The organism is Patescibacteria group bacterium (genome assembly GCA_028710985.1).
Taxonomy (GTDB): domain Bacteria; phylum Patescibacteriota; class Patescibacteriia; order JAHJFT01; family JAHJFT01; genus JAQTTB01.
The window spans coordinates 548,563-744,538 of sequence record JAQTTB010000001.1 but is presented as its reverse complement, the minus strand read 5'-3'; the positions used below and the strand labels follow the sequence as shown (position 1 = coordinate 744,538).

The window sequence follows — 195,976 nt, the reverse complement described above, 5'->3', positions numbered from 1 at the left end:
ACTGCCGGAAACCGTGGGCGACACCATTTGGCTTGGTGGTCTTATATCCGCTGAAGGCCTCAAACTGCCGGAAACCGTGAGTGGTAGCCTTGATCTTCGTGGTCTTATATCCGCTGAAGGCCTCAAACTGCCGGAAACCGTGAATGGTAGCCTTGACCTTAGTGGTCTTAAATCCGCTGAAGGCCTCAAACTGCCGGAAACCGTGAGTGGTGGTCTTGCCCTTCGTGGTCTTAAATCCGCTGAAGGCCTCAAACTGCCGGAAACCGTGAATGGTTATCTTGCCCTTGATGGTCTTAAATCCGCTGAAGGCCTCAAACTGCCGGAAACCGTGGGCGGCACCATTTGGCTTGGTGGTCTTAAATCCGCTGAAGGCCTCAAACTGCCGGAAACCGTGAGTGGAGATCTTCACCTTGACGGCCTCCGATCCGCCGAAGGCCTCAAACTGCCGGAAACTGTGGGCGGCAACATTTGGCTTGAACGTATAGAATTTGCCGAAGAAACGAAATTAAAAACAAGATATCCTAAATTAAAAAAAATTTTTTATTATATGTATCGGTTAGGATAAATTATCAAACCGCATGTCCATAATCACTAAAATTTTTGGCGATCCGAATCAGCGCGTCATTAATAAGATGATGCCGGGGGTACAGGAAATCAACGCGCTTGAACAGGGGATTAAGAAATTGAGCGACAGTGAAATCAAGTCGCGCAGTTTGGAATTGCGCGGACGCGCCCAGAAGGCCGAAGATTTGGATATTCTTCTGCCCGAGGCTTTCGCTCTCGCGCGCGAGGCGGCCCGCCGCACGCTCGGCCAGCGCCATTTTGACGTTCAGCTCCTGGGCGGCATTGTTTTGCACCGCGGCCAGATCGCGGAAATGAGAACCGGCGAAGGCAAGACCTTGACCGCGACCTGTCCGATTTATCTGAACGCGCTCACCGGACACGGTGTGCATGTCGTGACGGTCAATGATTATCTTGCCAAGCGCGACGCGGTCTGGATGGGACAAATTTATAATTTTCTCGGCCTCACGGTGGCGAGCATCCAGCATGAAAGCGCGTTTATCTACGATCCGAGCTTTAAGGGCGCGGACCAGGCGGATAAAGAACGCGACGCGCTCGGAAGTTTCAAGGTGGCGGCGGATTATCTGCGGCCGGTTTCCCGGCGCGAGGCTTACGCGGCGGATATTGTCTACGGCACCAACAATGAATTCGGTTTTGATTATCTCCGCGACAATATGGTTCCGCGCGCCGAAGAAGCGGTCCAGCGCGAGCTGAATTTCGCCATCGTTGACGAGGTTGACAGTATTTTGATTGATGAAGCCCGCACGCCGCTTATTATTTCCGCGCCGGCCGAAGAATCGGGCATGCTTTACGCGCAGTTCGCCAAAATCGTTGTTAAGCTGCGCGAGAATGAGGATTACAACATTGACGAGAAAATGCGCGCCGTGACTCTCACCGAAGAAGGCATCAAGAAAGTTGAAACCGATCTGGGAATGGATAATATTTATACCGAGGGCGGCATCAGCATGGTGCATCATGTTGAACAGGCGTTGCGCGCGCACGCCCTGTTCAAACGCGACCGCGACTACGTGGTAAAGGAAGGCGAGATTATCATTGTTGATGAATTTACCGGACGGCTGATGTTCGGACGGCGCTACAGCGAGGGTTTGCATCAGGCCATTGAGGCCAAGGAAGGCGTCGAGGTCCAGCGCGAATCCATGACTCTCGCAACCGTGACATTTCAGAATTATTTCCGTTTGTATAAAAAATTGTCGGGCATGACCGGCACGGCCGTAACCGAAGCCGAGGAATTTGCCAAGATTTATAATCTTGAGGTTACGCTGGTTCCGACGAACAAGCCCATGCTGAGGAATGACATGTCTGACCGGATTTATAAAAACGAAATCGCGAAATTCACCGCCGTGATCAAAGAAATAAAAGAACGCCACCATGCCGGACAGCCGGTGCTCGTGGGCACGATTTCCATTGAAAAAAACGAACTTCTGGGCGAGATGCTGTCGCGCGAGGGCATACCATTCAATTTATTAAATGCCAAGAACCATGAAAAAGAAGCCGAGATTATCGCTCAGGCCGGACGGCCGGGCGCGGTAACCATCGCGACCAATATGGCCGGACGCGGCGTTGATATTATCCTTGGCGGCAACCCGGCGGCTCCGGAGGACGCGGAACGCGTAAAAGCCGCCGGCGGTCTCCTGGTGCTCGGCACCGAGCGGCATGAATCCCGTCGCATTGACAACCAGCTCCGCGGACGCAGCGGGCGCCAGGGCGATCCGGGCGCATCGCAGTTTTACGTATCCATGGAAGACGATTTGATGCGCATTTTTGCCGGCGACCGGATGAAATCGCTCATGGAGACATTGCGGGTGCCGGATGACGTGCCCATTGAAAACCGCATGGTTTCCAAATCAATTGAATCGGCACAGCGCCGCGTTGAGGGCAACAATTTTGACATCCGCAAACATCTCCTGGAGTATGACGATGTTTTGAATAAGCATCGCGAGGTGATTTACCGCAAGCGCCGCGAGATTCTTCAGTTGGATTTGGAGATGCGGCAGGGAAGTGCGCCGGCCGACGCTCTTAAAACCAAAATGTTTGAATACATTGAAAGCGAAATTGAGCAGGTCGTGTTATTCCACACGGCCGGTGAAGACATGCGCGACTGGAATATTGAAGAAATTTATGAGGTTTGTTCAACTATTTTTCCGGTGCCCGCGGATTTGCGGCGCAAGCTCGAAGATTTTGAGCTCGAAGTCCACGGAAAAGCCGATCTGCCGGCGGCACGCGAGAAAATCATCGCATATATTATGGATTTGGCGCGCGCCGAATTTGAAAAAACTGCCGGGAAAATTAATAATCCGGAAACCGTGCGCAATGTCATCAAGGGTGTGATTATCCGGTCAATGGACTCGCTCTGGGTTGAACATCTTGAAGCCGTGGATCATTTGCGCGCCGGAATCGGCCTACGCGGCTACGGCCAGCGCGATCCGCTGGTTGAATACAAGCATGAGACATTTAAAATGTTCAATGAACTTCTGACCATGATTCAGAAGCAGATTGTTTATACGATTTTTAAGGTGAGCGAATCAATGCAGCTCGCGCCGTCAATCATGCAAAGAGCCGGCGCCCGCTTGGTTGGTCCGTCTAAATCTTCAGCCGCCGGTTCACCGGCCGCTCTCCGCGCTTCAGCCGAAGAAAAAGTCGGGCGAAACGATCCGTGCCCCTGCGGGTCAGGGAAGAAATATAAAAAGTGCCACGGCAAATAATATGCTTAAATTAGGAAAATACAGGCACTACAAAGGGAAGGAATATGAAGTGATCGGTGTTGCTAAACACAGCGAAACACTCGAAGAATTAGTTGTGTATCGAGCATTTTATGGAGAAGGACAGATTTGGGTACGACCGTTGAAAATGTTTTTGGAAGAGGTCGAAGTAGATGGTAAGAAAATTCCACGGTTTAGTCCCGTGGAGTAGTATTACGGCAGATGAATCTATGAAGACACTCAAATTCAGACATCATCTAGCGGAGGAGATTATCGCGGGCAGAAAAACTGTCACGTGGCGTTTATTTGACGATAAGGATTTGAAAGTTGGTGACAAGGTAGAATTACTGTATTGGGAAACGAAAGAAAAGTTTGCCGATGCGGAAATTATAGAAGTTTGTGAGAAAAGATTGAAAGAAATCGAGGAAAAGGATTTTGAGGGGCATGAAAGATTTGCCAGCAAAGAAAAAATGCTGGAAACATATAGAAAGTACTATGGAAACAAAGTTAATTGGGATACTGTTGTGAAAATAATTAAGTTCAAACTCCTGCGGAAGCGGGAATAAATTCAAAAAGTGCCATGGGAAGCGGAATCAAGCATTTTTTAGCAATAACCTATTGGTTCGTAGTTAGACCGAAGACATTGGGCGTGAAGTGCGTGATTTCGAATGGAGGTGAAATATTAATGATTAAAAACAGCTATGGCGGTTGGAAAAAATGGATGTTCCCCGGAGGTGGAGTAGGCAGGAATGAAACGCCCGAACAAGCTGTCAAGCGAGAGGTTTTGGAAGAGGTTGGAATAGTGGTTCAAGAATTATATAAAATTGGAATATACAGATCAAATAAAGAATTTAAGAGAGATACAGTAATTGTTTTTGCGGGGAAAAGTAAAAGTAAAGAGGTGAATATCGATTTGAATGAAATAGCCAAAGTTGGGTGGTTTAAAGTCAACGATCTCCCCGAAATTTCCGAGTATTCTAAATTAATTATTTCTATGCTGTAGGACGAGGAAGTAGAAGAAGTACCTTTGAGATATATATAAAATATGAAATACGACAAACTTGTTCGGGATAAAATACCCGAATATATCAAAAGTAAAGGCGGTGTGCCAGTCATCCATGTCGCGGATGATAAAGAGTATTGGCTGAAGCTGAAAGAAAAATTGCTGGAGGAGATCAAAGAATTTTCCGAGAACGAGGTTATTGAAGAAATGGCAGACATCCAGGAAGTGATTGATGCGATGTGCGAATATAAAAATTTTAGCAAAGAAGGTGTTGAAGCAGTAAGAAAGAAAAAGGTTGAGGAGCGAGGCGCATTCAAGAATAAGATTATTTTGGAAGAGTCATAGATAAAAATATGAAAAAGAGTAAAAATATACAAATCGTTCTCGAGATTTTGCGGGATGAAATTGGGGGTGATGTCGCTTCGGCGATGAAGAAACTCGCAAAGAATTACTTGATGACCTGGATGTATAAGAATAAAAAAGGAGTACTGTTTCCGCATACTCGTAAAAATATCAAAAGCGAACTGGAGGATGTTTATCCTATTCGTGGGAGGAAGTATGATATTAAAAATATCGCCGAAGGAAAAAATGTGGTTATGATTGAAATGGTTGAAAGTTATCCGGATCCAAAAACGAGGAAAGTATACCGAACGCCGCTGGTAATCGTTCTTGAGATGAGAAATGGAAAAATAAGCAAGGGCCGGCATTACTGCGATCCGGCCTTGTCTTTTCTGCATCTTTCTAAAAGACGAACAAATGATGCATATAAATAAGATATGATCAGGCCAATTAAAAAATTCATGCAATTGGCGATAAATGAAGCTGAAAAGGCGCGCCAAAGAGGCGACTATGGCGTCGGTGCGGTTTTGGTAAAAGGAAATAAAATTTTGGCAATCTGCAGTAATCGCAGCAAGCGAGACGAAAGTCCGATTGCGCATGCGGAAACTCTGGCAATCATGAAAGCCAGCAAGATTCTGAAAAGCCGTCATCTTGAAGACTGCATTCTGTACGCGACCCATGAACCGTGCCCGATGTGCGCCAGCGTAATCGTTTGGGCAAGATTGAAGGGGGTTGTCTATGGGGCGAGATATCAGGATATGAAAGACTACCGCAAGAAGCACGCAAATCATAGTTATTTATGGCGCACCATACATATTCCTTGCCGCGAAATTTTCAGAAAATCGACCGAAAAGATTGAGTGGGTACAGGACTTTATGCGAGAAGAGTGCATAAAATTATTCCATAATGGCGAATAATTTCAGTTAATTTATGAAAATCAGCCAATACGTAAAAGAATACACCGACGGCGGAAAAATTACTTTCAGGAACATACTTTCTGAAATCAAGGAACTCGCCATTGAGATGGTGAAATTCAGTCGTGCCGGCATGGCTGAAGAATATGAGGATGTTTTTCACTTTCTGCAGCTGTGGTTATATTGCCGGTTCGGGATTGATGGCGAGATCTGGCAAATCACAAAACATTCAGTTGATAAATTCATGAAACGTAAACTGGTGTGGAACAGAATTTACACGTTTGTCGGCTTGGAGGAGAATATTTCCGGATTTGTCGGCAACTACAAAAAGATTGAGAAGGTTGTTATTCATCTGCAAAAATTCGGAATTGATAGAATAGAAGCGGAACGTGCCTACGGGCAAATCGTTCTGGAGAAACATAAATTAATTTAAAAAATCCAGCCAAGGTCGGCTGGAAGCGGGACTGAGTCTCTGAGCCAAGCGGCTCTTGTAGGCGCCCCATCGGCGCCTCGTTGTTCGCCCCCGAGGCAACTCGGGAACTACACTCAGGTCGATAATTAAAATATAGAATAATTCACGAATTTGGTCAAGAAGACAAAATGAAGAATAATTTATTTACTGCGTATTAGTATAATGTGTGAACATAAATCCTGGCGACATTGAAAAAAAGACGGATCAGGAGCTGGTGGAATTAACCCTGGGGGACCAGGATTATTTTTTATATATCGTTCAACGATATAAACTGAAGATATTCTCCTACATAAAGCGTATTACTAATATATGCGACGAAGATGCCGAGGACGTTCTGCAGGAAGTATTTCTAAAGACCTATCTGAATTTAAACGGCTATGACCCGGATCTCAAGTTTTCGTCCTGGCTTTATTCAATCGCGCGCCATGAGGTTATCAGCCGGCATCGAAAAACCTTGGCCCGGCCCGAAGGTTATTCCATGCCGTTAGATGACGAGCTTATCAACCGATTGATTTCCGGCTTGGACATGCAAAAAAGCGCCGATCGGCAGCTCCTGAAGGATAAAGTAAGCATTGTGCTCGGCGGCCTGAAAGAGAAATTTCGCGATATATTGGTCCTCAAATTCATTGAGGATAAAAGTTATCAGGAGATATCTGACATTATTAAAAAACCGGTTGGAACAGTCGGCTCAATGCTGGATAAAGCCAAAAAAGAATTTCGCGATGCTTTGCGTAAAATGAATATTAATTTATAAATATGATGAATAATAATTTTGATCAAGAGGTTCTGGGTGCAATCAAAGACAGTAAGCTGACGCCCAAGCCGCGATGGCAATTCATACTCAAGGATTATGCGCTTTGGGTGAGCGCGATTGCTTGTCTTTTGATTGGCGGCGTTTTTGTGAGCTTAGTTATATTTATGTCCAGATTTAGCGGCTGGGAAATTTATCGCCGTATTGATTACGGCGTCATGAAATTTATTCTGGCCGGCATTCCGCTTTTTTGGATTCTGCTGTTGATTATTTTTACCTTGGCGGTCTATTTCAATTTCAGACATACGAAAAAGGGGTATCGATTATCAATGCCGACAGTATTGTTCGGCGTACTTTTTTTGAGTGTAATGATTGGAATATTTTTTAATTTCATGGGATTTAGCCCAAAGATTGATAACTTTCTTGGCAGGAAAGCGCCGTTTTATGATCGCGTCATGAATCCGCATCTTCGCGTTTGGTCAAGTCCGGATGAAGGCCGGCTTTCCGGATTAATTACTTCCATTGAACCGGACCGGATGACAATAATGGATTTAAAGCGTGATATGTGGATGGTTATTACACATGATATTGAAGATCATTCGCGCGTTAAAACCGGCATGCCGGCGCTATTCCTTGGCAAGGAATTGCCGGACCATGTATTCAACGCCTCGGCAATCATGCCGATGGAGCCGGGGCAGGGATTTTTTCGACGTCTTGAACCGAGATTGCCGCCCATGCCCTAAGATGAAGACCGGGGATTAATTAAGCGTATTATTGACTATGGACGAACAAATTATCACCAAAAAGAAAAAAAATCCGTTTAGATTTTTTTTCAGGCATAAAATATTTTGCATCATAATCACGGCCGGCCTAGTCGGCGGTGTTTATTATTATTTTTCCTCTCAAGACGCCGGGGCCGGTTTGACGAACTATGCATTGGCGGCCGTAGAAAAATCATCCGTGATCTCCATCGTATCGGGCAGTGGACAGGTTTATTCCGTAAGCCAAGTCGATGTTTTGCCAAAGGCATCCGCGGTAATTACGGCGCTTAATGTCAAGGCCGGACAAGCGGTTAAAGCCGGCGATATTTTGGCCGAGCTCGATCCGGCTGACTTGGAAGGCAGCGTTGATACGGCCATGGATTCATTAAAGATCGCGCAGGCCAATCTTGGCGCCAAGCTTGCCGGACCGACTGCGGACGAGATGATTTCTTACAATAATTCATTGGAATCCGCCAGGATTGCTTATCAGAATTCCCTGGATACGCTTGAAGATACCAAGGCCGCCATGGATGGAAATACAAAGCGCGCGGAAATTCAATATGAAAATTCAAAATTGAGTTATGAAAGCGCGCAACGCGCGTATAATGAATCGCTCGCGAATCAGGATGTTGAAGATAATCAAAGCAAGCAAAATCTGGATAATGCATATATTAACGCGCGCACTGCGCTTGCCGGCACATTATCGCAGATGCGTTCCGCGATTATGCTCGCGGACGGCATCCTTGGGTTTAACGATTATTCAAGCAGCGACCGTCCTTATGCTTATCTTTTGGGCGCGCTTGATTCCCAGACTCTGACTGATGCGAATAATTCTTATAACGCGGCAAAGAGCCAGTTTGATGATTTTCAAAATAGTTATGAAACAACCGATTGGGATGATCATACGGCAATAGAAAATTTATTGAATCAGGCTCCTGATGCGTTGCGGGCAATGCACCAGCTTTCGCATGATGTTTATATGGTGTTGATCAATACGGTTTCCGCAACAAGTCTTACACAGAACACGCTCGATAGCTACCGGTCATCGGCTTCATCGTATGAATCAGCAATGCTTTCGGCAATGGCGAGTATGCAAACCGCCACACAAAATATAACCAATGCCAATTTGGATTACACGGCGTTTTTGATTAGCGGCGGGAACAATCAGGTTGATGCTGAATCCGCTTTACAGTCGGCCGAAAACAATTTTACATCCGCCCAGAGCACTTACGAGCAAAGTTTGCTTGATATTAAGGAGTCTCTTGATTCCGCCGAATCGGATGTTGTCTCTAAGAAAATGTCTTTAGAGAACGCCCAGGCGCAATATAATGCGAATATCGCGCCGCCGCGCGAGGTTGACGTTGCGCCAACGCGCATTCAGGTTGAGCAGGCGCAGAAAACATACGACAAGGCCGTTGGAGCGCTGGATTATGCCCATGTGCGCGCGCCATTTGACGGAATCGTTGCCACCGTATCTCAGGCCGTGGGGGATTCCGCTTCACCCTCGGCGCCATTGCTAACGATTATCAGCCCGGCTCAGACCGCGGTTGTTTCATTGAATGAAGTTGACGCCGCCAGGGTTCATGTCGCGCAAAAAGTCACGCTGACCTTCAGCGCGATTGACGAACTGACAATCACCGGCGTGGTGGAGGAAATAGACAGCATCGGAACCGTGAGCCAGGGCGTGGTCAGTTATTCAGTTAAAATTACTTTTGACATGCAGGATGAGCGCATCAAGTCGCAGATGAGCGTTTCTGCCGATATCGTGTCGGACGCGCGCATGGACGTGCTTGTGGTGCCGAATGCCGCGGTTAAATCGGACCAATCCGGCCAGAATTATGTAGAAGTGATCGATACCGGAGCGGCGAGCTCGTCCGCCGGCGTGATCGCAACCAAGAATTTGCCGCAGCAAAAAGCAATAACCGTGGGACTGGTCGACGATACCAATACCGAGATAACAAGCGGCTTGAGCCAGGGCGAATTTATCGTTGTTTCAACCATGTCGGATAATTCCGCGTCCGCAGGAGCAAGAAGCGCAAGCGGCATGTCGGCATTCGGCGGAGCCGAAGCAATGATCAGATAGTATGATTGAATGTCAGAATCTTAATAAAATTTATTCCACCGGAAATATTGAGACGCAAGTTTTAAAAGATATTAATTTTAAAATTAATAAAGGCGAATTTGTTGCGATTATGGGTCCGTCGGGATCGGGAAAATCTACCATCATGAATATTATCGGCGCCCTGGATGTCGCGACAAGCGGAAAATATATTCTGGACGGACAGGATGTGGCCGAGCTCTCGGACGATGAACTCGCGGATATCAGAAAAAATAAAATCGGTTTTGTTTTTCAGTCATTTAATTTATTGCCACGCGCGACCGTGATCAGGAACGTGATGCTCCCGCTGATTTATTCCGACAAAGTGTTTCCCGAGGATCGCGAAGAAGAAGCGAAGAAGGCTTTGATCGCGGCCGGACTGGATAAAGAATTTTGGACGCATCTTTCCAACCAGCTATCCGGAGGCCAGATGCAGAGAGTGGCGATTGCCCGCGCGCTTGTTAATAATCCGCCAATTATTTTGGCCGATGAGCCGACCGGAAATTTGGATACGCGCACCGGAGAAATAGTTTTAAATACTTTTAAGGATTTAAATCAGCGGCTTGGCCATACGGTTGTATTAATTACTCATGAGAATGAGGTTGCAAGCATTGCCGATCGGGTAATACGAATTCGCGACGGCATGATTATTTAAATTTTTTGTTGAATGAGATTTGCTGATTTATACAATGAGACCGTCTTGGCGGTAAAATCAAACAAGGCAAGGTCAGCCCTGACTATTTTGGGCATTGTTATCGGCATCGGATCGGTGATTGCCATGATTTCCGTCGGCCAGGGCTCACAAAAATCAATTGAATCAAGTATTCAATCAATCGGATCCAATTTGATAATGATCATGCCGGGTTCGCAGCGCACAATGGGCGCCGGTCCGAGTTCCGGACGCGGCAGCGCGCAGACATTGACTCTCGGCGATGCCGAAGCCATCAAATCAAGCGTTTCTGGCATTAATAACGTCGCGGCCGACTCATCCAGAAGGTACCAGGTTGCGGCCAAATCCAGCAATACCAATACGCAGATAATCGGTACCGACGCATCGTATTCCGAGGTTCGCAACGTCGCTGTTGAGACTGGAAGTTTTATTTCCGAACAGAATACAAAAAATTTATCAAAAGTTGCGGTATTGGGGCCAAGCACGAGAGATGATCTTTTTGGGGAGAACGCCACGAACGCGATCGGACAAACCATAAAGATTAATAATATTGATTTTAAGGTGATCGGAGTCACTAAATCTCGCGGCGGAACCGGCTTTAGCAATCAGGATGACATGATATACGTGCCGCTTACTACGGCTCAGCGATATTTATTTGGAGATACATATATTTCTACCATCAGTATCCAGACCGAGAACGCCGATTATATTGATCAGGTTCAATCGCAGATTAGTTCGTTACTGCTTTCACGCCATAAAATCGCCGACGCGTCGCAGGCGGATTTCCAAATTATGAATCAGGCCGATATTGTTTCCACCGCCTCTTCGGTTACCGGAACATTCACGACGCTTCTTGCGGCAATTGCCGGTATTTCGCTGATTGTCGGCGGAATCGGAATCATGAATATGATGCTTACGACCGTAACCGAAAGAACGCGCGAGATCGGTTTACGAAAAGCCATCGGCGCAAGAAAGAATGACATCAGCCGGCAGTTTCTTGCCGAAGCTTTAATGCTCACTTTTCTTGGCGGGGTGATTGGGATACTGGTCGGATGGATTGCCGCTTTGGCGATTTCCAGTTTCGCGCAAATTACGACAAGCGTAAGCGGTTCATCGGTTGCGCTGGCATTCGGAGTTTCGGCGGCAATCGGAATTATTTTTGGTTATTATCCGGCAACTCGCGCCGCAAAATTAAATCCGATCGAAGCCTTGCGCTACGAGTAATATAAATTAATTTATTAATTAATATTTGAGTGTATGAAAAAATATATTATCGTAATACTTTCGATTCTGATTATCCTGGCGGGTGCCGGCGGATTTTTCGGCGGTATGAAATACGCGCAATCCAAGCGCGGACAGTTCGGCATGGGCGGAGACAACGCCCGATTCGCGCAAGCCCGCCAGAACGGCGGAAATTTAAATCGCGCCAATATGGTGAACGGCGAAATAATCAAGGCCGATGAAACAAGCATTACCGTAAAGATGGCCGACGGCGGATCGAAAATTATTTATATTTCAGAAACTACGGAAGTTGCCAAAACCGTTGACGGCGTCAAATCCGATTTGGAGGTCGGTAAGAATGTCATGATAAACGGTACGACAAATAACGACGGCAGTGTTGCCGCACAGTCCGTGCAGATCAGGACCGAGGCCATTCCGTTCGGCGGACCGGACGCCGATCTGCCGGTGCAGGACTAGCTTTGACAAATCCCGGCTTTTGGGAATAAGATGGTTGTATATGTTAGCCGCATTAATCATCTCAATCGCATTATTCGCCATCGCCGGGATTTTCATCTGGTTTTTTTCTCTAATCAGCGAGGAGGGGATCGGCAAGTGGTTTTTGGGCGGCGGGGTAACCTGCTGCATCGCCGGTTTGATTGTTTTATATATCGCGTTGTGGTAAAAAAATGACTCACGCGAGGTGCGTGAGTACAAGAGCGGCGCTAACCGTGGCGCGCGCAGTGTCGGAGATAGCCAGTTTGATCTTGACCGAACGTAATGATGCAACCACTACGTGCGGAAACAAGATTATTCTGGCATTTTGTTTTGAGCCAAGAATCAATCCTGTCGAGTTCCATCGCCGGCTGGCCGACGAACGGATGAGCGCTGACGCAGGAGTAGTAGAAGATGATGTATTCCTCCAGTGTCAGTAGGTTCGCTTTATCATCTTCGCGTATCTGCGCTTCGCGACGCATCTTATCCTTGCTCCAGCCGATGTCGGCCCAGAACCAGTAGCCGTTTTCCGTGTTCTCCCAGGCCGCTTCGCGGAAGATGTCCATACTGAAGTCGGTCCAGGACTTGGTGCCCGAGAACGCGTCCATCATGTCCGGGAAGCCGGCAATTGAGCTGGGCGGCCGGTAAAATAGCGACTGATTCACATTCAGACGCATCTGGATGTATAAGTCGGGTAGGAGCTCGTCGGCGGGGGTCAGGATATAGGGTACTTCAATACGGAAGCCATTTATACGGTAGAACTCCGAAAAGAACATTGCCGCGGTTTCGGCCATGGGTCTCGGCATGTTTTTCCTCCTTTTCCCAAAGGTTTATCTAACCACTTTTACGGTATCTTGTCAAAAATACATGCTTGATTTATAATGAGCCCAACAATTATGCCAACAAGCAGGCAGCCGACAAAACGGATTTATACTAAAATTACGGTACTTGTACTCGTAATTTTGTTTATTTTAGCCGGGTTTTTAGATTATCCGCCGGTTTGGAGTAAAATCGCTGACAGCATTAATAATGTGGTGGCCGTAAACATGCCCCATTTCTTCAATATCCCTTTTCGGCTGGGATTGGATTTAGTTGGCGGTACGCACCTTGTTTATATCGCTGACATGGCCAAGATCGAAGAGGATTCGCGCGATGATGCGCTTCAGGGCGTGCGCGATGTGATTGAACGGCGCGTCAACGCGTTTGGCGTTGCCGAACCGGTTGTTCAGACGTCCAAGGTAGGGGATTCATACCGAGTGGTGGTTGAGCTCGCCGGCATCAGCGACATTAACGAAGCCATTAAGATGCTTGGCGAGACTCCGATTCTTGAATTCAAGGAAGCCAACACCGAACCCCCGCGCGAGCTTACGGCCGAGGAATCGAAGGCCTTGAACGATTATAATGCCGATGCGCAAAAACGGGCGAATGAAATTCTGAAAAAAGTTTTGGAAAATCCAAACGATTTGGCGTCTTTGGCACGACAATATTCAGAACACCAGGCCTCCAAGGCAAAAGACGGAAATCTAGATTTCATCGGTCCAGTGGGCGAATATCAACAGCTCTATGAAGCCATACTAAGATTCGATGCCGGTACGTTGATTGATACGATTATTAACACGGATCAATATCTTTATATTGCCAGAGTGGACGAGAAGAGAACCGGTGAATCGCAGGTTCAGGCAAGCCATCTTTTGATTTGTTATTCCGGCGCACCTTATTGTGAAAGCTCGCTCACTAAGGAAGAGGCATTCGCCAAAATTCAGGAACTCAAGGCCAAGGCAACGGTCGGCAATTTTGATATTTTAACGCGTGAGAATTCCACTGAACCCGGGGCGTCCGAGAGCGCCGGGGACCTTGGGTGGTTTAGCCGCGGAGAAATGGTTGAGGATTTTGAGAATGTGGTTTTCAACATGCCGGTGAACACAATCTCCGACGTCGTTGAGACAGATTTTGGTTATCATCTTATATATAAGAAGTCTGAACGCGCGGTTGATGAAATCCGGCCCACGGTCATTGCTATTGAAAAAAAGTCGGCAACCGATTTTGTTCCCGCGGCTGATGAGTGGAAAAATACCGGACTTTCAGGCAAGCATCTGGTGCGCTCGCAGGTTCAATTTGATCAAAATACCAATGAACCCATGGTCGCCCTGGAATTCAATGACGAGGGAAAAGACCTTTTTAAAGATATTACCGAACGCAATGTCGGTAAAGAAGTCGCGATTTTCTTGGATGGCGAACCGATTAGCATACCGGTGGTCAACGAGGCAATTCGCGACGGACGCGCCGTAATTCAGGGCGGATTTAGCGTAGATGAGGCGAAATTATTGGCCCAGCGCCTCAATGCCGGCGCTTTGCCGGTGCCAATTGAACTGGTTTCCGAGCAGACGGTCGGTCCGGCGCTCGGTTCAGAATCATTGCAGAAGAGCCTGTTCGCTGGATTAATCGGATTTTTGCTGGTCGCGCTGTTTATGATTATTTATTATCGCCTGCCGGGTTTTATTTCCGTGCTTTCGCTCGCTTTTTATGCCGTTATATTGCTTGCGCTTTTTAAACTTGTTCCGGTTACACTGTCGTTGTCCGGTTTAGCCGGCTTCATTCTGTCCCTCGGCATGGCGGTTGATGCAAATGTTCTGATTTTTGAACGGCTTAAGGAAGAAATCAAGAGCGGCCGGACGCTTGGTTCATGCGTCGATGAAGCGTTTAAACGCGCCTGGACATCAATCCGTGACGGCAATCTGACGACACTCATCGCCTGCGCTTTGCTCTTCTGGTTCAGCTCGAGCGTAATTAAGGGTTTCGCCTTAACACTAGGAATCGGCGTTATTGTCAGCATGTTTTCCGCAATTACCGTTACGCGCTTAATTTTGAAATTAGTCATTGCCTGGGGTCCGGTGCGCAATAATTGGCGGCTCCTGGGCGCTAAACCCGACAAGGAGTGATATGTGGGTCGTGAAACATAAAAGAATTTTTTACCTCGTCTCGTCGGTTATTGTAATTGCAAGCATTGTCTCATTTGCCCTGTGGCAGCTGAACTGGGGGATTGATTTCACGGGCGGCAGTCTGGCGGAATTTCGATTCAATGATAACAACCGGCCAACGGCTGACCAGGTGCGCCAGGATATCGGCGAATTCAATCTCGGCAATATGACCATCCAGTCCGCCGGAGACCAGGACCTGCTGATGCGTTTCCAGTTCCTGAGCGCGGAGCAGAAAGAATCCGTCGCAAACACACTGACCGATAAATATGGAAATGTTGAGTCTTTGCGTTTCGACAGCATTGGTCCGATTATCGGCGAGGAATTGCGGGTTAAAACTCTCTATGCGATTGTCGGCGTGTTGTTCGCAATCGTGTTATACGTCGCATATACGTTTCGCAAGGTTTCACGACCGATTTCTTCGTGGAAATACGGCCTTCTGACAATCATCTCGGGTTTTCATGATGTAATCATTCCAATCGGTGTATTTGCGATTCTTGGAAAATTCTTTGACGTGGAAGTCAACGCGCCATTTGTTGCCGCAATTCTTACCATCCTGGGTTATTCCATTAATGATACCATCGTGGTATTTGACCGTGTCCGCGAAAATTTAATCAGAAATGACTGGGATTTTGACGAGCTCGTCGGCCGGAGCATCAATCAGACCTTCGCCCGCTCAATCAATACTACCCTGACAACCCTGCTTGCCCTGATCTCGATTTACTTCTTCGGCGGCGCGACGATCAAGGACTTTACCGGTGTGCTGATTATCGGCATTGCCACCGGCGCCTATTCGTCAATATTCATCGCCAGCCCGCTTCTGGTTACGTGGGAAAAATTGCGCAATAAAGCCTAAAATTTGATTTTACAACGAATACAACCTCCTTACCGGAGGTTTTTGTGTTGATAAATACACAGTTTGCCCAAAATATGCTATAATTAATATAAATTATGTCGATCGAAGTGAATTACGCTTTTATAAACAAGCTCCTGGCCATGTCCGGACCGCAGGCTTTTTGGTATTTCTTTATCCACGGGGGATGGATAGCTATTTTAATTATTCTTCTCTGGGGCTCCTACAAAGTTTATCTCTACAAGATGCAGATTCGTGACATCAAGTCCCACCAATATATTTTGCTTGCAATTGACGTACCGAAGGATAATGTCCAATCGCCAATGGCAGTTGAGCATATCTTTGCCCACTTGGCCGGCGCGCACAGCTCACCATCGCTCCGTGAACAATACTGGTTTGGTAGCGTTCAACCATGGTTTAGTCTAGAAATCGCGTCAATAGAGGGATATATCCAGTATTTTATTCGCACACCCGCCAAATTCCGAAATTTAGTTGAGGCAGCAATTTACGCGCAATATCCGGACGCGGAAATCACCGAGGTGGAGGATTATACGTATTTGGTGCCGGTCAAGCATTTTCCGGATCCGGAATGGGAAATGTGGGGATGTGATTTTGTAATGGTCAAGCCGGAATCTTGGCCGCTAAGAACCTACCCGGAATTTGAGCATGGCCTGTCGCAGGAATTTAAAGACCCCCTCTCGGCACTGCTTGAAAATTTAAGCCTGGTTGGGCCAGGCGAACATGTTTGGTTCCAGCTCATGATTGTTCCGATTGAACAAAAGGCGTGGAAAATGGCAGGAGATAAGCTGGTCAAAAAAATGATCGGCGCGAAAATGGAATCAAAACCATCAACTTTGGACAAAATCCTAGATATTCCGTTCAAGGCTCTGGATATAACGACCGAGGCTGTGTTTGGCACGGGAGAGCCGATCAAGAAAGATAAAAAGCAGGACCTGCCAAGTAAGATGCTTTATCTGTCCCCAGGCGATGTTGATCGTGTTAAGGCAATTGAGCGAAAGATAAGCAAGATCGGGTATAAATCAAAAATACGCGCCGTCTATGTCGCTAAAAAACCGGTTTACAAGAAAACAAACGTTGCGCATCCGCTGATCGGCGCAATTAAACAATTTAACTCGGTTTCACTGAACGCGCTTAAACCCGAGTTATCAAAAACCGGCGTGAGCGGCAGTATGCTGTTTTTCAAAAAACAGCGCCAGAATTACCGACGAAACCGGTTGATTGCCGCCTATCGCCAGCGCGATCCAACCTCGCCAATGAGTCCATATATAATGAATACTGAAGAGCTGGCCTCAATCTGGCATTTCCCGGCCATTGAAGTCAAGGCGCCGCTCGTCAAAAAGACGGACGCCAAAAAAGGTGAACCGCCAATGTATTTGCCGTACGATAAGCCGGCCGCGGCTAAGGAAATTTTTAAAGAAGAGCCAGCCCCGACCGTCATCGCTGAAGAGCTGCCGCCCGGCGTGCCCGGTAATTTGCCGTTTGAAAAATAGTTTATGATCAACTACGACCACGATCACGAAAATGAAATAACGCTTTTTGCGGCGACCAATTACCGCAACCGCATGAAGCGTTTTGGCATTAAAACCGACGACCGGCGCCGGCACATGTATTTGCTTGGAAAAACCGGCATGGGAAAAACAACCATGCTTGAGAACATGATGCTCGCGGATATTTACGCCGGACACGGATTGGCAATCGTTGATCCGCACGGCGACACGGCGGAAAAATTGATTGATTTTATTCCGCCCAATCGCATCAATGATGTAATTTATTTTAACCCTGCGGATTCAAATTTCCCCATTGGATTTAATGTTCTTGAATCCGTGGATGAGGAGCATCGCAATCTGATTGCCAATGGCATGATGGGTGTATTCAAAAAAATCTGGCCAGATGTCTGGAGCCCTCGCATGGAATATATCCTGAATAATTGTTTACTCGCGCTTTTGGAATATCCGGGCAGCACATTGCTCGGCATCAACCGCATACTAATCGATAACGAATATCGAAAACGCGTAGTGAGCTCAATTAAAGATCCAATTGTCAAAACTTTTTGGATTGACGAGTACGGTCGTTGGGAAGCAAAATTCCGCAATGAGGCAATCTCACCAATCCAAAATAAAGTTGGCCAATTTTTATCCGCCTCGGTCATCCGGAATATCGTGGCGCAGGTAAAATCATCATTCAATCCGCGGCAGGTGATGGATGAGGGAAAAATTTTTATCATGAACCTTTCCAAGGGCCGCATCGGCGAGGAAACGAGTAAATTGCTTGGCGGTTTGTTAACTACAAAATTCCAACTCGCCGCAATGGAGCGGGTGGATATGCCCGAAGACGACCGCCGCGATTTTTATCTTTATGTTGACGAATTTCAGAATTTCGCCACCGAGAGTTTTGCCAATATATTATCCGAGGCCAGGAAATATCATCTTAACTTAATCATGGCCCATCAATATGTTGAACAGCTTTCCGAAGAGGTTCAGGCAGCGGTTTTTGGTAATGTGGGCACCATGATTATTTTTCGTATTGGCGCGGCCGACGCAGATACTTTCGAGAGCGAGTTCATGCCTAAATTTACGCCGCAGGATTTGGTAAATTTAAACAAGTGGAATGTTTATCTCAAACTCGCGATTGACGGCGTCACCTCCGAAGGTTTCAGCGCCACGGGTTTGCCGCCGGTTGCCAATCGCACCGGTTCGGCTGAACGAGTGATTAAAGTCACCCGTGAACGCTATGCGGTAAAAAAAGAAGTGATTCAAGACAAGGTTTTGCGTTGGACTGGTAGCGAAGTATCGGAAAGTGAAGAAGGCGGCCAGCAAGTAAAAATCAGGTCAGAAGTTGACGGCACGGCTTTTATTGAATCATCAAAAAAGAAAAATAAGCCAAGCTATAAATATACCTGCAATCGCTGCGGCGCGATTCAGGAGCTTGCGATTCAGCTGGATCCGAGCCGTCCGATTTATTGCCAAAAATGCCTTGAAGAGATGAAGACCCAGCGCGGAAAAGGTCAGGGACCGACCAGCGAACCGCGTCCAGGCGCGATACGCCCGACAGCGACAGTCGCTCCGATTGCCAAGGCGCCGCTTGTGACAAAAGGCGACGACCAACCTGAAATTTCGCTCACTGAAGCGCTTGGCGCAAAAAATGAAAATGCCAATAGGCAGGAATAATTTATGGAAATTATTCAGTCAATTATTCTTGGCGCCGTCCAGGGTATTACCGAATTTTTGCCGATTTCATCAAGCGGCCATTTGCTGATATTCCCGCGGGTGTTTGGCTGGCAAGAACAGGGAATTGAATTTGATGCCGCCGTACATTTAGCAACGCTTCTTGCGGTGTTTTTTTATTTTTGGAAAGATTTAAAGAATATTGTTGTTAAAAAAAGTTCCCGCCGACTTGGCTGGATTATTGTCGCCGGAAGTATACCGGCTTTTGTCTTCGGTTTCATATTAAAATTCGTACCCGAAGAATCCTATCGTTCGAATACGATTGTGATAATTTCCCTCATCGGCTGGGGCATAGTAATGTATCTAGTTGATTCTTTTTATCGTAATCATAAAAATACCACCGGCGTCACCGCAGTCAGCGTGAAGCAGGGGATATATACCGGGCTCGCGCAGGCGATTGCCCTGATTCCCGGCACCTCCAGATCGGGCATCACCATAACGGCCGGACTTGCCCAGGGCCTGGATCGGCCAACCGCGGCGCGTTTTTCCTTTTTGCTTGGTATCCCGACCATCGCGGCCGCCGGCGGACTCGCGTTTATTGAATTGTTGACGAATGACGGCGGGTGGTCTAACATTTTGAATGCCGGCATCGGATTGGTTTCGGCATTTATCACCGGCTATTTTTCAATAAAATTCATGCTCGGTTTCCTAGAAAAGCATGGCCTCTGGCCATTTGCCCTGTACCGCGTTTTGCTTGGCGCCGTCCTGATTTATCTTTTTATACTATGAAAAAATTACTGATAATTATCTTATTTACTTTTCTTTCCGCCTTTTACGCGGCGCCGGTTTCGGCCGTCGTAACGCCGGTAAAAAAGACCGATTTTAAAGAATTCCCGGTTCAAACCCTGACGGCAAATTCTGTCGTGGTAATCGATAAGGCGAGCGGCGAGGTTCTATTCTCACATAATTATAATCTTGAGTGGCCGGCGGCCAGTCTGACTAAACTGATGACCGGCGTAATTTTCCTTGAACAGAATCCGGATTTTTTAACCCGGGCCAGCATCATCGCGACGGATGAAGTTGGTGGCGGGCGGCTCGTTGTGCCCAGCGGTTCACTCATGCTGATTAAGGATATCTTTTATTCGGCAATCGCCGGTTCGGCCAACAACTGCGCCATGGCGATGATGCGGCTTTCCGGAATGGATAGCCGGCGGTTCGTGGATATTATGAATCTACGCGCGCGGGTAATCGGCATGAAGAACACGAAATACTACGAACCTTCGGGCATGGATCCGCGAAATACCACAACCGCGGAAGATCTTGCCCTGCTCTCGAAGTACGCGTTTAGCAACAGCCAAATTCGTCACGCCGCCACGACATTTTGGTATAAATTCAATGTTATTTCTCCGGCACTCGCCAAGAGCATCAAGAATACCAATGATTTGCTGATTTACGATCCCGACCTCTATATCACCGGCGGCAAAACCGGCTATCTTGAAGAATCGCAGTACAATCTGGTCATCCAGACCAAGCACATGCGAGAAACCCGTCCAGAACTCATTGTCGTGGTTTTGGGAGCGGATACGCGCAAAGCATCATTTAACGAAGCCAAGGCTCTTGCGCTCTGGATGTGGGACAATTATAAATGGTAAATTTAAAATAAAAACCCTTGGTGAATTTTGAGTTTCACGAAGGGTTAGAGGGAGACATATCATTAATCCTACGTTCACCGTTTCTTTTTTAGTCGGGGAAGATTCAGCGATAGTATCGCTGTGAATAAAATGATGGCGATGGCCTCAAAGAAAGATCTTTCTGCCGCCCTACTCCATTGCGGAGTGTCGGCCATGAATTCGTATAGTATGTTTGCAGTTATAAGTGATATTATCATCACGATAGCTGTTGGAGCCACATTTTTTACTGTATCACCTTCTTCGTGATGAATATACCACGACGAGCCACTTCCGCCGCCTCCGAATAGGATGCCGGCGCCTAACACGAAGCCGAAGTTGTACCAACCACCGTTGTTATGTACTTCGTATATGTGCACGTTTTCCGAGAAGAGTGAGATAAAGAAGGTGATTGGAGCAATTAGGCCGTGCCAGAACCCATGCCAGAACCCAGCGATGTTTCCGTCTGCCATGGGTGTATCAACCAGAGCGTTGGGACCGGCAGCACAGCCAACGAGCAGTAAGAGGCCGCACACTAAGAGTATTGTACCGAGTAGATACTTTTTCATTTTTTCCTCCTTCTAAAAGGAACACTAAACGTTAATTATCATATTATTTCTATTAAGTCAATGGCAGCCATCATGAAAAAGCGTGTTTGCGTCGCAATGTCCGGGGGCGTTGACTCATCAGTCAGCGCCGCTTTATTAAAACACAGGGGCTATGATGTCGTCGGCGCGTTTATTGTGAACTGGTCGGATACGAAAAATCTGAAAGGCGAATGCGCCTGGCGTGAGGAGCGGCGCGATGCAATGCGCGTCGCCGCCAGACTGGATATCCCTCTCCATACTTTGAATTTTGAAAAACAGTATGACAAATTCGTGGTTGATTATATGTTTCGCGAATACCGCGCCGGACGGACGCCGAATCCGGATATTTTATGCAATAAATTTATTAAATTTGGACTCTTCCTCGAGGCCGCGGACAAGCTTGGCTGCAAATATATCGCCACCGGACATTACGCGCGCGTTAAAAAAACCGGCAATCAATGCCACCTGCTCAAGGGCGTTGATCCGGACAAGGACCAGTCATATTTTCTTTATACGCTAGATCAATCGGTTCTCAAGCGGGTGATTTTTCCGGTTGGCGGTTTGCGCAAGCCGCAAGTTCGCGCACTGGCCCGGCAATTCAAACTGCCGGTATCGGACAAGGCCGAGAGCATGGGCATTTGTTTTATTGGCAAAGTAAATATTGAAGATTTTTTAAAACAAAAAATTAAATCAAGACCCGGTGATATTCTGGACATTGACGGCAAAAAAATTGGCCGGCATCGCGGTATTTATTATTATACCCTCGGACAGCGGCACGGATTTGGCATCAAGGGCGGAGGAATATATTACATCGCGGCCAAGGATCCGAAGAGGAATACTCTAACCGTGGTTGACCGGCAAAATCATCCGGCATTGTTTAAAAAAGAAATTTTATTAACCGATTTATCTTGGACTTCGGAACCCGCAGCCACGACGTTCGCTTGCCGCGCCAAGATTCGTTATCGCCAGCCGGACCAGGCCTGCCGAGTAATCATAAAATCTAATACCCGGGCACGAGTTATTTTTAGCAAACCCCAATGGGCGGTCGCGCCGGGCCAGTCAGTGGTGTTTTACAAAGGTTCGCGGTGCCTGGGCGGCGGAATTGTAAAATAAAAGCATCCCGAGGGGGATGCTTAGAGCAAGGAGCTATTCGGATATCAGGTACTCGCGTATCTCGTCGGCATGATCAGCGAGTTTTTTTCGATCCGACGGATTCAGCACACCGATGCGCCACGCGGTATAGTGCCGACCGAGAGCTAGAATTGTGTCGGCTTCTTCGGGATAGAGTTCATCCACCTCGAAGTACTCGCCGTTGATGTACAGCCATATCGGTTGGCGCACAAAACGCTCACCGTGAAACTGCGGCGTAACGATGACACTCTCGGGTTCCATGCCGAACATGTCTTCGAATGCCCGTTCCAATGTAGTCAGATTCGCCGATGACGTGTATTTCTGACCCCAGCCGCGGAAAGTCTCATCTGAGACTTCGAGGACACGGATTGGCTTATCACGGATCGCTTCATCGTTGCCGCAGCCAGGGAGTCGGAAAACAACCGACGTTTTTGGCAAGCGCCGCGAAAGATAGCAATCGGCAATCCGTCGGCAGGCCGGATAACGACTCTCCATGAACCATGTCAGTGCCTGATAGTCGGTTGCCCGACGAATGTTGCGCAATCCTTTCTCTCGAAGGATGTATTCCCACATTTTTTCAATCAGCCTCTGCGCGCTCATCGCGCTTTTACGCAGGTAGCATTCACCGTAGGCTGATATATAGAGACGGCGGTATCGCTGTGACCTCCGGATGATGTCCAGTTGGTTTTCGATCACCAGCCGGTTGCCGCGCCAGTAGATGTGTCCGTCGAGCGATGCGAGGTTAGGAACATCTATATTGGTGAAGCAAGCGTCACGAGACAAGTAATCAAACTTGTCTGCACCGAACGGATGATTGGTCACTATGGCTTCAAGATGATTCTCTTTCTTGAAGAGCGCAATCAGATCTTCGTAACCGATGCCGCATTTCTCGATTACTTCTTTCATTTCTACGAGAAGTTCGAACGCATTCTGCTCGTGCGAAATATCCATCGCTCTTTCGCTGGCGTGGGAAAGGGCAAAGTGCCCAATGTCGTGCAGAAGCCCGAAGCAGGGGAGTAGCTTTTGACTCGTATATGCGTCGAATTGGCTGTTCCAGCCAATAATCCGGCGCTCTGTTTCATACTTTGTTCCAAGCGAATGCACGAAACGCGTATGAGTACCGGCTGGATATATCATTGATATCTGCGCAAGCTGCGATATCTGGCGCAGGCGCTGGAAATTCGGATGGTCAACGATTGGCAAGAACTCCTCAATATCAACGCCGGTGATGGTGCCGCGTACGGGAATGTATATGGCCTTGCGATTGGACGGATGCATAATCTTACCTCCGTTTGATTGTAAACGAACTAGACTACAAGCTTAATTTATCTTGCAGAATTCGTCAAATTCCGCTATAATTAGCCGCATGCTTACTGCCAAAGATTTACGGGAAAAATTTCTAAATTTCTTCCGCGAGAACGGCCATACGGTCATTTCGTCGGCATCTTTGATACCGGAAAACGACCCGACCGCGCTTTTTATTTCCGCGGGCATGCATCCGCTGGTGCCGTATCTTTTGGGCGAAAAACACCCGGCCGGCAAACGCCTGGCCGATATTCAGAAGTGCGTACGCACCGGCGATATTAATGAAGTCGGGGATACCTACCATCATACTTTTCTTGAGATGCTGGGCAACTGGTCCCTGGGCGATTATTTTAAAAAACAGGCAATTGATTATTCGTGGGAATTTCTAACTTCTAAAAAATGGCTCGGCCTGGATCTGACCCGCCTCGCGGTTACGGTATTTGCCGGCGATAAAGACGCGCCCTATGACCAGGAGTCCCATGATATCTGGCTTGAAATCGGCATGCCCGAAGAGCGCATCAAAAAAATGGGCAAAGAAGAAAATTGGTGGGGTCCGGTCGGGGACACGGGTCCGTGCGGTCCAGACACGGAAATTTTTTACTGGGTTTCCGAAGATAATGTTCCGAAAAAATTTGACCCGGCCGACAAGCGCTGGGTAGAAGTCTGGAATAATGTTTTCATGCAATATAATAAAACCGCGTCTGGTTATACGCCTCTGGCGCAAAAAAATATCGACACCGGCATGGGTTTTGAACGGCTGCTCGCCGCCCTGAACGGATTTTCGGATAATTATCATACTGAACTTTTTCTACCCCTCATACGCGAGGTTGAAAAAATTTCCGGTAAAAAATACGACGAGGATAATGAGACCGACCACATCATGCGCATCATCGCTGACCACGTCCGCGCCGCGGTCATGATCCTGGGCGACGATTTGGGCGTGGTGCCGTCAAATCTGGACCAGGGATACATTTTACGGCGGCTAATCCGGAGGGCGGTGCGGTACGCGCGCCTGCTCGGCATTGATTTAAAGACCCGCGTGACCATTCCGCTTGCCGCCAAGGCGGTGGAAATCATGAAATCCGCCTATCCGGAGCTCGAGAGAAATAAAGACCGCATTTTTGAACAGCTCGAAGCTGAAGAAGCCCGGTTTGAACTGACCCTTGAAAAAGGGCTGAGGGAATTTGAAAAATCCTGCCGCGATAAAAAGCTTTCTCCCAAAGAAGCGTTTGTTCTTTTTTCAACCTACGGCTTTCCATTTGAAATGACCTGCGAACTGGCCCGCGAAAAGGGGATTAATGTTGATAAGAAATGTTTTATGGAGGAATTTCAAAAGCACCAAGAGCTTTCGCGAGCTGGCGCCGAGCAGAAATTTAAAGGCGGACTGGCGGATCACGGAGAAGCTGTGACGAAATTGCATACCGCGACTCATCTTCTGCATGCCGCCCTGCGCCAGGTGCTCGGTCCGCACGTTGAACAGCGTGGCAGCAATATCACTTCCGAACGTTTGCGTTTTGATTTTACGCACGACAAAAAAATGACGGCCGAACAAATCAAAGATGTTGAGAACTGGGTAAATGACAAAATTCGTAAAAACCTACGCGTCACGAGCCGTGAAACCACGGTTGAAGAGGCCAAATCGCAGGGGGCAATCGGGCTTTTCACCAGTAAATACGGCGATAAGGTCAAGGTTTATACCATAGAAGGCGCTTCTTCGGAGATCTGCGGCGGTCCGCACGCGGAAAATACCGGCACTTTGGGCAAATTTTTTATCATGAAAGAAGAAGCCAGCTCATCGGGCATAAGACGAATTAAAGCGAAACTTGAGTAATTTTGGCTAAAATTAGCCAAAAAATATCTCAAGTTTTTTTAACTTAAAAACACTTGACGATTATTCATAAATCCGCTAGAATATAGGCAAACTTGTCAAAAAAATATTACTCTGTTATAATACGCGCACTTCATTATGATGCAAACAAAACGGGGGACTCTATGAGCGGCAACGATTTTATAGAAATGAAAGGCAGGGTCATAGAGCTTTTACCGGCCGCGACATTCAAGATACAGCTTGAAAGCGGCCACGAGATACTCGGCCATCTCTCGGGAAGGATGAGAATTAATAAAATCCGCATTCTACCGGGCGATGAAGTCAGAGTAGAGATGACTCCTTACGATCTCACCAAGGGTAGGATTACCTACCGATTCTAGATAGAGTAAACAAACCAGCTTTATCCGGCTGTTTAATTATTTTTGTGAGTATGAAGGTCAGAGCCTCTGTAAAAAAAATATGCCGCGATTGCAAAATTGTGAGACGCAACAGGCGTATTCACGTTATCTGCAAAAATCCTAAACATAAACAGAGACAGGGATAAATTTATGGCAGTCAGAATTGCAAACATCAACTTACCGTTAAATAAAAGGATTGAGATCGCGCTGACTTCGATTTACGGCGTCGGCCGTTCAACATCGGGCCGCGTTTTAAAAAAAACCGGAATTAATCCCGATAAGAAAACATCTGAATTAACGGAAGATGAGATTTCAAAAATCCGCACCATTATTGAAAAAGAGCTGGTGATTGAGGGCGAATTAAAACGCGACATACAATCGGGCATCAAGCGCCTTAAGGATATCGGCTGCTACCGCGGTTCAAGACATGCTAAGAATCTTCCGGTTCGCGGCCAGAGAACAAAGACCAATGCCCGGACCAGGAAGGGTCCGCGCAAGACCATGGGCAGCGGCAGGAAACCAAGCGGTCTGAAGACATAAAAAAATATGGAAGAAAAAAAAGAAAAAACAGAGGCTAAGCCTCGAAAAAAGAAAAAAATCATCCGCCAAATCAGCCATGGACGCGGTTACGTTCAGGCAACATACAACAATACGCTCATTACCCTTACCGATCTGAACGGCAATGTGCTCGCGTGGTCAAGCGCCGGACTTTGCGGATTCAAGGGACCAAAAAAGGCGACACCGTTTGCCGCAACGATCATCGGTAAGAATGTATGCGATAAAGTCGCGCCATACGGACTCAAGGAAGTGAACGTTTACGTCCAGGGAGTCGGCGCCGGCCGCGAATCCGCCATCCGATCGCTGAACGCAAACGGTCTGAATGTATTATCAATTAAAGATATTACCCCAATTCCTCACAACGGCTGCCGAAAGCCGAGAGCGAGAAAGGTCTAATCAATATGGCAACAACAACCGGTTCAAAATGCAGAATGTGCCGCCGCCAGGGTGAAAAACTCTTCCTCAAGGGTGAGCGTTGCGGTACGGCAAAATGCGCGATTCTCAAACGCAATTTTCCGCCCGGAGCACACGGCGCCAAGGGCACCGGACGCATGTCGGGTTACGGCCTACAGTTGCGAGAAAAACAAAAGGCCAAGCGTCTCTACGGCCTTCTTGAAGCCCAGTTTAGAAAATATTACGAAAATGCGCGGAGAATCAAGGGTAATTCAAGCGAAATTATGGTACGCCTGCTCGAAACTCGTTTTGACAACGTGGTTTTCCGACTCGGTCTTGCAAAATCGCGAGCCATGGCCCGTCAGATGGTTAATCACGGCATGTTTAATATCAACGGGCATAAGAATGATATACCCTCCGTCGCCCTCAAACCCAATGACGTTATTACGATTGACCCCTCCAAGGCCTCCAAGAAAATCTTTGAGAATCTTCATGATCAGCTAAAGAAACACGAAACGCCGAGCTGGCTCTTCATCGATGTCGAAAAACTTGAAGGCAAGATGCTTTCATACCCCGAGGGCGAGGAACTGAAGCAACCGTTTGATCCAAAATTTATCATTGAGTTTTATTCCCGCTAAATATTAAATTTTATTATGAAGGAGATTTTATTGCCAAATAAAATAATCATAGCTCCGGGAACCGGCAAGAACGACGCGGTTTTGACCGTCGAACCTTGCTTCCAGGGTTATGGTACAACCGTGGGCAATGCATTAAGGAGGGTCCTTCTATCATCCCTGCCCGGCGCTGCATGTTACGCCGTTAAAATTAAGGGCGTACAACACGAATTTAGCCCAATTAAAGGCGTCAAAGAGGACGCATTGGGCATTATTCTCAATCTGAAGCAGCTCCGGCTCAAAGTATTTACCGATGAGCCAGTGAGGCTCGTCATTAAGGCCAAGGGCGCCGGCGTAGTTAAAGCCAAGGATATTGAAAAAAACTCGGATATTGAAATTATCAATGATGATTTATATATTGCGGAATTAACCGATAAGGATTCCGCTCTCGAAATGGAGATAATGGCTAATCGCGGACGCGGCTATCTGCCAATCGAGGAACGCGATAAATCTAACCTTGAGGTCGGTCATATTGCCATGGACGCACTATACAGCCCGGTTCTCAATGTCGGATTTAAGGTTGAAAATACCCGCGTCGGTGAAATCACCGACTATGATAAGCTGGTGATGAATATCGAAACTGACGGAACCATCACGCCGGAAGAGGCAGTCAATCAGAGCGTTGCGATCTTGCTCGACTACTTCACCGTACTTCAAACGCGCGGCATACCGCCAGCGCACGAGCAGGTTATTCTGGAGCAAGAAAAGCCATCTGAAATTACCGAACCCGAAGCCGTAACGACCGAGGAAAAAGAAGAAAAAAAATCTACAAAAAAGAAAGTTGCGAAGAAAACTGCAAAAAAGAAATAATTTATGAGGCACCGAGTTAAAAATAAAACCCTGGACAGAAAAAAAGCTCCGCGAGAAGCCCTGCTTAGAAATCTGGTTTCGAGTCTCATTCTTTACGAAAAGGTAAAGACAACCAAGGCCAAAGCGCGCGTTATCAAGCCGCTGGTTGACAAGATGATCACTCTCGGCAAACATGGTACGCTCGCATCCCGGCGCCAGGCCCACAAATTTTTCTATATCGAAAACCCGGTGAAAAAAATCTTTGAAGACCTTGCTGTCCGCTACAAGGATAGAAACGGCGGTTATACCCGAATGACTAAACTCGGATTCCGCAAAGGCGATTCCGCGGAAATTGTGCAAATTGAGCTGATTAAATAAACCCGACCCCGCGGCTTTGCCGCGTGGTATCAGGGCGGGTTTTTTAGAAAAAGTGTCGGCTCCGCCGACCTTATCAAACATAATTGCCCCGATAGTCATCGGGGCCACTAATAAATATGGCGAAGAGAATTATCCGCAATACAATTAAACTTGATGCCGCCGACCAGTCGGTTGGACGCCTTGCTTCCAAAGCGGCTTTTTTGCTGCAGGGCAAACACAAACCGGATTATGCGCCTCATATTGATGCCGGCGACTTTGTTCATATCGTAAATGCCGAAAAGCTAAAATTTACCGGCAACAAAATAGAACAAAAGCAATATCTGCATCACACTTTCTATCCGGGTGGTTTGAAATCCATGCCTCTTAAAACGCTTGTTTCGACCGGACAATTTGAGAAAATTATTAAAAATACAATTACCCGAATGCTGCCGAAAAACAGCTACCGCACCGTTCGATTGCGAAGAATAACTTTTGGTAAAGCAAAATAATTATGCCAGTGAAGAAAGCTACAAAGAAAACAACTAAAACCACTGCTAAATCTCCAAGGAAAACTGTCAAAAAACATCCGGTAATTTTAAAAAAGGAAGATGTAAAGATTGAAAAACCGGCTGAGTCAAAAGCTGCTGCCACTAAATCCGGCAAATACATTCGTGCTATCGGACGACGCAAATGCGCCATCGCGCAAGTTCGACTCTACCAGCCGGGAAAGGGGAGCATCACGATCAATGATAAACCCTTGATTGAATACTTCACGGTCGCTTCACAGCAAATCTGCGTCAATGATCCGCTAAAGACTGTCGGACTTGAGGGGAGCGTGGATATTACCGCAAAGGTTTCTGGCGGGGGCAAACATGGCCAATCCGAAGCGGTGAGACTCGGCATCGCCCGATCAATTATTGCACTTAATCCTGAATTAAAATCCAGTCTTAAGAAACCGGGATTTCTCACGCGTGATTCACGCGTTAAGGAACGAAAGAAACCTGGCCTCAAACGTGCCAGACGTGCCCCGCAATGGTCCAAACGCTAAAATTGATTAACATAAACCCCTGGCCGCGTTGCCGGGGGTTTTGATTTAGAAAGCTTGGATTTATTATAAATTTAGTGTAAAATAGTGGTAATTATGGCGGCGAATCTTGCTAAAAATACATTCTATTTGACCCTTGCGGCAATCGGGCAGAAAGTACTTGCATTCATCTATTTTGCCCTAATTGCGCGAATGGTCGGCGTGGAATGGACGGGAAAATATTTTCTCGCCCTCTCATTTACCACGATATTTTCCATTTTTGTTGATTTTGGGCTTAATTCGGTGCTTATCCGGGAAACGGCCCGCGATCACAGTTTGATACCGAAATATCTCAACAATATTTTCAGCATCAAGCTCTTTATGGCCGCGGCAACCGCGATTGTCGCCGCCGTGGTAATCAATATAATGGGATACGACAGCCTCACCACCCTGCTTGTCTATCTCGCGCTCCTGGTGATGGTCGCCGACTCATTTCACATGACGTTTTATGGCATTTTCCGAGGTTTAAAAATCCTGAGTTACGAAGCCCTGGGAATTTTTATCTGCGAAATTATTATCGTCGGACTGGGTACCGCCTCTCTGCTAATTCACCGCTCCCTGCCGATATTGATATTAGCCCTGCTTGCCGGAAGTTTGTTCCATATTATCTATGTACTCTTTCTGCTCAAAAAACGCGCTGGTATTTTGCCACGGTGGGAATTGGATTTTACATTCTTGAGAAAGACTTTTAAAATTGCCCTGCCGTTTGCAATCGCCGGCGTATCAGTGAAAATTTACTCCTACATCGATTCTATATTACTCTCACTTCTTGCCGGCGACGCTTATGTGGGGTGGTACAGCATCGCCTACAAACTAACTTATGCTTTCCAGTTTATTCCCATGGCTTTCGTTGCCGGCCTCTATCCAGTATTATCCGAGCATTGGAAATTCAACCGCGAAAAGCTTATTCACACTTTCACGCAATCGGTCAGATACATGAGCGCCATTTCAATCCCAATTTGTTTCGGCGTCTGGGCGCTGGCGGATAAAATCGTAATTGCTTTCTATGGTCCGGATTTTTTTAACTCAATCCTTCCGCTTCAAATTTTGATATTTGTACTCTTTGCCATCTTCGTCGATTTTCCGGTCGGATCCCTACTCAATGCATGCGACCGCCAAACAACCAAAACCGCAATCATGATCGCGACGATGGTCATCAACGTTGCTCTTAATGCAATTTTAGTCCCACGATTTTTTGCAGTTGGCGCGGCAATTTCCGGCTTGATTAGCTTCACGTTCATGGCCGTCGCCGGAATTTATTATGGTAAAAAATATATCGGCTTTAGCCTGCGTCCCATATTCTCATGTTTTATCAAGACATTTCTGAGCGGCCTCGTTATGGCCATCGTCATTCTCGCTCTCAAGGAACAGTTACACTTTATTCTGCTCGTTCCACTTGGTGCGATTGTCTATTTCTTAGTGCTCTACATCGTTCGGGGGTGGGACAAGAATGATGTTAAGGAGATTACCGGCCTATTATTTAATAAAAATAATCCCTAACCATGGATAAGAGCCTGCTGATAACTCTTGAGTTTCCGCCGCAAAAAGGCGGAATTGCGAACTATCTGGCGAATTTGTATTCGCGGCTGCCGAGCGACAAGGTTTTTGTGCTCGCTCCGAAGACAAAAGGTTCACAGGAATATGACGCGACCTGCGCGTATAAAATCATGCGCGGCAATCTTCTGACATCTTATATCTGGCCTCACTGGCTGATGCTCTATTTTCGCGTCAAAACATTGGTAAAAAAACACAAGATTACGATGTTGCATATTTCGCACGTGCTGCCGGTTGGCTATATCGCATATCGACTGAACCAAACACTTAAATTACGCTATGCCGTGTTCTGCCATGGATTGGATATACTCAAGGCTCAGGCGACGCCCCAAAAAAAGCAGCGCTTGATAAAAATTCTGAATAAAGCTTCCGGAATCGTGGTAAATAGCGAGTACACTCGCGGCTTAATCAGTGGACTCGGCGTACCCGACAGCAAGGTTTTGGTTGTTTATCCCTGCCCAGCATTTGTACCGAACCGCGAAACTATTGAAACCTACGACGTGGTTGCAAAATATGGTCTTTCCGAAAAGCGCGTGCTACTTTCCGTGGCTCGTTTAGTTGAACGAAAGGGGATTGATAAGGTGCTGGAATGCCTGCCCCGCCTCTACGAAAAATTTAAGGATATCATCTACGTAATCGTGGGCGACGGCCCGGATATCAACCGGCTCGCCAAAATTGTTGATGATTTAAAAATTCATAATCTCGTACGATTCGCCGGCAGTGTAAGCGACCAGGACATGAGCAAGTTTTATTCGATTGCCGAAGTATTTGCCCTGCCTTCGCGCCAAATTGGACCGGACGTGGAAGGCTTTGGCATGGTCTATCTTGAGGCAAATCTTTTTGGTTTGCCCGTGGTTGGCGGAAGGAGCGGCGGCGTACCAGAAGCGGTGATTGACCGGCAAACCGGTTTACTGGTGAATCCGAACGATACGAATGATATTTATCAGGCCATAAATGATTTAATGACCGACCGCGAATGGGCCAAAACACTCGGTGAAAATGGCCGCGTTCGTGCCGAAAATGATTTTCAATGGCGTAAAGAAACCGAAAAATTACGACTTTTCCTGAGCGGCCATACATATGGATAAACCTGTAATCAGTATAATTATACCTGTATTTAATCATCGCGAGGAGATCGGGCCTTGCCTGGATTCGATTTATCGCCAGACTTTTTCAGATTATGAAATTATCGTCGTCAACGACGGCTCTACCGACGCGTTTGACGCCGCGATTGCACCGCATCTTAACAAAATTAAACTAATTAACCAGGAAAACCGCGGCGCCAATGCTGCGAGAAACCGCGGATTTGACGCATCCTCCGGAGATTATGTAATATTTTGCGATGCCGACGTCCAAATGTCTCCTGACATGCTTGACGCCATGTTGCAATCGTTAAAAGATCGGCCGGAATATTCTTATGCCTATAGTTCATTCAGGTTTGGTTTTAAATTGTTTAAACTTTTTCCGTTCAACGACAAAAGGCTTGGCGCCATGAATTTTATACATACCACCTCGCTTATCCGACGTTTTGATTTTCCGCGCTTTGACGAGAATATCACGCGCTTTCAGGACTGGGATTTGTGGCTTACCATGCTTAAAAATAAAAACAGGGGATGGTGGATTGACGAAGTCTTATTTACCATAAAGCCGCGCCATCGCCACAATATGAGCGAATGGCTTCCGTCCTTTGCGTATTGGAAATTTTTTGGTTTTCTTCCTTCGGTGCAGAAATACCGCGCTGCCGAAAAAATTATCAAACAGAAACATAAACTGCCATGACTTCCGTAATTATTGTCAGTTGGAACGTAAAAAATTTGCTCAAGGCGTGCCTCGCGAGCATAGTTTCGTATTCACAGGACGTTGAATATGAAATTATCGTTGTTGACAACAATTCTCACGACGGTACGGCCGAAATGGTCCGTTCCGAATTCCCGAATGTCAAAATCATTACAAATGATTTTAATGCCGGTTTCTCCAGAGCCAATAACATGGGCCTGGCTAAAGCCGCGGGCGATCATGTGCTTTTTATGAATCCTGACATGGAATTTACGGAAAATACGCTTATCAAAATGCGTGCTTTCATAGATTCCCACCCTGATGTATTCATCGCCACTACGACACTTACATATGGCGATGGAACGCGCCAAAACAACATTAAACGCCTACCTGATTTTTGGTCACAGGCTTTAATAATGCTAAAATTGCATCACCTGTTCTCATGGCTGCCGGCAATCAAAAATTATCTTGCCAAAGATTTTGATTATTCCGTTGAACAGCCGGTTGAAAACATCATGGGCGCATTTGTTTACAGCCGATCGAGAGAATTCCGGCAATTTGGAAGCTGGAATGAAAAATTTCCACTTTGGTGGGAGGATGTGGATTTGTGCAAACGAGCCGCCCTGGCCGGAAAGAAAATATTTTATACTCCATCCACCCGCGTGGTCCACCACGAGGGAAGGAGCTTTGCCCAAGTCGCGAGTCCGGCAAAGCAAAAAAAGTTTATCCGGGGAATGCTTATTTATTTTCGTTTATATCATCCGATTTATGACTACCTACTGCTTGCCCTTCTTTCACCCAAAAGCATGGCGCTTGCTTATATCGCAAATTTTTTACACGTCAAACCAAGAACCCAATCAAAAATTTAATATGGACAAAAAAACTTTCTGGACAGTAATTCTCTACATCGCAACTTTTGAAATTGTTTCTTTTGCTCTGTATTATTCGCCAAATTATCTCAATATCGCGGGCTTTATTGCCCTTGCGGTTCTATTTTCATGCGTCGGCGTGGTCAACCCGCGCACCGCGGCGGTAATATCCGCGATTGAACTTTTTATCGGCGGCATGGGATATCTTTTTCACATGGATATAAATGGTTACATGATTTCCGGCCGCATGGTGATTTTTGGCATAATGGCCGCACTATGGCTTACCGGTGTTATCATGACCCGCCGGATCAAGTTTCTCCACTCTAAGTTTCTTGTTCCTTATCTTATATTTTTTGCATTTCTAATCGTCGGCCTTATTAATGCCCTGCTTCGAAAAAACGGATTATCAAATATATTTTTTGATTTTAACGCCTATATTTTCTTCTTATATCTGCCGATCTGGTATGAATTCCTTAGCGGTGATTATACCTGGAACCGTCTCTGGACCGCGGCGGCCGCCTCTTATATCTGGCTTTCCGCAAAAACAATGCTGGTTCTTTACTTCTTCTCACACAACATTGAGTGGGCCGTCTGGCCTCTTTACCACTGGATCCGCAACACCGGCGTTGGTGAAATTACGCTCATGATGTCAAATATTTTTCGCGTATTTTTCCAATCACAAATTTATCCATTGATTGGGCTCTCCATACTTGTCGCGATTCTTATTCTTCACCGCGACAAGCTCAATCCACTGGAAAAAAAACTGCTGATTATATTCATGTCGGTCGGCGCGGCGGTTGTTTTAATTAGTTTGTCGCGCAGCTTTTGGCTTGGCGCCGCGGTTTCTCTGCCAATCATTTTTATTTTCGCCCTGATTAGGAAAATATCTTTTTTACGGATTATCGGCCGCGCCACGCTCGGGCTACTCGCACTTTGCATTGGATTCATGCTAATCGCCGCCGTGGTTAAATTTCCGATTCCCACGCCGGGGGCCGGCTCACTTGGCACGATGCTTCTTGAACGAGCGGATATCGGAGCCGAAGCCGCGGCTTCCAGCCGTTGGAATCTCCTGCCCGTATTGTGGCAGGGGATAATCAACGAACCTTTTCTGGGACAGGGTTTTGGCGCCCAGGTTACCTATATTTCAAACGACCCGCGCGTTCGCGCCGAATATCCGACCGGCGAATATACCACTTCAGCCATGGAGTGGGGGCTTTTGGACATCTGGTATAAAATCGGCATACTCGGAATCGCGGCCTATCTCTGGCTAATGGTACGGTTGGGAAAAACCGGAATCGTAGCATATTTAAAAAACAGCGACAATGTCATGCCGCTGGCCCTTACGATCGGGCTTGTTGTTTTATTTATTACGAATTTTTTTACGCCGTATCTCAACCATCCGCTGGGAATCGGCTACCTTCTCCTCATGTCGTGCTATCTGGAACGCGATCGGACGTCAGGATAATATCGAGCCGTCAATCTTCGGACCGCCATTCAAAAAATCTTTAATATTCATGGGTTTCTTGCCCTCGGGTTGAAGGGCAAGAATTTTTATATCTTGGCGAGCGGTTCCGACAATCAAATTTTTATTTGCGATACGCGCCTGACCGGGCGGAAGTGTCGCCGTTGAATCAATGGAAGACTTCAATATCTTCAGCTGTTTGCCGCCCCAGGAACAAAACGCGCCCGGCCACGGCGAGAAGGCACGAATTTGGCGTTCAATCTCCACCGCGGTTTTTTTCCAGTCAATCCTGCCGTCCGGACGCGACAGAAGTTTTGAATATGTGGCATTATTTTCTTCCTGCGGCTGTGCTTTGATTTTTCCTTCGGTCCAGTCAATCAATACGGACGGTAATCTTTCTGCGGCCAAAACAGACAGGCGGGCGGTCAGATCTTCTCGGTTATCTGCCGGAGCGATGGGCGCGCGAAATCGCAAAATTACGGGCCCCTGGTCCATCCTTTCATTCATGAGCATGAAAGTTACGCCAGTTTCTTTATCGCCGTTCAATATAGCAAAGGCGACCGGCGACGGACCGCGCCAGCGCGGCAGAAGCGAAGGATGGATGTTCACGCAGCCGAACTTGGGGATGGCGAGCACCTCCTTGGGCAAAAAGTGGCTGTAGGCAAAAACAAGAATTATATCCGGCTCCAGAAGTTCGATCTGGCGGATGGTGGTCGGATTATTGAACTTCTCGGGCTGAAAGACCGGTATATCATGGCGCGATGCCCGGAGCTTTACGGCCGGGGGCAGGGGAATGGCGTGGCGTCCGGCTGGCTTATCCGGCTGGGTATAAACCGCGATAATCTCAAATCGCTTGTCCTGCGTCAAAACCTCAAACACCGGCAGGGTGAATGCCGGCGTGGCCATAAATATTACACGTAATGGTTTTGTGGATTCTACCATGTTTATTTCGTTGGGAGAGACGAACATTTCTTAATGCGATCAATAAACAAAATACCGTTTAAATGATCTACTTCGTGCTGCAAGATGATTGGGAGCATGCCGCCCTTGGCGCGCATACGGAATTTTTTACCCTTCCGGTCCGTAGCGGAAACCGACAACGCGGCGTGGCGTTTTACCATGCCCCAGACGCCGGGCAGGGAGAGGCAGCCTTCCTCCACCTCAACCTTACGCAAAGACTTGCGATAAAGTTTTGGATTAATAAATACGAGCGGCTTTTCGCCGTCCATGGCAACGATTATTCTAATGTTTTTACCCACCTGCGGAGCGGCGAGACCGATACCCTTAGCCGCGTGCATTGTCTCAATCATAGAATCAATAAACCGCTGGGCTTCATCGATTTCCAAATATTTCTTCTTGACGCGCGAACTGTTGGTTCGTAAGTAAGCGCTCGGGTGAGTAAAGATTTTTAAGACTGGCATATTAACTTAGTATAAATTCCGGGTCAACATCGATAATTATATCATTTGCGTATGTTTTTAGAAAATTCTTGTCCATATCGCGTGGAATCTTAAGAGTGATAAGAATCCTGAACTGGCCGCGGATTTTTTTCGGAGTTGCCGGGTACGGCCCGAGTATTTCTGCGCCTTTTTGGACGAGTGCGCCAAGCTCGGCATAAATCCTTTGCGCCAAACCTTGGGCCAATTCTTCGTTTGTATTCTGAATGATCAGCTTAATGAGCTTGGTGAATGGGGGGTAATTAAATGACTGACGCGCCGCGATTTCGTCTCGGAAAAAATTATCCGGCGAATCAACGCTTTGTAGAACCTTATTATCCGGCCTCATTGTCTGAATAAATATCTCCGCGCCAAGCGCGCCGGCTAGGTTCCTAATCTTCCGGATTTCCTGCCACGCCCTTTCGGTTGAACGAAAGTCGGGAATGTTGAATAAATTATCCGAATTGATTATTCCCACCACGCCGATTTTTTGTTGCAGAATTTCGCCGTAATATTCTTTGACAAGATAATTGGTGCCCAGAATAACGTCATAGTCGTCCAGATTGTAACGGATCGGCGTGTCAACATCTTTATCCAGGCGGAGAATGCGGTAATTTCCAAATGATTCTTTTATTTCCCGTTCGAGCGTTTCGGTACCGGCGCCGACCATCTTAATATTTGTTCCGCCGCATTTGTCGCAGGCGAGGGGAATATCGCGGCTCTCGCCGCAATGATGGCATACCAGGCGGTTTTTGTGCGCAATCTGCGGAATTTGGCATTCAGGGCACAAATAGGCATAACCGCAATCGCGGCAAATCGTGCTCGTTGCCCAGCCGCGGCGATTAAAGAAAAGTAGCACTTTTTGATGATTTTGTAAAGCCCCCAGCCCGGCCTGAAGCAAACGGTCGGACAGCAGGGAAAAATTATGCGTCTGCCTTTCAAACTTCAAGTCAATCGTTGAAACGGCTGAATCCTTGCCCTTCTGCTCAATAACCAACCAGCCCTGGTTCTTTGCGGCATGCCATGTTTCTAGCCGAGGCGCGCCGGTACAAAAGACGGCCGGTATTTTCCGTGATTCGCTGACTTTGAGAGCGAGCGACCGGGCATCATAGCGCGGATTTTGATCATATTGCTTAAAATCCGGCATTTCTTCATCAATAACGAATATGGCCGTTAAATTCGCCGACGGCGCGAATATTCCAACGCGGGACGCTACCAGGATTGATTTTTTTCCGCACGCGAAATCAATCCAGTTTTTCCAATACGACCCTCTGGAAAGGCCGCTGTGCAGACTCGCGACCGCGCCAGGGAATGATTCATTGAGGTAAGCCGCGGTTTGTTCAATGGATTTAATCTGCGGTTCAAGAATCAAAAATTGATTTTTCGCGCTGAATTTATCAGCAATCCAATTTCTGATTTCTTCAAGCATCCGACGCTTGTCCTGATATAAAAACAAAGCCGGTTTGACGGCCAGGCGATCAAGGAGAGGGGATGGGCCGAATCCGGCGGCAATATTTTGGCTGCCGCGTGAATCATTTAAAGGCTCCTCCCGGAATCGCTTAGGCGCATCCGGTATCACGGCCTTTACCAACGCGCCCTTGGATACAAGATAATATTCGGCCGCGTATTCAAGAAGTTTTAAATCCGATTCATCAAACAGCTCCTGCCGCGTAATCGCAGAATGGATTGACAAAATCTTTTCGCTTTTAATCGACGGCGTGCCGCTTAATTCCCAAACAACGCCCTGGATCAACCGGCCACGAAATGGCACCATTACAAAAAAACCCGGCTTGAGCACGGATTCCAGTTCTCTTGGAACCAGATAATCAAAAACGTCCAGTTCAAGAGGCATGCGATAGCTAGGCGCTACCTTGGCATACATAGTTAAGCAAATTTAAAGCGGCACACGAGATATCCGACGCCAAATGGCGCTTCGTAGGAAAGTATTTCGGACTGGCATTCGGTTCCGTGCAATATCCCGAAAAGCATTACGAGCGAACGAAGGCCGCATGCATGCGCGCCGTCGATCATTTTTTCATTAATGCCAATCATGGCGGCGCTGTTTTGGTTCGCCACCAGCTCAAGAATCTTGTCGTCAAACTGTTTTCCGAATTCATTGTAACCGGCCGGGGCATCGCTCGTGAGCGAGTGCGACAGGTCGCCGGAAGCAATCACGGCAACCCGATCGTTAGATTCGGCGAGCGCTTCCTTGAGCTCCTGACCGAATTCAAAATGGCTTTTCAATCCTTGTCCGGAATAGACAATCGGCACTAGTTTAAAATTCGTCCAATTCTTTGCCAGGAGATAAAGCGGCACGGTCACGCCGTGATCAAGCTTGGCGCATGTATCAAGTTTGACGGCGATTTTACGGTTCCGCAAATGGCGTTGAGCGCGTTCAATCGTCAAATAATCGGCAGGGTATTCGGTTTTTATTGAAAAATCTCCGAATTCTTCAAATCCGCCGAAAAAATTATCACAAAGATTTATTGAAAAAGCGTCTTTGTAGACAATACCATGGGGACTAACGATTACCACTGTATCCGGCCGGCTGGCAGTAAAACCCTGTTCAAGCTGACCATATGCATCGGCAGTTTTTTTCAGCTTAACGGTATTTTCCTTGCCGATGCTCGGGATAAGAATGGGGGGATGGGGACAGAAAGATGCAAAAACAATCATAGTAAAGATTTATTAGATGCCCCGATGACTATCGGGGCAATTATGCTTGATAAGGTCGGCGGAGCCGACACTTTGTCTAAAAAACCCGCCCTGGTGCCCTGCGGCATTGCCGCAGGGACGGGTTTATTGGCCGGCTGTTTCAACTTCGCCGGTAATCAGATATAAAGGTTCGCCGATTGGGTGAAGGGAGAGGGCTTTAGCCGAAGTTTCAATGATATTTTCCCACTTGTATCCCATGCGCTCGAATATTTCGGCTGAAGGAATCGGACGAATCGCGCCCTCGCTCACAACGTAGACTCCGGGATCGCCTTTGGCTTTAACGAGTTCGCCGTCGCGGAACTTGGCCGGCGTCTGGGTTTCGTATTTATCAAGCTCAGCCGGTAAAACCGCCGTGATCGTATAATAAGGATAATTTGCCTTCAAAATTTCACGTGACCAAATTGGATATTTTTTCGCATCCTGCACCCAATATACTCCGCCGGTCAATTTGTTCTGCAAAAGCGCGCCGCTCGGATAAACACTTTCCATGGTAATGGCATCTCCCTCTGCGTACATGTTGATATCCTCCCAGGTCACATTGATGATTTCATCCGCATTAAAGCCGATGGCGCGGAACGTTTCCCAGGACACAATGCCGCGCCGGTTGTCACCGTCAATAAGAAACACGGTGCCGCGCGGCGACCGGATCAGCGAATAGTTGGCGAATTTAATGGGTTTTCCGTCTTCGTAACGGTCAAGGTCGGATTGGGATACGGAAATAATTTTACCGATGTCATATCTTGAGAGCAAAGCCGCCTTTGACAGGAAAGCGCGTTTTTGCCCGTACTGAATCAGCCAAACACCATCTTCCCCCTGGGCCTGAAGCAAGGAGCCGTCCGGATACATTAAAGTAAACCAGCGCTGCCAGATGCGCCACAGGTTCTCGTTGCCCTCAAGATGCGGGGTGTAGGAATAAAGCGACGCGGTTGCGTTATTGACCGGCGTCACGAGCTGACCGTCAATTACAGTCACTTCGCCAGGCGCCAGGCCGGCGTTGGTACGGCCGATCTGAGCGAGGTCGGTGAGATAACCTTCGCGGAACTGCATGGCCGACGAACGGACCTGTTTGGCGAAACCACGCCAGCGCTGAATGGCCGGATCGTCGGTGGTGCAGTCGTCGCAAACTCCGTAACCGGCGGCCCAGTCAAGCTGCTTCTCGGTCGGTGCCGGGTCTTCAACCAGGCTCTGCTCCTTTTGAATCAGTGCGAGAAGAAACTGCGGATTTATAAAATACAAATTGGCGATGCGGAAAATAATTTCCGAAGCGCGGCGGATTGAACCATCCGTGTCCAGGGTAACATAATTGGCAAGATAGCTGCTTTTTCTCTCCAGGAAATTCTGAACATCAACCAGCCCCATTGAGGAGTACTCGGTCATATCGTCGTCACTGATGACATAATTGGGATTGAATTCCGCGGCCAGAGCCGGGGAGAGGGGCAGCAATAAAAATGAAATTATTACTGTAAAATTGGCGATTTTTAGCATCGTTTTCATGATAAGTTTTTAATAATTTGCGCTTAAATTATAGCAAAATTCTCCAAATTTGGCAATAAAAAAAGCACGCCACCCAGGGGTGACGCGCGAGGTCGGGGAAGACGGTCGGATGAGGTTACTCGGGTTTGGATTCGGATTCAGAGGATTGCTCCTCTTTTTCCTCCTCCAAAGGGTCCCGACGATATCGCCAGAGCCATGCAGAGGAAAGACTCGCATTTCGTAATTGTTCGGCCGCCCGCTCAGACATAGGCCGGAGGTATAGTCTCCGTCTTTCCTCAAGGGACAGACCTTTGAAACGAGTCATGGGTTCCTCCAGTGGTTTGGGGTTATCTTTCTTGGGCGTCCCCATACACCAAGGAGTAGTGCCGCATCTTGACCACATGAAATATTATCACGTTTTACTCGCCGTGTCAAGACGATAGTGAGAGACTCTCTCATTTCGTACTTTATGTCTGACTATAAATTATTTAGAGATAATGTGCTTTTACACTGTGGATTCCCGCCTGCGCGGGAATGACGAAAAAAACGGAATACACCGCTCATCGTCATTCCCGCGAAAGCGGGAATCCAGTAGCTTGAATTCAACCGCCATGCCTATCTGATTAACGTTTCGGTAATGGAAAAGATTTATTTGAACACCACTTTGCCGCTCCGGTCCAGATCAATAACCACGGATTCATCCTCTTTAACCTTGCCCTGGATAATGGCCATGGCCAGGGGATTGAGGATTTCGGTCTGGATGAGGCGCTTCAGGGGACGCGCGCCGAAGGACGGATCGTAACCCTTTTCGGACAGGTGTTTTTTTACCTTTTCGGTCATTTTTATATTGATATTCTTTTTGGCGATGCGCCGGCGCACATTTTCAATCTGCAGCTCAACAATCGCCGCGATATCGGCGGGGGAGAGGGAATGGAAGATGATGATATCGTCAACGCGGTTCAGGAACTCGGGCTTGAAATTTTCTTTAAGCATTTCCATGACGCGCGTACGCATTTCCGCGTAGTCGGACGATTCGGTGCGCTCTTCGGCGTCTTCAAAACCAATGCGGCCTTTCTTGGTTGAAATATTGAGGATAAACTCCGAGCCCACGTTTGATGTCATGATGATAATCGTGTTTTTGAAATTCGCGACCCGCCCCTTGGCATCGGTCAGACGGCCGTCTTCCAAAATCTGCAAAAGCATATTAAACACATCCGGGTGGGCTTTTTCGATTTCGTCAAAAAGAATAACCGAGTAAGGGCGGCGGCGGATTGTGTCGGTAAGCTGGCCGCCTTCGTCATAACCCACATAGCCCGGCGGCGAACCAATCATTTTGGAGATGCTGTGCTTTTCCATGTATTCGGACATATCCATGCGGATCAGGGCGTCGGAATCGTTAAATAGAAATTCGGCCAAGGCCCGGGCGAGCTCGGTTTTGCCCACGCCGGTCGGCCCGAGAAAGATAAACGAACCGATCGGGCGCTGCTCTTCGGCGATGCCGGCGCGCGAACGGCGGATGGCGTTTGAAACGGCAACAATGGCTTCCCGCTGGCCGATGACGCGCTTGCCGAGCTCATCCTCGAGCCGCACCAGCTTGCCGGCTTCGGTTTCCAGCATTTTGGCGACCGGAATGCCGGTCCAGCGCGAAACAACCGTGGCAATGTCTTCTTCCGTGACTTCCTCTTTGAGCAGGCCGCGGTTTTTTTGAAGGTCGCGCAGGCGCTTTTCCTGTTCCTTGGCTTCTTTCTGCAGGCGGGGGATTTCAGCATAGCGAATCTTGGCCACGGCCTCAAGGTCGCCCTTTCTTTCCTTGATATCGGATTCCTGCTTTAAAACATCCAGCTTTTTCTTAATTTCACGAAAATTCTGGATAACATCTTTTTCCGATTTCCAGGCAAGCTCGAATTCGGATGATTTTTCCTTGAGTTCGGCGAGATCTTTTTCAAGTTCCTTGAGGCGCGCCTTGGAGCGCTTGTCGTCTTCTTTGGAAAGGGCGCGTTTTTCGATTTCCAGCTTCACAATCTGGCGTTTTGACTTATCCAGCTCTTCGGGCATGGAATCAATATCCATGCGCAGGGCCGAAGCGGCTTCATCGATCAAATCAACGGCCTTGTCCGGTAAAAACCGGTCGGTAATATAGCGCGATGATAATTCCGCGGCCGCGATAATCGCCGGGTCGGTGATGCGCACGCCGTGGTGGACTTCGTATTTTTCCTTGATGCCGCGGAGAATGGCGATGGTGTCATCAACCGAAGGTTCGGCCACAAATACCGGCTGGAAGCGGCGTTCCAGGGCCTGGTCCTTTTCAATGTGCTTTTGATATTCACGGAGAGTGGTCGCGCCGATTGCCTTGAGTTCGCCGCGGGCGAGCGAGGGCTTGAGCATATTTGACGCATCAAGCGAGCTGCCCTCCGAAGTGCCGGCGCCGACCAGGGTATGGAGTTCATCCATGAATAAAATAATTTTTCCTTCTGAATCCTTGACTTCTTTAATCAGCGCTTTGAGGCGGTCTTCAAACTCGCCGCGGAATTTGGTGCCCGCGACAAGCGACCCGAGGTCCAATGAAACGATTTCTTTATTTTTAAGGCTTTCCGGAACATCGCCGGCGATAATTCTTTGCGCCAGGCCCTCAACAATCGCGGTTTTGCCGGTTCCGGCTTCGCCGATCAGGACCGGATTATTCTTGGTCCGGCGGGACAATACCTGCATAACGCGCCGGATTTCCTGATCGCGGCCGACAATTGGGTCCAGCTTTTCCTGGCGCGCCATCTGGGTCAGATTGACGCAGTATTTTTCAATTGTCTGGTATCGCGATTCGGGTTCGGGCGAATCAACCTTTTGCGTGCCGCGCACGTCTTTCAGGGCCTTGAGAACCTGGTCATAGTTAACCCCAAATTCAGCCAGGATTTCCTGGGCCTCGCTTTTCACCTGAATGAGGCCGAGCAAAATATGTTCGGTGGAAATATAGTCATCTTTAAAATCCTTGGCTTCTTTTTCGGCCTGTTTTATAACCTTAAAAAGGCCAGGAGAGACATAGATCTGGCCAACGCCGCCGGCCATGCGCTCCGGAGACTGAACGCGGGGCATTGCCGAGAGCTCGGAACGAACCAGTGCTTTTATCTCATCCGGGCTGATATTCAGTTTTTTCAAGACATTCACAACCACGCCTTCTTCCTGCTCAATGAGAGCGAGGAGAAGATGAAGCGGTTCAAGCTGAACCTGGCCGGCTTCGGAGGCGAGCATGTGGGCATTTTGCAGGGCTTCCTGCGACTTGGTAGTAAAATTTTGCGGTAACATAGCAAAAAAATAGATGGTTAATTTTTAGCAGTTAGAGCGTTAGAGTGCTAAATCCACTATAATATAAACTTTTTATATTGTCAAACCCGTTTATTTTTGCTAAAATATGCCTGTATGAGAGTATTTTTGGCCATTAATTTGCCGGATGAAATCAAGCGTGAATTGGCTCCGATTCTGACAAGGGCGCGCGAAGACAATGATTTTCCCGGTCTGCGCTGGGTTAAGCCGCAATCCGTGCACCTGACTCTGCATTTTTTAGGCGAACTGGAGCAGGATGACATTGAAAGAATTATCAAGATCGGCGAACATGCCGCCGGTCAATTTAGCGGCTCAAAAATACAGACAGGGGATTGGGGCGGGTTTCCGGATCTTGAATTCCCGCGCGTTGTATTCATCGGCCTTGGAACTGAAAATTCTCTTGCCGACATACAAACCGAAATCGGCCGCCAGCTTGAACGGGCCGGATTTGAAATTGACCGCCGGCCGTGGCGGACTCACCTGACCGTGGCACGCAACAAAGATTCCGGCACACGGCTCAATTTGGATCTGCCGGAAGTTCCCGGGCTCGCGTGGACGGTCCGGAGCTTTGAACTAATGCAGAGCAATCTTGAGGCAGACGGCGCGGAATACACGATTATAAAAAGTTTTGAACTGAAACATGAAAATTAATATTCTTGGCATTAATCTTGATAATCTCGAGCGCGACGCGCTGATCAGCAAGACGGAAAGCTTTTTGACTTCCACTGGATTTCACTATATCGTCACTCCGAATCCGGAAATGATTGTTGACGCGCAGAACGACACCGAATTCCGCGATATTTTAAACCGCGCGGATATTGCGGTGAGCGACGGATTCGGCATAATTATGGCCGCCACGATTCTGGGACTTGGCAAAATCAACCGCGTTTCCGGCGCGGATCTGGTTTGGGACATTTTGGAACTCGCGAAAAAACGAAATCAGCCGGTTTTTTTGCTCGGCGGACTGCCGGGAATCGCCAAACGAACTGCCGAAATTATCAAAGACACTTTTCCGGGAATTAACATCTGCGGAGCCGAGTCGGGCGGACGGCTCGCGAAATTTGCAGGTGAGTGGGAGATTGAGACTGGGCTGATTGAAAAAATCGCATCCGCAAATCCGAGTATACTAATAATCGGACGGGGGCACCCGTGGCAGGAAAAATTCATTAACGATTTTAAGGCACGCCTGCCGTCGGTTAAGCTCGCAATCGGCGTGGGCGGGACTTTTGACTTTATTTGCGGTAGAATAAGAAGAGCGCCGAAAATAATGCGCAAAACCGGCCTGGAATGGCTCTGGCGGCTCGCCCAAGAGCCCATGATCCGTCTGCCGCGAATTTATAAAGCCATAATTATCTTCACCTATTTAGTTATAAAAACAAGATTATGTTTTTCAAGAAAAAAGTAAGGGTCAGATTCGCGCCCAGTCCGACCGGTCTTCTTCATATTGGCAGCCTGCGCACCGCGCTTTATAACTGGCTTTTCGCGCGGCGCAGCGGGGGAACGTTTATTCTCAGAATTGAGGATACGGATCAGACGCGGACCGTGGCCGGCGGCGAAAAAAATATTTTGGAGAGCCTTGGGTGGGCCGATCTCATGCCTGACGAAGGAATGGTGCTTCGTGACGGCGAGGTTGATCAAACCGGCAAATTCGGGCCTTATCGCCAGTCGGAACGCCTTGATTTATATAAAAGGCATGCCCAGGATCTGATTGCCCAAGGCAGGGCATATTATTGCTTTTGCACTGAAGACCGTTTACGGGCAATGCGCGAAGATCAAATCCAAAAAAAACAGCCGCCGAGATATGACGGACTTTGCCGCGACCTCAAGGCCGCGGACGTGGATGCAAAATTGAAACAAAATATTCCGCACGTCATCCGTCTCCGCGTGCCGGAGCAGGGGACGACTAAATTTAATGACATTATCCACGGCGACATTGAATTTAAAAACTCCGAACTTGATGATCAGGTACTTATAAAATCCGACGGCTTTCCGACCTATCATCTGGCCAATGTGATTGATGATTATCTCATGCGCATCACGCACGTGATCCGCGGGGATGAGTGGATGCCGTCCACGCCCAAACATATTCTTCTGTACAAGGCATTCGGCTGGAAACCGCCGCAATTCGCGCATCTGCCGCTGCTGTTAAATCCCGACCGTAGCAAGCTCTCCAAGCGCCAGGGAGACGTGGCGGTGAGCGATTATGCAAAAAACGGCTATCTGCCCGAGGCAATCATAAACTTCGTGGCTCTGCTCGGCTGGAATCCGAGTTCAGAGCGCGAAATATATCCGCGGATTGAACTTATGAAACGATTTGATCTCCGGAACATCAATAAATCCGGCGCGGTATTCAACGTGGAAAAACTCAACTGGCTCAATAACCACTATATCCGCGGAAAAGACCCCATGGAACTGACGCGCCTGTGCGTCCCGTATTTTATCGCAAATCAGCTGATTGACGCCCCGGAGGCCGAAGAAAAACTTGACTGGCTCGCGAAGATTGTCATGCTCATGCGCGAACGCGCGAATACGCTCAAAGACATTGCCGATGATTCTGGGCTTTTCTTCAAAAAATCGCTACACTATGATAAAGAACTGCTCGTTTGGAAAAAAATGACCCCGCTCGAAGCCGCTGAAAATCTGCGCGGTCTGCTCGCTCTAATGGAACCCATACCCGAAGACGAATTTATTGCCGAGAACCTGGAGCAGACAATCAAAGATTGGATTATGCAAAACAATCTCCAAAACGGCCCTGTGCTTTGGCCGATGAGGGTAGCTCTCTCTGGACTTGAAAAATCACCACCGCCGTTTAACATCGCCGAAATACTGGGCAAAAAAATTTCATTGCAGCGCATCCAGGAAGCGATCTCTAAACTTGAATCATGAAAAGAATCCATTCAAAATATTATAAATGCCTGATTTTGATAATCGCAGCGGTTTTAATTTTTGTTGATTTCAATCAGGCATTCGCGCAGAATGGCGTAGTGAGCATATCGAGCGAAGAAGGATCATCGCCGAACAAGGATGAAATCGAGGCTCTCAACGAGCAGGTGAAGGAAAAGCAGGACCTTGTTGACAATCTGTCTCAGCAGATGGAAATTTACAAGCAAAAAATCGTATCCAAGCAGTCGGAAATATCTTCATTGCAAGAACAGATGGAAATGGTCGAGAATCGCATTGCCAAGGCCGAATTGGATATTCAAATCGTTAAAACCGAACTTGAAGGAATCAACCTGGAGCTTTCGCTGTTAGAAAAGCAAATTGCCGAAAAAGAAGAATTGATATCAAAACAAAAAGAGTCTCTCACTAAACTGATCCAACGGATTAACAAGCTGGACCAGCGCACATATCTCGAGGTGCTGCTGGCGAATGATTCATTTTCCGAATTTTTTGATCAAATTAAGTATCTGGAAGACATCCAGGCCGATTTACAGACATCGGTTGAGGAAATCAAAGGCCTGAAAACCGATCTTGAAACCAAGCGGTCACTTCGCGAGACTAAAAAAACTCAGCTCGAAGCATCAAAAATCCAACTTGAACTTAATCAGGAAAGTCTTTTTGAAGAGTTTAATCTGAAAAATATTCTTATTGAGGATACTCAATCATCCGAGAGCATGTACCGCGAATTGCTGAATAACATCCGACAGGAAAAACAATATATTGATAATCAGGTTTCTTCGCTTGAAGATACTCTCCGCGAAAAGATAGAAGCCATGGATAAGGCTTTTTCCGGCGGAGCGGACACGCTGCTTTCCTGGCCGGTGAGTCCGGCACGCGGCATAACCGCATATTTTCATGACCCGACTTATCCGTTCCGTTATTTGTTTGAACACTCAGGCATTGATTTGCGCGTGTACCAGGGGACTCCGGTGGCCGCTGCGGCCCCGGGATATGTTGTCTGGGCCAAGCAGGGCAAAATGTACGGCAACTTTGTCATGATTCTTCATGCCAATGGCATTTCCACGGTTTACGGACATTTTTCAAAGATTAGTGTTAAGGTTGATGAATTCGTGGAGAGGGGAGACATAATCGGCCTTTCCGGGGGAATGCCCGGCACACCGGGCGCCGGACTCTCAACCGGACCGCATTTGCACTTTGAAGTTCGCAAAAACGGAATCCCGACAAATCCGCTGGATTATTTGATTAATCAATAGATTGTTTTCAAATAAAAAATACGGCCGTACCCGCGAGGGGAGGCCGTATTTTGTATTGTTTTTACATATATCTAGCGTCGCACAATGTATCTTATGCGACACTATATACCTATCAAAACCCTACTTATAATATATCTTATCTTCATAACGCGCATTGAAATATTGATAATCGGACGGATTTAATTTTTCTTCCTTTATAAAAGTGTAAACTTTTACAATCTGCGTTTGCAAATTCTTGTCCAAATCAAGATGTATTTCCCAACCATCGACGGTTACCAGCTTGAACCACCTGACGTTTAAATCGTTTATTTTAAAATATTTAATGGTATATGGCGTGTTCATGGTCAGAATATACTGAGATCCGAGTATTTTGTCGTAACATTCAAAATTCATGAACTGCTGGCCAATCTGTACATCGCCTGGAGTCAATACATAGATTAACGGCAAAGTTCTTTCGTCAATAATATTTTTGAATTCCGGCAGGTCTCCGCTAAACGGACCGGCCGAAAGACCGGGATAAATCTCTGCCTCACTCAAGCGTCGCAAAATAATACCACGGGAATCCAAATAATAATAATTTCCGCCAATAGACAGAATGGAGTCTGACGCACGTTCCTGAATCTGCAATATTAATTCATTTGGTAATTTCCTCTTTATTTTTAAATCATCCAACACGTAGTTCTCCCCTATCTCGCGACGCAGGCGACCAGTGTCCATAAATAAAATATTCTGATTTGGCAAAACTAAATAACGGCGCGTGTTTAAAAATTCTTCAACCAATTTCTGGAGTTCCTGGCCCTTGATAGTATTGATTCCCTCAACCGATACTTTTGATATATAAAAATACGGCCCGATGATAAAAAAATAAAACAGAGCGCAAACCGCGACAATAACCGCGACAATGATGATGCGCTTTTTAACCTTGCGCAATTTTAAAATCTGGTCGGCGCGCTGGGCAAAAAGCGGATTTTTGTAACGGCCAACGCGGCGCGAATGATCAAGAAGGCGGTGTTTTTTGAAATGCTTTGCGACTTTAAAGTCCTTTATCATGGTTATAATTAGAATCTAGAATATAGAATCTAGCGCAATATTTAAACGATTTTTCTTTTAATCAACGGATTAATTCTAGTGACCACTTCGTAGTTGATTGAGCTGATTTTTTGCGCCATTTCATCGGCCGTGATTTCTTCGCTGCCCTGGCGGCCGATCAGAACGACTTCGTCTTCAGCCTTAATTTCCGGCAGATCGGTGGCATCAACGATGATCATATTCATGCAGACGCGGCCAAGGACTTTGCAGCGCTTGCCGCGGATCAAAACATTGCCCACGCTGGATAGACGGCGGTCAAAGCCGTCCCAGTAGCCAATGGGCAGAACCGCGAGGCGCGAATCCCGGCTTACTTTTTCGGTCAGGCCGTAGCCGACGGGCGTACTGACGGGCACGCTCTTTACCTGGCTAACCACGGTTTTCCAGGTTAAAACCGGCTTTAAATCGATTTTCCGGGCCTCGCCGTTCGCGGACACAAATGTTTCCTTGGACGACCACAGGCCGTACTGGGAAATGCCGACGCGCACCAGGTCAAAATGCGTCTCCGGAAATAAAATCGTGGCCGCCGAACAGGCCGTATGCTTCATCGGCACCTCAATCCCCTGTTCGGATAATTTTTTTATTGCGTCATTGAATTTTTCCAGCTGCGACTTCGCAAAGCTGTGATCCGTTGTATCTTCGATGTTGGCGTAATGCGTGGACAATCCCTGAATCACGAGATTGGAATATTGTTTGACAATCGCGATCCGATCCATGAGATCCGTCTCCCCAATCCCCTGCCGGGAAGTACCAGTTTCAATTTTAAAATGCAGATTTACTTTTTTATTTATTTTTTTCGAAAGTTCTCCGAGATTTTTGATTGTGTCCCGGTTGTAAACCGTTTGCGCAAATCCGTTTTCAACCACATCGGTCAAGCGGCCATTCATGGTGTAACCGAGAATCAAAATGGGCTTAGCAATACCGGCGGCTTTGAGGGCCAAGGCTTCGTCAATTGAATCAACGCCAAACCAGTCGGCGTGCGGTTCGGCGATTTTTGCAACTTCAATCATGCCATGGCCGTAGGCATTGGATTTAACCACGGACATTAAAGCAACCTTGGGACCAATAATTGACCGAAAGGTTTGGAGATTGTATATGAGGTTGTTTTTGATAATTTCGACCCAAACTTTCATAAATGACTAATGCCTAATAGCGAATGCCTAAATAATGCCCAATGACTCAATAATTAATCGGGTTAGACATTAGACATTCAGGCATTGGACATTCGATATTTTAGCTTATTTCTTGACAAAAATCAAGGTTTATTTTAATGTTTACCTATTCTGGCCTGTTCCGATGGTATCGGAACCCTGGACGGTGTCCATGAAATGCCAGACGGAGAAACCATGATCGTTAAAAAGGAACTCACGGGCAAACAGCTGGCCGAGCTTCTCAAATTCGTGGACATGGCCATGAACCGAGAGCCGCCCGCGCCGGCCGGAAAGAGCTTCAGCGAATATAACTTCCCATTAACCAAGTTCGTGGACGTTCTAAGCGTGAAGAGGGGCAAACTTCTGGAATACTCAGTCACCTTAGAGCTGGCGGTCGGGTATCGGGAGGAAGATAAGGAAGTCATGCTCTTCAAGCCGCTTCCGCCCGTATACTGGCGCAAGCTCGCTGACGCGCTGGATATCTTTCCAGAATCCGTGGCGGACGAAAACGCGGCCACGGCCGAGCCCAAGCCGACTGCTATTCCGCTCACCGCTGACTTCGTACGCGCGCTTCACGCCATCAGCACACTGCCGCTCGAGTATCATCCCCATACTTTTGGGGCTTGGCTGGTTGGAATCATTGTACGCTATTACGAGAATGACCCTGACCTGCGCCTTCAGTTAGATCGGGCCGGTGCTCTGAACAGCGAGCTGAAGGATGATCTCTATTTCAAACTGATCGTCGCCCACCTGCGCAAGCACTGCCTGGGCGAGACCGAGACGCCCGCCGAACCCATGCCCGGCAAAACCACATAGCTAATCATCGCTCCTTCTCCCTTCCACACTTCCGACCCCCTTGGGCCGGATTTTTTTATTTACCACGCGGCGAGGTTTATTAGCACCCCACCCATATATTGACAAACATCAAGTTTATTGCTAGATTGTAATGTCTTGGCCTGTCCCGCAGTGTCGGGACCTTTGGGCAGTCGCTCAACGGTCGGCCAGGCAAGGAGGAGCCCATGTTTTTGAGAATCGACCTCAACCCCGAAGAGACCGCCCGTCTCTATGCCCTGCAGGTTTCAAAGGAAAACTGCGACGCCCAGGGCAATCCTTACTTCCGCGTCACCAAGAGCGGAAGCCGCCAGGGCAACCGCGACAAGGTGGAAATCTCCATCGCCGAGTTCATGGTCGGCGACCGGAAGTCGGTTGAGAACCGGCTCGCCGTTGACACCGACCAGGATGAGAATCTGGTCTCACGCGAGGGCGCGCACAAGGGCGATCCGATCCCCGCCGCCCTGCTCCAGAAGATCTTCAACGCCATCGGACGCTTCCCCGGGACGGAAACTGCCGTGGCGGCCAACCCGTCTGCACCGGCCGGCCACATCCCGCTCCGCGACCTTCTCAAGATCGTATTAACCATCAATGATCAGAGGGACAAGGAACTGAAGATTCGTTTCATGGACGGACTCTGCGCCATCCTCGATACCGCCTTGTGCGGCCATCCATGGCATCGAGATGAGATATTAGCCGAGTTCTTACCGAAGGTAAACCCCCGGTATTGGGATACGTCATCGACACCATACAAGGATGCCGCGAAAATCACCGACATCCTGTACGACCTGCTGAACCAGATGACCAAGGCCGAGCCCAAGCCGGGCGTGATTCCGCTGGATCCCATCACATTCGGTCTGATATACACCACCATGAAAAGCTGCGGAGAAGTATTTCCATTTTCTTTTACCGGATGGATGGATGGTGTTCTCGCGGCTCATGCACGCGGCGACAAGGACAGCGTCAGGAAGCTGATAATTGAAGCCGACGATAAAGTAGTGTCACGGGCAGCATCACCGGCCGCATTGCAAGACCTTCTCGCCTACCTACGCAAGCACTGCCTAGGCGAAGCCGACCCCGAATAGCGCGATTCGGCCGGCTGAGGCTTGGCCGAACGATAGACGCCCCCATGTTCTTTCCCCAACCGCACATCCGACCCCTGCTGGGCCGGATTTTTTTATTTTCGGTGGGGCTGGAGAGCCCCACCTATTTATAAAAAATTTATTAATAATAGGCGGGGCTCTCTAGCCCCGCCTTGAATGACAATAAAGAATGAATTTATTTGCCGAATGGAATTTTTGTGAAATCAAGATACTTGTGCAATACCTCGGGAATGTTTATTGACCCGTCTTTTTGCTGGAAGTTTTCCAGAATGGCGATCAGGATGCGGCCCATGGCAAAGGCCGTGCCGTTCAGGGTGTGGCAAAAGACATTGCCGGACTTTGTCTTGCAGCGCAGATTAAGACGACGCGCCTGGAAATCCGTACAATTGGACGATGAGTGGGTTTCGCGGAAGCGCTTCTGCGACGGCATCCAGGTTTCAATATCAATTGTTTTGGCCGAAGGCGCGCCGAGATCGCCGGTGCAGAGCGCGACCACGCGATACGGCAGCCCCAGGCCCTTGACCAGTTTTTCCTGAATCGAAATTATGAGCTCGTGCTCGGCGCGAGATTTTTCCGGCGCGGTGACGGAAAGCATTTCCAGTTTATCAAACTGATGCACGCGCAAAATGCCGCGCACGTCTTTGCCGTAGCTTCCGGCTTCGCGGCGGAAGCAGGTTGAATAGCAAATGTAGCGTTTGGGCAATTCTTTTTCGTCCAAAGTCTCATTCATGTGATACGGCAGGCCGGATTGCTCGGACGTGCCCACAAGAATCAAATTATCTTCTTCGAATTGATAGGTCTCCTCATCGCCGCCGTGCTCAAGATAGCCCATGGCCCGCATTGCCTCGTGCTTTATAAGAACCGGCGGAATCATGGGCATGAATCCCTGTTCCGCAGCCGTGTCCACGGCATAGCGCGCGAGAGCGAACTGCAGCATCACAGCTTGATTTTTTAAATAACAAAAACGCGAACCCGATACTTTGGCGGCGCGCTCAACGTCAATCAGGTCCAGGGATTCGCCAAGGGCGATGTGATCCTTGGGCTCAAAGCCCAGGGCTTTGGGCGGCTCATCGCCGCGCAGAACTACATTAAATGATTCATCCTTGCCGACCGGCACATCCTCAAGCGGAATGTTGGGCAAATCAACCAGCTTGACCGCGAGTTCGGATTCTACTTTTTCAAGCTTTTCCTCTTCGCTACGGACCGAATCTTTAACTTTTTTCATCCGCGCGAGGGCGGCTTTCTTATCTTTACTGCTCATCTTGCCAATTTCTTTACTAACATTGTTTTGCTCGGCTTTGGCCTGTTCGATTTTATGCAAAAATTCACGGCGCTTGTCGTCGATTTTCAAAATTGATTTGATGTCAGCCTTATACCCGCGGGTTGCCAGCGCTTTTATAACTTTGTCCGGATTTTCGCGGATAAATTTTATATCTAACATAATATTTTATTTTTAAATACTTTCTGCCCGATTATTGCACCTGGATTCCCGCCTTCGCGGGAATGACGAATGAGATGATTTACTTTTTATGTTTCTTCAACAGCGAAGACTTGTAGATTTCCGGGTGGTAGGATTTCAGACGGACGATCTTTGTCGCGAGCCCCATTTTCTTAACTTCATATTCTATATTTTCAACAAAGCTGTTTTGGTCGTAGCCAAGGCAGATAACGTCCGGCCGGTGATCGGCAATAATCTCAAATTTATTTCGGTATTTACCGAGCACAGTCAAATCCACGCCCGGGACCTGCGAGACTAAATTCTTGCGCTCCACTTCGGAAAATTCGGGCCGTTGGCCCTTGAGCTTCTCCACGGTTTTATCGCGGCCGACCACGGCAATGAGATAATCACCGTGTTTTTTTGCCTGCTCAAAAAAATTCTTATGTCCAGGATGGACGCCTTCAAAGGTGCCGAAAACCATGACTTTAATCATACGGTGAATCGGTTATCGGTTAATCGGTGAGTCAGGACGTTTCTGCGACAGGTATGAAATATATGAATTGATTTTTTTAATAAGAACTTCATATCTTTCAATTAACTGGTTGGCAATTTCTTTTGAAATATATTCTTGCGAGCAAGCTACCATTAAATGACTCTGAACCTCTTCGGCCTCGGCGCGTGCGATATACAATATCCGTATCTTGTCGTTGAAAAAATATCTACCATGAGCTTCAGCGATATTGGCAATGATCGAATTTGCTGATCTAATTGACTGGCTAGCTAACGCGAACTGTTCAAATTTAGGAAAGTTTTTAATTAACGCGTAGATTTCCGATAGCGACTTGAATCCGATTTTCCATATTTCCAGATCACTAAATTTCATTGAATGGCTCATGGGAAATATAATGGTTTTATAAACCGATTCACCAATTCACTGATTCACCGATATTTGCTATTCCTTCTCGGCTTTTAGCGTTGGAAACAGTATCACATCCTTTAAATTCGGCTGATTGGTCAAAATCGCGACGAATCGATCAACGCCCAGGCCCCAGCCGGCGGTTGGCGGCAGGCCGTGCTTCAGGGCTTCAATAAAATCCTGGTCAATCATCTGCGCCTCTTCATCCCCTTTCTCGCGCATTTTCTGCTGCTCACGGAAGCGTTCCAGCTGATCCCCGGGGTCATTTAGCTCGGAATATGCTTTGAGAAGCTCCATGCCGCAGACAATGGGCTGGAATCTCTGAACATAATTCGGATCGTCCTGACATTTTTTAGCGAGCGGTTCCATTTCAACCGGATAGTCATAAATAATTGTCGGCTGGACAATCTTGGCGCGGACCGTATCTTTATATAAATCATCAAGCAATTTTCCGCGGCCGGCCTTGTAGTCGGAATCAATTTTCAAATTTTTCATCTCTTTGACGAGATCTTTATCGTTTAGTTTATCAATATCCAGGCTGGAATTTTCCAGAATGGCGTCATGAAACTTTTTGCGCGGCCACGGCGGAGAAAAATCGATCTCCGCTTCGCGGTACATGATTTTCATTGAACCGTTCACTTCTTTTACGACTTTGGAAATTAACTGCTCGGTAAATTCCATGAGATCTTCATAATTTTTATACGCCCAATAAAATTCAAGGCTGGTGAATTCGGGATTGTGCTGCCAGTCTATGCCCTCGTTGCGGAATTGCCGGCCGAGCTCATAAACTTTTTCATAGCCGCCGATAATCAGGCGTTTGAGAAAGAGTTCGGGCGCGATGCGCAGATACATGTCCTGATCCAGGGCGTGATGATGCGTCACGAACGGACGGGCGGTCGCGCCGCCGGGAATGGCCTGGAGCATGGGGGTTTCCACTTCAATAAAGCCCTGTTCGTCAAGAAGGCGGCGCAGGGTTTTTATGACGAGGCATCTTTTTTGAAAAATTTCCCGGACTTCGGGGTTGGAAAGCAGATCAAGATAGCGCTGGCGGTATCTTTTTTCAATATCCTGAAGGCCGTGCCATTTTTCCGGCAATGGCAGAAGAGCCTTGGAAATCAGGGTGAAATCTTTTGCCAGAATCGACTGCTCGCCTTTTTGCGTTATAAAAAGCGGCCCGGTCACGGAAATAAAATCCGCCGGGTCGATAAGCTGGGTAAAAAGCCTGTGTTTCTTTTCGCCGAGTTCGTCTTTTTTGAAAACAACCTGCATCCGGCCGGTGGCGTCCTCGAGATGCGCAAAAATCAATCCGCCGTGGCCGCGAACGGTGCGCAGGCGGCCGGCGGCCGTCACCTGGGCTTTATCATTTTCAAGTTTTGAAAAATTCTCCAAGATCGCGGCTATGGCATGGGTCCTCGGGGCCGCCGACGGATAGGGTTCAATCCCCTGCTCGCGAATTTTTTGGAGCTTATCAATTCTGACTTGTTCTTCGTTTGCCATATTATTGTTTTAACCAATTTCCAAAATACGATAAATCTTTTTTCCGGACGGCGCCTCAAATTCGATGCTCTCGCCGGCGCGATGGCCGAGCATAGCGTGCGCCAAGGGCGTTTCGTTGGAAATGAGCCCGTGGGCCGGATCGGCCTCATTCGGTCCGACGATACGGTACCTTAGCTTAGTGCCGTCGGTTTCAAGTATTACCTCGCTGCCGATTGCCACGGCATCGCCGGCCGCATGCTTTTCTTCAATGATAACCGCGTTTTTAATCTGATCCTCAATCACCGAAATCTTGCCTTCAAGCATGCCGAGTTCGTCCTTGGCATCATGATATTCGGCGTTCTCCGAAAGATCGCCGAGCGCGATGGCGGCCTGGATCTTTTCGGCGACTTCTTTCCGCTTGACCTTTTTTAGGTAATCCAGCTCCTCCTTGAGCTTAGCGAGTGCTTCTTTGGAAAGATAATACGGGTTTGACATAATATAATTTAATCCAAATTTATAACTTCAATTTGGCTCTTTTTATAATTATTAAAATACCATAAAAAAATGTCATAGGCAATAGGAACAGCCACCTCGCTGCCCTCGCCGCCCTCCTCAACGAGCACGGTCACGACAATCTCGGGATTGTTGTACGGAGCAAAGCCCGTAAACCAGGCATGGGGATCGCGCGTCGTGCTCCATTGGGCGGTTCCAGTCTTACCGGCTATTGATACGGGCAGTGTGGAAAGCCGCCGCGAGCTTCCCTCGGTCACGCCATAGCGCATGCCGGCGCGAACAACCTGGATATTCTCCGGATTTGCCACCTGATTATTTATAGTTACCGGCGGGACGGTCGTGAGCCTGTGAGTCAGCACATCCTCAATCTGATGGACAATGTGCGGCTGGTACAGCGTGCCGCCATTCGCGAAAATCGAAGTATACACCGCGACCTGAAGCGGGGTAACCAACAAATCACCCTGGCCGATGGCGTAATGATAGGTATCGCCGATGTACCACTGCTCTTTTTTGGTTTTCTTTTTCCATTCCGGAGACGGCAAGAGCCCGCTGGCCTCGCCAGGCAGGTCGATGCCGGTCGGATTGCCGATGCCAAACTTTTGCGCGTACTCGGTCAGCCGTTTGACGCCCAGGCCCTCGAAATCCTCAAAACCGCCGCCAATATAATAGAAAAAAGTATTGACCGAATCCGCCAGGGCTTTGTAAACGTCGGTCAAGCCGTGGCCGCCGGCTTTCCAGTCCGGAAAAAACCATTTGCCGATCAGCAGTCCGCCCGTACTCATTACGGTTGTTGCGGGTGAGATAATCCCCTCTTCAAGCCCGGCCGCGGCAACAACTAATTTAAAAGTTGAACCCGAGGGATATTCGCCCGATACGGCGCGATTGAATAACGGGTTGTCCGGATCGCTGATTAGGTTTTGATAATCCTCGGTGGAAATGCCGCCGGCAAACAAATTATTGTCATATCCCGGCGTGCTAACCAAACTCAATATCTCGCCGTTTCGCGGATCCATGATAATCACCGCCCCTTTTGATTTTCCGTATGCGGCAAGTTGGGAATTAAGTATTGTTTCCACTTCCTTCTGCAGGGAATAATCAATTGAGAGATAGAGGTTGTTTCCGTCAACCCGGTCCTCCTGGCTGATTATTTTTGTCTCAATTCCGAAGGCGTCAACTTCAATCTTTTTCTTGCCGTAATACCCGCGCAGTTCGCGCTCATGTGTCGCCTCCAGCCCGGACTTGCCGATTTTGTCGCCGCGCAGATAATCCTCTGCTTGCAGAGATTCATATTCCTTGTCATTAATACGCCCCATATATCCAATTAGGTGCGAAAAACTTTCAACATCCTGCGCCGCTAAGTAGTCACGCCGCGTATCCGTGGTGACGCTGATACCCGGAAAGTCGCCGGTTTTCAGATACACCACCAGCGCCTCTTCATAGACAAGGTCTGTTTTTACAATTACTGGCTGGCTGTAATTCCATGGAAACTCTTCCAGGGTTTTACTGACTTCGTCGGCGTTCAGGCCGAATTCGGCAACAATGCCGGCAATCGCCTGCTCGCGCGCGGTTTTGTCGCGCGGTAAATCAAGCGGCGTCACGGCCAACGCGAAAGAAGAGTCATTTTTTACAAGCATCTTTCCCGAACGGTCGTAAATAACGCCGCGAAGCGACGGTATCTGCTTAATTCTGATGCGATTGCCCTCGGCCAGTTCGGAATAATAATCACCCAGGCCGACCTGCAAATACGCGGATCGCACGACCAGAACAAAGACAACCGCAATGATGGCAATGGCAAAAAATTTAATTTTTTTGGACGAAATCGTGACGCCAATATACTTGTTTTCCTCGCTGGAAGACATACTCGCTTCGGCGCCGATATCATGGTCAATGGTAAATTTATCCAGCCGATGCGGGAGCGCGCCACCGCTCACATCATATTTAATAACAAACGGATCCGAAGGATCCGGGCTGGAAAAACTTTTTTTTCTGAAAAAATTATACATGTTTTTTTATGCCCTGCGCGATGAGGCTGTCAATCGGATAATAAGAAATCTTGCCCGAACATTTGGGGCACTGCGGCAGGCTTTCAGAAGCGAAAACCTTTTTGATAACCGAACGATTTATTGAATCGGCCGCGGCACCGGAAAAAATCCCGTGCGTGCAGACCGCGGCAATCTGCATAGCGCCGCGCTCCTTCAGGAAATTCGCTGCCTGGATAAGCGTTCCGCCGGAATCAATCATATCGTCAACGATCAGGATCTTCTGGTCCTTGGCCGGGGCTCCGGTGATGCCGACAATGCGCGCCTCGCCAGGACGCGGCCGCGCTTTTGTAAGTTCAATAATTTTTTTAATTTTCAGAACGGCGGCGAGATCCCGGGCGCGCTTGACTGCGCCATGATCAGGGGCGGCAATTGTCCAGGATGAATCAACATAATTTTTGACTGCCGGAGGCATTGACCCGAGGGGTGACAAATTAATAATTTTTTTTATGATTCCCAGCCCGGACGGATTGTGCAAGTCAACCGTGATAATCCGGTCGGCGCCGGCCGAGGCCAGGAGATTGGCCGCGAGATCGCGCGTTACCGGCGCGCCTGGCTTATCCACGCGGTCCTGGCGCGAATATATAAAGTACGGCATAACGACGGCAATCTTTTTTGCACCGTTTGATTTAAAGGCGTTTACGATAACGAGCAGTTTCATAAACTCGCCAACCGGCTCGGTAATCACAGCAAGTAAAATGCAAATTTTATTTTTTACATCGCTTTTGATCCGGGCATAATATTCGTGATTGCCAAAAACCCGGTCTTCAAATTGACCGATTTCGAAATTCAGTAATTTAAAAATCTTTTTCTCAAGCTGGGGATGGGTTCCGAGGCTGAATATTATTTTAGGCGCGGTTTTCATATACTAATGACATTAATTCAACGACTTCGTTGTCTTCAACCTGCGGAAACTCGCGGTAAAACTGGCCCACGGCCCCGAATAGAAACGGGACCGACGGGCAGATGACGCGCTCAACCATGGGGTTGATGCGGTTATACGAATCCTGGGCCGAGACCGGCACGCAGATAATAATTTTTTTCACACCCATTTTGCGGAGAGTCCGGATGGCGGCAATCATAGTGAGGCCGGTGGCGATTCCGTCGTCCACGAGCAGGATGGTCTTGCCCTCAAATTGACGCACTGGCCGGTCGCCGCGGTATGTCTTAAGGCGGCGGCTGGATTCCTGCTTCTCTTTTTCAATTTCTTTTTCCAGATAATCTTTTTCAATTTTTCCGGCGTCCGGATTGGCAATAAACTCGCCGTCTTCGGCAATGGCGCCGGCGGCAAATTCCGGATTTTCCGGAGCGCCGATTTTGCGCGGCACCACAATGTCAAGCGGCAATTTCATGGCCCTGGCAATTTCCGCACCAAGCACCACTCCGCCGCGCGGCAAAGCCACGACAACGCATTCCCCGAGCTTTTTGATTGTCTTAATCTCCTTGGCTAAGGCCTTGCCCGCTTCGGAGCGGTTTTTGTAGATCATATAGCTACGAATTTGTTGAGCGACAAATACTCTTAGAGAATTGGGGAAGCCATTATCCGACTTCCCCCAGGAGTGAATTGAATCACTTGTTTTCTTCATCTTCCCCTGATCCGGTCCCCGGTTTTGGCAGCTCGGGGATTGGTGAAACGGGTGCATTCGTGCCGCAGAACGGACAACCATCTTCGTTGGGTGAAAATGTGCGTCCACATCGATGGCATCGATGAGTGTCCGATGAAAGGGCCTCGGTTGCCACCATATCCAGTAATTTCTGGCTCGAGATCATGGGTTCCTCCTTATTTTGTCATTGAGTCCAATTCTTTAAAAGTATTTGTATCAAAGAACGATTTTTTAATCTGCTGTTAAATTATTTTCTGGATTTTTATGATTATATTTTCCTAGAATTTCTTTCTTTACCAAATTGAAAGCTTCTTCAATATCTACACCAAGTTGATTGGCAAGACGACACGTTCCGAAAAACAAATCGCCGATACCATCAATAAAAATCTCTTTATTATCCTCAACGAATTTATTGCGTTCTTCTTCTGATTTATATCTCAAATGTTGAGACATCTCAATCAATTCCTCGTGCAGATGGTCAAACTTATCAACATTCGGAACATCTTTCCAATTATTACGCTCGGCAAAAAATTTGAGTAATTTCTGCGCATCCTTCATTGTGGTAATTTGTTTTTCTTCCATACGTTGTAAGCGAGTTAATTTTTTAAAGGCAAATAGGAAAGAATATCTTTCAATGCGTCTTCGAGGCTTCCGGTAACGTCAATAATATTGCCATAATCAAACCGAGAAACGAGCGAATGAACGGCTAATGCCGCGCCTTCACCATGGGTTTTATGACGCTCGCTATCTCTTTTAATGCAGAGCTCCGGCGGTGCCCTTAGCGTAAAAATGTAATGTTCATAAAGAAGATTCTTCAAGAGGTGCTCAATTACTTCTCTATGATAGAAGCACGCATCAAAAATAACTATTTTGCCGGCGTCTAAAAGCTGCTTAGCTTCTGGCACGATAATTTCGTTTGCTTTAATAAAGTTTTCCGCTGGGATGCAGGGTGCGTCGGGCGGCATTTTATCAAGCCCGTGTTTTTCTAGCACCTCGTCCATTCCAATATATTTAGCGTCAAGAATATGAGCGAGTTTCTCGGATATTGTTGATTTACCGCAACCCAGTGGTCCACGGATGATAATATAGTAACCCATGCTGTTAAAATTATTGCTCAAGAATTATTTATGCTTCTTGTAATAATCAATCATATACCGGGGAATGACTTTTTTCTTTACCATTATTTGAGTTTTCTCATTTACTGTTTGAAAATATTTTTTCTTGTTAAAATGATTTTTCAATTCAATGGCGTTATTTTTCATAGTATTCGCTACCGTCAAACTAAATAAATCGCCTATTTTTACCATTTGCTTGGCTTCTTGTATGTCTTTGTTATTTTTTAAAATCATTACTGGAATTCGCGATCCGGTTAGTGCCGCCGCGGTTGTTTTGTGACTACCATCGAGTAAAAAATATTTTGCTTGGGGGTTCTTGATTCTAAATTTTAAAAATAGATTTTTAAGCTTGGCCGAGAAAAAAGGAAGTACCAAGGATACATCCATTATAGGGCAAGGTGGAATAATTTTAGAACATTTTTTTCTAAATATAATAAAAAATATTTTCAATATCTGCCCGTTGTGCACCGGAAAATCATTCAGTGTGATGATTTCATCGGCTGTTAATCGTTTTGTTTGCATAAAAATTTAATTTTGCGGATGAATCTTAAAGCCCTAGCTATGTTATGCGCATTAGAATAACTAGAGTTTGACTCTGCTTAGGAGCGGTTTTTATAAATCATATTCTCATCAAACTATCTTTGATTACTGATTATTCTATTTATCTTTCCATGCCCATCCTTGAGAAAAATTACTTTCCTAGAATTTCAATTTTGTCCTCATCTCCCTCATTGAAGAAGCCCGAAATCATATTGCTCGCACTGCCATCTTTATCCATAAGAACCAACAAGCGATCTTTATTTTCGAAAATTTCCCAGCCATCATCTACCCTACCGGGAATTAGCGCAACGCGTTCTTCGCCTTTTGAAATAGAGTATATTTCTTTATCATCAACATACAATTTAATTTCTTCTCGCGCCCTTATATGAATGAGCCATGGAATGACCACCTGCCTTACTCCATAATCTTTACGCTGGTGTTTAATAATGGCATCTATCAAAAAATCGAAACAGAAAATTGAGATTTCCCTAGTCCAGTTGGGTCTTCCCCAGGCGCTACCGTGCCTTAACACATACTCCCAATCATTCACGTTATTAATACCAACTTCCGCGGTTAAATCTTCGAATTTCTGCATCTGACCACTATCGATACCCCATTCAAGAAGCCGAGTACGTTGGTCAGTGTCTGAAACTAATATTTCTCGCTTAGGAAATATATTTTTAGCCATTCTTAGCTTTTCAATGTTTGCCGTTTCTAGGTAGTAGGCCGCCAATCGTGAATCAAGTTTTGCTCGAATATGTTGTTCATCAAATACTTGAAATTTTATAATAGCCATTTCGTTCAATGCTTCTTTATGTTGACCACGGCCAATAAATTTCTCAACTTTATTAAGTGCATTTTTCGTAGTGTCATTTTTTATCAAATCCGCCAGGCTAATAATATCCCATTCTAGGTCGAAATAATAACGGGAATATTCTTTGAAAAATTTAACAATCGGCTCTATCAATGCCTTGGCGTGTTTGATATCGGGAACAATTCCTTGGTGCTTAATACTATTACGAAGAGTGTTGAGCTGGTATAATTCATTCCTACTCGTTAATACGAAATTTGAATTAGATTTTTTCTCGTATTGCTCAATTGAATCTAACGTATCAATAAATTTACTGGGCCGACTAAGAGCAATATTCAAAATTGATGCTATCGCACCCGAAAAATTGTCCAGAGCATCGTGCAGAGCGATCAACCCATGAGAAAAATTGTAAATATCCACTCCGGTATCGCAACACTCTAAACCACTCTTGAAGAGCGTTTTTGCTAATACGAGTCTGAAAATAATGTTTGGTTGTAATGCTTGTTTTTCCATTGCGCATTATGTAATGAAAGTAAAAAAAATTCATTGAACTGTCTCCTACCCTCCCTTAATCACGGCAATTGGCTTTAACTTCGCAACGCGTTTAGCCAATCCGGCGCGCACGACAACGTCCACCACTTCATCCACGTCCTTGTATGCGAGCGGCGCTTCTTCGGCCAGACCGGCGGATGAAGCGCATTCGACAATAATGCCGCGCGATTCAAGCTCTTTGCGCACTTCGGGGCCGGTGATTCTGCGTTTGGCCTCGTGCCGGCTCATGCGGCGGCCGGCGCCGTGGCACACCGTACCAAAGGTGGTTTTTTCCGCCATTTCCGTGCCCATGAGCAGATACGATGAGGTTCCCATGGTTCCGGGAATCAGCACCGGCTGTCCGATGCGCCGGTAGAGCTCGTTGAGCTCGGGCCGGCCCGGACCAAAGGCGCGCGTCGCGCCCTTGCGGTGCACGCAAAGTTTAACTTTTTTGTCCTTGATTATGTGCTCTTCAATTTTAGCAATATTGTGGGCAACATCATAGACTGTATCAAGCCGCGGATCGAGCCCGGCGGGTTCAAGGATGCGCTTCCAGGCATTGCGGATAAGGTGCGTAATCATCTGGCGGTTTGACCAGGCAAAGTTCGCGGCCGCGGCCATGGCCGCAAGATAGCTTTTCCCTTCGGGGGATGAAATCGGGGCGCAGGCAAGCTCGCGGTCCGGGAGCTCAATCCCCCATTTCGCGAGTTTTGGCGCCATGATTTTTACATAATCCGTGCAGACCTGATGGCCCAAGCCGCGCGAGCCGGTGTGAATCATCACCATAACGCGGCCGGTTTCAATGCCGAGTTCTTTGGCAAGCGGCTCGTCGTAGATTTGATCAACCGCCTGGATTTCCAAAAAATGATTACCTGAGCCGAGCGTGCCGAGCTGGTCTCGCCCGCGCTTTTTGGCCTGCGCGCTCACGGCTTCGGGATCCGCGTTTTTCATGCAGCCGTTTTCTTCAATGTTTTCCAGATCGTTTTTTTCCGCCCAGCCAAGTTCAAGCAGGCGCTTTACTCCTTTTTTCAAAACCTCGTCAAGATCTTCGGGAGTGAGAACAATCTCACCGCCCCGGCCGACCCCGCTTGGCACATCGCGGCTGATCTGATGCGCGAGTGATTTTAATTTTTCCGAAATTTCTTCAACTTTCAATCCGCTCCGGAGAAGTCGCACGCCGCAGTTTATGTCATATCCCACGCCGCCGGGCGAAACCACGCCTTCGGAAAAATCCATGGCCGCGACGCCGCCGATGGGAAATCCGTAGCCTTCGTGAATGTCGGGCATGGCGAGCGCATATTTTTGAATACCCGGGAGCGCGGCAACGTTGATAAGCTGATCGAGAGAACTGTCGCTGGAAATCTCCTCAAGCATGCGCGCGGTGGCATAAATGCGCGCCGGAACCAGCATGCCGCGGCGGGAATCCGCCGGAATTTCGTAGAGATAATCCTCAATTCGTTTTAATTGCTTTATATCCATTTTATATATCAAAAATTATTTCCGCCGTGAGCCCCTCGGCCGTTTGCTCAATTTTAAATCCATGATAAGTAACGGCTTTTATCTCCTGCCGGAAACCGCGGATCGGATAACCGATCAGGGTCGCGGTAACCGAGTCAGCGGCAAGATTATCAATTTCGGCATCATGATACGCCTCGTCATGAGTGTCGCTCTGAAGCAGAGCTTCGCTCAAAAAATCCACAAGCAGCAGCTCCGGATCACCGGCCTGAACCTGAATTTTGCGGCGCACCAAATCCCGTGAAGCAATATCCGGCTCAATGCTTTCAAACATACCGAAGAGCGCGTTTTGAAAAAGTTCGGCCATATCGCGGCCAAAAACGCGGAGGCGCAGATCGGCCGGATGCTCAAGTTTTTTATATTTTTCCATACGCCATTTTTTTCGGCCTGCCCATCTTTGAAAAAAACCGGTACAGGGAATAAAAAATAAAAACAAATGCGATGTTCACCAGCATGGCGGTCAGAATGACCTGGAACTCCTGCCCGCTGGAAAATTTTTCCAAACCTCCGTCGAACGAATTCAAAATATGGCGGAGCAGCCAGTACGGCACGACCATGGCGCTGCCGATAAGCCCAACGCCGAGAAGCGATGCGTTAGATACGTAATTCATAAAAATATTCCTTCCCCAGAGATACAGGGCCGCAAAAATCAAAATGTACGCGCCGATCGAATAGAAACAAAATATATCAAACAATATGCCGGTTACGAAAATGTATGTCCATGCCTCGCGGTTGTGGCCGGAAACCATAAATATAAGGAGTACCGGTATCACCAAACTCGTCAGATTAATCGGATACGGCAAGGACGCGAGAAAACTTATTTCAAGGAGCGCGAGCAGGACGTAAAGCGATAATGTGGCGAATCCCCTAATCATGGCTTGGAATTATTACGGAAATCATGCCGATGGCGTAGAAATCGGCAAGCGGCTCGACGAGCGCGGTTTTGAACGGTTCGTTGCCGGACACAATGATTTCATTTATCACGCCGACGATCAGGCCGGCGGGTATATTTTCTTCAAGATTGGACGTGACGACCAGGTCGTCAGCCTTAATATTTTCCTGCACCGGAATGAGCTCCATGCGGATAATGGAACCATAGGAGCCGCTCGCGATGCCGATGGTTTTGTCGGCGCCGAGAATCTTGACCGGAATCTTGCTGCGCGGGTCGGTAACGAGCCGCACTTCGGCAAGGTGGTCGTGGGCCTCCAGGATGCGGCCGATAATCAAGCCTTCGCCGCTAATGACCGGGTAACCGGCCTGAATGCCGTCAGAGAGCCCGCGGTTGATGACCATGTACTTTTCATGCGGCGAACTGATATAGGTGAGCACTTTGGCCGAAACCGTGGCGTAATCGTTGGCTTCAGTGAAGTCCAGCTGTTTTTTGAGCAGGACATTTTCTTCCTTCAGGGCACTAAGCTCCACATAATCAACCGCCAGATTCTGCACTTCACCCTCGAGCTCCTTGAGACGCCCCATGATTTCATCCCGCCGAAAAACCGAAACATAAGCCGACGAAGCGCCGCGCGCCACAGCCTGATAGGCGCTCTGAAACGGGCGCAGCACAAATGCGATGGCGTTTTCAAACGGCCCAAAAAATCCAAAAAACGATAAAATAATAAGCAGGATTATGCCTGCAATTAATATATTCGAACTTTTTATAAATGATTTCTTCATCTTGAGATTAAACGCCCAAACCACGGCAGATTAATCTATCTCATGTTCTTTGCCATCTGCTCGTTGGTTGAAGGCAATGCGATTTCGCGGAGAAGGGGCAGATTATCCAAAAGCATACCGGTGCCGCGCACGACGCAAGTCAGCGGGTCGTCGGCCACGCGAACCGGAACATCGGCGGATTCGGAAATCAATTCGTCCAGGCCACGCAAAAGGGCACCGCCTCCGGAGAGCACCAGGCCGCGCTCGTAGATATCGGCGACAAGTTCAGGCGGGGTTATTTCAAGCGTTGCTTTAATATTATCAATTATCAAATTGACCGACCGGCGGAGCGCCTCGCGGATCTGGGCGTCATTCACGATAATTTCTTTGGGCAAGCCGGTTAAGAGATCACGGCCGCGCATCTCAATCTCCAGATTGTCCGCCATGGGCTTGGCCGAACCGATTTTAATTTTAATCTGTTCGGACACCACTTCTCCGAGCAAGAGATTAAATGTGTCGCGCGCGTACTGAACAATGTTTCGATTCAATTCGTCGCCGGCGATGGCCAATGATTTCCAGGTCACCACGCCGGAAAGAGAAATTACCGCGATTTCGGAAGTTCCGCCGCCGATGTCAACAATCATGTTGCCGACCGAATCCGTGATATTGAGGCGCGCGCCGAGCGCAGCGAGCATGGGTTCCTCAACAAGATACACTTCGCGGGCGCCGGCCGAGATGGCGGCGTCTTCAACGGCTTTTCTTTCCACTTCGGTAATTTCCATGGGCACGCCGATGATAACGCGCGGACGCGGCACGAAAGTGAATGTATCCTGATGGACCTTGTCAATAAAATATTTCAGCATTTTTTCGGTAACCTCAAAATCGGAAATGATTCCCTTGACCAGGGGTTTCACGGTCTGGATATGCGGCGGGGTTTTGCCGAGCATCTCCTTGGCTTCGCGGCCCACGGCGAGAATCTGGCTGTTGCGCATGTTGATGGACACAACCGACGGCTCGTTGATGACAATGCCTTTTTTATCAACATAAACCAGGGTATTCGCCGTACCGAGATCGATGCCCAAATCACGTGAAAATTGTCCGAGAAATTTTTCAAACATATTAAAAAATATAGTCCACACTGCGGACTAGTATTATATCTTGAAGACCCTGTTTTGACAAGATATGAAAATTTGGCTTATTTTAGCCTTTTTATTGAGATAAAAAAGAACTCCAAAAGGCTCACTCCGGCAACAAAAAACAGCACATTCCACCAAGTTAAAAGGCCCCGGCTCATGAGGTACAGGCCGGCGACCGCAACGGCCGCTAAGAATGCCCCTTGGCGGAACGAAGCAGCGACCCGCCGCGAGATAAAATCATCTCTTTTCAGAATAATCATGCGGACGAATATGCCGGCGACAGTCAACGTGCCGATCAGGCTTAAGAAAAGGCTGGCATAGAAAAAAATAAATCCCAGGGCGCCGGTTTCGTAGGGATTTGTTTTAAAAATTATTATCAAAAAAGCGGACCAGCAAATTATGGTGGCGAGAAGCATGAATAAAATAAAAGCACGCAATGTCATACCGGTATTATAACACAGATTCATCGTCCCGACAGGTCGGGACCCGGGATGTCTGAATCAGGCAATCGTAATTTTTATGCCGGAAACGGCTTTGGCTTTTAGACCGCGATTAATTTCATTTATAAGCCGCGATTTATTGAATTGCAGGTTCTGCGCGACAACCGCGTGCCCGCAGGAAACGCGCACGATACCGTTGCGGAACGAAACGTGAGCCACCGCGTCGCAGGTTAACTTGCCGTAGAGCTCGCGGCAGACACGGTTGAATTCTTCAACCACGCGCGCGGCGTTGACACTCTGGGTGATGCCGGCGCGTTTCACGGCCTCGTCTAAAAGTTTTTTTATGTGGATCAGCATATCAGATTTTTCGGTAATCGCAGATAAAATTAAAGTCGCAGTGCCGGCAAAGCTCGCTCGGCGCCGGCGGAAAATCGCTGTTTTTTATTTTTTCAATGCGCTCAATGAGAGCGGCCGTAACCCTCTCCTTGTCTTTCTCGCTCGCCACAAACTCCTGCCGATTTCCGCTCTCGAGATAATAATAAACCAATTTTTCTACTTTGCGGTTAAAGAGACGCGGTTCTTCCATGGCAATTTGATAAATGATCAGCTGCTCTTTATCCTCGGCCTTTAATTCGTCCTTTGCTTTGCCGGTCTTGTAATCAACCAGAGCCAGATTGCCGTTTGCGAGTTCGTCAACGCGATCGATTTTTCCAAAAAGAGTATAATCGCCGAATTTGACATTAAATGTCTGCTCCACGGCAATTGTTTTTGGCGGATCCTTGGCCAGCTCTTCCCAGTATTTTTTGAGAACCCGGCGCCCGGTTTCTTTGTTCCCGCGCATCTCATCGCGGTTTTCATACCACGCCGGGATCCATTCCTGGCCATAGATTTCCAGCAATTTTTCAAGAGGCGGCAGGCCGGGGCTGCCTTTTTTAACTGACGTTTTGCCAAAAAGCGTTGACTGCGAACCCTGGGCAAGCCACTCGCGGAAAAATCTTTCCAGCGCGGCGTGCATTGATTTTCCAAAGCTGAATACCGCTTTGCCGAATACCGGAATGTTCAGAATATGCGCGTATTTATACTGCAACGGGCAGGTGCGGAACGCGGCAAGCCGCGTGAAGCTGAATTTTTGTGGAAAGGGATATTCTATTTTCTTTTCGTGCTTTGGCGCCGGAACTGGTACTTCAATCGAAAGTTTTGACTGGCGGCCGGCCCCAGCCCTGGCATCGGCCGAATAGCCGAGTTCAAACAAAAATTGAGAGATTTTCTTTTTGCGAATTCCGCCGTAATCATCGGCCGAAGTGAAAAACACTCCGTCTTTCGCGCGGGTGATGGCCACGTAAAACAAACGCCGCTCTTCTTCCAGGTGCGTGTCCTGGCCGGCGGGCAGAATCTCCTTCACCAGTGGATCAGGCACGGGAATGGCCTCGGAGCGTTCGGTGGTCGGAAAACGTCGGTCCACCATATTGACGATAAAAACATATTTGAATTCCAGCCCCTTGGCGCCGTGGATGGTCATGATGCGGACCATCTCCGGACCCTCTTCGGCTTCAAAACGCAAAGAACCCTCTTCCCCGGCCTCAAGCTCAAACTCAATCTGCGCCATAAAATCAGAGAGGCGCGACTCAACGTTGTCGGTTTCGAATTTTTTAATTTTCTCCCAGAATTGCTCCAGCCAGCCGATCTTTTGGTTCTTTTCAAGCTCGGGCAGATGGTCAAGCCAATGCAAAAAGCCGCTTTGCTCCAAAAAATATTTAAATACCATGCCCGTGCTTTTATCCCGCGTAAGCGCGGCTGCACCCTCAACCAGGGTAATCAGGCGCGGCAGTGATTCCTGGGCGCCGGCAGAAAGATTCTTAAGGCCCTGGTGGCGTTTAACAACCTCCCAAAGAGACGACGAACTGCGCTTTGCCTCCATGGCCATCTCAATCAAATCCGCTTGGCTGATTTTCCAAACCGGCAAAGACATGACGCGATAAAGCGCCGGACTCTCATGATAATTATCAAGTAATTTAAAAAAACTCAAAATGTCGCGCACCACCGGGCGGGTGTAAAGGCCCTTGAGCGCCAGAAACTGATGCGGGATTTCCTGTTTGGCAAAATAATTGCAGAATGGAGCAGCCGCGTCATTTGAACGAACGAGCACGGCAAAATCGTCCCAGGTCAAACCACTGTCCCCGGCCTTGAGCTCGGCAATGGTTTGGGCAACGCCGCGCACCTCCTGTTCAAGGGTTTTATAATGCAGATGTTCGGCGCGGCCTTCGCCCGGACACTGGGCATCCAGTTTTTTGTTTATTTTCTTTTTTAAATTTTTATTTTTGAGCTGGGCTTCAAGGCGGTTGGGATTGTTGCGCTGAATAAACTCGTAAGCCAGATCCAAGATGTTCTGGCGCGTGCGATAATTTTTGACAAGCACCACCTCTTTGGATTCGGGAAAATCTTTTTTAAACTGCAGAATGTTTGAAAGCGAGGCACCGCGAAATTTGTAAATCGACTGATCATCATCCCCCACCACGGTCAGGTTATTGCGCGGAGCGGCAAGCAGTTTGATGAGTTCATACTGCGCCCAGTTAGTATCCTGAAACTCATCCACCAGAATATATTTAAATTGCGCGCGGTATTGCTCCAGAATATGCGGCCGCTCGCGAAAAAGCTTGAGCGTATAATTAATGAGATCGCCGAAATCAAGCGCGTCGTTATCCAGCAATAATTTTTGATAAACATGATAGGCGTTGGCAAGTTCATTTACGCGCTTCACTTCCTGGTCCGCGGCCTGATCCGAATCTTTATTGAGCTTTAGGCTCTCGGCATATTCAAGATAACTTTCGGGCCAGAGATCCTCGTCCTTGGCGCGGGAAAAATGCTCAATCATTGCGCGGATAAACTTGGTCGGATTGCCGCGCGGCTGCCAGTAATCAAGGTCAAATTTATCCAGATTCCGGCGCACCAAGAGCCAGGAATCAACCTGGGAAAGCAGTCGAAATGAATTCGGAAGTCCGATTTCTAACGCATGATTTTTCAGAACCCGCTCGGCAAAAGAATGGAAAGTAGAAATCCAGAGATCCAAGTACCCGTACGGCAAAAGCTTGTCCACGCGCTCTTCCATTTCGCCGGCCGCTTTGTCAGTGAATGTGAGGGCGAGTATTTCCTCGGGACGGGCAAAACCTTCGGTGATAAGATGGGATATTTTCCGCGTAATAACCATGGTTTTGCCGGTGCCAGCGCCGGCGACAATCAAAATCGGGCCGTCGGTCACGGTGACGGCCTTACGCTGTTCGGGATTCAAATCTTGACAGATTGGCTTATTCATGGTACGATTCATTATCTTTCGCGCATTTCTAATATCAACGAAGGGAGAATCATATGTCGCTGATCATTGTCGTGGATGACGACCAGGAAATCAGAAACGCAATCTCGCGCATCTTAAAGCGCATGGGCAACCTCACAGTGTTGTGCGAAAACGGTGAGGAGGCCCTGCGATCGCTCGAGGTCTGGAAGGATACGGCCGCGCTCATCATCTCGGATGTGAACATGCCGGTCATGGACGGCAAACAGCTGTTCGCGCGCGTGCGCGCCACGTGTCCCGACCTGCCGTTCATCCTCATGACCGGAGGAAGCGACAAACTGCCCTCCGACGACCGGACCCAGCACCTCGCCAAGCCACTCAACTTCGACGCTTTCACGAAAGCCGTCGATGCCGCGCTCCAGATGTCATCCCCCCGTTCCTGATCCACTTCCAGCCCATGCTCTCAATACTGTCGTCTCGATCCATCGGTCGGGACGATTTTTTTGTGTATAAATCGCCTGTTGCCGGGTTTTGAAATATGATAATATTAGTTTGGTTTTTTAACAATAAGGAGGAGGTGGAGTATGCCCAGGGAAGCAACGATCAATGCAACGATCCTTGTGGTCAGTGAACAAAAACCGTTTGGCATCAGTCTGAAGCAACGTCTTGAATCGATCGGCCACATGGTTCTGCGCGCCGATAGCACCAACCAGGCCATTATGTTTTTACGTGAACAAGGAAAGCAGGTGCTCGGAAAGGAACTCTTGCCAGCTGACATGTCCGGCAGCTTTGTCGAGGATTACGCAAACCATCAGAGGCACGGAAAAATAATCTCAACGGTTGATCTGGTAATATCCGAACACTTATCGTCCGAGCAGTCGGCTGCCGAATTCGTGAGGACGCTAAGGCACGATTTTCCATTCACTCGTGCGATTGTTCTCTCTGAAAGAACCGTTGACATTGTCCGCCTCGGCTCAATGCGTCAGCGCCCAAATCCGGGCGAGATCGACGATGCGTTCCTCGCCAAGCTCGTTAAAGACGTTCTCGTACGCTAGCTCCTTTATTCCTTTTCCCAGCCCTTGGCACCCGCCTCGGGCATTTTTTTATCTTGAGCAATACGACCGCTTGCCCACGGTTCTGTCGCAACAGCTTGCCCCAGGCGACAATCAAAGCGTGAAATTCATTATACAATTCAACGTTCGGGCGAAGGCGTTTTTGAAAATACGCGCGATATTCTTCGTAATCTTTAAATTCAATGCCCAGCTCTTTGCACAAACGCCGCGTGTAGGCGTCAATCACGAATGTCGTCTTTTTTCCGGCATACAACAGCATGGAATCAACCGTCTCGGGTCCGATGCCCCAGATTGACAGGAGTTCGGGCCGCTTTTTTTCCAGACTGCCTTGCAGAAACTTTTTCGCGCTGGACTGATAGTTGTCGCAGATATATTTGGCAAAAATCTTGAGCTTTTTGGCTTTCTGGCGGAAATACCCGGACGGCCGGATCAGACGCTCAATTTTTCGCGCCGGCGATTTGGCAATGGCGCACGGGGTCAGAAGGCGCGCCTTCCGGAGGCCGGCGAGGGCTAATTCAACATTTTTCCAATTCGTGTTCTGGGTCAGGATGGCGCCGACGCAGATTTCAAAGACCTTATCCCCCTTTTTAGCTGAAACCGGCCACCAATGCTGGGGGCCGAAGTGACGGTAGAGGTTGCGATAGATTTGCATGAGGTTCATGGGTTGATTTTAACAAAAAATCGGTAATTTGGGTAGAGCCCCGACGCTTTATCTTCTTCTTTTCTTATCGTCATTGCGAGAGAGTCCCGACAGCAGTCGGGACGACCGAAGCAATCCTGTACCTATTTTGAAGCGCCTGCAACGGGATTGCTTCGCCCCTCGACAAGCTCGGGGCTCGCAATGACGATAAGAGTGAATGGCTTGACAAAATGGGCTTTTTCCACTATAATGTGATGAAAAGTCGGGAAACCGACTGATTGTTCTCTGACAACCAAAAAGGAGGTTCGTCGTGAAGAAGGAATCCTGGAAAATCATGTTCGCGTGTGGCGTGGGCGCATTCATTGGCTCGCTCATCGCTCTGGAGCTCAAGCCCTGGCTCATCTGGGTCGGGCTCATCACCGGCGGACTCGTGGGCTACCTGGCCTACGATTTCCGGCGCGTCATCGGCGTCATCCCGGCGGCGTACCGGGCGGCCAGAGGATGGAGGCCGGATCGGCGTTTCTGGAAAACCACTGCGGCGGGTTTGGTCGCTTTTTTCTGCTTCTTCCTGGATCTTGCAACAACGACCATCATCTTCTTTATTGCGATAGACATATTCGAACCTAAGGTCGAAATTTTTCAAGGAGCGTTCGAAGTGCTCAAGATCGTCACTGGTGCTACAATCATGTGCATCAGTACAGTAATACTGTTATTCTATACCACCGGATGTGCCCAAGCACCAAAACGCGACGAAATTCTCGACCATCATCGAAAAACCGCGTGGACTGCGGCATACTGTCTAGCCCCGCCCATCGTCCTCTTCTACCACCTGCCCCGCGGCATGTGGTGGCTCATGAAGAGAACGCCGAGAGCCATGGTGGAGATTCTGCGCTTCATGGGACGATCCATCATGGCGATCGGACGCGGTTCCGTCGCTCTGGTCCGCTTCCTCGGACGTTTCGGCTGGCAGGTGTTCGTCCGCATCCACTCGGAGCGGCGGGCGCTCTGCTTCACCGACGCGGTCATCGGTTCGGTGGCCGGGTACGTCGCGGGTTCGGCGATCATCGGCGCGCTCGCGGGCGGCCTCATCGGCCTCGTGAACTACGAGCTCGTGACGCGGCGCTGGCTCATACCGCGCGGGTACGTGGCGGTCCGGGCGAAGTAGGAGGAAGCAGCAGATGCAACCAAACGACAAACCACGCGACTACCCGCTCTTGCTAGTATTATTTCTCATCATGTTCTTTCTGCCGATCATCCTCTGGTTCATAATTCCCATCGATGCATCGGTAACGGGACCGGCCATACGATTTCCGCCACTCCCGTAAATCGATAACGCTCTCATCGGCCGTTCAATCGCAAGATTGACGGCCGGTTTTTTTATCGCATACACATCCATAATATTGTCATCCTGAGCCCGAGCCTCGAGCTTGTCGAGGGGTGAGGGGCGAAGGATCTCGCATCTCGCCATGACCATGGTGGCGCCGTGGACGCTCATCTCGAGACTGTGAGATCCTTCGCCCCGACATTCCGCTTCGCGGATGTCGGGACTCAGGATGACAATACGAGCGGGTTGTTCAAAAACAAAAAGCGCTCCCTTGGAGCGCTTCGAAATTGTGGATGATTCGCGAACTACCCAACGATTCTACGCGGCATCTTCCCAGTCCTGTTTGTCAGAATCTACCGTGGTGTCGCGTTCATCCAGCCGCGTTCCCTCTACTTCAATCGCCTCGGCATATTTAGCGTCCTCGTCCTCATCCGAAAATGAAAAGGTTAGTTCCTCAGGCCCATTTGGGACACTAATGAACTCCTTACCCATATCATCAAAAGAGATGCGCTTTTTAGTATCTGGCAAAATTATTGTGTTGAATTTTCCGCTTTTTGTATCAATCGTTCGAACGATTTCAACGATTTCAATGCTCTGACGATCAATATCGATATCACTAATAAACACCGGCTCCTGCGTCCCCTTTTTCATGAGCCAAGTATGCTTGAACGGAGCGTGTGAGTCATCAGGCAATTCGGAGTAATTTTTTACAAATGATTCATACGGCACTTCAAAATCTTTTCCCCCTTGATCATGTAATATTATTGCGTTTTTCTTGGGCGCACATCCCCTCACGTAAACTGCCATTGGTTTGTGGCGATGCAAAAAATATTCTCCATGATAATCTAAATCCTGCAAAATTCTTTTATAGTCTTTAAGCTCATCCGACTTTATGAATTCATAAGTTTTCTTATTCTTCACGCTTTTATCCGCTTTAGCAACGACCAACATCTTTTCACCGGTCTCAAAATCATTGCCTATACCCTCAATTCGAAATTTTTTGCCCTGGGGATTTGCCAGGATGGCGCCCTCCCGATACCTAATATACTCTTCGTCGGTGAATATTTCTTTCGCCGGCGCGATTTCAAGCGGTTTTCTGTCTTCCGGGCTTGGCGAATAAATATTTTCGGGATTTCTTGGCATACTTTTCTTGTTTAAATTCCAAAAAAATTGCGAGCGTTAGCGGTGGTCGCGGCCGCCACTTCTTCCATGGTTATTCCCTTGATTTCCGCGATTTTTTTCGCCACCTCGACCACATATTGCGGCAGATTGCGCTTTCCGCGGTGGGGTTCGGGCGTGAGAAACGGCGCGTCGGTTTCCACCATGACGCGGTCCAATGGAATATTCTTAACCGTCTCCGCAAGCGCCGAATGCTCAAAAATCTGTGACTGCTTAGGGGCAAAGGTAACTATACCAGTGAAAGAAATTAAAAATCCAAATTGTAAAAATCTTTCTGCTTCCTCCCACGTGCCGAGGAAGCAATGGAGAACGCCGCGTTTTTTTAATTTGTCCTGATTTATATATTCCTCAACTATTTCCGCGACCGCACCGTAAGTCTCACGCGCGTGGATGATAATTGGCAGATTCAGTTCATCGGCCAGGTCCAGGTGCCGGCGGAAAATATCGGCCTGCCGGGTTTTTACGCCGTTGAGTTCTTCGTGCTCGGGTACGTAATGGTAATCAAGGCCGGACTCGCCGATTGCCACAACCTTGGGACTCTGCGCTAGGTTTTTATAAAAGTCATGATCAAAATCCTCGGCATGAGCCGCGAACTTGGCCTCCTCTTCCTCCACCTCCATGTCAACAAGGTGGCTGGGGTGCAGGCCGACGGCGGCATATACGCCTTCGCTAAATTGCTCGGCAAAACGCACGGCGCGTTCGCTAGTTGAAGCCTGCGATCCGACATTAATCATCCAGATGTTTTGGTCCAGACACTGACGAGCGATAATTTCGGCGTCATTTTTAAAAGCGCTGAAATTCAGATGGCTGTGCGTATCAATTAAAAATGGGTTCATGGCATTATATTAAGGACTGAATTTGTCTGACAGCCTCGGGCAGAAGCGGAGATATCAAATTAAAAATCATAACCAAATAATGGGCAATGGATGAATCAACCATCCACTGGTTTAGCCAGTCAATTATCGGATAGCGGGACGCCACATAGAGAATTCCGCCGAGAAGAAAAGCACCTTCAATAAATCCGACGAGTCCGCCAAGCAAACTGCTTATTGATTTCATGAACGGAATAATTTTCAAAAATCCGAATATTTTGTCAAGGATGTGAAAAAGTAATCCGACGAGCCGGTTTATCAAAATAAATATAATTATAAAGCACACCACCTTTGACATGTTCTCATTGCCCCAGAAAAACGGTTCAAAAAGCCCGGCGATGGGCTCGTAGATGCGGCTCGCGATCAGCGCGCCGGCAAACACGCCAAAAAGGCCGCCGAGTGTTTGCACTATGCCGAAAAACAGGCCGTAAAAAACAAAACCCGCGAGGCAGACGATGAGGATTACGTCAAAAAGTGTCATAGATAAATATTTTAGTATCTAGAATCTAGTACCTAGAATCTAGATTTAAGAATTTAGGCGCGGGAATAATGATTCCGCTTTTTTGATAGCTGTACCCGATTTGAGGCCACCCCATTTGATTGCAGTTTCAAATTTCTTTGACTTCTCTTTGGCCGGATCAAGTCCGAGCTGGGTCCAGATTTTTTCCGCGGTCTGAGGCATGACGGCAAGAAGCATCCAGCCGACATTTCGCAGGGTTTCAAGCAGGATGTAGAGAACCGCGGCAAGCCGCTCGGAATTTATCTTTGCGAGCTGCCAGGGTTGTTCCCTGTCAATGAAACGGTTGGCTTCGCGCACCACTTCCCATGTTTCATCGAGTGCTTCGGAAAAATTTAATTTTTCCATGGCCTGGATGATTAACGGCCAGTTTTCAATTTTTTCGGCCGCTAACTCCGGCACTTTGGAATCAACGTATTTTTCCGTCATAGCGAGCGTTCTCTGGAGAAGATTGCCCAATTCGTTTGCGAGATCGTTATTATAGCGCTCCTCCAGGCGCGAAATTGAGAAAACTCCGTCCTCGCCGAAGGTAATCTCGCGCAAGAGATAGTAGCGCAGGGCCTCTACGCCGTATTTGTTCGCGAGTTCGACCGGGTCAACGGCGTTTCCTAGGGATTTGCTGATTTTTTGGCCTTCAACCGTAAAAAATCCGTGCGCGAAAATCCGCTTCGGCAGTTCAAGGCCGGCGGACATGAGCATGGCCGGCCAAAGCGCGCAATGAAATTTAATGATATCCTTGCCCACGATATGCACATCGGCGGGCCAGTATTTTTTAAACTTTTTCTGGTCATTGAAGTATCCGATTGCAGAAATGTAATTGATCAGCGCGTCAAACCAGACATAAATAACGCTCTTTGAATCGCCGGGCATCTTTATCCCCCATTCCATGCTTTCGCGGGTGATGCTGACATCTTCCATGAAATCTTTGATATAGCTCACCACTTCGTTGCGGCGCGAAACCGGTTGGATAAAATCCGGATTATCCTTAATGTGCTTAAGCAGCTGTTTCCGATACTTGGTGAGTTTGAAAAAATAATTTTTTTCCTTGATTTTCTGGACCGGTTTTTGGTGGATAGGGCATTTGCCGTCAATTAGATCCGAATCGGTGACAAATGCTTCACAGCCGCCGCAATACCAGCCCTCGTAGGTGCCTTGATATATGTCGCCGGCGTCAACGACTGTTTTTACAAATTTTTCCACGGCTTCTTTGTGCCGCGGTTCGGTGGTGCGGATAAAATCATCATGAGTCATTCCGAGTGAATCAAGGGTTTCCTGCCAGACCGCGCTCATGCGGTCAACGAATTTCTGAATATCTTTTTCGCCCTCCTTGGCCGCGGCTTCAACATTCTTCTGGCTGTTCTCATCCGTGCCGGTCAAAAAATAAACATCCGCCCCGGCCATGCGGTGCCAGCGCGCGGCCGCATCGGCCGCGAAGTTGGTATAAGCGTGGCCGATGTGCGGCTTGCTGTTTACATAGTAAATCGGCGTTGTAATATAGAATTTTTTCATAGGTCCGCCATTGACAAAATATTATCGTTGTGTAATAATTGCGTGTGCTGTGGAATGTGTTGCTACGCGAAGGGGATTCCTCAAGCCGCGAGTCCCACCACCTCGTAGTTTGAGCATGGCATTACGCGTATCATGCAAAATCGGTTCGGTCGCAGCTTTGTCGATCGGCCGCGTCCGGGGACACTGGGCCATTCCCTTCTCATGGGCACGCGATTCAGACTTCGGTCTGTGAGCCAAGAATCCTGGCAAGAACTCCTGTTCGCCATAATCCGAAGTAGACGTTGGGATGTTCCCGACGAGCGAAAAGGATGTGGCCCCCTGCCCCGATCTCTGTCCGACTGGATCACCGATGCACAGACTGCAGCACGTCCTCCTTCCTCTCCCCGTTGCTTGACCCTAGTTGAGCAACGGGGATTATTTTTATTTTGAAGAGATTACGATTACAAATTCTCCTTTTGATACGCCTGCCTGCAGCCTGCTTTTAATTTCCGCAGCCGTGCCGCGGTAAATTGTTTCAAATTTTTTTGTGAGCTCGCGGCCGACCACGATTGGCCGGTCGGCAATTGTCTCCTCAAGTTCGGCGAGCGCTTTAATGATCCGGTGAGTTGATTCGTAAAACACGACCGTCCGCTCTTCGGCGGCAACTTCTTTGAAAAATTTCTGCCGTGCTTTTTTATGCGGCGGAAATCCCAAAAATAAAAATTTGTCCGCCGGAAATCCTGAAGCCGAGAGAAGCGTAACTGCGGCACACGGTCCGGGAACCGGAATGATGTTGATTTCAGCACCGAATTCGCGCACCAGCTCTTCCACGAGCTTGCCACCCGGATCGCTCACGCCCGGCGTACCGGCGTCCGAAACCAGGGCAATCCGCTTCCCCCGCCGCACCATCTCTTTAATATGATTTACTTTGGTAAATTTTGAATGCTGGTGATAACTTTCAACAGGGATTTTTATTTTAAAATGCGCAAGAAGATTGCGCGTGACGCGCGTATCTTCGCAAAGTATCAAATCGGCTTCGGCAAGAACTCGCACGGCCCGCGGGCTCGTGTCCTCAAGGTTGCCGATCGGGGTTGCGACAACAAAAAATTCAGTCATGTTAAACGCTTACTTCATCCGAGCCGCAGAGCCGGCAAACCATGCGGACTTCGTCCGGATTCAGCTCATTGCAGGCCGGACAATAAAACTCATTGCCACGCTCCTCCACTCCTTCACTGCCGCACTTCATGCAGTTCATGTCGATGTCCTGGACCAATACCTCTCCGCACATTGGACAATTATAAATCATAATATTTTATTCTCCCATTCCTAAAATCTCCATGATTTTAGGCTTGTTAAAACCAATGACAATCTGACCGTCAATCTCCGCGACCGGCACGGCCATCTGCCCTGACTTATCGATCATTTCCTGAGCCGCGGCCAAATCCTTGGACACATCAATATCATCGTATTTAAGCTCATGCTTGGATAAAAACTCTTTAAGTTGAACGCAATAAGGGCATGTCGGCGTGGAAAAGACCTTAATGTTCATAGATTTGGCTTATTTATTATGTGGTGATTATATCCCATTTTGGGCCATTTTTCAATATTTTTCATAAAAAATAGAGTCGCTCAGGGAGCGACTCTAAGACCTTGATCTTTTTGCCCGATCCTTCTCGTTCCTCCCTACGGAGGGGCGCGCGCTACTTTCTGCCCCAAGTCACACCTCCCGGTTTTGGCATGGGGCCGCCCATGCGTTGTTGTTGCATAGGGCGGCACGAACAACGGTATCACAACTGTTAAAAATCGTCAAGGCGACACGGGATATCGGTTAACCGGTGAATCGGTTGATCGGAACCGGCTTAGACCATTTAAGCCCGATTCACTGATTCACCGATTAACCGATTCTTTGACTAAAAAAGCCCGTCCATGTATGTATAGACGAGCTTTTTGATTACCAATCTACTGTGCCAGAATCTGGTCCAAGATCGCTTCAAGATCCGCAATCGGCAGGGCTCCGGAAACCATCTGGCCGTTGATGAATGTGGCCGGAGTGCCGCGGACGCCGGCTTGGGCGCCAGTCTGCATTTCCTCGTTTATCTTACTGTCGTAACGGTTCTCATCAAGACAGACATTGAAATCGCCGGTATTTAACCCGATTTCCTTAGCCGCCTGTTTCCAGACATCGGTTCCCATGGTTCCATCAGCATTGGCGTCAAAAATCTTTTCATACATTTCCCAAAATTTGCCTTGCTCGCCGGCACATTCGGCGGCCATGGCCGCGCCGCGCGCGTTCTCATGGAATGAGAGCGGGAAATGACGGAAAACGAAACGAATCTTTCCGTCATAGTCCTTGAGCACCTGATCCATGGTGGTTTTGTAACTTAGGCAATACGGACATTCAAAATCCGAATATTCAATCAGTGTAATTGATGCGTCTTCGGGACCAACGGCATAATCCGTTTCACCCACTGCCGGAACCTCGGCGACTCCGACGTCCTCTTCGGCGGCGACGGCCTCCTGCGCTCCAGCGGCAACCGCATCGCCGGCCGCATCGTTCTTGGCGAAACTTAACGGATTGCCGGAATACATCGCCAGAACCAGAATAATTGCCGCGATGGTGCTGAATGACGCGAGACCGACAAATAATCCTAGAAAAAATGATAACGTTGGATTTTCTCCAAATATACTTTTATTCTCCTTGGCCATAAAATAAATAGATTAATTTTTTTAATTAAATAACTATAACACATTTTATCGGCTAGCGCAATGCTATCCGTTTTTTTGAATGTATCCGATAATCTGAACCGCGGCTTTGGCGCCTTCGCCCACACTAACCGCAATCTGTTTCACAGTAACGTCCGTGACATCGCCGGCGGCCCAGATGCCCGGGACGCTCGCGGCATTGTACTTATTGATAACAATTTCGCCCTTTTTATTTTTCTTAACAAAATCAATGAAGTCAGCGGCCGGCACCAGGCCGATCTCCACGAAAATCCCCTGCATTGGGATGTCGTACGGCCGGCCGTCCTGTTCGTAGCGCAGACTCCGCACGAATTTATCGCCGAATATGCCGATGGTTTTCGCGCCGGCGATTACTCTAATACTTCTGTCGCGATTGATTCTTTCAATGAGCAGTTTTTCGCCCTTGAGGGCATCATTAATAGTGAGAATCGCAACCGACCGGGCGTGTTTGGCGAGAAGAAGAGCCGATTCCATGGCCGAGTTGCCTCCGCCCACCACCACAACATCCTTGCCGGAAAAAAGCGGAGCATCACAAGTGGCGCAATAAGTTACTCCCTTTCCGAAATATTTTTTTTCGCCAGGAACATTCAGTTCGCGGTATTTCTCGCCGGTGGCAACGAGCACGGTCCGGCAGTAATAAGCATCATTTTCAGTACGGACGATAAATGATTTGCCGTTTCGGGAGACGCGTTTCACGGTTTCTCCCTCAATCAAAATGATTTTATAATCAGTAAGATGATTGGTGAAATTTTTTATAAGAGCGGCGCCGGAAATTGTCCGAAATCCCAAATAATTCCCCACCTCTTCGCTGAAAATGACCTGCCCGCCGGCCTGCGACGCGATTAATGCAAAATCCATCTTTTGACGGGCAAGATAAATGGCCGCTGATAGGGCGGCCGGTCCCCCGCCGATTACTACGCAATCGTAGATTTTTTTATTCGTTGGCATAAGCCCGATTATTTTTTATGCAGCTCCTTGGTGAAATAGTCAAAATACATGGCGTCGGTCATGTGCTCAACCGGAGCGCGGTCGTCGGTGAGCAACTCTTCGACTGAATTGAATTTCACTAATTTTGAATTCAGGGAAAGATAATGGATCATCTCCGAAAGATCCGGACGGCCGACAATGGCCGGGTGCGAGAGCAGGCGGTCAAACTCCAGAGGCTCGTCGGAGCAAAAAATTATGTAATTGAACGAATCGGCCACCGGCGCGGTATAAACATACTTGAAATTATGAGCCATGGTATTGGTAATGGCGCGGTAAAGCCGGGATTCCTCGGATGTGGCATTGAGATTAAGCGCTATAATACCCTGGGGTTCAAGAATATTGCCCAGGTCAAAGAAAAATTCATCGGTTACCAGGTGCCAGGGAATGTAAAGCTGGTTTGAATAAGCATCGACCAGAATCAGATCGTATTTTTTTTCCGAGGTTCGGGCGAAAATCCGGCCGTCCAGATTGAAAATGTTTACCTTGGCTGGATCGAGGTCAAAATATTTTTTCGCAACCTGGATTACCTTATCGTCAATTTCAACCCCGTCAATATTGAATACTTTGTCCGGAAAAATCTCAAGCATGCCGTGAACAGCCGTGCCGCCGGCAAGCCCGATATTTAAAATTTTAATATTTTCCTTCTCAAAAAATGCCGGGATGGCGGACATAACATCAAAATACATCCGGCCGATCAAGTCAGACCCGAGACGATAAGCCGATTGCGTGCCGGTTCCTTCATTGTAGATTAATTCGCGTAGCCCTTCTCTTTCCCGCACTTGAATATACTGGTAGACCGATTCGGTTTGATAGATTATGGACGGATCGTAACTTAGGGCCGAAGGCGCAAATAACGGACCGGCGACGAAAATAAAAAATCCAAACCAGGCATAATGCTTCCGCCGGGCCAGACCCCAGGCGGCAGTCATAATCAGGATAACAGCAAAGATGAGTACGGTCTTTTTTGATCCAACCCAGGCGATGAATACAATCGACGGCAAAAAAGTGCCGACAATACTGCCGACCGTGGAGATAGCAAAGATACGACCGGAGATGTTGCCGATATTGTGGTCAAAAATCGATGCAAGTTTAATCAGGAAAGGGCTGCACATTCCCAGAAACATAATCGGCACGAAGAATAAAATTAGCGTGGAAAAAAATGAACCAACGAGAATCAGAACCGACGCCGGGGCGCTGCCGGAAAAATCCTTAAGCACAACCATGGAAAGCGGCTCAACCGCAAATGGAATAATGAAACAAAAAAGTCCGGCAGTTAAAATTATCTTCAGCAACAGCGACAGCTCCGGACGGCGTTCGGAAATGCGGCCGCCGAACCAGTAACCAATCGCGAGCGCGAGCATGATGACAGCGATAATATTAGTCCAGACAAAAAGAGATGTACCAAAATACGGCGCCAAGAGGCGCGACGCGGTGAGTTCAATCGCCATAATACACATGCCGGTAATGAACGCGATAACGTACGGCAGTTTAGGCTTGTGTTTGGACATTTATTTTTTTTACGCGCAGTTTTAATAACAACGCGATTCCAATAATAAAAATTGCAATGGAAAAATATTGAGCCGGTGTGAGGCCCGCGTAGCGCGCCTCCGCACCCGGACCGTCCCAGATCCGCAAAAAATCAAGGCCAAAACGCACTGCGCCATACATAATAAGAAACAGCCCGGTGAAAAAACCGGTTGTCCGCATTTTGCGCGCGAGCATAATAAAAATGATGAACAGGATCGCGGCGGCCGCGGATTCCAGGAGGCCGAGGTCAAAACGGTCGCCGAGCGGATAATGAACGCCCAGAAACGACGCGGTGCGTATGCCCGGATGGTCATTTATCAAAAAACACCCGATTCGCCCGACCGCGATGCCGAGAGGCGCGGCGAAAGCCAGCGCGTCCGCGTATTTAAAATAATTCAGTTTCTTGATCCGGGCGACAATCAAATACCCGGCGATCACTCCGAACAAGCCGCCGAAAAAAGAATATCCCGGCTTCCAGACGTAAAATATCTCGGCCGCGTGAGCGGCGTAATAATGCCATTCGTAAAAAAACACGTGCCCGAGCCGGGCGCCGATGACCGCGCCGACAAGGCCGGCGAAACTGATATCCCAGACGGCTTCGTGATTCAGACCGCGGCGTTTGAGAAAAACCCAGGCGCATAAAATCGCGGCAATAAATCCCAGGGCGACGAACGTTCCCCAGACTTGAAATTGAATCGGTCCGAGATTAAAGGTTGTTAGGTGAAGATATGGAATCATACTAGCTTGTAGCTGGTAGCTTGTAGCTGGTAGCTTGCGAATGGAAAATTCCTACAAGCTAAAAAGCTACAAGCCTACCTGCCGGTAGGCAGGCTCGTTAAAGTACGCCAAGTTCTTTGAGCGCGTTTTTAAAACCGTCAATCGCCGACTTGGCGGAACGGTGGCTGACGCTGAAACTCGCTTCGTGCACCAGCTGATTGCGTAGTTTGTGCGACCACCAGACGCGATGAAGCTTGGGAAATTTATAAGTCGCGACTTTGAGCCGCTCGCCGAGCGTGGTGCCGGGCATGGCCATGGCTTTGAGCGCGTGGTCTAAAAGCTTATCGGCTTCAAGAATGGCCACCTTGTCGGTCATCTCGCTTCCCTTTCCAAGCATGGATTCAATTTCTTGCCAGCGCGTTTGAATCCCCTTCCGGTCCAGGCCCTCAAGCTCGGGTCGGCGGAGAAAACGACGAAGCAAATTAATACTCCAAACAAGAAAAAATATAATAATTGCGCCAATCAAGAAATAGATGAGGAGCTCAATTAATGACGTGTTTTCGAAATATGAGTAGTCAACTGTAATCATGCTTGGTTTTAGGAATTAGGAGGTTAGGAAATCAGCTTGTAGGAAATACGCCTACTTGCTCAATGTCGCAATCATCTTATTGAGCATCTTCATTATTTCATTGAGTAATAATTCGATTGCACTGAAGTCAAAATTTTTTCCAAAAGATAATCTCTTAGCTATTTCGAGCTGGGTCTCAAGTTCGGCCCCGGAACCAAACGCGATAATTAGAAAGCGTCGAAATTCAATCCGACTACCCCGTCTTCTACCCTCGGCGATATTTGAGGGAATCGATATAGCACAACGTCTCATCTGCGCAGTGAGAACGAATATTTCCGACCTCGGAAACTGCTCAGTCAATTCGTAAATCTTGGTTACTAAATCCATTGACTTCTGCCAAACAACCAAATCTCGATAACTTTTAATAATATCTGATTCCATAACCTACAAGCTAACTTCCTAATTCCTACAACCTACAAGCTACTTCCTACAAGCTCGTACGCATTCGCGACGCGCAGAATTGTTTTTTCATCAAAATGATTGCCCATAATTTGCAGGCCAACCGGCAGTTTATCCGCCAGGCCGCAGGGAATAGAAATTGCCGGAACGCCGGCGACATTGGCGGTGACGGTGTAAATGTCGGAAAGATACATAGTGAGCGGATCATTGAATTTTTCACCGAGCTTGAATGCCGCGGTCGGCGCGGTCGGGCCGACGATGCAGTCCACTTTCTTGAACGCTTCCTTAAAATCATTGCGGATGAGTGTGCGGACTTTCTGGGCGCGGGTATAATAAGCGTCATAATATCCGGCCGATAGTGCGTACGTTCCGAGCATGACGCGGCGGCGCACCTCGGGACCGAGATTTTTTCCGCGGGTAATTTTATAAACTTCGGCAAGATTCTTGCCAGCCTCTCTTTTGCCGTAGCGCATGCCGTCAAAGCGCGCGAGATTGGAACTCACTTCGCACGGCATGATTATATAATATACCGCGAGCCCATATTCAGTGTACGGCAGTTTAATGTCAATAATCTTGGCGCCGAGTTTCTCGAGCTTCGCAATGGCTTGGCGCACGGCTTTCTCGACTCCGGAGTCCAGCCCTTTGCCGAAAAATTCGGCCGGCACGCCGATTTTTATTCCCTTGATATTGTCCGGGAATTCGGCGGGTATGGGTTCGGCATTCACACTCGTGGAATCTTTGGCATCAATGCCGGCGATGGCGCGCGCCGCCCAGGACGCGTCCTGCGCGGTCTTGGCAAGCGGGCCGATCTGATCCAGGCTTGAGGCCATGGCAATCAGGCCGGAGCGCGAAACACGGCCATAGGTTGGCTTTAGACCAACCACGCCGCAAAAAGCCGCCGGCTCGCGGATTGAACCGCCGGTATCCGAGCCAAGCGCCGCGAGGCACATGTTGGCGCTGACCGCGGCGGCCGAGCCGCCGGACGATCCGCCGGGCACGCGTTTTAAATCATGGGGATTTTTGGTCGGTCCGTAGGCCGAATTTTCGGTTGACGAACCCATGGCAAACTCATCCATATTAGTCCGGCCGATGATAACGGCGCCGGCGTCGATGAGACGCTCCACCGCGGTGGCAGTATAAGTTGCCTGGTATTTTTCCAGGATTTTTGAACCGGCGGAAGAAACATGGCCGGTGTACATCATGTTGTCCTTGATGGCGATTGGAATGCCCTCGAGCGGCCCGACTTCTCCGGTCCGCGCAATTTTTTCGTCAATTTCACGGGCGCGCTCTTTTGCCTCTTTTTCATAAACCTCAAGAAACGCGGAAATTTTTCCGTCTTTTTTCTTGATCGCTTTGAGGCAGGAATCAGTCAGCTCGGCGGCGCTCAATTCTTTGGATTTGAGGCGCGCGTGGGCCTCCTGGATATTTAACTCGCAGGGCTCCATACTAAAAAACCGATTTTACTTTGAATAAATCGTCCGAGCGCTCGGGCGCGTTCTTGAGGATCCGCTCCCGCTCTTCCTTGGGACAAGCGATAACCCCGTCCTCCCGCCAGACATTTTCCGATTCGCTCGCGTGCGCGGTTGCTTCAACGCCCGCGACATCAACTTCCTGCAATTTGTTAACATAATCCAAAATCGACGAAAGCTGTTCGGAATAAAGTTTGCGCTCTTTGTCAGAAAGCTCAATGCGCGCGAGGTCTTCCAAGTGTTTAATTTCGGTTAGAGAGATGGTCATAATTATTTTAAATCTAAAAACTTCCAATCTTTTAAATCGTTTGGATTGTATTCGTATTTTAGTCCATCGTGATAACGCCAACTATTTTTTTCTTTCAATACGATTCCGCCATATAATTTCTTGCCCTTCTTGTTTTGTTCAACGATATATTTCGCCAATCCCTCGGCACGCGATTTCGCTGTTTCAGCAGTAATTCCACCCTTTGTATCGAACAAACCGACGCGACCATCTTTTTGCATTACCACAAAATCGACATAGAATGGTTTCTCAACTCCGTGCTCAACATGTGGCACAGCGAAATATGTCGTATCGCTTTTTCCATTCTTAAACCACCATCCGACTGCTTTTGATTTTTCCAAATAGTCAATGAAATCAACTTCGATTTCACTGTCTTCTTCAAATAAACTCGCTGTTCCGACGCCGGTTTTTTTCGCATAGTACGGCTGTATTACTGACTTTTTGTAATCTTTCTTCGCAAAAGAGAGGGTATAATTTATTACTTTCGGCACATTCCAGGACTCCTCATTTTTTATCAATTCATTTTTACCTTTTCCAACTTCCTCTTGATACATCTCTTTTGCAAGGTTAATAATATCGATCATAACCTGGCGATTTTCCTCCGCTAAAACGGCGGCTTGAATCTTTGGCCATTCATCCTCGTTTCGTGTTGCTTCAAACAATGCGTATATTGAGCTTTTAATACGGCCTATCGAGCGCTGTTCCGGTGCGAATGGCGCAAGATTATTATGTGCGAACATATCAAAGGCATTTTGTAATTCAACCTCATTTTTAGGAATATCAAGGGTTCCTTTTTTCTCGATGCTTTTCGCCTCCTTGTCGGCATCAGTAATACGACCGCTTGCAATCAAGCTCGTTTTTAAAATACTATGTTTGAATGAAAATTTTTCTTTGACATTCAGCTTCTTTCCCGCTTCGATGAAAAGCGGGGTAAAGTCGGAAGAAAGGCGCGTCTCCTCACGGAAACGTTTTGAGTGATAAGATAACAAGTTAAGATTTTTATAATTTTTAATTCTAAACCCCGTGAAAGTTGTAATATAATCACGAGACAAATCTTCTGCAACATTAATATCCTGCAAACTCGTAAATACATAACCAACATTCAAATCCTGATCGTTGTAATGTTTCTGTTCCGGCATGCGCATAATACGACCAAGCGTTTGGATAGAAAAGGTAATATTTTCTTCACGCCATTGCCTGAATAGAACCAAAATTGTGGCGCGCGGACAATCCCAACCGAGCGCGATTGCTTGTTTGAATATCATCACATCCACTTCGTTTTCATTTTTTTCTATATTCGTTAAGTTTATTTTGTTATCTTTGTCGGAAAGATAAATCGCGAGCCGTCCGTTTTCTGTCGTATATCCAAATTTCTTGAGTAGGGCGATAATTTCGTCTTTTTTGTCCGAAACTCCCTGCATGGCGTCCGGTAATTGAATGAGTAAAAGCGGATTCACGCCCGATCCCTCGGCTTCTAGTTTCTTGTGCAATTCAATGCGTTTCTTGAGCGCACTTTCTAGCACGAGCTCATCCGCCGTTTTATCGCTTTTCTTCTTATCAATAATATAATTTTCAAAACCCGGATTAATGATAATTTCTTTCTTGATCATCTCCTCGTCTTTCACGTCCTTGAGTTCCACTTCCACTATCCTGTTCGCATTATTGAGTTGTGGCGTAGCCGAAACTTCAATCGTAATTTTCGGTCCAATATCCTGGATGAGTTCTTTTGATTTCTCGCTATTCGCGGTGTGATGGCTCTCATCAATCACGAGAAAAATTATCCTACTCTCGTCCTTTGTGCGAGCAATAACGCTTGAAAGATTATTATCCCGTTCATTTGCACGTACGTATAAATTGTCTTTCTTGTTAATACTCGCCCAATTCAAGAACAAAATTTCATTTTCTCCAATTCTGCGATCATCCAAATCTTCAAAATATGAACATTTTATGCCTACGGCACTTTGGTCATAATATTTCTTCAGATTATTTCTGCTCTGGTCGTGTAGTTTATTGACCGCAATCCAGATAAACGAAAACCTTTTGCCGTCTATCCGCGAATCAATCAGTCGTTTCAAAAATTCCGCCATCATCAGCGTTTTACCCGAGCCAGTTGGGGCCTTGAAAATGCAAACCTTACTTTCGTCCGCATCCAAAAGCTCGTTGATTTCTCGCTTCAACTTTACGACTGTATTTTCTTGATAATCTTTAAATTCAAATATCATATTTTAAATTTGATTCATGTCTGCCGAGAAACCAGAGGATTTTAATTCTTTGCATAATTGATATTTCCAACTTTCCGATGAATCATATTTAATATAAAGTACTCCATTTATATCCGAGGGTAATTCGACTTCACTCTCATATAGGGCGCACACTCTATTTCTCCCTAATCTACCAACAAAATATCCAAGCTCAAAGATGACATTTTGCCGCGCACGTTTATTAAATTTTTCTTGTGCATGATCTTTGGCGCCACCTATATCATCTCCCGTAAGTAATACGACCGCGAATCCAACATTTGCATTTTTTTCGAATTTTTCAATAACAGTCATTCCCCCATTGGCTTGCTCGTGTAAAACAATCGGGTTAAGTGCTAATTTTTCAATTAGCCTGGCGACTGTTTGTTTTAGTCCATCGTTATGTCCATGCACGATAAAAACATTATTATTATTATTATTAAAAATAGGTGAACTAACGCTTGGTTCAAGATCTCTCATAAACTGATTTTCAGGTATTAGATCTAGCCGCTCGTCCAATGATTCTAGTTCATCAATAGCTCCTTTAATTAATTTTTTATAATCTTCAAACTCTTCACTAGCATCCCTCATGAAGGAATAGGTTACATGCGTGTGCCTCTCGTAATCATTCACGACATTTTTGCCAGTAAAAAGTATCCCAAGGAGTTCCTTGTTATAGTCATTCCATTTATTATAGTCTTTTATTAAGCCTTGCGGCTCCATTGCGGAGGAAAAATTTTTTTCCAAAAGTGTATTGCCTTTCCCAATTTGAGAAAAAATTTTTTCTCTTGCCACTTTGGATGCTACAAGAAGCGTAGTTGGCTCATCCGGTGCTAAATATTTTTGTTGTCTTTTGGCCATAATTTTATTTAAAAATTTCCCGATACACCTTAAGTATCACTTCGGGGATTGCACAGAGCGTTACCTTTTTTTTGACATCAGCGAACTTTCTTGCGTGTGGATCATCGCTCATTGAGAAAACGTAGGTATTAAAATGTCCATCGATTTTTTTAATAGCCTTTTTGTATTCGCCAATCGCTTCCTCGTAGAAGATGACGCCGACATATTTATCAGTATTCTTAAAAATCTTGAATTCGGGTGTTTCCTGGACAAGCTCAAAGGCATTTTCCAGAATACAGAGCATATCCGTTGATTCTTTGACGAGTTTTCTTTTATTCTTATCTGTCGGCTCCGCCTCCACAAAGTCAGTCATGTAGTATTTGAGATTTCCTCCCAACCCGCCTATTTTTTCTCCTTTTTGATTCTTATACCCATCTATAACTTTCCTTACACGCGGATAGCAGATATCTTTGCAGATGCTACTTTCATCATTCGTACAAATTATAAAATTTCTGTGTCCGCCATCTTCTTCATTTTGCTGTAAAACTGCGTGACCAGTAGTTCCGGAGCCAGCAAAAAAGTCCAGAACAGTACTTTTTTTAGTTGTAGAAAGTTGCAAAATACGCTTTATTAGACGCGTCGGTTTTGGATTATCGAAAGCAATGAAGCCCAAAATGTCTTTTATCTCCTGTGAGGCTTCTTGGTTATCCCCAACCTCGTCACGAAACCAAATAGTGGAGGGGACAATACCCTGTTGCACTTCAGACAAAAATCTTTTAATCGATGGGATAGCGTCACCGTTTTTCCCAAACCAAATACGATTATCTATTACCATTTCTACATACTTTTCTTTAGACACACGCCAACAGCGACCCCTGGGAGGAGAAACCTTTCTTTTCGAAGGGGTGATAATTTCGTAATCATATTTTGCTGAGTAGGTTTTTACCAATAAATCGCTAGACTTCCAAACTCCTCGTTTGTCGTTGTCTGGATTTGAATATCGCGCGTTCTGTTCTTCCGTTCGTTCGAGCAGATTAATTTTCCAACCATCAGACCCTGTTCCATAATTTTTCTTCTTGGCATAAACTAAGACGAAATCATGCATATCAGAAAAGTATTTTGCATCATTTTGCGGAGAATATTTCTTTTGCCAGATAATGGTAGTAATAAAGTTCTCTTGCCCAAAAATCTCATCGCAAAGCATCCGTAGTGGAGCCTGCTCATTGTCATCGATACTAATAAAAATTACCCCGGTTGATTTTAATAAATTTTTGGCTAATTTTAAACGCTTCTCCATAAAAGACAGCCACTTGCTATGTCGGAAGCTATCCTCTCTATCAACAAATTTGTCGTTATATATAAAATCGTTATTGCCTGTATTGTAGGGCGGATCAATGTATATTAAATCAACCGCTTCGCGATGTGTGAAATTTAGGACAGCGAGAGAATGATAATTGTCTCCCTCTATCAAAAGATTTACGAGTTTTGATTTATCCGATTCAATCGCTTTACTTTTAACCTCTTTCAAGACTGGAAACGGTTTACCTGCCATTTCATTCGGAAACATTTCATTTGGCGTGCGCGCATCAGGGTTGATGAGGATATCAATTTTTTCTTCCGGCAAATCGCGATGCCAAACAAGCCCGTAGGTCGTGCTTTTGATTTTGACTATTTCCTTGATCAATTCTTCTTTTGACCAAGCCTCATATTCTTTTCCATTTATCTTTTTCGCCATAGCGATTCTATTCCATTATGCCGCTTAATTACATTATTATAGCCTTTATTTCAAAAACTTCAACAGTTCGGACTCGGAGAGGATTTTGACGCCAAGCTTTTTTGCTTTGTCGTACTTTGAACCGGGTTCGGTGCCGGCGACTACAAAATCCGTGTTTTTGCTGACTGTGGAAGAAACATCACCGCCGAGCGCGCGGATGCGGTCCTTGGCCTCATCGCGGGACATTGAATCAAGCGAGCCGGTAAGAACGAATGACTTGCCCGAGAGCGGACGGTTTTTCCTGACCGCCTCGGTTCCGACTTTAACGCCGTTTTTTATCAGATCGGCAATGAGTTTTTTGCTGCGGTCATCGCGGAAAAAATCATATACACTTTGGGCAACCACTTCGCCGACATCCGGAACCGCAACGAGTTCCGGGAGATTTGATTTTTCCAAATTCTCAAGCCGGCCGAAGTGCTCGGCAAGTTTGACCGCGGTTTCTTCGCCGATGTGGCGGATGCCCAGTGAATAAATGAATCGCGCGAAAGAAACATTTTTTTTCTCCTTGATCGCGGCAACGAGGTTGGCGCTGGATTTTTCCGCGAATCTTTCAAGCGGTTCAACGTCGCCGGCGGTAAGTGTAAAAATATCAGCCGGTGTTGAGACCAGCCCCTGGTTCATGAGCTGTTCAACGATTTTTATGCCCAGGCCGTCAATATCAAAAGCGCGCTTGGACACAAAGTGTATAATTCGCTCCATGTCTTTGGCAAAGCATTTGGAATTTGAGCAATAAATCGCCACTTCCCCGCTCCGGCGGACAATCGGGCTGCCGCAGACCGGGCATTTTTCCGGCGCGCGGATTTCTTTTTCTTTGCCGCCGCGCAGATTGGCCAGGACTTTGACCACCTTGGGAATAATGTCGCCGGCTTTTTCCAAAATCACGGTGTCGCCGATTTTTACGCCGAGCCTCTTAATCTCATCTATGTTGTGCAGGGTCGCGTGGGTCACGGTCGTGCCGGCGACATGCACCGGATTCATGACCGCGACCGGCGTGATGGCGCCGGTGCGGCCGACCTGCCAGCGCACTTCGCGGACCACGGTAGTGACCTGCTCGGCCGGAAATTTGTAAGCAATGGCGGCGCGCGGCGCTTTGCCGATCACGCCGAGTTTTTTAAACGCCGGGACGAAATTTACGATTACCACGATGCCGTCAGTCCAATAATTGAGCCGCGGCCGGATTTTACGAATTTTTTCATGATACTCATGGACCTCTTTAATATTCCGGCAGTGGCGGCTCTCGGGATTAATCTTGATTCCCAAAAGCTTCATCAGATCGTGAACCTGCTCGTGAGATTCCAGGCCGAGATCGGTGATGACATCGTAGCCAAAAAAATCAAGATGCCGCGACGCGGTAATCTTGGAATCAAGCTGGCGGATGCTGCCGGCGGAAACATTGCGCGGATTTGCAAATTCGGGCAGGCCATTCTTTTTCTGTTCCTGGTTCAATTTTTCAAAAACCGTCTTGGTCATGAATGCCTCGCCGCGGATTTCAAAATCGCCGCGGAAACCGGATTCAACAAATTTTTTAAATTTGTCAGAGCCAAAATTCTTGATCTCGGCCGGGCTCGGCTCGCGCAGGCGGAGCGGAATAGCTTCAATGGTTTTTACATTTTGCGTGACATCTTCTCCGGTCCGGCCGTCGCCGCGCGTCGCGCCGGTCACAAGGGCGCCGTCGCGGTAAATGAGGCTCAAGGCCAGACCGTCCATTTTTATTTCGGTGTAAAAATCAAAATCCTCGCGCGCTAGAATCTTGCGGCAGCGCTCGAGCCACGCTTCGAGCTCGGAATATTCAAAAATATCTTCAATGGAAAGCATGGGCGAGCCGTGGCGGACTTGCGTGAATTCTTTGAGCGGCACGCCGCCGACGCGCTGGGTCGGCGAATCCGGGGTAATGAGATACGGAAATTCCTGCTCCAGCTTCCAGAGCTCGTGCTTCAAGGAATCGAGCGCGGCGTCGGAAATCTCAATCTTGTCCAGAACATGATAAAGATAGCGATGGCGATTGATTTCATCGCGTAATTTTTTTATCCTAATTTTTGCCTGATTTTTATCCATACATTATTCTTTGGAAATTTTTTCTTCGCTGAACAAAACAAAATCAAAGATGCCCGAGAGCTGGGCAAAACGCGGGATGCTCGCCGAAAGCGCCTGCCGCGCGCGGGCAAACCGGCCGGTTGAAGAAAGGGAGATATGCGACGGCATAGCAATTTGGCTTCCGGCCACGGCATTGTCCATGCTCCAGCCGGTGATATTGAGGCTGGAGAGCGCCCCGTTCACGGCGCGCAGGCGCACGCGATACGCCTGATTTGCCGAAAATTCATTGCGGATAACCGCCGGGCCAACGAGCGACAAGGGCGGCGTCACGACCTGATATTCCTGTTGCGGCCAGACGGCGGTATTAATTGCGGCGGACGGAAACCAGCTGATGTACGCCATTTCAAGCTGGCCGGCGCCGGTCCAGGTAAACCGCAATGACTCAATGCCCGGCGCTTCAGCAAGATTATCGGGATTAAAAAGATCCAGCTGGTAGGTTTGATTGTCCGCGAGACTTACCGTAACATCCGCCCGCGAACTCTGGGTCGTAATGCTCCAGGTCGCGCCGTTATCAAGCGTTCCGGCGACGGGCAGCGAACCCGCGGACATATCCAGGGCGCGCAATTTGAAGAGAGAACTTTCCAGCCCGGCCTCGGCGGCGTAGAACGCGGTGATTGAATCATCGGTTAGAATCGCCTGCTGGATTTGCGACATAATAATTTGTCCCATGCCGACTCCGGCAACAACAACCGACGCCATGAGCAAAAGCGCGAGGAGCAAAACCGTTCCCTGTTCATTTTTTTTAATTTTGATATTTTTATCTTTCATAAGCGCGCACGGCAATGCTGGTTTGATTGCTGACTTGGGCGTGTTTTTTGCCCATCTCGTCCGTGCTTTCAAGATTTAAAATTACGGTAACAAGCGGCTGCTCGGACGAAAGATAATCAGTGCCGTTGAAATAAAACGGATCCAGCGCCGGACTCACGATAAATTTCATATCAATCACGCGGATGCCCTTTGGCGTCATTGAAGCCCAGCTCACGCCGTTATCGCGGCTCACGACCACACAGGGCGTGCTCAGGGCGGACGGGCAGAACGTAGAATCTTTTTTGATTAATACTTTTTCCGCGGCCGCAGAAAGTAATTTTAGCTCGCCAACCGGACTCACAATCGCGTCAGCCGGATTTGCCGGATCGCCATAGGCTTTGTAATCAACCCTGCTCTGCCGCACTTCCTGGGCAATGGTCTCCAAAATGGAACGGTTTTCACTCAAAACTCGCTCGGACACCTGGGTTTCCCTTTGCACGCGGTTCACGGTCAAGAACAAATCCGTTGCCATTATTACAAAAGTAGAAAATACGGCCAGAACGACCAGCATCTCCATGAGCGTAAATCCTTTGTTATTTTTATTCTTCATCGCCATCTCCAATTATAAAGTTGGTCCTCTACATTGACGCCGTGGGTGCGTCCGCGCTCCGACCATTCAACGCGCGCCCGGATTTTGACGCCCACGGTTTCAAGCGGCGTGCAACGGCTTCCGTCCTCCACTGTGGATTCGGTTTGGGTAACCGAATTCCAGCAGATTGGATTCATGAAAATAATGCGGCGAAACAGCGTGGTCGCGGCGTCATGCGCCTCAAAATTATTCATCATGCCGGCAAGCGAACCGGTTTTATATTGATAAACGCCCGCGGCGGCATCGGAAATTGCGTCCGGCACGGAGCTGAGCGTCCATTTCATCTGCGCTTCATCAAATGACGGCGCGAATGAGTAATCCAAATCCGCGTTCGTGAACCAGCTCTCAAAAGCCGCGCGGTTTATCCACGCGCTGTCGCGCAGACCGCGGCAGATTTCGATGGCTTCGCGGCCAAGATTCGCCGCGACGGTGCGACGGGCGCTTTCCTGCTCAGCATTATAGCTTGAGATCATAAGCGAAAGACCGCCGACGATTGCGGTTAGAATAATCGCGATGGCGATAAGCATTTCAATGAGGCCCTGCCCCTTTTGATTATCATTCAACATCAATTCTTCCTGAAATATTATTTATTTTAATTATCCGGGTCGCGCCACTTGTCATGTGTTCCAGCACGATGGTTGCGTTGGTTGGATTCAATGCGACATCGCCGGCAAAAACAATGCGATCCACAGGCGGTCTAAAATACACGACCAGGGTATTGACGGGTCCGGTATCGGTCGTAATGCCGGAAATTTTAACGCGGCCGGTCGGAGAAACCGGTAATTCACTCACTTGTTCTTCCGATTCATCAAACGCAACCGCAAGCTCGCTGTTTGCAAACAGCTTCATCTTGTCGCTGCCGCTCGTAAAAACCAGTCCCCAACCGCCGACCGGAACATTTTCAACGCAGGTGCCGGCGCAGGAAGGATTGGCCTCGCAATTTCCGATAATTTGATCGCCGCTAAGGCAAACCCGGGTCGGCTGTCCGGCCTGGGTCATGCTCTGCGCCTTGCGCAGTTCGGCTACGGTGTTTGACGCCGCAAGATTAAGCTGGTTCTTGGTCTCCCCGCCGCGAAAATTTGCGACCAGGGAGGTGGTAATCAGCGCAAAGATGGAGATGGATACAAGCACCTCGATAAGAGAAAAGCCGTTTTTGTATATCATAATCCCAGATACCAATTGATTATCTGCTGGCCCCAAAGCATGGCCACGAACGTGCCGACTGCCAGAAACGGACCAAGCGGAATGGTGGATTTCATTTTTTTGGTTTTAGAAATCAGAAGAGGCACGGCCACGGCAGAACCTAAAATATACGCGAGAAACAAACCAACGAGAATTGACGGCCAGCCAAGCATCGCGCCCATGAGCGCGCCCATGCGAATATCGCCGGCGCCAATCCACTTGCCGCGAGAGATGGCAAACTGCAGGCCAAAGAATGACGCACCGAGCGCGGCGGCGATGATCAGGCTGAACCAGGATACGCCGAGCAGTAAATTAATTGAGAGCGCGGCAATAATTGAGGGCAGTGAAACCTGATCCAAAATAATCCCCCATCGCAAATCATAAATAAAAATTACGAGCAGAATACCGCTGAAAAACCAGTCACGGCAAAATTCAAATATTTCATATCCCGAAGCAAGCCCGTGCCAAAGAATGATGGCCGCGAGCAAAGCGGCAATGACCTCCACGGCCGGATACTGCCAGGAAATGGACTTTTTACAATGACGGCAGCGACCGCAAAGCGCGATGAACGACAAGAGTGGCACCAAATCACGCCAGGCGAGGCCGTGGCGGCACCGAGGGCAATGCGAACGTCCGCGCAGGACCGACTCGCCGGTTTTGAGCCGCCATGCCAAGGCATTAATAAAACTGCCGGCGACTAAGCCCAAAATAACGGCGATTGCGTAAATTATCCCGTTTTCCATAAACACCATTGAGAGATCCTTCACTTCGTTCAGGATGAGACCGTTAAATCAATTTAACGGTCTCATTTTACCATTTTTTTGCTTATCCGTAAATCAAAAATCCCCCAATCAAGGGGGATGTTTTGATAAGCATTTAACTGCGAATTACTGAATTCCGCCGGGGGTCGCCGTATGTGCGCCGGCCGGCAGGCCGCCGGTCGCGCCCTCAAGCGTGAATGTAAGAGCATACGATGCGCCTAGCGCGGCACCGGTGTAAATATAGGAATTCGTGCTCGGATCGGCCGGAACGCGCTCCATATATTTAGTGGCCGGGCTTGCGCAAGTGCCTACGAATCCGCCTGTACTGCAGAGTATCGTGGCTGGTGCCACTCCCAAAGTGGCGGTTTGCTCCGGATATTTATTTCCATCCGAAAAATACATATCAAGCGCGGTTTGCACCTGCTTGATATCCGATACGCGCTTGGCATCGCGCGATTTCTGACGAGCGCTCTGGAGCGCGACCACGGCCAAAGTCGAGAGAAGGCCGATGATGGCGATTACCACCAGAAGCTCAATCAGGGTAAAACCTTTTTTGTTCTTCATAAGTTCAATAAGGTAATTAGTTAATTAATTAATTTTTTAGACCCTTCACTACGTTCAGGGCGAGCTGTTGAATGGATCAACAGCTCGATTATATCATTTTTAATATTCAGAAGCCAGATTGTACATGGGCATAAGAACAGCGGAAACCATGATGCCCACAGCGACGCCCATGACAATCATGATTGCCGGCTCAATTACGGTCACAAGGCTTTCCACCAGGGTACGGACTTCGCGCGAAAAGAAATCCGTAAGTTTCTCAAGCACGAAAGCCATCTGCCCGGTTTCCTCGCCGATCGCGATCATCTGCACCACCATGGGCGGAATAAGCTTGGACTCGCGAAAAACCGTGGTAATGGAGTTGCCGTCTTCAACTTCGCTGATAGTTTCCACGATCATTTTTTTGTAAACCGCGTTGCCCACGACATTGGAGACAACCGTGAGCCCGCTCACAATATCAACCCCGCCGGTAATCAGAGTGGAAAGCGTGCGCGTCAGCCGGACGATATAAATCTTGCGGAATATTTTACCAAAGAGCGGCAGATGAATCTTGAGACTGTCCCAAATCAGGCGACCGGCCGGAATCTGCAAAACGACGCGGAGACCGACAACCGCGAGCACGAACGCGATTAAAATGAGCCACCAGTATCCGGTCATGAATCCGCTCGTAAAGATGAGAGCGCGCGTGGTCCATGGCAGGGTCGCCCCCGATTCCTGAAGAATATCCGTCAGCTTGGGAATCACGAACACCATCATCAGGACGCCAACCGCCAAAAGGCCGCAGATGATAAACGCCGGATAAATCATGGAACCGCGGATCTTGCTCATGAGCTCGTAATCCTTTTCCTGCTCATCCGCTAAGTAATTCAGGGTCTGGTCGATACGGCCGGTGGTTTCACCGGAGCGCACCATACTGATGTAGAACTCGGAAAAAGCATCCGAGTGGAGCGCCATGGCATCCGAAAGTTTGGCGCCGCCTTCAATTTCGTCGGCAAGATTTTCTACGATATCTTTGAGAGCCGGATTTTCGGTCTGTTGGACCATGGAGCGCAGGGCGCGAAGCAACGGCACGTTCGCGGAAATCATTACCGAGAGCTGGCGCGAAAAAACCACCCGATCGCGAGTACTGACGCGAGAAAGCAAACGCAAACCTTTTCTGGCAAGCTTTCCCAGATCCTGTTCCGCAAAACTCTTTTCAATATTTTCCGGCTGGGACATATTTACTCCTGGCTGATGCGCATAACCTCTTCGACGGTAGTAAGCCCGAGCAATACCTTGAGAAAACCGTCCTGGCGCAAACGAATCATTTTTTGATTTTTAATTTCTGCTTCGGCCTTTTCGCTCGGAAAACCCTCCTCAATAATTTGCTCCATTTCTTTGGTTACTCTCATAATTTCGGCAACCGAGATGCGGCCGGAATATCCGGTTCCGTTGCAGCGCGGGCAGCCCTTGCCGCGATAAGCAGAAACGCTGCCATTCAGCTTGACGCCCTTGGGCAAGACTTCATTGGGAATGCCGGCGAGCTCCTCGCGCATTTCGTCTTCAACATCCTTGGGCAGAGCAACGACCTCCTTGCAGTTATCGCAGATGCGGCGCGCGAGGCGCTGGGCAATGACCACGTTCAGAGTTGACGCGAGCAAGAAAGGCTCTACGCCCATATCAATGAGGCGCGGCACGGCGCCGAGCGCGTCATTCGTATGAATAGTTGAAAAAAGCAAGTGGCCGGTGAGCGCGGCATGCACGCCGAGCTCGGCGGTCTCGCGGTCGCGGATTTCGCCGACCATAATGATATTCGGGTCCTGGCGCAGAATCGCGCGAAGGCCGCTCGCGAACGTATAACCAATTTCCGGACGAATCTGCGACTGGTTGACGCTTTCCATGAAATATTCAACCGGATCCTCGAGCGTCACGACGTTGGTATTCTCCCCTTTCACCATATTGAGAACGGCATAAAGCGTGGTTGATTTGCCCGAACCGGTCGGACCGGTGATGAGAAACATGCCATGCGGCGATTTGATTTCTTTTTCAATGAGTTCAACATTTCTCGGACTAAAACCCAAACCCGCCAAGGTCGGCGCGCCGGCTGAAGTGTCCAAAATTCTCATGGCGACTTTTTCATTATCCGAACACGGGAATGTTGAAATGCGAAAATCAATTTTTTTACCGCCGATTATATCGGTGATGCGGCCGTCCTGCGGAATGCGAGTTTCATCAATCTTAAGGTTGGCCATAACCTTGATGCGCGACATAATTGCCGAATGGATATACTTCGGCAGGCGCAAAGCGGTACGCAATACGCCGTCAATTCTGTAGCGCACGCGGCTCGGCCCGTCGGTCGGTTCAATGTGAATATCCGATGCGCCGGATTCAACCGCGTGGCGCATGATCGTAGAAACAATGCGCGCAACCGGCGCGCCGGTAAGCACCTTCTCAATGTCTTCCTCGGGCAATTTTTCTTCTTTGGGTGCAAATTTCTCCTTGGCTGATTCGAGCTCCATTTCCACTTCCTTGCCTAGTATCTGGAATTGGCGCATTGCCTTGCGGAATGCAGTCGGGGATACAATAAAAAATTTTACTTTTAAACCATTCTCTTCGGCATAAAACTCAACCGCTTCCATGGACTGATAATCGCGCGGGTCAACCAAGCCGATGCTAATTCCCCCGGCATCGCGGGCAAAAGCAATCATGTTGTACTGCTCTGATTTCTCCCTCGGCAGAAGATTTATAACCTCATTTGAAATCACCGTCCCGGCCAAGTCCTTGAATGGGATATTATAGGCAACGGCCCGCGCCCGAGTCAGGTCATCCTCTTTAATTAATCCACCTTTAACCAAAACCTCCTCCGGACTGCGTCCGGCCTCAAGCTCGGCGAGCGCCGCTTTCTGCTGCTTAGCATCAAGTTTGCCCTTGGCGATAAGTTCATCGATTATCTTTGTGTTTATTTTTCCAAATGGCATATTTTTATTGCACGATTGCCGCGGTTTCACTTGCCGCGATTAAAATAATTTCCTGAAACGGGAAAACATTGCCCGCCGTCCCGACGGCCAGGGGCAATGATTTGAATATTTTTAACGATGAAAAATCCTTTTCCGAAAGAGGCGCCATATTCAAGGCCGGAATTTTAATGCCAATCTGCGAAGCCCCGATTTCGACTGAAGGCGATTCAACTGCCGGCGCGGCGAAAAATCCAAAATAAATAATCCCTCCGAGAATCACGAGAGCAACGATGCCGCCGATTTTGTATAAAGTCTTTTTCATCTCACTTTTTGAGAAAATACGCAACGATGTTAAAAACATACGATCCCTTGCCCGACTGAAAGGTCAGGGTGTCGACATCCATGAGCCGAAGATCGCTTTCGATTTTATCAATAAATTTTTTGAGTTCGGCATATCCCCCGCCCTCAACACTCATGGAAATCAGGATGGGATACACTTCGGATGCCGGCTCAATCGGCTGCTCCAGATGCGAAAAGGAAATCTGGGTTACGGCGAATCCGCTCGTTCTTGCCATGACATCCAAGAGCGCAACCAGACCGGGCGCGTCTTCGCCAGTTGGCAGAAAATAATCAAGTTTAGCCCGGGATTCGGACGGAGCCGCCTGCCAGTCGCTCACCGCTTTTTGAAACTTCTGCAGCGTAGCATTGTAGGCGTTGAGTTCAGCCTGTTTGGCTCCGACATCCATGGCGCTCATCTCCGCATATTTCGGGCCGATTAGTAAAAACCAGCCGACGACTGCAATGACGAGCACTGAGAAAATAAATAATGATTTATAATACCGCACCCACAGCGCGGACGGCGCCCTGGGCCTGGGTTTAACTTCTTTGGTTTTTGAAATTGGCGTTGGCTCGGCCATAATCAATTGGCGTTTAAAAATCCGTCAACGAACACAATCTGCATTTCAAAGCTGACACCGGTTTCCCGACCTAACAAATCCGTCCTGTTTTCAAAATTATTGACCCGAATTTCCTTAACTTCGGGCATTGCCTCTAAATGCGCAATTTGTTTTGCTGCGGTTTCCAAATTATCCGCCGCTGCCGAAAGCGATAGCTCACCCTTTCCGGTAGAAATATAACTCTCATACCAGACCGCGGAAAGAGTATTCTTCTCCAAGAATTCAAATATCTTTGAAGGCACGGCGTGCCGGCCGAGCAAATAATTTACGGCATTAAGCTTTTTCTCGGCCATAAAAATTTCCGCATTCTCGTCGCGCATTGTTCCAATCTGCGCCTTGGTATTGGCAATATCGGCATCAATTTTTTCAATCTGCTGGCGCTTTGCCTCAACAAAACCGTCGGCCACGAGCATGAATACGATCAAGCACGCGACTTCAATACCCAAGACAGCACCGAGCGCAATTTTACGGAATTTGATATTCTGTTTCTTTTCCTTCACTTCCTCGGGAATCAAACTAACCTGAAGCGAACGGCGCTGTGGAATCGGTGGCGGCGGCGGTTTAGACGGCTCACCGGGACGCGACAGTCGTTGTTTATAGGGCGCAACCGGGGCTTCTCTCTTTGCTTCGGACGTAAATTGGGAAACCGGTGGCCGGGGCGCGGGCAACGGACCAAGATCTTCGGATTGAGACATTTGTGGTTCAGTGCCGGGAATATGAAAACTCGGAGCCTTTTCCGGCTCTTTGCTTGGCTTTTCTCCAAGTTCCTCCTGCTCCAGTTTTTTCATGTCCTCAGGCAGCAGGCTAATTCCTCCGTTAGTCATAATTTCGAATTTTGAATTCTGAATCAATTTTGAATTTTGAAATTCGAAATCCAGAATTCGAAATTCGAAATTAGATTCCGATGTCTCTCATGGCGAGTCCGACCGGCACGGAAAAGCGCGGACCGATATCATCAAGAACCGGCTTCAGCTCGGTGGGATAAATAACGCGCGCCCACGGATCGCCGAGATAGGTGTTGATATTCAAAAGTTTGGTAAAATAATCCGAAAGATTGGGCAAGAGCGATGAACCGCCGGTGAGAATTATTTTTTGCACCGTGGTCCCCTCGCTTTCTTTTTGCGCGGCATACATATTGAGCGAATATTTGATTTCATTCACGATCGGCTGGAGCAGATTGTCCAAAAGCTTGGGCAGACTGCCGCCCGGCGCGACGCGCGAGAGCGAAGCGATGTCGTGCTTCATCTGGTCGGATTCCTTGAGGCCCAGGCCCAGACTCTGACTGATGGTTTTAGTGATCGTCAGCCCGCCCATGTTTATGCTGCGGTTCAGAAAGGGTATACCCTTTTCAATCACGCTTAAGTTTGTACGCACCGAACCGAAATCAATAATCATGATTGACGACGGGTCCTTGCCCACGAGCGAACGAATCAGGGCAAACGCCTCGGTCTCGAGACTCAAGAGTTCCAAACCCGCGATTTTAAATATTTCAATGTATTTTTTTACAATGCCCTTGGGCGCGCCGGTGATCAAAACGCGGATATTGCGCGACTCGGCCGGGAACTCTTTGTTGCCCTCGGGCAGCTTGTTTAAAATCTTGGAATCAATAATCATTTCTTCAATTGGCATGGGGATCAGCTTTTTTGCCTTAGCCTGAATCGCCTCTTTGAGCTCGTCGCGATTTTTTGCCTGGACCGTAATAATTGAGCTAAAAACTGAAGCAACCGGCAAACCGGCCACGGCCTTTGTGGACGAGGTCTGGGCTTTTTGGCAAATTTTTTTCAGAGTTTCGGCGGCGTCTTTGGCCGTATCGATAATATTGGTCGACATAACCTCAAACGGGCGGTCGCTGTAACCATAAGTCACTAGCCGGGCGCGTCCCCGCTCGTTCATAAGTTCCACAACTTTAATTCCGCCGGCACCGAGGTCGACGCCGAGGTAACTCTTTTTTGTCGGTTTACCAAATAAAGGCATTTATAGATAAATTATACCAAATTTTCTAATATGTGTCTAAATATGTTCGAATTTTGAATTCTGAATTTCGAATCAATTAATAATTCTTAATTTCATAATTGAATCAAAATTCGAAATTCAGAATTCGGGATTACCTCGTTGGTACGACTTCTTGAATTGAGGGCAATGATCTCGTCAGATCCTCCATGCCCGGCGGCGGATTGGTGAGCGCACGGCCGTCAAAGATGATGCGCTCCGCGCCCTGGGCGCCGCTGGAGAAGACGCGATTGAAATCAAATTTCTTGGAAATCATCAAACCGTTGACTAAAAGCGGCACATTGCCCGCATCAGTCTGCACCATTTCTTCGGCATAAAACGCGCCAACGAGATTGTTCACGTCATTGCCGATGTAGATATTACCGCCCAAACCGGAAACGGGATCCCTTAATGCGATCCAGCCGATTGAAGCAAGCTGTTTGAGCTTGGAGATATTACTTGTGCCATAGATCACATCATAGTCAAACCGAATGTCGCCTCGGACAATAATAAGTCCGGCACCGCTGCCATTACCGATTGCATCGGCAATTTGAATCGCGGATTGGATATTGAGGTCGCCGTCGGCCCAATAGTATATTTTCCCGTTCAGAACCGGGGGGATGATGTTGCTCGTCATGGGCACAACATCGCCGTAGAGACCGCTTATAATTCCCGCGATATCGAGGTTGCCGAGAATGTTGGTGTATTTATTGAGCTGGCTCGGGAAGCCAAAAACATCCTCCGGAGAAATATAACAACTCTGTTCACTTGTAAAATTCGCAATCCCGCCGGTCGCAGCGATAACGCAGAAAGTGGCATTAGACATGCCCTCGGGCGCGGCTGGGCCCTCAACGCCAAGCTGGCCGTAGACCTGGCCGTATTTAGTTTCGAGCCAGGGACGGGCCTTGCAGTAATATTTTTGATGAGTTTCCGGATCTTCGTAGCAAACCGCACCGATTTCGTCGCATGGCGAATCATTAAATTCGCAGAATCCGGAGCAGGTACCAGCACAGATCGGGTCGTCGCAATCCGTAAGCCCGTTCCAGTTATTATCAAATCCGTCGGCGCAATTTTCCGGTTCCTCTGTGCAGAACGGAGCGCAGTCGGCATCAAAACAATCGCGGCCGGTGAGCGGACTTTGGTCGTAAGCGCCGTTCACTACGCCGTCATAATCATTGTCCGAACCGTCGTGGCAGGTGACGCTGCCGCCGGGCTGAACCCAGGAAGAACCGTCCCAGAGCCAGGCCAGGGCTTCGTTGGTGGGGCAATAGGGATCATGGTGCCAGCAACTATTGGCGAGATTTGGCTGATTGTCCAGGCAGTCAACCAGAACATCGCCGTCGTTATCAATTCCGTCAGTGCAGAGCGGCTCGTTCATTTCCAGGGCGCACGGGCAATCCGGATCGGCGCAGTCAATTAGGCCGTCGGCGTCGTTGTCCAGGAGATCCTGGCACATAAATTCTTTGGTGCCGATGACGCGGGAAAAATCAAACCAACCCAGGCCGGTTTGATTCGCGCCGGCGCCGTTCCCGTTCCAGGCCCATCCTCCGACATCGGTATTATCAAATGTGCTGATCGTGGTTTTGTAATTTGAGGCGCCGCAAACCGCCGGGTTGGCGCAGTTTAATGAAATCCAGCCTTCGGAGGGCATATTCAGCCATTCCATTTTTGCCCAGCCGCCGATCTCGCCGGTGGAACTCGCGTATCCGGCATAACTCCCGCCGCCCTGGGGCGTCACGCCCGCGCAGGTTGAACCAAAACAAATCCAGCCGGCGTTCTCGGACCAGGCGTAGCCCGTGATATTGCCGTTCGAGAGATCCATGTCCACGCCGTAATCAACCGCGGCGCAGGTTCCGGTATCCGCGCAGTTCATGGAAATCCAGCCGATATGGTCGTTCCAGATCCAGCCGCGGAAAAAATCATCAGCCGCGGCTCGTGAGGCTTGCGGACCGATAAATATCAAAAACGCAAATACCAAAAAAACAAATCCGAACTCAATAATTGTTCGCCTTTTCTCTGTCATAGTTTATGGTTGTATTTTATCATAAAATAACCTAATTTTATATCGAGATATGCACAAAAATAAACAGGCCGCAGGGCCTGATGGCTGATTGATTAATTATTCTAGTTTTAGCCAAAAACTGACTTAAAAATCCAAATTTCAAAATCCAAAGTTCAAACCTCATGCCCGAGGCAGATCCGCCCCTGGCGGAAAATCCAAAGCCCAAATTACTTCTTGATAATAATCGCGGAAAAGATTAACGCGAGTTCATGCGCTTCTTTCCATAAAGCAATACATTTTTCTTTTGATACCATATTTGTCCTGGCGATCATGCGCAACCAGTGCATGGTTTCTTTTGCCTCTTTTTTGCATATGCCGATTTTATGAAAAAAGTCTTTTCTGGATTCTGCGCCGTCAGCCTCCATGTAGTTTGCGCCGATGCTGGTTCCAGAACGAACGGCCTGGCTCTTGAGCGGCCGGGTAATTGAATTGTCCGAGATGGTCCCAACGAAATCTATAATATTCCCTCCGAACCTCGCGGTGCGTTCAGACAAATCATACTTTTTGGCGTTTGGATTTTGACCTTGGTTTGACATTTGGATTTTGGATTTCTAACGGTTGTTTTTATCAATAGCCAAATTCACCAACGCGTCGGCTTCGGCATTGCCCGAGCGCAATGAGTGGTGAAATGTGACTTTTTTGAATTTCTGTATCAAGTTCCAGACTTTCATAAAGAGCTGGGCCAGATCCGGATTCTTGATTTTGTACTCGCCGCGGCACTGCTTGACCAAAAGTTCGGAATCGGAAATTACTTCCACTTGGTCGGCGCCGAGCTCGGCGGCTTTTTCAAGTCCGGCGATCAGAGCGCGGTATTCGGCCTGATTATTGGTGGCATTGCCGATGAATTCCGAAATCCGCGCAAGCGCGCCGGCTTGCTGATCTTGGGCGTCATAGATTACGGCGCCAATACCGGCCGGGCCGGGGTTCCCACGGGCACCGCCGTCGGTGTAGATACGGAGTTTTTTCATAATTTAAAATCAATAATTTTAAATTGCAGCTCCTGATTCCCATTCCACTGGTTGATATCAAGTTCGTAAGCGAGTTCAAGCTTGGCGCCGACTTTGAGTTCGGAGATGCGGCCGGCGATGCCGAAACCGACTAATTTTTTTGTGGCGCCGGCCGGAGTCTTTACCGCGATTTTCAGATGCTTTTGGTCCATGCCCATGGTTTCAAAACTCACGACCGTGAGATCGCGCGCCAAAAATATGGGCTTGGGATTATTCATGCCGTGCGGCGCGAATTCAGCGAGCGCGTGCACCAGATCAAAATTTGTTTCATCGAGCCCCAATTCGGCCTCAATATTTATGGCCGGCGCGAGCGCGACGCAGGCTAATCGCTCTTCGGCGTATTTGGTGAGTTTTTCAATAAACGGCGCGATATCGGCCTCGGACTTCATGTCAAAGCCGCAGGCCCCGGGATGGCCGCCAAAGCGCGCCAGATGCTCTTCGGCCGAGTGCAGGGCGGCAGTAATGTCAAACTCGGGAATGCTCCGGCCCGAACCAAGCCACCTCTCCCCTTCGCGGCCGATGAGAATCACCGGGCGATAGTAATCATCGCAGACTTTGCCGGCCACCAGCCCGACGATTGACGGCGGCCAGGATTCATTCCGGCTGAAAAGAATTTTCCGGTTGCCCGGATCGCCGATTTGCGCGATTGCCTGATCGTATGTTTCTTTGGTGATGTCCCGGCGCTGCTGATTCAATGAGCAAAGCTCTGTCGCGAGTTCGGCGGCTTGTTTTTCGTCTTCGGCATTGAGGAGCGCGAATGCCTGATTGGCGTGGTCCATGCGGCTTGCGGCGTTAAGGCGCGGCCCGATCTGAAATCCGATGGAACGCGTGTCCAGCTTCTCGGACGCGATGCCGGCGGCTTCAAACAGTTTGCGCAGGCCCGGCCGCCGCGTTTTTGCGAGCACCACGAGCCCGAACTTTTCCAGGGTGCGGTTCTCTCCGATGAGGGGCATCATGTCCGTCACCGTGGCGATGGCCACGAGATCCAGGTACCATTTTTCAAAACCCGGAGAAAAATCAATCCCCCGCTCCCGCCCTGCGGTAATCAGGGCGCAGGCAAATTTGAACGCCACGCCGGCCGCGGCAAAGGGCTTGAACGGATAAATCTCACCGGGCGTTGAAGTATGAATAATAATCGCGTCCGGCAGGCGGTCGGGCACCTGGTGGTGGTCGATTACGATGACATCGATTCCTTTTTTCCGGAGCCAGGCGATTTCATTGGCATTGCCGATGCCGCAATCCGTGGCAACCAGAAGTTTGCACCCCTCTTTGGCGATTCTTTCAACCCCGGCCTGATTGAGGCCGTAGCCTTCCAGGTCGCGGTGCGGAATGTAAAAGTCAACCAGCTCGCCGTCATAGCCCAACTTTGCTCCGACCTCGCGGATAACCGAGCGCGCAATTGTGCCGCTCGTGACGCCGTCGGCGTCGTAATCGCTCCAGACCGTAATTTTTTCCCGCGCCTCAATCGCCTGAAAAACGCGCTCAACCGCGTCGCGCATGCGCGTAAATAAAAAAGGATCTTTAATATCCCGCGTAAAATCCGGCGCCAAAAATTCGTCAATCTGCTCCTGGCTCTCAAGGCCACGGTTCGCCAGAAGCTGAACCACGACCGGTGAGATTTCCGGAAACCGGGCGCAATAATCCGGGCTCACGGCCTCGGCGATTTTCCAAGCCTTGCGCATATTTAGACCGTTGGATAACTAAAAATATTCATCTCTTTTATAATCGATGTTTCTTGCCGCGAGTATAATAGATCCCTCGTCCCGATTGCGATCGGAACTCGGGATGAGGGCGTTTCATAAATATTCAACGCTCTCATATTAGTAAAACAGTGGGGCCATTGTCCAAAGGATGGTACTCAAAATTATAAACAAAAAAAATACCAGAATCACTAGTCTTTTTATTAATTTTATATGCCTTGGTCTCATAAGCAGTTATATTTTACTATACGACGGGATATAGGGCAATGAGTTCGCCGTAACAACGCCATAAAAAATTATAGATAAAAAAAGTCCCGACTTGAAGGCAAGGCAGGACATGACGAAACGGTTCCATCGCAAGGGCGACGGATAACATCAAGAAAGGAACAAAATAAGGTGCAGAGATTATTGGTGGCCATTTCCTCCACTCCCACGCATACCGGAAACCGCATACAGGAAACGCAGCGCCCGATACTGATGGGTTCTCCGGAAGGAAAGGTTCGCTGGCCAGAGCTCCTCTCTGCGTGCCCTCTTTTGGCAGCTCTGGAAAGTCTCGGCATCCAGAGGTGTGCGGGTCCCTCTCGAGGCTCTCCTTGAATATTTAAAAGCTACATCATTTTGCGGAAATTGTCAAAGACAGGCGCTGGCTCACTTCTCCATAGCCCTCTTCAAGTTCAGGAATTTCTTCCTAGAGACAGCCTCCGTCGCCGTCTCCCGCGAACTCGTCGAAGTCATAGGGTCCGTCAGGGTCGCAGAACCCGTCGGAGTCGTCAGGCTCGTCGAAGTCGCTATCGCCCCAACGCGCGTATAGGACTTCCTCCGAGGAAGCACTTCTAATCTCGTGCCGAAGGTATGCGATATCCATGTCCAGCTTATCCTTCTCCTCTTTCGTAAGCGCAGTTTCTCGCTCTTTACGCATTCTCTCCAAGGCAAGATAAGCTTCGTCCAGGCTGGAATAATTCATCGTATCTCCTCCTCTATTTATGAGCTTAGCACAAAATTATGCAGAAAAAAAGACGCCGTCGCAGAGGTGCGATGGCGCTTGAGCAGGCATCGATGATGTATTCAATATGATCGGAGAGTAGCTTTTGCTTCGCTAGGGCTCGATTCGCGGAGACTTGGCCATTCCGAGACGAACCAGCAGGCGCTTGTACCAGGGCGGCTTCATGAGGGCCTCTCTCGGCCCTTCTTCGTACTCACACATGGCGATACGACGGTCTTCCATCGCCATCCCCTGATCAAACTCCCTTGCCCACATGGCATGAAGTGAGGCGCGTTCTCGCAGCAGAACCTCGTCCATCACCGCCCGATCGGTAGAAGGGTCCACTCTTAGAAAATCCGGAGGCGGTGGGAACCGCAGGAAGGTGGACGTCCTCTCTAGCTCGGGGAGCTTTGACTTGATGTCGTATCCTCGTATCACCCCGATCGCCTTCAGGTGAGCTATCGCCTCTTTGTGCTTGCGGCTCATCTTATCCTCCTTTAAAACTGACTATAATATCATAAATGTGATATTTTGTCAACCGCTCGCCTTTTCATAAAAAAAAGACCCACTTGCTCTTGGCAAATGGGTCGAGTTAGGATGTCTTGAGCCGCGTGAGGCTAGCTCCTCCCCTCCAGCACTTGGATGAATTTGGCATCATCCTCCAGGAGGCCGATGAGCAGGACGCGGAAGTCAGGCATGGCGGCATCGCTTGACCCACGGAAGTGGCACATGGGCACATGCCCGAGAAAGAGCTTGAAGAACGCATTGCGCCCGTCTTCCTCGACGTCGCTCCACGGCCGGCGCCAGCTGTCCTCCTTGCCGAAGATACTGAGCTCGCTTTCGCGCACCATGAACTCGTGATTAGTTTTGAGTCTGGCATAGGGCCAAACCTCGGCTATGATTCCATCACCGGGCCGGGTTTCTCCCTCGCTCATAACGCGCTCGTATTCGGCCTTGCCGCGCGCCTCCTCGTCGGCCGCGAGTACACGGATGCGCCTGCTCCAGTCAACTAGGTGCGGCTTGAACCGGTCAACCGCAGCCAAATACTTATCGCGCTGATCCTGCTCCATGGCCTCCTCCTTTTTTCTCACGGCTAGATAACCGTGAAGTATAAATCGTCTGCGATGTAAAGTTACATTATATTATTTTGCTAAATATATCAATATATTTGTTCCGCAATTCTCTCGAGCACTTCGTCAATGCTATTCAAGATATCAACATTATTAAATCGCAATATTTTTAATTTAAAAACTTTTTTAAGATAAGCGTCTCTTTTTGTCGTTCGCGACCTGCTTGTCATCATAACAATGATGCCCGCCATCAACTTCAATCACGAGCTTTTTGGCGGGGCAATAAAAATCAACAATATAATTGCCGAGCGGACGCTGCCGGTAAAATTGCAATCCGCAGAATTGCTTGGCTTTCAACCCTGACCAGAGAAGTATTTCCGCGGGAGTCATACTGTTCCGCAAAACGCGTGCCGTTGGTTTTAATTTTGAATTGTAGGTCGGATAATATTTCATGCGCTGTTCTAAAATCCACTTGTAAAATCCTCCCCTTTCCCCTCCTTTATTAAGGAGGGGAACAAGATACTGCGGCCGTGCTATTCCGGTCCCCTCCCTTTATAACCTGCCTGTCGGCAGGCAGGAGGGAGGGGCAGGGAAGGATTTCTGTGTAGTCGTGCTAATTTTTTAAAAAAACTGCCTATGGGCGGTTTAAAATATTTTTTAAATAGCGGGTCAAAAAATTTCTTATATTCTTCTCCTCTTTGTTGCATTTTATAATTTTTCAATCCAATGGGCTTTGATGTCAAAATCAAATCGACTATCCGTTCTTTTTCATTATGTTGAACTTGATATTTTTTTATGTGCGGTTCAATTACTAGGTGCGTAATTTCATGCAAAACTATATTAACCGAGTTTGAAAACTTCCATTTAATGTTGAATATTATTGTATTTGGCGATGAATAAGAACCGCCAACGCCATATTTAGTAAGTATCAATTTAAAATTTCTTTTGATTTTTTTACCGCATATTTTCTCTAGCTTATCGTAAAAAGTACTTTCAATTTTAGAAAATTTTTCGTTAATCTCCCTAGCGGCTCTTTTATAATCTGCCTCGTCGTATTCATTTTTAAAAGCGGCGTATATTTTTTTTAAATTATCATTTTGGGGATTAATATTTTTCGGGAAACAGGGCGAGTACCCTAATTTTTTATACCAAGACAATTTTTTAATCGTGTTTTTTATTCTTCGTTTTTCAAATTCTGCACTATAGCTTATATTTAATGGCATAATTAAAAAAATTTATCTTTTAAGTACTTTCAAAAATGTTTCAGTCGGGATTTCCACGTGGCCGCGGGACATCATTTTTTTCTTTCCCTTTTTCTGTTTTTCCAGAAGTTTGTTTTTGCGCGTGACGTCCCCGCCGTAGAGTTTGGCGATGACATCCTTGCGGAAGGCGGAAAGCCGCTCGGCGGCGATAATCTTGCCGCCGATCGCGGCCTGAATTTTGATGACAAACTGCTGGCGCGGCAGGCTTTCTTTGAGCAGGGTGACGATGCGCTTGCCTTCGCGGTAGGCTTCATCTTCGGGCACAAGCATGGACAGGGCTTCAACCGTTTCTTCGGCCACCAGGATCGTGAGCTTGATTATCTTGGCCTGGCGATAGCCGATGAATTCGTAATTTAACGAAGCGTATCCGGATGACGCGCTCTTAAGTTTATCGTAAAAATCAACAATCACGGCGGCGAGCGGAATGTCATAATGCATAATCGTGCGGCTCGGATCCAGATATTCGGTGTTTTTGTAAATGCCGCGGCGTTCGGAGACGAGCGACATGATATTGCCGACAAACTCTTTGGGGGTAACGATGTCCACGCTCACCCACGGCTCTTCGATATGCTCAACGCGCGACGGGTCGGGCATCTCCTGCGCGGACTTGATGGTAATCTCTTCTCCCTTGGTGTCAAATATTTTGTAAGCCACCGACGGAATGGTGACCACGAGATCCAGATTGTATTCGCGCCGGAGCCGCTCTTGCACGATTTCAAGATGAAGCATGCCGAGGAGCCCGCAACGGAAGCCGAAGCCGAGCGCCTGCGAGCGTTCGGGTTCAAAAGCGAGGGCCGCGTCATTTAATTTTAACTTGTCCATGGCCTCGCGCAGGCGGGCGTACTCGGCGCCGTCGCGCGGAAAAATGCCGGCATAAACCATGGGCCTGACCTCTTTGTATCCGGGCAGAAGCGCCGCCGGATTGCTTTCCAGGGTGATGGTATCGCCGACGCGGCAATCCTTGATCGTCCGAAGGCTCGTGACGATGTAACCGATGTCGCCGGCCGCGAGTTTGGCGGATTTCACAAGCTGGGGCCGGAAATATCCGACTTCAAGCGCTTCGGTCGGCGCGGCGGTGCCGACGAGCCGGATGCGGTCACCGGGATACAGCTCCCCGTTTTTCAAACGCACGTCGGCGACAACGCCTTTATATTCATCGTAGTCGGAATCGAAAATTAAAGCTTGGAGGGGAGCGGACGCCTCGCCGAACGGGGGCGGAACTTCGCGAATCACAGCCCGGAGTACTTGTTCAACATTTTTGCCGGTCTTGGCCGAAACTTCAAAAATCTCTTCGCGCTTACAGCCGATGAGTTTCACGAGCTCCTCGCGGCAGCGTTCGACATCGGCATTTTGCAGATCAATTTTATTCAATACCGGAATGATGGCGAGATTCTGCTCCAGGGCCATATACAGATTGCCGAGTGTCTGCGCCTGCACGCCCTGGGTCGCGTCAACCAAGAGAATCGCGCCCTCAACCGCGGCCAATGACCGCGAAACTTCGTAATTAAAATCAACATGCCCGGGAGTGTCAATCAGATTTAAAATATATCCCTCGTATTCCATGCGCACGGGCTGGAGTTTGATGGTGATCCCCTTTTCGCGCTCAAGATCCATGCTGTCCAGAATCTGCTCTTTCATTTTTCTTTTATCAACCGTGCCTGTTAATTCTAAAAAACGGTCAGCCAGCGTGGACTTACCGTGGTCGATATGGGCAATGATGCAAAAGTTGCGGAGATTGTTCATGTGATTAAACGTTGATTAGGGCACTCTCGCCTGCCGAAGGCAGGCCGTGGTCAATGTGCGCGATGATGCAAAAGTTGCGGAGGTTGTTCACAGTTTATCTGCTCCTTCCAGGCTCTCCTGGGGTTTGTAATATTTTTTAAATAATTTTCTCTGCAGAGAGGCTTTAAAATTCAGCATTTCCGGACTGCGGAGGATCAGGCAGACGAGGCAATAGACCAGAAGCCCGAGCCCGCCGGCGACCGCGCCCTGCGTCAGAATACCGATGAATGTCTGCATGTTCACAAACGGCTCAACTAGATATTTGGAAACCTGGATGACCAGGCCCATGGCAAGCGCCGCAACGGTTATCTTATACAAAGACTGGATAATTGTAAATTCGAAAAGGTATCCGACCCGGAAACGCAAAGCCACCCAGAGAAAAACGGCGTTAAAGATGCTCGCGGCGGTGAACGCGAGAGCAAGGCCGACCACGCCAAGCGGCTCAATGAGCCAGAGCGCGAGCGCGATATTGAGCGCGGCCGAAAGTATGGCGGCAATGAACGGCGTGGCCGTATTTTTTACCGCGAAAAACATGCGCACCAAAAGCGGGACGATTGCCTGCGCAAAAAGGCTTAAAGCAAAAAACGCGAGCGCGTCGGCGGTGAGAATGGTATCCTCCCAAGAAAACTCGCCATAACCCAGAATGACGCGCACGATCTGGGCGCGGAGCAGAAGGAAGACGATTGAAGCCGGGATCATGAAAAAAAGAATATCGCGCACGGTATTGGAAAATGCTTTTCTGAATTTTTCCCAGGATTCGGATGCCGCGAATTCGGAGATGGTCGGAAACGCGGCAATAGCAAACGAGAAACCGATAATGCCGACCGGAAAATACTGAAGATTGTTCGCGAGATTAAAAACCGCCACGCTGCCGGCCGCAAGGGTTGAAGCAATGGCCGTGATGACGATGATATTAATATTGTTGACCGCGAGGCTCAAAACGCGCGGCACCATCATTTTGCCGATTTTCCGGACATGCTTATCGCCAAGGGGCAGAGCCGGCGAGTAGCGCCAGCCGAGCGCGTACGCGCCGGGAATCTGCACCGCAAAATGCAAAAATGCGCCAATTGCCACGCCGTAAGCGAGCCCGGCCAAGCCGAAGCGGTCCACTAAAAATAACGCGCCGAAGATGATGCCCAGATTATAGAATATGGGCGCGACTGAATACAGGATGAAGCGCTTATGCGTCTGCAGGATGCCGCCGAACACGGCACCAAGGCCCAAAAATAACGGCGAGAGAAACATGATGCGCGAGAGTTGAATAGTGAATTCAAGCTTTTCGCCGGAAAATCCGGGCGTGACAAACGGAATGATATAAGGCGCGAGCAGAGCAAGAATGGCGCAAAGCGCGGCCGTGCCCAAAAAAACGATATTCAAGACACCGTTCGCCACGCGCCAAGCCGCTTTCTGCGATTTGTCGCCGCTAATGAGTTCGGCGAAGATGGGAATAAATCCGGCCGAAAGCGCGCCGGCGACAAGCAGGCTGTAGACAAGATCGGGCAGGCGGAACGCAGCGTAATAAATATCAAGTTCGTCGCCGGCGCCGAACTGGCCGGCGAGAATGCGGTCGCGCACCACGCCGAGGAGCCGGCTTGCGAAAGAAGCAGCCGCGACAATCACGGCCGCGGAAATTATGCTGGTTGATTTGCCATTAAAGAAATTTTTCAGTTTTTCACGCATGGTTTACTTATTAGTGCTTCCGTGTTTTTCCTGACTTTTCTGCGCCATCCGGCCGAGAATAATGAGAATTATTACGACCGCCGCCAGAAATCCGCCGACCAGCGCACGGAGTTTCCAGTTGTCAAAATTGAAAAAACTGATTGAGATATAGACTTCGTCGCGCGCGATATTGCCGCCGAGGTCGGTGACCTCAAGCGAGACGGTGTAATCCCCGCTCTTCGCGAACGTGTGAGATATCTTTTCCGAATCCGAGTTCTCGCCGTCGCCAAACTCCCAGTGATATGTGTAATTCTCGCGCATGGCGCCGAGGGCCTGAAACTCATACTGGTTCCAGGTAAGCCGACAGAAACTGAATGAAGCATACGGAGAAATTTGCAGATTACCGAGCGATGGAAGTTCTTTGACTGGCAGAGTTTCTTCGGGGGTTACAACCTCCTCATCCTCGGCGATGGTTTCCTGCCGAGTGCTTTGTTCCTCGGTTTTTGCCGGGGATTCGGGTTGTTCTTCGGGCCTAGACTCAGCGGTTTCGGCCGGCGGAACCTCGTGGCGGGCCGGGTCAAGTGGATAGCTATCTTCGGAATCGTCAAAGCCATCATTGTCGGTATCCGGATCGGTGGGGTTGGTGCCCTCGTCCTGCTCCCGATCGTCCGGCACGCCGTCATTATCATCATCCGGATCGCAGACATCGCCTAAGCCGTCACGATCAGTATCTTCCTGATCCGGATTGGCCACGCTATCGCAATTGTCGTCGCCGTTCGGAATACCGTCGCCGTCGTCATCAATCTCGGGATACAACATAGTGGTTATCTCCACGTCGTTTGCCGGATTCTCGTCCCCCGGATTCTGGCCCTTGATTTCGGCGCGGATATTAAACATGCCACGCGGCACGGTGAAATCAACATAAACTTCGTCATCCAAACCGCCGGCGCGCACGGTCACGACCTGCGAGTCTCCGATCTTTTCATTTCCCTTGAAAAACGCGACATAGCCGGCCACGTCGGTAGTACCGTAATTCTGAATTCTCGCATAGATGCGAATCTGATCGTCGGCAATGAGCCTGGTTTTGGAAAAAAATATGCCGGCCTGCTGAATACCAATGTCGTATGTATAAGCAAACGCCGGCTGGACGCCAAGGGCAAACAATATCGCAAAAGCGAAAATAAAAATTTTCCTCCGCATATTTTTAATTTAAACTATTAGATAATTCTAGGCGCATATCACTTTTTTAGCGGGATTCCTTATTTGGAATATCAGAGATCCCTCGCCCCCGCACCGCGGGGGACTCGGGATGAGCGTGTTTCATATTTGTGAAACACACTCACTTTAATGTTTTATCCTTCGGATAGCCGAAGCGATATTTGAATATGTCACTTTTCGGCCCGCCGAAAAGCATCATATAAAACTCGCAGATAACATATTTGAAGATGACATTGAGCCGGCCGTCGCGTTCAAACCGGCGCGTGGAAACCGGCAGATATTCGGAAAGAAAGCCGAATTGTCCGAGTTTGGCGGCGCGCTGGGAATAATCCTGGTCTTCGGCGAGCTTGATTTCTTCGTCAAAACCGCCCAGTTTTTCATGCAGATGGCGGCGCACCAGAATGCAAAACCCAGGGGCGTGCGGTCGGATTGAAGCCAGACACGCGGTGTAAAAATTATAAAACCAATGAAACAACTTATCGATTTTTTTGTCGCCTATCGGATCGACCCGGCAGGTGGCGATATCCAGGGCGCGCGAATCGAACTCCTGGATCGCGCTGGAGAGAAAATCGCGGCGCGGCAAAACCACGTCCGCATCCAAAAACAGAATCTTCTCGCCCGTGGTCGTCGCGGCGCCGCGATTGCGTCCCACCGGCGGCAATCCGCCTGGCACCACGCGCGCGCCGAATTCGGCGGCAATCGCGGGCGTACGATCGCTTGAGGCGGCATCAGCCACAATTATTTCGTAATCGCAATAATCCTGCTCCTTGATGGAAGCGAGCAGACGCGGCAGAAGCTGTTCTTCGTTATAGGTTGGGATTATGATGCTTAGCATATTTTATGAGATTGTATCACAAAACCGCTCAATTTTCAATGATTTTGTTCCCTACCAAACATTGACAAATCACTAAAAATATTGTAGATTTATATAAGAAATATGGATATTCCGGATAAAAAATCCGGCTTCGTGGTTCTCGTCGGCCGGTCAAATGTCGGCAAATCAACGCTTCTAAATGCGCTGGTCGGCACCAAGGTCGCCATCACCACGCCAAAGCCGCAAACCACCCGGCACGCGCTCCAGGGCATCGTGCACCACAAGCGCGGGCAGATTGTTTTTATTGACACGCCCGGCATTTTCCACAAGGGCAAGGATATTTTGACAAAAAAATTAAATGTACGCGCACGCGAATCAATGAGAAATATCGACGCCCTGATTTATGTCATTGACCCGACCAAACCAATCGGCCCGGAAGAACGTGAGCTCCTCGCCTTGGTTGACACGATAAATAAACCTAAATTTTTGGTTATAAATAAATCCGATATTCCCAATCCCCCGTTCATTGAGGAATATAAAGCGCTTGCAAAAAATTTCAACGATATGATTTCGGTTTCGGCGATTGATGCCAAGAATCTCGGCCTCCTGATGGAAAAGGTTCTGGATGTGCTGCCCGAGGGTGAACCATTCTATCCCGAGCACCAGCTCACGAACGTTGAAAATAAACTCTGGTTCGCCGAACTCATCCGTGAAAAAGTTTTTATGAGACTGCATCAGGAGCTTCCTTATTCAACGAATGTTGAGGTTGATGAAATCGAGGAACGAGAAACCGGCGTACTCTATATCAGGGCGCGCATACTAACACACACGCCGCGTTACAAGGGAATGATTGTTGGAAAGGGCGGCCACATGATAAAATCGATCGGCCAATCGGCGCGGCGCGATATCGAAGCAATTACGCAAAAAAAAGTTTATCTTGAACTCGAGGTTGAAGTATCTGAGCATTGGGCAGAGGCATTTTAGAATTTTGAATTTCGAATTCTTAATTTCAAAATCAAAAAACCTAAATTCGAAATTCAAAATTTTAAATTCAAAATTAAATATTATGCCAGAAAAACATGAGCCAATAAGTGAACCGTATCCGAGCGATTTTGTGCCGGCTGAAGAAGGCGGCGCCCACGTCGGTTCGAGTGACAGCGCCCAGCCCGCTGACGAATTTAAACAAGAGATGCTGAAAAAATTTCGTCTGACGCCGAGCGAACACGGCGCAGAAGCTCGTACTGCGTCGGTTGAAGCGGCGGAACGATGGCTTGGAAAAATGATTGATGATAAACAGACGCTGGTTATTGATGCCGAACGGCAAAGCGACGCCGAAGCGGCCCGAGATTTTAAAAAAGAATCCGAAGATCTGCAGCAGCTTCTCCGAGATATTCAAAATGACAATTGGAAAAGCATTAACATTAGCGATCCCGAGGCTTCTCCACTCCTTACCTGTATATCCGAAACTCAGGCATCTTTTGACTATCAGAACGCGCACGGCCCCAAGGAACGCGCCGATAAAACCGCCCGGAAGCTTCGGGCGCTCGAGGCAATCCGAAAAATGGTTGAACAAAACCAACGAAAATAATAATAATAAAATTTTCCCGGACCTGGGAAAATTTTTTATTTAATTTGACTAATTCTTGCTGAAATTATAATGTAAATTCTGCGTTGTATTTATGGCTATGGACCGCAACAAAGAGCGTTTGCTCGTCATTCAGGCAAAAAGGAACATGCAAGCTTTTGAAGAGCTGTACTATTACTATTTGCCAAAAATCTTCGGATACATCATGAACCGCGTCGGACATCGCCAGGAAGCCGAGGATCTGACCTCGCAGACATTCGCTAAGGCGCTCGCGAACCTGGGACGCTACGAGGAGCGCGGCATCAGCTTTGGAGCCTGGATATACCGCATTGCCACCAACGTTATTATTGACAACGCCCGGAAAAAGAAAGAATGGGCCATGGATCCGGAAGTTATCCGCGAACGCGTGGCTGACACTTGTCCGATTTCTCCCCAGGAAAGCGTCTGCCTCTTGGAAACCGGCGAGGAACTTCGGGAGTGTCTGGACCAGCTCAAGCCCGAATATCAGGAAGTGTTATCGCTTAAATTCTTTGAAGAATTGGATAATCACGAAATTGCCGTAATCCTGGGCTGCCGCGCGAGCGCGGTCGCCGTGCGAGTGCACCGCGCGCTCAAATCTCTGCGTCAAATCGCCGAGCGCGTAAATTTACTACAAACCGACGAATATGCTGAATTTTAACGCCAATAAATTAAATAAAGCCTTTCTTGACAGCCGACCCGAAAAATTGGGCCCGGAAGATAAGGAGCTTTTTGAGTTGGGCGGCAAACTCGCCCAGACCCGACTCGTTGACTCAAGGAATATTGAAATTGACGCTTTTTTTGCCGAAACTCTGAAAGAGAAACTGTATTATGGCTGGGCCGACGAAAAACAGGAGCGTGTCGCGCGCAAAAAATCAATCTATCGTTACGCCTCGGGTTTGACGTTCGCTTTCTCCGCGATCGTGCTCGCTATTTATCTCGGAATCAGATTCTTTGTGCCATTCGGAACGGACCCGGTAATAACAAATAATAATTTCATTATCCCGCCCCCGACGCCCGTCGGGGCGCCAATTATGGCAACTCTTGTTTACACGCAAGGAACGGTTGAAATTTGGGAAAATAATTATTGGGCATCTGCCGCCGTGGAGACGCTCGTCACGGCCCAGCGCCAAATACGTACCGGCGAGGCAAGCCGCGCGGTTCTTGCTTTCAGCGACGGCAGCGCGATACGGCTTGGCGCGAACGCGCATATTATCGTTGAAGAAGCCAATGAAAACTCCATCATCATTCAGCAGATAGTTGGTGAGAGCTACAGCCGCGTGAGTAAAAGCGGCTCACTTGTCTACACCGTGCGCTCGCTCAATGCCGAGACCACGGCGCTCGGCACGGCTTTTGGCGTGGAAATTGAAGGCGCGGGGTCGATTCATGAATCGACCCTACTTGCGGTCCGGGCGCTTGAAAGCAATGTGAATTTAAAAATGTACGGCGCGTCCGGAACCAGCGAGCGGATCCTGCTCCAAGGCGAAAAGGCGGTGATCGAAAATCGCGCCGACTCGAAACAGCAATCAACCTCAATTTCGTCAATTACGGACAGCGAACTGGCAATAGAATTTTACTCATGGAACCGCGAGCTTGATTCACTCTCCGGCCAGCCACTCGGCCGGCTGGAAAACATCTTTGCTCCGGCTGAAACCGCCCCGGCGGTCGTCGGTGCGGCATCCGAACCGGCAGCCGCGGCTCCAGTCGCGCCGGCAGCCAAACCGGTTGAAATAAAACAAGAGGCGAAAATTCTGCTCTACGCCTCTCCGAACGAACGCGGCGTTTATCTCAATTGGATAATTGAAAATATAGAATCGCCATACGGCTTTAATATCATCCAAGGCACAACGACGAATCCGACTTTTCCACCGGATAATTATTTCCACTTCCCCTATTCGTACGGCCGGCATTATTTTTACCCGCTTCAAGCCGCGGGTGAGTACCATTTCCGCATCTGCGCGCATAATGAAAACGGCTCGTGCGGCGCATACAGCAATGAGGTCATGGTGCAATTCTAAAAATAAAAAATCGTCCCGAATAATATTGGGACGATTTTTATAGCTAAACCGTTCGTAAGGGTCGCATATATGCGGCCCCAACACTCCGACTATACCATCAATATCCCGCCGATCATGCCCAGGGCGATGAAGCCAAACAGGAACACCGCTGTCCAGGCAAGAATGGTAAGCCCTCTCTTCACTTCACCGCGCAGGACGAGCACGGCCGGATACACGATCAGGATTGAGCCCGAAACTATGGCCGAAAAAACAAAGACCAGGAGAAACAGCCCCACGCCAATAAATTCCATATTGCCGAATGTCATCTCGTCGGCAAGCCAGAAGAAGAGCACCACGAGCGCGACATAGGCAATTTCGCCGACCGCTGAAGTGAGGCCAATCCAGGCCGAATTGCAGCAGCATTTTTTATTTTTTTTCTTTTTCATATTTTTTTTATTTAATTTTATTTTTTATCGAGTAACCGAGATTGCCGCGGTCTGTTCCGGATCGCAAGCACCGACCGTGATGCCGCCGTTGGCGGATTTATTGAGATAATAATCCGTAAAACCAGGGGTCCCGGTCCTTGGATCCTCTGGAATAGAATCGATATATTTATTGACTAAACTATCCGAGAGATCCAAACACGCGGAAACCGTTGTACCTCCATTGGTACAGCCACTGTCACAGCCGCTGGCGTTTGCGCCAAGAACCTGCGCGGTGGTAGAAGCGCTGTCAATACCGGCCGGCAAATCACCGTCATAATCAATCTGATATTTTAGCACGGCGTTCAGCATGGCGTTCACTTCGCTCCAGCGGGTGGCGTCGCGGCTCTCGCCAAAGCGGCGGGTCGGGTCAAGGGCGAAATACACAACCGCAGCCAAGATGCCGATAATGACGACGACGATCAGGAGCTCTACGAGCGTGAAACCGAATGTGTTGGTTTTTTGCATAATTATTTATTTTCGTATTTCTAACATTTTATCGACCTTTGCGTTTATCGATATCAGTATCGCAAAATTACGTGCGGTTCGCGCAAGACATGCTTGCGAAAGATCACTTCTTCAATACTGTAAGTGCCGAGCTTAGGGGCCTCCAAGAATCCCTGCATGGCGGCCTTGGCCAGCCAGCCGGAATCCAGCCATTCAAAGAGCCACTCATTGGAAAGGCTTGGTGGATACTGAGTCATGCCCGCGCCCATGGTTTTAAGCCAGATACGATTAAAAAATTCCTGCGAGCCAACCGGCGGAGTCATGATAATCGGAATACCGAGTCCGGCGTAAAAACTTAATTCACTCGGCTTGGTCCAGAGGATGTCGGTAGTATGAAGCAACTGATCAAATTTATCAAAATATTTTTCTTTGCTGGTTTCATAATGAATCTTCACTCCTTTTCCGATTTGGTTTTTTAGACCCGCTTTTTCCAACCGGCGGCGAAAATAGATGGCAACTTCGTTTCGCGAGCCGGCAACAAGATTGATTACCAGTTGTTTTTTAAAGATTTCTTTTTTCAGACTGCGGCAAATGGCAATGCCCAAATCCTTCTGTGCCCCTGCGCCGCCAACAGCGAAAGTGATGGTAAGCGGCCGGCGCGGCGGCTTGCACGGAAAATATCGCTTGCCAAGCTGGTACTCGATAGTATGGCGGTATTTTGAAATATAATTTCTCTTTGGATCCAAATTATAAAGCCTTTGAGCCAAGTCTTTTTTTATAATCGCGAGCGACGGCCCGCCAACTAGGGATTTTGAAAGCGGAAAACCGGTCATGTAAATCCGTTCGGACTTAACGCCGTACATTTTGAGCCGCTCGATGGCGCGCGGATTGGAAGCAAAATAATTAACCCGGCTTTTCTTTGGGACAAGCGCGGCCCAGGCGCGACTGATATCCGTGTCGGTAACAATCAGATAAATGTCTTTTTTGAAACCAAAAAACTCTGCCATGAACGCAACTACCGGAAAAGAGGTAACCAATGGCAGAGGCTTGGCATTAAGATAATTGATAAGGTGCTTGCCCCACCCAAGGCGGCGCATTGCCCAGTAATATTGTCTGACCTGGCCCGACGGCTCGGAAAGATCGCGGCGCGGATAAAACCACGGAATCTGCTGCTGCTTATCCATCAAGTTAAAAATCTTTTGACCGATCCAGGGCACTTTTTTTATACGGGAAATCGTCTCGTACATCTTGCGCGAATTTTTCCAGATAAACCGGTCGCGGCGCGGAATGCCCTCATAGTCATTGGCCACGATGATTTCGCGATCCAGCGCCATGCCGCGAAGCGGCCAGGTGGCGCGCTGATGGCCGTAACCCATGTCAACCGTAACCACCCACGCCTGAAGCGCGTTTTTTTGTTTTTGTTCATTCCCCCTGTTCATATTTGAGTATATTATACTCTATTTTGAGACTGTTTAGAATACCGAATGCGCAGCGTTGCTTAGCATGAGGAATCAGGAATCAGGAATTAGGAATCAGGGTCTTTCTATGCTGCGATTCCTGATTCATGATTCCTGATTCATGATTCAACGTATTTTAATGACGCGGCCATGGACAATGGCGTCCCCAATTTTGCGATAGGCGGATTTTAAGATTCGGTGAAAAGTGGCTTGCGATGTCCTCATGGCGCGGGCCGCCGGAATCTGGTCCAGACCTTCAACGTTTTTGAGACGAATGGCTTCGGCTTCCTCAAGCGTGAGTTCAATATAATCAAAAAAACCCTCGCCAGGAACGTCGGGCTTGAACGAGGTAGCTTTGGGCGTAAATTGAACCCTCCGTTTGAGGCGGGGTCTTGCCATATTTTTCTATTTTTTTTGTTTTTGTTTTTGGGAGACAAATAACCGTGTAGAGACGCGACATGTCGCGTCTCTACACGGTTATTTTGCCGTTACTCAGCGGAAGCTTGCCACGAATCGCCGTTCCAAATTTTCGGCGGTCGTATTCCGCCAGCGATAGATGAATTCCGTGCTCCAGCCCCATTGGCGAGGAACGCCCTCATAACGAGGCGTCTTCAGCGGCTTGGGGCCGAACATGACTTCCTTGATTTTTTCAAGATTTGGCATAATCCCCTCGGATCACGTTTCGTAGTTATATTATGAATATATATTCATAATGAATTTTTGTCAAAACTACTTATCCACATATATAAAACGACCCCGTCATAACCGGGGCCGTTTTTGTAAAATTGAATGTTTAACTATTCTCGGAGGTCTTTTCTTACTTTCTCAATAAATTCTCTTGCTGCGTCGCGTCCGCCAAGGCCAAAGGCAAGGCCGGCCGAAAGCGCGATTGTCACCACGATGGCGGTGAAAAGCGTCTGGATCAGGGCAACGGCCACGCCGAGCTGAATCAGGGCGGCGAGGGTCGCGAAAATGAAGATTGACCACTTGGCAACCGTGCCGGCCAAAGCGCCGAGTTTCGCTTTAGTGCCCTTGAGGATGCTGACGATCAAAGTATTAATGAATTCGCCAAGCACCAAACCGACCACTAGTATAAGCACTGCAATGATTACGTTCGGTACATAGAGCGCGATGTCGCGGAGGAACAGGGTGAACTGACCAAGGCTCAGAATCTCGGAAACCGCGATAAGAAGCACGATGTATAAAAACCACTTAACGAGCCAGCCAAGGATATATGAAAAATCAACGATCGTGCCGGCCTGTTCGATTTTATGCACGATATTAATTTTTTTAATAAACTGGTCAATCTTGATGGCGCGGATGATCTTGCGCACCAACTGACCGAGGGCTTTGGCAATTAGGATGCCAATAATCAGCACGATTAACGCGGCAACCAGGCTGGGCAGAAATTCAATGAGCTTATCAATGAGATCCGACCACGCCTCGGCAATCGCCCTGCCGATTGAGATTAGAAATTCCATACTTATTTGGCTTAATTATTAATTTTTTAAAATGATTTCCTCCCCTTGAACAGTATTATAGCACCGAGCGGTATTTTGATGAAATCGGGCGTCCCCATGCAGTTTGGCGTGCAATTTGATATAATAAATGCATGAAATTTTCAAACTACACCGTAAAAATCGTAACGCAGGTACTCGCGGATTTAAAAACCAGCGAATCGGGGCTAAGGGACGCCGAAGCGCGGCGGCGGCTCGCGGAAGGCGGGCCAAACGAAATCAGCGCCCGGGAAACCGGTCCGTTCGATATCCTGCTCCGGCAGTTCAAATCGCCGTTTTTTTATCTGCTGCTCGCCGCCGGACTCGTGGCCCTGGTCATCGGTGAAATCGTGGACGGCCTGGTAATATTCTCTTTTATCGCCCTTAACACCGGCCTGGGATTTATGCAGGAGTCAAAAGCCGAACGCGCGGTCGCGCTACTCAAGAAATATATCCCCACCCGAGTCCGCATCATGCGCCAGGGCGCGGAAAAATTTGTTGACAAACGGGAGCTGGTGCACGGCGATATCGTAATGCTTGAAGCCGGGGATGTGGTGCCGGCCGACCTCCGCCTGGTGCGGGCGCAGAATTTTTTGATTGACGAATCGGTGCTGACCGGCGAGTCGGCGCCGGTTTCAAAAAATCCGGAACCGCTCGAACGCGAGACGCGCGAGATATTCGCGGCAAGCAATATTATTTTTGGCGGCACTTCGGTCGTTTCCGGCGAGGCGACGGGCGCGGTCATCGGAACCGGCCGGTCTTCGGCAATGGGAGAGATCGCCAAGCTGGTCGCCGGCGTGAACCGCGAGAGCGCCTATGAAAAATACATTCTCAAATTCAGCCGGTTTATTTTAAAAATTATTGTCGCCACGATTGTCTTAATTTTTGTCGCAAATCTCATCATCAAGGGCGGAGCCAACAACCTGGAATTTCTGATATTCTGCATCGCGCTTATCGTCAGCATCATACCCGAAGCGCTCCCCGTGGTTGTAACCTTCGCGCTTTCGCACGGTTCACTCGAAATGGCGAAAGACAAGGTGGTGGTGAAGCGGCTTTCGGCGATTGAGGACATGGGCGACATCGAAGTGCTCTGCACGGATAAAACCGGCACTCTCACCGAAAACAAGCTCGAGCTGGTGGACATCCATTCCCCGGACCGCGAGCGCTGTCTGCTCTACGGGCTTCTCGGCTCCCCACTTGCCGAAGATTCGAAAAAGTCGCTCTTCAATCCGTTCGACCAGGGAATTTTTGAAAACGCGCCGGCCGGCGTACGGCAGGCAATAAAGAAATTTAAATTTCTCGCAAAACTGCCGTTTGATTTCGCGCGGCTCCGCAACAGCGCCCTGTTCGCAAACAATGGGGGCGGCAATCTGCTCATCGTGCGAGGCGCGCCGGAGGCAATCCTGTCGCTCTGCACGAAATTTGAAAATCACAACACCCGCCGTATTTCACTTGAAGAAATCAAAGAAGATGAAAAAGCCGGCAACCGCACACTGGCCATTGGCTATAAAATTGTCGACCGGGACGACTACACGACCGAAGACGAGAACGGCCTGACTTTTCTGGGCTACGTCTCCTTCCATGATCCGCTCAAGGAAACCGCCCGTGAATCAATCCGGCTTGCCGACAAACTCGGCGTGAAGATTAAGATTCTGACCGGCGACAGCAAGGAGGTTGCCGGCGCCGTGGGATGCGAGGTCGGGTTAATTGACGATCCAAGTAAGGTAATACTGGGCGAGACGATTGACTCTTTAAAAAATTCAAAACTTGAAAAGGCCTGCCGCGAATTTTCCGTGTTCGCGCGGATTTCGCCAGAGACGAAATATAAAATTATCCGGACTCTGCAAAAAGATTATGAAGTCGGATTTTTGGGCGAAGGCATCAACGACGCTCCGGCTCTCAAGATCGCCAACGTGGCAATCGCGGTAAAAGACGCGGCCGATGTTTCGCGCGAGGCAGCGGATATTGTGCTCTTAAAAAAAGACCTGCGCGTAATTGTGAACGGCATCCGTCACGGCCGGAATATCTTTTCCAACATCAATAAATATATAAAATGCACCCTGGCCTCAAACTTCGGCAATTTTTATTCAATCGCCGCGATCTCTCTCTTTATCCCCTATCTCCCCATGCTGCCGGTGCAGATTCTGCTTGCCAATCTGCTCTCCGATTTTCCCCTGATTTCCGTGGCGACCGACAAGGTTGACGTGGAGGAGCTCCGCAAGCCGAAATCCAGCCCCATTGGCCAGGCCATGACATTGATTATTTTTCTTGCCATGGTGAGCACGATTTTTGATTTTATTTTTTTCGGATTATTCAATAAGCTCGGGCCCGAACTCCTGCGCACCCTTTGGTTTATTGAAAGCATTTTAACCGAAATTGTACTGATTTTTTCAATCCGGACGCGGCATTTCTTTTTACGCGCCGCTCCGCCGAGCCGCTCGGTGGCGCTGCTTGCGATCCTAAGCGCCGCGATTACGATTATCCTGCCATTTACCGGAGCCGGCCACGATCTTTTCCACTTCGCCGCTCCGCCGGTTCAGCCGCTCATGATTGTCTTCGGCATGATTATTGCCTATCTAATATTAAGCGAGATTATCAAGTTAATATACTATAAATATATGCCGTTCAACGGCAACCACGCAAAAAAGGCGGCTTAGAATATAAATAAAAAATCCCTCCGTTCAGGAAGGGATTTTTTTATTAACGCGTTATTCGGTGGTCACGCCGTCAAACTCCGGGCTGTCGGCCGCGGCCTCTTCTTTGGTCGCGCGCACCACGCCGTCTTTGTGGTGGGCCGGAGAATAAATAGTGTAAAGCTTGAGATCTTCGGCATCCGAGGTATTAATGATGTTATGCTCGGCGCCGGCCGGCACGATAATCACCGAACCGTTGGATAATTCATATTCATTGCCGTCAATCACGCATTTGCCCTGGCCCGCTTCAAAACGGAAGAACTGGTCATTATCGGTATGCGTCTCCATGCCGATTTCTTCAAGCGGCTTAAGGCTCATCAGCACGAGCTGGCTGTGCTTGCCGGTGTAGAGGACCTTGCGGAAATTCGCGTTCTCCAGGGTCTCTTTCTCGATGTTGGCGTTGAAACCTTTCATAATTATTTATTAAAAAAATTAATTATTTATTTTTTAACGGTAAAATTTATTCCGGAATAATTAATCCGGTGCAGCGCCAGTTGATTTCCGCGGTACGCGTTTCTTCGCTCACTACGCAGGCCGGCGCGCAGCCGGTTTTTTCGATATCCATATCAAACCACCAGGTTTTGGAATTTTCATTATAAAAGGAATTGTCCGTGATCGGGCCCTCGGCGGCGCAATCGCTCGCCACGGCAATGGCGCGCGCCTGCTCCAGAGTAAGGCCGGGTTGGATTACGGCGCCCGGTTCTCCGGTCGGCGCATTGACCACGGTTCCCATGGCCATATAAAGATATACTCCGAGGCCGATGACGACGATGACAGCGAGAATGATAAGTGGTGTCCTCATATTATTTTTTGCTATGTTCTTTTAAATATTTTATAAATTCTTCCAGGCGCGCCTTTGCCCCGGACCGGTCCTTGCCAACCTGCGCTTCCTCTTCAACCGCATACCATTCATCCTGCACAACGGCCGAATAATCATCAAAATCAAAATTGTCCAGCTCGCCGATAAGGCGCTCAATTTCACTTTCAATGGCTTCGGCACTCTCCGGGCCGGATTCGAATGTTGGTTTTTCCATATTGTTCTGATTAATATTTATCGTATCTATAATATCATTTTCAATCGATAGAATCAACCGCATCTCTATCATCGCCTCTCCAGACCGTGTAGGGGCGATTCATGAATCGCCCCTACGGCGTCGTTATCCATTATTTGTACGATTCCGTGTATATGATTCGGCATGATGACATAAACATCTAATTTTACATTCGGAAAACGGAACGGAATCTGCCTCCACCGTCTGTCAGCAATTTTGCCAATTTCGTTTAGAACCATTTTCTTATCTTCGATTTGACCAAAGACGCATAACCGATCGGCGGTGCATATTGTTAAATAATAATAGCCCGGCGAATTATAATCGTAGGTCGGTAATCGGATTGAACGACGATCGTGCTCGCGCATGATTTTATTTTATCATTATAAATCAAAAAAGGCCACGCGTGTGGTCTTTTTTGATGGCTCGGAGACATGGATTCGAACCATGATTACCAGGGCCAGAACCTGGCGTCCTACCATTAGACGATCTCCGAATATTATTTCTTCTTTAAAATTTCATCTAAATACTTTCTTCCCTGGCCTGATTTCAAAAATTTTTCTCGTTTCATCGCTTCGGCTCTTGTATCAAATTCCTCCGAGTGGACTAGCTCCCACGGCCTTCTCCCTGATGTATAGCGGCATCTTCCCCTATTGTGTTCTTCCAACCTATTTTCGACGCAATCAGTACTACCGACGTATCTATTGCCGTGGCTACAACTTATAATCACGTATATAAAGCACGACATAAATTCAAATGGATTCTTCGCCGGAGGCGAATCCACCCGCTGGCGGAGAACCATGACCTGCCTGCCGGCAGGCAGGTTACCAGGGCCAGCATGCCCGCCTATGGCGGGCCTGTCCGCCTTTGGCGGAAACCTGGCGTCTCCTCCCGAGGCGGACAGGCTGCCGTTAGACGATCTCCGAATATTTAAAATCATTCAATCACCTTTCCGCCGAATTCCTGGAGCGCGGAATTGACCGTGGCGGCCGGGACTTCTTCGGCGAGTTCAACTGGCAAATCGTCCTGCACCACGGCCTGAATCATAATTTTTTCGCCGAGCAGCGCGGAGAGCGCGTCTTCGGCAGGGCGGCGGTTGCGTTCGGCCATAATCTGGTCACAATGAAATTTATATTTGCAAGCAATTTCCAAAGTATCGCCGTTCATTGCCGTGGGCTTGCTCACGCTCAATATCAGATTGAGCGACTGATTGGCGTCAGAAAGACCGGAGAGGAAATCGTGCCACTTCTCATGAATTTGGTCAAGGCTTACGCGGGCCTGCCCGCCAGGCCTTGCCGGACATGGCAGGCGGGGTTCGCGGAATTTTTTTTCCGGAGCCGGGGCGGCAATCTTTTCTGCCGGCTTAAAAGACGGCGCTTCCTCGCCGATTGCCTCAATCACGAATAACTCGAGCGGCAATTGCGCCGGCGACGCGGATTTCAGGTCGTGCTGTTTTACGAGCATGAGCTCAATCACGCGGGCAATATCCGCGGCTGTCCAGGCCGAAAGAATCTGGTTAATGGTATTCTGAATTTCCGTGCTCCAGCCGGCCATGAGTTCGGCGTTCTGCCCGGCGATTTTCGCAAGAAGAAGATTGCGCATAAATTCCAGGCACTCGGACGAAAACTGCCGCATGTCAACTCCGTCTTCGGCAAGCCGGTTCACGAGCTCAACGCCGGAGCGAGCATCGCGGCGGCTCACGGCGGACAAGAATTCAATCACCTGGTCAAAATTCGTGCGCGGCAAAACAAGCTCGGCCTGCTCCATGGAAATCTTTTTATCATCAAGCGCGAGAATCTGCGCGAGCAGGCTTTCGGAATCGCGCACGCAGCCCTCGGAAAGCCGGGCGATGCGTTCAAGCACCGGACGCTCAACCTTAATCCCCTCCTCGGCGACAATATATTCAAGGCGCTTGGCGATTTCATTTACGCTGATCTTTTTGAAATCAAAGCGCTGGCAGCGCGAAATAATGGTGGATGGAATTTTGTGCGCCTCGGTGGTGGCGAGAATAAAGATGACGCGCTCGGGCGGCTCTTCCAGGGTCTTAAGCAGGGCGTTGAACGCCGAGGTTGAAAGCATATGTGCCTCGTCAATGATGAAAACCTTGTGCTTGAGGCTCACCGGGCTAAAACGGACGTTTTCAATAATATTGGCGCGCACGTTCTCGACGCCGGTGTGGGAGGCGGCGTCAATTTCCACGATATCCATGGCCCGGTTGGCCACGATTTCTTCGCAGGAACGGCACTTGTTGCAGGGTTCGGATTCCTTGTCTTTGCGCTCCAGGCAGTTGACCGCCTTAGCCAGAATGCGCGCCAGGGTGGTTTTGCCCACGCCGCGCGGCCCGGCAAAAAGATAGGCATGAGCCACCTGGCCCATGGTTATCTGATTCTCCAGGGTAATCTTAACATGCTCCTGATTCGTAACTTCGGAGAACTTTTGCGGCCGATATTTTCTATAAAGCGTTAATGCCATAAGTACCCATATTTTAGAATAAAACAAGATTTTTTTCAATAGGCAGCTTGCAAAAAAAACGACGACCCCGAGGAGGCGGGATCGTCAGGCCGTGGGGATATCATCCACAGTAACGTTACGCGCTTTGAGAAGGTCGCGCAGGAGCCGAAATTCGCGTTTGCATATTTGCTGCACGCACTGGCGGGAAATTCCATAGCGGCGGCCGACAGCTCGTCCTGACTCTTGACCCACCGCCAGATCACACACGATTGAGAGATTGCGCATTTTTCTGGCTTGCGTTTTCGCATCGGCTTTGGCGCATTGCGCCTCGGCTTCGACGAGCACCTCCCCGAGCAAGCGGCGGAGGTTGCGGCGGTCGTGTTCGGCGGTCGTATCCGCCGGTTCATCACTCGCGAGTTCGGATTCATGAATCGTGTTGTCACCGGACGGTTCGTTTCCGTTAATAATCTGCTTGGTCAGGTACGAATTACGCACCAACTTGCGACACTGAAGCGGGCTAAGCCCAATCAGCCGGGCGGCCTCTTCGCGGGTCGGATAATGGCCGTGCAGAACGTGGTATTTGTGCCTGGCGCGGGCGATTCTCATGAGGGTCTGATCCATGTTGCAGCCCACGTGAATATCGCCGCGCTGATCCCAGAGAAAACGCAGAATGCTATGACGGATCCACCATGTGGCGTAAGTGCTTAAGGTGCATTTTCGCCGATGATCGTACTTTTCCACGCCGACGATCAGGCCGATTATCCCTTCCTGAAAGCAATCTCCAAGCTCAACGCCGCGAACCGGATACCGCAATGCTGTGCTGGTAACAAGACGGGTGTTCCTTAGAACGAGCTCGTCAAACGCGGCCTGGCTCCGGCGCGTCCTTTTGCCTCGCCGGTTTCTAATGTTCTTGAGCCGGCTCAGACCGTCTACTTCTTTGCGCGTGAGAAGACGGTTTTTCTGAACAGTGAACCTGCCGCCGGAATGTGTGGAAATTTGCATGACGCCAGTGGCGCCCTGCATGTCACGTTGGGCGCTCATGGTTTTTCCTCCTTGTCAATGAACTAAGCAAAAGCATAACAAAAACAACGGAATTGTCAACCGTTGTTTTGCAAAACTTATTTCCGGATGATATTCTCTACAGCCGCCCAGGAGCTAGGCGCGTCTTTGGGCACGAGGATCACGGCTTCGTCTCCGGCCTGGCCCTTAAAGTAAGTGACACTCGCCGGAAGCACGCGCCAGGTCTTGCGGTCGCTGGTCACGAAATATTCGTCTTTTTCTTTTTCATACACCAGGGCGCCGACAACGCGCTGGCGTTCGATCGGCCCGATCTGCTTGTAAATGAAATTTCCCTGGCCGGTGACCGTGAGCTTTAAGATATCGCCTTCCACGAGCTTTGATTTTGAAGCATAGTTTGCCGGCACCATATATTCGCGGCCGTCGGAGCCGACCATCTGTTCGCCGTTGAACACGCCCTCAATCACGCGGCCGCCCTCGGCGGTCTCGCTCGCCTCGGTCGGAAGCACGGCCTGCGACGCGAACCGTTCCAGATCGGCGAGCGGCGCCTCGCTGCCGGCTTCAACGACGCTAATCAGGGCGTCAACGCTCTCGCGCACCTGCTTCAGTATCCTCAGAATAATTTCCTGCTTTTGTGCGGCGGGCTGATTTTGATTTTCACTATCGTTATCGTTCATATTTTTACGTAGAAGACTCGCTTAAAGGCGTTCCGGCGGCGCGGACCGAGCCGCCGAGCTGTGAGCGCTCCATGATTTCGGCTTCAACAACGGCGCGGTCGCGGCCGTATTTGAGGCGCGATAATTCTTTTATTTTCTGGGCAAGTTCGCGGTTGGGCTCGGGCGGCTTGCTGACGCTGAGGTTGAATGGCTTGGCCGCGGCGCCGTCAATCAAAAGCTTAAGATAACAGGTAAACTTTTCAACGTTAATGAGATCGTGTGCCGAAAAAACCGGCGCGAATTCTTTTTCCATGATTTCCGCGTCCTCCGGGCCGATACGGTAGCAAGCGATGGTGCCGGCATTGCCCATGATGGCGTCGCGGATCTTGGTGTCGCCCTTGTCACCGATGAGCTGACCCATATATTGATGGGCAACATTAAGAGACAGGCTATACTTTCTGGCCTCGGAAAGGATAATAGCGATGGAGTCGGTGATAAAATTCTGAAACTCGTCAATGTATAAATAAAAAGGCTTTCTCTGCTCTTCGGGCACATCGGCGCGCTGAAACGCGGCCATCTGCAATTTGGAAACAATGATGAGGCCGAGTAGGTTGGCGTTCACGTCGCCGACCTTGCCCTTGGAAAGATTGATAATAAGAATCTTACCCTGGTCCATGACCTCGCGGAAATTGAAGCCGCTTTTCGGCTGGCCGATGATATTGCGCATCATCTCGTTCTCAATAAATCGGCCGACTTTGGAGATGAGGTAGCCGAGCATTTCGGATTTGTGGAAATCCGAAGTTTTGGCCATTTCTTTTTCCCAAAAAGCGCGCACCACCGGATCCTTGAGCTTGGCGATCCAGGTGTTGGCAAATTCCTGGTCCGTAAACATGCGCGGAATTTCAACGATGGTGCCGGGATTTTCATTATCGCACATGAGGGTGAGCATGACATTGCGCATGTTGTGCTCGAACATCGGGCCGATCATTTCGGCGGTGAACAATTTATAAAAAATCGCGATCATTTCCTGAATGGCAAAATCCTTGAGAGACTCGGTTTTGGATTCAAGCATGTTCAAACCGATCGGCCGGGCCATGTCCGACGGGTCAAAATAAATAACGTCGTCAACCCGCTCTTTGGGCACATAGCCGAGCGCGTCCTCAGCGAAATCGCCGTTCGGATCAATCACGCAGACGCCCTCCCCGTTTTTGATATCCTGATAAACCATGTTCTTAAGAATCGTAGTTTTACCAGTGCCGGATTTACCGATGACGTAAAAATGGCGCATGCGATCATTCTTTTTGAATTTTACTTCCTGGCTCGTACCGCGATATTCGGCCGTGCCGAGTGTGATACCCTCTTTGGGCAGATTAACCGGCGGCGGGGCCTTGCGCGCCTCCATCCAATTGATATTTGGTGTTTCAATCCACGGACCGGGCAGATGGAAAACACTGGCCATTTCTTCGGTATTCAGAACAATGCGCGCCCGCTCATTGAAGCCGCGGTAGATAAAATCACGAATCAACCTCTTGCGCGTAGGAGGAATATACTTTTTAAAAGCATTGCCAAACTGATAGATGCTGTATTGCGAAAAAGCATTCAAAATGTTGCTAAGGTACATTTGGGCGCGAGGCGCGTCAGCGGCCGAAACAATTACACGGATATTCACATCCATGCCGGCCTTTGAAGCCTTTTCCTCGAGGCCCTTTATCATTTCTTCCTCGAGCGGAGACAAGTGGTACGGTTCAGGCGACGTCTTAGCCGCGCCTCCCGGAGTTTTGGGTGGGGTAGCAATGGCCGAGCTGAATGACTTGGCCAAACCCTTCACCAGTCCTTTCTTTTTTTCAACCTGAGAGAGTTTTTTTCCCTGCTGCATCTGGGTCGCGATATATACTCCGCGCCTGCGCCATTTGGGCGCCGCCGAACGCACGATAAACTGAATCGCCGCGCCGTCGTTTTCGTCAATGCGCGAAAGCGCGTTAGTTAAAGCGTTCAGGGGTTCGGTTTCGGATTTGCGATAGGTTTTTATTGGAAAATAATGAGGCCGCGTGAAAACAAGATAACTCCCCAGAATCACGCCGCGCGGAGAAAAAATATTGTAGTCTTCGGTTTCTTCAATCTGGGCGTTGTGATATTGGGCATGGAGCTGTTCTTCAAAATAAACCCTGAGATAGCTCGGCACGGCCACATAAAAATGGATTAATCCGCCCTCGGCCACCATTTCAAAGGCGATTTCATCCTCCCGGCCCATAAGCCAGGCCCGAAAACCCTTCTGTTCCTTCATACCGCCGATGGATGTAAAAAATGTTTCGGCCACGCCGATTTCTTCCTGGATTTTTTGCAAAGTGTCGGCCGTTGCATTTTTTTCTTCCGTGGAAATCTTCGGAACCGTGATGTGCAAAATTATTTTTTCAAAAGCACCACCCTTTAAATGCGCCTTGCGCTGAAGAATGGCGCGCACAATAAAAATAAGGATAACCATAATCGCGATTATCCCCAATACATAATAAATAAAAATCATCCATGGCTCCGAAAATAAACCAGCAAGTTGTACATCTCCGATTTCTACCTGCATATTTTATTTTATATTTGCTTTTTGTTTTGCTCTTCCGCGAGCTCCAGAATTTTATCGGTTTTTATTTTTGCCTCTTGCTCCAAAAAATACTTATTTATTCCCGGGATGAGCCGGAGCCACTCCCGGATCCAGGAAAGAATCTTGCGCGCCTTGACGCGCGCGCCGCTCACCGCGGCTTTAAGCTTTTCGGTCAGAATGTCTCCGCGTGCGCGCAGTATCTTCTTCGTTTCGGGGTCGAGCTTGACGTAGAGATCGCCGAGGTCCTGCTCCAAAATTTTTTCAACTGCCGCGGTGGTCGGATCCTTGAGTGCGGCCGGGGCTCCGACCGCAGTCGGGGGAGCAGCCGGACGGGGCGCTTCGGCGGATTCGGGAGTTTTCTCTACCGGGACAAATTCAATTTCCGCTTCAAGCTGTTTTTCAACCGCTTCAGGCATGGTCACGATTTCCCGCTCCGGAGCGCCGGTTTCCGGCGAATTGATGGATTTTTCTTCAGCCATAATACAGCCAAATTATACTATTTTTCGCAAACTTACGCAATTTTTATTCTGATAACCGCGCCGTCGGCCGTGTCTTCAACCGTAAAGCCGGCTTTTTCAATTTCCCCGCGAAGGCTATCAGCTTGCGCGAACTCCCGCGACTCACGCGCTCTTTCGCGCTCGCGAACCAATTTTTTTACGCTTGCCGGAATCTTCGGCGGCTTGGCAACGCAACCCTTGAGGCCCAGGCCAAAAATTTTATCAAACTCCAGAACCGTAGCGGCTTTACTCCCGTCGTCGCGCGTTTTAACTACGTACCAAAGCAGGGCGATTGCCCGCGGCATGTCCAGATCGTCGTTTATTGCCTGAGTAAATTTTTCCATCCACTCGGCATTGGGCTTAGTCGGTTTTTTCCAGTACTGGGACTCAGCCGAGAGAGCGACGAGAGCGCTTTCCGCGGCTTTTAGCGACTCCCAGGTAAAATTGAGCTTTGAACGGTATTGGGCCGTGAGGCAGAGATAACGATACGCGAGCGGGCAAATTTTCTTTTTCACAACTTCTTCGAGAGTAATAAACGTACCGCTGGATTTTGCCATCTTGCCTTCGGCCACGGTCAGAAACTCACCGTGCAGCCAAAAATTAGCGAGCGGTGTTCCGTAAGCCGCCTCGCTCTGGGCGATTTCATTGGTGTGGTGAATGGACACATGGTCAATGCCGCCGCAATGGATATCAAACGGCTGTCCCAGGTATTTGCGGCTCATGGCCGAGCATTCAATATGCCAACCCGGGAATCCGTCCCCCCAGAGGCTTGGCCAGCGCATGAGATGGCTCGCGTGCTTGCCGACGGCCTTCATCCAGAGCGCGAAATCAGTCGGGTTTCTTTTTTCCGGATTCAGCGCGACCCGCGCTCCGGGTTCAAGCTCTTCGCGAGCCTGGCCCGAGAGCTTACCGTAATCTTTTAATTTTGACGTGTTAAAATATATGCCGTCCGCGGTTTCATAGGCAAAACCTTTTTGCACCAGGGTTTCAATGAGATTGATCTGTTCTTTAATGTGGCCGGTGGCTTTGCACCAGACATCGGGTTCAAGAATATTAAGCTCGGAAATATCTTTTTTAAATATTTCAAAATACTTGTCCGCGAGTTTTTTGAGCGAAGCGACCGACGGCTCGAGCTTTTCGCGATTCAGCGCTTTCATCATTTTGTCTTCGCCCTCATCGGCATCGGAAACCAGATGACCGACATCGGTAACATTCATCACATGCCTGACGCGGAAGCCGTTGAATTTCAAAACGCGTTTCAGGATATCCTCAAAAATATAAGTGCGCAGATTGCCGAGGTGCGCAAAATCATAAACAGTCGGACCGCAGGTGTACAACCCCACTGCTTTGTTTTTGATGGGAACAAATTCGTCCTTTTTGCGAGTTAAGGTGTTGTAAAGCTGGAGCATAAACGGTGAATCGGTGAATCGGTGAATCGGGTTTTTCGTCCCGATCCACTGATTCACCGATTAACTGATATTCTATTATTTATTGAAGAGTTACGATCATCTTAATAGTCCCGGCCTTTCCAGAAAATGATTCAAGGGCCTTGCCGATGATTGCTCCGCCGCATTGAACTTTGTCCGTGCAGCGCATGGCATGGCCCGGAGTGTTTGAACTCGTGAGAAGATCGCCGGCCTGAATCACGCCGTTTTCGGTTGAAACTTTAACTGGCACGATTCCCGAGAGTGCGAGCGGCTCGCGATTGGCTTGTTTATCATCACCTTCGTTGCCGCCCGGAAAAATAATCGCCGGATTGGTGGAGATAACGCCAATGACTTTGGTGCTGTATGCCTGGGTTGATTTCCTTGCCCGTCCGTCAGAACTAATTTCTACCACGTCCCCGGCTTCAACCCCGGAATATGAATCAATGTATTCGGCAACATCCTCGTCGCAGGTGCCGCCGCCGGTACAAGCCCCCCCGATATATACATTGCCAGAAGTATAGAGACCATAACTTTCATAAGCAAGGCGAGCACTCATCAAGGATGTGGAATCATAAAAATAACCGCCATACGTCGCGCCAGTTCCATAAACGCCGATACTGGTACCGACGGCCTGTACGCCATACGTACCAAAACCGAGATAGGCGTAGGTGCCGGTATTATTAGAATCAACGAAATATCCACCGGCTGCGGTGCCCTGCGACTGAATGCCGACTGTGGCGCTCATCGCCTGGCCGTTTACGCCAAGCGCACCGGCAAAGGTCGGCGAATCGATTACATTAATGGTGACATCGCCGCTCACGCCGCCGCCGGAGAGATTGGTGCCGGCCGTAACACCGGTAATATCGCCACCGGCATTATCGTCAACTTCGCAGAGAACTGTGCCGTCGGTGTTGATCTGCCGGATTGACTGGCCAGCGACGCAACTGCCGCCAACTTGTTTTTGAATCACGGAGGTATTCACGGAAATGCGCGGAATTGGCCCTTCGGGAGAAACAATGTTTATGCCAAGGTCGGCAATCAGATCGGTCAGATCGCCAGTGCCGACATCGTCGGTTTCACAAGCCACAGTTCCGTCGACATTCACGGTACGGATTGAATTTCCCGCCGCGCAGGTGCCGGATACTCTTCTCTGGAGATAAGCCGTATCCACGCTTAATGCAACGTCGCCCGAAACTCCGCCGCCCGTAAGTCCGGTACCGGCCGTAACGCCGGTGATGTCGCCACCGGCATTTGTATCCGGCTGGCACGAAACCGTGCCGTCTTCATTTATCACCCTGATGGATGTGCCGGCCGCACAAGACGATGAAACTCTTCGTTGAGTGTAGGTAGGATTAATGGCCACGCTCGGTTGAGGGCCGCCCGAATTTGTCACATTGATGCCGCCGCCAGCTAAAACATCCGTCAGATCGCCCGTTCCGACACCAACTGCCACGCAGAAAACTGAACCATCGCTGCCAATGTAATTTATCGCCTGTCCGTCCGGACATGGATTATTTACTCTTTTCTGAGTTTGTCCATAATCAATCGAAAGGGCCACATCGCCCGTAAGGCCGCCGCCCGAAAGTCCGGCGCCGGCCGTGACGCCGGTAATGTCTCCCCCGCCGCCCACGCCCGAATCATCGGTTTCGCAAGTAACCGTGCCGTCGGCATTGATAACGCGGATAGATGAACCGTCAGCGCAGACGCCGGAAACCCGGCGCTGGAGATAGGTTGTATCGGCATTCAAAGTGACGTCGCCCGAGGCACCACCACCCGAGAGACCGGTGCCGGCCGTGACTGCGGTGATGTCGCCGCTGCCGCCGGGCGCTGGCCAAGCCGTAATGCAAAAACCATTGAGACAATATTCCGTGGCCGTGATTGTGCCGAGCGCCTCGATGTCATCAGTTACGCCGAGCTTAAAACCTGTCGCCCCGGCTCCCCAGTTGCCAAACCAGATTGTGGTAATGCCGGCTGCGTCGGCGCGGATGGCTTTATTGTTTGTGAGATAAATGTCCCCGCTCAATTTGCCCGAACCGGAAATATTAAATTCCGCGGTTTGGGCTGAACTCGTGACCGGCAAATTCCAGATAACGCCCGGGGTGTTATTCGCGGGCGGCACGCCGGTCGGTCCGGTCCAAGCCAGAATCATGCGGTCGGCGATGAAAATGCCACACATGACCGTGGCAAGCGCGAACACGAAAACTAAAAATTTCCTAAAAAATACGGAATTTTTATTCATAAATGATGTTTAATAAATTTATTTTATTATATCATAGAAGGAACCGCTTACCAAATGGGCAAGAAGGCGGTATAATATGAATCAGGAATCAGGAATATAGTACTTAATTCATGATTAAAATCAATATGGAACAAAAAATCTTAGCTGGCACGAAATTACTGCTTTTTGCAATATGTACCCTAATTATTCTGGCCGCCGCTTTTCTCACCGGCCTGTTCTGGGGGCAAAAGTCCGCCAAAGACGCGTTCAATCTGGGATATACCACGGCCTGGCAGGCGGCCAAAGAGGCGGTTGACGCTTCCGGCCTGTTCGCGCCTGAACCCGAGGAAATCATGGCGATCTCCGGCACAATCACGAATATAAACGCCAGCGCCGGCGCGCTCACCATTACGGCCGAACCGCTGTCCGACAATCCGCTCGCGAGTCGCGAGAACATTTCGCGTATTGTCCGAACCGACTCGGCGACAACCTTCATTATACGCACGGAAAAGGACACTGAAAAATTTGACGCCGAACAAGAGGCGTTTAATAAAAAAATGAACGCCCTCGCCGCGAACCAAACTCCCCCCGAGCCACCAACCTTATACAATGATACGCCGGCTGAGTTTGAAGATATTGAGCAAGGCGGACGCATTACGGTCAAGGCCGAAACGAATATAAAAGACGCGGCCGAATTCACGGCAAGCGAGGTTATCATCTACCAATAGAATCGGTACTAAAAAATCCCCTCCACGAACGGGGGATTTTTTACAAAAAAGACTCGCTATGCCTTGACAATTCTTTTAATTTGTGCTAAAATATTTTATTGCAGAGCAACTAACAAGGAGGTAAATCATGAAGCTCTCAATCCTCATCTACACGCACCAGAGCCGCATCTGGGCAAGCCTTTTTTCTGACCAGGTGCCGTTCGAACTGCACCCGCCGCAGCAGCCGCTTCTCCTAGTGGAGGACGAATGCGGACCCGAGGATGTGGCCAAAGCCATCATCCGCCTGCGCCGAGCGGCCATCCAGTACGCCGCCGAGGAAGGCTACTTCAATGTCATCAACCTCACTCACGGCCGGAGCGCGGCGCTAGCCTGAACGAGACAGCGATGTCCCGTTCATTTTTTTTCAAGAAAATAAATATCCGCTTCAATCATTTTGTCATCTTTATAATAATGATGCACGAAATAAACATTGCCGTCCGCGTCGATGGTGGCTTCGCCCGCTAAGGATGAGACGATAAGTTCCGGGGCTTGCCACTCGCCATTTATTTTTTTTGACCGCCAGATTCCATAGTCTTTGGTAATCCAGAGCTCATTGCCGTCGAGCGAGAGCGCGGGCCAGCCTTCATCGCGCGATGAATTTATGGCCGCGACATTCTCGGGCTCCTGCCACGCGCCGTCAATATTTTTTGAAACCCAAATATCCAAGCCGCCCCTTCCCCCATTGCGATCAGAATGAAAATACAACTCCTTGCCGTCGGCGGTGATGTGCAGTTCTCCGACTTTATAATCCTGATTAAAATCCGCGAGCCGCCAATTCTGCCATCTGTTATTTTTAAATTCCGCGGTAAACCAGTGGATGCCGGCGTAGCCTTGGCGCACCGCGCAGAACCACATCTTGTTTCCCAGAACAAACTCGCAGCCGTCGGAACCGGCTTGCCCGGGATCATTGAGAAGCACGCGCTCGGCCGCCTGCCACTCGCCGTCAATGTTTTTTGAAACATAGATGCCGGTGACGTTGTCAATGATTTGTTTTTCCACCGGCACGCTCACGTCGGGCGTAAAAAAGAAATACAATGAATCGCTTTCCGGATCGTAAAAAGGCGAATCCTCGCCGCCGGCCGTATTAACCGGTCCGGCAACCGGCACGGGCGGAAAATAATCATCTAATTTTAATTCCGGCGGAGCAACATCGGTTTCCGGCGCCATCTTGACCGCGCCGGCCGGTATTTTTGATTCGCGCGTCGGCAAAACAATCTCACCGCTCCCGCACCCGGCGCCGGCGAGAAGTAAAATTGCGCTGAATAAAATGATGATTTTCTTCATAGCTATTTTTATTTATACAATCTGCACTCTCCCCACTTCGCCGGATTCCAGCCGCACCTTGATGCCGCGCGGGTGCACGGACGCGCTCGTCAGAATATCTTTGACAATGCCGCGGGTCAACTTGCCGGTGGGCTGGTCGTCTTTCTTAACAATAAAAACCGGGGTTCCCGGTTTAATGTTTTTTCGTTCCGTGCCGTCCATAATTATTGGATAGCCTATATCTCTTTTTTCTTGCCCCGCGCCACGGCCATCATGACAATGGGCAGAACAAGCCAGCAAAAACGCGCCGGATCAGAAAGAAATGCCTGCTGGATGAAGGGCGAAAGATTGCTAGTTGTGCCGGTTGGCAAAAACGCGAGTGTCACAGAGATCATGAGCCCGCACTGCAAAAAGCTGAAAACAATCACCTGCCACCAGGCGCCGGCCGAATCTGAGCCCAGGGTTCGCAAAAGCGCGCTCCGCGAAAGCAGGAAAAATAATACCACGAAAATCCCAAGAAAAAATCCGATGCGCAGGACAAAGCCCTGATTGATGGTGAACTCGGCGTTGAATCCCTTGATATACGGCGCGTTAGTGACCACGGCAAGAGCCATGTAAATACTTACCAGAATCACGATGATGCGGTCCCGGCCGAGCGACAGGCCGTAAAGCAGGGCGCCGACAATGAAAAACAGAACAATGAACAAATCCCAGGTCGGATTAGCCCAGTTAATATTTGTGACATAGCTTGTGATTTTGCCCCAGTCCATAACATATATAGTATACCATAATAAAAAAATGACGGGAAGAATCAGGTCGGGTGAACCTAATTTTTCCCGTCTAGGCTACATGCGCATGGTGGCGAGGCCGATCTGAGAATGCGGGATCTCCAGACCCTCCTCCAATACCAGATCACCGTGTCGCCGCTTGAGAAGCGGGGCGATCCGGGGATTCGAGAAATCGCCGTTGCCATTTGGCGCGAGCATGAATCCGCCGAGCATGAGAAACGGTATGCGCACGCCGTCAAACTCCTCGAGGAGCTGGGGATGCGTCACGCTGAATATCTGGAGCGGCTCGTGTGCCATGGCGGTTTCGCCGCGATACATACGCTGAAACGCGAGCTCCAGAGAGTGTCCCTGATAGAGCCAGCCGAGCTGAATCTTCGCCCAGAAGAAGCCAGGCGGCCGCGGCGCCGCATTGGGGCGCAGATGGAAATAGTCTACGTTCATCTTGAAGGGCGTGGAAACACCAATTTTTAAACCCCTGTCCAAGCGATACTTTAGAATGTGCCAAGAGCGCCGCAGGCTTTCTACCAGATCGGCGTTGCCACCATCATCGAAACCGAAACCGTAGCACAGAGCAATTTCTGACATGCCAACCGGCACATCGTCCTGGTGGCGCTGCGGCGGCACAGGGATTCTCCTGAAGTGCTCTTCGTCGATGCAGAGATTGAGACGAGCGTCGGCGTTGAGTTCGCGCCAGCGCTCAACCTGCAGTGCCGGCTCCACACGCATGCCCGGAGCGTCGAAAAGCTCATCAATATCATACATGCGCTCAATGTCAAGCGCCACGCGACGGGTGGATGCCGGCGGCGGCTGGCTCGGCTTATAGCCGGCTGGCGGGGCGGCCAAGTGATGACCGCTGCGCATCCAGTCCACTAGCCGCTTCGCCATATCCGGATCGTTGATGATTTTTTCGGCGTCGCGCTTGGTGGCGCCGGCAATTATCAGAGCCTTGAACCAGCGATAAGCAGAATTAAAATCAATGGCCGGATCCTCTTGGCTTGAACCGATAGCCTTATCCCCGTTTTCCATTTTCGTCGTCCTCCTATTCAAAGTACGTTGATGACTTTTGAGCTTACACTTTTGGCCATATCCTGTCAATAGAATGGTCCGGGGCTTGACAAGCATCTTGTGTTCGGTTTTTGTTCGGTATATAATATATGCATACCAGCAAGGCTGTGGATAAGTGACGTATTATTTCAATTTAGTATCTTTAGTCTTAACAAGAGAATAAAGAATTATGAATCAGGAATCAGGGGCTTGCCAAGCAACTTTATTCCTGATTCATGATTCCTAATTCATGATTCAACAATATGGCAAAAAAGTTGCAAAATATTACAAAGAAACAAAAAGGGGTTCTCGATTTTATTTTGAATTATATCAAGGATAACGGCTTGTCCCCTTCGGTGCGCGAGATCGCCGAAGAGCTTAATCTCTCCTCGCCGGCCACGGTCCATGAACATCTGCAGAATTTGCGCGACAAAGGATTTTTGAAAATCAAACCGGAAAAAATCCGCGGCCTTGAACCCGCGGCCGGCATGCTAAATCTTTCCCGCGCCATTGCCCTGCCGCTTGCCGGGCTAATTACGGCCGGCGAACCGATTGAAGCGGTCGAGGAGCGCGAGACCATGGCCGTACCGGCGGACATCGTGGTGGACGGCGCCAACTCGTACATTCTCCGCGTCAAGGGCAGATCAATGATTGAGGACGGCATCCTAGACGGAGATTATGTTATCGTGGAGCGCAATCCATCGCCCAAAAACGGCGATGTGGTGGTCGCGCTTTTGGACAACGCCTATGCCACGCTAAAACGATTTTACCGCGAAGCCGGCCGCATCCGCCTCCAGCCGGCGAATTCCGCAATGCAGCCTATCTATGTAAAAGATTTGATTGTACAGGGCGTGGTGAAGGCGGTAGTGAGAAAGTTCCAAGCGATTTAAGTAATGGCCGCATACATGCGGCCAAAATAAAAAATATGAAAAAAATATTAATCTACCGGAGAAAAGTTAAAAAAGCCTACCGCGCCATAATGCTCGCCCTGTTCAATGAAGAGCTGATTTATGTACGATCTCGTTGACGAACCCGTGGATGTGCTGGTCGCGTTCCGGAATAACCGCGCCATGCCGTGGCTAATGAAATGGAACGGCAAAAAATACGATATTAAGCAGGTGAATCTGATCCACAGCGTGCGCGAAGGCAGCAAGAAAATTTTTTATTTTTCAGTCTCCGACCCGCTGAATTATTTTAAATTAAAATTTGACACCGAAACACTGGAGTGGCGGCTCGTAGAAATCTACACCGACGGATAAATATAAATTTTATATTGAAACATGCGGATCGTCATGCACGCGGACATGAATTCGTATTTTGCCTCGGTCGAACAGCAGGCCAATCCGCATCTGCGCGGCAAGCCGGTTGGCGTTTGCGCGTATGTTTCAAAAAACGGCTGCATTATTGCCGCGAGCCGCGAAGCGAAAGCATTTGGGGTAAAGACCGGCACAATTGCCGGCGACGCAAAAAAACTCGTACCCAGAATCGAGCTTGTGCAATGCGACCCGATTAAATACCGCTTCGTCACCCAGGGCATTTTTTCAATTTTCAAAGATTATACGCCGATCGTGGAACCATACAGCATTGACGAGGCATTTTTGGATCTCACCGGCCATGCCGCGGACTATACATCCGTTGAAAGCATGGCCAGGGATATTAAGCGGCGCATCCACTCAGAAATCGGCAGCTGGCTCTCCTGCTCAATCGGCATTTCATTTACACGCTTTCTCGCGAAAGTGGCATCAGAATTTAAAAAACCGGACGGCCTGAGCATCATCCGGCCGGATGACATTCCCAACATCTACAATGACATGAAACTCACCGATGTCTGGGGAATCAATACCCGGATCGCGGTACGGCTTAACCGGCTCGGCATCCTAAATCTGATCGACCTCTACAATTTCTCCCCAACCAACCTCATGCAGTCGATGGGCCGGCCGGGTTATTATCTTTGGGCAAAAATCCACGGCGAAGAGATCGAAGTTGTGGATCCGGACGCGCAGCGCGCGCCAAAATCAATCGGCCACTCGTACTGCCTGCCGTTTGCCACGCGGGATCCTGAATATTTGGGCAATATCCTCATGAAGCTCTGTGAGAAAACCGGCCGACGCCTGCGCGAGTCCGGCCGCGCGGCCGGGAAAATATATATCGGCTGGTCGTATAAATACAAATTCGGGGATTATAAATATATCCGCACACCCCAGCCGGTTTATGACAGTCTGGACATCTGGAAAATCTCTTTCCGTGCGCTTCGCGACAATCTGCGCTCCGAGGTTACCATGCTCGCGGTAACCGCGGCCGATCTCCGGCCCTGGAGCGGGCAGATGGAATTCTGGGATGATGCCATAAAGAAAAAACGCCTCACCGAGGCGCTTGACGATATCAATGATAAATTCGGCGAATATTCGGTTTACCGCGGCCGCATGCACGGCACCGCGGACAACGCACCCGAGCGCGTCGGATTCAGAAAATCGGTGAACGCGCCGGAGAAAACCGAAGATATAAAATATCTACCCGGCCCCTAATCCCCGTCCGAATTCGCACCGTTTCCAATGTATCTTAAATCTTTAATGTGGCAGGCTTTTTCTTCACGATATTTTGACGGATCCAAACGATTTCGCTTCACGAGATCAATAATATATTTTCGGCCAAGATACGGCGGCATTACCACATAGGCGGCACCGGCGTCATATAAATTCTTGGCGTGCGACGCATGATTGGCCACGCAGACAACATTGGCCGCTGGCGCGGCGGTCTTGGCATAATGAACCAAGAATTCATTTGTCTCAACGTCAGGTATGGTTGAAATAATGAGGCGCGTCTCTTTGAGCGGAAGATGATCCAAAAACGAAATATCGTCGGCCGAGCCGAAGACGGCCGGAACTTTTTGTTTTTCCAACGCGTGAATAACCAGCGGATCGTGATCAATAACTAGAAAATTTACTTTCAGCTCTTTGAGCATATTCACGATGCCGCCACCCAGGCGATGGCTGCCGAGAACAAGAACGTCAATCTTTTTAGGGCGGAATGCGGCGCCTTTTTCCCGCGTCGGTTTATGCCACGGCGCAAGGAATGAAAGAAATCTTTCCAAAATGCGATACAGGGTGTGATTGTGCATTATCATGTAAGTAGAGATGCCGATCGTGAGAACGCCAACCACGGTTGCCGGCCCGACGATGCTTGCCGGAATGTGGCCAAGAGACACGCCCATGCCGAGAAGTATAAGCGAGAATTCACTGATCTGCGCGACCGTGAGCCCGGCGAAAAAGCTGGTTTTCTTGGTATAACCCATGCACGTCATTATGAGATAGACAATAAGCGGATTGCCGATCAGTATGAATGCCGAAAAAAACACGATCATGGGGATTGATTTTTCAATATCAACAAGGCTCATACCCGCGCCGAGCACGATAAAAAATGCGACCAGGAAAAAATCCCGGAGCGGTTTGAGCCGCGTCGCCATTTCGCGGTGGCAGGGCGAAAACGAAAGCGCCAAACCGGCAACGAGCGCGCCGAGTTCGCGAGAAAAATCAAAATATTCAAATAGGCTGGCGAAAATAAAACAAACGCTGATCGCAAAAATAAATAATAACTCGCTGCTCGGCGCCAAGAAACGGTCGATGAGCGGCACGATGAACTTGACCAGCATCAAGAGCACGGCAACAACAACTACGATTTTCAAAAACACGGAAAGAATCAGCATTTCGGGTGGACCGCCACCACGCGCGCTCGCAAGAACCATAAAAACAATCATGGCGACAAAGTCCTGCACCAGAAGGAATCCGATGGCAATCCGGCCGTAGAGTGTATCCTGGTCTTCCTTGGCATGCAAGAGGCGCAAAATAATAATGGTGCTGCTCATCGTGAAAGCGAACGCAAGATATAGCGCGGTGAGCGACGCATAGCCGAGCAAAACACCGATTACCCAGCCGATGACCGTGGTAAATATAATCTGTCCGAGTCCGGTCACCACCGCCACTCCCCCGACATCGCGAATCATTTTAGGATGAAGCCCCAAGCCGACAATAAAAAGAAGCAGTGCGACCCCGATGTGGGCAAACGCCTCAATCGAATCGCCCTGCCGCACCAAACCCAGGACCATCGGCCCGACGATGATGCCGGTGATGATATAGCCGATGATGAGCGGTTGACGCAGTAACCTCATGATGAGTGAAGCCGCCACTGCCACGGCCAAAACCAAACTTAGTTGTATGAAAATCGCTGACATAAAAAATATGTTATTATTATATCCGAAAAGACTTGATACGCCAATTGCGCGAATCAACAGCGAGCGCCCCGCGGCGGCTTGACAGATATGGACTATTGTGCTATAATAGGCTCATAATTCATAAGTTTTGCGTAAGCTTAATAATCCGTATTATATATTTACATATATTAATGTCTTGGATGGTTAAGAAGAGCAAAACATAAGGTCAACGAAAATGTACAGCGACAACAATTTCGCACCGCGCCAGATGTTCAAGGGCACCTGGGTCTGCTCCAAATGCGGAGCCGAGATCACAGAACTGCCTTTTGAACCGGATCCGGCCCGTCTCGATCGGCTGCTCTGCAAAGACTGCCATCGCGAAATGCGAAAAAATCGACCTCCAAGACAATACTAATTGGATAGCTCGATCTTAAGAGAATCCCGACGAAAGTCGGGATTCTTTGTTAAAACAAAAAAACCTTTCTTACGAGAGGATTTTTTGGCAGGGGCGGTAGGAATCCCGCTCGCTCCGACTCGCGGTCCGGGGCGCTGCGCACCACCCCGACATTTCGTCGGGGTTCTCGCGCCCTTCGATTCCTACCTTTGCTATATCAAAAAATTCACCCCGCGATCGGGATGAATTTTTTGGCAGGGGCGGTAGGAATCGAACCCACGTATTCGGTTTTGGAGACCGACATTCTGCCACTGAATTACGCCCCCATGAATTTAAACTCTTTTGATAAATCTTGTTTGCTCATTCGGTTTTGGAGACACCCGTCGCTCGCGAGCGACGGGTGAGACCGACATTCTGCCACTGAATTACGCCCCCATACTTAAAGAAACCAGATTATTTGGTTTCTTTATGGCCGGTGTGCTTCTTGCAGGTTTTACAGAATTTTTTCATCTGCAGCCTTTCTTTCAGTTTTTTCTTGTTCTTTTTTGAGTAGTAGTTGATTTTTTTGCAATCAGCACACTCTAACTTAATCAAATTTTCTTGCGACATAGGCTTACGGTATTCGTAAATAATTATCTATGGAGCCGACGGTGGGATTTGAACCCACGACCTACGGTTTACCCGCCTGCCGTCGCCTTAGCCGACGGTGGGATTTGAACCCACGACCTACGGTTTACAAAACCGTTGCTCTACCACTGAGCTACATCGGCTTGGGCTATGGCGGGCAGGCAAAACCGTTGCTCTTACCACTGAGCTACATCAGCGTGGTGGGTGGTGTAGGATTCGCACCTACGAAGGCGTGAGCCAGCAGATTTACAGTCTGCCCCAGTTGACTGCTTTGGTAACCACCCGCAGTGGAGCCCAAGAGCAGATTTGAACTGCTGACCTACTCCTTACCATGGAGTTGCTCTGCCAACTGAGCTACTTGGGCAAAAAATTATTTTTTTATGAAATGTGTGGAGTTGCTCCCCGCCCGCAACGCCTCGCAAGCTCGGCTTGCGTGGCGGGCGGGTGCCAACTGCTTGCCTTGCCGAAGTCCCGACGAAGTCGGGACGAAGGCAGGAGCTACTTGGGCAAATTATTTCTTCATCTTTTCAATGGCCATTTCCCATTCTGAAAATTTGGGATTTTCCGGATTCAGGGCGCGAAATTCTTCAAAAATCCGCTGCGCCTGCTCTTTGTTGCCTAATATTATACTATTTTCTATCAGGAAGTCAAGGGTTTTCGGGTTCTTCGGCTCTATCTCCCTGGCTTCAAAGAGCGTGGACTGCGCATTCGAGCGATCGTCCAGAGCGGCATAGGTTTTGGCAAGCGATAAGTAATATTTTACGACTGAATCATTTCTCGCGATGGCGATAAGATAATATTCCTTAGCGTCTTTATATCGGTTCTCTGAAAACGCGATGTCCCCCAGAGTCTCGTACACGCGGTCGTCGGCCTTGCCGAGTTTTATTAAAAAATCCAAAGACTGCTTGGCTTCGTCAAACTGTTTTGTTTCAATATAGACTTTTCCAAGCCCCCAATACGCTTCGGGATTACGGCCGTCGATTCCGATGGCTTCAATGTATTTTTCTTCAGCCTCGGCCATTTTCCCCTGATCAAATAACGATTCCGCTTCGCTCACGATGGCACCAATCTGCGATGCGGGTGCGGATACCGGACGCGACGCCTTTGAGGCACGGCGTTCCATGGCATACTTTTTTTCAAGAACCTTGGCACGCTTGTAAATATTTTCCAAAAATACACCAACTCCCCTTTTTATTTCCGAAGCGACCGAAATAATTGGCTCGCTACGCTCCTTGGTTTTTCTCGCGACCCGGCGCCAGATAATATCTTCCTTTATCTTTGCCTGTTTTTCATGAATCATTGTATCGACGTCGATAATTGCAAGATGCGAAAATTTACGGAATATGATCACCGCGATAACGACAACCGCGATCACTAAGACAATTAAACAAATCCAATAAATCATACTTAATAATTTATACAGCCATCGATGATACTGATTAGGCTTTCTGTCCGAGAACTTGCTGACCCGACGAGCACGCCGCTCACGATTTCCTTTTCCAGAAAGCCTTCAAGATTTGCGGCATCGACGCTGCCTCCGTAAATAATTTGAAAATGCAGATTAAATTCCGATTCGGAATAATTATCAATAATGGTCTGCCTGATTGACATATGCGAACTTTCGACGTCATCGGCGGCGACGGCCTGGCCGGAACCGATTGCCCAAACCGGCTCATACGCAATAATAATACGCTCACTGCCCTTGAGGTCAAGGATGCCGAGCGATTCGGTTACCTGACGACGCACCACTTCGTCGCGACGTCCGGCTCGCCTTTCCTCCGCAGTTTCGCCGACGCAGACCACCGGGATCAGACCGTATTCCAGAGCGAGTTTGATGCGCTCATGGATTTCGAGATCGGTCTCGTGATAATGTACTCTCCGTTCCGAATGACCAAGAATAACAAACTCGCAGCCGAATTCCTTAAGCGTGATTGGCGAGACTTCGCCGGTAAAGGGTCCGCGGTCGCGCCAGTTCATGTTCTGCGCACCAAGTTTCATTTTTCCAGAGCCGCCGATAATTTTCGCAACCGACGGAATTGCCGTAAATGTCGGGCAAAAAACGAGCTCGGGCATGTCTTTTTGTTTTTTTACGAATTTCAAAACCTCTCTCACGATTTCTTCGGATTCAAAAACGGATAAATATGTTTTCCAGTTGGCTATTATTATTTTATTGTTCATACTATACTTTAAAATATTTTGTAATATCCGAGGGACGGTGGTATGGTCCGATTATCGCGATGCCGGCGCGGCGCCAGTCAAATATCCGGGCCGCGACCCGCACGATATCCGCGCCAGAAACGCGCTGAATTTCCCGAAGTTTTTCCTGCGGAGTCTTGATGCGTTTCATGAGCAGGGCTTGCTTACCATAGAAATCGGCCTGATTCGCCGAATCTTCAAGCGCGAGCTCAAACTTGCCGCGTACCGTGTCCTTAGCGCGGCGGACCTCTTCGGCCGTGGGGCCGAATTTTTTAAATTTTTCGATTTCCGCAATCAATATGGAAGCGGCTTTGACAAGGCGCGACGTATCCAGCCCGGCGCGGATTGAAAAAATACCGGCGTCCTCATAACAATCAACCGATGAATTGACGTAGTACGCCAGGCCCTCACGTTCACGGATCGCAATAAAAAGACGCGAGCTCATGGTGCCGCCGAGGATAACGCTCCCGAGCGTGAGCGCGGACAAATCACGGTGGTCATGCGGCAGCCCCGGAAATCCCAGGGCGAGATGAATCTGTTTGGTTTTTTTGTGCTGGATGCGGCAGCGCAAGAACGCAGATTTTGTTAATCCGTAAAAATTTTTAAAACGGAGCGGTTTGAGCTTAGTTTTTACGCCAAGATTTTCAAAAATCTTTTTGACCCGAGGCGCAGCGCCGGCAATATCGCCGGCCGCGATGACCACGGTGTTGCGCGGCGCGTAGAACCGGTCGCGATACGCGATAACTTCGCCGCGTTTCATGCGCGTGATACTCTCGCGGGTTCCGGCGATGTCCCGGCCGAGCGTATTCCCGGGAAACATGGCTTCTTCCAAAAGAGAATCAAGGCGCATATTAGGATTATCTTCGTACATGTTGATCTCTTCAATGATAACACCTTTTTCGCGAGCGTATTCCTGTTCATCAAATTTTGAATTCCAGAGCATGTCGGACAAAACATCCAGGGCAAGCGGCAGATGGCGCGAACTTGCCTTAACGTAATAGCCGGTCCAGTCTTTTGAAGTCATGGCGTTGTATTCGGCGCCGATGCCATCAAGCTCGCGCGAGATATCAAGCGTAGTCGGCCGACGCGCCGTACCTTTGAACATCAGATGTTCGATGAAATGAGAGGCGCCGGCGAGATTCGGAGTTTCGTAGCGCGAACCGACGCGGCATAAAACAAAAACCGTAACCGCGCTCGTACCGGCCACCGGCACCGAAAGAAACCGGATGCCGTTTTTTAATTTTGATAATTTATACATTGAGTTTTTCTGCGAGATAATCCGCGAGATCACCTATTTTGATTCTCTCCTGCTCCATGGTATCGCGGTCGCGGACCGTCACGGACTTGTCCTCGAGCGAATCAAAATCAAAGGTAATACAGTAGGGGGTGCCGATTTCATCCTGGCGGCGGTAACGCCGGCCGATTGAACCGGTTTCATCATACTGAACCATCCAGTGACGAGCAAGCTCCTCGTAAATCTTTCGACACGGCGAGGCCAGCTCCTCTTTTTTTGAAAGCGGCAATACGGCGACTTTAATCGGCGACAGCCTTTTATCAAGCCTCAATACGACTTCTTCTTCTTTGGCGCTTTCGGTGGTGGTGGTACGTCCACCCTCAACCACGCTATAGGCATCAATCAAAAATGCCAGGGTGGCGCGATCGGCTCCGGCCGAGGTCTCGACAACGTGGGGAAAATATTTTTCCTTAGTCTCTTCGTTGAAATACCGCAGGTCCTTACCGCTATGTTTGGAATGATTTGAAAGATCCCAGTCCCCGCGGTCATGAATGCCCTCGAGTTCATCGAGACCAAAAGGAAATTCGTATTCAATATCGAAAGCCGCGCTTGAATAGTGGGCCAATTCTTCTTTTTTCTGTTCGTAAAATTTTAAGTTCTTCTTATTCATTCCATAATCAAGATACCATTGCATCCGAGCATCTTTCCAGCGTTTAAAGTGCCCCGCTTTTTCTTTGGGATTCACAAAATATTGCATTTCCATCTGCTCAAATTCGCGCATGCGGAAGATAAAATTTCCGGGTGTGATTTCATTGCGAAATGATTTTCCGATCTGGGCGATGCCGAACGGCAGTTTTAGCCGCATTGATTCGCGCACATTTTCAAAATTAACGTAAATCCCCTGACAAGTTTCTCCACGCAGATATGCCACCGAGGCGGTATCCTCAACTGGCCCGATGAATGTTTTTACCAGAAGATTGAACGGTTTTGCCCCCCCCAGCTCTCCACCGCATTCCGGACATGACTTGGGATTTTCGATCTTGTCGGGCCGGAAGCGCTTATGGCATTTTTTGCATTCCGCCATGGGGTCGGTGAATCCGGAACCCATATGCCCCGAAGCTTCCCATACTTTGGGCGACATCAGGATCGAGGCATCAAGACCGACAATGTCAGGGTTCTCCTGCACCATGGACCTCCACCAGGCGCGCTTGATGTTATTTTTCAACTCGACGCCGAGCGGGCCGTAATCGTAACAGCTCGCGAATCCGCCGTAGATTTCGGATGACTGAAAAATAAATCCGCGCCGCTTGCAGAATGCCACAATTTTTTCCATTGAATTTAATTCTTTTTTTGCCATATTTAAATTGTCATTATTTCTTTTTCTTTCTCCTCGGTCATTTTGTCAATCTCCGAATTGAATCCGCCGACATATTTATCCAGGTCCTCCTGCGCGCGAAAACGCTCGTCTTCGCTGATTTCCTTGGCCTCCTCGGCCTGGATGATCGCGTTTTTTACTTTTTCGCGGATGCCGCGCAAGCTGACGCGCGACTGCTCGCTTTTTTGCTTCAGAATCTTCACCATCTCCTTGCGGTTTTCTTCGGTCATGAGCGGCATACTCAAACGGACGATAGTTCCGTCAACCACGGGGTTGATGCCGATGTTCGCTTCGGTAATTCCCTTTTCAACATCCTTGAGAATACTTTTGTCCCAGGGATCGATGACAATTGTTTTTGGATCCGGAATCGTGATTGAAGCGAGCCCTTTTATTTCCATCATGGAGCCGTACGCCTTGATCTGAATATTTTCCACAAGCGCCGGGTTGGCGCGGCCGGTGCGTAGCGAGCTGATATCGGTCCTGAAATGCTCGATTACTTTTTTGAATTCCTCCTCGTTCTTTAAAATTATTGCAATCATATAATTACTTTTTAATAACCCTGCTTCGCGACCTCTTTCACGCCAAGATAGATGACCTTGTTATTTTCCGAATCAACAATTATCGCAGACGCGGCGCGCTCGGCGGCCGGAACTTTCTTGGTAATCCAACTCGCGCCCCCGTCAATTGATTTATAGATCGTACTGGCGGTAGTGTAATAAATTTCATTTCCTTCGCGCGGATTTAGCGCGATTGAAGTAATCGTCGCCTCACTGGGCGGGGTAAGCAGATCAATGGCCGACCAGGTATTGCCGCCATCCAGCGTGCGGATAAGCCCGTATTTGGTCACGATAATTACAGTATTTTGCGACGTCCTGTCCGCGGCGACAAAATAAACGTCTTTAGAATTTTTAAATTCCTTGAGAACCTCGTCAAAATTATTCCAGCTCGCACCGCCGTCCGAGCTCTTCCAAAATCCCTTATTTTCCGTGGCCGCGTAAAGCATGCGCGAATCAAATGGATCAACCATAAAATCATTAATCGCGCCGTCGAAGCGGTACACCGGCGACCAGCTCGCACCGGCATCCTGGCTCTTGATGAGATCTCCCTCCGAGGTCGCGGCGTAAACCACGGCGGTGTTATACCAGTCAACTTCAACATCCGTAATGTTCACGCTCGCGCGGGTTTCATAATACGCCTGTTCAAAGGTGCGGTTGCAGTCAATACTGCGGTAAACTTTATTGCGGCTCGCCGCGTATATTTCGCATTTATTCTCGGGATTGATGGTCACGCTGGAAACTGAACCCGTATCCAGCTGTTTTGCCGATTTCCATGTCTCGGCGCCGTCGTACGTATAAAGAAGTCCGTCGGCGGCCGTGCCGGCATAAATTGCAAGATGATCGGATGGATCGATCGCCAGGGTCTGCACGCTGATTTGCCCGATCTTGCCCACGCCCTCGGCGGTTGGATAAGACACTTTCTGCTCCCAGGTCTCACCCTGGTCTGCGGTTTTCCAGACCCCCCCGGTCTCACCCGATGATGTTCCGGAAATCTTAATGCAGCCCAATCCGGCAAGGGCGAATAGAGATGTAATCGCAATTATCGGCAGAATTTTTTTCATAATGCGCTGATTAATTTTTTTATTTAAAATTCAAGCAATAAATTTTCTAAAACTAATTTGATATTCGCGTTCTGACTGATCGCCTCATCGGCGGCTTCAATACTCCGCAAAAATCCCGAGACCCGAGGCGCGCCGTAGTCTGCCTGCCAGGCCTGGATTTCGCTGCGCGCCCAAGAATTTATCATGAGATCCGGACAATCCAGCGCCAAGAGCAAAGCGTCGCGCATGATCCCGCGCCAGAGAGAAATAACGCCTTTTATTTCTTTGGCAATTTCTTCGCGGTCACCGCGCGCCGGAACCAGACGATCGATGTAGTCAAACCGGCGCCAGACCGGCTCGCGGGTAATCCGCAAAAAATCTAAAATTCCGTTTTTATATTCTTCAAGCAACTTTTTGTCTTCCAGCAGGCGCAGGGCTTTTCCCGGCGAACCGGCCGCGAGGCGCGCGAGGAGCTCGGCTTCATCCCGCTCGGCGCCGCGCTCGCGCAGGGCGTCGTAAATAATTTTTTCCGGCACGGCGCGGAACTGAATAATTTGGCAGCGGGAGGCAATGGTCGCCGGCAGGCGGGCAACATCGTCGGCAAGCAGGATGATAATCGTCTTTCCGGCCGGCTCTTCCAGGGTTTTGAGCAAGGCGTTTGCCGCCTCAATACTCAGGTGTCCGGCTTCGCGGATAAGCGCGACTTTGTAAGTATTGAGAAACGAGGTCAGGGAAAGTTTGTCGCGCAAATCGCGGATCTGCTCAATGCTGATTAATTTCTTGAGCTTTTTGCTTTTTTCGTCAATTTCGCGTTCAATCACCGCGACGTCCGGATGATTTTCCAAAGTATGGCGCTCCCCGCCTTCGTGGCCCTGATGCAGGATTTTTTCCAGCCACCAGCGCGCCGCGGATTCCTTGCCCACGTCCTCGGGACCGAGAAAAAGATACGCATGAGAGAGCCGGCCGGAGTTCAGGGATTTTTCCAAAAAACTCAAAATTTGCTCATGGCCAATTACCGAAAGCCTTCTTCCTAATTTTTTGGCCTCCTTGATTTCAGCCTTGGCTAATTTCCGCATAATTTTGTTTTCAAATTATATCAATTTTAAGACTGATTATCAAATGATAATTTAGCCAGTCTAAGCCAAAAAGGCTCAACACAGCCAAGAAATGCCCATTTTACTCTTGACAAATCCTACAAAACGTGGTATGATGAAATGGTTATTTAAAATGACAAATTGAGGAGAGAGAAACGATAAGCTTAGGCGTATTTTACGCACAAAAGCCCGGTTAGTGTTTGAGTTCTCCTCGAATATTTACCGGACTTTTTTGTTCTAATATCAACATCCTGGCGGATCACGCAAGTGGTCAATCAAGATGTTCCTAAAAATAAAACCCCTTACCCAACCGGATGGTTGGCTAGAAAGAAGGAGATGGCGCAATGAAGAAGAGGATGGTTCGCATAAACGGCAAGTCCGTGCTCGTTTTCTACGATCCCAAGGCCCAGGCGATCTGCGGCTGCGGTCGGGTCGTGGGCAAGGACGAGATGACGTGGGTCAAGGGACCCCCGAGCACCGAGGTCTGCCCAATCTGCTACGTCAGCCACTACCTGAATGGCGTAGAGAAGGCGGACTTCAGGACCGAGGACGAGCTCGCGGAAGACATCGCAGCTTCGGACTTCCTCCACGAGGTCGTGGGCCCGATCGCCGAGGAGGACCTGTACCGAGTGGCGTGCCTGCCGGTCGCCCTGTTCCAGGACGCCGAGCGGGCCGCCGACTCGCTGCGGGCCAAGGCCGCCTACTCCCCAACCGACCAGGATGCCGAAGGTATGATCACTCAGTTCCTCATCATGTGCGAACGCGATGAGGAACACATCGACGTCGAAAATCTCCACGTGGTCAACGTCCTTGAGGAGTCGGCCGATGACCCGATGGCATTCCTCGATCAGCTTGCCATGCAAGAACGCGACTAGCCCCTTGGTCTGAAAGAACCAGAAAAATCTTTCACTTGAGCTGAACCTTTTCAGCTCAACATCCTGGCGGATCACGCAAGTGGTCAATCAAGATGTTCCTAAGATTTCAACAAGGAGGTTGCTCATGCTCAACGCTCGAGAGATAAAAGTGATCGCTAACTACGTAGAACTCGACGGAACGAAGAGACACATAGCGCTGGATGTGCAGTTCCAGCCCGATGGGAATGTGGCGAGTGCTCTAACGGCCTACCTGGCCAAGGAGTACGACGGCAAGTTCGTCAGCTACATCGTCATCACCCCGTCGGCATGGTGAGAGATGCTCCTTCAACATTTTCTTGGCTGAATCTAATTCAGCCAACACCCGAGCTGATAAAAAATTTGTCGGTCCAGGTGTTCCTAAACAACGCAACAAGTCCTCCGACGGTGTCGGAGGCGGGAGGATGAGATGAGGAATATCGTAATACTGTTCGTGGCCGCGATGCTCATGGGATGCTACGGAACGGATAGGGTCGACGGCGATCCGATCGAGTGCTCAACCGACTGCGACGACGGTGACCCGTGCACCAGCGATGTGTGCGACTCCGTGGCCGAGTGCCAGCACTTCGCGATTCCGGATTGTCTGGAATGCGACGAAGACTCGGACTGCATGGACGAAGATCCGTGCACTATAGGTAGCTGCGAGAGCGGCGCGTGCGTACAGACACCGAGCGAGGACCCCCTCTGCTCCCCGTCCTGCGAGAGTCACCTGGACTGCGACGACGGCGATCTGTGCACCATGGACGTGTGCGGCTTCGACGGCGCGTGCGTCCATGACCAGATCGACCGCGTCCTGATATTCTTTGACGAAGACGGCGACGGGTTCGGCGGAGTGGACAGCACCAGCACTTCTCTACACTGTCCGGCCACCGAGATGCCCCCGGGGTACGTGACGAATGGCGACGACTGCAACGATCATCGCGCCGACATCCATCCGGGCGCTGAAGAAGTATGCGACCTCATCCACGACAACGACTGTGACGGCGAGATCGACGAGGGTGTGTGCGAACACAACTGCCCAGGCGAATCGGGCTTTTGCCCATTCGAGGACGGGGTTCCCGAAGGCCAGGTGGCGATCGGCCTCGAGCTGATCTACTCATGCGTTCCCGAATCCCCCACGCTGTGGTATATGGAGAGTCCGGATGAATACTTGCTTTCCTTTGCCACAACCAATCTGGAACCGGGTGATACGATCGAACGGTTGGCCGTGCATCAGACGCGCGGCGAAACACCGATCCCGATAAGCGGAGGCCCCGCAGGAATTGTCGCAATCCTTTGGGCGCATGGCGTCAGAGACGGCATGTCGGTAGATGCCTTTCTCGGAAACGTAGCCCAAGAAGATGATGGCGGTTTCGTTTTCGAGAATATAACGATGCCGGAAATCGACAATCCATACCTGAAGGTAAGGATCTATATAGGTCTTTATAGCGGCGAAGTCCAGTTCGGGCTTCTGAACCTCAACGACTTGCGGGTCGCAGGCAAGACCACAACCTCGGAACGCTGCACGCCCGAACCCCAACTCGGCCCCCATTACTTCTCGGTCTGCCCGGATCACGATCGAGACGATTATGAGGCAGATTGGTGCGGCGGCAGCGATGACAACGACTGGGACCCGTTCGTTCACTAGCTCCTTCCGAGGTATTCTCGAGCGCGCCTCGACATTCTGTCAAAAAGCGCTCACAATCCTTATGCTAATAAATTGTTTGTTAATATAAGAATTGGGTGCCGGTCCTCTTTTGCGCGTAATGCAAAATGAGGACTTTTTTAATTTTAAATTATAATTCAATTTTAAATTATAAATTCAAAATTCTTCAAACAAGCAGCGACGCGACATTTTGTTATTAAAAATTTAGAAATTGGGGCTTGAATTAAAATTTAAAATTTACAACTTAAAATTGCCCGCAGCTTTGCTGCGGGCTGGCAGTCTCTTGACAAAAGTGCCAAAATGTGATATTATATGGGCATGTTGTGCTAGTGCTACGATGCTCTCGGACTTCGATCAGCCAAGGAGGACAAGAGGACATGAGCGGATTCAGGTAAAAGGCGTGGCCTAAGGAGCCACAAAACACGATCTAGACACGATCAAGCCCCCATCAGTCACCTGGTGTCTTTCCATGCCGTGGGAAGACAAGTGGTGAGGCGGAAAGCTGTCCTGGTCTGAAATGAACCAATAAATCATTTCAAGTGCTTAATTTCCTGACAGATCCCTTCTGGGTCTGTTTTCGTTTTATACAAGTCCACAATCATCTACTACAATACAAAAACGCCCCGGCACTACGAGATATACCAAGGCATTCTTATCTTTCTCCTCTACGCGTGATTAATCTGTCAATCGCTTGACAAAATTTTCACAATGGTGTAGATAAGTAGGATTTGCGAGATTGGCCCTCAATCCCCTCCCGTAATATTTTTACTTCAAACTTATTTACACAACCCTGAAAATATTATTTTCGCAACGAACCTTGAACATTAGTACGCTCTGCGGAATTTGTCAAGAGTTGCTGACAGAATTATCTAAAATTCAAATCAATTTACCGATTTACGAACAAAAAATGCGGACAAGATGTCCGCTTTTTTAACACATCCCCCCCTCCATTGACAAGCGTGAAATCTTGTGATATAGTGGCCGGTTCCCCTTGTGGGGTAAACCGGATATTGGCGATTCGCGGCCAAGAACAAAACCAATTATAAGGTCCAAATCATCAATGCAGGCCAGTTAATTCTAAACCGTGCTCAAGGAGGAATATCATGCCAAGTCTATCGCGCAAACTCGTGCTCACGGAAAACAGAATGATGGCAAGCGTACTGAAGCAGCCAATCAGCGAGTTTTTCCGAGAAGCAAAGTCACTTTCCAGGGTTCCACACGGATCCGAGGGAGAGCGGCTGGCGAGTAAGTGCGATGACGTACTGCTTTGTCCGGAGTTTGCCGCTCTCCCAAGGGAGAATGCAAACAACATGCCGGGCAGGGCACGCGGTGCCTCTGCGACCGAAGTAAACAAAATCGCGCTCATGGAGAGCGCGTTTCAGGCGGCGGACGATCCGGTCCTCAAGGGCTGGAAGACGCCATACATGCGCCGCTGGCGCAAGTCCGCGGTCCGGCACTGCAATTGCGGCTGGGGTGGCTAACGATGCCGCATATAACGTAAACGGCAAGCTTTCAAGCCTTAACATAAAGTTCAGAAGAAAAATTCGGGAGGAATCTCAATAAATTGGGGGATATGCACGGCACCACCGGTACTCGGTCGGTGTCTTTTTTTATAATTTTTCGCCAATATTCATCTCCCAAAGCATGCTGAACATGGCCCGAAGCATTTGATTGATTTCCGCACTTTCAATTATTACGCCGATCATGGTGCCGCGATAAGTTAGGAACGCGGACTTGTTTGCGTACATCCCGATCTCTCCCGGGAAAAAAAATTTTCCTCTTTCCAAGAATCTGATGCCAGAAAACACTTTAAACTTTTCTAATATTTCTTGTTCCAGCGGACCGGAGGTTAAAATGCAGCGATAGTTTAATTTACTTTTAAAAAATTTTTTATTCTGCTCATCAAACTCATGGCCAGAAAATATTCTTTTGAATTCATCCATATCAAGTATGTTATCCATATAATCAGTTCCCGATTCCTGAATATCTTGTTTTATGGAGATGATGCCTTCGTAGCCCTCAAATAATCTGATGCGCGGCTTGTTTTCGGCGCCAGCGCAAATGGCGAGAAGATCGGGCATGATTGACTTAAGCGCGCTTTGTCTTTCTTCAATTTCCTGCTCCGCGGATTTCAGAGAGTTAAAAAGCCGGTTGGGTTCTTCTGGCGCGAAAAGCCGTTTTTTCCCCTGCTCGTATGAGCTCATGAGCCCGCGCCGGATGAGCGACTCAATCATCACGTAAGTGGTGGCGCGGTTGACGCCGGATTTTTTGGCAATCTCCTGCACGGCCTCGGGCCCGAGTTCAAGCGCGGCGAGGTAGACGCGCGCTTCCTTGTCCGAGAGTCCGAGCTTGTTCAATGTTTTTTCAAGTTTCATATTTTTAAATATTTAATCCGGCGGCATAGCCTTCGTAGACCGCTTCAAGAATACGCCGCGGTTCCACGGCGTCGCCGACAACCACGATTTCGGACGCGGCTCCGACGAGCAATTTTTCGAGATCATTAACCGATTTTGAGCCGAGGCAAAGCACCAGACTCTCGCCACCGATTTCATCGCGTTTGCCCTGCCTACCGGCCCGCTTCGCCACAGCTTCAGCGAGGCGAGCAGGCAGGCCTTCGCGCTCAATCACAATACCGTCTTTTTTTATTTCAAGAATTTTTGTTTTTGTAAAAATTTCAACGCCAAGTTTTTCCAAACGGGCGCGCAGCTGAACGCCGTCCGCAAATCCAAGATCGCTGACAATCGCCTCTCTCATTTCCACAATTTTCACTTTATGTCCGCGCTCGACCAAATATTCGGCTACCTCGGCGCCGACACAGCCGCCGCCAGCGACGATAACACTATTTCCAACTCTGACCTGGCCGGAAAGAACATCGCGCGGCGACATCACGTTCGGCAGATTTACTCCCGGAATCGGAGGAAGGGCACACTCCGAGCCGGTGGCGATAATAATCGCGTCGGGTTTGACCTCGGCGACAAGTTCGGGCGTCACTTCGGTATTGAAATTTTCCTCAATGCCGAGTTCGTGTATTTGAGCGATAAAATCCTTAACCAGCCAGGCGATGCCCTCGCGATGCGGCGGTTTCTGCGCAAAAAGCAAAGCGCCGCCAAGTTCGCTTCCTTGTTCATAAATCGCAACTCCATGTCCGCGTTTCTTGGCGACAATCGCGGCCTGCATGCCCGCCGGACCGCCGCCGATCACCATGATTTTTTTTAAATCAGCCGCCGGGGTAACCGCGAATTCGCGTTCGCGCCCGAAAAGCGGATTGACCACGCACTGAGTATCAAGCCCGGCAAACAGCCGGTCAATGCATCCCTGGTTGCAGGCAATGCACCGCTGAATCTCATCGGCGCGGCCATCGCGCACCTTGTTCGGCCATTCCGGATCGGCCATAAGCTCCCGGCCGAGGGCAACCATATCGGCCTGGCCGTTCGCAATAATTTCTTCAGCGAGTTCGGGGGTGTTGATTTTTCCGACCGCGATTACCGGCAGCCTGGTTGATTTCTTCACCTGTTCGGCGAGATATACCAGCGCTCCGGTCGGCGCGGCCATGGTCGGAATCATGAGTCCCTCGGCAAAGCTTCCGTAATTGCCGACGGAAATGTGCACCGCGTCAATGCCGAGTTTTTCCAGCTCTTTGACGATTTTTTTCGTGTCGTCAATGGTGAGACCGCCGGGAACGCGCTCCTCACCCGAAAGCCGCACGGTCACGGGATAATCCGGGCCAACCGCAGCTCTAATTTTTTTAATGATATTTTTTAAAAATGCCATGCGGCCTTCAAGATCGCCGCCGTACGCGTCTTTTCTTTTGTTTGAATACGCGGATAAAAATTGCGTAATGAGATAACCGTGCGCACCGTGCACTTCAACAAAATCAAATCCCGCTCCCTTGGCGCGCAGGGCGGCCGCGGCGAAGGCGTTTTCAATTTCGGAAATTTCCTCGGCCGAGAGTTCGCGCGGCATTTCCCGCTGAACCGGGCACGGGATGGGCGAAGGCGCGACCGGCGGCTGGCTGATAGTTTTTGAGTTTGTCTGGCGGCCGGCATGATATAGCTGCGGCCCGATTGCCGCGCCATATTGATGCGCGGCATCAACTAATTTTTTTAGTCCCGGAACCAAGGCATCATTATCGATGCCCATCTGATAAGTAAAGCCGCGACCCTCGGGCGAAACATAGATCGCCTCAAGAATCAGCATGGCCGTACCGCCGCGAGCGAGGGCGGCATAATGATCCACCAATCGGTCGGTCACCTCGCCGCGTTCGGTTGCCCAGTTTCGCACCATGGGTGGCAGGACCAAACGATTTTTTAATTTGAGCGAGCCGATCATTATCGGCTCAAAAAGATTTTTAAACGCCATATTTAAAAATGTTTTCTTTAATTTATTGCTGGGCGTGGTGCGCGGCCGCTTCCCACGCGAGCTCAAACCAGGTTTTCATTGCGGCAATAATGGCAGGATGCTCAATCGCGATAACCGCCGGCTTGCCCTGAAAGCTGAAAATGGCGGCGAAATTATCCGCAATCCAGATTTCGGCGGGAAAATTAAATTTTTCAAACGGCAGGCGGCGCAATTCCTGGCATTTTTCATATCCGTCGGGCAGATATTCGGTTGTATATTTTTTTGAAGTGTAGATTGTCCGTCCGGTAATTTTCTTGGCGATCATGTTCTCACGATATTCGGTGAACTCGTAGGGATCAATATGTTCAAACGCCGCATCCAGGCAGGCGATGCTGTCAATGTTTTTGACATCTTTTTCAAAAACCTCCCGCTGGATAACCTCAATGCCTTCAATGCCGTCAAGGAAACGGATGAGCGGCTTATCGCCTAAGCCGTTGAATATCGCCATGAGTTCAGGCATAGCGCGGTGCACCCTGGCCTTCACATCCTGGATTTCTCTTTCGCGGGATTCCAAAAATCTTATGATATTCGCCGGATTTTCCGCGGCAAAAAGCCGGCCCCGTTCCCCGTCCACCTGGGTAACCAAGCCGTATCCCTTTAGGGATTCAAGGATGACATAGCACGTGACACGGTTGACGCCGGCAACGCGCGAAATCTCCTGCGCCGAGCGCGGACCGCTCTGGAGCGAAGAAAGGTAGACCTTAATTTCTTTTTGGCTTAAGCCAAATTTTTGCAACTCCTGTTCAATCATATTGAAATTATGTCAACATTATAACACAAAAAATCCCCTTGCGGGGAGGCGGCGGAGAATCTAGAATCTAGAAGCTAGAATCTAGAATTTGATTTCAAAATTTCCAAAGTCTGACGGGCGGTACGAGCCCAGGAAAAATTTTGGCAGCGGGCCAAGCCGGCGGCGCGGAGACAGCCGCGCAACTCCTGATTGTTCAGAATATTTTCCATGCCCGCGATGAGCGAATCCGCACTCTCGGTTTCAAAATACAACGCCGCATCGGCCGCAACTTCGGGAATGGACCCGGCGCGCGACGCGAGAATCGGCGTGCCGCAGGCCATTGCTTCAATGAGCGGGATGCCGAAGCCTTCGTAACGGCTCGGAAAAACAAACGCCGCCGCGCCGTTGTAAAAATACGGGATACTATCCTCCCCCACCCAGCCGGTTTGGATTACCCATTGTTCAAGATTGAATTTTTTTATATTTTCCTGAATTTTTTCATAATCAAATCCCGGCCGACCGACCAGAACGAGCGAGTGCGAGTCGTTTTGATTCTTTTGCTTAAAGCGTCCGAAGGCTTCAATAAGCAGCGGAATATTTTTTTTGCGCTCCAGGCGGCCGATATAAAAAATATACGGCGTTTTGATTCTATGCTTCAGTAAAACTTTTTCCACCTCGGCCGGCTCAATAACCCGATAGCGTTCGGCATCGTAGCCCAGATGCGTAACAAAGATTTTTTCCGCCGGAGCGCCATAAAGCTCAACGAGTTCGTTTTTTGAAAAATTTGAAACCGTGATAATTTTCGCGGCATGGCGGATGATGAATTTCGCGGACCAACGGTGGTACCAGAGATCGGCGCGGGAATAAAGCTCGGGAAATCTTTCAAAACCAACGTCATGCAGAGTGACCACCGTATTCTTGACATGAATAATTGGCATGGCATGCGCGGGTATAAAAACCGCATCCGGCGAATTTACGAGCATCTCGAGCGACAGGCGGCCCTGGGTCCAAAACTTCGGAATCGGCCAGCCGAGCCGCTTCTCGCGCCAGTTCGCATTGGGCATTATCTCAAGGCCGGAACGGAGAGGATCATTTGTATATAAAATAAACCGATCCGAAGGATCGGCGATTTTTTTAATTTCCTGAATCACGTGGTAACCGTACCATTCGGTGCCGGTTTTTTGCGGCCGGTTCGGACGAGCCGCCTCAATCCCAATGATCATAATAAATTTTTATCCGGAAAAAATAGAACGCTTGTAGGATTCAAGATTTTCAAGCGCGATGCCGGTGCCCTTTGCCACGCAGAGCTGGGGCTCATCCGCTACGTAGGCGGACACGCCGGTTGCTTCGCGGAAAAGTTGGCCAAGATTGCGAAGCAGGGCTGAACCGCCGGTCAAAATCATGCCCTTGTCCATGACATCGGCCGAAAGTTCGGGCGGGGTTTTTTGCAAAACGTCTTTGATGGCGTCAATGATACCGTCAAGTTCATTTTGAATCGCATCGGTAATATCGTCCGAAGTGATGGTGATGATGCGCGGCAATCCGGTCATCATGTCGCGGCCTTTTACTTCCATGGTCAATTTATTTTCCATATACATGGCCGAGCCAATATTGATTTTTACTTCTTCGGCCGTGCGCTCGCCGATGGCGAGACCGTATTTGCGGCGTACGTGCTCCATGATGGCGAGATCGAACTTCGTGCCGCCGATGCGCACCGATTCAGAAGCCACGATTCCGCCCAAAGAGATTACGGCAATCTCGGCGGTGCCGCCGCCGATGTCAACAACCATGTGGCCGGACGCGCTGCCAATCGGAATATCGGCGCCGATGGCCGCGACAATCGGTTCTTTGATGATGTAGGCCGCTTTGGCGCCGGCGGCGATGGCCGCGTCAATCACGGCGCGGCGCTCGGTTGAGGTAATGCCGCCCGGAACCGCGACCATAACCTCGGGACGAAAAAGACGCATGCCACCCAGCGCCTTGTTAATGAAATATTTAAGCATCGCTTCGGTAGTGCGATAATCGGCAATTACGCCGTCTTTCAAGGGACGGCGCGCAATGATTGAATCCGGCGTGCGGCCGAGCATGTCTTTCGCTTCGCGACCCACGGCCAGAACTTTTTTATCAATCGTGGAAATCGCAACAACCGACGGCTCATTCAAAATGATGCCGCGTTTTGGAACGTAGACAAGCACGGTTGCTGTTCCGAGATCAATGCCGATTTTTTTAACCCACATAATTTAGAATTTTATATTGACGGTGCGATCGACCCTAAGGTCGGTCTCAAGATTATAACTCCGGTCTCCCCAGTGCGATTCAAGCTCTGCCGGTTCGGCTTGCTTTAAGTTTTTATCAAAATTCAGGGACAAAGTCAAGCCATAAGCCACCGCTCCGGCCTGTTTTTCAACGTAAAGATTATAATCTCCGTTCTTTATCATTGCGCTGACCGACTCGGGCAGTTTGTAGGTGAAGACAAGATCGCCCTGGGCTCCGGGCTCAATGGCGGTGAAGGCGCCAAAAACCGTTTTGCCGAGCTCGTTATATTCGTCCGGCGTGCCGGGCTCAAGACCGGGATTGGCGAGTTTATCATCCCTGAGACTGCCGGTAACGGAAACCAACTCACTTCCCTCGGGCGCGTAGACGCGGGTATAAGTGCGATAACGCGTCGTCTTCCAGCTGAAGCCGGCTGTGTTTTTATAATGAATATTCACCCGGGCCATGAGAGCGCCGTCCTCCTCAAACCAAGATTCGTATTTGATTTGACGCTCAACGTACGGATCGGTTTTAAGACTCGCGAGATTGGCGTCAACGACTTTCAGGAAATCTCCGTCAGTCGACCGGACGCGTCCGGCCCAATTTTGGAATTCAAGCGATTCCTGAATATCGGGGTCGTTTTCATAAACAATAATTTCCCGCTCTTCCAGCCCACGTTCTGCCTCGCGTAGAACATCTATCCATTTCACAGCCGGGAGTGAAAATAATTTATCAATTATCTCCGCCGAAAGCAGGCTAATAATTTCTTTTCGCTGACTGCGCGGGGTGCCGTCGGAAAGAAAAGCAACTTCAACCTGATACTCGAGCGAATCAATAAAATTCTCAGAATTAAATGTTTGATTTTCAATCGTAATCGGGCCGATGATAGAAAGAATGTCCGCAACTACGGTCGGGTTCACGGAAATCACGCCGTTAAAATTTATAAGCGGCGCTTCGGGGAGCGGCGAACCGCGGCGGGTGGCAACCCCGCGCGCCTCTTCGGAATAAAACCAAAGAACCTTCTGCGCCGACGCAGCAAAATCCGGCGACCAGTTGGCGTCGCGCATATACCAGTTGTTCACCTTGAGATATTTCACGAGCGGCGGCGGCGGATCCACGCGCAAAAAAGATTCGGCCTGGCGGTCAAGCGCGTACACATCGTGGGTCGAGAGGTCCAGAATTTCACCGTCCGCGACCTTAAATATTCCATAAGTGCCAAGAAATCCGCCAGCCGGCCGGAGCTCGGCGTTGTTGGATAATAGTATAAGATAATTTTTCGGTTCGGGATAACCGGCGAGTTCGGGCAGAATCTTTACGAGCGGCACGGCGAGCGTCAGCTGTTTCTTGAATTCCGGAAGCTTGTCGGCAAACGGCGCGATGGCGTCGCGGAGCGGCTTGGCCAAATCGTCCTGCGGAATACGGCTGAAGCTCGATATGGCGAGGTCGATGCGGACGAGCGCTTCCTGGATGCGCGGACCCGACTCGTATAATTTTTTCAAAATTTCTCTTTTTGTTTCGCGGTCAAGATCAATGAACCGGACGCCGCCGGATATTTCGGGCTTAATGTCCGCCTTGATTTCTTCGGACAATTCAAAAACTTTATAAATTTCTTCACCGACCTCGAGAAGGTCGCCGACCGCTTCGGATGTTTCAACTCCGGTTTCCAAAAGACTGTCCACGGCTTTAATCTGCCTTCCGATCCACGGCATCCAAATAAAAATTTTGAACGGAATAAAGCTCCGGCGCGCCGATATAAAGTGCCCAACCGCGTCGTCGATCTGCTCGCGGGCGCCGTCAAATTTAAGCGCCACGGCGTAATTCTGCGCTTCTTCTAAATTTGCCTTTCCGGCAAGAGCCTCGTTGTAAATATTGTTGGCAAGCAGGGCGTAGGGCACGGCGGCGATTACCAATACAACGATAATAATCAAAAGCACCGCTCCGATATACGGCCACTTCGGCCGGCCGACCCGGACATTACGAACTTCACTCGGAGCCTGCGCGACAAAATTTGTTGGATACTCGTACATTTTTTTATTTTAAATATTTATTCCTTGCCCTTCCACTTCCAGAAATATTTTAACGCGCTTGCCATATGGATGCGGCTTATTTTTTGAAATAATCCCATGAACCACGGCACATCAGCGGACTGACGGATGTGATAATGAAACATTTTTGCACGTGGAAAATATACTACCCTGAATCCGGCTTGATGAAACCGACGGCACCAGTCGGCGTCTTCAAAATACATAAAATATCTTTCGTCAAAATAACCAACGCACTCAACGGCGCTTCGCCGAACCATGATGCAGGCGGCGACGCACCAATCAATCTCGCGCGGAGCGGCATGGTCCCATTCGGCCATAAGATACGAGCGGATCATGCGCTTACCGCGAGGTGTGAGACCGAGCGGCGTGCGGCGATAAAACGGTATGCCGAATGTCGGAAGACGATAGCATGAATACTGAATTGTTTTGTCGGGATTTAGGAGCTGCGGCGCGAGCAAGCCGATTTCGGGATGGGCATCCATTTCTTTTACCATTTCCTCCAGGGTTCCGGGATTCACAATAATGTCCGGATTCACGATCATGGCATAGCGTCCGGTGGCGACGCGCAGGCCGATGTTATTGCCCGCGGCAAAGCCGGCGTTGCGGCTGGACTGAATAAATTTTACTTGCGGGAACTGCTCGCGAAGCATTCTCCCAATGCCGTCGTGAGAATTGTTATCAACGACAATAATTTCATACTCAAGTTTCGGCGCAGCTGCAACAATGCTTTTAATGCACTGGCGCGCCAAACCGGAACTTTTGTAATTTAGGATGATTATACTGACGTCCATATTTTTACTTGAACCATTTTCTTATCTCCGCCGGGCGCGCCGCGGCCTGCCTGCTCGCCTCGCTGAAGCTATGGCGAAGCGGGCCGGTAGGCATGGCGCGGGAAAGGATGAATTTTCTCTTACGGAGCGCGTCCGGAAGCTTCACGGAAAGTTTAAAAAGCCCTTTCCAGAAAACCCGAGGCTCAAGAAAAAATAAATAAATATTTTTTTTAAGCTCGTAGGCAATAATCCACGGGAGGCGCAGGATGATATTGCGGATATGCGCGTTTTTTATAATCGTCAGGTAATGATTGACGTACGAATTTAATTTGACAATCATCGAGCGGCTCTTACGGCTGCGCCAGGTCTCCATCCATCCGGCGCGTTCGGCCGAGTAGGCGCCGCGGTAATGATGAGCGATCGCTTCGGGAACATACAGGCTCCCCCATCCCGCCAAGCGCAAACGCCAGGCAAGATCGACATCCTCTTTATACGCAAAATAATTTTCATCAAAAAACTCATCTTTATATCTCACACTCGCGAGTGCCGAAGCGCGCAGCATCATAATCGCCCCGGATACACCGAAAACCTCCCTCTCGGCATCATACTGCCCCTGATCGCGCTCACCAGCCCCCCTGTCCACGAAACGGTGCGATCTAAAGCACCGGAGGCCAGTGGAATCGAGCGTATCCGACTTGATGCTGTCTTCGATATTATCTTCAGCTGTAGCAAAAAACGCCTTAAACAACTTTCCGCCAAAACTCGCCGCGCGCGGCGCCGTCTCGGCGACGGAAATCATTTTTTCCAAAAAATCCTTACGCAAAATAATATCTTGATTAGTAACGAGAATGAAACTATTTTCCAAATCCTGATTCTGCCATCGGTTCAGCACCAAGCGGATTCCCTGATTGTGGCCATGCGCGAAACCGAGGTTGCGCATATTCCGTAGAAGCGTAATTCCGGTAAAATTATCGCGGATATATTCAACCGTGCCGTCGGTTGAACCATTATCAATTATCACTATTTCAATATCCTGGAATGTCTGATTAGAAATCGACTCAAGCGCCTCGGGAAGATAGCGCATGCCGTTCCAGGTGACAATATTTATGGATATTCGAGCCATATTATCTTTTTTTCTGAGTAACGTTAAATCCGAGGCGGAAGCGGCCGCCGAGCATGAGTCGCGTCTGCGCGTCAATCGCTGGTAGGGAACCAAACAGGGTAATAGTAATAGGAAGGAGAACCCACTGCAGAATCATGATTAAATACCGGTGGCGCGGATAAAACTTGGGTCGTGGCGGAAGCAGGACCAGGCTAAGAATCGCCGAAACAAAAACGCCGATCGTAGCGATGCGCATCAGGGTCTCAAGGGTGTACGGCGCGTTCTGAAACAGGGCGCTGGTCGCGGCCTGCTCGCGGCCGACAATGAGCGGCAAATAACCAAGCACAAAAATCAAAATTGGCGCCACGGCCCAAGTATACATTCCCTCAATGTGATTCCAGAGAAATTTAATCTTGGTGCGAAGCGGCATGAGCCGGTCGCGCCGGAATTTCATAAAAAGATATGGCAGATGCTCAACTCCCCATGCCCAACGCCGCTGCTGTTTATAAAGATTCGCAAGCGCCTCCCAGAAGCTAGCTCCGGAAACCGCATCCATGGAAACCGGCAAAAAAATCGGCACCACGCGATAATCGCCATGATACTGGGTGAGTCCCTGCAGAAATATACGCGAATCTTCGGTGACAATATCCTTCTGCCAAAAACCAACATCCACAAGCATTTTAAAACTCATACTGTGCGACGCGAACGTCCATAGCCGATCCGGCCGCGCAAGCTCGCCCAGGAGCCAGAAGGTCGTGCCGAAAGACGAAACGCGGACGATTGAACGCGCTTCCCAGATATTGTTACCAAAAAGCGCAACCGGCTGAAATGACGAACGGGTCGGAGCCGGCGTGGTCATATATAAATATGTAAGGCAGGCAAAATACTGCGGATGCGTGACGGTATCAACGTCAAATGACGAAACGATGATATTCTCGTACGCCAGGCCGCTATCATCGATGAACTTCTTAACCTCGCGACCCATGCAGTTGAGATTCGATCCCTTGCCCGGCACCTCATCGTCCGCGAGCGCATGCACTGTAATAATCATCTTGTGGAATCTCGCGGCATATTTTTCCTGGATAATCCGCGCGCGCGCCAAAAAATTCTCGCGCTCGCGGGCCTCGCCGCCCAGAATAACCACAAACCGATCAAGCGGATAATTTACTTCGCAGAGGGCGCTAAACGTATTTTCCAAAACCTCCAACGGCTCTTCATACGTGGGCAAGAAAATAAAATGATAGTATTTATCCCAGGATTCTTTATTACCAAGCCGGCTGACCCAGTCAATTTTAATATCTCGGCGATACCGCCTCCATGAGGTAAGAAGATAAAAAATGAAATATAAAAGCCTAAGCACCCAGAATAAATCAAAAAGAATAATGAAATATATAACCCAAAGCGGACGCGTAAAGGAAAATATCAGGCCCAAGATCAAAGTGAGCCAGACGAGCGCGCCGGGAAACATTTCCAGCAATTTTTTTTCGATTTTTTCGCTCATGGCCGATGTTTTATTTTCAGTTTGCGGGATTTTGGCCGGGTAATATTCGGTTTGGCCGAATAGACCGGCCGGGCCGGGACAAATCCCGATTTTCCGCGAAGCGCCCGCACACCCTCGGTGACGTCCGGTGCGGTGATAACCGCGACCGGGATATCCATGAAAAATCCGATTGTGTTCGCAACCGATGCAGCAGTGCGCGTTTGAGTAAACGAACGGCCGCCAGCGAGCGCGATGCCGGCGAGTTCCGCGACAAGCACTTTATTTTTTTTAAAAAATTTATCAATGATACCGAGCAGGTCCTCGGCCGGTGCATCAAAGCCCTCGCGCATTAAAAAAAGAGGTCCTGTCGCTTCGGGCTTCCCCAGCGCGAGCCCGAACCCTTTTTCCGGTGTCATGTCAATGAAAAGAAACATATTTAGCTAACTTCCAGTTTATCAATGAGAACAATCTTGGGACCCTCGAGTATGGAGAAAAGAAATTTATCCGTGAGTTGACGGCGATAATTAAATTCTTTGAGCGTCATGGCGGTATAATTGATTTCTTCGCCCAAAGATTTTTCAAACTTTTTGATGAGGCGGGCGAGCTTTTCACCGCTGATTCGTCCGACAATAAACACGTCAATCGGCATATCCTCGCGCCCGAGGAATGAACCGGTGAGCGCCAAATAACTGATCGTGCCAAGTTCATCAATTTTTCTTTGCAGATCACGCTGGAGCAGGAGTTGGGATTTTAAAATCAAGGCCTGCAATTCCTGATACAGAACAAAATCTTTATTCACGCGGTAAAATCGCTTGGCGGTTTTGGGGAGCGCCCTACCTTCGGCATCCTGCATCTCGGTGGAGGTAAGCAAACCGACATCCTCCAGATTGCGCAATTCGCGCCGTACCGAATTGATCTGGGACTGGATTTTCCGGGTAATTTCGCGGACAAAAAAAGACTTGTCCGAATTGCGCAAAAACAAATTTAGCAGGCGCGCCCGGGTATGTGAACCAAAGAGTTGTTCAAGCATATTCGTTGACCTTTTCTAAAAATAACCATTGTTGTATAATACAGTATAATACTCACGAATCCCTATGTCAAAGAAGCCGGAGATACTCATAAACGAGCTTTTCCTAGAAAGCGCAACGAACCGCCAATGCATTAACCGCGTTTTTAATTTTGAAATTCCACCGGGTGCGGCGCATGAAGGCGGATCTATTTTTGGCATTATTAAAATCGACTCCATCCATCCAGCCTACGAACGTTTGACCGAAAACTTTATCGACGGCATTGAAAAATTTTATCAGGAAGAGCATGGCATTGACTTTGGCGCGGAGTTTGAAAAATCCCTACAGGCGACCAATAAAAATATCACGGATTTTATCTCCAAAGAATCCAATCCGGTGGATCTTAAGAAATTGAATATCTTAATCGCCGCTTGCTCCGGCACGGACCTTTCGTTCTCCGCGATCGGCCAGAATAAAATGATGTTTTTCCAGAAGCAGGATGGCAAAGGTTACCGCGTTTTTGATCTTACGAAGAACGTTCAATCCGATCCGGATAATTTTAATCCCGTTAAAATTTTTGAAAATGTAATGTACGGCTCCATCCAAAGCGGGGATGCCATAATAATCTCAAACTCCGAACTGGCCGAAGCCTTCCCCGAAGAACGGCTGTTGCCGATTGTAACCGCGAAAAAACCGGTCGAATCCGTCGAATATCTGCGCAATGAACTTTTGCACGGCAGTCTGCGCGGCGGATATACGGCCATTATCATCCAGCATTATGAAGAACTTATCCCGGTCGGCACCGAAGCGGCGGCACCGAAGAATTTCCGAGGTTCGCTTGAGCATCTTAAGGCGACTACCGCGGAAACCGACCGATATCTTTTAGGCGGCGGCACTGGGTTTGCCTCAAAGATTTGGGCTGGGCTCACTGCGGTAATTTCACGACTGATACCAATACGCGGCCCGAAATATGAGGAAAAAATCGCTCCAACCCCGCGCGAACTCCCCCGGAGCATTGCCAAATTCTTTATTTGGATCGGTGCCATCACGCTCCGCGCAATCGGCATCACCGGCCGCTTCTTCAAAAACTTATTTTTTATCATTACGAACTTCCACGGCAAACGCGCCGAAACCATCGCGAGCTATAAGAGCGATGCCCAGGAAACCGGAGACCGCTCGGTCGGCTGGTTCAGCCATCTCGGCAAGAAAAATAAATCGGTTTTTATCATCGCCCTTATCCTGGTGCTACTTTTTGCATGGAGCCTGATTTATCTCAACTATCGGAAACATGCACGCGAAGACGAGGCGGTTTATAATAATAAAGTGATTGAGATCACTCAAATAAAAGACGAGGCCGAGAGTACCCTGATCTACGGCGACGAGGAACGCACGCGTGAGCTTGTGAGCCAAGCGCTATCCGCAATCCAGTCGCTACCGGAAGCAAAGCGCGATCAGCGCGAAATCAAACAGGGACTTCTCGCCCAAATTGATATTTTACGCCAAGAGCTCCGCCATGAAGTCATTCCAAACGATTTAGAGAAAGTCGCCGACATGCCGCTCAGCGCCGAAGGCCAGACGATTAACTTTCGTTATCTCCTGCGAAACGCCGATAAAACTTTGATTCTTTCCGGGGCAAAAGAACTTTATGTCTGGCGCGACGACGCGAATGCCTGGCAGGAAGTTGACTGGGAAAATGCGGATATACAAAGCATTACCGCGATTTACAAATCCGGCGATAATTCATATTTGGTTTTCGACCAGCGCCCAGGGGCTTCGGAAATTGACGTGGCCGGACTTTCGTGGAGGGACGTTCCCCTCGCCGCCGCGGCCGAACAAAAGAGCTTTATTGACGCGGCCGGCTGGAATTCAAATATTTATGTCTTGGACACCACGGCGAACCAAATATTTAAGCAGCACCGCTCGCCCGATTCCGGGCTCGCGGCCGGCGCGGCCTGGATTAAAACTGCGAATGTCAATCTTTCGGACGCAGTCGCCATTACGATTGACGGCTCGATTTACGCCCTGAAATCAAATGGTGAAATTTATAAATTCTATACCGGTGAAAAACAATCCTGGTCGGCTACGACCATTGATCCCGCGCTGACGGGCGCGACGCAAATTTGGACGACCGAGGGTACGGACAATATATTTATTCTTGACCCGGCCGGAAAACGTGTTGTAGTACTGGCCAAGGACGGTAAACTCAAAACTCAATACCTCCTGAACGACCTGCAGAATATAAAAAGTTTTTACATCGATCGCACGGCACGCCAAATCTGGGTGCTGGCCGACAACGGCGTCTGGAATTTCGGATTCAGCGAATAAAAAAGAACGGCCCACGATATCGCGGCCGTTCTTTTTTTATTTTGAATTTTATGCTACCCTCTTCATAGCCACCTTGGCTGGGTTTGAGCTAGTTCATTCCGGGTGAGATCCTCGGTGCTCATCGTCTTGGCGCATTTCAGGTGCGCCAAAGGGTTAAACCAGGGCTTTGAACAGTACCCCATCGCCCCTGGGCAACCCGAAGCGCTCCCGTTGGTATCTGCATGAGGCGGATCAGCGGCCGCAGTGGCTGATTCGGCCCGTTGTTCAGTGCCCTCGGACGCCACGGGTATCTTCAGCGGCAAGCTCCCATGCCCGGAAAGTCCCTTGCGGACAATGACTCAAACCCGCCGCTGCACTTTCTTCCCGACCGAGTCGGGACTCTCTCTCTTCGCATCAAACCCCCTGGTTTGATGCGTTTTTTTGTTTATGATAGGATAAAGCCAAGTCCAGTCCGGGTTGGCCAAGACGGTTTCCTGGTTCTGGCTGGACGCCAAAGTGCTCTTGCCCACGAGGGTTGGCGCATCAAGGTGCGCCAGCGGGATTTCCGGAAACGGAAATTGCCATAGTATCCGCCCCTTCTCTTCTTCTTTCGGCACAGAGGGCGCCCCGGCCTGCGGCCTCGGCGCTGCCGTTTCGGCCCTGCATCGAAGCCTCAGCGGCAAAGTCTGTTCTCTTGATCGTTGTCCGCAGAACCCAGAATCGGGCAACGAACTTGGCCAACCCGCCGCTGTGAATTCACTGCCCGATGAAAATCGGGTTTCTCCCTTCGCGTCAAACCCCTGGTTTGATGCGTTTTTTATACCAAAAAAATTTACTTGCATTTTATTCGGCGCTGTACTAAAATCAACCTACACAAAAATCTATAAGGAGGGCGCCATGCTCTTTGATATAATTCTGAAAAACATAGATGGGACTCCGGGGTTCAACAAATTTACCTACAGAGACGTAAATCCGGTAGCGAAGACCGTAAAAATGCGCACGCTCTACGCGCCAAATAACGCGATGCGCCAGGTCCACCGCGGGCTAATCTTTTACTTGCGGCGCCACCTTCTCGAGCACCATCCCCTGCCGCACGCCACCGGCGCGATGCGCGGCTCATCCCCCAAGAAAAATGTGCTCCGGCACCGCGGCAACCGCTTTTTCTACCTCACCGACATCCACAATTTCTATCCGAGCGTGGACGCCGAGCGGCTCGCCGGGATACTCATGAATCTTGACGAACGGCTGATGGAGGACGAGACAGGGCTTCTCGCCTTTCTTAATAAGTACTGCATAGCAGACGAGGGTGGGCTCGCAACCGGCGCGCCGGCTTCGCCGGATCTTGCCAACCGCTATGCCGGCGAACTTCTTGACCGGCCGCTCGGCGAATTCTGCCGGCGCCACGGCATCATCTATACGCGCTATCTCGACGACCTGACCTTTTCGGCGACTGAACCGATCGGCAAAAGAAAGCGGCAGATGATACGGCGCATCATTCTCGCGGCTGGATTCCAGATCAACCATAAGAAATCCATTGTCCGCGACATCCAAAAGGCTCCGGTGGTCATCAACGGCATTGCCATGGATAAGACCAGCCGCATCTTTATCCCGCGGCACTATCTGCGCAAGATACGCGGCCGCCTGTACTCGGTCAAACGCGGCCGTGCAAATTTTGCCCAGGCCGCTGGCATGATGGGCGCTTTCTGGGGGGCGACCGAATACTGTGCTCCGCACAACCGCACTGAAACCAAGCTCGTCGACCGCTTTAACGGACTGAGGGCATTAAGAAAACTCGGTATTTAACTACGCCGCTCGGGCATCGCAAACGCGATGCCTCTTTTTTTAAAAAAATCAAAAGAACGGCCGCATAATTACACGGCCGTTCTTTTTTTATTTTGTAACCAATTATTTGAGAGCTGCTTTTCCGCCGGCTTCCTCAATCTTCTTTTTGGCGGCTTCGGCATCAGCCTTTGGCATGGCTTCTTTCACTATCTTCGGTGCGCTGTCAACGATGGCCTTGGCATCGGCGAGGCCTAAACCCGTGACTTCACGAACCACCTTAATCACGTTGATCTTGTTGGCGCCGGCTTCAAGGAGTTCAAGATTGAACTCGGTCTTTTCATCGGCGGCTTCGGCGGCGACTGGAGCGGCGGCGGCAACGGCAACTGCCGGAGCGGCGGCCGAAACGCCGAATTTATCCTCAAGAATGCTAACGAGTTCCGAGAGATCAAGTACGCTCATTTTTTCAACTTCCTCAACGAGCTTCTTGAATTTTTCCGGAACCACGACGTCTTTTTTCTCTTCTGCCATATTTTTAAAATTATTTATGATTTAGATTCTTTGATTGCGTTTAATGCGTACATAAATTTCCGCAGATTTCCAGCAAGAACATTGGCGAATCCGGAAACCGGTCCATTCATGGTACGAACGAGCATGGCATAAAGCTCAAGCCTTGACGGTATCTTAGAAAGCTTCATTACTTCTTCGAACGGAATGAGCCGGCCTTCAAGTATGCCGGCTTTAATCTTGAGCGCCTCGTGCGCTCTGGAGAAGGTGGCGAGCAATTTTGCAGGCGCGACCTCATCCTCAAATCCAAAAACCGTGGCGAGCGAACCTTCAATTGACTTTGGATCAATCTCTTTGACGCCCGCTTTCTCAAGCGCGATGCGCACCAGGGTCTTTTTGGCGACTGAGTAAGAAATGCCCTGCTTTAGGCATTGGTTGCGCAATTCGTCGATTTCCGGCATTTTGAGCCCCTGAAAATCGGCAAAAACCACTGACTTGGTGCGGCTGAATTTGTCGACCAAGTCGGAAACGGTATTTTCTTTCTGTACTCTTGTTTTTGGCATATAGTTGCGACCTTTGGGTAAAAAATAAACTGCGGTTTTGCCGCAGATAACGAGGTCCGAGTCCATGACCTAAAAGTAGTGTCAGGCCGGAATTTCACCTCGACGGGGTGTGGTTTTAAGCCTCAGCCTCTGGCTGAAACCCCCGTTATCTTCGGCAAAAATTAAATTGATAACAATATATTACAATACAAGCGAAAAACTGTCAAGCGACGACACTCTAGAAAGCAAAATCTCACCGGATGGTGAGATTTTGTTTTCCCGAACTATCGCCATAGAGAGCGTATCACCACTCCTTACGGCTAAATATATTATACCAGCCTATATTTTCCAAGTAAAGGGACCGGGTTCTGTGGATAACTCAGACGTATAAATTGACCGCCAGCCAGAAAACCAGGGCGTAAATTTGATGGATTATAAACATTTCCAGCCAGACGTATTTTCCCTGCTTGGCGCCGAAGAACCCGGCCCCGAGGAGCGGGGTGAGAATCGCCCCCTTGGCGAGCCAGACAAGTACGCCGTAAAAAAGAATGGACACATAGTGAAAATCATGAAATATTATTTTTTGATCAACGAGTAGAATATATATCCCGCCGAAAATTACACTCAAGGCGAGCTGAATAAAAATTCCAAAGAGATGGACTTCGCGAGCCGAAAAATGACGGCCGAGAAAAAAGTACTTATCAATATCGGGTAAATATTTTTTGCTTGCAATAAGCGGTGCAAGATGAATTAGTATGGCCATGACAATGCCGCCGATGCCACCGGCAATAAATCCGTAAGAAAGTGATATCATATATATTCTATTAATTGTTTACACGCGGTTTTACGATGAGCATGACTCTCTTCCCTTGTTCCACATTTCCTCCGTTCCAATCATGGGCCGATTCCATCAGATGATCGAAGGTGTAAAGCCAATCGGCGCCGAACTGGGTTCCAGGATCATTTGTGATGAAGGAATCCCCTTTCCAGCCCTTGATAACCAGCATGTGGTAAATGGGACCCGGATCCTGAAAGTGCGGATTATCCAAAACCCGGCCAGCGGCCGGAACAATCACCGGATAGCCGCGGCGCACCGCCTGTTTTACATTGTCCACCGAAAAATCATAAATCAAATCGACATCATAATCATAGTACGATTCAACGACGCGCGCCAGTTCGTCAGCCGTGGTGCTCTCAAAAAATCCCAGAAATGTTTTTTCGTAATCAATGAATTTCAATATTGCTTCATCCGCCTGTTCCGGACTGGTGAATTGATTATTTTTATAAAAATAATCAACCATAATAACCGACGCTTCTTCGCAGGACTCCTCATGGGTTTCATCCCACTCCTTGAGCGGCGCCTGGGATGTAAACGGCACGTCGAGATTGAATTCATCCGGCAAACCGCCGCTCGCGGTCATGGATGCCGCGTCGGGCAGAACATTGGCAAAAGCGCCGTTCTCTTCCGGGTAAGAGAATTCCTCGGCCGAACGCGGAGACGGCACGACTTCCCGAGTCCGATTTTCATACCATTGCCGGATTTCCACGCGGTACAAGAAAGCAACCGAGAGCAGGAATACGGCAAAAATTGCAATAACGATTTTTTTCATATTCAAATTTTCTCAAGCCAGTCTTTGACCACACGGGTCGCGCGGCAGTCATCGGCATTGTAGTCAATAATTTTTTGCATCAAATCTGCATTCTTTTCAGTATCCCCAAGATATTTCTCGTACCAGATAATGGAATTTGCGCCTCCGGCCTCTTCTCCCGCGCGCCATTCAAAACCCAAATGGCGCGCAACGCACTTGAGGCTATAGCGCGTAAGCGGAAGATACATTGATTTATCGATCGTTCTCTTCAGATCCTCGAGCGCATAGTCGATTTCATGATAAAGCTCTCCGTCGCCGCCATATTTTTCGAACAGCATCTTGAAATGCACTTTTTCATAATTATGATAATGATAAAGAATGTAATCTTCCGAGATGCCGGCCATGAAATTAAGGAACTCCTCCCACATCGCGGCCTCATCTTCGGGCCGGCGGGCAACGAAGCTGACATACTGCTCCTTACCCTTTTTTCGGACGATCATACCAATAAGGTAGTCTATCCCGAGCATCGGATCCCCTTCGAGATCGATGAATATCTCGAGGGGCGCGCAGCGCATCGTGGGCCTCGCGAAAACCATCATCTTGCCGGCAATGTTCACCTTAGCCTGTTCGCGGAATTTTTCAAGCTTTGCCGGACCGAGGCGCCGGATTTCGCGCGCGAGCGACGGATCGACCTTAGCGGCTTGGCCCTGGGTTTTGATCCCGGCCTGCCTCAGCCCCTCTTTGAACGCTCGGCCGAGACCGTGGATCAGAGTAAGATCATCTTCGGCGCGCGCTTTTTCTTCGCAGAATTTTCTCCAGTGGCAGTTATTGCAATCCGAACCGATGGCCAGCTCACTCTCTTCTTCACCCGAGGCGATTTTCTTAAGGGCGGCAAGGTTATCAAGAAAGGCGCGACGCGAGGCATTGCAGTCCACTTCCAAAATTTCTTTCTTGATATTTATTATTTTACCGCGACCCGAACGACGTCCAAAAAGCTCGCCGAGCAACTCATCGTAAAAACAGATTTGCTGGATATACGCTTCCTTAAGACCGGCACCGGACTTGATTTCCACGGGGATATACCGGCCGCCCGTATATTCCAAAATATCAGGAATGCCGACCATGGTGCGAGTCAGAAGCACGCCCTGATAAATCCAGGGCGTTTTCTTTTTCATCAGGTCGCGTGTAACTTCGGCTCGTGCCGTAAGCGTGCCGCGCGCCTCCACCTCTAAGAATGGCATTTCAGCGATGGCGTCTTTTTCATGACGCACGCCCTCCTCGATCAGCATGGCGAGGAAATCCGATTCCGGCGATTTCTCTTTCTCATCTCCGAAAATATCAAGGTGGACGCGGTAGGGGCACTGAGAAAAATTGTAAAGCTGTGAAGCGCTAAGTCTTGGCATTTATTTTAAATTTTATACCTGCAATGATTTCGATAACCAGCGAGAAGACCAGCAGAATAATGAACACCGGCTCTTTCCAGAAGCCCAGAGCGATTAATCCGTAAACCGAAAATATGTAGAAAAGCCCACGCGATGCATACATCCAAAAAAGATGGCTACGACTGATGCTGATTTTTCCCGGAAATAATATCCAACCGATAATGCAAGCCGCCGCAACCGGCGGAAAGAAAAATTGGATAAAATTAAACTGATTTGAAATATTCAGGCCGAACGCATTGGCCGTAAAACTGAACGCAGCGAAAAAAATAAAAAAAAGCCCGCAGGAAAAAATTGGCATGATGACATTGCGGCCCGTTCGTCCCAAAAAATCAATGTGACCGATAAGGCGCAAGGTGATCATGAGTGCAAACACTACGAGATACCAGCCCATGAAATTCGCGAGCGGCACGCCGAGAATGCCGTCGTGCGCGCCATAGCCCTGCCATGACCACAACCCAAGCCGTGTGGCCACCGGATCCATGGTCAAATCTATAATTGTTGCGAGAAGAGGCACGGAGAGCGCCTGAATCCAAAACTTTCGGGTCAGCCCTTTCGCAAGCAGGAATGATGAGTAAAAAATTATGCCCCAGGACAGAATGACAAAAAGCGGGGTTTGAATGACGATGAGGATAAGATGGGGATCATAGGTGTAACTGCCAAACTCTCCGCGGGAAATGATGATGTCGAGATTTTCAAAAAAAGCGGCGTAAATCGTCGCCACGAACAAAGTCCAAAGCTCACGGCGGCGCAGCGCGATTACTGCCAGAACGCCGAAGAGCACGAAACAGACTATTTGGATAAGATAAATAAACATGGTTTAATTCTACCATTTGTCCGGAGGATTGACAAAAATACGAAAATAGTGTATCCTCTATCCTTGTCCGAGAAAAGGAGGTAGGAATGAACAACCTGGATGCGAGGTCGCGAAGTGAAGGTACTCGGACTGCACTGCTCCATGCCATCCGGTTTGTAGGCATCTTCGCAACATTCGGCGGATTTATCGCCTACATCTTCGTGGATCCGGAAACAGCGCGCTGGTTCCTGATCCTTGTCATGCTCGTCGGGTTAGCCATGGCGATTCCGTCGCACATCGCGATAAGAATCCACAGCTAACCGCGCTCTGCCGCTCCCTCCTTGGGACGGCCTTTTTTTAATAAAAATACCCTTCGATAAACTCAGGGTATTTTATTTATTAATTTATGCGGCCGGCGGAATGCCCGGCTTTTCGCTCTTGGACTTTCCCCAGATAAAAATATAGAGTATCTCCAGGATGCCGACTGTGTTAAGAATTAATAGCGCGATGTACCAGATCTTGTGCCCGTTGCGCGCGGCGCGCCAAAGCGCCCAGCCCTTCCAGAAAAGAGCCCAGATGATGAGAACAATCATCAGGACGGATGCCCCGCTGAAAGCGAGCCAATCGCCGGATGTAATATCAAGAATGTTTTGCGTCATAAGGTGGATTATTATTGAATTAATTTGATTATATTATACCAACTTTCGGCATTATTAGCAAAAAAAATCAGCCGATCGGGGTGACCGTTCGGCTGTTCGATTATTTCCTGGAGAAGAAGAACTCGAATACTAGATCGTCCCCGTCTGGACAACGGCGGATCGTCAGTCCGCAATCCAAGCACTTGACCGCGAGCTCGGCGATGCGTCCCAGCCTGTCCTTCTCACAATAGGGACACCTCGCGAGCAAGCGAACGCGGTCGACGAGGGGGTAGAATGTGCGACTTTTGAAAGACGGGTCTTTAATTGCGAGGATTATCTTGCCAATATCTTTGGGATATTCGGTCCGATTATTGCAGTGGCCACAGACGAAGACTCCTCCCTGATCCTCGACCAGCGAAAGGTCTTGGCCGCAAACCGGGCAGGGCGGCGTGGCATTATTTTCCACGGCCCAACGGAGTTCGTCGAGAAACACGTCGCCCGGAAAGACGAGACCGCAATCGTCGCAAATATTGCCGAAAGTGATTTCATGCATCGAAGCGTGCGGACAGGTTGCCGGATTCTTTTTCGGATTTTCTGTCGGATCCATGAAACGTCCCTCCTTCTCAAAGTGCTGATTAAACCTAACCATAACGGCGGAAAAATGTCAATCACCCGGCCGACAAAAAAATGCCCGCGATAGACTCGGGGCATTTTTCATTTAATTATTCGCCGGATTTTAGTATGTCCACAGCCTGCTTTACCTTGGCAAGGGCATCGTGCAGATAGCCCTTTACTTCAATGAGATAAGCACGCGCTTCAAAATTCAATGCCGCGGCCTGCAGATAATTTTCCACGCTCATGGCGCTGTATTTCTGTTCCGCTAAATCAATTTTCTGTTCAGCCAAAACCAAGAGATTCCGCGCCTGCTCGATCAGCGACTTTGCCTCACTTGAGTCATCCACGGATTCTTCTTCAATCTTGTCGGCTAAGACATCCACCTTGGCCTCAAGGGAGCGGAAACGGCTCGCCGTGGCGAAACCATATGTTTTGGGAAGCACGACGATGTAAATTCGGTATTGCTCAACAATGGAAGCGACTTTCTGCTTCATGGCGTCAAGTGCGGTTTCGGCGCTGATCTCGTCCTTGAGCGCACTAAGGCTGGCTTCGTTATTTTGAATCTCGGTCGAGAGGTCGGCTTTTACCCGGTCGGAAACAAGCGCGGCCTGAGACAAAAGAGTGTCCGCCGTAGAAAGAACGCTGAGGCGATTCTCAATCATATTAAGACCGAGCGTACGCCAGCTGTCGAGCTTGGTCTGCTCATCGACCAGCGGAGTGAGCGCCAATGCGGAAAAACCGATCGTCGCGGAAAGGGCCGCGAGCGCGAAACCGAAAATAATTTTATTTTTCATATATTTATAAATTCACTTTATTATCCTGCGAGTCGTCAATATTTTGCAGATCATTTAGAGTACCGGCGGCTTCTTCCTCTAAGCCATCTGCTTCCCCGATCAATTCGTCGATGCTCTTCTCGCTTTCGGCCTCGCCTTCTTCGACAACATCTACCTCGCCAATCTCATCGGCCGTGGGCACGGGCACCTCTTCGCTCGGCACGGTCACCGGTTTCTCTTCCGGAGAAATTGAGAGAGCGCAGCCGGCGCCCATCAGAGCAACGAGCGCGAATACCGTGAACAATGCAAATAACTTTCTCATATTATTAATAAATTATTTTTTTATGAATGTATTTTATCACATATTTTAACCGAAGGCAAAATCGTCACCTGCTAAAAACTTAAATTGACAAAAGACCGGATTTGGATTATATTTTAAGCAAAATATGATGATTCCAAATCAGCAAAACACCTCGGCCATAAAGTTATATCCCCTGGTGGAAAAATTTTTAAGCTCATACGTACGGGCAATGCACGCCGGCGAATCGGCTCCCAGTGCCGCAAAGATTCAGGTGAACGTAATCATCGGCGCGCTTGCCTATGTCTACGAAAGATTCCGCAACATTGTTGACTATAAGGACGACCATCTGCTCCGGAAAAATGCAATCCAGAGGATACTCAAACGCCGCATCTATCCGGGGGTTGAATCCCAGGAAATCGCGCGGCCGCTGACCTACGAACTTATCCGCGGCGGATATCTTAAAAATAATACGGTGCCGGAAACAAAGATACTTGAAATAGAGCAGGTGCTCTCCAAGTATTTTTTTCTTTTAGAAAAAATCAATGAAACCGACCCGCGCGCCTACAACCGGAGCAATATCGACTGGCTCTGGAGCGCCGCGGCCGCGGAAATTGAGGATCTTCTCCTGCCCAAGGACCGCGAACGCGCGCTTCTCCAGTTCATGCTGCAGACGGTCAGCAATAAAGTTCATTTCGTGGATCTGCGCGTGAGTGAGCTGGAAAAAGACTACCTCCTTTTTGTGGCAAACCTCCGTTCTCTCTGGAAAGCCGACATGGGCATCATCCGCTACGAAATGATAAGAAAGATGTGGCCCGAATGGTCATCCCCAAGCGAGCAGAATTTAGAAAATTACGCACGCGAATTTGAAAAAATAATAAAAATGATTGAATCCATCGCCGTTAAACCGGTCGGCGAAAAAATGTTGCGCATCTTCCGGCAGCATACGGTGTTTTTCGACATTCTGCGGGATGTACTCCTCGAGAAGCCGGAACTCGCGCGCACAGCCTTCCGTCCGGAAGAAGCGTTTTTTTCAGAAATACGGAAATCCTGCGACAGCCGTTATCACGAATCCCGGAGCAAACTGCGCCGCAGCATGGTGCGCAGTGTGATCTATATTTTTCTCACAAAAATGGTGCTTGCGGTTCTCCTCGAGGTACCGTTTGATATTTATATCGCCCATGAATTCCGCTACATTCCGGTTACTATAAACGTACTCTTCCCGCCGCTCCTCATGTTCTTCCTCGGCGCGACGGTGCGTGTTCCTTCCAAAAAGAACACGGAAAAAATCGTTGACGGTTTACGCGAAATAATTTTTAAGAGCCCCGAAGAGCAGGGGAAAATCGTCATGCAAACCGTGGTGCGCCGCAGCCCGATTGTAACTTTCATTTTTAATATTATCTACGCCGTGGTTTTTGTCGGAGTCCTTGGACTTATCATTTACGGGTTGCGCCGACTTGAATTCAATATCGCGAGCGGCGCGATATTCATTGTGTTCCTGAGCTTAATCAGCTTTTTCGGGGTCAGAATCCGGCAAAGTGCGCACGAACTTATCGTCATTCGCTCGAGCGGCAATATCATAACTTTGATTTTTGACCTGCTCTTTTTGCCGATTGTCCGGCTCGGCCGATGGCTGTCGCTCAAATCCGTAAAAATCAACTTCTTTATATTTATCTTTGACGTTATAATTGAAGCGCCGTTCAAGGCGCTCATTGAATCGCTTGAAGATTTTGTGAATTTCTTCAAAGAGAAAAAAGAAGAATTATATTAAAAAAAGTACGGGTCGCATATATGCTACCCGTACTTTTTTTATTCAAGATTTTTAAAAGCCTCTTCGGAGTAAATGTTGCGCGCGTTCCAGGCGACGAAACCACTTGCACCAACTTCACGCTCGGCATTAATCTGACCGCGCACCATTTCCGGCGTGTAATCCGCACCCATGTTAAAATCCTGAATCCACGGCCGCGACTGATGCGGATCGCCGCCGTATTCCTGGATGATTTCCGCGCCGATAGTCAGACTGTCTTTCACGATTTCGTACGGATGTTCCGCCGGGTTTTCATATCCCAAAAATCCAGCCGGATAATGGCTCGCGTAAACCATGGGGCAGATATATTCAAAATGTTCAATCGCATCGGCGATGCGCTGGCCGATATTCATATCGTCTTCCTGATTCTGTTTGACATACGTTAGCCCGAAAAGATCGACAGACAACGGGATCGGCAGATAGTTCAACTCCGAGTCCAGCCATTCATAGAATTCCTCCATGGTGACATATTTGCGTCTTTCATCGTTGCGGTGATAGGTATATACAATCTGCGAGAGATCCCCGTCCGAAGGAAAGCGGATATAGTCAAAATTCACTTCATCAAAACCAAGGTCATAGGCCTCACGCGCCGTGTCGGCGATGTACTCCCAGGCTTCCTGGGAGCCCGGATCGATCCAGGCCTTGCCTTGCCAGTCATGCCAGACCCCGCCGCTCTGCCGGCGAATCGCCCACTCGGGATGCACCTGGGCCAGCGCCTCGTCCTGAAAAACCGGCATGCGCGCCACCGTATAGATGCCGCGGTCATGCAAGTCCGCAAGCCATTCGCTAAAATCGGTTATCTGCATATCGGAGCGTCCGATATCGCGGAAAGTCGGCCGGCGCGGTTCAAACGCAAGGTTGCCTAAGGCATCTTTGATATCAATAACCATTGTATTGAGGTCGGTACGGTCAACGAGATTTACGAGCTCCTGGCGCAATTCGGGCTGGGCGGCGATGAACGAAGTAACATAAATCCCACGCACCTCTTCGGGCGTGGGCATTCTCTTTGGGAGGCTCACGAGCTCGATCTGCTTCGTACTTCCCTTGGGCATGACAAGAATATAAATTGAAAAAATTACAGTCGCGCAAATCGCAACCCAGAGAATGATCCTGGATGGTTTGCTAAAAAATGGCGGCCTCTTGGTCATACGGTGAACCTGCCTGCCGGCAGGCAGGTCGGGCAAAATTAATTAGATTCTTTGTCCTGGATTTTAATCGAAGTTATTTTGTCGCCAATTTGAATTTTTTCAACAACGGCCATGCCGTCAATCACCTTACCGAAAATCGTATACTGGCCGTCGAGAAATGACGTTTCATCGAGAGTTATGTAAAATTGGCTGCCGCTTGAGGCTTTCTCCGGATTAACCTGGTCAGGAAGCCGCGCCATGGCGACCGCGCCCTTCACGTGTTTCAGGGTCGGCACGATTTCCGCGGGCACGGTGTAGCCCGGGCCGCCGGTGCCGTTGCCGGACGGATCGCCGCCCTGGACCACGAATCCGGGCTCAACGCGATGAAATGTCAGATCGTTATAAAACCCCGCCTTGGCGAGATAAATAAAGTTGGAAACCGTAAGCGGCGCTTCGTCGGCATAAAGCTCGAACGCGATGTCGCCCTTGGCGGTTCCGATAACCACGACTTTGTTTTTAATCTCTTCGTCCGCGAGCCGGCCGGGAAAAAAATACGTCTGCGCATTTTGCATAGTTGTGTCGTTATTATTTTCTGGAATATTATACTCAACCGGCTCGCCGCAGCCGGAAAGCGCGAGGGCGCCGAATATCAAAAAAATTATAGCAGCTTTTTGCATAAATATAAATTAAATATTAACTACCTCTTCCCACGACAAACCTTCGCGGCCAAAATGGCCGTTGGCCGCGGTGTCGCGGTAAATCGGGCGCTTGAGATCCAGGCGCTCAATAATTGCCTTTGGCCGGAAGTCAAATTTTTCCTTGAGAACCGCAGTGAGGTCCCTGCCTTTGCCGTCGCGCGCCGCGAGCATGACCGGCTCTGCCCGGCCGATGGCATAAGCCACGGAAACCAGGCAGTTTTTGGCAAAACCATTGGCCACCAGGTTCTTGGCGGCAAAACGCGCCATATACGCGGCCGAACGATCAACCTTGGAAGGGTCCTTGCCGGAAAAAGCTCCGCCGCCGGCGGGCAAAAGTCCGCCGTAGGTATCAACCATGATTTTGCGGCCAGTGAGTCCGGCGTCGGCCGAGAATCCGGCGCGGGTAAACGGACCGGCCGGGTTAATGATAATTTCCGCGCCGTCAATGTTTCCGATGACCGGCGTAACGACATGTTGTTTGATTTGTGAACGCACTTCAGCGAGCTCCATGTCCTCGGCGTGCTGGGATGAAACAACCACGTGGGAAACGCGGCCGGCCTGAACCGTGACCTGCGACTTGCCGTCCGGCCCGAGCCAGTAAAAATCCTGGTGATTGCGCGAAAGGTCGGTAAGCCGGCGGGTCAGGTTGCGCGCATGGACCAGGGCGGCCGGAAGAAACTCCGGAGTCTCGAGCGTGGCATAACCGTACATGATGCCCTGGTCGCCGGCGCCGCCATCGTCAACCGCGGACGCGATTTCCGGAGACTGGGATTCGATATTTACGAACGGTTCAAGTGCGTCGCGGTAGCCGATGTCGCGGTAAACCGAGAGCGCCAGATTTGAAATATCAAAAGATTCGCGGCTCGTTACCTCGCCGCCGATAAACAACGCGCCATGGCCGCCAAAAACTTCAATCGCCACGCGCGCGTCCGGATCGCGACGCAGATATTCATCCAAAATTGAATCGGCAATCTGGTCGCAGATCTTGTCCGGATGGCCCATGGTTACGGATTCAACGGTTTGCATAGTTAGGTAATGTTAGCAGAAAAAGATGAATTTAGCAAGACATGGTCTCTAAGTAATCAGCATGGCGTCGCCGAAAGAATAAAACCGATATTTTTGATTGACTGCCTCTTGATACGCGGCGAGAATTTTTTCGCGGCCGGCCAAGGCCGAGACCAAAACAAGCAGGGTTGATTTGGGAAGATGAAAATTGGTAATCAGCCCGTCAATAATTTTGAATTCAAAACCGGGTTTGATAAAAATATTTATGTCCCCGCGAAATTCTTTAAGCGCGCCGTGATTTGTAGCGGCAATGCCTTCAAGCGCCCGCGTGGTGGTTGTGCCGATGGCGATTATTCGCCTCCCCTCCTGCTTCGCCCGGCTGATGCGATCCGCGGTTTCGGCGTCAAGCTCGACAAACTCGGCGTGCATTTCGTGGTCTTCGAGATTTTCGGATTGAACCGGGCGGAATGTGCCAAGCCCGACATGAAGCGTCAAAAATTCCAAGGACACGCCCGCGGTTTTCAATTTTTCCAAAAGTTCGGAAGTGAAATGAAAGCCGGCCGTGGGCGCGGCGACCGAACCCGTATTCTTGGCATAGACGGTCTGATAATCTTCGAGCTCGGCCAAAGTTTTTATGTACGGCGGCGTGGGCACCTTGCCGATCTCCGAAATCGCGGCCATGAGTTCGTCTTCGGACAAATTAAACTTTATTGCCACGATGCCCTGGCTATCTTTATCCGCGACCGTGGCGACGAGACCACCCGGAAAATTAATTTCCGCTCCGGTTTCAAGTAATTTTGCCGGCCGGGCAAGCGCCTGCCATAATCCGTCCCGCTCGCGCAAGAGAAATATTTCAATTTCACGGCCGCCGAGTTTTCCCATGAGCCGCGCCTTGAAAACTTTGGTTTCATTGAATACCAAAACATCGCCGGATTTCAGGAATTCCGGCAAATCATAAAAATGCTGGTGCTCGATTGCGCCGGTTTTTCGGTCGAGAACCATGAGCCGCGAGCTGTCGCGCGGCCGGGCCGGCGACTGGGCGATGAGTTCTTGCGGAAGATTGTAGTTAAAGTCAGAGGTGAACATGTTGAGTATTTTATACTAAACGCGGCAAAAATCAATTGCTTGACACCGCGCCTCATGCATTATATTCTTTGTTCAGCGAGGAGGAAAACATGCTGAAAATAAGTTTGGTCAGCGGCAAGTTCGTCGAAGCCAATTATGACGGAGGAGTATATCCGCCCGTCGACTTCGCGGGCCAGCTCTACGTCGATACGGAGGACAAATATTTCGTCGGCGGCCTGAAAGACCGCTACGGGGACTCGGTCATCCAGGGGCTCATTGAAGACGACCTCATAGCTTTCTTCAAAATATACTCATCGTCGCATTTCTACATCTACTACCTGCGGCGCGAAGGCGACGGCCCGTTCTGGAGCGGCCACTGGATGGATTCCGAGGCCATTGATGATAACCAGTACGGCTACGTGCGCATGACGATCAGCGAACCGAGCCCGGTTGCCAAGCCCGAGGGCGCGAAGTTCGTGGTATATGCCGCCTACGAGGAATTCATGGGCTTCAAAAAGAAACTGCCGAGCACGCACACGCTTGCGAGCGAGGAGAACACGAAGTCGCGCCTTGAGCAGGCGCTCGGAAATATCCGCTCCGGCAAGTTTCCCACCGGCGCGGACACCATCAAGCCCGAGTGGCTCAAGCTGCTCTCCCTTATTCCCTAGCCAATCAACTGCCTTTTCCACCCCGTCTCTTGGGGTGATTTTTTTTATAAACCCAGACTTGCATGATTATTTAGCTTATGCTAAACTTGAGCTGTTATGAAAAAAGATATTCATCCAACTTATTATCCGAATGCGCGCGTGACCTGCGCGTGCGGCAACAGCTTTACAACCGGCGCGACCGTGCCGGAAATCAATGTTGAGCTTTGTTCGGCGTGCCATCCTTTTTATACCGGCAAACAGAAACTCGTGGACACCGCCCGCCGCGTGGAAAAATTCCAGGCCAAGGTTAAGGCAAAGACCGCGAGCGCGGCCGCGCGACAGGGCAAAAAAGCAAAACGCGCCAAGCGCGCCACTGCCAAAAAATCCGCCAAGAAATAGCTGAATTACAGCCGGGCGGTTTTTGGGCGATTCGTGAATCGCCCTTACACTCGCCCACAAAATCCCCGCGCGGGGATTTTTAAATACAACGCTCGTCATTCCGACCGAGTCCCCCGCAACGCGGGGGATGAGCGGAGGAATCTCTTTAATCAGACTGGCTGGATTGAAGAAAAGGGATTCCTCGGCTTTGCCCCGATTGCGATCGGGGCTTCGCTCGGAATGACGACGAGCGGATATCCATTATTTATTTTTATGAACTTCAACAGAGAACTCGAAAAAATTCAAAGCCAAATCAAAGAACTGGAATCCCAGCTCGCGGATCCGGCCGTGCTTTCTAATCCGAAAAAACTCGCCGAACTCCAGCGCGAATATAAAAGGCTGCGCGAAGTGGCTCACCTGGGAAACCAATATCTGGAAAACGCCAAGGCGCTCGCCGACGCGCGCGCGGTCGGGCCCGAAGACGCCGAACTCGCCGCGTTTGCCCAAGAAGAAATCGCGAGGCTTGAACCGGCCGTCAAAAGTCTTGGCACCAAACTTGAATCAATGCTCCTGCCCCCCGATCCGCTTGACCGCAAGAACGTGATCTGCGAAATCCGCGCCGGCGCCGGCGGCGACGAGTCGGCTTTGTTTGCCGCTGAACTTTTCCGCGCCTACGCGCGCTATGCCGAGTCGCGCGGCTGGAAAGCGACCCTGCTTTCATCAAACCGCATCGGCATCGGCGGATTCAAGGAAGTAATTTTTTCAATTGAAGGCGACGATGTCTACGGCACTATGAAATTCGAACAGGGCGTGCACCGCGTCCAGCGCGTGCCGGAAACCGAAAAAAGCGGCCGCGTGCATACTTCAACCGCAACGGTCGCCGTACTTCCCGAAGTTGATGAAGTTGATGTAAAGGTTGATGCCAAGGATTTAAAAATTGATACATTCTGCGCCGGCGGACACGGCGGCCAGTCGGTAAATACCACCTATTCGGCGGTGCGCATCACCCATGCCCCGACCGGCATCATTGTTTCGTGCCAGGACGAGCGCTCCCAGCTCCAGAACCGCGAACGCGCCATGTCTATCTTGCGCGCGCGAATTTTTGAAATTGAGCAGGAGAAAAAGATGAAGGCGCTAACTGAAAAGCGGCGCAGCCAAATCGGCTCCGGCGACCGCAGCGAAAAAATCCGCACTTACAATTTTCCCCAGGACCGGCTCACCGACCACCGCATCAACATGAACTGGCACAATCTTCCGGAAATCATGGACGGCAAAATTCAGCCAATTATTGACGCGCTCAAAGCGGCGCAGGCCGAAGAACTATGCAAGTCGGTGAATCGGTGAATCGGTGAATCGGGAACTGAGAAAATAAAAATCGTCCCGACTGAATGAAGTGAACGTCGGGGCGATTTTTTATTTAACTATTTCGCTTTAAACGTTTTAATTATTGACCCTACTTCCATCCTTCTGGAAAGAATAAACTCATCGTTTACCGTGTCTTGGGCCGCCCATCCAAAGAATGCGAAATTATCATTCTCGCCCCTGTAGGCTGCGCTATAGAGCGCATCGGCTTCATGGCCCGGAAGATCCAATTCTTTTTTCATTATCTTCCAATCCTCCAAATCCATCACTTCTATCGCCATGAGATCTTTCTCCGCCGCGAAACCAAAATGTATTGAATTGGCTTCATGATAAACGGAATAGCCCCTCCATGTCTCTGGGAATGACAGGCTGAATCCATAATAATCGTTTTCATATTGAAGCTCATCAATTGCTTCGACTTTGGCCTGATCTCCCGCAACCGCCTCCTCTTCTTCTACCGCAGTTGAAGCGGCCGGTTCGCTTAACTCGGCGCGTAGAGCCTCAATCGCCTCTTCCTGCGCAACGAATTTTTCTTGCGACAGGGTTTGAAAATAATACATCATTCCGCCGAGAATTGCGGCAACGATGATGATAGCGACGATAATCCAGACCGCGGACATATTTTTTGCCACGCCGGGCATGGATGCATTTAGTTTGTCCATATGTATTTTAATGATTTAATTATTGATTGCATTATACCACCCCCCCCCCGGATAAAATCAAATGGAATGAATTGGGGTTGCGCCGGTAGGGGCGTATTGCGGATCAACGGTAGGGGCGAACGGCCGTTCGCCCCTACGCGACAATACGCCCCTGCGCGTATATTCAAAAAGGCCGGCAATAAACGCGCGGCCTTTTTTGAATCGTGCGATTAACTGCCTGACTCAATCTTGAATGAATCAATGATGCGCTGATATTCTGCCGGGAGGTCAATGCTTGCTTGTTTTATGCCGGGATAATAAATATAAATAGAATACGCGGCATTGGGGGATACGAAGGCATAAACCTCAATATCTTCTCCGCTGATCTTGTCATCTACAACGTGTATCTTTTTTCCGGGATAGTTGGCAATTATTACGTCCTCACTCGTTTCCACCGAATCTCCATACTTCCGATCGACGAACTCATCAAGAGTATCCACGGAGTCAAAATCGACAAGAATATAAACTTGAGGTAAATATTCGGCGTCAAGCGCAATCTGAAGCGGGTCAGGCGAAACTAATATTTTGCTAATTTCTTTTTCCTCGCCCCATCCATGATCATATTCATGATAAATATGCCAACCTTTGGCATATTCAAACGAGAATATCTCGGGTAAAACAGAAACTGGTTCGGATTCAAAGGTAAGATATTCTTCCTCGGCCGAACCTTCCTCTTCCACCCCTTCCTCAGCCACGACCGTCGGCTGACCAAGTTCTTCGCGCAAATCATTAATCGCCTGTTCCTGCGCAACGAATTTTTCTTGCGACAGGGTTTGAAAATAATACATTAATCCGCCGAGCGCGACGGCGACGATTACGATGGCGACGATTATCCAGACCGCGGACATATTTTTTGCCTCGCCGGGCATGGATGGGTTGATTTTGTCCATAATTTTAATTTAATTTTAAATTGATATTATTGTATCATACCTCCCCCTAAAATCAAATGGAATGAATTGGGGTTGCGCCGGTAGGGGCGTATTACGGATCAACGGTAGGGGCGAACGGCCGTTCGCCCCTACGCGGTGAAAATCGACGACCGGCCGTTTGTTGGTGACGACAAATGGTAGGGGCGGACGCCCGACGAACAGGGCGGACGCAGGGGTCCGCCCCTACTCGCATTTAAATAAAAAAGACCCGTTGCAATTTAATGCAAACGGGTCAGGGGGTCGGCGCGTAGCAGCGTATTGCAATGCGCCGCTACTAGACGCTTGCAGAAACCGCCGCGGTGTCGTCGCGGTAGAAATCGTGCGAAAGATGCTTGTAGCGCCAGAACCACCCTTTTTCGTCTTCCCAGAAGAGGCCGCGAACGCAGAGGTCACCTTCTCGATCGCAATAAATCGTACCCCAGAAGTAGACCCGCATCCTCATCCACATGATGGGAATGAGGTTTGGATGAACGAGCAGGTAATCCAGGACGCAGGCGTTCAGAACCGACTGATTTTGGAGTTCCTTGCGGAGCGCGTGGCCCTGGACAACACTACGACCCCTCTGCAAATCGGAAAGGTAAAGAACGACCTTGTCCGGGTCCCACTCCAACTGACCGCTTCTCCGGTGCTCTTCCACGGTGAAGAGGCCGAGCAGATAGGGGTCGGCGTCGCAGTCGATGATGTGCTTCGCTTCCACCGCCCTTCTTGCCTTCTCGTTCGCTTCGGCGATGCGCCAGAAGAGCTCGCAGAGCTCAAACTCCAAATCGCCGGGCTTGTCGATCACGCTCTGCGCCACCTTGGCCGGCAGATGAATAGACAGGTGCCGGCTGACCACGGCCATGAGCTCGCGAAGTTGCCTCGGACTCATCATTTTCTTTTCGGACATCTCTTTCCTCCTTGGGCCTACCAACGCCGCATTGCGACGCCAGCCTTACCCATGGTTTTCCGGCCGGAAATATTCCGGCGGGATATTGATTTGTACCAAAATCGCGCCGGGTTGTCAATGCGCGGTCGTCTTGTAGGGGCGTATTGCAATACGCCCCTACCGAATGATGCAATAAACATGATATGATAACGATATGACCATCACCCAAGCCCTTTCCAGGGCAATGAAAATTTTACAACAGAATCATATTGATTCACCAGATCTCGATGCCGAAATTCTATTGGCGCACGCGCTCGGACGCGACCGGGTTTTTTTGTTCGCGCACCGGGACAGAGAATTGCGAGCACCGGAGCTGGCGCGATTTACCAAGTTAATTCGGCGCCGCACCAGGCATGAGCCAGTCGCCTATCTCACGGGCATAAAATATTTTTACAAACTCAAGATCGGCGTGAATAAAAAGGTTCTTATTCCACGGCCGGAAAGCGAAATGCTTGTGAGCCTGGCGTTGAAGTATTTGAATAAACATCCGCGCGCAGCCGTAATCGATGTAGGTACCGGCTCGGGCGCGCTTGCCATTGCGATTGCCAAAAACAAGCCGCGCGTAAAAGTCATTGCGATTGATAATTCGGCGGCCGCGCTTAAGACCGCGCGACAAAACGCGAAAAAACTTGGCGCAAAGATTGATTTTATAAAATCCGATTTGCTCAAGGCTTTGCCGATTGAATTCTGGAAAAAGAATCCCAATATTTTGATCGTGGCCAATCTCCCCTATCTTCCGACCGCGGTGTGGCGCGAGTGCCCCGCGGATGTGAAAAAATACGAGCCGCGCGCCGCGCTTGACGGCGGCAAAGACGGACTTAAATATTACGGACGGCTAATCAACGAGATTCGGAAAATTTTGCCAAATCTCAACTCCATGCAGTCATATTTCGAAATTGATCCCGAGCAGGGCAAAAAAATAATCAAATTTATCGGCCCGCGCGACCGGATTAAACCGTATGACGATATGTGCGGACGGGTGAGAGTAATTGGGTGGGGAAAATAAATGTACGGGGCGCATATATGCGACCCATACATTTATTTTTTTATTTTGAGTATTTTATTTTAGAGGCGTCGGTTGCCACTTCCACCCACGTCACGCCGCGGTTGAATTCAATCTCCCGGCCGGTGACATCATAGAAGCGCAGGCGGTCCTGAATATCGTCTTTCTGCCAGGTCGCCTCAAGC

General features: G+C 49.1%; 204 protein-coding genes, 5 tRNA genes and 2 pseudogenes (1 of these 211 cut by a window edge). 68 read left to right on the top strand and 143 right to left on the bottom strand.

Translation table 11 applies throughout. The features are described 5' to 3' along the window. The 16 genes from PHW53_03685 to PHW53_03610 form a co-directional block, all read left to right on the top strand. Positions 1-565, top strand: a 565-nt coding sequence (locus PHW53_03685) for a hypothetical protein (GenBank protein ID MDD4995536.1), incomplete at its 5' end; no start/stop codon positions are given. A gap of 13 nt (positions 566-578) precedes the next feature. Next, a complete protein-coding gene (gene secA / locus PHW53_03680; protein ID MDD4995535.1) occupies positions 579-3,284 on the top strand; it encodes a preprotein translocase subunit SecA in 2,706 nt (901 codons plus the stop codon). Position 3,285: 1 nt separating this feature from the next. Beyond that, positions 3,286-3,492, top strand: a complete 207-nt coding sequence (locus PHW53_03675; GenBank protein MDD4995534.1) for a DUF1653 domain-containing protein — start codon at positions 3,286-3,288, stop codon at positions 3,490-3,492. Between the two features lie 19 nt (positions 3,493-3,511). Beyond that, positions 3,512-3,847 carry an ASCH domain-containing protein gene (locus tag PHW53_03670; GenBank protein ID MDD4995533.1) on the top strand — a complete coding sequence of 112 codons (336 nt, stop codon included), beginning with the start codon at positions 3,512-3,514 and terminating at the stop codon, positions 3,845-3,847. Between the two features lie 14 nt (positions 3,848-3,861). Next, positions 3,862-4,284 carry an NUDIX domain-containing protein gene (locus PHW53_03665; protein ID MDD4995532.1) on the top strand — a complete coding sequence of 141 codons (423 nt, stop codon included), beginning with the start codon at positions 3,862-3,864 and terminating at the stop codon, positions 4,282-4,284. A gap of 42 nt (positions 4,285-4,326) precedes the next feature. After that, complete coding sequence (locus PHW53_03660; GenBank protein MDD4995531.1) at positions 4,327-4,629, top strand: nucleoside triphosphate pyrophosphohydrolase; 303 nt, start codon at positions 4,327-4,329, stop codon at positions 4,627-4,629. An 8-nt stretch (positions 4,630-4,637) separates the two neighbouring features. Continuing rightward, a complete protein-coding gene (locus PHW53_03655; GenBank protein ID MDD4995530.1) occupies positions 4,638-5,057 on the top strand; it encodes a hypothetical protein in 420 nt (139 codons plus the stop codon). A 3-nt stretch (positions 5,058-5,060) separates the two neighbouring features. Then, complete coding sequence (locus PHW53_03650; GenBank protein ID MDD4995529.1) at positions 5,061-5,540, top strand: nucleoside deaminase; 480 nt, start codon at positions 5,061-5,063, stop codon at positions 5,538-5,540. Positions 5,541-5,553: 13 nt separating this feature from the next. Beyond that, the gene (locus PHW53_03645; protein ID MDD4995528.1) at positions 5,554-5,970 is read left to right on the top strand and encodes a hypothetical protein; all 417 of its coding nucleotides are present in this window, start codon (positions 5,554-5,556) and stop codon (positions 5,968-5,970) included. Positions 5,971-6,175: 205 nt separating this feature from the next. Next, the gene (locus PHW53_03640) at positions 6,176-6,763 is read left to right on the top strand and encodes a sigma-70 family RNA polymerase sigma factor (GenBank protein MDD4995527.1); all 588 of its coding nucleotides are present in this window, start codon (positions 6,176-6,178) and stop codon (positions 6,761-6,763) included. Between the two features lie 2 nt (positions 6,764-6,765). Then, positions 6,766-7,503: a hypothetical protein gene (locus tag PHW53_03635; protein ID MDD4995526.1), complete on the top strand. Its 738-nt coding sequence runs from the start codon at positions 6,766-6,768 to the stop codon at positions 7,501-7,503. A gap of 37 nt (positions 7,504-7,540) precedes the next feature. Beyond that, positions 7,541-9,604, top strand: a complete 2,064-nt coding sequence (locus PHW53_03630) for an HlyD family efflux transporter periplasmic adaptor subunit (GenBank protein ID MDD4995525.1) — start codon at positions 7,541-7,543, stop codon at positions 9,602-9,604. Between the two features lies 1 nt (position 9,605). Beyond that, positions 9,606-10,274 carry an ABC transporter ATP-binding protein gene (locus PHW53_03625; GenBank protein MDD4995524.1) on the top strand — a complete coding sequence of 223 codons (669 nt, stop codon included), beginning with the start codon at positions 9,606-9,608 and terminating at the stop codon, positions 10,272-10,274. A gap of 12 nt (positions 10,275-10,286) precedes the next feature. Then, positions 10,287-11,513: an ABC transporter permease gene (locus PHW53_03620; GenBank protein ID MDD4995523.1), complete on the top strand. Its 1,227-nt coding sequence runs from the start codon at positions 10,287-10,289 to the stop codon at positions 11,511-11,513. A gap of 33 nt (positions 11,514-11,546) precedes the next feature. Then, positions 11,547-11,987, top strand: coding sequence for a hypothetical protein (locus tag PHW53_03615; GenBank protein ID MDD4995522.1), 441 nt, complete (start codon positions 11,547-11,549; stop codon positions 11,985-11,987). Positions 11,988-12,027: 40 nt separating this feature from the next. Beyond that, entirely contained in the window at positions 12,028-12,192 is a 165-nt protein-coding gene (locus tag PHW53_03610) for a hypothetical protein (protein ID MDD4995521.1), read from the top strand. Positions 12,193-12,232: 40 nt separating this feature from the next. Here PHW53_03610 and PHW53_03605 read toward each other — a convergent pair whose 3' ends face one another. Beyond that, positions 12,233-12,808, bottom strand: a complete 576-nt coding sequence (locus tag PHW53_03605) for a hypothetical protein (GenBank protein ID MDD4995520.1) — start codon at positions 12,806-12,808, stop codon at positions 12,233-12,235. A 90-nt stretch (positions 12,809-12,898) separates the two neighbouring features. Here PHW53_03605 and secD point away from each other — a divergent pair, with 90 nt between their 5' ends. The 6 genes from secD to PHW53_03575 all read left to right on the top strand — a co-directional run bounded on the left by secD (position 12,899) and on the right by PHW53_03575 (position 20,667). Then, positions 12,899-14,941 (top strand): protein translocase subunit SecD, encoded by a 2,043-nt coding sequence (secD, locus tag PHW53_03600; GenBank protein MDD4995519.1) that lies wholly within the window; start codon positions 12,899-12,901, stop codon positions 14,939-14,941. A gap of 1 nt (position 14,942) precedes the next feature. Beyond that, a complete protein-coding gene (gene secF / locus PHW53_03595; GenBank protein MDD4995518.1) occupies positions 14,943-15,833 on the top strand; it encodes a protein translocase subunit SecF in 891 nt (296 codons plus the stop codon). 95 nt (positions 15,834-15,928) lie between these two features. Further along, complete coding sequence (locus tag PHW53_03590) at positions 15,929-17,341, top strand: hypothetical protein (GenBank protein MDD4995517.1); 1,413 nt, start codon at positions 15,929-15,931, stop codon at positions 17,339-17,341. A gap of 3 nt (positions 17,342-17,344) precedes the next feature. Beyond that, positions 17,345-19,018 (top strand): type IV secretion system DNA-binding domain-containing protein, encoded by a 1,674-nt coding sequence (locus PHW53_03585; protein ID MDD4995516.1) that lies wholly within the window; start codon positions 17,345-17,347, stop codon positions 19,016-19,018. 3 nt (positions 19,019-19,021) lie between these two features. Beyond that, a complete protein-coding gene (gene uppP, locus PHW53_03580; protein MDD4995515.1) occupies positions 19,022-19,804 on the top strand; it encodes an undecaprenyl-diphosphatase UppP in 783 nt (260 codons plus the stop codon). Continuing rightward, positions 19,801-20,667: a hypothetical protein gene (locus PHW53_03575; GenBank protein ID MDD4995514.1), complete on the top strand. Its 867-nt coding sequence runs from the start codon at positions 19,801-19,803 to the stop codon at positions 20,665-20,667. Before uppP ends, PHW53_03575 begins: the two co-directional genes overlap by 4 nt. Positions 20,668-20,990: 323 nt before the next feature. Here the strand turns inward: PHW53_03575 and PHW53_03570 are convergent. After that, a pseudogene (locus PHW53_03570) lies at positions 20,991-21,251 on the bottom strand (hypothetical protein). 72 nt (positions 21,252-21,323) lie between these two features. Here PHW53_03570 and mnmA point away from each other — a divergent pair. Continuing rightward, on the top strand, positions 21,324-22,382 hold the full coding sequence (gene mnmA / locus PHW53_03565) for a tRNA 2-thiouridine(34) synthase MnmA (protein ID MDD4995513.1): 1,059 nt from the start codon (positions 21,324-21,326) through the stop codon (positions 22,380-22,382). A 33-nt stretch (positions 22,383-22,415) separates the two neighbouring features. Here mnmA and PHW53_03560 read toward each other — a convergent pair whose 3' ends face one another. Then, the gene (locus tag PHW53_03560) at positions 22,416-23,678 is read right to left on the bottom strand and encodes a hypothetical protein (GenBank protein MDD4995512.1); all 1,263 of its coding nucleotides are present in this window, start codon (positions 23,676-23,678) and stop codon (positions 22,416-22,418) included. An 88-nt stretch (positions 23,679-23,766) separates the two neighbouring features. Between PHW53_03560 and PHW53_03555 the strand changes: the two genes are divergently transcribed. The 15 genes from PHW53_03555 (at position 23,767) to PHW53_03485 (ending at position 35,450) form a co-directional block, all read left to right on the top strand. Continuing rightward, positions 23,767-25,536, top strand: a complete 1,770-nt coding sequence (locus tag PHW53_03555; GenBank protein ID MDD4995511.1) for an alanine--tRNA ligase — start codon at positions 23,767-23,769, stop codon at positions 25,534-25,536. Between the two features lie 161 nt (positions 25,537-25,697). Beyond that, the gene (gene infA, locus PHW53_03550) at positions 25,698-25,913 is read left to right on the top strand and encodes a translation initiation factor IF-1 (protein MDD4995510.1); all 216 of its coding nucleotides are present in this window, start codon (positions 25,698-25,700) and stop codon (positions 25,911-25,913) included. A 50-nt stretch (positions 25,914-25,963) separates the two neighbouring features. Then, the gene (gene rpmJ / locus PHW53_03545) at positions 25,964-26,077 is read left to right on the top strand and encodes a 50S ribosomal protein L36 (GenBank protein ID MDD4995509.1); all 114 of its coding nucleotides are present in this window, start codon (positions 25,964-25,966) and stop codon (positions 26,075-26,077) included. Between the two features lie 4 nt (positions 26,078-26,081). After that, a complete protein-coding gene (gene rpsM / locus PHW53_03540; protein ID MDD4995508.1) occupies positions 26,082-26,471 on the top strand; it encodes a 30S ribosomal protein S13 in 390 nt (129 codons plus the stop codon). Between the two features lie 6 nt (positions 26,472-26,477). After that, positions 26,478-26,885 carry a 30S ribosomal protein S11 gene (rpsK, locus tag PHW53_03535; protein ID MDD4995507.1) on the top strand — a complete coding sequence of 136 codons (408 nt, stop codon included), beginning with the start codon at positions 26,478-26,480 and terminating at the stop codon, positions 26,883-26,885. A 5-nt stretch (positions 26,886-26,890) separates the two neighbouring features. Beyond that, positions 26,891-27,520 (top strand): 30S ribosomal protein S4, encoded by a 630-nt coding sequence (rpsD, locus tag PHW53_03530; GenBank protein MDD4995506.1) that lies wholly within the window; start codon positions 26,891-26,893, stop codon positions 27,518-27,520. A 15-nt stretch (positions 27,521-27,535) separates the two neighbouring features. Continuing rightward, positions 27,536-28,366 carry a DNA-directed RNA polymerase subunit alpha gene (locus tag PHW53_03525; GenBank protein ID MDD4995505.1) on the top strand — a complete coding sequence of 277 codons (831 nt, stop codon included), beginning with the start codon at positions 27,536-27,538 and terminating at the stop codon, positions 28,364-28,366. Positions 28,367-28,369: 3 nt separating this feature from the next. Further along, the gene (gene rplQ, locus PHW53_03520; protein MDD4995504.1) at positions 28,370-28,723 is read left to right on the top strand and encodes a 50S ribosomal protein L17; all 354 of its coding nucleotides are present in this window, start codon (positions 28,370-28,372) and stop codon (positions 28,721-28,723) included. A 116-nt stretch (positions 28,724-28,839) separates the two neighbouring features. After that, positions 28,840-29,211, top strand: coding sequence for a 50S ribosomal protein L13 (gene rplM, locus PHW53_03515; GenBank protein ID MDD4995503.1), 372 nt, complete (start codon positions 28,840-28,842; stop codon positions 29,209-29,211). Between the two features lie 2 nt (positions 29,212-29,213). Continuing rightward, the gene (rpsI, locus tag PHW53_03510) at positions 29,214-29,750 is read left to right on the top strand and encodes a 30S ribosomal protein S9 (GenBank protein MDD4995502.1); all 537 of its coding nucleotides are present in this window, start codon (positions 29,214-29,216) and stop codon (positions 29,748-29,750) included. A 93-nt stretch (positions 29,751-29,843) separates the two neighbouring features. Then, entirely contained in the window at positions 29,844-31,286 is a 1,443-nt protein-coding gene (locus tag PHW53_03505) for a flippase (GenBank protein ID MDD4995501.1), read from the top strand. Between the two features lie 2 nt (positions 31,287-31,288). Next, positions 31,289-32,428, top strand: a complete 1,140-nt coding sequence (locus tag PHW53_03500) for a glycosyltransferase family 4 protein (GenBank protein ID MDD4995500.1) — start codon at positions 31,289-31,291, stop codon at positions 32,426-32,428. Beyond that, on the top strand, positions 32,421-33,119 hold the full coding sequence (locus PHW53_03495; GenBank protein MDD4995499.1) for a glycosyltransferase family A protein: 699 nt from the start codon (positions 32,421-32,423) through the stop codon (positions 33,117-33,119). The genes PHW53_03500 and PHW53_03495 overlap by 8 nt, the downstream gene beginning before the upstream one ends. Continuing rightward, positions 33,116-33,985 (top strand): glycosyltransferase family 2 protein, encoded by an 870-nt coding sequence (locus PHW53_03490; GenBank protein ID MDD4995498.1) that lies wholly within the window; start codon positions 33,116-33,118, stop codon positions 33,983-33,985. The genes PHW53_03495 and PHW53_03490 overlap by 4 nt, the downstream gene beginning before the upstream one ends. A 1-nt stretch (position 33,986) precedes the next feature. After that, complete coding sequence (locus PHW53_03485) at positions 33,987-35,450, top strand: O-antigen ligase family protein (GenBank protein MDD4995497.1); 1,464 nt, start codon at positions 33,987-33,989, stop codon at positions 35,448-35,450. On the opposite strand, the gene fmt is transcribed toward PHW53_03485, so the two are convergent. The 6 genes from fmt to clpB all read right to left on the bottom strand — a co-directional run bounded on the left by fmt (position 35,442) and on the right by clpB (position 44,368). Then, complete coding sequence (gene fmt / locus PHW53_03480; protein MDD4995496.1) at positions 35,442-36,389, bottom strand: methionyl-tRNA formyltransferase; 948 nt, start codon at positions 36,387-36,389, stop codon at positions 35,442-35,444. The two genes, PHW53_03485 and fmt, sit on opposite strands and share 9 nt — an antisense overlap. A 2-nt stretch (positions 36,390-36,391) precedes the next feature. Further along, entirely contained in the window at positions 36,392-36,868 is a 477-nt protein-coding gene (gene def / locus PHW53_03475; protein MDD4995495.1) for a peptide deformylase, read from the bottom strand. A gap of 1 nt (position 36,869) precedes the next feature. Next, positions 36,870-38,765 (bottom strand): primosomal protein N', encoded by a 1,896-nt coding sequence (priA, locus tag PHW53_03470; GenBank protein MDD4995494.1) that lies wholly within the window; start codon positions 38,763-38,765, stop codon positions 36,870-36,872. A gap of 2 nt (positions 38,766-38,767) precedes the next feature. Next, entirely contained in the window at positions 38,768-39,559 is a 792-nt protein-coding gene (gene amrB, locus PHW53_03465) for an AmmeMemoRadiSam system protein B (GenBank protein ID MDD4995493.1), read from the bottom strand. A gap of 123 nt (positions 39,560-39,682) precedes the next feature. Next, the gene (locus PHW53_03460; GenBank protein ID MDD4995492.1) at positions 39,683-41,092 is read right to left on the bottom strand and encodes a hypothetical protein; all 1,410 of its coding nucleotides are present in this window, start codon (positions 41,090-41,092) and stop codon (positions 39,683-39,685) included. Positions 41,093-41,719: 627 nt separating this feature from the next. Beyond that, positions 41,720-44,368 (bottom strand): ATP-dependent chaperone ClpB, encoded by a 2,649-nt coding sequence (gene clpB, locus PHW53_03455; GenBank protein ID MDD4995491.1) that lies wholly within the window; start codon positions 44,366-44,368, stop codon positions 41,720-41,722. Positions 44,369-44,482: 114 nt separating this feature from the next. On the opposite strand from clpB, the gene thpR reads away from it, so the two are divergent. The 4 genes from thpR to PHW53_03435 are packed head-to-tail and all read left to right on the top strand — an operon-like array spanning position 44,483 to position 48,540. Then, on the top strand, positions 44,483-45,037 hold the full coding sequence (thpR, locus tag PHW53_03450) for an RNA 2',3'-cyclic phosphodiesterase (GenBank protein MDD4995490.1): 555 nt from the start codon (positions 44,483-44,485) through the stop codon (positions 45,035-45,037). After that, positions 45,027-45,791, top strand: a complete 765-nt coding sequence (locus PHW53_03445; protein MDD4995489.1) for a WecB/TagA/CpsF family glycosyltransferase — start codon at positions 45,027-45,029, stop codon at positions 45,789-45,791. The genes thpR and PHW53_03445 overlap by 11 nt, the downstream gene beginning before the upstream one ends. Beyond that, entirely contained in the window at positions 45,770-47,272 is a 1,503-nt protein-coding gene (gene gltX, locus PHW53_03440; protein MDD4995488.1) for a glutamate--tRNA ligase, read from the top strand. The genes PHW53_03445 and gltX overlap by 22 nt, the downstream gene beginning before the upstream one ends. Beyond that, positions 47,269-48,540, top strand: coding sequence for a peptidoglycan DD-metalloendopeptidase family protein (locus PHW53_03435; protein ID MDD4995487.1), 1,272 nt, complete (start codon positions 47,269-47,271; stop codon positions 48,538-48,540). The genes gltX and PHW53_03435 overlap by 4 nt, the downstream gene beginning before the upstream one ends. 120 nt (positions 48,541-48,660) lie before the next feature. Here PHW53_03435 and PHW53_03430 read toward each other — a convergent pair whose 3' ends face one another. Together PHW53_03430 and alr are read right to left on the bottom strand one after the other, a co-directional pair. Continuing rightward, positions 48,661-49,590, bottom strand: a complete 930-nt coding sequence (locus PHW53_03430) for an FtsQ-type POTRA domain-containing protein (GenBank protein ID MDD4995486.1) — start codon at positions 49,588-49,590, stop codon at positions 48,661-48,663. 41 nt (positions 49,591-49,631) lie between these two features. Beyond that, positions 49,632-50,759 (bottom strand): alanine racemase, encoded by a 1,128-nt coding sequence (gene alr, locus PHW53_03425; protein MDD4995485.1) that lies wholly within the window; start codon positions 50,757-50,759, stop codon positions 49,632-49,634. A 195-nt stretch (positions 50,760-50,954) separates the two neighbouring features. Between alr and PHW53_03420 the strand changes: the two genes are divergently transcribed. Together PHW53_03420 and PHW53_03415 are read left to right on the top strand one after the other, a co-directional pair. Further along, a complete protein-coding gene (locus tag PHW53_03420) occupies positions 50,955-51,593 on the top strand; it encodes a hypothetical protein (protein MDD4995484.1) in 639 nt (212 codons plus the stop codon). Between the two features lie 203 nt (positions 51,594-51,796). Continuing rightward, the gene (locus tag PHW53_03415) at positions 51,797-52,693 is read left to right on the top strand and encodes a hypothetical protein (protein ID MDD4995483.1); all 897 of its coding nucleotides are present in this window, start codon (positions 51,797-51,799) and stop codon (positions 52,691-52,693) included. A gap of 193 nt (positions 52,694-52,886) precedes the next feature. On the opposite strand, the gene serS is transcribed toward PHW53_03415, so the two are convergent. The 20 genes from serS to PHW53_03315 form a co-directional block, all read right to left on the bottom strand. Continuing rightward, positions 52,887-54,152: a serine--tRNA ligase gene (gene serS, locus PHW53_03410; protein MDD4995482.1), complete on the bottom strand. Its 1,266-nt coding sequence runs from the start codon at positions 54,150-54,152 to the stop codon at positions 52,887-52,889. Between the two features lie 79 nt (positions 54,153-54,231). Then, a complete protein-coding gene (locus PHW53_03405; GenBank protein MDD4995481.1) occupies positions 54,232-54,642 on the bottom strand; it encodes an adenylyltransferase/cytidyltransferase family protein in 411 nt (136 codons plus the stop codon). Between the two features lie 12 nt (positions 54,643-54,654). Further along, positions 54,655-55,032, bottom strand: a complete 378-nt coding sequence (locus PHW53_03400) for a four helix bundle protein (GenBank protein MDD4995480.1) — start codon at positions 55,030-55,032, stop codon at positions 54,655-54,657. Between the two features lie 69 nt (positions 55,033-55,101). Further along, positions 55,102-56,562 carry a lysine--tRNA ligase gene (gene lysS, locus PHW53_03395; GenBank protein ID MDD4995479.1) on the bottom strand — a complete coding sequence of 487 codons (1,461 nt, stop codon included), beginning with the start codon at positions 56,560-56,562 and terminating at the stop codon, positions 55,102-55,104. Between the two features lie 9 nt (positions 56,563-56,571). Beyond that, positions 56,572-57,036 carry a transcription elongation factor GreA gene (gene greA, locus PHW53_03390; protein ID MDD4995478.1) on the bottom strand — a complete coding sequence of 155 codons (465 nt, stop codon included), beginning with the start codon at positions 57,034-57,036 and terminating at the stop codon, positions 56,572-56,574. Positions 57,037-57,044: 8 nt separating this feature from the next. Further along, positions 57,045-59,057, bottom strand: a complete 2,013-nt coding sequence (gene mrdA / locus PHW53_03385; protein ID MDD4995477.1) for a penicillin-binding protein 2 — start codon at positions 59,055-59,057, stop codon at positions 57,045-57,047. Then, positions 59,050-59,958: a ribose-phosphate diphosphokinase gene (gene prs, locus PHW53_03380; protein MDD4995476.1), complete on the bottom strand. Its 909-nt coding sequence runs from the start codon at positions 59,956-59,958 to the stop codon at positions 59,050-59,052. The genes mrdA and prs overlap by 8 nt, the downstream gene beginning before the upstream one ends. After that, entirely contained in the window at positions 59,942-60,580 is a 639-nt protein-coding gene (locus PHW53_03375; GenBank protein MDD4995475.1) for a phosphoribosyltransferase family protein, read from the bottom strand. Before PHW53_03375 ends, prs begins: the two co-directional genes overlap by 17 nt. Before the next feature lie 348 nt (positions 60,581-60,928). Then, the gene (locus tag PHW53_03370) at positions 60,929-61,279 is read right to left on the bottom strand and encodes a hypothetical protein (GenBank protein ID MDD4995474.1); all 351 of its coding nucleotides are present in this window, start codon (positions 61,277-61,279) and stop codon (positions 60,929-60,931) included. A 14-nt stretch (positions 61,280-61,293) separates the two neighbouring features. After that, positions 61,294-61,815, bottom strand: coding sequence for an AAA family ATPase (locus tag PHW53_03365; protein ID MDD4995473.1), 522 nt, complete (start codon positions 61,813-61,815; stop codon positions 61,294-61,296). Positions 61,816-61,818: 3 nt separating this feature from the next. Beyond that, a complete protein-coding gene (locus PHW53_03360) occupies positions 61,819-62,334 on the bottom strand; it encodes a hypothetical protein (protein ID MDD4995472.1) in 516 nt (171 codons plus the stop codon). Positions 62,335-62,503: 169 nt separating this feature from the next. Further along, the gene (locus PHW53_03355; protein MDD4995471.1) at positions 62,504-63,676 is read right to left on the bottom strand and encodes a hypothetical protein; all 1,173 of its coding nucleotides are present in this window, start codon (positions 63,674-63,676) and stop codon (positions 62,504-62,506) included. Positions 63,677-63,721: 45 nt separating this feature from the next. After that, on the bottom strand, positions 63,722-65,173 hold the full coding sequence (locus tag PHW53_03350; protein MDD4995470.1) for an RtcB family protein: 1,452 nt from the start codon (positions 65,171-65,173) through the stop codon (positions 63,722-63,724). A gap of 1 nt (position 65,174) precedes the next feature. Further along, positions 65,175-65,579, bottom strand: coding sequence for an archease (locus PHW53_03345; protein MDD4995469.1), 405 nt, complete (start codon positions 65,577-65,579; stop codon positions 65,175-65,177). Next, positions 65,566-66,084, bottom strand: a complete 519-nt coding sequence (locus tag PHW53_03340) for a hypothetical protein (GenBank protein ID MDD4995468.1) — start codon at positions 66,082-66,084, stop codon at positions 65,566-65,568. Before PHW53_03340 ends, PHW53_03345 begins: the two co-directional genes overlap by 14 nt. Next, positions 66,077-66,883 (bottom strand): rod shape-determining protein MreC, encoded by an 807-nt coding sequence (gene mreC / locus PHW53_03335; protein ID MDD4995467.1) that lies wholly within the window; start codon positions 66,881-66,883, stop codon positions 66,077-66,079. The genes PHW53_03340 and mreC overlap by 8 nt, the downstream gene beginning before the upstream one ends. A gap of 35 nt (positions 66,884-66,918) precedes the next feature. Further along, a complete protein-coding gene (locus PHW53_03330) occupies positions 66,919-67,980 on the bottom strand; it encodes a rod shape-determining protein (protein ID MDD4995466.1) in 1,062 nt (353 codons plus the stop codon). Positions 67,981-68,057: 77 nt separating this feature from the next. Beyond that, a complete protein-coding gene (locus PHW53_03325) occupies positions 68,058-68,441 on the bottom strand; it encodes a hypothetical protein (protein ID MDD4995465.1) in 384 nt (127 codons plus the stop codon). Positions 68,442-68,498: 57 nt separating this feature from the next. Further along, the gene (locus PHW53_03320; protein ID MDD4995464.1) at positions 68,499-68,795 is read right to left on the bottom strand and encodes a DciA family protein; all 297 of its coding nucleotides are present in this window, start codon (positions 68,793-68,795) and stop codon (positions 68,499-68,501) included. 1 nt (position 68,796) lies between these two features. After that, positions 68,797-71,748, bottom strand: coding sequence for a UvrD-helicase domain-containing protein (locus PHW53_03315; protein MDD4995463.1), 2,952 nt, complete (start codon positions 71,746-71,748; stop codon positions 68,797-68,799). A 53-nt stretch (positions 71,749-71,801) separates the two neighbouring features. Between PHW53_03315 and PHW53_03310 the strand changes: the two genes are divergently transcribed. Together PHW53_03310 and PHW53_03305 are read left to right on the top strand one after the other, a co-directional pair. Continuing rightward, positions 71,802-72,167: a response regulator gene (locus PHW53_03310; GenBank protein MDD4995462.1), complete on the top strand. Its 366-nt coding sequence runs from the start codon at positions 71,802-71,804 to the stop codon at positions 72,165-72,167. A 141-nt stretch (positions 72,168-72,308) separates the two neighbouring features. Further along, positions 72,309-72,779 (top strand): hypothetical protein, encoded by a 471-nt coding sequence (locus PHW53_03305; GenBank protein MDD4995461.1) that lies wholly within the window; start codon positions 72,309-72,311, stop codon positions 72,777-72,779. On the opposite strand, the gene PHW53_03300 is transcribed toward PHW53_03305, so the two are convergent. Then, positions 72,757-73,458, bottom strand: a complete 702-nt coding sequence (locus PHW53_03300) for an endonuclease III domain-containing protein (GenBank protein MDD4995460.1) — start codon at positions 73,456-73,458, stop codon at positions 72,757-72,759. The two genes, PHW53_03305 and PHW53_03300, sit on opposite strands and share 23 nt — an antisense overlap. 289 nt (positions 73,459-73,747) lie before the next feature. On the opposite strand from PHW53_03300, the gene PHW53_03295 reads away from it, so the two are divergent. Further along, positions 73,748-74,602 (top strand): hypothetical protein, encoded by an 855-nt coding sequence (locus PHW53_03295; GenBank protein MDD4995459.1) that lies wholly within the window; start codon positions 73,748-73,750, stop codon positions 74,600-74,602. Between the two features lie 39 nt (positions 74,603-74,641). Here the strand turns inward: PHW53_03295 and PHW53_03290 are convergent, their stop codons facing one another. The 45 genes and pseudogenes from PHW53_03290 to PHW53_03070 form a co-directional block, all read right to left on the bottom strand. Continuing rightward, positions 74,642-74,932, bottom strand: coding sequence for a hypothetical protein (locus PHW53_03290; GenBank protein MDD4995458.1), 291 nt, complete (start codon positions 74,930-74,932; stop codon positions 74,642-74,644). A gap of 147 nt (positions 74,933-75,079) precedes the next feature. Next, the gene (locus PHW53_03285) at positions 75,080-75,904 is read right to left on the bottom strand and encodes a hypothetical protein (protein MDD4995457.1); all 825 of its coding nucleotides are present in this window, start codon (positions 75,902-75,904) and stop codon (positions 75,080-75,082) included. A gap of 11 nt (positions 75,905-75,915) precedes the next feature. Further along, positions 75,916-76,776 (bottom strand): TatD family hydrolase, encoded by an 861-nt coding sequence (locus tag PHW53_03280; GenBank protein MDD4995456.1) that lies wholly within the window; start codon positions 76,774-76,776, stop codon positions 75,916-75,918. Between the two features lie 4 nt (positions 76,777-76,780). Next, positions 76,781-77,293 (bottom strand): CvpA family protein, encoded by a 513-nt coding sequence (locus PHW53_03275; protein MDD4995455.1) that lies wholly within the window; start codon positions 77,291-77,293, stop codon positions 76,781-76,783. 45 nt (positions 77,294-77,338) lie between these two features. Further along, a complete protein-coding gene (gene metG, locus PHW53_03270) occupies positions 77,339-78,838 on the bottom strand; it encodes a methionine--tRNA ligase (GenBank protein MDD4995454.1) in 1,500 nt (499 codons plus the stop codon). A 420-nt stretch (positions 78,839-79,258) separates the two neighbouring features. Beyond that, positions 79,259-79,933: a 16S rRNA (cytidine(1402)-2'-O)-methyltransferase gene (rsmI, locus tag PHW53_03265; protein ID MDD4995453.1), complete on the bottom strand. Its 675-nt coding sequence runs from the start codon at positions 79,931-79,933 to the stop codon at positions 79,259-79,261. A 1-nt stretch (position 79,934) separates the two neighbouring features. Continuing rightward, positions 79,935-80,123 (bottom strand): hypothetical protein, encoded by a 189-nt coding sequence (locus PHW53_03260; protein ID MDD4995452.1) that lies wholly within the window; start codon positions 80,121-80,123, stop codon positions 79,935-79,937. Positions 80,124-80,129: 6 nt separating this feature from the next. Then, positions 80,130-80,366, bottom strand: a complete 237-nt coding sequence (locus PHW53_03255) for a glutaredoxin domain-containing protein (GenBank protein ID MDD4995451.1) — start codon at positions 80,364-80,366, stop codon at positions 80,130-80,132. A 410-nt stretch (positions 80,367-80,776) separates the two neighbouring features. Beyond that, positions 80,777-81,523 carry a thioredoxin domain-containing protein gene (locus PHW53_03250; protein MDD4995450.1) on the bottom strand — a complete coding sequence of 249 codons (747 nt, stop codon included), beginning with the start codon at positions 81,521-81,523 and terminating at the stop codon, positions 80,777-80,779. A gap of 63 nt (positions 81,524-81,586) precedes the next feature. Then, positions 81,587-82,507, bottom strand: coding sequence for an FAD-dependent oxidoreductase (locus PHW53_03245; protein ID MDD4995449.1), 921 nt, complete (start codon positions 82,505-82,507; stop codon positions 81,587-81,589). Positions 82,508-82,515: 8 nt separating this feature from the next. Continuing rightward, positions 82,516-84,054, bottom strand: a complete 1,539-nt coding sequence (locus PHW53_03240) for a fused MFS/spermidine synthase (protein MDD4995448.1) — start codon at positions 84,052-84,054, stop codon at positions 82,516-82,518. After that, complete coding sequence (locus PHW53_03235; protein ID MDD4995447.1) at positions 84,035-84,811, bottom strand: prolipoprotein diacylglyceryl transferase; 777 nt, start codon at positions 84,809-84,811, stop codon at positions 84,035-84,037. The genes PHW53_03240 and PHW53_03235 overlap by 20 nt, the downstream gene beginning before the upstream one ends. 97 nt (positions 84,812-84,908) lie before the next feature. Continuing rightward, a complete protein-coding gene (locus tag PHW53_03230; GenBank protein MDD4995446.1) occupies positions 84,909-85,379 on the bottom strand; it encodes a hypothetical protein in 471 nt (156 codons plus the stop codon). A 51-nt stretch (positions 85,380-85,430) separates the two neighbouring features. Next, complete coding sequence (locus PHW53_03225) at positions 85,431-85,799, bottom strand: four helix bundle protein (GenBank protein MDD4995445.1); 369 nt, start codon at positions 85,797-85,799, stop codon at positions 85,431-85,433. A gap of 32 nt (positions 85,800-85,831) precedes the next feature. Beyond that, positions 85,832-87,262 carry an Asp-tRNA(Asn)/Glu-tRNA(Gln) amidotransferase subunit GatA gene (gene gatA / locus PHW53_03220; protein MDD4995444.1) on the bottom strand — a complete coding sequence of 477 codons (1,431 nt, stop codon included), beginning with the start codon at positions 87,260-87,262 and terminating at the stop codon, positions 85,832-85,834. A gap of 1 nt (position 87,263) precedes the next feature. Beyond that, on the bottom strand, positions 87,264-87,554 hold the full coding sequence (gene gatC, locus PHW53_03215) for an Asp-tRNA(Asn)/Glu-tRNA(Gln) amidotransferase subunit GatC (GenBank protein MDD4995443.1): 291 nt from the start codon (positions 87,552-87,554) through the stop codon (positions 87,264-87,266). A 2-nt stretch (positions 87,555-87,556) separates the two neighbouring features. Beyond that, complete coding sequence (locus PHW53_03210) at positions 87,557-89,794, bottom strand: DEAD/DEAH box helicase family protein (GenBank protein ID MDD4995442.1); 2,238 nt, start codon at positions 89,792-89,794, stop codon at positions 87,557-87,559. 3 nt (positions 89,795-89,797) lie between these two features. Continuing rightward, positions 89,798-90,670, bottom strand: coding sequence for a nucleotide-binding protein (locus PHW53_03205; GenBank protein ID MDD4995441.1), 873 nt, complete (start codon positions 90,668-90,670; stop codon positions 89,798-89,800). A gap of 4 nt (positions 90,671-90,674) precedes the next feature. Beyond that, positions 90,675-92,384, bottom strand: coding sequence for a DNA methyltransferase (locus tag PHW53_03200; GenBank protein ID MDD4995440.1), 1,710 nt, complete (start codon positions 92,382-92,384; stop codon positions 90,675-90,677). A 45-nt stretch (positions 92,385-92,429) separates the two neighbouring features. Next, positions 92,430-94,478 (bottom strand): NAD-dependent DNA ligase LigA, encoded by a 2,049-nt coding sequence (ligA, locus tag PHW53_03195; GenBank protein ID MDD4995439.1) that lies wholly within the window; start codon positions 94,476-94,478, stop codon positions 92,430-92,432. 3 nt (positions 94,479-94,481) lie between these two features. Next, the gene (locus PHW53_03190; GenBank protein ID MDD4995438.1) at positions 94,482-95,285 is read right to left on the bottom strand and encodes a hypothetical protein; all 804 of its coding nucleotides are present in this window, start codon (positions 95,283-95,285) and stop codon (positions 94,482-94,484) included. Further along, entirely contained in the window at positions 95,275-95,874 is a 600-nt protein-coding gene (locus PHW53_03185) for a prepilin-type N-terminal cleavage/methylation domain-containing protein (GenBank protein ID MDD4995437.1), read from the bottom strand. Before PHW53_03185 ends, PHW53_03190 begins: the two co-directional genes overlap by 11 nt. Next, complete coding sequence (locus PHW53_03180) at positions 95,871-96,479, bottom strand: prepilin-type N-terminal cleavage/methylation domain-containing protein (protein MDD4995436.1); 609 nt, start codon at positions 96,477-96,479, stop codon at positions 95,871-95,873. The genes PHW53_03185 and PHW53_03180 overlap by 4 nt, the downstream gene beginning before the upstream one ends. Beyond that, on the bottom strand, positions 96,469-97,077 hold the full coding sequence (locus PHW53_03175) for a prepilin-type N-terminal cleavage/methylation domain-containing protein (GenBank protein MDD4995435.1): 609 nt from the start codon (positions 97,075-97,077) through the stop codon (positions 96,469-96,471). Before PHW53_03175 ends, PHW53_03180 begins: the two co-directional genes overlap by 11 nt. Continuing rightward, on the bottom strand, positions 97,074-97,838 hold the full coding sequence (locus tag PHW53_03170) for a prepilin peptidase (protein MDD4995434.1): 765 nt from the start codon (positions 97,836-97,838) through the stop codon (positions 97,074-97,076). The genes PHW53_03175 and PHW53_03170 overlap by 4 nt, the downstream gene beginning before the upstream one ends. A 144-nt stretch (positions 97,839-97,982) precedes the next feature. Continuing rightward, positions 97,983-98,420, bottom strand: a complete 438-nt coding sequence (locus PHW53_03165) for a prepilin-type N-terminal cleavage/methylation domain-containing protein (GenBank protein ID MDD4995433.1) — start codon at positions 98,418-98,420, stop codon at positions 97,983-97,985. A gap of 99 nt (positions 98,421-98,519) precedes the next feature. After that, positions 98,520-99,635 (bottom strand): type II secretion system F family protein, encoded by a 1,116-nt coding sequence (locus PHW53_03160; GenBank protein ID MDD4995432.1) that lies wholly within the window; start codon positions 99,633-99,635, stop codon positions 98,520-98,522. Between the two features lie 2 nt (positions 99,636-99,637). Beyond that, a complete protein-coding gene (locus PHW53_03155) occupies positions 99,638-101,374 on the bottom strand; it encodes a GspE/PulE family protein (GenBank protein MDD4995431.1) in 1,737 nt (578 codons plus the stop codon). A gap of 4 nt (positions 101,375-101,378) precedes the next feature. Next, positions 101,379-101,675, bottom strand: a complete 297-nt coding sequence (locus PHW53_03150; GenBank protein ID MDD4995430.1) for a hypothetical protein — start codon at positions 101,673-101,675, stop codon at positions 101,379-101,381. A gap of 1 nt (position 101,676) precedes the next feature. Next, a complete protein-coding gene (locus tag PHW53_03145; protein ID MDD4995429.1) occupies positions 101,677-102,270 on the bottom strand; it encodes a hypothetical protein in 594 nt (197 codons plus the stop codon). Between the two features lie 2 nt (positions 102,271-102,272). Then, a complete protein-coding gene (locus PHW53_03140; GenBank protein MDD4995428.1) occupies positions 102,273-103,133 on the bottom strand; it encodes a hypothetical protein in 861 nt (286 codons plus the stop codon). 70 nt (positions 103,134-103,203) lie between these two features. Then, positions 103,204-104,283 carry a type IV pilus assembly protein PilM gene (gene pilM / locus PHW53_03135; GenBank protein MDD4995427.1) on the bottom strand — a complete coding sequence of 360 codons (1,080 nt, stop codon included), beginning with the start codon at positions 104,281-104,283 and terminating at the stop codon, positions 103,204-103,206. A 130-nt stretch (positions 104,284-104,413) separates the two neighbouring features. Next, positions 104,414-106,321: a hypothetical protein gene (locus PHW53_03130; protein ID MDD4995426.1), complete on the bottom strand. Its 1,908-nt coding sequence runs from the start codon at positions 106,319-106,321 to the stop codon at positions 104,414-104,416. Between the two features lie 206 nt (positions 106,322-106,527). Continuing rightward, positions 106,528-106,896 carry a four helix bundle protein gene (locus PHW53_03125; protein MDD4995425.1) on the bottom strand — a complete coding sequence of 123 codons (369 nt, stop codon included), beginning with the start codon at positions 106,894-106,896 and terminating at the stop codon, positions 106,528-106,530. Positions 106,897-106,911: 15 nt separating this feature from the next. Continuing rightward, positions 106,912-107,328 carry a ribonuclease HI family protein gene (locus PHW53_03120; GenBank protein ID MDD4995424.1) on the bottom strand — a complete coding sequence of 139 codons (417 nt, stop codon included), beginning with the start codon at positions 107,326-107,328 and terminating at the stop codon, positions 106,912-106,914. Then, a complete protein-coding gene (gene recJ / locus PHW53_03115; protein MDD4995423.1) occupies positions 107,325-109,049 on the bottom strand; it encodes a single-stranded-DNA-specific exonuclease RecJ in 1,725 nt (574 codons plus the stop codon). The genes PHW53_03120 and recJ overlap by 4 nt, the downstream gene beginning before the upstream one ends. A gap of 706 nt (positions 109,050-109,755) precedes the next feature. Beyond that, positions 109,756-110,031, bottom strand: coding sequence for a hypothetical protein (locus PHW53_03110; GenBank protein MDD4995422.1), 276 nt, complete (start codon positions 110,029-110,031; stop codon positions 109,756-109,758). 132 nt (positions 110,032-110,163) lie between these two features. Then, the gene (locus tag PHW53_03105; protein ID MDD4995421.1) at positions 110,164-110,535 is read right to left on the bottom strand and encodes a hypothetical protein; all 372 of its coding nucleotides are present in this window, start codon (positions 110,533-110,535) and stop codon (positions 110,164-110,166) included. Positions 110,536-110,666: 131 nt separating this feature from the next. Beyond that, positions 110,667-111,140 (bottom strand): hypothetical protein, encoded by a 474-nt coding sequence (locus tag PHW53_03100; GenBank protein MDD4995420.1) that lies wholly within the window; start codon positions 111,138-111,140, stop codon positions 110,667-110,669. Positions 111,141-111,208: 68 nt separating this feature from the next. Next, a pseudogene (locus PHW53_03095) lies at positions 111,209-111,572 on the bottom strand (endonuclease domain-containing protein). Positions 111,573-111,652: 80 nt separating this feature from the next. Beyond that, positions 111,653-112,342 carry a hypothetical protein gene (locus tag PHW53_03090; protein MDD4995419.1) on the bottom strand — a complete coding sequence of 230 codons (690 nt, stop codon included), beginning with the start codon at positions 112,340-112,342 and terminating at the stop codon, positions 111,653-111,655. Positions 112,343-112,354: 12 nt separating this feature from the next. Beyond that, positions 112,355-114,124 carry a translation elongation factor 4 gene (gene lepA, locus PHW53_03085; protein MDD4995418.1) on the bottom strand — a complete coding sequence of 590 codons (1,770 nt, stop codon included), beginning with the start codon at positions 114,122-114,124 and terminating at the stop codon, positions 112,355-112,357. A gap of 87 nt (positions 114,125-114,211) precedes the next feature. After that, positions 114,212-115,843: a murein biosynthesis integral membrane protein MurJ gene (gene murJ / locus PHW53_03080; GenBank protein ID MDD4995417.1), complete on the bottom strand. Its 1,632-nt coding sequence runs from the start codon at positions 115,841-115,843 to the stop codon at positions 114,212-114,214. Between the two features lie 3 nt (positions 115,844-115,846). Beyond that, a complete protein-coding gene (locus tag PHW53_03075; GenBank protein ID MDD4995416.1) occupies positions 115,847-117,022 on the bottom strand; it encodes a PKD domain-containing protein in 1,176 nt (391 codons plus the stop codon). Positions 117,023-117,161: 139 nt separating this feature from the next. Beyond that, positions 117,162-117,875, bottom strand: coding sequence for a glycosyltransferase (locus tag PHW53_03070; protein MDD4995415.1), 714 nt, complete (start codon positions 117,873-117,875; stop codon positions 117,162-117,164). A 102-nt stretch (positions 117,876-117,977) separates the two neighbouring features. Between PHW53_03070 and era the strand changes: the two genes are divergently transcribed. The 4 genes from era to PHW53_03050 all read left to right on the top strand — a co-directional run bounded on the left by era (position 117,978) and on the right by PHW53_03050 (position 121,475). Next, positions 117,978-118,838 (top strand): GTPase Era, encoded by an 861-nt coding sequence (era, locus tag PHW53_03065; GenBank protein ID MDD4995414.1) that lies wholly within the window; start codon positions 117,978-117,980, stop codon positions 118,836-118,838. An 82-nt stretch (positions 118,839-118,920) separates the two neighbouring features. Then, the gene (locus PHW53_03060; protein MDD4995413.1) at positions 118,921-119,442 is read left to right on the top strand and encodes a hypothetical protein; all 522 of its coding nucleotides are present in this window, start codon (positions 118,921-118,923) and stop codon (positions 119,440-119,442) included. 91 nt (positions 119,443-119,533) lie between these two features. Further along, positions 119,534-120,118 carry an RNA polymerase sigma factor gene (locus PHW53_03055; protein MDD4995412.1) on the top strand — a complete coding sequence of 195 codons (585 nt, stop codon included), beginning with the start codon at positions 119,534-119,536 and terminating at the stop codon, positions 120,116-120,118. Further along, positions 120,105-121,475, top strand: coding sequence for a FecR family protein (locus tag PHW53_03050; GenBank protein ID MDD4995411.1), 1,371 nt, complete (start codon positions 120,105-120,107; stop codon positions 121,473-121,475). Before PHW53_03055 ends, PHW53_03050 begins: the two co-directional genes overlap by 14 nt. Positions 121,476-121,564: 89 nt before the next feature. On the opposite strand, the gene PHW53_03045 is transcribed toward PHW53_03050, so the two are convergent. The 6 genes from PHW53_03045 to PHW53_03020 form a co-directional block, all read right to left on the bottom strand. Next, entirely contained in the window at positions 121,565-121,900 is a 336-nt protein-coding gene (locus PHW53_03045; GenBank protein MDD4995410.1) for a hypothetical protein, read from the bottom strand. Between the two features lie 24 nt (positions 121,901-121,924). After that, complete coding sequence (locus PHW53_03040) at positions 121,925-122,404, bottom strand: type II secretion system protein (protein ID MDD4995409.1); 480 nt, start codon at positions 122,402-122,404, stop codon at positions 121,925-121,927. A gap of 53 nt (positions 122,405-122,457) precedes the next feature. Beyond that, entirely contained in the window at positions 122,458-123,822 is a 1,365-nt protein-coding gene (locus tag PHW53_03035) for a hypothetical protein (GenBank protein ID MDD4995408.1), read from the bottom strand. A 144-nt stretch (positions 123,823-123,966) separates the two neighbouring features. Then, positions 123,967-124,239 (bottom strand): DUF134 domain-containing protein, encoded by a 273-nt coding sequence (locus PHW53_03030; protein MDD4995407.1) that lies wholly within the window; start codon positions 124,237-124,239, stop codon positions 123,967-123,969. 93 nt (positions 124,240-124,332) lie between these two features. Continuing rightward, a complete protein-coding gene (locus PHW53_03025) occupies positions 124,333-124,503 on the bottom strand; it encodes a hypothetical protein (GenBank protein MDD4995406.1) in 171 nt (56 codons plus the stop codon). Between the two features lie 134 nt (positions 124,504-124,637). Further along, positions 124,638-125,321, bottom strand: coding sequence for a hypothetical protein (locus PHW53_03020; GenBank protein ID MDD4995405.1), 684 nt, complete (start codon positions 125,319-125,321; stop codon positions 124,638-124,640). A 131-nt stretch (positions 125,322-125,452) separates the two neighbouring features. Here PHW53_03020 and PHW53_03015 point away from each other — a divergent pair, with 131 nt between their 5' ends. Then, on the top strand, positions 125,453-127,993 hold the full coding sequence (locus PHW53_03015; protein ID MDD4995404.1) for an HAD-IC family P-type ATPase: 2,541 nt from the start codon (positions 125,453-125,455) through the stop codon (positions 127,991-127,993). A 51-nt stretch (positions 127,994-128,044) separates the two neighbouring features. Here the strand turns inward: PHW53_03015 and PHW53_03010 are convergent, their stop codons facing one another. From PHW53_03010 to PHW53_02950, 13 genes are all read right to left on the bottom strand, one after another. Then, positions 128,045-128,443, bottom strand: a complete 399-nt coding sequence (locus PHW53_03010) for a cupin domain-containing protein (GenBank protein ID MDD4995403.1) — start codon at positions 128,441-128,443, stop codon at positions 128,045-128,047. A 46-nt stretch (positions 128,444-128,489) separates the two neighbouring features. Beyond that, the gene (locus PHW53_03005) at positions 128,490-128,831 is read right to left on the bottom strand and encodes a hypothetical protein (GenBank protein MDD4995402.1); all 342 of its coding nucleotides are present in this window, start codon (positions 128,829-128,831) and stop codon (positions 128,490-128,492) included. A gap of 1 nt (position 128,832) precedes the next feature. Continuing rightward, positions 128,833-129,063 (bottom strand): hypothetical protein, encoded by a 231-nt coding sequence (locus PHW53_03000; protein ID MDD4995401.1) that lies wholly within the window; start codon positions 129,061-129,063, stop codon positions 128,833-128,835. 68 nt (positions 129,064-129,131) lie between these two features. Then, the gene (locus PHW53_02995; protein MDD4995400.1) at positions 129,132-129,446 is read right to left on the bottom strand and encodes a hypothetical protein; all 315 of its coding nucleotides are present in this window, start codon (positions 129,444-129,446) and stop codon (positions 129,132-129,134) included. Between the two features lie 54 nt (positions 129,447-129,500). Beyond that, positions 129,501-129,574 (bottom strand) — tRNA-Gln (locus tag PHW53_02990). Positions 129,575-129,577: 3 nt separating this feature from the next. Beyond that, positions 129,578-129,826, bottom strand: coding sequence for a GIY-YIG nuclease family protein (locus tag PHW53_02985; protein MDD4995399.1), 249 nt, complete (start codon positions 129,824-129,826; stop codon positions 129,578-129,580). 188 nt (positions 129,827-130,014) lie between these two features. Beyond that, entirely contained in the window at positions 130,015-131,550 is a 1,536-nt protein-coding gene (gene dnaX / locus PHW53_02980) for a DNA polymerase III subunit gamma/tau (protein ID MDD4995398.1), read from the bottom strand. Between the two features lie 84 nt (positions 131,551-131,634). Next, positions 131,635-132,570, bottom strand: a complete 936-nt coding sequence (locus PHW53_02975; protein MDD4995397.1) for a sigma-70 family RNA polymerase sigma factor — start codon at positions 132,568-132,570, stop codon at positions 131,635-131,637. 77 nt (positions 132,571-132,647) lie between these two features. Then, positions 132,648-133,223 carry a hypothetical protein gene (locus PHW53_02970; GenBank protein MDD4995396.1) on the bottom strand — a complete coding sequence of 192 codons (576 nt, stop codon included), beginning with the start codon at positions 133,221-133,223 and terminating at the stop codon, positions 132,648-132,650. Positions 133,224-133,227: 4 nt separating this feature from the next. After that, a complete protein-coding gene (locus PHW53_02965) occupies positions 133,228-135,777 on the bottom strand; it encodes a type IV secretion system DNA-binding domain-containing protein (protein MDD4995395.1) in 2,550 nt (849 codons plus the stop codon). Between the two features lie 8 nt (positions 135,778-135,785). Next, positions 135,786-136,274 (bottom strand): hypothetical protein, encoded by a 489-nt coding sequence (locus PHW53_02960; protein MDD4995394.1) that lies wholly within the window; start codon positions 136,272-136,274, stop codon positions 135,786-135,788. 32 nt (positions 136,275-136,306) lie between these two features. Next, on the bottom strand, positions 136,307-137,701 hold the full coding sequence (cysS, locus tag PHW53_02955; GenBank protein MDD4995393.1) for a cysteine--tRNA ligase: 1,395 nt from the start codon (positions 137,699-137,701) through the stop codon (positions 136,307-136,309). Between the two features lie 79 nt (positions 137,702-137,780). Next, positions 137,781-139,958, bottom strand: coding sequence for a hypothetical protein (locus PHW53_02950; GenBank protein ID MDD4995392.1), 2,178 nt, complete (start codon positions 139,956-139,958; stop codon positions 137,781-137,783). A gap of 125 nt (positions 139,959-140,083) precedes the next feature. Here PHW53_02950 and PHW53_02945 point away from each other — a divergent pair, with 125 nt between their 5' ends. Both PHW53_02945 and PHW53_02940 read left to right on the top strand, forming a co-directional pair. Then, positions 140,084-140,665: a hypothetical protein gene (locus PHW53_02945; protein ID MDD4995391.1), complete on the top strand. Its 582-nt coding sequence runs from the start codon at positions 140,084-140,086 to the stop codon at positions 140,663-140,665. A gap of 127 nt (positions 140,666-140,792) precedes the next feature. Continuing rightward, complete coding sequence (locus PHW53_02940) at positions 140,793-141,038, top strand: hypothetical protein (GenBank protein ID MDD4995390.1); 246 nt, start codon at positions 140,793-140,795, stop codon at positions 141,036-141,038. Positions 141,039-141,058: 20 nt separating this feature from the next. On the opposite strand, the gene PHW53_02935 is transcribed toward PHW53_02940, so the two are convergent. The 4 genes from PHW53_02935 to PHW53_02920 form a co-directional block, all read right to left on the bottom strand. Continuing rightward, a complete protein-coding gene (locus PHW53_02935) occupies positions 141,059-141,988 on the bottom strand; it encodes a hypothetical protein (protein MDD4995389.1) in 930 nt (309 codons plus the stop codon). A gap of 12 nt (positions 141,989-142,000) precedes the next feature. Continuing rightward, positions 142,001-142,189, bottom strand: coding sequence for a YwbE family protein (locus PHW53_02930; GenBank protein ID MDD4995388.1), 189 nt, complete (start codon positions 142,187-142,189; stop codon positions 142,001-142,003). Between the two features lie 14 nt (positions 142,190-142,203). Next, the gene (locus PHW53_02925) at positions 142,204-142,737 is read right to left on the bottom strand and encodes a hypothetical protein (protein ID MDD4995387.1); all 534 of its coding nucleotides are present in this window, start codon (positions 142,735-142,737) and stop codon (positions 142,204-142,206) included. Between the two features lie 75 nt (positions 142,738-142,812). Then, positions 142,813-143,802 (bottom strand): hypothetical protein, encoded by a 990-nt coding sequence (locus PHW53_02920; protein ID MDD4995386.1) that lies wholly within the window; start codon positions 143,800-143,802, stop codon positions 142,813-142,815. Positions 143,803-144,062: 260 nt separating this feature from the next. Between PHW53_02920 and lexA the strand changes: the two genes are divergently transcribed. The 3 genes from lexA (at position 144,063) to PHW53_02905 (ending at position 146,324) form a co-directional block, all read left to right on the top strand. Further along, on the top strand, positions 144,063-144,689 hold the full coding sequence (gene lexA / locus PHW53_02915; GenBank protein ID MDD4995385.1) for a transcriptional repressor LexA: 627 nt from the start codon (positions 144,063-144,065) through the stop codon (positions 144,687-144,689). A gap of 120 nt (positions 144,690-144,809) precedes the next feature. Beyond that, a complete protein-coding gene (locus PHW53_02910; protein ID MDD4995384.1) occupies positions 144,810-145,058 on the top strand; it encodes a hypothetical protein in 249 nt (82 codons plus the stop codon). A gap of 21 nt (positions 145,059-145,079) precedes the next feature. After that, positions 145,080-146,324: a DNA polymerase IV gene (locus tag PHW53_02905; protein MDD4995383.1), complete on the top strand. Its 1,245-nt coding sequence runs from the start codon at positions 145,080-145,082 to the stop codon at positions 146,322-146,324. On the opposite strand, the gene PHW53_02900 is transcribed toward PHW53_02905, so the two are convergent. From PHW53_02900 to PHW53_02840, 13 genes are all read right to left on the bottom strand, one after another. Beyond that, positions 146,321-148,027 (bottom strand): cation:proton antiporter, encoded by a 1,707-nt coding sequence (locus tag PHW53_02900; protein MDD4995382.1) that lies wholly within the window; start codon positions 148,025-148,027, stop codon positions 146,321-146,323. The two genes, PHW53_02905 and PHW53_02900, sit on opposite strands and share 4 nt — an antisense overlap. Positions 148,028-148,652: 625 nt before the next feature. Continuing rightward, positions 148,653-148,726, bottom strand: a tRNA-Trp gene (locus tag PHW53_02895). 127 nt (positions 148,727-148,853) lie between these two features. After that, positions 148,854-149,009, bottom strand: a complete 156-nt coding sequence (rpmG, locus tag PHW53_02890; GenBank protein ID MDD4995381.1) for a 50S ribosomal protein L33 — start codon at positions 149,007-149,009, stop codon at positions 148,854-148,856. An 89-nt stretch (positions 149,010-149,098) separates the two neighbouring features. Then, positions 149,099-149,170: transfer RNA gene (locus PHW53_02885), tRNA-Thr, on the bottom strand. A gap of 55 nt (positions 149,171-149,225) precedes the next feature. After that, positions 149,226-149,311, bottom strand: a tRNA-Tyr gene (locus tag PHW53_02880). Between the two features lie 4 nt (positions 149,312-149,315). Continuing rightward, positions 149,316-149,391: transfer RNA gene (locus PHW53_02875), tRNA-Thr, on the bottom strand. Between the two features lie 147 nt (positions 149,392-149,538). Further along, positions 149,539-150,432, bottom strand: a complete 894-nt coding sequence (locus tag PHW53_02870; protein ID MDD4995380.1) for a tetratricopeptide repeat protein — start codon at positions 150,430-150,432, stop codon at positions 149,539-149,541. Positions 150,433-150,434: 2 nt separating this feature from the next. Continuing rightward, positions 150,435-151,205, bottom strand: a complete 771-nt coding sequence (gene tpiA, locus PHW53_02865) for a triose-phosphate isomerase (protein ID MDD4995379.1) — start codon at positions 151,203-151,205, stop codon at positions 150,435-150,437. Between the two features lies 1 nt (position 151,206). Further along, positions 151,207-152,481 carry a pitrilysin family protein gene (locus PHW53_02860; protein ID MDD4995378.1) on the bottom strand — a complete coding sequence of 425 codons (1,275 nt, stop codon included), beginning with the start codon at positions 152,479-152,481 and terminating at the stop codon, positions 151,207-151,209. Further along, positions 152,474-153,814 carry a glycine--tRNA ligase gene (locus PHW53_02855; protein ID MDD4995377.1) on the bottom strand — a complete coding sequence of 447 codons (1,341 nt, stop codon included), beginning with the start codon at positions 153,812-153,814 and terminating at the stop codon, positions 152,474-152,476. The genes PHW53_02860 and PHW53_02855 overlap by 8 nt, the downstream gene beginning before the upstream one ends. 2 nt (positions 153,815-153,816) lie before the next feature. Beyond that, on the bottom strand, positions 153,817-154,371 hold the full coding sequence (gene frr / locus PHW53_02850; protein ID MDD4995376.1) for a ribosome recycling factor: 555 nt from the start codon (positions 154,369-154,371) through the stop codon (positions 153,817-153,819). A gap of 11 nt (positions 154,372-154,382) precedes the next feature. Continuing rightward, the gene (locus PHW53_02845; GenBank protein ID MDD4995375.1) at positions 154,383-155,450 is read right to left on the bottom strand and encodes a YCF48-related protein; all 1,068 of its coding nucleotides are present in this window, start codon (positions 155,448-155,450) and stop codon (positions 154,383-154,385) included. A 23-nt stretch (positions 155,451-155,473) separates the two neighbouring features. Further along, the gene (locus PHW53_02840) at positions 155,474-156,505 is read right to left on the bottom strand and encodes a hypothetical protein (GenBank protein MDD4995374.1); all 1,032 of its coding nucleotides are present in this window, start codon (positions 156,503-156,505) and stop codon (positions 155,474-155,476) included. A gap of 362 nt (positions 156,506-156,867) precedes the next feature. Here PHW53_02840 and PHW53_02835 point away from each other — a divergent pair, with 362 nt between their 5' ends. The 4 genes from PHW53_02835 (at position 156,868) to PHW53_02820 (ending at position 160,560) form a co-directional block, all read left to right on the top strand. Further along, positions 156,868-157,398 (top strand): hypothetical protein, encoded by a 531-nt coding sequence (locus tag PHW53_02835; GenBank protein MDD4995373.1) that lies wholly within the window; start codon positions 156,868-156,870, stop codon positions 157,396-157,398. Between the two features lie 124 nt (positions 157,399-157,522). Continuing rightward, positions 157,523-157,711, top strand: a complete 189-nt coding sequence (locus PHW53_02830) for a hypothetical protein (protein ID MDD4995372.1) — start codon at positions 157,523-157,525, stop codon at positions 157,709-157,711. Between the two features lie 132 nt (positions 157,712-157,843). Beyond that, positions 157,844-159,061 carry a putative metal-binding motif-containing protein gene (locus tag PHW53_02825; GenBank protein ID MDD4995371.1) on the top strand — a complete coding sequence of 406 codons (1,218 nt, stop codon included), beginning with the start codon at positions 157,844-157,846 and terminating at the stop codon, positions 159,059-159,061. A 1,121-nt stretch (positions 159,062-160,182) separates the two neighbouring features. Next, complete coding sequence (locus PHW53_02820) at positions 160,183-160,560, top strand: hypothetical protein (GenBank protein ID MDD4995370.1); 378 nt, start codon at positions 160,183-160,185, stop codon at positions 160,558-160,560. Positions 160,561-160,689: 129 nt separating this feature from the next. Here the strand turns inward: PHW53_02820 and PHW53_02815 are convergent, their stop codons facing one another. The 11 genes from PHW53_02815 to PHW53_02765 form a co-directional block, all read right to left on the bottom strand. Continuing rightward, positions 160,690-161,454: a helix-turn-helix domain-containing protein gene (locus PHW53_02815; GenBank protein MDD4995369.1), complete on the bottom strand. Its 765-nt coding sequence runs from the start codon at positions 161,452-161,454 to the stop codon at positions 160,690-160,692. A gap of 4 nt (positions 161,455-161,458) precedes the next feature. Next, positions 161,459-163,438, bottom strand: a complete 1,980-nt coding sequence (locus tag PHW53_02810) for an FAD-dependent oxidoreductase (GenBank protein ID MDD4995368.1) — start codon at positions 163,436-163,438, stop codon at positions 161,459-161,461. Positions 163,439-163,460: 22 nt separating this feature from the next. After that, positions 163,461-164,228: a helix-turn-helix domain-containing protein gene (locus tag PHW53_02805; protein ID MDD4995367.1), complete on the bottom strand. Its 768-nt coding sequence runs from the start codon at positions 164,226-164,228 to the stop codon at positions 163,461-163,463. Positions 164,229-164,302: 74 nt separating this feature from the next. Continuing rightward, positions 164,303-165,430 (bottom strand): glycosyltransferase family 1 protein, encoded by a 1,128-nt coding sequence (locus PHW53_02800; protein ID MDD4995366.1) that lies wholly within the window; start codon positions 165,428-165,430, stop codon positions 164,303-164,305. Positions 165,431-165,439: 9 nt separating this feature from the next. Beyond that, on the bottom strand, positions 165,440-166,444 hold the full coding sequence (locus PHW53_02795; GenBank protein ID MDD4995365.1) for a rod shape-determining protein: 1,005 nt from the start codon (positions 166,442-166,444) through the stop codon (positions 165,440-165,442). A gap of 3 nt (positions 166,445-166,447) precedes the next feature. Further along, positions 166,448-168,487, bottom strand: a complete 2,040-nt coding sequence (locus tag PHW53_02790; protein ID MDD4995364.1) for a DUF4012 domain-containing protein — start codon at positions 168,485-168,487, stop codon at positions 166,448-166,450. Between the two features lie 17 nt (positions 168,488-168,504). After that, entirely contained in the window at positions 168,505-169,296 is a 792-nt protein-coding gene (locus PHW53_02785; protein MDD4995363.1) for a glycosyltransferase family 2 protein, read from the bottom strand. 4 nt (positions 169,297-169,300) lie between these two features. Then, a complete protein-coding gene (locus PHW53_02780; GenBank protein MDD4995362.1) occupies positions 169,301-170,398 on the bottom strand; it encodes a glycosyltransferase family 2 protein in 1,098 nt (365 codons plus the stop codon). A gap of 1 nt (position 170,399) precedes the next feature. Continuing rightward, positions 170,400-171,878: a hypothetical protein gene (locus tag PHW53_02775; GenBank protein ID MDD4995361.1), complete on the bottom strand. Its 1,479-nt coding sequence runs from the start codon at positions 171,876-171,878 to the stop codon at positions 170,400-170,402. Continuing rightward, complete coding sequence (locus tag PHW53_02770) at positions 171,875-172,291, bottom strand: hypothetical protein (GenBank protein MDD4995360.1); 417 nt, start codon at positions 172,289-172,291, stop codon at positions 171,875-171,877. The genes PHW53_02775 and PHW53_02770 overlap by 4 nt, the downstream gene beginning before the upstream one ends. A gap of 2 nt (positions 172,292-172,293) precedes the next feature. Continuing rightward, on the bottom strand, positions 172,294-172,887 hold the full coding sequence (locus tag PHW53_02765; protein MDD4995359.1) for a hypothetical protein: 594 nt from the start codon (positions 172,885-172,887) through the stop codon (positions 172,294-172,296). A 64-nt stretch (positions 172,888-172,951) separates the two neighbouring features. Between PHW53_02765 and PHW53_02760 the strand changes: the two genes are divergently transcribed. Beyond that, a complete protein-coding gene (locus PHW53_02760; GenBank protein MDD4995358.1) occupies positions 172,952-175,189 on the top strand; it encodes a hypothetical protein in 2,238 nt (745 codons plus the stop codon). Between the two features lie 338 nt (positions 175,190-175,527). Here PHW53_02760 and PHW53_02755 read toward each other — a convergent pair whose 3' ends face one another. Further along, a complete protein-coding gene (locus tag PHW53_02755) occupies positions 175,528-175,785 on the bottom strand; it encodes a hypothetical protein (GenBank protein ID MDD4995357.1) in 258 nt (85 codons plus the stop codon). A 133-nt stretch (positions 175,786-175,918) separates the two neighbouring features. Between PHW53_02755 and PHW53_02750 the strand changes: the two genes are divergently transcribed. Continuing rightward, positions 175,919-176,971 (top strand): reverse transcriptase family protein, encoded by a 1,053-nt coding sequence (locus PHW53_02750; GenBank protein MDD4995356.1) that lies wholly within the window; start codon positions 175,919-175,921, stop codon positions 176,969-176,971. Positions 176,972-177,073: 102 nt separating this feature from the next. Here PHW53_02750 and rplL read toward each other — a convergent pair whose 3' ends face one another. The 10 genes from rplL to PHW53_02700 all read right to left on the bottom strand — a co-directional run bounded on the left by rplL (position 177,074) and on the right by PHW53_02700 (position 184,168). Further along, positions 177,074-177,478: a 50S ribosomal protein L7/L12 gene (rplL, locus tag PHW53_02745; GenBank protein MDD4995355.1), complete on the bottom strand. Its 405-nt coding sequence runs from the start codon at positions 177,476-177,478 to the stop codon at positions 177,074-177,076. 14 nt (positions 177,479-177,492) lie between these two features. Then, entirely contained in the window at positions 177,493-178,017 is a 525-nt protein-coding gene (gene rplJ, locus PHW53_02740; protein MDD4995354.1) for a 50S ribosomal protein L10, read from the bottom strand. Between the two features lie 358 nt (positions 178,018-178,375). After that, positions 178,376-178,810: a hypothetical protein gene (locus PHW53_02735; protein MDD4995353.1), complete on the bottom strand. Its 435-nt coding sequence runs from the start codon at positions 178,808-178,810 to the stop codon at positions 178,376-178,378. A 10-nt stretch (positions 178,811-178,820) separates the two neighbouring features. Beyond that, on the bottom strand, positions 178,821-179,606 hold the full coding sequence (locus PHW53_02730) for a C39 family peptidase (protein ID MDD4995352.1): 786 nt from the start codon (positions 179,604-179,606) through the stop codon (positions 178,821-178,823). Positions 179,607-179,608: 2 nt separating this feature from the next. Continuing rightward, on the bottom strand, positions 179,609-180,988 hold the full coding sequence (locus PHW53_02725) for a TM0106 family RecB-like putative nuclease (protein MDD4995351.1): 1,380 nt from the start codon (positions 180,986-180,988) through the stop codon (positions 179,609-179,611). After that, on the bottom strand, positions 180,975-181,841 hold the full coding sequence (locus PHW53_02720) for a carotenoid biosynthesis protein (protein MDD4995350.1): 867 nt from the start codon (positions 181,839-181,841) through the stop codon (positions 180,975-180,977). The genes PHW53_02725 and PHW53_02720 overlap by 14 nt, the downstream gene beginning before the upstream one ends. A gap of 383 nt (positions 181,842-182,224) precedes the next feature. Then, entirely contained in the window at positions 182,225-182,479 is a 255-nt protein-coding gene (locus PHW53_02715) for a DUF5652 family protein (GenBank protein MDD4995349.1), read from the bottom strand. 100 nt (positions 182,480-182,579) lie between these two features. Then, positions 182,580-183,065, bottom strand: coding sequence for a hypothetical protein (locus tag PHW53_02710; protein MDD4995348.1), 486 nt, complete (start codon positions 183,063-183,065; stop codon positions 182,580-182,582). 115 nt (positions 183,066-183,180) lie between these two features. Continuing rightward, positions 183,181-183,867: a hypothetical protein gene (locus PHW53_02705; protein ID MDD4995347.1), complete on the bottom strand. Its 687-nt coding sequence runs from the start codon at positions 183,865-183,867 to the stop codon at positions 183,181-183,183. 4 nt (positions 183,868-183,871) lie between these two features. Next, a complete protein-coding gene (locus PHW53_02700; GenBank protein MDD4995346.1) occupies positions 183,872-184,168 on the bottom strand; it encodes a hypothetical protein in 297 nt (98 codons plus the stop codon). A gap of 124 nt (positions 184,169-184,292) precedes the next feature. Between PHW53_02700 and PHW53_02695 the strand changes: the two genes are divergently transcribed. Beyond that, on the top strand, positions 184,293-185,915 hold the full coding sequence (locus tag PHW53_02695) for a hypothetical protein (GenBank protein MDD4995345.1): 1,623 nt from the start codon (positions 184,293-184,295) through the stop codon (positions 185,913-185,915). Between the two features lie 38 nt (positions 185,916-185,953). On the opposite strand, the gene PHW53_02690 is transcribed toward PHW53_02695, so the two are convergent. Genes PHW53_02690 through queA form a run of 4 tightly spaced genes read right to left on the bottom strand, consistent with a single transcriptional unit; the run spans position 185,954 to position 189,867 of the window. Next, on the bottom strand, positions 185,954-187,099 hold the full coding sequence (locus tag PHW53_02690; GenBank protein MDD4995344.1) for a putative glycoside hydrolase: 1,146 nt from the start codon (positions 187,097-187,099) through the stop codon (positions 185,954-185,956). A gap of 38 nt (positions 187,100-187,137) precedes the next feature. Next, positions 187,138-187,755: a peptidylprolyl isomerase gene (locus PHW53_02685; GenBank protein ID MDD4995343.1), complete on the bottom strand. Its 618-nt coding sequence runs from the start codon at positions 187,753-187,755 to the stop codon at positions 187,138-187,140. A 9-nt stretch (positions 187,756-187,764) separates the two neighbouring features. Next, positions 187,765-188,802 (bottom strand): methionine adenosyltransferase, encoded by a 1,038-nt coding sequence (metK, locus tag PHW53_02680; protein MDD4995342.1) that lies wholly within the window; start codon positions 188,800-188,802, stop codon positions 187,765-187,767. 48 nt (positions 188,803-188,850) lie between these two features. Beyond that, the gene (gene queA, locus PHW53_02675) at positions 188,851-189,867 is read right to left on the bottom strand and encodes a tRNA preQ1(34) S-adenosylmethionine ribosyltransferase-isomerase QueA (protein ID MDD4995341.1); all 1,017 of its coding nucleotides are present in this window, start codon (positions 189,865-189,867) and stop codon (positions 188,851-188,853) included. An 89-nt stretch (positions 189,868-189,956) separates the two neighbouring features. Here queA and PHW53_02670 point away from each other — a divergent pair, with 89 nt between their 5' ends. The 3 genes from PHW53_02670 (at position 189,957) to prfA (ending at position 192,215) form a co-directional block, all read left to right on the top strand. Next, complete coding sequence (locus PHW53_02670) at positions 189,957-190,514, top strand: hypothetical protein (protein ID MDD4995340.1); 558 nt, start codon at positions 189,957-189,959, stop codon at positions 190,512-190,514. A 96-nt stretch (positions 190,515-190,610) separates the two neighbouring features. Further along, positions 190,611-190,892, top strand: coding sequence for a 50S ribosomal protein L31 (gene rpmE, locus PHW53_02665; protein ID MDD4995339.1), 282 nt, complete (start codon positions 190,611-190,613; stop codon positions 190,890-190,892). A gap of 252 nt (positions 190,893-191,144) precedes the next feature. Then, entirely contained in the window at positions 191,145-192,215 is a 1,071-nt protein-coding gene (gene prfA, locus PHW53_02660) for a peptide chain release factor 1 (GenBank protein ID MDD4995338.1), read from the top strand. 77 nt (positions 192,216-192,292) lie between these two features. Here prfA and PHW53_02655 read toward each other — a convergent pair whose 3' ends face one another. From PHW53_02655 to PHW53_02645, 3 genes are all read right to left on the bottom strand, one after another. Beyond that, positions 192,293-192,895 (bottom strand): hypothetical protein, encoded by a 603-nt coding sequence (locus PHW53_02655; GenBank protein MDD4995337.1) that lies wholly within the window; start codon positions 192,893-192,895, stop codon positions 192,293-192,295. A 209-nt stretch (positions 192,896-193,104) separates the two neighbouring features. Next, a complete protein-coding gene (locus tag PHW53_02650) occupies positions 193,105-193,824 on the bottom strand; it encodes a hypothetical protein (protein MDD4995336.1) in 720 nt (239 codons plus the stop codon). A 313-nt stretch (positions 193,825-194,137) separates the two neighbouring features. Next, positions 194,138-194,749 (bottom strand): hypothetical protein, encoded by a 612-nt coding sequence (locus PHW53_02645; GenBank protein ID MDD4995335.1) that lies wholly within the window; start codon positions 194,747-194,749, stop codon positions 194,138-194,140. Positions 194,750-194,942: 193 nt separating this feature from the next. Here PHW53_02645 and prmC point away from each other — a divergent pair, with 193 nt between their 5' ends. After that, positions 194,943-195,794 carry a peptide chain release factor N(5)-glutamine methyltransferase gene (prmC, locus tag PHW53_02640; GenBank protein MDD4995334.1) on the top strand — a complete coding sequence of 284 codons (852 nt, stop codon included), beginning with the start codon at positions 194,943-194,945 and terminating at the stop codon, positions 195,792-195,794. 40 nt (positions 195,795-195,834) lie between these two features. On the opposite strand, the gene PHW53_02635 is transcribed toward prmC, so the two are convergent. Then, positions 195,835-195,976: the final stretch of a DUF3048 domain-containing protein gene (locus tag PHW53_02635; GenBank protein MDD4995333.1), read on the bottom strand. 959 nt of this gene lie beyond the right edge of the window; only the last 142 of its 1,101 coding nucleotides appear in the window; its start codon lies off the right edge, out of view — the gene reads right to left on this strand; the stop codon is at positions 195,835-195,837.

Coding starts and splice junctions, on each gene's coding strand:
- PHW53_03445 (MDD4995489.1), top strand. CDS start 45,027: ATGAAAATTAATATTCTTGGCATTAATCTTGATAATCTCGAGCGCGAC.
- PHW53_02855 (MDD4995377.1), bottom strand. CDS start 153,814: ATGGCAAAAAAAGAATTAAATTCAATGGAAAAAATTGTGGCATTCTGC.
- PHW53_02800 (MDD4995366.1), bottom strand. CDS start 165,430: ATGATCATTGGGATTGAGGCGGCTCGTCCGAACCGGCCGCAAAAAACC.
- PHW53_02805 (MDD4995367.1), bottom strand. CDS start 164,228: ATGATTGAACAGGAGTTGCAAAAATTTGGCTTAAGCCAAAAAGAAATT.
- PHW53_03575 (MDD4995514.1), top strand. CDS start 19,801: ATGAAAAAATTACTGATAATTATCTTATTTACTTTTCTTTCCGCCTTT.
- PHW53_02905 (MDD4995383.1), top strand. CDS start 145,080: ATGCGGATCGTCATGCACGCGGACATGAATTCGTATTTTGCCTCGGTC.
- PHW53_03025 (MDD4995406.1), bottom strand. CDS start 124,503: ATGCCAAATCTTGAAAAAATCAAGGAAGTCATGTTCGGCCCCAAGCCG.
- PHW53_03590 (MDD4995517.1), top strand. CDS start 15,929: ATGTCGATCGAAGTGAATTACGCTTTTATAAACAAGCTCCTGGCCATG.
- lepA (MDD4995418.1), bottom strand. CDS start 114,124: ATGAACAATCTCCGCAACTTTTGCATCATTGCCCATATCGACCACGGT.
- PHW53_03415 (MDD4995483.1), top strand. CDS start 51,797: ATGTTTTTGAGAATCGACCTCAACCCCGAAGAGACCGCCCGTCTCTAT.
- secD (MDD4995519.1), top strand. CDS start 12,899: ATGCCAACAAGCAGGCAGCCGACAAAACGGATTTATACTAAAATTACG.
- PHW53_02770 (MDD4995360.1), bottom strand. CDS start 172,291: ATGTTTCTTTTCATTGACATGACACCGGAAAAAGGGTTCGGGCTCGCG.
- gatA (MDD4995444.1), bottom strand. CDS start 87,262: ATGGAGCCCTGCGAGTTAAATATCCAGGAGGCCCACGCGCGCCTCAAA.
- PHW53_03675 (MDD4995534.1), top strand. CDS start 3,286: ATGCTTAAATTAGGAAAATACAGGCACTACAAAGGGAAGGAATATGAA.
- PHW53_03525 (MDD4995505.1), top strand. CDS start 27,536: ATGAAGGAGATTTTATTGCCAAATAAAATAATCATAGCTCCGGGAACC.
- PHW53_03045 (MDD4995410.1), bottom strand. CDS start 121,900: ATGAAAAAGAAAAAAAATAAAAAATGCTGCTGCAATTCGGCCTGGATT.
- queA (MDD4995341.1), bottom strand. CDS start 189,867: ATGTTCACCTCTGACTTTAACTACAATCTTCCGCAAGAACTCATCGCC.
- PHW53_02695 (MDD4995345.1), top strand. CDS start 184,293: ATGATGATTCCAAATCAGCAAAACACCTCGGCCATAAAGTTATATCCC.
- uppP (MDD4995515.1), top strand. CDS start 19,022: ATGGAAATTATTCAGTCAATTATTCTTGGCGCCGTCCAGGGTATTACC.
- PHW53_02900 (MDD4995382.1), bottom strand. CDS start 148,027: ATGTCAGCGATTTTCATACAACTAAGTTTGGTTTTGGCCGTGGCAGTG.
- PHW53_03660 (MDD4995531.1), top strand. CDS start 4,327: ATGAAATACGACAAACTTGTTCGGGATAAAATACCCGAATATATCAAA.
- priA (MDD4995494.1), bottom strand. CDS start 38,765: ATGTATGCCAAGGTAGCGCCTAGCTATCGCATGCCTCTTGAACTGGAC.
- rpsD (MDD4995506.1), top strand. CDS start 26,891: ATGGCAACAACAACCGGTTCAAAATGCAGAATGTGCCGCCGCCAGGGT.
- PHW53_02795 (MDD4995365.1), bottom strand. CDS start 166,444: ATGTGGGTTAAAAAAATCGGCATTGATCTCGGAACAGCAACCGTGCTT.
- PHW53_02760 (MDD4995358.1), top strand. CDS start 172,952: ATGTCAAAGAAGCCGGAGATACTCATAAACGAGCTTTTCCTAGAAAGC.
- PHW53_03185 (MDD4995437.1), bottom strand. CDS start 95,874: ATGAAGAATAAAAATAACAAAGGATTTACGCTCATGGAGATGCTGGTC.
- PHW53_03090 (MDD4995419.1), bottom strand. CDS start 112,342: ATGCCATTAAATATAAGCTATAGTGCAGAATTTGAAAAACGAAGAATA.
- PHW53_03130 (MDD4995426.1), bottom strand. CDS start 106,321: ATGACAGAGAAAAGGCGAACAATTATTGAGTTCGGATTTGTTTTTTTG.
- mreC (MDD4995467.1), bottom strand. CDS start 66,883: ATGAAGAAATCATTTATAAAAAGTTCGAATATATTAATTGCAGGCATA.
- PHW53_02650 (MDD4995336.1), bottom strand. CDS start 193,824: ATGGACAAAATCAACCCATCCATGCCCGGCGAGGCAAAAAATATGTCC.
- PHW53_02820 (MDD4995370.1), top strand. CDS start 160,183: ATGCCAAGTCTATCGCGCAAACTCGTGCTCACGGAAAACAGAATGATG.
- PHW53_03620 (MDD4995523.1), top strand. CDS start 10,287: ATGAGATTTGCTGATTTATACAATGAGACCGTCTTGGCGGTAAAATCA.
- PHW53_03645 (MDD4995528.1), top strand. CDS start 5,554: ATGAAAATCAGCCAATACGTAAAAGAATACACCGACGGCGGAAAAATT.
- PHW53_03290 (MDD4995458.1), bottom strand. CDS start 74,932: ATGAGCGTCCACGGCGCCACCATGGTCATGGCGAGATGCGAGATCCTT.
- PHW53_03210 (MDD4995442.1), bottom strand. CDS start 89,794: ATGATATTTGAATTTAAAGATTATCAAGAAAATACAGTCGTAAAGTTG.
- mrdA (MDD4995477.1), bottom strand. CDS start 59,057: ATGTATAATTTTTTCAGAAAAAAAAGTTTTTCCAGCCCGGATCCTTCG.
- PHW53_02780 (MDD4995362.1), bottom strand. CDS start 170,398: ATGGCTCGAATATCCATAAATATTGTCACCTGGAACGGCATGCGCTAT.
- PHW53_02935 (MDD4995389.1), bottom strand. CDS start 141,988: ATGAAGAAAATCATCATTTTATTCAGCGCAATTTTACTTCTCGCCGGC.
- PHW53_03320 (MDD4995464.1), bottom strand. CDS start 68,795: ATGCTGATCCACATAAAAAAACTTTTAGACGAGGCCGTGAAACGCGCC.
- PHW53_02970 (MDD4995396.1), bottom strand. CDS start 133,223: ATGAACGATAACGATAGTGAAAATCAAAATCAGCCCGCCGCACAAAAG.
- PHW53_03500 (MDD4995500.1), top strand. CDS start 31,289: ATGGATAAGAGCCTGCTGATAACTCTTGAGTTTCCGCCGCAAAAAGGC.
- PHW53_03355 (MDD4995471.1), bottom strand. CDS start 63,676: ATGGAAAAACAAGCATTACAACCAAACATTATTTTCAGACTCGTATTA.
- PHW53_03030 (MDD4995407.1), bottom strand. CDS start 124,239: ATGGCAAGACCCCGCCTCAAACGGAGGGTTCAATTTACGCCCAAAGCT.
- recJ (MDD4995423.1), bottom strand. CDS start 109,049: ATGCGCAAGGCTTGGAAAATCGCCGAGGCCGTGAGCCCGGATTATTGC.
- PHW53_02685 (MDD4995343.1), bottom strand. CDS start 187,755: ATGCAAAAAGCTGCTATAATTTTTTTGATATTCGGCGCCCTCGCGCTT.
- PHW53_03230 (MDD4995446.1), bottom strand. CDS start 85,379: ATGATTACAGTTGACTACTCATATTTCGAAAACACGTCATTAATTGAG.
- amrB (MDD4995493.1), bottom strand. CDS start 39,559: ATGATTGTTTTTGCATCTTTCTGTCCCCATCCCCCCATTCTTATCCCG.
- PHW53_02925 (MDD4995387.1), bottom strand. CDS start 142,737: ATGGACTGGGGCAAAATCACAAGCTATGTCACAAATATTAACTGGGCT.
- PHW53_02720 (MDD4995350.1), bottom strand. CDS start 181,841: ATGTTTATTTATCTTATCCAAATAGTCTGTTTCGTGCTCTTCGGCGTT.
- PHW53_03235 (MDD4995447.1), bottom strand. CDS start 84,811: ATGATTCCATATCTTCACCTAACAACCTTTAATCTCGGACCGATTCAA.
- PHW53_03360 (MDD4995472.1), bottom strand. CDS start 62,334: ATGCAAACAAAACGATTAACAGCCGATGAAATCATCACACTGAATGAT.
- cysS (MDD4995393.1), bottom strand. CDS start 137,701: ATGCTCCAGCTTTACAACACCTTAACTCGCAAAAAGGACGAATTTGTT.
- PHW53_03330 (MDD4995466.1), bottom strand. CDS start 67,980: ATGTTTGAAAAATTTCTCGGACAATTTTCACGTGATTTGGGCATCGAT.
- PHW53_02835 (MDD4995373.1), top strand. CDS start 156,868: ATGAAGAAGAGGATGGTTCGCATAAACGGCAAGTCCGTGCTCGTTTTC.
- PHW53_02810 (MDD4995368.1), bottom strand. CDS start 163,438: ATGGCGTTTAAAAATCTTTTTGAGCCGATAATGATCGGCTCGCTCAAA.
- PHW53_02790 (MDD4995364.1), bottom strand. CDS start 168,487: ATGTACGAGTATCCAACAAATTTTGTCGCGCAGGCTCCGAGTGAAGTT.
- PHW53_02975 (MDD4995397.1), bottom strand. CDS start 132,570: ATGAGCGCCCAACGTGACATGCAGGGCGCCACTGGCGTCATGCAAATT.
- PHW53_03250 (MDD4995450.1), bottom strand. CDS start 81,523: ATGGCCAAGGAGAATAAAAGTATATTTGGAGAAAATCCAACGTTATCA.
- PHW53_03280 (MDD4995456.1), bottom strand. CDS start 76,776: ATGAACCCATTTTTAATTGATACGCACAGCCATCTGAATTTCAGCGCT.
- PHW53_03315 (MDD4995463.1), bottom strand. CDS start 71,748: ATGAATAAGCCAATCTGTCAAGATTTGAATCCCGAACAGCGTAAGGCC.
- rpsK (MDD4995507.1), top strand. CDS start 26,478: ATGGAAGAAAAAAAAGAAAAAACAGAGGCTAAGCCTCGAAAAAAGAAA.
- rpmG (MDD4995381.1), bottom strand. CDS start 149,009: ATGTCGCAAGAAAATTTGATTAAGTTAGAGTGTGCTGATTGCAAAAAA.
- PHW53_03325 (MDD4995465.1), bottom strand. CDS start 68,441: ATGACATTGCGTGCTTTTATTTTATTCATGCTTCTCGCCACCATAATT.
- secA (MDD4995535.1), top strand. CDS start 579: ATGTCCATAATCACTAAAATTTTTGGCGATCCGAATCAGCGCGTCATT.
- PHW53_02670 (MDD4995340.1), top strand. CDS start 189,957: ATGCTGAAAATAAGTTTGGTCAGCGGCAAGTTCGTCGAAGCCAATTAT.
- PHW53_03225 (MDD4995445.1), bottom strand. CDS start 85,799: ATGGAATCAGATATTATTAAAAGTTATCGAGATTTGGTTGTTTGGCAG.
- PHW53_03005 (MDD4995402.1), bottom strand. CDS start 128,831: ATGAGGACACCACTTATCATTCTCGCTGTCATCGTCGTCATCGGCCTC.
- PHW53_03670 (MDD4995533.1), top strand. CDS start 3,512: ATGAAGACACTCAAATTCAGACATCATCTAGCGGAGGAGATTATCGCG.
- PHW53_03490 (MDD4995498.1), top strand. CDS start 33,116: ATGACTTCCGTAATTATTGTCAGTTGGAACGTAAAAAATTTGCTCAAG.
- PHW53_02830 (MDD4995372.1), top strand. CDS start 157,523: ATGCTCAACGCTCGAGAGATAAAAGTGATCGCTAACTACGTAGAACTC.
- PHW53_03060 (MDD4995413.1), top strand. CDS start 118,921: ATGCCAGAAAAACATGAGCCAATAAGTGAACCGTATCCGAGCGATTTT.
- PHW53_03615 (MDD4995522.1), top strand. CDS start 11,547: ATGAAAAAATATATTATCGTAATACTTTCGATTCTGATTATCCTGGCG.
- PHW53_03040 (MDD4995409.1), bottom strand. CDS start 122,404: ATGCAAAAAACCAACACATTCGGTTTCACGCTCGTAGAGCTCCTGATC.
- PHW53_03485 (MDD4995497.1), top strand. CDS start 33,987: ATGGACAAAAAAACTTTCTGGACAGTAATTCTCTACATCGCAACTTTT.
- PHW53_03630 (MDD4995525.1), top strand. CDS start 7,541: ATGGACGAACAAATTATCACCAAAAAGAAAAAAAATCCGTTTAGATTT.
- PHW53_02715 (MDD4995349.1), bottom strand. CDS start 182,479: ATGACGCAAAACATTCTTGATATTACATCCGGCGATTGGCTCGCTTTC.
- PHW53_02785 (MDD4995363.1), bottom strand. CDS start 169,296: ATGGACGTCAGTATAATCATCCTAAATTACAAAAGTTCCGGTTTGGCG.
- lexA (MDD4995385.1), top strand. CDS start 144,063: ATGGCAAAAAAGTTGCAAAATATTACAAAGAAACAAAAAGGGGTTCTC.
- frr (MDD4995376.1), bottom strand. CDS start 154,371: ATGATTGCAATAATTTTAAAGAACGAGGAGGAATTCAAAAAAGTAATC.
- murJ (MDD4995417.1), bottom strand. CDS start 115,843: ATGCGTGAAAAACTGAAAAATTTCTTTAATGGCAAATCAACCAGCATA.
- fmt (MDD4995496.1), bottom strand. CDS start 36,389: ATGGTAGAATCCACAAAACCATTACGTGTAATATTTATGGCCACGCCG.
- PHW53_03460 (MDD4995492.1), bottom strand. CDS start 41,092: ATGAAAACGATGCTAAAAATCGCCAATTTTACAGTAATAATTTCATTT.
- mnmA (MDD4995513.1), top strand. CDS start 21,324: ATGAAAAAGCGTGTTTGCGTCGCAATGTCCGGGGGCGTTGACTCATCA.
- rplM (MDD4995503.1), top strand. CDS start 28,840: ATGGCGAAGAGAATTATCCGCAATACAATTAAACTTGATGCCGCCGAC.
- PHW53_03160 (MDD4995432.1), bottom strand. CDS start 99,635: ATGTCCCAGCCGGAAAATATTGAAAAGAGTTTTGCGGAACAGGATCTG.
- PHW53_03585 (MDD4995516.1), top strand. CDS start 17,345: ATGATCAACTACGACCACGATCACGAAAATGAAATAACGCTTTTTGCG.
- PHW53_03305 (MDD4995461.1), top strand. CDS start 72,309: ATGCCCAGGGAAGCAACGATCAATGCAACGATCCTTGTGGTCAGTGAA.
- PHW53_02945 (MDD4995391.1), top strand. CDS start 140,084: ATGGAACAAAAAATCTTAGCTGGCACGAAATTACTGCTTTTTGCAATA.
- PHW53_03190 (MDD4995438.1), bottom strand. CDS start 95,285: ATGAAAGATAAAAATATCAAAATTAAAAAAAATGAACAGGGAACGGTT.
- rpmJ (MDD4995509.1), top strand. CDS start 25,964: ATGAAGGTCAGAGCCTCTGTAAAAAAAATATGCCGCGATTGCAAAATT.
- PHW53_03110 (MDD4995422.1), bottom strand. CDS start 110,031: ATGAATTATTCCAGCCTGGACGAAGCTTATCTTGCCTTGGAGAGAATG.
- PHW53_03200 (MDD4995440.1), bottom strand. CDS start 92,384: ATGGCGAAAAAGATAAATGGAAAAGAATATGAGGCTTGGTCAAAAGAA.
- PHW53_02690 (MDD4995344.1), bottom strand. CDS start 187,099: ATGACCAAGAGGCCGCCATTTTTTAGCAAACCATCCAGGATCATTCTC.
- PHW53_03180 (MDD4995436.1), bottom strand. CDS start 96,479: ATGTTGAATGATAATCAAAAGGGGCAGGGCCTCATTGAAATGCTTATC.
- metK (MDD4995342.1), bottom strand. CDS start 188,802: ATGCAAACCGTTGAATCCGTAACCATGGGCCATCCGGACAAGATCTGC.
- PHW53_03635 (MDD4995526.1), top strand. CDS start 6,766: ATGATGAATAATAATTTTGATCAAGAGGTTCTGGGTGCAATCAAAGAC.
- PHW53_03605 (MDD4995520.1), bottom strand. CDS start 12,808: ATGCCGAGACCCATGGCCGAAACCGCGGCAATGTTCTTTTCGGAGTTC.
- PHW53_02910 (MDD4995384.1), top strand. CDS start 144,810: ATGTACGATCTCGTTGACGAACCCGTGGATGTGCTGGTCGCGTTCCGG.
- PHW53_03145 (MDD4995429.1), bottom strand. CDS start 102,270: ATGGCCGAGCCAACGCCAATTTCAAAAACCAAAGAAGTTAAACCCAGG.
- tpiA (MDD4995379.1), bottom strand. CDS start 151,205: ATGAACAATAAAATAATAATAGCCAACTGGAAAACATATTTATCCGTT.
- gatC (MDD4995443.1), bottom strand. CDS start 87,554: ATGACCATCTCTCTAACCGAAATTAAACACTTGGAAGACCTCGCGCGC.
- PHW53_03555 (MDD4995511.1), top strand. CDS start 23,767: ATGCTTACTGCCAAAGATTTACGGGAAAAATTTCTAAATTTCTTCCGC.
- PHW53_03655 (MDD4995530.1), top strand. CDS start 4,638: ATGAAAAAGAGTAAAAATATACAAATCGTTCTCGAGATTTTGCGGGAT.
- PHW53_03050 (MDD4995411.1), top strand. CDS start 120,105: ATGCTGAATTTTAACGCCAATAAATTAAATAAAGCCTTTCTTGACAGC.
- PHW53_03120 (MDD4995424.1), bottom strand. CDS start 107,328: ATGAAAAAACTCCGTATCTACACCGACGGCGGTGCCCGTGGGAACCCC.
- greA (MDD4995478.1), bottom strand. CDS start 57,036: ATGTCAAACCCGTATTATCTTTCCAAAGAAGCACTCGCTAAGCTCAAG.
- PHW53_03140 (MDD4995428.1), bottom strand. CDS start 103,133: ATGACTAACGGAGGAATTAGCCTGCTGCCTGAGGACATGAAAAAACTG.
- PHW53_03435 (MDD4995487.1), top strand. CDS start 47,269: ATGAAAAGAATCCATTCAAAATATTATAAATGCCTGATTTTGATAATC.
- PHW53_03010 (MDD4995403.1), bottom strand. CDS start 128,443: ATGAAAGGTTTCAACGCCAACATCGAGAAAGAGACCCTGGAGAACGCG.
- PHW53_03000 (MDD4995401.1), bottom strand. CDS start 129,063: ATGGAAAAACCAACATTCGAATCCGGCCCGGAGAGTGCCGAAGCCATT.
- pilM (MDD4995427.1), bottom strand. CDS start 104,283: ATGCCTTTATTTGGTAAACCGACAAAAAAGAGTTACCTCGGCGTCGAC.
- PHW53_02735 (MDD4995353.1), bottom strand. CDS start 178,810: ATGATATCACTTTCTTACGGATTTATTGCCGGTGGCATCGGCGGCATT.
- PHW53_02845 (MDD4995375.1), bottom strand. CDS start 155,450: ATGAAAAAAATTCTGCCGATAATTGCGATTACATCTCTATTCGCCCTT.
- PHW53_02645 (MDD4995335.1), bottom strand. CDS start 194,749: ATGTCCGAAAAGAAAATGATGAGTCCGAGGCAACTTCGCGAGCTCATG.
- PHW53_02700 (MDD4995346.1), bottom strand. CDS start 184,168: ATGAGAAAGTTATTTGCATTGTTCACGGTATTCGCGCTCGTTGCTCTG.
- PHW53_02725 (MDD4995351.1), bottom strand. CDS start 180,988: ATGCCAAGACTTAGCGCTTCACAGCTTTACAATTTTTCTCAGTGCCCC.
- thpR (MDD4995490.1), top strand. CDS start 44,483: ATGAGAGTATTTTTGGCCATTAATTTGCCGGATGAAATCAAGCGTGAA.
- PHW53_03240 (MDD4995448.1), bottom strand. CDS start 84,054: ATGTCCAAACACAAGCCTAAACTGCCGTACGTTATCGCGTTCATTACC.
- PHW53_03650 (MDD4995529.1), top strand. CDS start 5,061: ATGATCAGGCCAATTAAAAAATTCATGCAATTGGCGATAAATGAAGCT.
- PHW53_02950 (MDD4995392.1), bottom strand. CDS start 139,958: ATGAATAAAAATTCCGTATTTTTTAGGAAATTTTTAGTTTTCGTGTTC.
- PHW53_03665 (MDD4995532.1), top strand. CDS start 3,862: ATGGGAAGCGGAATCAAGCATTTTTTAGCAATAACCTATTGGTTCGTA.
- PHW53_03105 (MDD4995421.1), bottom strand. CDS start 110,535: ATGAGCCGCAAGCACAAAGAGGCGATAGCTCACCTGAAGGCGATCGGG.
- PHW53_02870 (MDD4995380.1), bottom strand. CDS start 150,432: ATGATTTATTGGATTTGTTTAATTGTCTTAGTGATCGCGGTTGTCGTT.
- PHW53_03175 (MDD4995435.1), bottom strand. CDS start 97,077: ATGATATACAAAAACGGCTTTTCTCTTATCGAGGTGCTTGTATCCATC.
- PHW53_03625 (MDD4995524.1), top strand. CDS start 9,606: ATGATTGAATGTCAGAATCTTAATAAAATTTATTCCACCGGAAATATT.
- PHW53_03350 (MDD4995470.1), bottom strand. CDS start 65,173: ATGGATATAAAGCAATTAAAACGAATTGAGGATTATCTCTACGAAATT.
- PHW53_02960 (MDD4995394.1), bottom strand. CDS start 136,274: ATGGCTGAAGAAAAATCCATCAATTCGCCGGAAACCGGCGCTCCGGAG.
- PHW53_03405 (MDD4995481.1), bottom strand. CDS start 54,642: ATGATTAAAGTCATGGTTTTCGGCACCTTTGAAGGCGTCCATCCTGGA.
- PHW53_03495 (MDD4995499.1), top strand. CDS start 32,421: ATGGATAAACCTGTAATCAGTATAATTATACCTGTATTTAATCATCGC.
- PHW53_03285 (MDD4995457.1), bottom strand. CDS start 75,904: ATGCCAAGAAATCCCGAAAATATTTATTCGCCAAGCCCGGAAGACAGA.
- PHW53_03020 (MDD4995405.1), bottom strand. CDS start 125,321: ATGGAATTTCTAATCTCAATCGGCAGGGCGATTGCCGAGGCGTGGTCG.
- prmC (MDD4995334.1), top strand. CDS start 194,943: ATGACCATCACCCAAGCCCTTTCCAGGGCAATGAAAATTTTACAACAG.
- metG (MDD4995454.1), bottom strand. CDS start 78,838: ATGAAAAAATTCTATATTACAACGCCGATTTACTATGTAAACAGCAAG.
- PHW53_02815 (MDD4995369.1), bottom strand. CDS start 161,454: ATGAAACTTGAAAAAACATTGAACAAGCTCGGACTCTCGGACAAGGAA.
- PHW53_03375 (MDD4995475.1), bottom strand. CDS start 60,580: ATGATCTACAAAAACCGCTCCGAAGCGGGCAAGGCCTTAGCCAAGGAG.
- PHW53_02705 (MDD4995347.1), bottom strand. CDS start 183,867: ATGAAAAATAAAATTATTTTCGGTTTCGCGCTCGCGGCCCTTTCCGCG.
- def (MDD4995495.1), bottom strand. CDS start 36,868: ATGCCAGTCTTAAAAATCTTTACTCACCCGAGCGCTTACTTACGAACC.
- PHW53_02985 (MDD4995399.1), bottom strand. CDS start 129,826: ATGTCGTGCTTTATATACGTGATTATAAGTTGTAGCCACGGCAATAGA.
- dnaX (MDD4995398.1), bottom strand. CDS start 131,550: ATGGCATTAACGCTTTATAGAAAATATCGGCCGCAAAAGTTCTCCGAA.
- PHW53_02995 (MDD4995400.1), bottom strand. CDS start 129,446: ATGCGCGAGCACGATCGTCGTTCAATCCGATTACCGACCTACGATTAT.
- secF (MDD4995518.1), top strand. CDS start 14,943: ATGTGGGTCGTGAAACATAAAAGAATTTTTTACCTCGTCTCGTCGGTT.
- PHW53_03255 (MDD4995451.1), bottom strand. CDS start 80,366: ATGAACATTAAGGTCTTTTCCACGCCGACATGCCCTTATTGCGTTCAA.
- PHW53_03340 (MDD4995468.1), bottom strand. CDS start 66,084: ATGATTAGGGGATTCGCCACATTATCGCTTTACGTCCTGCTCGCGCTC.
- infA (MDD4995510.1), top strand. CDS start 25,698: ATGAGCGGCAACGATTTTATAGAAATGAAAGGCAGGGTCATAGAGCTT.
- rpmE (MDD4995339.1), top strand. CDS start 190,611: ATGAAAAAAGATATTCATCCAACTTATTATCCGAATGCGCGCGTGACC.
- rplJ (MDD4995354.1), bottom strand. CDS start 178,017: ATGCCAAAAACAAGAGTACAGAAAGAAAATACCGTTTCCGACTTGGTC.
- PHW53_03125 (MDD4995425.1), bottom strand. CDS start 106,896: ATGTCAAACCAAGGTCAAAATCCAAACGCCAAAAAGTATGATTTGTCT.
- PHW53_02940 (MDD4995390.1), top strand. CDS start 140,793: ATGAAGCTCTCAATCCTCATCTACACGCACCAGAGCCGCATCTGGGCA.
- PHW53_03610 (MDD4995521.1), top strand. CDS start 12,028: ATGTTAGCCGCATTAATCATCTCAATCGCATTATTCGCCATCGCCGGG.
- PHW53_03015 (MDD4995404.1), top strand. CDS start 125,453: ATGAAATTTTCAAACTACACCGTAAAAATCGTAACGCAGGTACTCGCG.
- PHW53_03275 (MDD4995455.1), bottom strand. CDS start 77,293: ATGACACTTTTTGACGTAATCCTCATCGTCTGCCTCGCGGGTTTTGTT.
- clpB (MDD4995491.1), bottom strand. CDS start 44,368: ATGTTACCGCAAAATTTTACTACCAAGTCGCAGGAAGCCCTGCAAAAT.
- prs (MDD4995476.1), bottom strand. CDS start 59,958: ATGAAAACCGCGCCTAAAATAATATTCAGCCTCGGAACCCATCCCCAG.
- PHW53_03150 (MDD4995430.1), bottom strand. CDS start 101,675: ATGAAAAAGACTTTATACAAAATCGGCGGCATCGTTGCTCTCGTGATT.
- PHW53_03075 (MDD4995416.1), bottom strand. CDS start 117,022: ATGCGGAGGAAAATTTTTATTTTCGCTTTTGCGATATTGTTTGCCCTT.
- PHW53_02860 (MDD4995378.1), bottom strand. CDS start 152,481: ATGTATAAATTATCAAAATTAAAAAACGGCATCCGGTTTCTTTCGGTG.
- PHW53_03400 (MDD4995480.1), bottom strand. CDS start 55,032: ATGAAATTTAGTGATCTGGAAATATGGAAAATCGGATTCAAGTCGCTA.
- PHW53_02930 (MDD4995388.1), bottom strand. CDS start 142,189: ATGGACGGCACGGAACGAAAAAACATTAAACCGGGAACCCCGGTTTTT.
- PHW53_03420 (MDD4995484.1), top strand. CDS start 50,955: ATGCCAGACGGAGAAACCATGATCGTTAAAAAGGAACTCACGGGCAAA.
- rsmI (MDD4995453.1), bottom strand. CDS start 79,933: ATGACTGAATTTTTTGTTGTCGCAACCCCGATCGGCAACCTTGAGGAC.
- era (MDD4995414.1), top strand. CDS start 117,978: ATGGATATTCCGGATAAAAAATCCGGCTTCGTGGTTCTCGTCGGCCGG.
- PHW53_03070 (MDD4995415.1), bottom strand. CDS start 117,875: ATGCTAAGCATCATAATCCCAACCTATAACGAAGAACAGCTTCTGCCG.
- PHW53_02965 (MDD4995395.1), bottom strand. CDS start 135,777: ATGCAGGTAGAAATCGGAGATGTACAACTTGCTGGTTTATTTTCGGAG.
- PHW53_02825 (MDD4995371.1), top strand. CDS start 157,844: ATGAGGAATATCGTAATACTGTTCGTGGCCGCGATGCTCATGGGATGC.
- PHW53_02840 (MDD4995374.1), bottom strand. CDS start 156,505: ATGCGGAAATTAGCCAAGGCTGAAATCAAGGAGGCCAAAAAATTAGGA.
- rpsM (MDD4995508.1), top strand. CDS start 26,082: ATGGCAGTCAGAATTGCAAACATCAACTTACCGTTAAATAAAAGGATT.
- PHW53_03260 (MDD4995452.1), bottom strand. CDS start 80,123: ATGATTTATAATTGTCCAATGTGCGGAGAGGTATTGGTCCAGGACATC.
- PHW53_02765 (MDD4995359.1), bottom strand. CDS start 172,887: ATGCTTGAACAACTCTTTGGTTCACATACCCGGGCGCGCCTGCTAAAT.
- prfA (MDD4995338.1), top strand. CDS start 191,145: ATGAACTTCAACAGAGAACTCGAAAAAATTCAAAGCCAAATCAAAGAA.
- PHW53_03165 (MDD4995433.1), bottom strand. CDS start 98,420: ATGAAGAACAAAAAAGGTTTTACCCTGATTGAGCTTCTGGTGGTAATC.
- serS (MDD4995482.1), bottom strand. CDS start 54,152: ATGTTAGATATAAAATTTATCCGCGAAAATCCGGACAAAGTTATAAAA.
- PHW53_03560 (MDD4995512.1), bottom strand. CDS start 23,678: ATGCATCCGTCCAATCGCAAGGCCATATACATTCCCGTACGCGGCACC.
- PHW53_03505 (MDD4995501.1), top strand. CDS start 29,844: ATGGCGGCGAATCTTGCTAAAAATACATTCTATTTGACCCTTGCGGCA.
- rplQ (MDD4995504.1), top strand. CDS start 28,370: ATGAGGCACCGAGTTAAAAATAAAACCCTGGACAGAAAAAAAGCTCCG.
- PHW53_02775 (MDD4995361.1), bottom strand. CDS start 171,878: ATGAGCGAAAAAATCGAAAAAAAATTGCTGGAAATGTTTCCCGGCGCG.
- PHW53_03370 (MDD4995474.1), bottom strand. CDS start 61,279: ATGGAAGAAAAACAAATTACCACAATGAAGGATGCGCAGAAATTACTC.
- PHW53_03035 (MDD4995408.1), bottom strand. CDS start 123,822: ATGAACAGGGGGAATGAACAAAAACAAAAAAACGCGCTTCAGGCGTGG.
- PHW53_03155 (MDD4995431.1), bottom strand. CDS start 101,374: ATGCCATTTGGAAAAATAAACACAAAGATAATCGATGAACTTATCGCC.
- ligA (MDD4995439.1), bottom strand. CDS start 94,478: ATGGATAAAAATCAGGCAAAAATTAGGATAAAAAAATTACGCGATGAA.
- PHW53_03300 (MDD4995460.1), bottom strand. CDS start 73,458: ATGAACCTCATGCAAATCTATCGCAACCTCTACCGTCACTTCGGCCCC.
- rplL (MDD4995355.1), bottom strand. CDS start 177,478: ATGGCAGAAGAGAAAAAAGACGTCGTGGTTCCGGAAAAATTCAAGAAG.
- rpsI (MDD4995502.1), top strand. CDS start 29,214: ATGCCAGTGAAGAAAGCTACAAAGAAAACAACTAAAACCACTGCTAAA.
- PHW53_03310 (MDD4995462.1), top strand. CDS start 71,802: ATGTCGCTGATCATTGTCGTGGATGACGACCAGGAAATCAGAAACGCA.
- alr (MDD4995485.1), bottom strand. CDS start 50,759: ATGAAAGTTTGGGTCGAAATTATCAAAAACAACCTCATATACAATCTC.
- PHW53_02655 (MDD4995337.1), bottom strand. CDS start 192,895: ATGGACAAACTAAATGCATCCATGCCCGGCGTGGCAAAAAATATGTCC.
- PHW53_02730 (MDD4995352.1), bottom strand. CDS start 179,606: ATGAAAAAAATCGTTATTGCAATTTTTGCCGTATTCCTGCTCTCGGTT.
- PHW53_02710 (MDD4995348.1), bottom strand. CDS start 183,065: ATGGATCCGACAGAAAATCCGAAAAAGAATCCGGCAACCTGTCCGCAC.
- gltX (MDD4995488.1), top strand. CDS start 45,770: ATGTTTTTCAAGAAAAAAGTAAGGGTCAGATTCGCGCCCAGTCCGACC.
- PHW53_03170 (MDD4995434.1), bottom strand. CDS start 97,838: ATGGAAAACGGGATAATTTACGCAATCGCCGTTATTTTGGGCTTAGTC.
- PHW53_03205 (MDD4995441.1), bottom strand. CDS start 90,670: ATGGCCAAAAGACAACAAAAATATTTAGCACCGGATGAGCCAACTACG.
- PHW53_03245 (MDD4995449.1), bottom strand. CDS start 82,507: ATGCCAACGAATAAAAAAATCTACGATTGCGTAGTAATCGGCGGGGGA.
- lysS (MDD4995479.1), bottom strand. CDS start 56,562: ATGGCAAACGAAGAACAAGTCAGAATTGATAAGCTCCAAAAAATTCGC.
- PHW53_03055 (MDD4995412.1), top strand. CDS start 119,534: ATGGCTATGGACCGCAACAAAGAGCGTTTGCTCGTCATTCAGGCAAAA.
- PHW53_03345 (MDD4995469.1), bottom strand. CDS start 65,579: ATGGAAAAATATAAAAAACTTGAGCATCCGGCCGATCTGCGCCTCCGC.
- PHW53_03430 (MDD4995486.1), bottom strand. CDS start 49,590: ATGATAAAGGACTTTAAAGTCGCAAAGCATTTCAAAAAACACCGCCTT.